Genomic DNA, 230,686 nt, shown 5'->3' on the forward strand with positions numbered 1-230,686 from the left:
CAGCAGGGCCAGGAACGCTAAGGTATATAATCCCCGTCAACAATTCACCCGGTTTTATTTCGATGAAACCGAACAAAAGTTTGATATGTCGGCATTCCAAATGAAGCGTACTGACGAAAACCTGTTTAAAAGCCATCACATGATGCTCAATTTAAAACAATTAAGGCAGTACACCGATTCAAATGCCGTGCAAATGGACAGCCTTAGACGCACCGTATTCAAAGAAGTACAATCCTACTATTACCATTTTAATGACTATTACAAAGCTAAAGACACCCTCTTATCCCCATCCGTTCCTGTAGTTACTTACCAGCATGGATTTATAGAGGCTATACCTAATGACAAACGTACCATGGCAATCAACAGCGCCATGAATCAGGTTCGATATATCAAAGATGTGCTGAATATTAAAGCCAACGAGGATACGTTTTATCGCGACAAGGACATTCGGTACAATATCGAATTTCAACGCAAATTCACGTTAGCCGTTTCCTGCCTATTGTTGTTTTGTATAGGTGCTCCTTTAGGGGCAATCATCCGTAAGGGCGGCCTTGGCCTTCCTGTCGTTATGGCGATCATCTTTTTCTTGATTTACCACATCATATCCACGGTAAGTGAAAAGTCAGCGAAGGAAGGAAATATAGACACCTTCTGGGGGATGTGGATGGCCATTTTCACCTTATCTCCCCTTGCCGTCTTCCTCGCTTATAAAGCCGCTACGGATTCTGCGTTATTTGATATTGAGCAATACAGGCTAAAAGCAGAAAAGGCCATAACCTGGATAAAAAACAGGTTTGGCGCCCGCAGCCGCAAAGTCGTGCAAGCGCGGAAATCTTTACATGACGATTATACATTATCGTCATAAGTAACGTACTTTTGTGTGGTTTATTAGGAGACCCAAATGAGCATCAGGCTAAATACAATCGAAGAAGCAATTAGCGATATTAAGCTAGGAAAAGTGGTTATCGTGGTCGATGATGAAGATCGCGAAAATGAGGGTGATTTCGTCACCGCTGCACGAAACGCTACACCTGAAATAATTAATTTCATGGCTACCCATGGCCGGGGTTTGGTATGTGTCCCGCTTACTGAAGAACGATGCAAGGCACTTAACTTGAACCTGATGGTCGGGAATAATACCGCAGTTTATGAAACCAACTTTACTGTATCCGTAGATCTGCAAGGTTATGGCTGCACGACGGGGATCTCAGCATCAGATCGTTCGAAAACAATTAAAGCATTAATAAATCCGGCTATAAAGCCTGAAGAATTCGGCCGACCGGGCCATATCTTCCCCTTAATTGCAAAAGACGGCGGTGTATTGCGCCGTGCAGGGCATACCGAAGCAGCTGTCGACTTGGCAAGACTCGCCGGATTCGAGCCAGCAGGCGTATTAGTGGAGATTCTTAAAGATGACGGCGAAATGGCTCGCTTGCCCGATCTGCTTCAAGTCGCTGACCATTTTGATTTAAAAATTATTTCCATCAAAGATTTGATTGAATACCGGTTAGCGAAGGATACGCTCATCACCCGTGAAGTATCCGTAAACCTGCCGACCGAATGGGGCCAATTTAACTTGATGGCGTACACGCAAAAAAACACCGGAGAGCAACATATCGCAATCTATAAAGGCGAATGGACACCAGACGAACCTATTCTCGTGCGCGTGCACAGCTCGTGCGTTACCGGCGATATTTTTGGCTCATGCCGCTGTGATTGCGGACCGCAGCTTCACCGGGCGATGCAGATGATTGAAGAAGCGGGAAAAGGGGTCGTTGTTTACATGAATCAAGAAGGCAGAGGCATCGGGCTTATCAATAAATTACACGCCTACAACCTGCAAGAAAATGGCCTTGATACGGTAGACGCCAACCTTGAATTGGGCTTCAAACCAGACCACCGGGATTACGGTGTCGGCGCACAAATTCTAAGAGATTTGGGGGTCACCAAAATGCGCTTGATGAGCAATAACCCCACCAAGCGAGCTGGCTTGATTGGCTATGGCTTGGAAATCGTCGAAAATGTCCCTATAGAAATCGAGCCAAATCCGTACAATGAACGCTATTTAAGGGCTAAACGGGATAGAATGGGGCATACGATCATGAAGGATCCGCTTCCATAATCTGACGGTATATCCGCCTGATCAACAGAACTAAACAAGCCAGGAAACCACCTAGGACTCCACCGATGATGATGGCTTTGACCTTGCCAAGCTTATCATTTTCAAGCGGGAGTATGGGCCTGTCCAGAACTTGAATAACAGGCTTTTCATTGCGGAGCGTTATCTTAGCAAGCTCCTGGTTTTTGACCAGCTCTGTTAATATCGCCGTATTGGCCTGTACATCCACCGTACGCCGCTGTGACCCCACGCGTAAGCTTTGGAAAGCCCTATTGGGATTCGGGTTAGCATCCGCCGCTGCAGCCACACCACCAATCGCCTCATTAAGTTCCCTACGTACGGAATCTACCTGATGGGTAAGAATAGCCAAATTCTCCTCCGCTTTTTGCGTACGCGTTTTGATATAAAAATCCGATGCGTTTTCGATCAACGTTTCGGCAAACGCCTTTGAAAAAGCTTCATCGGGGGTTTCCATCTTGATGGCGATGATGTTCAGTTTTTTATCGGGTTTGTCAATTACCAGATTTTTTTTCAAAATCGCCTTGTAGAATCGAGACATCAAGCTATCCTGTAGAAAAACACCAGAAGTATCAGCAAACTGGAAACCCTTTAATCGCTCCTTTTCGGCCCACTTTTCTCTAAAATTGTTATATTCAACATAGCGGTTTACCAACAGATCCTTTTTTCCCTCAATTTCGACCTCCGTAAGCAAGGTCTTGTCAATCATCGAACGGGATTTCAGGAACTCAATGATATTATCTCCTTGGAAGAAACCGCCAGAACCACCAATCCCGCCCAAATTGAAGCCCAGCTGGGCTGCAATACCTGCCGCCGCACCTAAACTGCTTTGCGACGCCCCCTGTTCCTCCATGACAAAGTTAAGCGTTGCCGTGTAATTAGTTCGCTTTGCTATTGAATATACAAGTCCAACGACACCACCAAGTAATCCAACGATTAAAATAATCGCCCATTTATTTAAGAAATACCTGAACCATTCTCTCACATTTGTGATTAATTCTTTCAAGCTAATGTCATCATCCTGTGGCTGCGGACGTTGAGCGATGCTAACTTTGTTTTCTGCCATAGTATTACTTTCAAACGAAATAGAACACGTCACAAGTTGTTATCGGATCATTGTCAGAATAATCGCCGCAAGCGAGGCTATCCCGGTTCCAAGTCCCAACCATTGCTGCGGGCTCATTGGCGGCCTCACCTCTTTCTGAGGCACAAAAATCTCGGCCCCCGGTTTAATCGGCGGATAATTATTAAAAAACAAGAACCGATTGGTACTCTTGACTGATCCATTGGCGTATAACACATACGAACTCTTTCGCAGCGCACGAGCAGAAAAGCCACCTGCTTGAGAAATATATTGTTTAAAGCCTTTCGACGGCGAATAGACCGCTGTCGATGGAGCCAACACCTCCCCCGAAATTTTAACGGTCTGCAATTCTTTGGGTACCCGAATAATATCGCCGTCTTCCAAGATCAAATCTCCTTGTTGTCCGGGCCTTTTTATAATCCGCTCCAGATTAATACCCACAAAGCCATTGTTTATGCTTTTGTTGATGTTCATATCCCCCACGATGTTAGCATCACTTTGCAACTGTTTCAGCGCAAGCATCCGGCTTTGTTCTTCTTGTAAGCGAAGTTCCTTTTCTGCCATTTCGGCGGTGGTTTCCGCGGTTTTGGTTGTGTCTACAGCCAATCCCCGTTTTAGCGACGCCCCTGCTACATACGCAAACGGTGTGAACCCCCCCGCACGCTTAACGAGATCCGAAATCCGCTCATCTTTGCGTGTTATCGTATAAATCCCCGGATAGAGCACTTCCCCTTCGATCCGTACTGTCTTCTGCGTTTCGTAACCCGTAGCCGTACGGACGACCACTTTGTCAAATGGCATCAGCACAAAATCCCGCTCGGTTTTAGTCAATCCTCTATGTGCATCCACCTGAAACACTTCCGCAATTTGAGCGGATTGAGATAATGCGTCTGCGTTCTTCACCCGTCTTGACACTTCAATCCGCGTACCTGTCGCACTTTCCCTAAAACCACCGGCCTGCATAATCAAATCTTGCAACGTCATCCCTTCGGCATAAATAAATTGACCCGGTGAGCGGATTTCCCCATCGATAGCTACCGTGTATTCTTCACGCAAATCGAAGATTGACGATATGGCAACTACATCTTCGCGCTTCAGTTCGATATCGGGTACTGTTCCCGCGATAACTCCTGCTACATTAAACGCCAATTGCTCTGTTTGCATATCGTCCTTCAAACGGACGATATAGCCACGGTTTAAAAAAGCATCCTCTTTTAACCCCTCTGCTTTTTTAATCAACATCGAAAGTGTCAGCCCTGGACTTAGCTCATATTCACCCGGCCTGAACACCGCACCTTCGATGGCTACCCTATTTTCAAATCGATCGAGTACGCGTTCTGCCATATATTTATCGCCTGTCTGGGGCAAGTAATGCCCAAATTGACTTTGGAGCACGTCTTCAATCCTTCGTTCTTTATCCGTATATCGCACGACTTTTACCCTGGCCTTATATGCGTCCTCTGTAAAACCTCCCGCATAACGCAGCAAATCCTCAAACGTTTCGCCTTCCTTCAGTTCAAATATAGCAGGCCGCTTCACTCGGCCATTAAATTCAATTCTCGATTCATACGGAGGGACCATCAGAATGTCTTGATCCTCTAAACGAACATTGTTCGTAAAGGCACCGTTAACCAATACATCATAAATATCTAAGTAGGCGATAACTTTTCCATCCCGGATGACGCTTATGTTCCGGAACGATCCGTTTACCGACGGCCCACCGGAATGATACAATGCGTTAAATGCATTCGCTACGGAAGGCAAGGTATACGTACCTGGCTTCACAACTTCACCCGTTACCGTTACTTTAATGCTGCGAATGTTACCTAACGCGACATTGATCTTTGTGGCGCCCGTGCGAATAGCGGAATACACTGTTGCCATTTGGCTACGAATCCGCTCGGTCGCCTGCTCAATGGTCATGCCGGCGACTGCAAGCACACCCACATAAGGAATATTAATCGTCCCATCGGGCGTGACCATCAGCGAATGGTTTTCTTCTGACCGTCCATATATATCGATTAACAGCTGGTCTCCCGGACCAATGACGTAATTCCGGGGTGTTGCAATCTGCAGACTCGGTTCGAACACCGGCGTAACACCTTGAAACAAGGACGCTCCATATATCCGCAATCGAAGTTCATTAAAGGATTTCTCCGCTTCGTTTACCGTATCTAGTCGTGGGGTATTTTCTTCCACCGCAGCATGTGAAGAGTCTAAAAATTGACGCTCGGTATTTCTACCCGATAATCCTGGTTTATTCAATGAAGTTGTTCCTCCCCCCAGCCGTTCAACCCGCTCACGCAACTTATCGATTTCGGCAGGCGGCATTCCGCGCTCCAAAGCCAGCCTTTCCATCTCTGCTTCAGACAACCCCGAAGCCTCAGCTTGCCGCATATAGGAGCGGATTTGGTCGTCCGATAAATCCTCGACACGAATCTGGGACAAGTCAGTAGCGTTGAGATTTTGCGCAAATCCCATTCCCCCGAATAGACTCGTCAAAACAAGAAAAAGAACTGCCGGGAAATAAAAATATCTTTTTGCCATTACCTATATCCTAACCTTTTAATACATCACACTAACACTTCCATTTCAATCTGCAAATATGTTTTTTTCTTTATCTATTTTTCAAAACCGATAGAGTACGCCTAACCTGAATTGAAAATTATTTCTATCAATCGGCGTAAAATCCCAAAACTCTCCGGACGTATCGCCTTGCTCGTATTGGTAGTTATGGGACTTTATGTAAAACAGCCGCCCGTTAAAAACCATATTTTTATACCCCCACTCACCAATTGCTCCTACAGCCAAATCGACCCACATCCGCCTGTAATCTTCACTAGCTCTATAAAAAAAATCGTTGAACTTCACGTGTCGTTCTACTTGAAGCCCGATATTTTTAATCCCCTTCACCCAACTGACATTTAGCAGCTGGACATTGCTCCCCGGACCGATCCCTGCACCAATTACCTGCCCAAGATGCGTATACCCATGGCGTACCCTGCTATCTGTGTACCAAGAGGGGCTCGTCCGTATGGTGGTTGTTCGCGATTTTTCAAGCTGCGTAAGTTCAAATCCAACCTGCAAAAGCTCTTCATTAGCCAAATTCAACGGCACAAGTTTTCGAAAGCCCAATACATATGCCCGCGAATGCTCTAATTCCACCACCAGATCCCGTTGGTTCCAGGGTGGATCGGTTCGCCCATATTCAAAATAGATTTCGGCGTTGCCTTTCGGCATCAACCATCGAGCAAACACGGATGCGTATACGTCTCTATTCATTCTATCTTCCCGTCCTTCTAATTCGTCAGGTCTACGGACGACATCGTTTGAACCCGGTCCCAATAAGGGTAAGTAGCCTTTGAGTCCCCCTCCTAAATCTTCACTATATACGACAAAACTCCTGGACAATCCAACAAAGAGTCCGGGCAGCCATTTGGGTTGATAGGAAACTGTAATACCCGAAATGTACCGCCAGTCGTCTCTTTTCGGAACATAATGCTCATCGAAGTGGGCCGGATTCCCAAGTAGTGTCGGTGTAAAGCCCGATTCCTTTAGCCTGCCTGCAATGAGTTGGCCTTCGATAGTCCCTATCGGTGTCGAAATCGGACGCGTAGTATTGAGTGTTAGATGCAGAAAACCTGGCGCATTGTTGGTCATCAATAGCGAATTGTATATACCGGGCCCCCACCAAAGATTCTCGGTCGATATTCCGATTGACGCCGGGCCATAATTGACCCTGAAGCTACTTTGGCCGGGTAACAGCTTCGTATAGGCCTTATCGCCGAACCGCTCCGGCATATCGATATTATTTGCAAATTCATACCAGGCGGCCCACGCATAGGTGTTGTCGCCATTATAGCCCATAAAGGGTTTATTTTCCGCAAAGACCAGTTCCGGACGGAGTTGCAGGCTAAACCATTTGTACTTGGCATATATTCCTGCGCCAATCATTGTTTGGTAACCGACCGAAGGTATCATGCCTCCGTCATTCCAACCATACGGCAATTTGGAATTATACTGATGCTCCCATACTATCGGCATCAATTGCAGGGAAAAACCACTGTCTACCGATGAGATAATTTCTTTGTTGAGATAATAATCGGGTCTTTTTGCTTGATTATCAGGATGAATGATAGATTCGTAAGTCAGGGGACGAACAGTAAAAGAGATATTGGAATCGATCAAGCCCAATAATTGATCCCGACGTATTTTTTGTTCCAATACAGGCGTCCCTAACGGGAGGGTCTGTCCTGTTATATGCAACACTGATGATAATAGAAAGGCCGTGGCCAACACGAACTTTATCTTCATATATAAGTTATTAAGTGGCTTCAGAACCGATAAGAAACGCCCAGTTGTAATTGAAAATTAAACTTATCCTGTTCGTCAAAACGCCAGAAATTTTGTAAATCAGGTTTTTCCTCCAACTCATATTGGTAATTAAATGCCCGGGTAAGTCCCATCTTACCGTGCGCTAAAAAATTTTTATAGTTCCACTCCCCGAAAACTGCCATGGACATATCCACCCAATTGCGCCTCATATCGCCATAGGTGAAATAAAAGAAATCGTTGTTATGCACATAGCGATAGTATTGAACCCCCAATTGTTTTATCCCTTGAACCCAACTGATGGATAACGTCTGCAAATTGCTCCCCGGCCCGATTCCCAATCCCACCATTTGCCCTAAATGTGTATATCCATGCCTAACTTGGTGATGCCTATACCAAGGACCACCTGGACGAATTGTTTCGTCTTTAGGGCCTTCCGATTGTGTTACCTCTACGTTGACGCTCAGGTAGTCATTTCCCCACCAATTTAACGCCGTTAATTTCCTGAAGCCAACTGTATAGGCCCGTGAATGCTCCAGTTGTACAAACAAATCGCGCATATCCCATGCATGGTCGTTTCGTCCATATTCGAAATAAGCCTCTGCATTCGCCTCCTTGATTACCCACCTTGCGAACACCGAAATATACTCGTCGCGTCCGTAACCTTCATCAGCATTCGCGCTGTCTGACCCGCTGGAATAGCCCGATTTACTTACGGGATCCAGAAAGGGCAAATAATTCCGGAAATTGCCTTTGACTTCTTCATAATAGGCGATCGACGAGCGGGCCATTCCTAATGACAGCCCTGGGAGCCACTTCGGCTGGTAAGTAAACGTAAGACCCGAAAAATACCGCCAATCATCGCTTTTCCGGCGGTAGTACTGGTCATAATGATTGGGATTGCCCATTTGCTTGGGAGGATAGCCAGACCCCTCCAGCCGGCCACCCACCATTTGTCCCTCGAAGGAGCCAATCGGTGTGCGTATGGGCCGCGTTGTATTTATCGTCAAATGTGGAAACCCCGGCGCGGTGTTGGACAGGAGCAGCGAACTATAAATACCAGGTCCCCACCATAGATTTTCGGTAGAAATCCCAATGGAAACCGGATGAACGTTCAGCCGCACACTGCTCTGCCCGGGCAGTAATCTCGAATACCAACCATCCCCAAATCGCTCCGGTAAATCAATCTGGTTACCGATGCGCCGGTACCATTCATACCATTCGCGCTGCGTTTTCCCATTGAACCCAGGATAATCCCCGTTTTGAGCCAAAACATATTCCGGTCTCAATTGCACGCTTAAAAACGCATATTCCGCGTAAATACCGGCACTCACCATGGTTTGGTAGCCTGCTGAAGGTATCATCGCACCGTCATTCCATCCTTCAGGCAACGTAGAGTTAAGTTGGTTCTTCCACTGTACTGGCAACAAGGAAACCCGTAACTTATCCCGGGAAAGCAACGTTTCTTTTCCGTTGTAATCCGACTCCTCTTCCACCGCAAAGAGCTGACCTGATGGCTGCAACGCAACATGCGTAAGTGGTCTAATAGAAAATGAAATGGTCGAATCCAGTTTCCCCAGCAATTGTTGCCTCCGATAATAGTCTTCAAGCAAAGGGGTTCCGACGGGTATCGTTTGCGCCTTGGAACTATCAGCCATTCCAGCCAACAATGACGCTATGGCAATAAGCGATATTATGGGTTTATTAATCATCGTATACGCTTGTCAGTACTTCATTCGAGTTCAAATATAAGGGATAAAACGATAACCAAATCATTTATTCCCTATTGGGCCGGCGATTGCAGGATTTCATTAATCTGTTGAACATAAATCGCGTGTATGAATTGATCCCTGTAATGTTGAACTACCCGATCGCGGGCGGCTTTTCCCATGCTAACCCGTTCTTCTGTCGGCAACTGGGCAAACCTCCGCATACCGGCAACTAACGATGCAATGTCTTTGGGCGTCGTCAAAAATCCAGTAGTATTATCAATGACAACTTCCCTACACCCGACATGATCAGTCGTGATGGCAGGCACCTCCATACTCGCCGCTTCCAGCAAACAGCGCGGAATACCCTCACTGTAATATGAAGGGAATACCATGCAATGTATCTGTTCGATAAACGGGCGAACATCAGATGTCTTACCTAAATAGCGAATAACACCTTCTCTTTCCCATGCCTCAACGGTGTCCGATGAAATCGCTGATGGGTTTAAGGTGTCCGTGAAGCCCAGCAACACACCTTCTACAGCCAGACCTTCCTTTCTTAAAACACGAATCGCCTCTACAAAGTCCGCGACGCCTTTGTCATATAATAACCGGCCGGAGTAGATAAATTTAGTCGTTTCACCATCGGGATAAGCCACCTTACGCTTAAAATGTTCCACGGATATTCCCTCGCCTGGAATAACTTTTGAGGCAGCCAACCCCAACATTCTCCTGTCCGTGAAATATGCATGATCATCTTTGTTCAAAAACCATACACTGGACGCATGCCTCAGCGAAAACCGATAAAGCCGCTCGACCATAGCCCGCATTATCCCGCCTTTCGCGATCCCATACCCTAATCCTGTGATCACCGCAATGGAACGAATGTGCAACGATCGGGCAGCCAGAATTCCGTAAATATTCGGTTTAATGGTGTAGGAGATCAGCAAATGAGGCTCAATCCGCTTAAAAACAGCGATAAACTCCTGATATAACCTAAAGTCAGCTAATGGATTTGTACCTTTGGCCTTCAGTCTGTACAGCGGAACAAATCGGATGCCGAACGACGAAAAACGTACTGAATAATCATCGGGAGGCGCAATGACGATTACCTCTGCACCAAGCTTTTGAAGCATCGTCAATGTGCTTATCCGGAAATTATACATACTCCAGGCAGTATTTGCTAAAAACGCTATTCTCCTTCCTTTCATGATTTCATACCGATTCGCCGCGGCAATTGAACACATTTTATTGCTGTAATCACATCGGACAGCTGCCTCCGCTCGTCGCTGTCTAATTGTTCATTCCTTCGGGCAGACAGGTGACGCTGCAGCTTGGCTATGCCCGCAGCCAAATATAAAAATGATTTGAGGTAGGTGTCCGCCACTTGTTTCCAATACACCGCAGGTGGCAATATCCCCTTTCCATATACCCTTAAAATTTTTCTTAACGTCTTTTTGCTTTTCAAGTAATTAGCTATATTGACGTTACCCTCTCGGATGATATATAGGTATTCAGGCACGCGTTGAAAATCAGAAACAGCGTGTGTTCTACAAAACAGTTCATAGTCTTCAGCACGCACATAAACCGGATCATACGGATGTTGAGCAAACCATTTCTTCCGGCCGAGGATAGAACCATGCAATAACATCATTGAGGTAACTACATTTTGTGCTCCCCGTCTAATCGGCTGCGCACCTCTCTTGCCTACGGGTTGGCAATGTTCATCCATGGTATAAGCAGCTGTGTCAACAACGTCAATCTGGCTATCAGACAAAATGAGCGCAAGTTGCTTTTCCAATCGCTTTGGCATCATCATGTCATCGCCGTCCATCCTTGCGATGAATTCTCCCTTTGCTAAAGCGGTGATTTGATTCAATCGATAGACCAGCCCCCGGTGCGTTCTGTCATCAATGATTTGTACCCGTGGATCATCGATATCTCCTAAAACTTCCACCGAGCGATCGCTTGAACCATCATTGATGAGTATCAACTCCCAGTGTTGATAAGTCTGCGCAAAGACGGATTTCACCGTATCTACAATCGTATGTTCATTGTTGTAAAATGGAATGCCAATAGTAATCAACGGCTCACTCATTATCGTGTGTACATTTCGTTTCGATTGGCATGAGTTTTATCTGGTAAAACCGCTACCCAAAACAATAAAAACATAAAAGCGTTAACATCGGCAAAGCCCTTAATATTTAGCACCAGCACATAAACAGCCATAAATAACATGCTCAACCGCAGTAAGGGCGTTTTATACAGCAAGGAGATGACCCTAAAAAGGTAAAATTGCCCCCCAAAAAAAATAATCGCACCAAAAATGCCAAAATAAAAAATCAGCCGCAAATATCCGACGTCCGTGCCCATGTAATAGCCATCCTGAACGTTAAATAATCCGTCGCCTATCAACCATGTCTTCACGTTATCCGGCCAAATAAACATCGTACCCAGATGTTGCGTGGATCCTGTACTCACTTCGCTGTTATCACTTGCATTGATAAACATCTCAAATGCCCACCCTACGATTTCCGAATCGAAAACTTGTGGGTAACGATAAAATACGAATGCGACTGCCATGGCGATAATAAGCAGTAAGGTACCGTAAAAGAAAAACATTCGCCTGAGCCCGGGCTTGCTCAGTGTTAAGCGCCAATCCCTGGGCCAACAGATATATACAAAGCCCAATAACGCACCAACTAATGTCGTACGCGCTATAAATGTACCCACCAGCATGATAAAGAAATACAAAAATGTCAAACCCAAAATCCCCCTCCCCTGCTCCGAATGTACCCGTATAAGATAGGCCACGAACAGCAAAGCAAGCCCCCAAATAATTCCCCCCATGAAAAACATGCCTATACCCATCCCCATCAACCTCAAATTGAGTACCTCCTCAATGACCATGTCCGCCTGGTCATCAAAATTCTGGATGGAAAATATAAAAGCATTGAGTGAAGGCATTAAATACATCGCTACCGCAAGTACGCTATTCGCGATAATCGCGGCAAAAATATACTTGAACAGCTTTTCGACTGAAAACATGGGATAGCAGCGTTTGGATAACCACACAACCAAATAAGCGCCGGTAAAGTGGAGTGTTAAAAGCACTAAATATTGGGACATCCAGACATCGAATGTGCTATTCAATAAACTGGAAATAAATATGGGCAATAACAACAGGTAAAACGCGACCGATAAGCGAATGATATATTTGTTAACTTTTATAAAGTTACCTAAAAACACGATCAAAACCAGTCCTAAAATTCCAAATATGACTCGTGTACGCAAAAAATAAGGCAGGGGATTGAATGAACAATTAAAGATGTACAAAAAATAAAATAGGAATAAACCTAATTTCTTCATACCTACCCTCGCGCTGTTAGTTGATGAACTTTCCTTAAAAAATATGATGCCCTTAACAATGCGGCCGCTCCTATGCCTATCCATAGCTGAAATGAACTCAGGAGGACAATAAAATTCCACACGCCCATATCCTTTCCCCGGTACAGCAGCAATTTTAAGTATATTTTTCCACAGACACTGTAAAAAGATGCTGCGCGGCAATATCCAGTGTTCCTGACGCTATTCAGTAGCTCATGAAAATGATCACGTAAAACCTCCATTTTTATGTCCCCCAGCTCCATACGCTTTATTCCTTCTGTACTCGACAATTGATAGTGGATGTTGAGCGCGTCAACCGTGGGAGTGTAGCCGAGATAGGCAAAATTATCCTGATGTATGCGCGAAATTATCCGCTTACGCTCGTCGATGCGTTTGCTCGCCTTGGCCGTAATATCGTCTGAAGAAATACGATAATGAAGCAAAAACCCGGGAAGATTCACTCCCCGGTGGGTACGCAACAACCTACTCCACAAATCATAATCTTCCGCATGCAGCGCTTCGGCACGATAAGGGTTAGCAAGGAGTACCTCCCGTCTCACCATGACACCCGGATGAGGGAAAGGGCTGTTAAAAAGTGTTTCTGCTTTTAACGTATCCCAGTCGAGATTATAATAAACCTTGCCTATTATCCCCTCGTCGTCGAAGAGAATCATCCCGCTACCGCATAAATCCACATGCGGATGATTGGTCAGATAACGATGTTGCAACATCAAGCGGCTTGGCTCAGATATATCGTCCGCATCCATGCGAGCAATAAACTTGCCTTGAGCTAATGAAATGCCTTTGTTCAATGAATACACAATACCCCGGTTGCCCTCGTTTTTGATTATCCTGATCCTTGAATCGTCAAACCTGCTAAGCGTCTCCATCGTGGCATCTGTCGAGCCATCATCAACGATCAACAACTCAAAGTCCATAAACGTCTGATTAAGAATGCTCGCAACGGCCGAACCGATATATCGTTCAGCGTTAAAAACCGGCATCAAAACCGTAATCTCTGGATATCGGTTGTTTTGCATCGCTTAATCTATCGTTATTAGCCGGTGAAATGCCTGAATCGATTTCATCAAATCGAAAGAAGTTCCTTTATTGATGGCTGCTGTCCGCATTTCTTCTCTCAGTTGGGAGCAACTTGCCAATTGATTCAGTGCATTGATGTAATCAACCGTTTCACGGCAGAAGAAGCTGTCGCGCTCATCGCAATAGTCTCTGATGGATCCTACTTCCGTAACGACCTGAATCAGTCCGGCCGCCAAAGTGCTGGTGATCACATTGCTACCTATCGTATCTTCTAAAACAGACAAATTAACGTCGCAGCATTGCATCAATTTTAGCATCTCCATCTCTGTCAAATAACCATAAATACGCACATGGTCGCTGTGGCTAAGTAGCATACGCTTTGACTTCCCCATCCCAATGTGGAATACAATACCCTGCCCCGAACAAGCAGCTATGATTTTCTCCAGTTGTGCAAAATTGCGCAGCAAACTCCCCATGAAAAGCACATGTAACCGGTTATCATCCTGCTTCTTCCGCATATCCGGCTGATAGAACGCGGTGTCTACATAATGAAATGTCTGGACGACTTCGCCTTCATAACCGACTTCCCTTATAAATTCGGCTAAGCTACCGCCAAACACAATGACTTGATCCAGTACGGCCAACTGCTTCTTTATCTCCCGTTTACTTCCATATAACGACAATAAGTGCTTCCCCCCAAGGTGAACAAGGCCTGCTAACCGTTGCTTCAATCCAACACGGCGTAGTAGATTGGCTATCACATTTTGATGGGCAAAATATTTGCTCAAATATTCCATAAACACTACCTTGTCACCTTTTTTTAGCACGAAAAGAAGATAGATGAAAATGCAGATCGCGTAAATATAGGCAACAAACCTTCCCCCCCTGTATTCTTGATTAATATGTTTAACCAATACGATCTGCGGCACTTGGTTTGCCAATTGCCGCGAAAAGTAAGCCATCCCCGCATGATTGCCGGAAGTATGCTTAAAATCATAATAGAGCAGATAAACCTTATTCTTCATAATCCGTATTCATGGATGTTTACTGAATTTCCGGCGAACCTGAGTGGCAAAATCCTTTATCAAAACGTTTTTAAACAAGTTGTATTGAATTAGAAAATAACCGATTATACAAAACAAAATACCTAATGACAGTATCATTAGCGGATGGCCATCCAACCTCTTGACAGTCCAGTAAATAGGCAAAAAGGCCAATGCAGATGTGAGGGCCTGCAAGATCAATGTCCAGTCGGGCGCAAACGTCACCACTCGTTTCGAATAGCGGTATAAAAAGAAGAATACCACCAGTTCAGTCAGCAATGTAGTCGCTGCTGTTCCGAAATGGCCGAAAAGAGGAATAAGCAATAAGTTCGTCGTCACACTGACCAACATGCCAATGAGTGCGGCCCTCAGGAAAAATCGTTCGTGATTAGACGGATTCAATATTTGCATGCCAAAGACGTTGCTTAAACCAACGACAAATATGGTGGGAGCCATAATCTGTAGCGAAAGAATCGCTGGTAAATATTGTTCTCCCGCAAAAAGCGTAATGAATTCTTCGGCATAGATTGTAATCCCCGCCCACGCAGGCACTCCAATCAATACGATATACCCAAAAGACTTATGCAGCAATCCAATGACACGCTGCATATCCGACTGGTGGTAGGCTTGGGACAGCGCGGGGATGGTTACCAAGGTTAATGCAGTCAATACCGTTATGACCAATTTGTTGAGCTTGACCGCCGTTGTGTAATATCCAACATCCAAATCCCCCTTGAATAGCCCCAAAATCGCCGTATCTAAAAGCGTATACACACTGACAACGATGCCGAATGCATAGAAATTTACCAAAGGTTTCATGTGACGGCTTAATTTCAGGCCCTTAAATCGTAGACTGACGTACCGCTGAGCATACAATACGTTCATGCATAAGTTTCCCCAAACCGTAAGCAATGATATTCCATAATAAACCAGTGTATCACTTTCATCTTTGACCAAAAGAAATATCAACACAATGGACATCGTCCTAATCAACAATGAACGCCAGGTAATGTACTTAAACGCTTCCAACCCTTGGAACAGCCATTCAATAAGAAAAACCTGACCAACCAAAACTCCCAACCCAACCCAAAACAATGTGCGATATTCGGATAGCTGAGGCGTAAATAAAAACAATCCAATGAATATCAACGAGATGACAAGTGTTGAAAGCAAGTGAATACATAACAATTCACTAAAAATCGCCGAGCGATCGCGCTCATTTGACCGCACTTTAGCAATCTCCCTTACCCCATAAATGGGTATCCCCAATGCTGCAAGCAGGATAAAATACTGCGTAAAACTCTCTACAAAACCAATACTCCCCATTCCCTTTGGTCCCAACACCCTCGATACATATGGAAACACGATAACGGGAAACAATACCTGGCTGGCAGATAAGACAATATTGTACAGCGCATTTTTCTTGATGGTATTTGTGGCCAAGAGCTCGTCAATGTTTATGGTGCCAGATTACTCCTTCTTGCACGTATCGCACAAAAGTACAAGAAAGATAATAATTTTGTCCATATTAGCGATAATGTTGACAATTCGAACAAACCTACCAATATCATCGGTTGTTGGTAACCATAGATAAAGTTTTTTTAATGAACGGACAGATTCTGGTTGAAAAAGCCTACATCAACGGCCAATTTGTCAAAGGCCGTCGATCCTTCAATGTCGTCAACCCGGCCACGGGTGAGATCATCGCGGCCGTGCCTGACCTTACGATAGCCGACTGCCATACGACCATTGACCATGCTTATGATGCCTGGCCCTCGTGGCGTGATACAGCGGCCGCCATACGCGCAAACACTGTGCGCAAGTGGTACGACCTCATCATGGCCAATAAGCAGGAGCTTGCCCGTATCATGACCATGGAAAGCGGAAAGCCATTGGCAGAAAGCCTCACCGAAGTGGACTATGGTGCCTCTTTCGTAGCCTGGTTTGCCGAAGAAGCACAGCGCGCTTACGGCGAAACCATTCCTTCGCCTAAGGCGGGTCAACGACTGCTTACTATCCGCCAGCCGGTTGGAGTGGTTGCAGCCATTACACCGTGGAATTTTCCATTAGCAATGATTACGCGTAAGGTAGCTCCCGCATTGGCCTGCGGATGCACGGTCGTGCTCCGGCCTGCCTCGCAGACGCCGTTAACGGCGTTCGCGGTAGCCAAATTAGCGCATGAAGCGGGATTCCCAGCGGGCGTACTCAATGTCATCACCGGCAAAGACAGTAAAGGCATGGGCACGGAATTGGCCACCAATGAGAAAGTTCGCAAAATCTCCTTTACCGGTTCAACGGAAGTAGGTCGATCGCTGATGGCGCAAGCGGCAGCGACCATTAAACGGGTATCTTTCGAGCTTGGGGGCAACGCCCCTTTCCTTGTCTTCGACGATGCCGACATCAATGCCGCAGTGCAGGGAGCAATCGCTGGCAAATTCCGTAACTCCGGCCAGACCTGTGTATCGGTCAACCGTTTTTTTGTGCAAGACAGTGTGTTTGACAGCTTTGCCAAACAGTTGACCGTGGCGGTAAAGAAACTAAAAGTTGGCAATGGTTTAGACGAAGGGGTACAAGTGGGACCATTGATCAACCAAGAAGGGCTGGAAAAGGTAAAAACCCACGTAAAAGATGCCGTTGATAAAGGGGCTAAGCTGCTCACGGGCGGTAAACCGAAGAAAGGGCTTTTCTTTCAACCGACCGTTTTGGCCGACGTCAGCCCTTCAGCGCTGATTGCTCGCGAAGAAACATTTGGTCCCGTTTGCGCATTATTCCGGTTCAGCACTGAAGAAGAAGGCATTGCGATGGCCAATGACACGGAGTTCGGCCTTGCTTCCTATTTCTACAGCAACGATGTAAACCGCTGCTGGCGCGTAGCCGAACAACTGGAAGCCGGTATGGTGGGCATCAACACCGGATTGCTATCTAATGCTGTAGCACCTTTTGGTGGCGTCAAGCAATCCGGTATCGGCCGCGAAGGCTCCAAACACGGCATTGATGAATATACAGCGATCAAGTACTTTTGCTTTGGAAGCTAACCACGCTCCCGGATTTTCTTGTATATCTTCACCGCCAGCATCAGCATAAGTGATAGTAAGAGCAGTCCCAAAACCCCGTATATCCAATTGACAGCGCTTTTTAACACTACTGCAAAGACGATAGCAAATAAGATAACCGTGGCCAATTCATTCCACATCCGAAGGCGCGTCGACGTCCATTTGCTCGTTTCGCTCCTAAGCTTGAACATGATGCGCTGGCAGGTAAAATGATAGCCGACCAACCCAAGGACGAAAGTAAGCTTCACGTGCATCCAGTCAGCTTGTAGCAAACCAGGCACCACATACAGCATGGTCAGCCCGGCCGCGATGGCTAAGTACATGGATGGTGTAGTGATAATCCACCACAATTTGCTTTCCATCTGCATAAATTGCCTGTGCAGTACCTGATATTCCTGCACGGACTTTTGCCTCGCTTCGGTGTGATAGATAAATAACCTTACCATGTAAAATAATCCCGCCATCCAAGTGATGACGAATATGATGTGTACCGCTTTGGCGTAAAGATATAACATGGCATCACGTATTGCGTATTGCGTATATGGAGACTCCCAAACAAGTCGCTATACAATACGCAAAGCTAAAATCGTAAAATCTAATAGCTAAACTCCTTCACCACCTCAATTGCATACTTCACGTTGTCAAACGGAATATCCGGCATAATGCCGTGCCCCAAGTTAAAAATGAAGCCATTTTGCCCACGCATGCCATCAAACAGGTGCAAAATTCTTTCCTTGATTACCCTTTTATCAGCATACAGTACAAACGGGTCAAGATTGCCCTGTACCGCCATACCCTGGGGAAGGCTGTCTTTCACCATACGCAAATCCGCATTCCAGTCCACTGAAACGACATCCGGTCCAGCCTCTGCCATGATTGGAGCAAATACCGAGCTTCCCTTACAAAACGAGATTACGGGCACCCCCTCCCTTGCGAGCTTCGAGAAAATATACGCATTGTAATGGTGGGCAAACCGCTTGTAGTCGTCCCATGCCAGGGCCAGTGCCCAGCTGTCAAACAATTGTAGTGCATTTACTCCCGCTGCAATTTGCATATTCAGATAGTCGACGGTCACGTCGGCTATTTTCTGGAGGATCATATGGGCAAGCTCGGGTTCGTTATGGAGCAGCAATTTCGTACGTTTGAAATCTTTCGATGAGCCACCTTCTACGAGGTAACTCAATACGGTAAAGGGCGCCCCTGCAAAGCCAATCAATGGAATACGTCCCTGCAAACGTTGCTGAATCACTTGGATGGCTCCCGCCACGTATTGCAGCTTATCCACTACGTCCACCTGCAGCGCTTCCGCGTCTGCCCGATTACGCACCGGGTTGGCAAACCGAGGTCCCACGCCCTGCTCAAAGCTAAGCTGTCCGCCCATGGCTTCCGCAGTCACCAGGATATCCGAAAACAGGATAGCGGCGTCCACTCCAAGCAAATCGACCGGAAGCATCGTCACATCTGCCGCAATTTCAGGGGTCTTACACATTTCAAGAAACGAATATCTGTTCTTGATATCCCAATATTCCTTCATAAATCGGCCTGCCTGGCGCATCATCCACACGGGAGGCCGCTCAGTGGGCTGCGAAAATGCTGCCCGTATAAATAAGTCGTTTTTCAAATCAGGTGTCACTAATTAATCCTTGGGTATTTCGTTTTCGATTTTATTAATGATTTGCGCCACACGCGAAGTCACTTCAAGTTTCCTTGCGAGGGCGGTATAAGCCTTCACCCGTTCGAAATCTCGTTTCCGAAGGTTGATGTTGGCCAAATTTATCAGAATGATTGCTTTGTCATTCGGTCGCCGGAATGGCAGTCGTGAAGCAATCTGGAAATGCCGTTCAGCCGTTTCATAATCCCCCGCTTTCAAAGCGAGATTACCGCTCATGAACTCATAGTAATTGCGGCGTCCTTTACGGAGGTATTGAGGCTTTTTGATGTCCGCCAATAAACGCTTGGCCTTATCGTAATCGTGGTTTTGAAATGCTTGGGTAGCAATGAATACCGTGCCTTCACGGTAGTGGCTCCACGTCAGGTAACCCATTGCTCCAGCAATCATCGATGCGAGCTGATAACTTTGCTCATACACAGCCCAAACCAACAATAAAAACGCAAGCGCCAACACCACGGCACGAGCTCTGGATGTCATCATGAGGCTTGCGGATTGTCGGTAAATTTATAGCCTACGCCGCGGATGGAATGGAAATACACCGGGTGCTTCTGGTCGGGCTCAAAATATTTCCTGAAGGTCAGGATGAAGTTGTCGATGGTACGCGTGGACGGGTATACGTCATAGTTCCACACGGTTTCCAATATCTGTTCACGGGAAACCGCTTCATTACGCCGTTCAATCAGCAGTTTGAGCAACATCGTCTCCTTCTTCGTCAAAGACGTCACCGTGCCATCCGCATGGTGTAGTTCAAACGAATTGAAATAAATAGTTTTATCCCCTATGGTATACGAGTTAAGCTCCTTAAGTTCGTCGCCCTTCATTCCCCGTCTTACCAATATACCTACGCGCAGGATGAGCTCCTCCAGGTTAAATGGTTTCACGAGGTAATCGTCGGCACCTTTACGAAGCCCCGTAATTCGGTCCTCGCTGCTATTTTTGGCCGTAAGGAACATGATAGGCACCTCCGTATTTTGTAACCTGATGGTTTCAGCCACTTGAAATCCATCGATTTCAGGGATCATGACGTCCAGTATGACCAAGTTAAACCGCTCCTCTTTGAATATTTTCAGCGCTTTCTTCCCATCCGTCGCTGTCGATACCCGGTACCCTTCCAATTCCAGGTTGAGCTTGATGGCGTCCAAAAGGTGCTCCTCGTCTTCCACCAATAAAATCCGATGCTTAGTTTGTTGCATAATGGTTGCTAAATATAACTTCGAAAACACTTCCCGACGGTGTGTTATCTTTCACTTTGATCTGCGCGCGGTGTTTCTCCAATACCGTTTTTACAATATATAATCCAAGTCCGGTACCCTTGGTTTTCCGGGTATCTTCATTTCCCACCCGGTAAAATTTATTGAAGATTAGTCTTTTCTCATTGTCCGCTATCCCAATGCCGTGGTCGGCCACGCTGAACACCACCTGTCCATTATCTTTCTCCAGTTTCACAAACACATGGGCGCACGGCGGTGAATACTTAACAGCATTTTCGATGAGGTTGGTCACCACGTTGGTGATAGCAAACCGGTCGCCTTCAATCCGAATATTCGGTTGCAACTCGGTCTTAATGACCTGCGTCGTACAGGAATGAATCTGAAGCCTGCCAGCCACATTTTTAACCAGCTCAGTAAGGTCGATTTGCTCTTTGGGGAAGTTGTAACGCAAATCTTCCAGCTTGGTTGCAATTAATACATTGCCGACCAAATCATCCAAGCGTTCAATATCCTTCAGGGAATTGGAGAGGAATTGGTCGCGCTGTTCTTTACTGAGATCTCGCTTAATGATCGTTTGGATAGCCAGCTTAATAGCTGCCAACGGCGATTTCAGCTCGTGGGTAACTGCCAGCAGGAAGTTCTGCTGCTGTTGTTGTATTTTATGCTCGCGGACAAATGCCTTTTTTAGCTTGAGCGCTCCTACTACGAAGATAAGCATAAAAAAAATCCCCTCGCCGATAATCATGATCTTCCGGCTAGGTTGTGCCTCAATAAGCAACACCCCCCACCAAATCAATTGCGCAGTGGCATAAAAAACAAGAAAATAAAACAGTACCAACGGCTTCCGCATAGCAACCTCTCGAAAAGCAAAACACAAAAGTATTGATTTACATCCGTTAATCACAAATTGGGGGAGACATTATGACAATAATACGAAACTCGCCGCGATTCCGGCGCCTTACCCCCGGCTTCCAGCCGCCGACTGGCACAAAATCCGTATCTTTGCGCCATGGGCATCAAGAACAAAAAGGATATTTTCTTTGATTTAGACCACACCCTCTGGGACTTTGAAAAAAATGCTGAAGAGACCTTACTGGAATTGTTTGACACCTATCGTTTCAGTGCGTTCGGTTTCGGATCTGCTGAGTTATTTATCGAAACCTACAATCGAAACAATCACCGGCTCTGGGCAAGCTATCATCATGGCAAGATAACCAAAGCTGAACTCCGGGAAGCCCGTTTCGCCGACACATTCAGCGAATTGGGCGTAGACCCCCGTTTATTTCCGAAAGCCTTCGAAACCGATTACCTGCGGCTATGCCCGCAAAAAACCAACCTTTTCCCCCACGTTCATGAAACCCTGGGATATTTGCAGGAGAAATACACCTTACATCTTATCTCAAATGGCTTTGGCGATGCCGCGGAGACGAAAGTGACGAAGTGCAATTTGAAAAAGTACTTCACGACCATCGTGATCTCTGAAACAGTAGGTGTCCACAAGCCTCATCCCCAAATCTTCCATTATGCTGTTGCTAATGCCAAGACAGCGATTCCCCAGAGTGTGATGATTGGCGATAGTCTCGATGCGGACATCCGGGGCGCGCTAAATGTCGGTATGGATGCGATATTTTTTAATCCCAAGAAAAATGAGGTACCAACAGACGTCAAACAGAGCATAACCACATTGGACGAATTGAAAGCCCTTCTCTGATTTTCCGCAAACTTCCGCTGCAGATTAGAACTGCTCACCGCCCCCATTGAAGTCCTCATCCATTCCACGATTCCGACGACGGTCCTCACGTTCAAAATCCTGCCTTCCAAATCGGTAGTTGATTGAGACCATAAACATGCGCCGCATCCAGCGGTTCTCGAAATAGCGGTAAAACTGGTGGGTCTGCGTGTATCCCCCCCATCTCCGCTGGTTAAACAGATCGCGTACATTGAACATCACACTCGCTTTCCGGTCCAAAACATCCCACCGGACACCGGCATCTACCACAAACTGCTCGATGCCTTTTCCTTGTGCCATAACTCTCGGCGCTTGGTATTCCGCGCGCGCCTGGGCCGACAGGCCGGGCATAACCCGGTAATTCGCTGTGACATTGGCATTCCAGTTGAAACCCTCTGCCGGCGCAATATTGAATGCCTCACTGCCGTGGAATCGGGTATGGAAAAAATTGGCATTAAACATAGCGTCGACCTTCTTACTGAAATCAACCCTCGAAATTAATTCCAAACCGGCTGCTTCGTTACGGCTGATATTTTGCCACTGAGAGAATGTGACGCCGTCCATTCCTTCGACTGTTGTAATAATCGGCTGTACCACATCGTTCATTCGCCGATAATAAGCGGAAGACGTAAACGTCACGGCGTCCCAGAATTTGGCGTAGCTCAATTCAAAGGAATGAATATCTTCCGGCAACAGATTAGGGTTACCCTGCCGGATATTCATGGGGTCAGACACGTCGATAAACGGATTGACCTGCCAACCACGGGGCCTGTTGACCCTTCTCGTATAACTCGCCTGCAACTGGTTGCCTTCACCGAACTCCTGGGTCAGGAATATACTGGGATACACCCGAAAATAGTCCAGCCGTCCGGTAGCTGTCCGGTCCGATGGCGGCACATCCGGATCAAACGAAAGGTATTCCGTATTCAAATAAGCCTGTTCTGCACGAAGCCCCGCTTGGACGCCCAATTTTTCGGTGAGCTTACGCTGATAATTAGCATATAACGCATGTACAATGCTTTCCATACTGAAATCATTGCTAATGTCGTAGTCGGGGAGCATCGTGCCTTGTCCTACATCAAGGTATTCTGACCGCTGCGTATCTTCAGACCTTCTGATAATCGAACGATAGCCCGCTTCGAATTTGTTTTCGTCACCTAATGGACGCACATAATCCAGTTGCAGGTTAAGGTTTCTGCCGTCTTCACCGGTGTTATTCACCCTCAGATCTTGCGCTGTCGACGGATCGGTAAACGTTTGGTCAAATACGTTTACGCCTTCTTCACTATCGCGCCCGAAAGCCACATTGGCCACCAGCTCCTCGCCTTCTCGGGCAAACCCATGCTTCAAATCAAAATTGAGGTCAAATCCGAGGTCATCTTCATCTTGTCGCGAAAACCGGTTACTCGTGCCGGTCAACTCGGGATGGCCGAAATACGAATAAAACATATCTTCATTACGGTTATTCCCCCGAAGGCTCAAGTTTCCGGAAAAACCAGCCATTGTCTTCTCGGTGATGTAATAGTCGGCCCCCAACCGGACACTGTGATTCAGCCCCAGTCGCCTGCTTTCGGTCGAATTTTCCGTCAAGCTGTTGTTGGAAAACTGCCGGGTACTGTTTAATCCGTCGCCTACGTTGTTACGGCGGTTAAAGTTATAGCTGCCGAAATAATTGAATTTTTCGTTCCGCAGATTCAGGTTAAACCCTGCATTATAATTGTCATATGACCCTGCCGAAGCGTTTACTCCCCCATTGAATCCAGCCCTTGCTTCTTTTTTCAACACAATATTAATGATACCCGACTGGCCCTCCGCGTCGTATCGCGATGACGGGTTCGTTACCACTTCAATACGCTCTATGGAGTTGGCGGGCATGGCTTGCAAGAGCTGTGTTATATCGCTTCCTGCCATGGCAGATTCCCGTCCGTCGATCAAAATTCGCACACTACTTGACCCCCGTAGGCTCACACTTCCATCGACATCGACCTGCAAAGATGGCACATTAGCAAGCAAATCCGATGCTGTCCCGCCTACGCTGATAGTACTCTGGGCCACGTTGAATATTTTCCGGTCGATGCCCAATTCCATGGCAGCAGGAGTCCCCTGCACCACGACTTCTTCCAATAATTCACCCGAAGGTTTTAACAAGATGTTCCCCAGGTTAATGTCCTTCCCCGTTTCAACGACGATGTTTTCTTTCAGGTAATCCTCGTATCCTACATAGGTGATTCGTACGGCATACCGGCCGGGAGGCACATCAGCAAACTGAACTTTGCCATCATCCACCGTCTGCATGCCTTTCACATACGCTTTCGATTCCTGTCTCAATAACGCCGCACTTGCAAACCCTACCGGCTCGTTAGACGTACTATCCACCACGACAGCAGTTATAACCGAATTTTTCTCCTGAGCTATCACGGCCCAAGGCCAAGCAAAAATTGCCAATAGAACGATATACCTATTCCTTATTTTAAACGCCAAATCCATCTGTTCGTACAATATAGTATCTGAATAATATAGTATCTGAGGAATTACCGCTGCAAAGATTGTGCTTTTATCGAAACGATATGGATATGGTAACCGCATTATTACAGCTCTGGAGCTGCTTCACCTACATTGTTACCTAATGGGGCGTTTATTCGATACTAACGGTTAACCCCTCTGACTTGAGTATTTTTCGATACACATCAACCTCCGTATACGTACCTTCGAGCACGGCACATTTACCTTCGGTGTGTACCTTCCAGGCGATTTTTTCGGCCTCTGCCTCGGTATATTGCAGGTGTTTCACCAGGCAATTGATTACATGGTCAAATGTATTGGTATCATCATTCCAAAGGATGAGCCGATGGGTGGGCGAGATAGCGGCCAACACCTCGTCAAGCGTATAGGTTTCTTCTTGCGTTTCGACCGTCATGACTGCAAACTTAGCTAAACTTGCATATAAAAGCAAGTTATCGATCGCTCATCTGCCAGGAAGACAGGCCTGACAGCTGAAATTACGTCTTTTCTAAAAATTTCCGTACAATTGCGTTAGGTAAGTTTAAAACGAAGGCGTGATTTATGTACCAGTCAAGAATAGCCGGCACGGGATATTATGTCCCCCAACAGGTTTACACCAATCAGGATTTAACCCGTTTCATGGATACAAGCGACGAATGGATACAAGAGCGCACAGGCATCAAGGAACGCCGCTTTGCCGACCGTTTCAACGAAACCACCACCACAATGGCCATCGAGGCGGCTAATATAGCCATCAAACGTGCGGGCACCACCGCGCAGGAAATCGATTTTATTGTATTTGCCACATTGAGCCCCGACTACTACTTCCCCGGTTGCGGCGTACTGCTACAGCGTGAAATGGGTATGCGCGAGATCGGCGCATTGGATGTAAGGAATCAATGTTCAGGATTTGTATATGCCTTGTCTGTAGCGGATCAATTCATCAAGACAGGCATGTACAAAAACGTGCTTGTCGTGGGGAGTGAGAAACATTCATTTGCCATGGATTTCCATACCCGCAGCCGCAATATTTCGGTCATTTTTGGGGATGGTGCCGGTGCAGTGGTACTGCAACCTACTCAAGAACGTGGCAAAGGTATTTTAAGTACGCATTTACACAGTGATGGCAGTGAGGCCGAGCTCCTGGCTATGTATTATCCCGGTGCTCATGCCAATAAGTGGATAAGCGGCAAGCCGCCGTTTCCAAATCAGGAACTTGGCGGGCTTTTCCTCACCACGGAGCAATTGGAGAGCGGAGCAGCGCTACCTTACATGGATGGACCCGCTGTATTTAAGAAAGCAGTGGTTAAGTTTCCAGCGGTAATAAAAGAAGCCTTGGCCGCCAATAACCTATCGGAAAAAGATATTGATCTACTCATACCCCATCAGGCCAACCTCCGCATCAGCCAGCATATACAAGGGCAATTGGGGTTGCGTGATGATCAGGTTTTCAACAATATTCAACGATACGGCAACACAACGGCGGCCTCAATACCTATTGCGCTATGCGAGGCTTGGGAGACCGGAAAAATCAAGGAACATGATTTGGTATGCCTTGCTGCTTTCGGATCAGGGTTCACCTGGGCAAGTGCACTGATTAGGTGGTGATTATCCAACGTAGTTATCCTACCGAATCCAAGGCTTCAAACGGTGAATTTTTACTAACAAACTCGGGAACTATCTCTTTCATCTTTCGAACGACACCGCTGCTGTTCTTTCGCTCATTTATTGAGATCAGTTCGTAAATTACACGTTTAGCCCGTTCGTAGTCCATCGGATTGACACGAGCTATGTGTATTTTATCATGGTGAGTTGGCAGTACTTTCTCTCCGTCATTTAACAGCTCTTCATACAGTTTCTCGCCGCTACGCAAACCGGTATAAATGATCTCAATGTCTTTATCGGGTTTCAATCCAGCGAGTTGAATCATCTTCCGGGCCAGGTCGACAATCTTCACCGGTTTGCCCATATCAAACACATAGATTTCTCCACCGTTGCCCATGGTACCCGCTTCCAATACCAATTGGACGGCTTCCGGTATGGTCATAAAATACCGGGTAATGTCCGGATGTGTTACGGTGATTGGCCCCCCTTTTTCGATTTGCGCCCGGAACCGTGGAATGACCGACCCATTTGAGCCCAATACATTTCCAAAACGGGTGGTGATAAACCGTGTTCCTTTTACTGTTTTGGTTGTTCCGGTAGCCGTGTCTACCAATTGAAGCGACTGTTCCCTATCCAAACTTTGCGTGTAAATCTCTGCAATCCGTTTGGACGCCCCCATTACATTGGTTGGATTGACCGCCTTATCTGTAGAAATCATCACAAACTTCTTCACGCCAAAAAGAACGGCCAGATCAGCGACATTCTTTGTCCCACCTACGTTGGTGCTGACGGCCTCCCCAGGATTCCGTTCCATCATCGGCACATGTTTATACGCCGCTGCATGGTACACCAATTCAGGCCGATAGTCGTTGAATATCTGATGCATGCGTTCCAGGTTGCGGATATCCGCTATGGCAACAACCACATTACTCGACGGAAATTTCTCCTCGATCTCCAACTGTATGTCATGCATAGCCGATTCGGCTTGATCACAAAGGATAAGCATCTGCGGCTCGTAGCGTAATACCTGGCGAACGATCTCCGACCCAATGGAACCAGCAGCACCGGTAATCAAAATGCGCTTGCCACATAAATCATCGCAAACTTTATCATTATTTATCCGTATAGGCGCCCGCTGGAGAAGGTCTTCTATGCGCAGATTCTTTATCTGTTGCAATCGCAGTCTGCCCGATATCCATTCTGACGCAGGAGGTACCGTCAATACCTTGATACCCAATCGCAAACAACGTTCTACAATGACCTTTTTATCCCTACTGCCCAAGTGGTCCTTTACAAAAATCATCTGGTCAATGGCATACCGGTCTTTCAACGCTGCCAGATCCTTTACATGATAAACCCGCTTCCGTTCGATATAGCTATTTAATTTGCTTCTATTCGTATCGATAAAACCGATAATAATAAATTTCGACTCCGTACTGTTCTCCAGCGCTTGTTTAGCCATAATCGCATTCTGATCAGCACCGTAAATCAGCACCCTCACGGTGTCTACGTCACGCACTTTCCGCATCAGCATAAAGTAAATGCTCTTCACCGTAATACGCAGCATAATCAGAAAAGAGGTGGCGATAAAGAAATTAATCAACAAGACCAGCCCTAATTGGCTGTCTTTAATATTCCACAACGTTGCAAGGATTAAATAGGCGACGATCACATACGTCACAGAAGTGATCAGCATGGCGGAGAAAATCTTGAGCATATCCCGCGTATCCGAGTAACGGATCAGGCCCGTGTGTATCCGCATAAGGAAAAATACCGGTAAAGCCAGGCCGCTATAAACCGCCGTATGGACGAAGAAATGCCCCCGGGTAATGTCATGGAAATTAAATTGCTTAGCAATAAGATAAGACAGCGTGAATGACCATGTTAAAACCAAAAGATCCAGCAATAATATTGCCCAACGAGGTACGGTTTTGAAGCGAAGTATAAGTTCTTTCATGTAAGCTTGATAATTGTAGCCGCTCCCACCCTTCACTCATTGCAACGAGTGTAATCTACCTTTTGCTACAACATGTGTACAACAATAGCAAATTATTAACCTCAAAAGCCCCCATCACCTATCCTGCTACTCGCTCAATAACCTTGCCAAAGGGTATGTTGGCCACTTTCAGGATTAATAACACAAAAGTATGCGAATTGTTTATCAAAACATATACCCAATAATAGGTATTCTTCATTCGCCAAAAAAACAAAAAGGGCACAAGTGCCCTTTTTATCAAACGTTGTATGATCGACTATCCATTGGACAGCGCGGCTGCTCCGCTCACAATCTCGGTGAGTTCAGTCGTAATAGCAGCCTGACGCGCTTGATTATAGGATAATTTAAGCGACTTCAACAATTCGCCTGCATTGTCTGTCGCCTTATCCATCGCGGTCATCCGTGCCCCATGTTCAGAAGCATGCGAATCCAATATCGCTTTATAAAGCTGTACTTTTATCGCTTTCGGTATCAATTCCTCGATTATCTCGCGCTTAGATGGCTCAATGATATAATCCGCTTCCACCGTTGGCTTGTCCGATGCTACCGTAGCCGGCAACAGCGGCAACAGTTGTTCGGTTGTTAGGATTTGGACAGCCGCATTTTTAAACCGGTTATATACCAATTCAACCCTGTCGTATTCGCCGTCCACAAACCCTTTCATGATGGTTTCAGCGATCGTTGAGGTGTTTTCGAAATTCAGCGCGGCAAACAAATCATTGTGGTCGCCTATAACCTGATATTTACGTTTCTGGTAGTAGTCCTGTGCCCGTTTACCGATAGCGATAATGCGCACATTACCCGCCTGCAGTTGCTCCCTATAACGTTCGGCAATCAACTGGTTCGCAGTTTTGATGGCATTCGTATTGAACGCACCCGCTAATCCCCTGTTGGAAGCGATGACAACTACCAGCACCCTATTTGGCTTACGATCCACCGTGTAGGGAGAAGTTCCGCCTTCCACACTGGCAGATACGTTGACCAGAATCTCCCGCAACTTCTCCGCATAAGGACGTAACTGCACAATGGCATTGGTTGCCCGCTTCAGCTTCGCTGCGGAGACCATTTTCATAGCCTTCGTAATTTGCTGTGTAGAAGTGACCGATGTAATTCGGTTTCGTACTTCCTTTAAATTTGCCATATCTACTTTTAGATTTTAGATCTACGACTTCAAATTGAATCGCAAATCGTAAACTCGCTAATATTTACCGGCCAATTCTTTAGCCACGGTTTCTAATACACCAGTAAGCTCATCCGTAAATTTACCTTCCTTAAGTGCTTTCAGCACTTCCGGGTGGCGCAGCTCCAACTGCTGGAGGTATTCGGCTTCAAACGCTTTCACCTTGTCCACCGGGACATTTCGAAACAGTCCTTTTGTACCGGCATAGATGATGGCCACCTGCTTTTCTACGGGCACGGGCGAAAATTGTCCTTGTTTCAGGATTTCCACATTACGTACGCCCTTATCCAATACTGCCTTCGTCGCCGCGTCAAGATCCGAACCGAACTTAGCGAATGCTTCCAGTTCGCGGTACTGCGCTTGGTCAAGCTTCAATGTACCGGCTACTTTCTTCATGGACTTGATTTGGGCATTACCACCTACACGTGATACCGAGATGCCGACGTTAATCGCTGGGCGAACACCTGCGTTAAACAAGTTAGACTCCAGGAAAATCTGCCCGTCTGTGATGGATATCACGTTGGTAGGAATATACGCCGACACGTCACCCGCCTGGGTCTCGATGATAGGAAGCGCCGTGAGTGAGCCTCCTCCCTTGACCAACGGCCGGATGGCGTCAGGCAAATCGTTCATCTGCCTTGCGATGTCATCCGAAGCATTAATTTTTGCCGCACGTTCCAAAAGCCGGCTATGCAGGTAAAATACGTCACCGGGATATGCTTCCCGGCCCGGCGGACGGCGGAGCAGCAACGAAACCTCGCGGTAAGCGACCGCTTGCTTCGACAAATCATCATAGATAATCAGTGCTGGACGCCCCGTATCACGGAAAAATTCACCGATGGCCGCCCCGGCCATGGGTGCATAGAACTGCATCGGCGCAGGATCAGCAGCCGAAGCGGAGACCACAATCGTGTAGGGCATTGCACCATGTTCCTCCAAGGTGCGCACGATGTTTGCTACCGTTGAATTCTTCTGACCAACAGCTACATAAATGCAATATACCGGCTCACCTGCATCGTAAAATTCTTTCTGATTGATGATGGTATCGATACACACCGCTGTTTTTCCAGTTTGGCGGTCACCAATAACCAACTCCCGCTGGCCACGGCCGATTGGAATCATCGCGTCAATCGCCTTAATACCGGTTTGTAGCGGCTCATTTACCGGCTGGCGGAAAATAACCCCCGGAGCTTTGCGCTCGATAGGCATTTCGTAGGTCTCGCCAAGGATGGGGCCTTTGCCATCTATTGGTTGTCCCAACGTATTTACCACACGGCCCAACATACCCTCCCCTACCTTGATGGAGGCGATACGGCGGGTACGTTTGATAGTATCTCCTTCTTTGATCTCATCTGACTGGCCAAGCAATACGACACCCACGTTGTCCTCTTCAAGATTCAACACTATGCCTTGCAAGCCATTCTCAAATTCAACCAGCTCGCCAGACTGGACTTTCGTTAAACCATATATCCGTGCTATACCGTCGCCAATCTGCAATACGGTACCCACTTCTTCAAGCTCGGCTTCTGATTTGAAGCCCGACAGCTGTTCTCTTAAAATTGCCGATACTTCATCGGGTCTTACCTCTATCATTTCTGTCTTATTAGGGGTTTCTTATATTTTTACAACTTGTGAATTGAAGTGAAGTTCCAATTTCTTCAACTTGCCTGCGATGCTTGTGTCGATTTGCCTATCACCTACCGTCACCACAAAGCCGCCAATCAATGAGGGGTCCACGCTGTTTTTCAACACCACCTCAGCATTCACTTCGCCGGCAATTATCTGGCGTAAGGCATCCAGGTTCTTTGCCGAAAGCGCCGCTGCCGAAGTGACCTTTGCATGGATGATACCCTTCACTTCATTGTATGCACGGATAAATTCCTGTGCGGTCCCGTATAAAATACCGGCGCGGCCTTTCCGTACCATGATATGGAAAAAAGCTGTAATACTTGGATGGACTTTATCGCTAAATAGCGCGTCCAGGATGCTGCTTTTCTTATCCTGCTTTATAATAGGGTTCTGCAATACGGCCTGTAACGCTTTATTGGCTCGCAATACCGCTATAAAACGTTCCATATCTTGTTTCACAGTTTCCAGATTCCCTTGTTCCTGGGCCAAATCGATGAGTGATTTAGCGTACCGTGATGCAACTGTAAATTCTGACATATCCTTATGCGGTTAGCTGCGGGCTACTTTAATTCAACTTCACGTCTTTAAGCAAATCAGTCACCAACGCCTCTTGCTTGCGTTCATCCTCAAACTCTTTTTGGAGGACTTTGCGGGCAATCTCAAGCGAAAGGGATGAAACTTGGTTTTTCACGTCTGCTAATGCCCTTTTTTTCTGATCGTCTATTTCCTTCCGTGCCTGCTCAATCAGTTTGGCCCCCTCGGCTTGCGCGAGATTCTTTGCATCTGCTACAATTTGGTCTTTCAATGCCTTGGCTTCCTTCAGGATAACGTCGCGCTCCGCGCGCGCTGCTTTTAGCAATTGTTCATTTTCGTTGGTCAGGCGAGCCATCTCCGCTTTTGCTTTTTCGGCAGACGTCAGCGCGTCCTCGATCGACTTCTCACGTTCACCGATAGCCTCCATAATAGGCTTCCACGCAAATTTCCGCAAAAGCAACAGCAATAACAGGAACGCGATAAGTGTCCAAAATACCAATCCGATGCTCGGATTACCAATATCAAAACTCATATATCCTTTTAAATTTAGTTTCGTTTAAATGAAAGCCAGACACCAAACCAACCGTCAGGTGTCCGGCTTCTAATTCAGCTTCTTTGCGAAGGATTACAATCCCATCAAAGACACTACGATTGCAAACAGCGCAGCACCTTCGATAAGGGCAGCAGCGATAATCATAGCGGTCTGAATTTTGGAAGCAGCCTCAGGCTGGCGAGCAATACCTTCCATTGCCTTACCGCCTACTTGTCCGATACCAAGTCCGGCACCGATCACTGCTAATCCGGCACCAATTGCCGCAATTGAACCTACCATAACAAATTTAATTTAATGTATATTTAATATAAGGATTTGCAAATCAATGATGCTCCTCTACCGCCATACCAATGAACAGCGCGGTAAGCAAAGTAAATATAAAAGCCTGTAACGCAGCCACCAGTAGCTCCAGCACATTCATAAACAATACGAAGGCGAGCGATACCGGTGCTATCGCCAGCGATTTGAACACAAAAATGAGCGAAATCAAACTAAGGATGATGATGTGCCCTGCCGTAATGTTGGCAAATAAACGGATCATCAACGCAAATGGCTTGGAAATCACCCCGACCAATTCCACCGGTATCATGATAGGATACAACCACCAAGGCACATCGGGCATTAAGATATGTTTCCAATAATATTTATTACCGTTGACATTGACTACGATTAACACGATAAGCGCCAGCACAAACGTCACCGCAATATTCCCGGTGACATTCGCTGCTCCCGGGAAAATCGGTATCAGCCCCAGCAGGTTATTAACCCAGATAAAAAAGAAAATGGTGAGCAACAACGGCATAAACCGGGCATAGCCATGGCCAATATTCGGCCGTGCAATATCATCCCGCACAAAGAGGATAATCGGCTCCAAAAAGGATTGCAGTCCTTTGGGCGCTTTGCCTTCCCGCCGTTTGTAAGCCCTTGCCACGGAAGTAAAAATTAGCAACAAGACGATTACTGACAGGAACATGGAAGCTACATTTTTCGTAATGGAAAAGTCCCATACGTTCTTGGAAGCCTCTTCATCCACTGCCCCCGCAGCGTTCACCACTTTAATTTTCTTTTTGTCGACCAGTCGATACGTGTAGTGTTTGCCGGGGTGGTCATGTTCCCCATGGTGAAATGCGGAGGAAAGAAAAAACTCAAAGCCTTTATCTGTATATAAAATAACCGGGAGTGGGATCGAAGTGTGGCCCCAGAGGTGCCAGTCATGCGCATCGCTAATATGCTCCATGATTACTTTGGTCGGCTCAAATTCTTCATCAGCATGCGCTTCATAACCCGTTGCTGCAGCGGTATCCGGTGCAGCGTATGTGGTGGCCTTAGCGACTGAAAAGGTCGTTAAAACGGCGAAAATTGCTATAAAGCTTATTTTTTTTGAATCGAAAAAGTGCCTAAAATCCATCTATTCCCAATTTTTTACGTCTGATTTTGGTCGCGCAAGTTACGTAACAAACATATAAGTTCAAAGAGGGTAAACAATAAATATAATGAAAAAAAGTTAAATGCCGTAAGCGTCTTATTTTCAGGGAATTTTATTATCAAGAACGCGACGACGGCCAAGCACGCGAACAGCTTAATAAAAAGCCCGCCTATTAGACTATAAATGGACAATTCCCCCCCTTTGCGGATACCATAATCACTCATTAGGTAAGCAGCCAGGGTAAAGGTGAACACCACGACAAAAAGCAACCAGAAATGAGGGCTCAGCAGGTCGCTCTCATCCAATAGCCGTTGTAATGCCGAAGCCAGCAAAGCCACGAACAATGCGAAGAGATGGTAATACAGGATAAAACGCCCAAGTCCCATTACCACGAAATCTCACCTTTAAAAACAAACTCGGCCGGGCCCTCTAAGAAAACATTCGTAAAATGATCACCTGCCTTGGAAAAACGGATAGTAAGTTTCCCTCCCGCTACGCGAATCGGCGTCTCAAATTCGCCGTCCTCCCCTTGGCGCCATGCCATCGCCAAGGCCACAGCGGTAGCGCCCGTACCGCATGCCAACGTTTCATCCTCCACACCGCGCTCGTAAGTGCGCACGTAGTAGCCTCCGTTCTCAGCTTGTACAAAATTCACATTGATTCCTTCGTCGCGGTAGGTATCGTTATAACGAACTTTACGCCCCTCCTCAAACACGGCAAAAGTATCCAGATGCTGCACGATTTTGATGTAATGTGGCGAACCGGTATTTAATATATAGGCTTCGCCGTCTTGTTGGACGGCATCGACATCGATCATCTGTAAGCTTATCCAACCCACGTTATTGGCATGGATCCGTGCATGGTGCACGCCATCAGCTGCCAAAAAGTCAGTCTGGCTTCCGGTAATCCCCAGATCTTGAGCAAACGCCACGATGCACCGACCGCCATTGCCGCACATGCTCCCTTCATGACCATCCGCATTGTAATAAATCATTTCGAAATCATGCCCCTCTACGTCCTGCAATAGCATTAACCCATCAGCCCCGATACCGAATCTTCTATCGCAAAGCTTTCGCACCAAATCCACGTTTGCGCGGTCGAATAGCTCATTTCTATTATCGAAAATAATAAAGTCATTACCCGCTCCCTGGTATTTGTAGAATGTGTGTGTTTCCATGATATCCCCTTTAACCAGCCAAAGGTAGTCATATGCTGGCAGATTTTAGGTGGTTTTCCTGCAATCCGGTCTTTTTTTGCTTTAACATTATTTAACAGAAAAGTGCCGCCCCTCGTTTGCTTTGGATCATGAAATGGTATTACATTTGAACAGCTTTTTGCAAAAACAAAATTTCGACTTATAACGATTGGAATTATGATGAAAAAATTAGGATTAACATTATTGACCGCACTTGTAGGAGGCTTGATAGCTGTGGGCGGTTATAAACTGTTTGAAAACAAACAGGAAAGTAAAATGTCTTTTGAGGAACGGCAACAATTGCACTACGCCAATAATCCGGTACCGAATGTGGTTTCGTCTACAGGAAATCCAGATTTCACGCAAGCAGCCGCCACGGTTGCTCCTGCGGTTGTGCATATCACCACGACTTATCCAGGGCGTACGAGAAGTTCCGGTGGCGCGGCTCCGCTTGACTTGTTTGAGGAATTTTTCGGTGTACCAAGGCAACGGCCACAGCGCTCGCAACCTCCGGCTCAGGCGACCGGCTCAGGCGTAATCATTTCCGAAGATGGCTATATCGTCACCAATAATCACGTGGTAGAAGATGCCAATAAAATTGAGGTGCAGCTCACGGATAAACGTGTAGTGGAAGCAAAAATCATCGGCCGCGATCCAAACACGGACCTTGCGTTGATCAAAATCAACGAAAAAGGGCTGCCTTTCGTGCGGTTCGGCGATTCGGATGATGTCCGCATCGGTGAATGGGTATTGGCAGTGGGCTATCCGCTTGGACTGGAATCAACGGTAACAGCAGGTATCGTCAGCGCCACTGGGCGCTCCACAGGCATCATCGCCCGCGAATTGCAGCAACGGCAGTACCAACAGCGAGGTTATCCTCAGTCAGACGACGAGCCCATGCTCAATACTGCTGTTGAATCGTTTATCCAAACCGACGCCGTGATCAATAAAGGAAACAGTGGCGGTCCCCTGGTCAATGCCAATGGCGAACTAATTGGCATCAATTCCAATATCATGACCCCAACAGGTACTTACGCAGGCTATGGTTTTGCGGTTCCTGTCAACCTGGTTAAGAAAATTGCCGATGACTTCATCAAATTTGGCATGGTGAAACGCGGTTTGATAGGCGTCACGTTCAGGGAGCTCAACCCAACGGCAGCAAAGGAACTGGAAGTTAGCGATGTAAACGGCCTCTACATCATGGAAATTGTCCCCAAGGGTGCAGCTGAAGAAGCTGGCCTTAAAAAAGGAGACATCATTACCAAGCTCGACGGTCGGGTTATTACCTCATCTTCGGATTTGCAGGAACGGATTTACCGGTTACGCCCGGGCGATAAGGTGAAACTGACCTATAAACGAGATGGCAAGGAACGTGATGTCACCGTTACATTGAAAGAAGACACACGTGCCACCGAAAGCAGCAGAGCGGAAAGCGAAGCAAAACGCAGTGCTACGGAGATCTATAACAAGTTAGGTGCCGGGTTTGTTCCTGCTACCGACGCCAGGAAGAAAGAACTGGGCGTTTCGTCAGGTGTTGTGGTCACGCAAGTCCACCAAGGAGGACTCTTTGACTACTTCAATGTACAGCGCGGCCTGGTAATTACCCATATCAATGGTAAACCGGTGAACAGCGCTGATGATGTTGAAGCAGCATTGGCAAATTCCGAGCGGGGTATCGTCCGCATTGTCGGCGTACCGCAACGGGGCAGTCGGGTCGAATTGAATGTGCCCATTGAGTACTGAGGACTGACAGAGGTCAGCCAATAGATATCGGACTAACATCCAAAAAAACCGGCTCGTTTAATGCGAGCCGTTTTTTTTTTGGTTTTCTGGTTGATGGTATTCTGCGGTACATTTTCATTCCGGGGATGCTCGCCATTATGTTTAGCAGCCGGGGAGTGTTGGCGTAAATTTTTTATACTACTTATCTCCGCGCATAAAATTCCCCGTCGATTACAAGGGGCGTTTCCAATTCAACGATATTGCCTAAGGGCGTCATGTAAGGCAATACCGCTTGACTCAAGACACCGTGGAATGTTCCTTTAAAGTAAGTTGAGGTAACCTCTTTCAAAATAACGTGAGCCGAACCGGTCTGAAACGAGCTATTCGTCACATAGACATACTGGCTCGCCAGCGCCTCGGTAAGGTATTGCACACTTATTTGATCTTGTTTATCAGCGATACCCGTCGTTTCGTCTGGCTCGAACGTGTTTTCGTATTTTTTGTTTGGTTTCCAGGTATCGTACACAAAACAATTCAGGAAAAGGGCCTCTTTTCCTATGATACCTCTCCTGATACCCTCACTACCCTCCACCGTCAAACTGAACTGCTGGTAATCGATAGTCTCATCGGGAGCTTTGCTCAGCGCAGCCGTTACACCCGACTTATAGTCAACACGCTTGCCATTGACGGTCATCGTCACATAATAACCATCCTCCTCACCTTCGTCAACCTCCGGCAATTCATTTTTCGCACAGGCCGATACGACCAAAACCAACGTGATCAGTGCAAGGTTATTCCATGACAAAAAAGTCTTCGTTGTTGCAATCTTCCTTTTCATTTTATTAAAGCTGTTTGATAGACCTTGACAAATCTAACGGTGTTTCCAGTCGAATAGAATACCCAATAGTGAGTATTTTTAGACAGTTTTTTCATCACGGTCCGTACATTCGCAGACATCGGGCCGCAGATACGGGTAAATGAACCGAGAAAAACTGATTGGTGAAAAAGTTTCCGGCTTCTGCAACCGGTTGGTACCTTTGGCAGACCGGAGCAGGTTCGGGGTACGCCCGCTCTCTTGTAGATTGGCAAATAGGAAAGCAACGTAGTCCGATTGACGCCTATTTTCCCACTGATTTTGCTTACATCGGAAACGGAGGATGGTCTATGTTCAGAAAGCTAAAAGAGCAATGATAGGGGGAACAAGTAGCTCAAAATCCTGAGCTTACCAAAAAGAAAATATAGTTAATACCAAGAAGCCGCCTTCTACGTGGAAAAACTCGCCGATAAACTTGTTTTTCCACATAGAAGACGGCCCCTTTTTTATCAACCACCAACAATCATTAACAATATTCATCAAATGCGGCCACCAGATTATCCGCAATCATCTGCGCGGGGCGTCCCTCAATCTGATGCCGCTCAATCATGTGTACGAGTTTGCCATCTTTAAATAATGCCATAGCCGGCGATGACGGCGGATAAGGCAGCATGTAAGAACGAGCTTTATCTACCGCGTCTTTTTCCATACCCGCGAATACCGTGACTGTCTTGTCGGGATGCTTTTCATGCTTGACTGCGGCAATCGCTGCCGGACGGGCATTCGCCGCGGCACAACCGCATACGGAATTTACCACCACAAATACGGTCCCTTCTTGCTTAATGGCCGCATCAACTTCTTCGGGGGTTTTCAGTTCTTCAAAGCCAACGTCAGTCAGCTCCTTGCGCATCGGCGCTACTAAGTATTCAGGATACATGTGTTTATTCCTTTCTATTGTTTAATTTAATCAATTCGTATACAAAATCTTTGCAAAGATACGGCTCCGTTTCGCCTTAAACAACTCTACACTTTCACCCCAATGTCAGAATTCATCCTAAAGGGCGTGGCCAATGCACCGCCACAATATCCATGAAGGCTGGCCGATGAAACCGGATTAAAACTTATTTAATAACTGCTTTACTTTTTCATTTCATCGTAAATCCATCGTATTTTCATCGTATTTCCATCGTATTTTATTCGATGAAATTATAATAAAATGACCATTATCGTACGTTACTACTTAATTTTAGTTTACTTTTATATCAAATTCAAAGCTATTCTAATATAGGAAACAGTGTCGTTCCTTTTACAAAAGAACCGCCCATCGGGTTATCAGCGCGTTGTGTTTATCCAGATTTGAAAATCACATCGGGATACCGTATCTTTGTTTCCGTTTTATTTACATTAAAGTAGCACGAATATGTCATCAATAGACACCTCCTATATACCCTACAAAGTAAAGGATATCAGCCTCGCATCATGGGGCCGCAAAGAAATCGAGCTGGCAGAAGCCGAAATGCCCGGTCTCATGGCGATCCGTGAAGAGTTCGGCACCTCCAAACCGTTGAAAGGGGCTCGCATCGCCGGTTGCTTGCACATGACCATTCAAACGGCTGTACTAATTGAAACGCTTATTGAATTGGGTGCAGAAGTATCATGGTCATCCTGTAATATCTTCTCCACCCAGGATCATGCCGCTGCTGCCATTGCCGCAGCAGGCATCCCGGTATACGCCTGGAAAGGCATGACAGAAGATGAATTCAACTGGTGTATCGAACAGACCTTATTTTTCGGCGAGGAACGTAAGCCACTCAATATGATATTGGATGACGGTGGCGATCTCACTAATATGGTGTTTGATAAATACCCTGAGTTAATTAGTGGCATTAAAGGTTTATCCGAAGAAACCACTACGGGCGTGCACCGTCTTTATGAGCGCATGAAGAACGGCACCCTCCACCTGCCTGCCATCAATGTAAACGACTCGGTCACCAAATCCAAATTTGACAACAAATACGGATGCCGCGAATCGTTGGTCGACGCTATCCGCCGTGCGACCGACCTGATGCTGGCCGGCAAAGTAGCTGTGGTAGCGGGGTATGGCGATGTGGGTAAAGGCTCTGCCGAATCATTGCGCAGCGCCGGAGTACGCGTCATCGTCACTGAAATCGACCCCATCTGTGCATTGCAAGCAGCGATGGAAGGCTATGAAGTAAAGAAATTTGCCAACGCCGTCAAGGAAGCCGATATTATTGTAACGGCCACCGGCAACCGGGATATTGTCCGCCCAGAACATTTCAGGACGATGAAAGATAAGGCTGTGGTGTGCAATATCGGCCATTTCGACAATGAAATCGATGTAGCGTGGCTCAACTCTAACTACGGCGACACAAAGGTGGAAATCAAACCGCAAGTAGACAAATACACCATTGACGGCAAGGATGTCATCCTGTTGGCCGAGGGCCGGCTGGTCAATCTCGGCTGTGCTACCGGGCACCCTTCCTTCGTGATGAGCAACTCATTTTCAAACCAGACGCTCGCACAGATTGAATTGTGGACCAACAGCGAGAACTACGAAAATAAAGTTTACACGCTGCCCAAACATCTCGATGAAAAAGTAGCCCGGCTTCACCTTGCTAAGATTGGCGTCGAACTGGATACGCTGGACGAACACCAGGCCGGGTATATTGGCGTACCCGTCGAAGGCCCTTACAAACCGGATCATTACCGGTATTAATTTTCCTCGCCGTACGGAGACGCTATTATGGGCGGCACAGTACCTTTACTTGGCGTCTTCGCGCTTCCATTTTAAAGCGGTCTTTCGAGGAAGGCTTGCACGGCTTTCCGGGCGTTCGCAAACCGGTCCTCACCTTGTCCGGAAATTACCGCGTAATTTGCCTGGATTGCCTGTAATTCTTGGTGCCACACTTCCATAAAATGCTCCCGAAGGTGCGGGAAATCACGCAGCGGATCATCCACCCACGGCAAATCGATATCCATTAATAAGTAAAAATCATAATGCGTAGATCGGAGTGTCTCAAGAACAACGGCTGGTGTATAACCAAAGAGATGGTCGCACCAGACCTTAATCGTGAGTATCATGGTATCGCAGATTAAGCGTTTTTTTTTTGCAAGCGGCACCAAGCTGCGTTCGAGCGCCAATTGCCCGTAAAACATATTCAATTCGTCCTGCAATGTATATTCACGGTTAAGGTATTTGCAATATTCCCGCGCATATTCCGGTACACATATGGTACCGTACGCTCTGGCCAACTGTTCGGCTATAGTCGACTTGCCGGTAGACTCGGGCCCTACCACTGCTATTTTAACCAACCGGCTGCTATCTGGTCTCATTTCCAAGTTAACACAAATAAAAATTGCCATCAGCTCCATCAGCTAATGGCAATGCCTTTGAAAAGTCTTTAGCTGAAGCCGGCTAAAATGTGTACCGCGCAGCGATGCCTAGATTAGGAAAGAAATTCCCCCGTTGCTTTAATCCGTCGATATAAATGGTAGGCCTTAAATCGGCCGACAGATTTAAAGGAATATTATCAAATTTGTAATCTGCCCCACCCGTCGGGTAAATACCCACGCCGAAGCCTTGAAAATCATCTAAATCCGAAAATGCGGTATATAGTGAAAGTCCGCCACCGACAAACCATTTTAATCCCGGCACTTCGGGGATATCGAAATGATATTGGTATGTGCCTGACAGCGCAAGGGATGACCAATTCCAGTCATTTCCGCCCCATCTTCTATCGGCTCCGCTAAAGCCAAGATTAAATTCCACGGCCGCAGGCCGGGCAATAAACATCTTGTAAGACGCGGCTATCCAATCATAATGACCGGCACCGAATCGCAACCCAACCGACTGGTTATACTCGCTTTGCGCAAAGGATGTCATCACGCAAACAGAAAAAAGAGCTGATAATAGCAATCTGATTTTCATCTATTTTATTTTTTTTCAGTGGCGATAAAGCTGTCATGGTTTAATTATTCCACTTTGTGATTTTTGAAAACCATGACAGTTTCATTTGTAAATAAATTTATTCTTAACGGCCTCGAATTTAAATAATCCTTTTACCGGCGTCAAAGGTAAAATATTAATGACAATAGCGAAAAAAAATTCCTAAAATAAGCCAATAATACCGCAGAACAAACCTATCCGCGCCGCGATCAGATAATGAAAATATTTCACGGATTATTCCACAAAAAAAGTATACCTTTGCACTCCGACAAAACAGTCGGAATATCCTACCTCATTTTCTCAGGCATTCTCGCTGTTTTGACACCAGGTATCGTTGAAACATTGTTAACGTTTTTCACCATATAATGCCCAGAAACACTTCCATCAATTCTGTTTTGATTATCGGTTCAGGCCCCATTGTCATTGGACAGGCCTGCGAATTTGATTATTCCGGCTCGCAGGCGGCTTTGTCGCTCAAAGAGGAGGGGATTGAGGTATCCATCATTAACTCGAACCCCGCGACCATCATGACCGATAAGGTCATTGCCGACCACGTTTACTTGCTTCCGCTGACGTGTGAAAGCATTGAAAAAATCCTCCAGGAACGCCGCATCGATGCCGTCCTGCCAACCATGGGTGGGCAGACAGCGCTCAATCTTTGCATCGAAGCCGATGAGCGCGGCCTTTGGAAAAAATACAATGTCCAGGTTATCGGCGTGGATGTAGCCGCGATTGAAAAGACGGAAAACCGCGAAGAATTCCGCAAGCTGATGGTTGACATCGGGGTAGGTATCGCCAAATCGAAAATCGCCAACTCCTTCCTCGAAGGGAAAGAAGCTGCCCAGGAAATCGGCTTTCCGCTGGTTATCCGGCCGTCTTATACCTTGGGTGGCACGGGCGGTGGTTTTGTACACAAGAAAGAAGATTTCGAAGCTGCGCTTAGCCGCGGACTGCAAGCCTCTCCTACGCATGAGGTATTGGTAGAACAGGCCGTATTGGGCTGGAAAGAGTTTGAGCTGGAATTGCTTCGCGACAACAATGATAATGTCATTATCATCTGTACCATTGAAAACTTCGACCCGATGGGTATCCACACCGGCGACTCGATAACGGTAGCACCCGGTATGACGCTCAGCGACCGTTGCTACCAACAGATGCGCAACCAAGCCATCCAAATGATGCGGGCCATTGGCAACTTCGCGGGCGGATGTAATGTGCAATTTTCTGTCAATCCGGAAAACGAGGAAATCATCGCCATCGAAATCAACCCGCGCGTATCTCGCTCGTCGGCATTAGCTTCTAAAGCCACTGGATATCCCATTGCCAAAATTGCATCGAAGTTAGCCATCGGCTATAACCTCGATGAAATCGAAAATCAAATCACGAAGACGACTTCCGCGTATTTCGAACCAACGCTTGATTATGTCATCGTGAAAGTTCCTCGCTGGAACTTTGCTAAATTCAAGGGGGCTAACCGCGAATTGGGCCTACAAATGAAATCGGTAGGCGAAGTCATGGCCATTGGCCGTACCTTCATCGAAGCGTTGCAGAAAGCTTGCCAAAGCTTGGAGACCGGACGCCATGGGCTGGGCGCTGACGGCAAGCAACTGCGCAACCTTGAGGAGATTATGCACAGCCTCGAACACCCAAGCAGCGACCGCATATTCCACATCAAAGATGCGTTTGAGCTGGGCGTTCCGTTGGAATCCATCCGGAAAGCGACGCACATCGACAAGTGGTTCCTTCTACAAATCCAAGAGTTGGTGCATCTTGAGGCCGAGCTACGCCGGTATCAACTGAATAATATCCCGCGCGACTTTTTCCTCGCATTGAAACAAAAAGGCTATTCGGATGTACAGATTGCCTGGTTGCTGGGCAACGTCACGGAAGATGATGTATACCACCGCCGCACGGAACTCGGCATCCGAAGGGTATATAAAATGGTCGATACGTGTGCAGCGGAATTTCCGGCACAAACTCCCTACTATTATTCAACCTTCGAGGAAGAAACCGAATCGGTGGTGTCCGACCGTAAGAAAATCATCGTGCTTGGCTCTGGTCCGAACCGTATCGGACAAGGCATTGAATTTGACTACTCCTGTGTGCATGGCCTGCTGGCAGCCAAGGAGGCCGGATTTGAGTCTATCATGATCAACTGCAACCCTGAGACGGTGTCCACCGATTTCAATATGGCCGACAAGCTGTATTTTGAACCCGTTTATTGGGAACACGTCCGCGAAATCATAGCATTGGAAAAACCTGAAGGGGTAATCGTACAGTTGGGGGGTCAAACTGCCTTGAAGATGGCGGAGAAACTCGAAGCCAATGGCATCAAAATCATCGGAACCTCCTTCAAAGATATGGATTTGGCGGAAGATCGCGGTCGTTTCTCGGATTTACTGAAATCGCTCGACATCCCTTATCCGAAGTACGGCGTAGCTGAAAGTGCCGAGGAGGCACTCAAGGTTGCGAACGAAGTGGGTTATCCGGTACTGGTACGCCCAAGCTACGTGCTCGGGGGCGAGCGTATGAGCATCGTCATCAACGATGAAGAACTCGAAAAAGCTGTGGTAAAACTATTGCGCAACTTGCCGGGCAACCGTGTTCTTATCGACCACTTCCTTGACCGCGCCGAGGAAGCAGAGTCTGATTCTATTTGCGATGGTGAAGACGTTCATATCATCGGCATGATGGAACACATTGAACCTGCAGGCATACACTCGGGCGATTCAAGTGCCGTACTTCCGCCATTCAGCCTGCCTGAAAACGTGCAGCGCCAAATGGAGCAATACACCATCAAGCTTGCCAAGGCTCTCAAAGTAAAGGGCTTGCTCAACATACAATTTGCCATCAAAGACGAAAAAGTGTATGTCATCGAAGCCAATCCGCGGGCGTCACGCACCGTGCCCTTTATTGCCAAGGCTTATGACGTGCCTTATATCAATATTGCCACCAAGATCATGCTTGGCGTAAACAAACTGAAAGACTTCAACATCGAACGCAAGCTTACGGGTTATGCCATCAAAGTACCGGTCTTCTCGTTTGACAAATTCCCGGATGTGGATAAACAGCTGGGTCCCGAAATGAAATCGACGGGCGAGGCAATTCGCTTTATCAAAGATCTGGATGATCCGTTCTTCCGCGAGATGTACGCCAAAAAGTCGATGTACCTAAGTAAATAAGGAAGTATTCCCAGCCCTCATACAGCCCCCGGCGCCATTTCGGTTCCGGGGGCTTTTTTAAATTGCGGTATTGTTCAAATTTGCTATACTTGTTGCAACCAACGGTATAAATAGATGTCATTCGAACAGTTCAAGTCGGGAGATGAGCGGATACTTTCCGCGTATTTCGACCGGTATGCCCGGGGCCTTTTACTGTTTGCTTACCGTATGGTCGGTGACGATTCGATAGCCGAAGAGCTCGTCCAGGATGCGTTCCTGAAGCTTTGGGAAGCCCGTGAACGGTTGGAGAGCGAAGCACACCTGAAATCGTTCCTCTACCTAACCACCCGCAATGCTTGCATAGACTACCTTAAAGGAATTGGAAATCGCCTACGGGCGGCATCCGGCGAACTTAAGGAAGAGTTGCTACAGGCAGACAGCGACTTGCTCGCACGGATGATACATGCGGAAACCTTACAACTCATCTACGCAGCGATCAAGAGGCTCTCGCCTACGCAACAACGGGTTTTTAAACTCACTTTCATTGATGGATTGAGCACGGAAGAAATAGGCGCTGAATTGGGCATGAATTCAAACGCCGTATTCATCGCGCGATCCAAAGCATTAGCACGGCTTCAAAAGTTATTTAAAGGAAAAGACCTGTTAATCTACGTCGCTTTTTTGTCGTTAGCGAATCGGCAATTTGAATTGTCATGCTCCTAAAACGTGAGCATTTCCGGATACAGTTTTTTTGTAATAATCGGAAAGGTTTCATTGGAAATATCGTAATAGCGTCCAAAGACCCTTAGATTGAGAACCGGAAAAGACATCGAGCAATTGCTTGTGCGCAGGCTACAGGGGATTGCCACCGATACAGAAAACCAACAAATCGAGCAATGGGCAGATGAAGATGTCCAACATCGCGCAACGCTTGCGCGGTTGGATTCCGAAGAAACGCTCCGGGAAGATCTACGCACATTGCTTTTCCTCGTTGACACGGAAGCGGGTGTTGTCCGTCTCAAACGCATGAATGAACATATCCGGCGATCCATCGCACGTCGTCCAAAACGTCGGTTGAACAAGTGGCTGCCGTATGTTGCAGCGATGGTCATCGCAGCGGCTACCTTGGCTTGGTGGTTTCTTGAAAAACAACCCGGCCATACGCGGTCGGATATCGTACGTGCAGAGAACATCCAACCAGGTGGAAACCGGGCTACCTTAACACTCACTGATGGGCGGACAATCACGCTCGATGAAACACAACATGGGATAATTTTCAGAGATCAGAACATTTCCTATACTGATGGCAGCAGACTACTGGATCAATACGAAGCTGCACCGACAGGCCACACCGGTCCGCCGTATGCTATACTCACGACACCGAGAGGGGGAACATACCAAATCGTATTGCAAGATGGTACGCAAATCTGGCTAAACGCATCCTCGTCGTTACGGTATCCGACAGCCTTTGACCGTAATGAACGTGTTGTTGAAATCGCGGGCGAAGGGTATTTTGTTGTTGCGGAAGACTCCAGACCTTTTAAGGTCATTTCCGGCAGGCAGACGATCAACGTGCTGGGTACTGAATTCAACATCAGTGCGTACCCAGACGAGCCCGAAACGAAAACCACGTTGGTAAAAGGAAAGGTGCAGGTAGGGCTTGACAACTCGCGCATTAATCACGCGCATGCGCCGTTCACACTCCGCCCGGGCCAGCAAGGGATTGTCGACACATCATCCGTTCGGGTTGAATGGGTGGATGTCAGCCAGCACACCGCATGGAAAGACGGGTTTTTCTATTTCGACGGCGATTCGCCACAGGAGGCTTTTGCCCAATTGGCACGATGGTACGATATCGAAGTGGTTTACCGAAACGACCTGCATACGATTGAGTTCTATGGAAAGATTGAGCGAAATATGTCGCTTGGAGCGTTCTTGAGCATATTGGAGGAAGCCGGGCTTGACTTCGAAGTCATCGCTAAAAAGAGCGGACTTCAGCTCGTTGTGGGTACCGAATAACATGAATTAAACACGACCGATTAAATAACCAATTAAACTGAAAAGCGATGATAAAACCAGCACCCGAATGAGTTGAGACCTCATTTACAGCGCAAAAATCCGGATGATGCTCACAACACCACCCGGCATATACGTTTGGATAGTACTCCTGACGTATCGCTACATGGAAATAACCAAAATTATAACCACCCAAACAAAGCAAATATATGAGTTTTTCACGATGTGTGAACAAGGATATCTATTCCTGTATCTACCAATATATACGAATAATGAAACTGACGACTTTTTTGATTGCGGTGTTCGTTTTGCAATCCTTCGCTGAGAGTAACGCTCAAAAAATCACGCTGAATGTCCGCAATGCAACGCTACAAGAAGTGATGAACAGTGTACAACGGCAACAGGGTGTTTCGTTCTTTTTCATCGGAAATAAGATTGCGTCAACCCGCATCAGTTTGAATATCGAACAATTGGAGTTGGCTGATGCGATGACGGCCATTCTCGCAAACAAGAATCTCGACTGGCATATCCAGGAAAATACGGTTGTCATCAAGCGTTCGAGCAACTCACGAACGGATATACAGCCCGAAAAAATGGCAATCGTAACTCGGCAACGAACCATTACGGGTACGGTGACGGACAGCCTTGGCGCACCATTGGTTGGTGTTTCGGTGGCGGTAAAGGAATCGAAGGCGACCACCAGTACGGATATCAATGGCAAATTCGTATTGGACGCGCCGTCGGGCCCTGTTACCACCCTAATCTTCTCTTACGTCGGCTATGTCACCCAAGAAATTGCCGTTGGAACGCAATCCGTTTTCGACGTGGTTTTGCAAGAGGATAATACCGGTCTGGACGAAGTCGTCGTGGTGGGATTTGGCGTACAGAAGAAAATCACCAACATTGGCTCTCAGGCCACGGTAAAACCAGAGGAACTGAAAACCCCGGTACGGAATCTTTCAACGGTATTGGCGGGCAGACTATCGGGAATAGTGGCCGTCCAACGGAGCGGCGAACCGGGATATGATAACGCAAATGTCTGGATCAGGGGTGTTTCCACGTTAACGGGGTCAAGCAGCCCCTTAGTGCTGGTTGATGGTGTGCAACGTCCGTTTTCCGATATAGACCCCGAAGACATCGAAAGCTTTTCCATTTTAAAGGACGCCTCGGCAACGGCGGTCTATGGTGTTCGCGGCGCGAACGGTGTCATCCTTATCAACACCCGGAAGGGCAAGCCCGGCCGCATCAATATCACCGCAGGTTATAATGAAGCCATCAACCAATTCACACGTATCCCGTCGCTGGTTGATGGGGCCACTTATATGCGAATCGTCAACGAAGCGCATACAACAAGAGGCAAGGCAGCCCGTTATTCGGAGGACATCATTGCGAAAACAGCCAGCGGCGAAGACCCTGATCTTTATCCGGACGTCAACTGGTACGATGAAGTTTTCAATAAATTCGGCCATAATCGCCGCGCAAACTTGAATATGACGGGCGGATCGGATCGTGTGAATTTTTATGTCTCTACAGCATACTTTAGTGAGGTCGGACTATTCAAGCGTGATGAACTCCAGAACTACAATTCGCAAATCAAGCTGGACCGCTATAATTTCACCACCAACCTTTCTATGCAAGCAACCGCTACAACAAAAATTGATCTGGGTGTTCAAGGGTACATCATGAATGGCAACTTTCCGGGCTCTTCTACCGGAGGGATTTTCGGGATGGCCATGCAAGCCACACCGATCGCATTCCCTGTTTTGTACAGCAATGGATATGTTGGCGACCAGCGTGGCGGTGAATTACAAAATCCCTATGCTATGCTGACACAAACGGGATATGTCACGGAGTGGCGCAACCGAATCAATTCGAATATCCGAGCCACTCAGGATCTCCACATGCTGATCCCCGGCCTGTCGTTAACGTCGATGTTTTCATTCGATTCGTATAACGAAACAGCTGCCAGAAGACTAAAACGGCCCGACACATATCTGGCTACGCAACGGGATGAAAACGGCGAGCTGGTTTTTGAGCAAACGTATGTCGGCAGTCCCTATCTGGGGTTTGAACGAACAAATCAAACCAGCAACCGTAATTTTTATACCGAGAGCGCGCTGAACTACACAGGGTCGTTCGGTAATCACCAGGCAACGGGTATGCTCCTTTTTAATCAAAGCGATTACATCGACAATTTCTCCGGAGACTTCATCGGATCTTTACCCTACCGGCTCCGTGGCCTTGCAGGACGCGCCACTTATGGCTTTAAGGAAAAATACCTTTTGGAGGTAAACTTTGGCTACAATGGGTCCGAGAATTTTTTACCCAACCGCCGATACGGGTTCTTTCCGTCGGTCGGTCTGGGCTGGGTTATATCGAATGAACCATTCTTCGGGTCATTAAGCGATGTCTTTCCAATGGCCAAATTCCGCTTCTCACATGGCCAAGTCGGTAACGCCGACATCGGTGGCCGCCGTTTTGCATATATCGGCACGGTGGGCGAAGGAGCGGGAGGATACACCTTCGGCAGGGATTGGAATAACTCATTCAGCGGATTGGATATCGCCGAATACGCGGTCGACGTCAGCTGGGAAAAGGCGACCAAAACGAATATCGGCATCGACGTAGACACACGCTTTGCGCCGGGTAATCGGTTAAATATACAATTCGATCTGTTTCATGAACGTCGCGAAGGCTCATTCTTGCGCAGAAGTTCTGTCCCCGCATTCGTGGGCTTGCTGAATAACCCATATGGCAACCTGGGAATCACCGAAAACAAAGGATTAGACGCCTCACTGACCTATGACGGAGCATTATCCGGCAACTTCAGTGTCAACTTCCAGGGAACAGTCACATACAACCGGAATGTCGTGATTGACGACGACCTGCCTCCCTGGAACTATCCCTGGCGCGAGCGGAAGGGCCAACGTATTGGCCAGCGCTTCGGCTTGATAGCAGAAGGGTTATTCAGGAGTGAGGAGGAGATCGAAAACAGCGCGACGCAGATAGGCGATGTGCGCGTCGGCGATATCCGGTACCGCGACCTCAATGGCGATGGAATGATTGACTCCAATGATGAGGCGCCTATCGGTTACGGCGATACGCCGCAGCTGGTGTATGGCCTGCGTGCCGGCTTTCGATGGGGGCAATTCTCCATGGCGGCATTCTTTCAGGGAATCGGCAATGTAGACATCCTATTAAACGGAGAAGGCCTTGTACCATTTCAGCAGGGAGGTACGAGAGGGAATTTATTGACCATTATCGAAGACCGTTGGACAGCGGAAAATCAAAACTTCAACGCGTTCTACCCCCGCTTGACGTTCGGTGACGAGAACATGAACTATCGAACAAGCTCATGGTGGGTCAAAAACGGTTCGTTTCTGCGATTGAAGACATTGGACCTGAATTACACGCTCAATAAGCGCTTTACCAATCGATTCCAACTGGAGTCTGCTACGATTTTCTTCCAAGGATTTAACTTATTCACGCTATCGGAATTTAAGATCTGGGATGTGGAGATGGGGAACGGGCGCGGAACAAATTACCCGCAGCACAAGACATACAGTTTGGGCATTCAATTAACATTTTAAGCTTCGTCAACCATGAAACAAAAGACATACATTACAGCGCTTGTCAGTGGACTGTGCCTTTTACTCACCACCTTTGGATGCCAAAAGAATTTCTTTGATCAGGTTCCGGATGATCGCATCACTATTGAGGAAGTATTTAATAGGCGCCTGGAATCGGAACAGTACCTGGCAAACATCTACGCCCGTATACGGGAAGAAAATAACCAATGGTCGGAAAACCCGTGGATGGGCGTAGCGGATGAAGCGGATATGACCTGGGCCCGGAGCGGCTATAACACCTATTTCATCAATCTGGGCGCTTGGGACCCGAACTCCGGATATTTCCAATTCTGGGAACATTACTATCGCGGCATCCGATCGGCTACCTATTTCATGCAGCATATTGGCGGAAATGCGGAAATACTCAAGTTACCCAACGGCCAGGCATTGATTGACCAGTATTGGGCGGAAGCCCGGTTTTTGCGGGCCTATTTTTACTTTTGCCTATTGCGGCAATACGGGCCTGTCATTCTGCTGGGTGACGAGGTAATTCCACCCGATACGCCGTTTGACAACCTATTGATCCCGAGAAATACCTTTGATGAATGCGTCAGCTACATCGCCAGTGAATTGGATGCAGCAGGACAAGCCCTGCCACTTGTGCAGACCAATGCAAGGGAAGAAGGCCGCGCCACCAGGTCAATGGCCATGGCTGTAAAGGCGCGTCTGCTGCTGTATGCGGCAAGCCCCCTTTACAACGGAAATACCGACTACGCCTCGTTTACCAATGAAGGCGGAACACCGTTGATCAGCCAAAGCTACGACGAAAACAAATGGAAGCTTGCTGCTGATGCGGCAAAAGCGATTATTGATCTCAATCATTTCGACCTGTATAAGGTGACGGACAGCGACGGGAACGTTGAGCCCATTGCGTCCTATTCCGGCGTAGTTTTGGAGCCTTGGAACAGGGAGCAGATTTTTGTCCGTCCAGCGTGGAATGACGGGGATTGGGAGCGACACGCTTCTCCCCGCTTTGGTGGCGGATGGTCGGGTATTGGCGCTACGCAAAAACAAGTGGACGCCTATTTTATGGCTAATGGCAAAGCCATTGATGAAGAAGGCTCGGGGTATGTCGAAACCGGATTTTCCACAGCGGATACGCGGTACACCACGGCTGGGACTTACAACATGTACGTAAATCGGGAGCCCCGTTTCTATGCATCGATTGTCTATAACGGTTCGTATTGGGTTCATCGCGACGAAGGTGATATCAGGGTTGGGATGCATCGTTATGGAAATACCGGCATGGAGGGCACCTGGGATTTCTCACGCACCGGCTATTTAATCCGAAAGAACATTCACCCGAACAGTAATCCACGGCTGAACCGTTTTGTCAGGAGGCCGTACGTCATGTTTCGTCTGGGCGAGGTTTATCTCAATTATGCCGAAGCACTGAACGAGTATGATCCCGGGAATCCGGATATCCTTCGTTATATCAACCTGATACGTGAGCGGGCCGGTATCCCAAAACTTGAGGGCGAATACACCCAAGAAGAGATGCGTCGGCGCATCCAACAGGAAAGACAGGTGGAATTAGCATTCGAAAACCACCGCTATTTTGATACCAGACGATGGAAAATCGCTATGGAAACAGACGGTGGGCCATTCGAAGGGATGAACGTAGAGGCGCCCGTATCAGATTTCGATGACCCCGAGTTCTATCGCCGTACGGTATTTGAGACCCGTGTATTCCAAGAGCGGCATTACTTATGGCCGATCCCTCAATCTGAGATCGACCGAAACCGTGCGCTGATACAGAATCCCGGCTGGTAGGAAGACACCCGATAGGACAGTGGAGTTTTCCTCATGCCGTAGGCCCCGGGAGGCGCAACGAAAATAAAGCCACCCAATATACCATGTTGGTTTTGGGTGGCTTTGCATATAATATATCCTAGCACGATGAAATTCCTGCCCGGCCGGGAAATCTTCATGATATCGAGGTGGCGAGGTAATGGGGGTCAAACAGGTTTTCTACCTTTTCGCTGACTCAATGCTTTCGATATTTCCACATCTCCCATATCTTCGTAACTTTGTAAGCATAATCAAAATAACAATTCCATGTCATATAGAATAGAACACGATACCATGGGCGAGGTGCAAGTACCTGCCGACAAGTATTGGGGCGCCCAGACCGAACGCTCGCGCAACAATTTTAAAATCGGACCTGCAGCTTCCATGCCCGCGGAAATCATCGAGGCCTTTGCATACCTCAAGAAGGCCGCGGCTTACACCAATGCAGACGCGGGCATACTGCCTACTGAAAAACGTGATCTGATTGCGCAGGTGTGTGATGAAATTCTGGCAGGGCAATTGGCTGATCAATTTCCCCTGGTTGTTTGGCAAACCGGATCCGGGACCCAATCAAACATGAACGTCAACGAGGTGGTATCTAACCGCGCTCATGTCATCCAGGGCAACAAATTGGGGGAAGGCAAGCCTTTCATTCACCCCAATGATGATGTAAACAAGTCACAGTCATCCAACGATACCTACCCTACGGCCATGCATATCGCAGCCTACAAAAAAATAGTGGAAGTGACCATCCCCGGCGTGGAAAAGCTACGCGACACGCTGAAAGCAAAAGCCGAAGCGTTCGCCAATGTTGTCAAGATAGGTCGCACCCACTTGATGGACGCAACCCCCCTGACCCTCGGACAGGAATTTTCGGGCTATGTGGCCCAGCTCGACTATGGCTTGAAAGCGCTTAAAAATACGTTGGCTCACCTCGCTGAGCTGGCCCTGGGCGGCACCGCTGTTGGCACCGGCATCAACACACCAAAAGGTTATGCAGAAACCGTAGCCAAGTATATCGCCGACTTTACGGGATTACCCTTTCGCACGGCACCCAACAAATTTGAGGCGTTGGCGGCTCACGATGCGATTGTAGAAAGTCATGGCGCATTGAAGCAATTGGCCGTATCGCTGCACAAAATTGCCAATGATATCCGTATGCTCGCTTCCGGCCCGCGTTCGGGCATTGGCGAAATCCTGATTCCAGAGAACGAACCGGGCTCATCCATTATGCCTGGCAAGGTAAATCCAACGCAGTGCGAAGCGCTTACGATGGTGGCTGCACAAGTTATTGGCAATGATGTAACCATTTCCTTCGGTGGCGCTAACGGCCATTACGAACTTAACGTCTTCAAACCGGTTATGGCGGCCAACTTTCTGCAATCCGCCCAATTGATTGGCGACGCTTGCATTTCGTTCAATGAGCATTGCGCTACCGGCATCGAGCCAAACTACGACGGCATCAAGAAACATCTCGAAAATTCGCTGATGCTCGTCACTGCGCTCAATCCTCACATTGGCTACGAAAATGCAGCCAAAATCGCTAAGAAAGCCCATAAGGAAAACAAGTCCTTGCGTGAAGCGGCACTGGAATTGGGCTTGCTCACCAACGAACAGTTTGACGAATGGGTTCGCCCAGAAGATATGATTGGCGGGCTGAAGTAGATCGTGGTTGTGACCCGTCTAGTACGACATAAATCGCACAGCATAGTATACCGGCTACATTTGGCCGGTATGCTTTTTCTAAGCATGAGCAGTTGCCACTTCAATCCGGATGTACAAAGTGAAGGAGCGGATTACCTGCAAGGCCTTTGGATACAGGACAGCGTACCCATGCAACATGCGCTTTTACAATATACGCTGCACGAATTAAAATTCACGTGCGACTCCATTTATGCAACGCTGCGGACGAGATCCAAAGTCAAGAATGTAGCAGATTCTTGCTACAATGCGGGGCAATGGACTGAATACGCCATAGGTGTGTATGTGGTACGTGGCGATAGCCTTCTGGTAGATGGGCTTTATACCAAGCCGGACTGGCGCCGGAAAACCTCCGGGTGCCACCGTACTGGGCAGTATCTACCGCGTTTCAAAATTGTCCGGTATAGTGCCGACTTCCTTGTGCTCGAAAACCGCTATGACCAGCGGCCGATCCTGCTGCGGAAAATTGCCGACATGACCTGTACCCCGAAAAAACGCTGGGAGTAAAAAGAAATAAAAAAAGGCAGCACTCATCGCACTACCTTTATTGATTTATTATCAACTAAAACTATATTCGGATTAAAAGGGCAAATCGTCGTCTTTTCCATCATCTGCAGAAATATCTACCGTAGGAGGGGCATCAAATGCCTGAGGACCGGAAGCTGCCTGGCCCGCGTTTGCCACCGGAGTGGTGGTAACCTTGGCTACACGCCATGCAACCAGTGAGTTGAAATAACTGGTTACCCCGTCTTTATTGGTCCAGGGACGTCCACGTAGATTGAATGAAACTTCTACCTCATCGCCCACACTCAGGTTGTCGAACAACGTCGTCCGATCCTGCGTTGCCTCGAAACGGATATATTCGACAAATTGAGGGTTTTCCGCATATTGGATTATTAGATCTCTTTTCTTGAATGTATCGGTAACCTGTTGCACATCACCAATTTCGTGTACTTTTCCTCGTATTTCCATTACTTGCCTCGTTTATTAAAACGGTAAAACTACATATTTTTTAGCGAACAATAATAACTAACTTTGCCAAAATCTTATGGAAGTTTTCAACACCCCCAGTAAAATCATCATCACCTGTTATCGACGGTTGTCGCCCTACCTGCAAAACGAAGTACAAGAGCTCGGGTTTGCTACCAAGCGTACCTTTGCTACCGGCATAGAACTGCAAGCCACAGGGAACGATTGCATCAGGCTCAACCTCAATTTACGCTGCGCCAGCCAGGTGCTTTACTCGCTAAAAGCCTTCCGGGCCAGTAATCCGGATGAACTTTACGAAGCATTATCGGATATTCCTTGGGAAGATCTCATCGCTTTTGATGGCTATATTTCGGTCACATCCAACGTGCATAATCCAACCATTACCACGCCGTTGTTTGCAAACCTGAAAGTAAAGGACGCAATTGCTGATCGCATTAAAAGCAAAAAAGGGCTACGCCCCGATAGCGGTCCAGATTTCCACAAGACGGTTGTGCATTTATACTGGCAGGACAACCAAGCCGAAGTCTTTCTCGATACCTCAGGCGAGGTGCTTGCCAAACATGGTTACCGCAAACATCCCGGTAAAGCGCCCATGTTAGAGGCATTGGCCGCATCGGTGGTATACGCCACTGCGTGGGATGGGCAGTCGGCATTCATTAATCCCATGTGCGGTTCCGGCACATTGGCTATCGAGGCAGCACTTATTGCCACCAACCGCAGACCGGGCCTTTTCCGTATGAACTACGGGTTCATGCACATACTGGGTTATGACGAGCAAGTGTTTTTTGCGGAACGGCGGAGACTTAAAGAGCAGGTGGATAAAAAGACGACGGCCAAAATCATTGCTTCCGACATTGCAAAAGAAGCCGTGGAAATTGCCCGGATGAATGCCAAGACGGCCGGTGTCGATCAACTCATCGACTTCCAAGTCTGCGATTTTGCGGAAACGCCACTACCCGATGGCCCGGGAGTAATCGTGTTCAATCCCGAATATGGAGACCGTATGGGCACGCACAGTAAGCTTGAAGCAACATATGGCCGTATCGGCGACTTCCTTAAACAACAGGGAGCCGGCAAACGCGGCTACGTATTTACCGGCAATCCGGACCTTGCCAAAAAAATCGGCCTCCGCGCATCGCGTCGGATCGAATTTTACAACGGCAGGCTGGATTGCCGCCTGCTGGAATATGAACTATATACAGGAACAAAACGCCACACCACTGATGAGCCAAGCTGACGAATCGCTGATCCGGCAAACAGCCGGCTTTGTCCGCCAACGACTTGTCCATGCCGAGGCCGGCCATGACTGGTGGCACATCCAACGGGTGTGGAACAACGTGAAGCTTATCCTTCAGCAAGAATCGGCCGACCGCCTTATCTGTGAGTTGGCTGCCCTGCTGCATGATATCGCAGACAGCAAATTCCACGGCGGGGATGAAACACTGGGGCCAAAGATTGCCGGCGACTTCCTGCAAAGCCTCAAGGTCCGGCAGGATATCATAGAACATGTGCAAGCGATCATCCTGAATATGTCGTACAAAGCCAGTTTAGGCCATATCGCCTTTCATTCCAAAGAACTCGAAATTGTGCAGGACGCCGATCGTTTGGATGCGATAGGCGCTATAGGCATCGCGCGAGCCTTCCACTACGGCGGATTCAAAAACCGCGAATTATACGATCCTGAGGTCGCTCCAAACATCCATCAGGATAAAGAAGCCTACAAAAACAGCACGGCGCCGACCATCAATCACTTCTATGAAAAACTCCTGCTATTAAAGGACAAAATGAATACGACCAAAGCCAAGCAGATTGCGGAGGAACGGCATGCCTTCATGGAACAGTACCTGGAGCAGTTCTACCGGGAATGGCACGGGGCTTAAAATCCGCCCATCACCATCATAGCCGACTCGCGGGCCATCCGCTGGTTGTATTCATCGGTCATGCTTTTATGGTTAATCAGGTCTACAATCGTGCCGATAAAGCAGAAGCCTACCGTAAGGAAATAGATGATGCCCATGGCTACCTGATTCAGGATAAATCGTTGGATACCTGCAAAACCCAAAAATCCCAGTAAGGTAAACAACAAGATATCCTGGGCGTTTTTCCGCTTACTATGATAAATAAACACGAAATGCTTCACTTGCTCCTCAGTAAATGTCTTCGTCGCGTGTTCGAGGTACATCAACTCTTCCGGAGAAATGCCCCTAATGGTCATTAATATATTGCGGTTGCTCATATTGGTGATATGTTATCCTGTTGAAATGAATTCTTTTTGACAAGGTGTATATTCGATGAACAATGACAAAAAAGGCTGGTATACCAAGCCAATGCATACGAAAGGATTCCATGACTTCGCCGTGCATAAATAGACCGATGGCCCGTCCGATGCCACACCCGGGGCACCACTCAAACCCTAAATTTTCCAATGGGCATAATGTAAAATGATGGCCATGCCCGGCCGAACAATAAAGAACCACCAACGCTGCCATCCAGCTTATCAGTTCGATTGGAAGCGCGTGCCACCATCTGCGCAGTATGCTTTTCGTACTACTCATTAAAAATATGACAACCGATGGTTCATGATGTTACATTTGGTCAGACAAATATAGTTAACTCAGCTCCAGCAAGCCAAAAAGTCCTACCAGCATGCCGCCAAGCATAAGCCATAACAAATTAGTTTTCAGCAAAGATACCAATTTACTCAGTGAAATCAGTGATGGCAGGCCGCTAAAAAACTGATATTTGTATCGCATTTTTAACAAAATGACTACCTTTAACCAACATTACGCTAATACAAATAGGCTAACTAGCGGCCAAAATTGAGAACATGAACAAACTGACACGGATTTTTTTTATGCTAACGGTATACGCCATGCCGCACATTTCTTTTGCGCAGTTTATTGACAATCAAGTCATCGCCCACCGAGGAGCATGGAAGGCCGATGGCCTGCCGCAAAACTCCCTCGCATCACTACAGCGCGCCATTGAACTGGGATGTGCAGGCTCTGAGTTCGACGTCCATCTTACGAAAGATGATGTATTGGTTGTTAATCACGACGCTGAATTTTACGACATCGATATCGCCACGGCTACTTATGCCGAGCTGCTGAACAAAAAGCACCCCAACGGCGAATCCATCCCTACAGCCGAAGAATACCTACGCGCGGGTATGAAACAGCAAAACACCAAGCTTATCTTTGAGCTAAAAACGTCTAAGCTGGGTAAAGAACGTACCCTGTACGCTGCCGATCTGGCTGTGCAGTTAGTTAAAAAGTTGGGAGCCGAAGCATGGGTAGAATACATCGCCTTTGACTACGACGCCTGCAAACAATTCATCAAGCGTGACCCCAATGCCAAGGTTTACTACCTCAATGGAGATATCGATCCCGAGCAAGTAAAGCGAGATGGGCTATATGGCCTGGATTATCATTTCAGCGTATACAAGAAAAACCCGACCTGGATCAGGGAAGCCAAGAGCTTGGGGCTTGTTATCAACGCATGGACTGTCAATACCGAAGACGAAATGCGCCTCCTGCTCAACCAACATGTAGAGTTCATCACGACAGACGAACCGGCATTGCTACTTGATGTCATCAAAAAACAAAAAAAATAACACATGAAACGGATTTTAAGCACCATTACACTCCTTTTTTTCAGTCTCACCATCTGCATTGCGCAGCAATTCATCGTGGCCTCATACAACATCCGGTATGATGCTTCCGGCGATGTCGGCAACTTATGGAAAGACCGGCACCCCCACTTGGTACAGCTTATCCGGTTTCATGGGTTCGATATTTTCGGCACCCAGGAGGGTCTCAAGCACCAATTGGAGGATATCAAAAAAAATCTACCCGGTTATACCTACATTGGGGTAGGCCGTGATGACGGCAAGGATGGTGGCGAACATTCTGCGATATTTTACAACACCGCCAAGTTTGAGGCGCTCAAACAAGGCAATTTCTGGCTTGCCGAAAATACGGAAGTGCCCAATAAAGGATGGGATGCTGCATTACCCCGCATCTGTACTTGGGGGCTTTTCAAGGACAAACATACCGGTTTTGAATTTTTCCTCTTCAATGCCCATTTCGACCATGTAGGTGTCGAAGCACGTAAGGAAAGTGCAAAACTCATTGTGAAAAAAGCCCATGAGCTGGGCAGTGGCGTTCCGATGATTATCACGGGCGATTTCAATGTAGACCAGCGTAACGAAAGTTATGAGGTGCTCAATAATAGCGGCGAGGTGACCGATGCGTATGTGTTGTCGCCACTGAAATATGCACCAAGTAGCACATATAACGGCTTTGACATCAAGAAAACAGGAGACAGCCGTATTGATCATATTTTCCTGTCAAAGCCGTTTACGGTACTGCGCTATGGAATACTCACAGACAGTTATCAAGGAAAGGTGCCTTCCGATCATTTCCCGGTAATGGCAGAAGTCCGTTATCAACAATAACAAAGCCATGGCTTAAAACTTGCATATACAGGGTAAGTTGCCTATGTTTGGGACGATATTCGTTTTTTAAAATTATTAGTTATTGATGAGTGGTTTGAAAACACTTCCTGCGGCCTTGTGCCTACTGTTGTTTACACAATGCGATACGCTTAACCAGGTGGCCACCTCCGGTCGGACAAGTGAGCCGGCTTCTTCTTCGGCTTCTTCTTCGATAAGTGCCGGCGAAGCCGCTTCCGGCATTAAGCAGGCCCTCAGCCAGGGACTAGATCGCAGCATCAAGTCGTTGGCCGTACAAGATGGCTTTTTGGGCAATGCCGCCGTGAAGATACTGATGCCGCCCGAGGCCCAAAAAGTGGAAAGCGCCCTCCGCGGGATAGGGCTTGGCTCGCTCTGTGACAACCTCATCCAAAGTCTCAACCGCGCAGCGGAAAGTGCCGTGAGCGAAGCTGCTCCCGTCTTTGTGTCTTCACTCTCCCAGTTGACCATCCGGGATGCGACAAACATCCTCCTCAGTGGCCAGCAGGATGCCGCTACCGACTTCTTTAAACGGACCACCACCAACGAATTGACAAAGCGGTTCAGCCCGATTGTGCAGGGAGCGCTCGGCAAGCATAACGTCGCACAATACTGGAACGCCGTGGTTACCCGTTATAATCAAATACCCCTGGTTAATGAGAAAATAGAAACGGATTTGAATAAATACGTTACTCAGAAAGCCATCGATGGTCTCTTTTACCAAGTAGCACAGGAAGAATTGAAAATACGGAACAACCTGGGTGGTACACGCACCACTCCTTTGTTGCAGAAAGTATTTGGATACGCTGATAAACAGAAAGGATAGATTGTGATATGAAGACATTTTTGATACCGGTGGACTTTTCTGACGTTGCCTACACCGCAGCCCAATATGCCGTAGACATGGCTACTTACCTTCATGCGAGTAAACTGATATTTTACCATTCGTATGCCCACAGGCCTTCGGATGGCTATGGTGAGCATGCGACGTATGAGCAAGCCACCCTCCGGCACCTGGAGAAAATGACGGCTAAGCTATACATCCCCGCCGCCCTACCCAAAGATCAGTTTGTCTTCATAGCAGATGACAAGCCGGTAAAGGCGGGTGTAGAAGCGATCGTGGCTGAGCATGCCGTATCACTCATTGTTATGGGTATTGCAGGCCTATCCGATATCGAGAATACACTCATCGGCCGGAATACGATGGATGTTGCGAAATCCGGCGCTGCCCCCTTGCTTATTGTGCCCCGTAATCATGTCTTCAAGCCTATACGAAAAGTAGTCTATGCCACGGATCTTAAAGATGTGGAATACATTACTCCCGCGGCAAGCATTATCCGCTTAGCGGGTCAGCTTGGGGCAGAAACCCACATCGTGCATGTCGACCCGGCGACACAGGGACAAACCCCTGAAAAAATTTTGGGCAAGCAACAAGTGCTCCGCATGCTGGAACCGCTAAACCCAGGATTTGAAGTGATCAGTGAACCCAAGGACAAAGCCGATGGAATATTTGACTATGTCAAGAGACATCACATAGACCTCATTCTTATGGCGTCGCGGAATCACGGTTTTTTTGAAAAGCTCTTCCACGGCAGTGTTAGCAAAAAACTACTCAACATTGCCGAAGTGCCGGTCGTACTGCTAAAGAATAAACCGACCGGGTAAACCGCTTATGTTGACAATAAATACATTGCGCGTGCTTGGCGTTGAAGAACGCTTCCTCCGATATGTGCAAGTGGATACGCAGTCGGATCCTGCATCGAAGACATGCCCCTCCACTGAGAAACAAAAAAATTTGGGGACACTGCTGGTGAAAGAGCTGTCAGCAATGGGCATCACTGACGCGCATCTCGATGCGCACGGCTATATCTTTGCGACCATACCGGCTAACAGCGACAAGCATGTACCGACTGTCTGTTTTTGTTCGCATATGGACACTTCCCCGGATTGCTCGGGAGCGGGTGTGAAGCCAATCATACATCGCGATTATCAGGGTGAAGACCTGGTTCTTCCTGACGATCCTTCGATAGTGATTAAGCCCACCGAACACGCTGACCTGAAAAACCAAGTCGGCAACGATATCATCACGGCAAGCGGGACCACCCTGCTGGGTGCAGATGACAAAGCTGGTATAGCTGAAATCATGACCGCCGCCGAGCTGTTGATGACGCATCCTGAAATCAAGCATGGCACCATCAAGATACTCTTCACGCCCGATGAAGAAATCGGCCGTGGTGTGGATCGTGTGGATCTGAACAAGCTGGGGGCTGACTATGCGTATACCATCGACGGGGAAACTGCTGGTTCCATTGAAGACGAGACCTTTTCCGCCGATGGGGTTACTGTAACCATCAGCGGCGTAAGCGTACATCCGGGTTTCGCCAAAGGCAAGCTGCAAAGTGCGATCAAGATTGCTGCCGAAATTATCGCTGGATTGCCTACCGACAGGCTATCGCCGGAAAGCACGGAAGGACGGGAAGGCTTTGTGCATCCGGTATCATTGACAGGCCATGTTGAACAAGCGGTTATCGAATTCATTGTGCGGGACTTTACCGATGATCGCCTCCATACACACGAAGCCGAACTGGAAGCCATTGTCAAATCAACCCTATCCCGTTATCCGGGATGCACCTACCACTTCGAAGTGAAAGAACAGTACCGCAATATGAAGCAGGTGCTCGACAAACATCCCCAAGTCATGGCTATCGGCTTGGAGGCCATCGAGCGCGCTGGCATGCAGCCTATCCGACGAAGTATACGGGGTGGAACGGACGGCTCACGGCTTTCCTTCATGGGACTTCCCTGCCCCAATGTCTTTGCAGGGGGGCATGCATTCCATGGCAAACAAGAATGGGTATCCGTACAAGATATGGAAAAAGCCGTGCGAACCATCTTGCACATCGCGGCATTATGGGAAGAACAAGCGTGAGTTTATTCAAATTAGACACCATGTCCTTTAACGATTTTAATACCATCCAGCATATCATCCACCACCGGAGGAGCATTTTCCCCGCGAGTTATGTGAAAAGGGAAATAACCAGAGATACGTTGATGCAATTGTTGGATTGCGCCAATGCGGCTCCAACGCATAAGCTTACCCAACCTTGGCGGTTCATTGTATTTCGGGAAGAAGGCCTTATGCGGTTAGCCGACCAGCTGGCAAGCCTGTATAAGGCTCACACGCCAGCTGAGCAGTTCTTACAAAAAAAGTACGAAAACACACGCGAAAAAGTCTTGCAATCCGGAGCAGTCATCGCCATTGTGGTCTCCTACAGTGGTGCCGTGCCGCAATGGGAAGAACTTGCCGCTACAGCTTGTGCCGTGCAAAACCTTTGGCTTGCGGCTTCCGCTGCAAATATCGGCGGCTATTGGAGCAGCCCCGGAGCCGTTAAGCACATGGGGGGCTTTTTACAGATAGCGGACAATGAGGAATGTCTTGGCTTCTTCTACATGGGCTATCACGAAGACCCTGCCCGCAAAGCAAACCGGAAGGCCGTGGCCGAAAAAATAAGGTGGGAAGATTGATTAACCCGTCAGATTATGCATAGACTATTCACGGGTCAGCACCAGCTTTCCCTTCGAACCTTTCCAAATCGGCCCTTCCGTCAATACCTGTCGTATTTCATTTAATAATAGTGGGTCTGCCTTGCCAACATGTTGGATAGCCGTTGGTTTCCCTTCGGCGTCGATCTCAAACATCAGTATCACCTCGCCGCTTACTGTAATCCTACCTGCGTTTTCGGCGAGGTGTGCATTAAGTTGCTCCCACCCGCCTTCTGGTTGGGCATCGAAGCCAGCTTCATTAACGGCTTCTGCACGGACATGCACTGCTCCTCCGGCTACCGGTGCCAACGCTACTTCCACTTCTTTCTCGGTGGTTTTGGGCTGCAAAGATTGGTTGCGCATCCACAATAGCACCAGCACCAGTACCATCAATACACAGGCGGTTGCTGCGATAGCCAGTCGTTGCCAACTGAAGTAGAAGGTACTTCGCTCTTTAGCCTGCTGCGCAATACGGGCAGCGAGACGCTGCTGCAGGAGACTCAACTGGCGATGACTGACTTCTTTTTGCATTCGGTATCCGTCAATGGCATCCTGAAGCAACGGATCGTCCAGTGCTTCTCGTTCGAGCCGATACATTTCGTCGCTGCTTAACTCACCGTTGAGATACTGTTGTATGCGTATGATGTTGTAATTGTTGTTCATCCTTGCTTTCTCTCCATACAAATTCTCAGATTACGTTTGCCGTTCTGGATATAGCTTTTCACCTTGCCGGGGTCATATCCGGTAAGTTCCGCGACCTCTTTATAACAGCGCTGCTCGAGATAAAACAACCTTATGCAGCGCTGCTGTTCTTCGTTCAGCTCCTTTAAGCATGACTCCATCAGTGCGAGCCGTTCTTCCGGGATTTGCTCTCCACTATGTTGTTGATGCAAAAACGTATCACTTTCCACAATATAGTCGTCAATATCAACGGTACTGACGCGGTTGGCAGTCCGCAAATCCATCAGGCAATGATTCCTTGCCAACGTATATAACCAACTTTTAAAGTTGGTTACTTCGTGTACGCGTAGTTTCGTGATTAAAGACTCGAAGATCTGCATGACAGCGTCTTCGCTTTTTGCCTCATCTTTAAAATATTTAAAACATAACCCATAAACCAACGGCATGTAGGGCTCATACAACCTGCCTAAAAGTTGTAATTCCCCCGTTTTTCGATATTCTTCCAGAAGACGCCGTTCGTCAAGCACAATGTAAAATCTATCCTTAGGTAATACGTTATCAGCCTACCTTGTATCAAACATACAAATTCTTACGGGTTTGGGAAAGCTCAAGATCCTTTTTCCGCCAAAGCCATAAGATAGATGCTTGCAATCCCCGTTTTCCATAATGACACGTCCACCCAAATGTGATCAATGTCACCAATCGATGTGGCAGAAAGACGACGACCCGCGTCGATAGGTAAAAAAACGCATTCACTCCCCCTGGAATCAACCGGAAAAACTTAACGAAGATTACTTTTTTGGCTGTTTAAGGCCACGTAGCAGGCCAAAGCTTTGCCATAGTTTTGTGATGTAATCAAGAGGATTACCCAAGTAAACGAAGTGCAAAATAAAATAACGACCATGAAAAGAACAATAAATCTGGCATCCTTAAGAGCTACCGCGCTGATGATCGCTGTCGCTTCTTTCAGCCAAGTGAAGGCACAGACAACGTACCAGTCAAGTGCTACACAAACGACAATAAAAGGAACATCCACCCTGCATGACTGGAATATGACATCCGCCAAAGGGCAAACCAAAGCGACATTCACGATCGAAGGCGACCAGGTCAGTGGAATTACCGCACTGACCTTTACCCTACCCGCCGAATCGCTAAAAAGCGATAAAAGTGGGTTAGACAAAAATGCTTATAAGGCTTTGGCTACCGACAAGCATGCAACCATAAGCTTCTCGATGACGTCCGGTACACTAACCCCGACAGGCAAAAACACCTTTCAGGTAAGGGCTACCGGCAACCTCACCATCGCCGGCACCACAAGACCGACAACCATCACGGCAACCGGGCAATACAGTCCTACAGATAAAAGCATCACCGTAAAAGGAGCAACCGCGTTTAAAATGACCGGATACAACGTAAAACCGCCGACGGTCATGATGGGGACTATTAAAACGGGTGATGAAATTACCGTTGACTACAGTTTAAAACTGACCCCCCAATAAATTGAACAACGAGTCTTTTACTTTCTTTTTTAATACAACAATCATGAAAACGACATTTACCACCCTCGCGACCATAGCTGCATTTATGGTCTCGACCATCCCCGCAACCACATTTGCGCAAACAAGCGAGGATGACAACGATCCCATCATTTCATACGGAAAGCCCGACTTCTTTAGAAGCTATGACAAAAAGGGCATTAACGTCTTTGAGACCACAAAGGATGATGTCAACAAACCCTATACCGGCCGCCGGATTAATATCGGCGCTGGTTTCACCATGCAGTTTCAATCCATCGAACATGAAAATCCCGGCGCACTGAACAACCACAGTCAGCTGGCCAACCATCTATTTCCCCTAAAACCCGGCTTCATGACGTCCCAAGCCAACTTGTACTTCGATGTGCAATTGCTGGAGGGGATCACGATGAACCTGACAAACTACCTATCTTCCCGCCACCATAATGAATTTTGGGTCAAAGGCGGATACCTGCAAATCGATAAATTCCCTTTTGAGGGTCAGTTTTGGGATGAGTTGAGTAAAATCATAACCATCAAAGCGGGCCACATGGAAATCAACTATGGCGATGCACACTTCAGGAGGCCTGATGGTGGCCAGACATTTTATAGCCCCTTCATGGAAGGCAACATCATGGATGCCTTTGCTACCGAAATCGGCGCGGAGGTATACCTGAAGAAAGATGGATGGCTGGGAATGATAGGGATAAGCAACGGGATGATCAAGGGACATGTAGACTCCGCCGCCGCCAACGCAGATGGCACTGATAAGCGGGCTCCCTCGATCTACCTAAAAGGCGGATATGACAAACAAGTAACCGAAGATGTACGGCTTCGTCTGACCGGTAGCTGGTATCACAACAGCGGCACCAATGGCAGCGGGCTCACCCTGTATAGCGGTGACCGTACGGGTTCCAATTACCAGAATGTGATGGAACAAGGGTACACCGCGGACGGTACACTCAAGGGGTATACGGCGATGTACTCATCAGGGCGTTTTAATCCTGATTTCAACGGCAAAATAGACGCCGTGATGATCAACGGATTTGCCAAGGTGCAGGGATTCGAATTCTTCGGCACGTATGAATATGCCACCGGATATGCGAAAAACCAAACCGAAAACCGGGTGGCCACACAGTACGCCATAGAAGGACTGTACCGCTTCGGCAAAAATGAAAACCTATACGGTGGCTTACGCTATAACGTTGTCAACGCCGAAATGCCCTACGGTACCTCCATCGAGGATGTAAAAATCGACCGCTTTGCCGTGGCCGGGGGCTGGTTTATCAGCCGCAATATTTTGGTGAAAGCCGAGTATGTAACCCAAAGCTACAAGGACTTCCCGAATACCGACTTCCGCCACAACGGTAAATTCAACGGGGTTGTGCTGGAGGCGGCAATCAGCTTCTAACACGTGCAGGAGCAGTCCAGAAAACCTCCCTGCTGAGGTTTTCTGGATTTATTCGAAACACACCATATGATGGAAGCAACAAATTACATCCGACGACACGCTATCTTGCCACTTATCGGCATGCTATGTACGTTTGTTTCTTTCAAGTACGCTAATCCGCAATATGCTACACACGCTACCGGCGAACTGCACTGGACCGTGCTGCCCAGCAGCTTCATCACCATCAACGGCAGTTCCAATATCAACACATTCGGATGCGAAGCTTCCGGCACCTTCAAAGCGGACCGCCTCCAAGGCGGCGTTTCAAAAGATGGTAAACGCGTGAACATGAAGGGCGCCATCACCATCGCCATCAACCAGTTTGACTGTCATAACCGGATGCTGAATGCCGATCTCCGGAAGACCTTGAAAGCAGACGAACATCCACAGATGACCATCCGGTTTGTGTCGCTGGAGCGGATGCCCTTGTGCGATGGCGGGGAAGACTTTATATCCGGCAGTGTTGTTATTGAACTTGCCGGGCAGCGTAAACCTTTCAATCTCAGGTACGCGTTTTCAAAGACGAACACCGGCTATAAGCTTGAAGGCAGCCGCACATTCTCGTTCGCTGATTTCAATCTTACGCCCCCGAAAAAGGTCGGAGGGCTGGTCAAAGTGAAAGACCAGTTTGACGTGGCGTTTACCCTACTCCTCGATAACTGCAAGTGATCAAAAACACCACCCATTTGCGTCAATCAATTGGTTTGCCACCCGTTGCCGCGCGTCCTTGGCATTATAAGGCTCGGCTTTAGTGAAGCGCTTCAGGCCCATCAGCATCATCTTCAGTTCATCGCCCTCAGCAAAAGCGTTGAGCGCATCCTTGCCTGCGAGGAATACCTTGTCGATGGTCGCATGCAAATATATTCGCGCCATATCCAACTGGCCGAGTACCGCTTCCTCACCTTTCTGGTTCACCAGTTTTTCAGCTCGCAGTAGTGCAGATTCAGCCAGGTAAATCGATCCGATAATGTCAGCAATATTCATCAATATCTCCTGTTCTTTCTGTAGCGTCATCATCAGCTTCTGTACGGCGGCGCCAGCCACCAGCAACCCAGTTTTTTTTAGGTTAGCAAGGATTCTTTTCTCATACGCAAAAGATGTTTCAGCTTCCGTCAAATCGGGGATCGCCAAGAGCTCGGCCGCTACGGCCTGAGCGGGCCCCAGAAGGTCGAGCTCGCCCTTAAGCGCACGCTTGAGCAGCATGTCTACAATAAGGAGGCGGTTTACCTCATTGGTTCCTTCAAAAATGCGGTTGATGCGTGAGTCGCGATACGCGCGCTCCATGGGAGCATCGGCAGAATACCCCATGCCACCATAGATTTGCACACCTTCATCCACCACATAATCCAGCATCTCTGACCCCCAAACTTTCAAAATGGCACATTCAACGGCAAATTGTTCGGTAGCTTTCAGTTTCGCCTCTACACCATCCATACCGTCAGCAATCAAGGCTTCATAGGCCTCATCGATATGTTGCCCTGCGCGATAGGCCGCGCTTTCTACGGCAAAATTACGTGCGGCCATCTCGGCCAGCTTATGGCGAATTGCACCGAACTTGGAAATCGGCAAGCCAAATTGCACACGTTCATTGGCATAGTTAATGGCTTGATTAATGACGCGGCGCGAAGAGCCGATGGTTGCAGCTCCAAGTTTGATACGCCCCACATTGAGGATATTTACTGCTATCTTGAATCCATTCCCGCGTTCCGACAGCATGTTCTCTACCGGCACAGGGCAATCGTTGAAAAACACCTGCCGGGTGGAAGATCCCTTGATACCCAATTTGTGTTCCTCAGGATTCATGGTGATGCCACCGAATCCCCGTTCGACGATGAAGGCTGTGTGGTTTTTGTCTTCGTCGATTTTGGCGAAAACAATGAATACATCCGCAAAGCCTCCGTTGGTGATCCACATCTTTTGCCCATTGAGCAGGTAATGCGTTCCTTCGGCATTGAGTGTGGCACGGGTACGGCCGGAATTAGCGTCGGAGCCCGCATTCGGCTCGGTCAGGCAATAGGCCGCTTTCCATTGACCTGTCGCTAATCGGGGAATATATTTTTCTTTTTGCACAGCATCGCCGTAATACAGGATGGGCAGCGTGCCGATACCGGTATGCGCAGAGAAGGCCACAGCAAAGGAGTGGCCCGCGCCGATGACATCAGCGACAAGCATAGACGTATTGAAATTTTTGCCAAACCCACCGTATTGTTCAGGAACGGACACGCCTAACAAGCCCAACTCGCCTGCTTTGTCAAGCAGGTTTTGCATCAATCCTTCTTCTTGTGCATCGATGCGATCAAGATTCGGAAAAATCGCTGTTTCAAGAAAATCCTGACAGGTTTGCCGAATCATGATTTGTTCTTCGTCGAAGTCTTCGGGTATAAAAATATCCGTTGCCGGTGTTTCTTTGATGATGAACTCACCGCCTTTGATCGTTGTTTCGTTTTTCGTTTCCATGTTTTCATTGATTAAGGGTGATTTTATTGATTAAGGATGAAAGGATTAAGGAGCAAGGACGTGGCTGGCTTCAATCTCAAATCCTTGCTCCTTATTCCCTAAGCCCCTCAAAACACCTCAAAAATCCCTGCTGCACCCTGTCCTGTACCCACACACATCGTCACCATGCCATATCGTTGGTTCCGCCGCTTCAACTCATGGAACAACTGTACCGACAATTTCGCTCCGGTGCACCCCAGCGGGTGGCCTAAAGCAATCGCTCCACCATTGACGTTGAGGGTATCCGTGTTGATGCCAAGCTCCCTGATGACAGCCAGCGATTGGGAGGCAAAAGCCTCGTTCAATTCGATAAGATTGATATCGTCTAATGCCATCCCCGCCATTTTAAGCGCTTTCGGGATCGCAACGATAGGGCCGATACCCATCATGCGGGGTGGCACACCGGCCACGCCATAGCTGACCAGCCGGGCAATGGGCTGCGCGCCCAATTCCTTCAGTTTCCGCTCGGATACGACCAGCACAAATGCCGCACCGTCTGATGTCTGGGAAGAATTGCCCGCGGTAACGCTGCCCCCCATCGCAAAAACCGGCTTCAACTTAGCCAGCGCTTCGGTACTGGTATCCGCCCGGGGACCTTCGTCGGTGTCTACGACATATTGCCGGCTGCTTATTTTGCTTCCATCGTCAAGATAGCGCTCCACAACAGTAATCGGCACTACGCCTTCCTTGAGCCTGCCATCCTTGATGGCTGCCAACGCTTTTTGATGTGATTGGAAGGCAAATATATCCTGATCCTCACGACTCACTTGATATGCTTTTGCCACGGCCTCAGCGGTAAGCCCCATATTCCAATACCAATCGGGGTGGTGCTTAGCCACCTCCGGGTTGGGCACCAGCTTCCAGCCACCCATAGGCATTCCCGACATCACCTCTACGCCACCCGCAATGATAGCGTCGGCCATACCTGTCCTGATTTTAGCGACAGCCGTAGCGATCGTCTCTAAACCAGAAGCGCAGTAGCGATTGATCGTCATACCGGGTACTTTGTCGGTATCCAGGCCCATTAATGAGATTAACCTGCCGATATTAAGGCCTTGTTCTGCTTCCGGCGTTGCGTTGCCCACGATGACGTCGTCTATCTGTTCTTTATCCAGGTTGGGTACCGAAGCCACCAGATGCTTAATCACATCGGCAGCGAGGTCATCCGCCCGCGTAAAGCGGAACACACCACGTGGCGCTTTACCCACCGCCGTACGAAACCCTGCTATGATGTATGCCTCCATATCTAATTTCTTAATGGTTTACCTTTGGTTAACATATGTTGGATCCGCTCCAACGTTTTCTTCTCGCCGCACAATGACAGAAATGCTTCGCGCTCCAAATCCAACAAATATTGCTCGGATACTTCGGTAGGTGACGACAAGTCACCGCCACACAGCACCCATCCTAATTTTTCAGAAATCTTTTGGTCGTGTTCAGAAATGTAATTTCCCGATCGCATCGAATTGGCCCCTACATAAACGATGCCCAACCCCTGTTTGCCCAGCACTTTAATGTCCGTACGTGGTACAGGCTGTGTATAACCTGCCTCAGCCAGTTCAATGGCTTTGGCCTTGGCATCAGCGAGCAGCCTGCTTCTGTTCATACTGATGGCATATTGGCCGGCCCGTAAGTATCCAAGTTCGGCTGCCTCTGCCGCCGAGGTCGATACCTTGGCCTGCCCAATCGTGAGGAAGCGCTCACGCAGTACGTTCTGCTCAATCTGCCCATCTTTAAACTCGTCAGACGCTCGAAGTGCGAACTCCTTGGATCCGCCCCCACCAGGAATGACGCCCACACCGAACTCTACAAGGCCCATGTACGTTTCGGCATGGAGCTGTACAAAATCGGCATGCATGGAAAATTCGCACCCTCCGCCCAGCGTGAGTGCAAACGGTGCGGCGACTACCGGAATGGCCGAATAGCGCAAGCGCATGGACATATCCTGAAACGTCTTCACAGCCCTGTTTAGTTCGTCGTAATCCTGCTCCACCGCCATCATGAAAATCATACCGATATTGGCGCCCGCAGAAAAGTTGGAACCATCGTTGCCGATGACCAGGCCCCGGAAATCCTTTTCGGCCAACGCTATGGCCTTATGCAATCCTTGGATAACATCCCCGCCTATCGTATTCATCTTGGTATGAAACTCTGCATTGAGGATACCATCGCCCAGATCGACAATGGTCAGCCCACTGTTCTTCCATACCGTCTTTTGCCCGCGGAGATCGTCCAAGATCAGGAAGGCCGCTGTACCGGGGATAGGCTTGTACGACTTGCTTTGGATGTCATAGTAATGCCTTATCCCCTGTTCAGTCTTATAAAACGATTCATGCCCAGCCGCCAGCATCTCATGAACCCACGTAGCCACTTCGCCGCTTTGGCCCGGTATCCGTTTTTCTTCGGCCTTGATTTTTTCAAGCGTTTCTTTCACGCCAAGCGCGTCCCATACCTCAAACGGACCGAGCTCCCACCCGAAACCAGCACGCATCGCATCGTCTATGCGGAAAAATTGATCTGTAATTTCCGGCACACGCCGTGATACGTATTCAAACAGCGGGTAATGCATAGCACGGAAAAGCATACCTGCATTATCCGTCCCCTGCTCATATACTTTCATGCGTTTGCGGATGTCGTCTACCGGCTTGGTCGCTTCCAGTGTGGCAGACTTTACCTTCTCCTGCCGGCGATACTCCAACGTCTTCAGGTCCAGCGCCAATATCTCGCTGTTTCCTTTGTCGTCCTTAATTTTTTTATAAAAACCCTGGCCGCTTTTTTCACCCAGCCATCGGTTTTCCACCATTTGCCGGATATAAGCTGGCAACTGGAATACTCCGCGGGCCTCATCGTCTTTTGCATTCTCAGCCAGTCCATTGGCTACGTTCACCAGCGTATCCAACCCGACAACGTCAGCCGTACGAAACGTCGCAGATTTGGGATGCCCCATCGCCGGGCCGGTGAATTTATCTATTTCCTCAACAGTGAGACCGAGCTGATCAACCAAGTGCGTAAGGGCCAGCATGGAATACACACCGATACGGTTACCGATGAATGCGGGCGTATCTTTACAAAGCACGGTCGTTTTACCAAGGAATTTGTCGCCGTAATGCATGAGGAACTCCACAATCTCCGGTTTGGTATCCATTGTGGGAATGATTTCAAGCAGACGCAGGTAACGCGGCGGATTGAAGAAATGCGTGCCACAGAAGTGGGCTTTGAAATCGTCATTTCGCCCTTCAGCCATCAGGTGGATAGGGATACCTGAAGTGTTAGAAGTAACAAGTGTGCCGGGCCTGCGGTACTGCTCGACCCTATCAAAGACCTGCTTTTTAATATCCAGCCGCTCCACAACCACCTCAATAATCCAGTCTGCCGTATCAATTGCAGCCATATCATCATCAAAATTTCCGGTGGTAATCCGTTTGATAAGGTGTTTGCTAAACACGGGCGACGGGTTGCCTTTTATAGCCGCTTCGAGCGATTGATTGACAATGCGGTTGCGTACCGTTTTACTTTCCAACGTCCGCCCCTTTGCCTCTTCAACGGGAAGCAGTTCACGGGGCACGATGTCAAGAAGTAATACTTCTACACCGATGTTGGCAAAGTGGCAGGCGATGCGCGAGCCCATTACGCCCGAACCCAGTACCGCTACTTTTTTGATGCGTCTCATGATTATCTATTCTTCTGGTTTGTATTGTGCTGCCAATTGATTGATGCGTTTCAACAAATGGACGGCAGCCGTTCGTTCTTCCTGAGACAGGTGCTCATCCAGGTATGCATTGAATTTCCGCACCACGTCCTTAGCTTGTTCTCTTTTTGCTTTCCCCAGTTCCGTTAAAAAAACCTTTACCGAGCGCTTGTCGGCACGGTTGGTCTCTCGGTATATCAACCCCATGGCCTCCAAATTGTTGAGGATACGTGATAAACTTGTCGTCTTCACGCCCAAGAGGTAAGCAATTTGCGACACCGGCGTCCCCTCTTTATGAATATTGATAAGCACGTAACCCGTCGCCTGGGTAATCCCGAAACGGGCCGCAATCTGGTTGTATTTATTGGCTGCGGATTGCCATGCTGCCTTTAAATAGTAATCAATGGTATTATCATCATTCATATTGGCCAGCAATCAAATTATTATGCATGCATAGCAAATTTATAGGATAATAAGTTCAGATGCAAATTTTTTATGGGAAAACTGCATTCTTCGATAAGCAGTGTTTTTAGGTAACTTTCGGGTGTGAAGGCAATCGAAGATGGTGATACCTGGCGCTTTTCAATTCGGTTTTCGTGGGCGGGGACAGCCTGTTGGCCACCGCCCGGGAAACCTTTATTACGTGGAAATCATCGATGGCATCGCCGTTACCACCAAGTTTACATTTGTCGACGGCAAATTGGTTGAACAATCCGTCCACAAGATGGATTTCGAATCTCGCGAAATAAAAAGACTGGAAAAAGAAGTTCGCCGTAACAGACTAAGAACCTTTATGAAAAATTCCGCTGATTAACAAGACTTTGACTTCCGTGGCATCCTTGTTCTTTAATCGTTACATCCAGCCTATGGGCTCCATTGCAGTCCTTTGAATAATCGTACTCAATCCATTTCATCAGCCTTCCTTTGTGCCAACCGTCTAATGGAAAGGTTTGTCAATAGGTTTTTAATACGATCTCGAAAGCAAACCCCAAGGCCCAACAGGACCAAATACAAACCGGCTACCGCAAGGAAGCCAAAAGAAACGCGTCCGAATAGTTCACCTATGTAGTATCCCAAGGCCAAGCTGAGAAAGAACAGCACGAACACGCTTGCGATTAACCCTGCCGCGCGCTCAACAGCCTTGAGCCGAAATATCCTTAAACGGGTATCCCGGTAATCCGCAAGTTTTCGAAATATGCCTTTCAGTGGAAATTTGCTTTCTGTAGCTTGTTCTTTCTGCATGTGCTTGGCTAATGGATTTGGCCTATGGCCAAAAAACAACAAATAAACTTTCATCGCCAGGCTATGCAGCCTGTACGACAATCGATATATGTTTCTGGGAAGCCCTCTTTGCCGGACTGGGAACGTCCGTGGGCCGTCAGCTCATTATACGGAAGCAGGTTCGTCCGCGTCTTGTTCTACGCGTTTTGCGGCCTTGCTGAGCTTGGTTTTCAACGCTGCCAGCGCTTTTTCCTTGAACTCACGCAGGTGTTCGGTTTGCTCGGCGGAGCTTTCTTTGAGTGCCTTGGTGAGCTTCTTTACCGAAGTATTTAATTCATCACGGGTTTCCGATCCCTTTTTTGGTGCCAATAAAAGCCCTGCGGCTGCCCCGGCAACCAGTCCGGCCAGCAGGGCTGTTACGATTTTTGTGTTGTCGTTCATACTCATCATGTATGTATTTAATAGTTTAACAATTAAGCCGAACAGCATTAATAATTTATCGCTGGTTTTACCCCAACATTCGACGCTGTTGCTGCTATTTTGGCTCAAAATACAAAAAAAAACGGGGAAGAGGCAAATAATGCACGCATAAAATTCAAAAAAACCGCACAACCGTAGGCAAAACGGCCCCATTGTTCAACTATTGTTATTAATAAATAAAATCAGAAAACCGATCGCCAAAAACAACTAACAGCACAAAATAGCGCATGGAATACCATGGTCGTAAATTGAAAAACCGTTATCTTTACCTGAAAAATAAGCACGTTTATGACACCTACAATAAACATCCCACGACTGGATCTACTCCATTATACGCAAGGAACTACCGACCAACGCCACCAATTCTCCAAGGAAATCGGCAAAGCTTTTAATGAGACCGGCTTTGTTACCATTGCTAACCATGGCATGGATAAGGCATTAATTGACGAATTGTATGCTGTGGTCGAGGCTTTCTTTGCCCTGCCGGAGGTCACCAAATTGAAGTACGAAATCCCGGGGCTGGCGGGACAACGCGGTTATACATCGAGGGGCAAGGAAAAGGCTAAGGACGCCACAGTACCCGACCTGAAGGAGTTTTGGCAACGGGGACAGGACGACAACCCGGCGGTAAATGAGCTTCCACGCTTCGATGAGATCACCGGTGAAGTCTACCGCCGCCTGGAATCAGCTGGCCGCGAGCTGCTTAAGGCCATTGCTGTTTACCTGGACTTGCCGGAAGATTATTTTGAAGGAAAAGTGCACCAAGGCAACTCCATTCTCAGGGCTATCCATTATTTTCCCATCGATGAGCCCGATAGCCTTCCCGATGATGCGGTACGGGCAGGGGCACATGAAGATATTAATCTGATTACCCTCCTTATCGGGGCGAGCGCCGATGGATTGGAAGTACTGACCCGTGAAGGCACATGGTACCCTGTCAAGGCGCATGGCGAAGACATCGTGGTCAATGTAGGTGACATGCTGCAACGGCTTACCAATAATAAGTTGAAGTCGACGACGCACCGCGTGGTCAATCCGCCGCGCGAACAGATGAAAACATCGCGTTATTCCGTACCTTTTTTCCTGCACCCAAAAGCCGACATGAGCCTGGCCGTGCTGGAGTCCTGTATAGGAGCAGATAATCCCAAAGCGTATACCGATATAACGGCTGGGGACTACCTGGACGAGCGGCTTAGAGCGATCGGACTGAAGATGTGATGTCGCTAAGCAAGCGCGTCAGCTCTTGTTGTACGGCATGCCCCTTATCCTTGTTATACCAATTCTGAAGGGCTATTTTTTGGGTCTCGAAGTCGGCGCCCTCCGCTCTCAGGCGTTCGTATAATTGCTGGCAATCTGTTGGCCTCGGCCCCCACACCGCCAAGTCGTCCCCTTTGTCGTCGCGGATTATCAACTTGGGAATCGATTTGCCTCCATTGGTTAAGTATTGCTCGATGCGGAATGGGGGCGAGTCCCTTAGCTCATACGCAACGCTAATTAACGCATTATGCTGGGCCATCAACTGGATGAAAGGCACGGTATGCGCCGCATCCCCACACCACGGCTCCGTGATAATCACCCAACGCAGCGGCTGGGCAATACCTTCCAGCACTTCCTTCGTTTCGTCCGCCAACACGCCCTTTTTCAGCCAGCGGTGCATCCGCGACCAATTCAACTTCGTATACTCCATATAAGCCGGATTGTCATAAGGTCCGGCAGGCGCAGGATCATGCAGAATACGTTCAAATTCGATCAAATAACGCGCGAAATCCATCATTGAAAAAATTATCGGCAAAGGTAATGGAATGGTAGAAGAAAATGGTCGACGTAATGTCATAACCATTGCGTTGTCTATGCACGCTTTAATGCTTCTCGATCTTGTTTGCGTAAACCGGCCACGACCAGTTCATAGCTATGGCTGATAAGGTTTTCCAACACCCCATCACTTAATTCGCCATTGCAGACCACCTCGTTCCAATGGCGCTTATTCATATGGTACGCTCCTTTTATGGTATTGGGGTGGCGTTCCCGCAATTCAACGGCATATTCGGGATCACACTTTGCACTGAAGGACAGCGGCTGGCTATCCAATGGCGTGAGCAAAAACATTTTGCCGGCCACCTTAAACACCAGTATTTCCGGCCCGAAAGGGCAGCTCTCCGTAACCCCTGGTTTGCTGAGGCAATAATCACGTAGTTGTTCGATGTGCATTGTTAAAAACGGAACTGGATATCCGGCGTTGTAAAATTAACACCTTAAACTTGAAATTTAAAATCACCCGGTTCAAAATGACACATTGTCATGACGACGTCATAGATATAATGACGGTTCTCACCATCCTACGCCTAATTGGTGCCAGAAAAACGATTGGCACAAGGCTTGTTAAACCATTATGAAACATATTGATTTATCATCAACGTAGAAAAGGAACATAGATATGGCAAAAATTATTGGAATCGACTTAGGAACTACCAACTCTTGCGTAGCCGTGATGGAGGGTAATGAGCCGGTAGTCATTACGAACAACGAAGGAAAGCGAACTACGCCTTCGATTGTGGCTTTCGTGGAGAATGGCGAACGCAAAGTAGGTGACCCTGCGAAACGCCAAGCCATTACCAATCCAAAGAAGACCGTGTACTCCATCAAACGGTTTATGGGTACCAATTACGACGAAGCCCGTAAAGAAATTGAGCGTGTACCGTACTCCGTTGTGAAAGGTGACAACAACACCCCCCGCGTGGAAATCGACGACCGCAAATATACACCGCAAGAAATTTCTGCAATGATTTTGCAGAAAATGAAAAAGACTGCGGAAGATTTTTTGGGCCACGAAGTAAACGAAGCGGTTATCACCGTACCGGCATACTTCAATGATGCGCAACGCCAGGCAACGAAAGAAGCTGGTGAAATTGCTGGCTTGAATGTAAAACGTATTATAAACGAACCGACCGCAGCAGCACTGGCATACGGATTGGACAAGTCCAACAAGGACATGAAAATCGTCGTATTCGACTGCGGGGGTGGTACACATGACGTATCTGTACTGGAGCTGGGAGACGGTGTATTTGAAGTAAAATCGACAGACGGTGACACTCACCTGGGAGGTGATGATTTTGACCAAGTCATCATTGACTGGCTTACCGATGAATTTAAAAACGACAACAACGGGTTCGACCTCAGCAAAGACCCAATGGCTTTGCAACGCTTGAAAGAAGCTGCTGAAAAAGCCAAAATCGAGCTTTCAAGTTCGTCATCCACTGAAATCAATCTGCCATACATCACGGCGGACCAAACCGGACCGAAGCACCTGGTCCGCACATTGAGCCGTGCCAAGTTCGAGCAGTTGGCTGACGATTTGATTAAACGCACCATTGAGCCTTGCAAATCAGCATTGAAAAATGCAGGCTATTCCCCATCGGATATCGACGAAATCATCCTTGTGGGTGGTTCTACCCGTATCCCTGCTATCCAAGATGCGGTAAAAAAATTCTTTGGTAAGGAGCCTTCGAAAGGCGTGAATCCGGATGAAGTAGTAGCCCTTGGTGCAGCGATACAAGGTGGTGTATTGACCGGTGAAGTAAAAGACGTGTTACTCTTGGACGTTACCCCACTTTCATTGGGTATTGAAACCATGGGTGGTGTCATGACCAAGCTCATCGAGGCCAATACGACTATCCCGACCAAAAAGTCGGAAGTATTCTCTACGGCATCAGACAACCAACCTTCTGTGGAAATCCACATCTTACAAGGTGAACGGCCCATGGCTGCGCAAAACCGGACCATCGGACGCTTTCACTTGGATGGTATCCCGCCCGCACCGCGCGGTGTACCCCAAATCGAGGTAACATTTGATATCGATGCAAACGGTATCCTCCATGTGTCGGCCAAAGACAAAGCTACGGGCAAGGAACAAAAAATCCGTATCGAGGCTTCTTCCGGTTTGACCGACGACGAAATCAAGAAGATGAAGCAGGAAGCGGAAGCCAATGCTGAGGCAGATAAAAAAGCGAAAGAGGAAATAGAAAAACTCAACGCCGCTGACGCCTTGATCTTTTCCACTGAGAAACAGTTGAAAGAATATGGCGACAAAATCGGCGCTGAGAAAAAGTCGCCCATCGAAGATGGCCTGAAGAAGTTGAAAGAAGCTTATGCAGCTAAGGACTTCGCAGCTATCGACGCCGCACAGGCCCAACTGCAAACAGCTTGGAACGCCGCTTCGGAAGACATGTACAAAGCTTCGCAAGAAGGAGCCGGGCCGCAAGCTGACGCCGGCCAATCGGCTGCTGGCAGCACCGGCGGCGACGATGTGACTGACGTAGAATATGAAGAAGTCAAGGACGATAAAAAGTAAAAGTCCAAGCCGGACGGTACTTTAGCAGTTACACAAAAAAACCTCGGAGGATAATCCTCCGAGGTTTTTTTACGTCCAGTCTCCGGCAGCTTCCGGTTTTAAAACAACTTCTCCGGATATACACCATCCTTCACCAATTGTGCAATGTTCTCCTGCACGATGGGTTTATCTTCCGGATAAGTAACACCAAACCATTTCTGTGAGGTAGGAATGACTTTAAAACGCGCCTTACCCTGCTTGATGAGTTCGTCAGCCACTTTAGGAATCAGAAACTCCGATTTCGGGTTATCTTCATTGGCCGGCACGAATGCTTTGAACAATTCTTCGCTGACTCCGAAAATCGCAGGTGTGAATCCCCAAAAATTCATCGAAACGCGGCTGCTCTGCGGCAATTCCGTCTCTACGCCATCTTCCTCGAAGAAGATACGTTTTTCGCCGTCAACCTCCTTAAAATAAACTTTTAACCGCTCATTAATCTCGGTCATATTCCCATTATCATCAACCTTGCACACACCTCGTGATACCGACCCATGTTCGGACAATGTCTTGTCGATTTGATAGCCCATTAACGAAAATTTATCGTCAGCTACCTCATCACTGAGGAACTTTGCCATTTTCTCAAAAGCCTCATAACCATAGAAGTCATCCGCATTAATCACACAGAACGGTTCGTTTATTTGATTGCGTGCAGATAACACAGCGTGTGCCGTACCCCAAGGCTTGGAACGTTCAATCTCCCTATTGATACCAAACGGCGTTAGATCATAACGCTGGAAAACGTAGTCTGTCTCGATCTTACCTGCCAACTTGGGTTCAAAAATCGATTTGAATTTATCGGCAAATTCTTCGCGAATGATGAAGCTTACTTTTCCAAATCCTGCCCTAATCGCGTCATAGATGGAATAGTCGATAATCGTTTCGCCATTAGGCCCGAACGGGTCAATCTGTTTCATACTTCCGTAGCGGCTGGCCATTCCGGCCGCAAGAATCAACAAGGTGGGTTTACTCATCGTTGGAAAAATTATGGTTATTGAATTAAAACTTATTCACTGATGCCAAATTGATGCCAAATATATCATTCACCTACTATCTTAACGTTTTCTCCGCAACATAGCAGCCAAGATGCCGTTGGCAATCTTGCCCAATAATTTTGCCCCTTCCCTGGCCAACGTTGTGGTGGCTGCTTTTTGCGCCGCTTCAAGGGGCGTTTGCCGGCTACGCGTCCGGCCGCCCCGCTTCGCCGTTTCGCGGTTGGTTCCATCCTTAGCTGTCTGAATCGCGTGCGCACGCATCTTATCCTCCAATATTTCCGCCGCGCTCCGTCTGTCCACGGGCTGGTGGTATTTGGCATAGAAGGGAGAAGTGTCTACCAGCTTAGCGTACGTGTGTGCGTCAATAGGGCCCATCGTTGCACGCGGCGGGATAAGGTGTGTAGCCACTACTTCGGTAGGGATTCCCTTTTCATTGAGTACGGTGATCAGCGCTTGTCCTGTGCCAAGCGATGTCAATACCCGATCTATCTCGTAAAAATCTGACTTTGGGTAGGTCTTTACCGTTTTCCTTAGTGCTTCGGCGTCATTGGGGGTAAACGCCCGCAAAGCGTGTTGCACGCGGTTGCCCAGCTGCCCCAGCACACTTTCGGGGACATCCATCGGCGACTGCGTACAAAAGAATACACCCACCCCTTTTGAACGGATGAGCCGAACGATTTGTTCTACTTGAGCAAGAAATGCTTTTGGCGCGTCCTTAAATAGCAAATGGGCCTCGTCGAAGAAAAAAACTAATTTCGGCTTGTCCAAATCGCCCACCTCGGGCAGCTTTTTAAACAACTGTGCCAGCAGGCTCAACAAAAACGTCGAAAACAATACCGGCTGTTGCTGAATATCCGAAATGTTCAGCAGGCTAATCACGCCTTTACCGTCCACCCTTTCAAACAGATCATTGATATCAAATTCTTTTTCACCGAAAATACCGGACACATCCTGTTGTTCCAGCGCGACCAGCTTACGCAGTATGGTTCCAGCAGTACTTCCGCTAATGCGGCCATAGCTGTCTTTGATTTCTTCGGCTCCGGCTCCGCCGGTGAGGTAATTGAGCAGTTTCTTTAAATCGGCGAAATCGACCAACGGCAGCTGGGTATCTTCTGCATACTTGAACAACGCCGCCAGCACACCGGTTTGGGTATCATTCAATTCCAGGATTCGCCCAAGCATTACTGGGCCGAAATCTTCCACCGTAAGCCGCATGGGATTGCCAACGTTGCCAGACAACGAGAATAGCTCCACTGGAAAGCCGGACGGCACGAAGGGCCACTCCAACGCGTCTCCCCGCTCCACTAAAGCCGGATTTGGCCCGCCCGGCTGGTGCAGGCCGGAAAGGTCGCCTTTTACATCCAGCAAAAACACCGGTACTCCCGCATCCGATAGTTGTTCGGCAATCAGTTGTAAGGTACGTGTCTTGCCGGTACCCGTAGCGCCCGCAATCAGGCCATGGCGATTCATCATCTTCAAGGGAAGTTTTACCTTCGCCTGGGCTACTATTTCCCCATCGAGCAGACCTGCCCCAAGGAAAATAAAAGCCCCCTTTGGATTATATGAGGCTGTTATCTTGTCGATAAATTCGGCTTGATTTCCCATAAATGAGCGACGAATATGATGGGTGAAAGCTACGCACTTCCTTGGGTAAATCCAAATAGCGGGCCGTTAAATTTGCGGTTTTTTTACCGCTTATCGTGTCGTCGGACCCAAAACGGTCAATACCCCATGCTCATCTATTTCCATCTCGTCGATGAATACCATCCGTTCGTCACCGGTCTTTTTGGTACGACCGTGGTACACACACAGCATCCGGCCATCCGGCAGGAATACCACACTATTGTGGCCCGTACCCGTTACATCACCACCCTTTGCCGTGTTTTTCTCCAGCACCGGATTGTTAGCCGCCTTGGTGTAAGGCCCCAGCGGATGTTGCGCAGTAGCATAGCCCACAGCGTAATGCTCTCCAGCAAAATGGTTCGCTGAGTACATCATGTAATACGTATCGCCATGTTTAAATGCAAACGAACCTTCCGTCCAGCGGCGATTGACTTCGCGGCCAGTCACCGAGCGGCTCTCCCATTCGGCCTGGGCATCGTCCATCCTCACAGGTGGGCGCAAGAGCAATACCGGCTCGCCGATGACACCTGAAAAGTCCGGCTTGAGCTCCACGCCATACACCCAACTTTCTTCGATTTCGTCAAACCATCCTTTGTGCTTTGCCCACTCGGCGACTTCGCTCTTTACGGGATGCTTGTAGCAACAGCGGGAGTAATACAAATATACCCGTCCATCCTCTCCAAAATAGACATTGGCATCGATGATCGGATAACCGGGGTCGAAGATGGGGTGGTTATATAGGTCGATAAAAGGCCCTGTGGGCTTGTCCGCCACGGCAACGCCAATACGGAAGTTTTCCAGTTCCTTACCGGGATTATCTTTCCATTGCGCGCTATAAAACATATAAAATTTGCCCTTATGCGCGTATACTTCGGGTGCCCAATATGCCCCACCCCAGGCAGCGGTGGAATCGCTCCAGCCATTTTCGTTGCCAGCGTCATAAACCTGGCCTTCGTTCTTCCAGTCCGACAGATCGGCAGACGAATAGACTGCAAAACCATGCTTGGCACCACCTCCCGTCCCATACATATAATAGCGGTCGGTTGCGTCGTCATAAATGACATAAGGGTCGCCGAAAGCGACATTCAAAGGGTTTTGAAATGAAGATAAAGCTTCCTGTGCGCTACCGACATATGGCATCGCGAATAAAACGCTGGCAATAATTATACGGACATTCATTTGACTGATTTTTTTGTCAATTCGTTTACATGGTGGAGCAAGATATGGAATCCGGGTGCGGCCATGGCACCATGGTCAAAACCATCCAGCTCGTAAAGGTATACGTGCTGATGGCCGGCGATCTTCATCATCCGGTAGAAATAAGCACTCTCTTCGTACCTGCCCAATAGCTCCAGCTCACGGTCTCCCGATACCAGCACCAGCGGCGGAGCATCGCCGCGCACATGAAACAGCGGTGCGTATTCATCCACGATGGGCTGGGTCTCTTTTATCCCTTGCTCCGCGCGGATGGTCATGTGCGTGATCGCATGGCCGCTGAAGTCGATAATCCCCGCAAGTTTGTCAGCATCCACGCCGTACTGGCGCAGCCAGGATTTGTCCAAGCCCACCATCGCAGCGAGGTACCCGCCTGCGGAATGGCCGGTTGCGAATATTTTGTCGGCGGTTCCGCCGTATTCACCGATGTGCTGAAATACCCAAGCTATCGCTGCCGCAGCGTCATCGATGTACGCCGGATTTTTGACTTTCGGGCTTAGGCGGTAATTGACCGCCACTACCGCTATACCTTTTTCCTTCAGCTCCTGCGGGATAAACTTCTCTCCACCCGTGATCCCGCCGCCGTGAAACCACACGACCGTTGGAAAATCTTTCGTCTGCTCTGGATAATAAACATCAAGCACACAACGCTCACGGATGTAATCATCCGTGCTATCCGGGCGGTAGTTGACATTTTGCACCAGACGATAGGTGGTGGGCACCGCTGCTTGTTGCGCATATGCAGTCAGTACAAAAGCAACCAGACACCAGCCCATCACCATTGAGTAATATGTTTTTTTGTTGATAGTCATACTTAGCTATTTTGATTCCAACTTGGACATTGAAATCGCTAAGGTACACAATGCCGCTGAAAATGGGAAACCTACTCCCTACGCGGGCTTTGCGGGCGCGGGGGCATCGCTGCCGGGTGCCGCCCGAGCATTGCCTGAAGCGTAGCCCTTACCTCGGGTTGTTCATCAGCGATGTTCTTTAGCTCCATTGATCCGCTGTGGTAATCATACAGTTCGTACTCCGGGGCCTCCTCGGCGCCATCGAGTTTCGTCCACTCCACCAAGCGGTATCGGTCGGTACGGACAGCCCTCCCCAATCGGCCGCCCCTTGGGAAACTGTGGTAAGCATGATCGCGGATATGACTTCCGGGGTCTTTGAGCACGGGCACCATGCTGACTCCATCGATCGGCTGCCGGACATCCGGTGCTGGCAGTCCGGCGAGTTCCACCAATGTCGGGTAAATATCGACCGTTTCCGACAGCTGATCGGTATGCGAGCCCGCACGGGTGACGCCCGGAGCCGATATGACCAGCGGAATACGGTTAGCCAATTCATAATTGACATGTTTGGTCCACATCCCCATCTCCCCAAGCATATAGCCATGGTCGCCCCAAAGCACTACGATCGTATTATCATCGAGCCCGAGCGCCGCCAGTTCATTCAACACCTTGCCAATTTGAGCATCGACGTAGCTAACACCCGCGTAATAACCATGAATCAGCTTACGCGTGAGGCTATCCGGAAACGGTGCCTCAGTCACGGTCGTTGGGATCGGCACATACTGGTCGATTTCGTCGCCATATTTCACGGCATACGACGGCGCTCCCTCCGGCCGTACGTTGTGTTGCGGCAGAGGGAGCGCGCTTTCGTTATACATATCCCAGTACTTTTTCGGCACCGAAAAAGGAAGGTGTGGCCGGGCAAAACCGACAGCAAGGAAAAAGGGGCGATCCGCATTCACTTTCCGGTCCCTAAGCCGCTCGATGGCCCGATTCGCGATACGCCCATCCGCATAAGCATCATCGGCAACGTCCGGTGATTCCCAAGCCGATCCCCTGGGCAGCGATCGGGCGTATCCCCACTCCATATTGGAAAACAAGGCCTCTTCACGCGTAAACCCGTCTTTTTTACTGACCGAATCCACATACTCGATGACCAAATCCTTATGATGCGGCACACTCCAGGAGGCGGTATCGTCATACGTATTGTGCCCCACATGAAACACCTTGCCCATTGATTCCGAGTGATAGCCGTGTTGCTTGAAATACTGCGGCAATGTCACCGCATCGGGGTAATGGTCGCGACAATCACTCCCGAAGTTATAAATTCCTGATGAGGTAGATCGGCTACCGAGCAAGAGGTTGTACCGGGAAGGGCCGCAAACGGCTTGGTTGGCATACGCCCGTTCAAACAGCAGGCTTTTTGAAGCCAGCTTATCCATGTTGGGCGTAAAGGCGATGGTGTCTCCATAGGCTCCGAGCGCAGGGCGCAGGTCGTCAACGAGGATTAGCAGGATGTTGGGCTTTTCCGTTTTATGTGCCGCAGTACAGGAAATGCCAAGCCAAAAGCCGACAATGGCGCATACCGTTATCCATTTGGCGTATCCGTGTCCTGGCTTATGATTACGTATCATTATAGTAATTTGTTTTAGCTAAGTCTCCATGACGCGTGTTGTCTGTAAAGCTACAAAACATGAACGTTGTACCACGACTAATTCAAGAGCTTCAGCAATTCCATTTCGAAGTTGCTCTCGCTAGGCCGGTAAAAATCGTCACCAAACACCAGGGCAATAATCGGCAAGATAATGAAAATTACTTTCATAGCTCATTATTTTTTGTATGTCAACAGGTGGGCATTTTTGCGCCGTACGTGCATATTCCATCTGCCGATATAAAGGTAACCGCTATCGCCCATTTTTGACGATAGCGGTAAAATCATAAGAACGAATAATCATCGCAATTGAACCACCTGCGAATAAATCGCCTGATCCTTACCCGCAGGGCGCAATCCTACTCGGGCGAACAAGGCCCGGCCCGAATTGAAGTCGGCATTATTCGTCAGGTCAAGTGATCCGGTGATGGTGCTTCCCTCGGTCACGTCATTGATATCGAGCCGGGCAGTGTACGACACATCATCGACGAAGGACGTTTTGCCCACCAAAATCATCACATATTCAATGTCCCTGCCACCTGCTACTTCGTTGATTTGAAACGAAGCATTCGCGCTACTACCACTCAGCGACAGCTGTACATTGGACAAGGTATAAAACGGCGTAACCGGCACATCCACGTTGGCCGTACCCCTTAAATTCACTATCGTCGTATCACGGTCATTCACCCACGGGCCGTTGTTATCCCGGGTAACCAGTTTGTATTCGCCATCAAATACTCTTGCCTCAAAGGTACCATCTTGCCCCACGTAAACCGGAATAGGGTTGCGCAACTCGTATCCATCTTGGTATAGCTGAAGCTGGACCGCCTCACCTGTACCACGTACCCCGATAGGCTCGCCATTGTAGACCACACGTCCATATATCGTCGACTCCGGCGCATCATAATTATCCAGTCCGCAACTGCTTACCGCAACGACCGCGGGAAACAGTAACATATTTAAATATCTTCTCATTGTCTTTCAAATAAAATTTACTGAAACGGATTTAATACAATCTTCGGGTTTGCGTTTTGCCACGCCAGGTCGATGAAGTTATAGTAATTTCTTAATTCAAAGAATCGTGGATGCAACGAGTTGCTAAACGTCAACCTGTCGAACACATATTTGCCATCATTCGGTGTACCGGGAGCGACCACCAGGTAGGGAAACAATGCCCAATGCTGGGCCGTTGGGCTATTGACTACGCCATTCCATACAATATGGGCCCGGCGCCAACGCTTCAAATCCCAATACCGATGATCCTCGAATGCAAACTCCACCCGGCGCTCCTGTATGATATCATCCAACGTCACGGAGGTTAACGGCTGTATGCCAGCACGCTCGCGTACTTGGTTGATGTAACCAACCGCTACTGGCTGCTGACCCAATTCCATCGCAGCTTCGGCAGCAATCAGCAACGCTTCGGCAAAACGGAAGCGGGGGAACCACATCTCGCTGTTGCGTCCGCGGGTGGACGCCCCGGCCGCCTCGTCCAAGAATTTACGGAAGAAAAAGCCGGTTTTGTTGATGTATTGCTCATTAGAGCGGTTGGGGCCATTGGATGAGGTAATCAAACGCCCTTGCCCATCACGTTCTCCAGGTTGTCCTGCAATGGTTTGCCAAGCACCATTGCTCCAGACTTTCTGACCTGCCTGCAACTCAACAGGCGTTCCTTTAAATACCGCATTGGGGGTGATAACAGAACCGCCCAACCTGGCGTCCTTATTTGCGAACGCATCAGCCGGATCGTCATAGAAAATATAGTTCCCTTGATTGTCCCGGATTTGGATCGAGCCATCCCTATTATTTACATATTCGAAATCCTCGACCAGATTGAGTATCGGGCCTGCAGCAGCACGATCGATATCCTCGGCGTGTGACCCTGGGATATTCTGTGTGGTAAAGCCAACGGTCTGTCCCGGATAACGGTAATCTCTTGCCCAAATCACTTCCGTATTATTATCCTTGACACTTGTCGCCTCATAAAAATTGCGCTCCAAATCGTCAGGTTTGTTTAGTTGAAGCTGATACGGGCTGTTGTTAATCACTTCTTGTGCCGCTGCTAATGCTTGTTGGTAATATCCTTCCGCGTGTTCAGCCGAAATCCCTACTTCGCCACCAGCTGTGCGAATTGGGCTACTCATCTTATTGTTATAATTCGCTAATGATCCCGCATAGATGGCCGCACGGGCCTTTAACATCAAAGCAGTCCATTTATTTGCCCTTGCAGAATTGATGGTCTTTTCCTCATCGAGCATGGCGGATACTGCGTCACATTCTTCAATGATGTAGTCATATATCCCCGCCTCAGTGGAACGCGGATATTGCAACGTTGTGATGTCCATACCACCTTGATAGTCGAACACCTCATCACCTACGATCGGCATGCCTCCCAAACCACGAGCCATATTGAAATAGGTCCATGCCCGAAGAAACCTGACTTCTCCTTCGTATACCTGCTTCTCAGTATCAGTTATTACCGTAGTGGCGCGGAGGCTTTGAAGAAACTGGTTAATGTTACGGATTAACGTGTAATCATATACCCGCCATTGGGCATTATCGTAATTCTGAATATTATCTGGCCCACCATCGGACTTACCGGCTTCATCTAATACCGTGTACTGATACCAGTCGCCGATATGTTGGCTCCAGGTTACACGACCATAAAAGTTAGCCAACACCGATTCGATCATGATGGCATCACTAAATACCTGATCATCGGTAAGAATTTCGTCGGGTTCGCGTTCAAGGAAATCTGAACAGCTACTGACGCATGTCAGTCCCCCGGCCAACAACAATACGTTGAATATGCTTGACTTTTTCATAATGATTGCTTTCTTAAAAAATGTTCAACTACTAGAATCTGACATTAAGTCCAAAATTCAGAATCCGTAAAGTAGGATATCCCAATCCGTTAGTAGCATCCATTTCAGGGTCGATGCCAATCAGATTGGTTAATGTAAATAGGTTCTGGCCGGAAAAATACACCCGAACGCCCGTAAGGGAAAGTGGCTCTAAAACGCTCGACGGCAATGAATAACCGAAATCCAGATTGCGGAGTTTGATATACCGAATGCTCTGTTTCCAAAAATCGCTGTTCCAGTAATTGCTATGCGCACTATTGCCGATCAGGGGCATCGGGTACTTACCGGGAACCAACTCACTGTTGGCATCCCAGATATCGGACAGTTTCCATGCATCATCGAAGTAGTATTGCGGATTGTTTCCTCCATCATGGAACGGGTTACGCATTTCCCATTCTTTATAATAGGTAAACATGCCACCACCCGAGAAATCTAGAGCCAAATCGAACCCTTTGTAAGTGAATGAAAAATTCAATCCGAAATTGAGGGCGGGTGTTTCGTTTTGGCGATAGCCAATTGGACGCTCGTCCAACCCGTTGATTACACCATCTCCGTTGAGATCTTTATACTTGATATCGCCGGGGCGCAAGGTACGGTTACCCTGCCGATCATTATCAATCGGCCAGCTGGCAATTTCCTCCCAGCTTTGAAATTGCCCATCAGACTGTAACCCCCAGTTCAGATGGCCAAAGCGCTGTACAATCGAGTTTCTATATACGTCCCACGAGTTGCTGAAACGCGGTTTGTAGCGATCCCAGTCATAAAACCGGGAGTACGTAACGTTACCTCCCAATGAGTAAGTCAACTCACCTGCCCGATCGCTCCAGCGTACCATTGCTTCATAACCGCGGTGCATATCAGAGTTCAGGTTCTCGTTGGGTAACCCGAATCCAACTTCGTTTGGCAACAGCACATCATATCGTGCTGCTGGTAACCCGGTACGCTTACGTTGGAAAACTTCGACAGTAGTCGTCAATCGGTTACGGAGGAATGCGGCGTCGAAACCGATGTTGGCTATCTCCGCTCGCAACCAGGATAGCGTCGTTACTGGAAGTCCTCGAGGTTGTGTACCAACAACATAGCGCCCGTCAATGACCGATGAAGACACGTTCACCCAGTCGCCATTCGCATTCCTATATCGTTTATAATTGTAACCACTCATGTAGTCGAAGGGGTTATATCCAGGCGTGTTGTCATCGCCAACCAAACCAAATGACCCTCTCAATTTGAAATAGTTAACCACGCTCCCCAGCTTACTGTCTTTCCAAAATGACTCTTCGGAAGCCACCCAGCCACCCGTCACTCCAGGAAAGAAACCCCAGCGATCATTGGGCGGGAATTTCCAAGACCCGTCATAACGCCCGATAAACTCTATTAAGTATTTGCCTGCATAATCATAATTGACTTTTCCAATGTATCCGATTCGTGCCTGTGGATTCTCACCCACATCATCATAGGTATCCATGGTTTCATAGTCGATCAAATTCAATGCATTGGAAGTCGGTATCGAGTGTACCCATGTAGTCGGTTCCTTTCTTAGTATGGTCTCCACACCACCAACTACTGCGAGATTATGGTTGTTGAATGACTTGACATAGTTCAATTGCACGTTGGACGTCATTTCTTCCTTGTGGCCCATACGACGCTCGCGCCACGGGTTGTTGTTCTCGAATATTACAGGATACGTGTCAGTAGCTTCGTCATAGCCATATAGTTTATACGTATACTCGTGGTTATCCAACCGCTGATTTTCGAAAAAGTAACCGACGAGCGCCCTTGCGGTTAGTCCATCGAGGATATCATATGAAGCATCAAAATTTAACTGAGCCACACGTTTTGTATCCTGGAACTTACCGGATAAGTCGTAGGTCAGCCAACCGAAATTAGTGCCTGGGTCATTCGACGTCAGTGTGGGATATTCGGGGTTATCGTTCGCAAATGGGCGCACCGTGGGCAAGTTGCGGAATGTGCCGAAGCGGGGCAGCCACAGGTCGTCGCCTCCAGGCACACCAGGGTTTACTTTTTGTTGGTGCCGTGCATTGAAAGTCATCCCTACGCGAAAGCGTTCAGAAATATCTGATGTAATACCCATTTGGACATTTGTCCGTTTGAAACCACCGTAATTTACAATGACGTCGTTCTGATTAAGATGGCCCAAGCTGAAATAGTAGTTGATTTTGTCTGATCCACCTGAGACGTTAGCATTAAGATAAGCTTGCGGAGAGGTTTCCCAAATGTAATCATACCAGTCAAACGGCACATAACCTTTCTCCGTACCTTGGCGCCATTTCTCCAAATCCTCGGCATCATAACGATAATTAGTCGCCCCTTGTACGGTTTCGGATTGGATGTAATTCTCGACGTAGGTCACTGCATCCGCTGGCTTTGGAAATGTAGATAAATTCTGAAATCCATAGTTTGATGTCAAGCTGATGGTGTTTTTTGTGTTTTGTCTGCCCCGTTTAGTCGTCACAACAATAACGCCGTTGGCCGCTCGCACTCCATAAATCGCTGCGGAGGCATCTTTCAAAACAGAAATGGATTCAATATCATTGAAATCCAAGTTATTGAATTGTTCGGCGTCTTTTTGCACGCCGTCGATAACGTATAGGGGGCTGCCCATGTTACGAATTTGGATGTTGGTGGTCGCACCGGGCCGTCCATCCGTTTGCCGGAAATTCAAACCAGGGATTTTGCCGACTAAGGCACCTGACGTAGTTGATGCCAGTGAACGACTGATGTCCTCCGCATTTATCGTTGATATTGAACCTGTCAATGATGCCTTCTTCTGCGTCAAGCCGAACCCCGTCACCACCACTTCTTCCAGCGACTCGGACGATGACGTGAGCGCTATTGACACCGTGTTCTGCGAGGCTTCCACAGCAACCCGTGCTTCCTCATACCCGAGGAAGTAGACCAACAGGGAGTCGCTCCCCGAAGCCACTTCAATGGAAAAAGTCCCGTCCGCTCCCGAGGAAGTGGTTCGCTGGCTACTCTGCACCCGAATGGTCGCTCCGCCAATCGGTGATTGATCCGCCGCATCCCTTACCGTCCCCGTGATGGAGCGGGTTTGGGCCATTGCTATGGATAGTCCAACGCACCATAGCAACGATACAAGTAAAGCTTTACTCATAATTGTTTTGTTTTAATTGTTTATAACTGTATTGGTCAACCGGACTTCGAAACGCTATTTCAAGTCCGCAAAATGGAACCTATTTCTCCCGGGTGGCAAAAACAGGTTCCTGAAAAGATTTTTAGCTACTTCAACGCAGTAACGCCATGCCAAATCCAGGCGCAGCAGGTGGAATCAGCTCACCGTCTTTAATCGTATATCCACTGAGATCCACGTCATCTGATGTACTCGTGACACCCTCGATTGTTACGGTATTCCCAAGGCCTCCAGCCAAATGGGCCGTATAGTAAGATTTCAACAACGAGCCCCAAGCATGGGGCGATGCTTGCACCTTATATTGAACCAACTTCGGCATGAGCTTCCGCCAATTGGTGAATCCAAGCCCCTCGATATCGGTAAGGTGGACATCCATGAGCTTTTGCTGCATCAATTCGTCGAGCAGCGCTGGATCGGGGTCGGCTTCACCATCGGCAAGCAGGCTTTTGACATTTGCCCGGCTCATCCAGTCGCGCAATTTCCGGTAGTCGTCAACGGTTTCGTGAAAAGGCTCTTCGATCCAGAACAGTGGAATGTTACCGATTCCCTTGAGGTATTCGATAAACTCGTGAACGGTGAAGCCGTTGTTGCCGTCTACCAAAATATCGCAGTCGGGAAACGCCGCCGCGACGGCCTTCGTCACCTCAACATCCCGTGCCAGTCCGTCTTTGTACGACATCCACCGGTGGCCGCGCCCGATCTTCAGTTTGAACTGCCGGTAGCCGTAGTCGTAGTCGTAGCGGCAGTTAGCAAGCACCTGGTCGATTCCCCCCGGCGCGTGGGCGGGCTCCAGGTCGTCGAAGTAAATCATGCCGCTGTAATACTTCGTGGTAAACGGCTGCTCACGGCCCAACAAGGCGTATACGGGCTTATTAAGCACAACCCCGGCCAAATCGTGCAACGCCATATCGAATGGGAGATAACGCTCGTCCGTAATGCCCATGGCTACCTGAAACACATCCGAGAGTTTCTTTCCTACCAGCTCCGGCACGACACGTTGCGCCCCGCCACGGCCACCGCGAAGTGATGCCCAGCCCTTAGCACCCCGGTCTGTCGTGATGATGCAGATCTCATTTCTTATGCCATACCCATGTAGATCGAGCCGGGCGTTCTTCCCGACAAGCCGGGGGTATTGCAACCGTACGTCGCCAAACGTGATCGATTGAATGGTGTGATAAGCAAGTTCATCCTGCATACGTGCAGATTGGCCGTCCATGAAGAGCGCTGCAAGTGATGGCTTTGCTACCAAGCTCAATGCAGCCCCCGCATTCAGTGCATGGATAAATTTTCTTCTGTTCATCATAATCGGGTCGTTTTTAACAATTGGTTTATCACTTAATTTTCGTTACTCCGTTTAATGAAAACTTTCCGGTGGGTCTTCAAGGACGACGGGTTTATATCCTCCCTGCGCCCTGAAGTACAGGACAAGTCCGAGATAAAATAGAAACATAAACATCGGCAGTATCGACACGGTAGATAGTGCCGATTTTTTTGCTTCGTTCTCCACGCCGGCGATGATGTCCAGCGTCTCCGTGTCTGCCTGCGACAGTTTTTCTTGGTTTAAGGATTTATACTCGCCAAAGATGCTCCGCTTAACCTCCGTAACATACTCGCTGTAATAGGTGGTATGGTGCTCCAGGTCGTATGCCTGTAGTGTCGAATCGATTTCGCTATCCTGCACGGCTCCCAAAAAAACGGCGCCGATAATGCCTACGCCTAACTGCCCCACCGCACTGGTGATGTTCAGCGCCAAAGCACCGCCCCGGGGGAACTGCTCGGACACCACGCCCAACATGGTGCCCCACAGGTAAGTCTTGCCCACGGCGTAAAATCCCGCTGCCAGCAAAATAGTGGCTCCTGCCGAAAAAGATAGCCACTGTAAGCCTACCGCTGATACCAACGCGCTGATCGCAAGGATGCCTAAGGGCGACATACGCTTGGTGACCACCCCTGTATAGAGGCGGAGCACGGTCATGATGATCGCGGTAAACACCAATACCCATCCACCCTGAAAACCGAGCTTCTGCATTTCCGGCGTCATGAGGTCTGTGATCCAGCTATCCGTACCCAATTCCATCGTAGCCAAGGGCACCATGACAAGCAGCAGCACGACCAACAGCGGCCTGCCCAATGCTTTCAGGTAAAATCCCACAAACGCCACTACAACGACAATGACCAGCAAACTGACCGCCGTACCCCAACCCAGCAAATTACCCAATTCGAAGGCGCATAGGCTCGTAATGATGAGAAACCCCAATACGCCCACTTCCCGAAGCATGTCGATATATCTCACGCCCGCTTTTACACGCTCATTGACCGGAAAATGTGCATTGAATATCAATGCACCGTACGCCATTGTAGGCAACAGAATAAACAACATCATGATCCGCCAGTCGACCTCGAGGTGGAGCAGCGTGATCCCAAACAGGCCGGCGATGGCGATGCCCATCGGCCACCCGGCATGCAGGATATTCAGCCATTTGGTCTTTTCCCGCGGATACATACTGGCCACCACCGGATTGATGACAGCCTCGGCGGCTCCATTGCCCAGCGCAAACAGGAATGTACCGAAATAAAGCATCCAGTAACCGTTGGCGAAAATGGTCAGCAAGACGGAAGCTGCGTGGCAGATGAACGCAAAAATCATGGACTTTTTATAACCGATCTGATCAATCACTAGGCTGAACAAAACAATGCTCAACGCAAATGGCCAGAAACTGACCCCAAAAATCTGTCCCTGCTGGGTCTTGCTCAGGTCAAAGCGGATGCCCCACTCATGCATCAGGTATGAGCGGAATACAAACCCGAAGGCTGAAGCGACCAACACCATGAAGCATCCCCAGAAAAGTGTTTTGCTGGGTGTCTCCGGGTGCTGGGCGTTTTGTATGGTTGTAGGACTCATCAGGTTAAGCGGTAAATGTTTTCTTCAGGAAAGCAAATCCTTCTTCGGCCAGTTCGTCGGCACTGGCGGCCAACGGTCTCCATATGCTGGCCGCTCTCGCCAATTCTTTGGATGGCGCACCAAACGTTTCGATAACCAAGCTACCCTGGTAACCAATGGTCTGGAGTGCATCGCAGATACCGACCCAGTCGAGGTGGCCTGTGCCGGGTGTACCCCGGTCGTTTTCGTTGGCTTGGATATGGGCCAACCGGCTACCCAGTTTGATAATGCTTGCCGGAATATTTTTTTCTTCGATATTGCTGTGGAAGGTGTCCAGGAGGATCTTCAGCTGGGCACTCCCCACCTCATCCACGAGCGCTATGGCTTGGTCAACCGTGTTAACCATATCGGTTTCAAATCGATTTAGTGGCTCCAACGCCAAGGTCACACCGAGCGCCTCGGCACGCTGCACCGCTTGGTACAGGTTATCGAGGCACCACTGGCGTTCTTGCTGTTTCTGTCTCTCTGGAACCAACCGCGTCTTGCCCACGGCTGAGTATAATGGTCCGCCGAATAGCGGGCTTTCCAATTCGCTGGCGATTTCGAGGCAATCGATGATATAGGAAAGCCCGTTGGCCCGGATCTCGGGCAGTTCATTGGAAATATCGCGGTCCATGCCAAACGCGCCGCTGACGGTGACGCTCAGGTCCATTTCCCGGCAGGTTTTCCTTAAAACAGCCCAATCGATCAATTCCCGATCTTCCACAGCAATCTCGATAACATCATAGCCGATGTCTTTGGCTTTGCGCAAGATGTCAAACGACGCCGTTGAAAACGGTGAAACCCAAACAAACGTGCTTATTCCTATATTCATCGTAACAAACCAACATTAGATTATTCAAAACTTGGCACTTCAATACGGACACCGCCCTTCATGGCCGACTCATGGGCGCATATTCCTGCGCAGGTGTAGTTGGCGGCCAATGCTGCATCCACGGCAGAATCCCGCCCTTCCACGATAGCCGCTACAAACTCCTGCACCAGATGCGGATGCGAACCGCCATGACCTGCTCCCTGCAAAAAGGACACGTGGTTGGGGTCATCAATCCGCTCGCGCTTCGTGAAGTCCGCAATTTCCGGAATCAGCAGTTCATCCGTGTCGGGCACATCCAGCCGCTGGGCATTTTCACCGCCATCAAAGACCGCGTGGCCCTCGTCCTGGAGCTGTTCCCATTCAAAGGACATCTTGGTACCGTAAACATCGTAACTCTCCCGATACTGCCGCACCACGTCAAACAACGAACGGGTTGCCTCTGCCACTACATCGGAACCTTTCAGCTTGAACGTGGCAGTTTCCACGGCATAAGGTGCATTATACCGGCTGGCTAAATCATCGGAAAGTCGACCGGAACCATGGCAAACCACGGATTCCGCAATGGTGTTATTGATGCGCAGTAACGGGGATATCGCATGGGTACCGTTGAGCATCGGGGGATAGCCCTTCCAATATTCAGCCCACCCTTCCATGCTCATGTCTTGGATGTGCGACCCGCGGACAAATTGGATTTTACCCAGCTGGCCGCTTTCCGCAAGTTTCAATCCGTAAAGAAATTCCCGGGTGTAAAGTGCTGTTTCCATCATCATGTACACCTTCCCTGCACGGCGCTTGGCTTCCACAATGGCTTTGCAGTCTTCCACGGTCATCGCCATCGGTATGGTACAGGCCGTGTGTTTATTTGCATTCAACGACGCCAGCGTCATCCGGGCATGTTCGGGCACAGGCGTAACAATATGGATGGCATCCACGTCTTCCCGTTTCACCACTTCTTCGAAATCAGTGAAAACAAGGTTTTCGTCTAAGTTAAACTTCGCTTTCAGCTCGTTGAGCGTGTTTTCATTTCGCGTACAGATTCCGACAGCTTTAATATTCGGATGCTTCTGATAAATGGGAATGAACTCTTTTCCAAAACCCATACCAACGATAACGACAGTGATTTTTGACATATTTGATTTTTATTTAGCTGGTTATACTTGTTATTTGCTAGAAACCCAATTGACCGCATTGATTAGCAAGGTTTTGTAAGCCTCATGCTGATGACTATGCTCGTCATGCCCTAACGTGATTCCTACGATTTTCGCCTTGGGATGCTTTACGGTATATACCACCGGATAGACCGCATCCGTTTCTTTTGACTGGCCGATAACCAGTACTTCAATCCCCCTTGCGGCCGGGTCGGGAACGTGGCGATACAGTTCGTCCTGAAACTCGAATTTTTGAGCAACGCCCTGCGTAACGGGATGCGCGGGATTGACGACATAGTTTTTAAATTCCTGGAATTTTTCGTGGCTCTTGCTGCCGCCGCCCACGTAATTCAGGTTGTACGCTGGCCAATCCTCCCAGTTATACCACACGGCGGCATGGAGCAGCAATAACCCCTTCCCCTTTTCGACAAATTTGGTAATGGCAGTCTGCCCCGTTGCATCGATGGGTTGATTGTTGGCCAGAATAAGGATATCGGTGCTTTTCAGATAGGCCGGTATAGCGTCCACCTGCTCGGTGTATGTTACTTGGTAGGCTCCCGTCGATTCAATCGTTTTTGCATCTTCCTCGCCGTACCAACGACTAAAATCATGTGATCCGCCGCCGCCCACCATCAGTATCCGGAGCGGTTTGGTTTGAGCGAGCGCTGTGCCAACAGCCATCGCCATTAAGGTGAGGACTGCGAATAGCTTCATTGTGTGTTTCATCTTGATATACATTTTGTGTTCCTGATTTACTTAATAACGCGCATAATCCCATTCATCCCCCGCCAGTGACCCGGAAAGGTGCAGACATACGGGTAATCGCCGGGCTCCCTGGGTGCGGTAAATTCCAGCGTGAAGCTCTCGCCGGGATTTACCAATGGGGTATGGTGCAATACTTCAGGAATCGCTGGCACGTACTGCCTGTCAAATGCTTCTGATGACCGCAGCATGTCGTCCGCCGCCTTGCCGACAATGTCCAACGTTCCGGGCCGGATGATTAACAGGTTATGCTGCATACCATCGGGATTTTCAAATACCAACGTGATTCGCTTACCCGCGGGAACCGTAATTAATTTCTTATCATACTGCATGATGTCTTTGACCGCTTTTAGCTCGACACGCTCGGAGGGTATATGAGTGGCTGGGTCTACAGTCGCTGACATCCCCCGCTGAGCGTGTACAGCAGATTGTCGCGCTTTTGACAGTCTCAAGGAGATGTTATTGATATCACCTGTAAAACCCGATGGACCGCCGTAATCCGCAAAGGCATAAGCTTCATCAAAATCTTCGCCCGAGCGCAGGTTGAGCTGCAACGGCTCGGTAAACAAATGCATAACTTGCTGCTTGCCTTGGGTAGCCCCATTTACGGATAACTCAATCGAGGCATCTGCCGCCATCCGTGCCTCGGCCACAAACTTATCAGGCAGGAGGCCCCGTGAAGAAACGGTGGCCGTCTGGCCATGTTGATAGACCTCAAAAAACAGCCGGTTGTTTTTGACATAAAGCGCGTATCCCGCCGCCTTGTCTCCTTGTCCGACAATCAGCCCATTATAGGCTTGGTTATCACGCCTATGGATATCTGCTTGGATCTGGATTTCCTTATTTGAAACATCCGGCGAGAACGGGAAACGACTACGGCGCCCCAGCATGTACTGCTCATTGGCCAGCGATTCGAGGATTCGGTTGGCGAAACTGCTGCCGGCTTGTGCAGGCGCCAGCTTAAAGAATGCATCTTCGTGCCGGGCAATCGCCGCAAACAGGGCTTGCGATAACCATCGGTCTGCTTCGTTGGCGGGATCATCTGTCGCTTCAAGCAGGGCCCTGGCAACGGCCTCCGAAGCAGGATATTCGGCCAGTTTTACAAACGCTGCCATGCGGGTATTCAGGTTGGTGTCTGCTAAGATCCCGCTATTCAGTAGTGCGTCGCGGGATCGATAGGCTACGGGAAGTACCTGGGCAGCCGCCTTCCGTACCCCCGCCGAAGGGTGTTTCAAGGCCTCCACTACGATATTGAATACGTCTTGCCGCTTATCAATAAGGTGTAATCCCTGCAACGTCCAAAGCGCATGGATAGCGGGGGCGTTCAGTCCGATTTGGTCTACTTTTTGGTCGGACACAATCCGGATCAGTTCACCTGTTACGTCGTCGCGCTGCCGTTCCACCAATAGCCGCTGGGCATGCGTCCGCCAGAATTTGTTGTCGCTCTTCAGTGCCTTCAGCAGGCCGCCCGTATCATCTTTCGAAAGCTTATGGAGAGCTTTATGTTTGCCGTCTTTATGCACCAACCGGTAAACACGGCCGTATTTCTTATCGCGCAGGTCGCTTTCAAACGCATTTCCGGGACCATGCGGCTGCTCGACAAACGGCAACACCTTGTCTGAAGGCGCCTGCGCCGGCACGAATACATTATGTTGGATGATAAAGTTATACCAATCAAGTATCCAAACTGCACCGTCCGGGCCTACTTCTGCGTGAATAGGGCCAAACCATTCGTCCGAGCTGGCCACTAAGTTCCACCCATCGTGCTCTTTAAAACCGGCACCATCAGGCTCAATGAGAGCGTTGTGTACCAAGCGTACCGTCGGCTCTGTTACAAAGGCAACCTTATTCCAGTATTTCTGAGGATAATCGCGCGCCGTGTAAAGCTGGTGCCCCGCAGCAGATGTGAAGCCACCGACTACATCCACCTGCCGAAGATTGGGTTGCATAGCATGCACATCATAATGCCCGTCGATTTTCTGCACCGCATTGACAGTAACCCTCCTACCGTCGTCCGTAAGCTGGCGCTGCACCAGTTGTTCAGGCATGGAATAATATGCGCTATGTGTGTTGTTTGCGGTAGAAATAAATATGTTGTTGTCTTCAGTCATACCTAACCCCCATGTATTGTTGCTGGTGGTTGCCAGGTATTCGAAATCGGTACCGTCCGGTCTAAAGTGATACACGCCTTGGCCGAAGGCAAGCCGCCGACCATTGATATGGCCATCGAAGCCTGCATAGCCCGTGACACCCCAAATCTTATTATCAAACCCATACTGCAAGTTTGAAGGCCCGGCATGTGTGTCATTCTTATTCCAACCGGTCATGATGGTGTCCCGTAAGTCAACCACATCGTCTCCATCCGTGTCTTTCATGAAGATGAAGTGTGGGGCCATGGCCACAATCACACCATCGTTGGCAAACGTAAGGCTCGTGGCAATATTTAACCCATCAGCAAACACCGTAAACTTGTCGGCGATGCCATCGCCGTCCGTATCTTCGCATATTTTGATCCGGTCATTTGCTTCCCCTTTGAGCTCGACGAAATTATTGGGGTAATCGACAGTCTCAATGATCCATAACCGCCCTTTTTCATCCCAGCTCATTGCAATGGGATTTACGATATCCGGCTCTGCGGCAAATAGTTTTAGTTCGAAACCTACGGGGACCTGTATCAGTTTTTTCGATTCTTCAGGCGACAACGGTTCCTGCATTTTCGGCACAAAATGCCGAGCAGTGAAATCGGCAATTGTATCTTCATAGATGCTGACATCGGGAATCTGCAATTGTGCAACCAATCCCATTACCCGATCTCCTATCGCCCATTGCACGCCTTTGTTAACGGACCGGAGGAAATCCAGGCTTTTCCAGGTCTGCTCGTCATGGCCGCTGACTGTACAGTATACACGACCTTTTCCTTTATTAAACCGGTATAGGGAATCAGTGGATACCTCCCTTGAGCCTGTATCGGCAACAGGTGCACTGCCATCAAGTGCCTTGGCGACCCATCGCGGTTGATTGGCACCAAGAAACTGCCCACCAAGCACAACCAACCCCTTGCCACTATCTACGAACTTTTCCAGTGCGCGCTCCTGATCGGAAGAAATGGAATCCGGGAGCGTAAATAAAATTACACCGTCATACAAATGCAGGTTTTCATCGTTTAAGTCTGCACGATCCGTTGTATAAGTAAGGTTAATGCCACTCTTGAAAAGTTCGATGGCCAACCAAGACGCGTATTTGCCCGATACATCGGGCGCATCGGCGCTTTCCAAAAACAAGACTTCGGCTCTCCGTGGATAATTACGGTTGTCATGCGTACATTGGAAAAAAAACAGGCAGAAAAAGACAATATACAAGTAGGAAATTATTCTCATAAAATATAGCTCTATAACCGTTGGTCATACAAAAGTAGGCCGCAAAATCACAGGAAAACCGCATTATGTTATCCCTTTATAGTCAAATTATATCATAATTGCGTATATTTATGGGCAACCAAAGATAAATCATGAAGAAAAGCCACATCATACCGAAAGCACTTATCCCGGAAAACAAGTCGTTTGTCGTGCGAAAACAGGTTGAACCATACTTCGATCCCACTTTTCATTTGCATCCCGAATTCCAGCTGTCATATGTCGTAGAAGGTGAAGGGAACCGGTTCGTGGGGGACAGTATCAAGCCCTTCAAAGCAAATGATCTGGTATTAATCGGCCCCAACTTGCCGCATGTTTGGCGTAACCATAATGCCTATTTTGAAAAAGACAGTCGATTAAGCACAACCGTGGTCGTCATCTATTTCCATGATCATTTTTTAGGCGAGACCATCCATAATAAGGAAGAATTTGAAAGCATCAAACACTTGTTTCTGCGTTCCCAATGCGGTATTGAGATCAAAGGCGATACACAAGTACAGGTAAGCCAGCTGATGGTAGAATTACTGGACTTGAAAGGTGCGGACAGTATTATCCAACTATTGCGAATATTGAATACCATTGCCCTATCCGATGAATGCCAGCTCATCACGGACACCCATTCCAAGGCTTACAACACCGAGGCGGAGACAGACCGGATGAATAAGGTCTATGCGTTTATCATGAAAAATTTCCACCGCAAAATCCATCTGGAAGAAGTCGCCTCCATCGCCAGTATGACCAGCACATCATTCAGCAGGTATTTCAAATCACGTGTCAACCAATCCTTTTCGGACTTTTTGAAAGAAATCCGCATTGAATACGCATGCAAACTCCTCAAAGAAGACAAAATGAACATTGACCGTATCGGTTATAAGTGCGGCTTCCAGTCACTCACCAACTTCAATAAGCAATTCAAGATGGTTACCGGGAAGCAGCCACACCAATACCGAAATGAATACCAAAAAATGGCGATCGAATCTTATCATCACTATCACTGAAAGAAAGGCACCCGCTGCGGGGTTGTGCTGGGCGCCTCACCGGCGATCTCCGGCCAACCGTTGCGCCAGATGACCTTATCGAGCATCAGCATCCTCCGGCTTGCCCCACTTGAAACCTTGCCTTGCGTTCGATCGATACCATGATAGATGAACCAATCTGTTCCTGCATCATCGGTAATGAGCCGCGCATTGTGTCCAGGGCCGGCGAACTTGTCGTTGCCTTTCAGGAACAACGTCCCATTGCCGCGGGCTGTGATCGGATTCCCAGCTTTATCGAGATAAGGTCCCATCAGGCGCTCAGACCGGGCGACCAGCACATGATACTGACTGTTGGCTCCATCGCAACAACTTCCCTTGGAACCGAAGAAATAATAGTATCCATCCCGCTTATGGATCAGGACGGCCTCAAAATCGCCTGCTGCCAGCTTGATTTTTCGGCTAAGATCAGGTACGGACAGGCCGTCGTCTGCCAACTCCACAACATAGGTGCCCTGGGTAGGCGCATCACTGAAACTGCCCCAAAACAGGTACTTTTTCCCTGCTTCTTCATAATAAAATGGATCGATGGAGTTGGGTACATCCACTTCTTCGCTGGTAAATAGTTTGCCGTGGTCGACAAAAGGCCCTGTAGGTTTCGTTGCGATGGCTACGCCGACACCGGGATTGGGGTCGCCCCATGTGGAATATGCATAATAGAGGTAATACTTGCCGTCTACATAGTTTACATCTGGCGCCCAAAGGCCGCCATTGCTTTTCCACGTAGGCTTACTGGAAAACGCCTGCCCTACGACTTGCCAATCGACCAAATTGGCTGATTGCAAAACGGGAATCAACCGGCTGCCTTGGCCATCACCCCAATTATCTTGGGTACCATAGGCGTAAAAGTATCCCGAGTGTGGATCACGGATAACCGATGGGTCAGCGAGGATAGGTTCAAAAACGGGGTTGATATAGGTGCTGTCTTGACGGACAGGGGCATGCTGACTATCCGGATGCGGGCTGGCGACCATGGTGCCGCATCCGGCAACAGCTGCTGTAAGTAGCTGGGAAAAAAATACAGGTAATATCATTGCTTATTATTTTTTGTGTTTCAATCCACCGCAAACACTTCGGAAGGATATCGATGTATGCACCATTGAAAAGTTCAATTTTTTTTGGCCAGCACGGGTTCAATGACCGCGTCGCTATTTATACTAAACGTGTATAGGCCGGCCTCAGCGTCCCATTGTTTGATGACAGGGACTATCCGCGTCTTCCGGGGGCTTACCTGCTGTTGATTAAAATGCACGTGATATACATAATACAATTGGCCGTCTAATCCTTCGAACAAATCACCGTGCCCAGCGCCGTTTTCGCTTACGACAGAACGGTGCAGGATGGGGCTATCATGGTGCTTGACCCAAGGGCCGTATGGCGAATCCGATACGGCATATCCGACAGCATAATCAACGCTTTTGTAATGGTTGGCCGAATAGAACAGGTAGTATTTGCCCTTCAGTTTGACAACGGTTGGACCTTCCATGATGGGCGACGCCCCATAAGCCGGAGTGGCTTCCCAGGGTTCGGTCTGGCCAAAGCATTTTGTCAGCGTTTCCGGCTTAATCGTGCCCTTTGCTAAATCAAACTCGGCTACCCACAGGTAATTACCGTCATCAAACCGCACATGGTAAAGGTAGTATTTATCGTCGTCATCCTTGAAAATATAAGAGTCGATATTTTTTTCGGAGCTGTCAATGGCGACGACTTCTTTTTGCCGGTATGGCCCAAACAAAGTCGTTGACTGTGCCAATACGGTTTGTTCATTGGCTGTATACGTGAGGTAATACGTGTCCGTTGCCTTGAATAGCTGTGGCGCCCAAAAGCCTTCTGTACCATACGTTTGGTCTCCTTGGGTCAGAATCATGTGTACAGCATCATTTGCTCCGGTAGGCGGAGCCCAGGTTTTCAAGTCATCAGATTCCAACATGGAAAACCCCGGTGCCCCACCGGCACTGCCTCCGGTTCCGGTCAAGTAGTATTTACCATTGTCTACATATATCGTCGGATCTGCAAAAAACAAATCTTGCTCTTCCTGGGCTGATAGCCGCATTGCAGAAAATGACAAGACATGGATGAGCATGACGGCATAACGAATAAGCATTTTCATTTTTTATCTTTTATACTCCCCTTTTATTGAAACACCGGCGCTTCTTGCGGAGAAGTACTAGGTGTACCGCCGGCAATCGCCGGCCAGCCGTCACGCCAGGTTATGCGATCAAGCATGAGCATCCGACGGCTGGCGCCGCTGCTCACGGTTCCCCGGCTTCTATCGATACCATGATAAATAAACCAATCTGTACTATTGTCGTCGGTGATTAACCGCGCATTATGCCCGGGCCCTACGAACACATTATTACCTTCGATGAGCAGCGTTCCTTTGCCTCGTTCTGAAATATCATCTCCGTTTTTATCCAAGTAAGGTCCGGCCAAATCCGTTGATCGCGCAACCAATACGTGATATTGACTATTGGCTCCCTCACAGCAGCTGCCCTTTGAACCGAAAAAATAGTAGAAACCTTCCCGTTTATGAATCATCACTGCCTCGAAATCCCCTGCGGCGATCTTGAATTTCCGGCTGAAGTCCGGTACGGATAAACCATCGTCGGCCAACAGCACGCCATAAGTACCTTGCGTGGGCGCGTCGCTGAAACTACCCCAAAACAGATACTTTTGCCCATCTTCTTCAAAATAGAATGGATCAATTGAATTAGGCACGTCTATCTCCTGGCTGGTAAATAGCTTGCCATGATCGACGAAGGGCCCGGTAGGATTTTCAGCCAATGCCACACCGATCCCCGGGTTGGGATCACCCCAAGTGGAATAAGCATAATACATGTAATACCGGCCATTCACGTGAACGACCTCCGGCGCCCATAGCCATCCATTGTCCTTCCATGTTGGCTTGGCGGTGAACGCATTGCCCATTACCGTCCAGTTCACAAGATCTGCGGATCGCAGAATAGGTATCAGGCGACTGCCTTGTCCGTCTCCCCAATTATCTTCGGTACCATAGGCGTAGAAAAAACCGGTCTGTGGATCGCGTACAACCGATGGATCCGCCAAGATGGGCTCAAATACCGGGTTGGTGTACCGAGTCACCTCCGGCTCAGGCCCAGGCACCTCCGGCCCATCGTTGTTACTTGACTTGCTGCAAGCGATGGCAACCAGTATAAGTACAACCAAAACGGAAGAGCGAACGGTTGTTGTTTTCATCGATATCTTCATCATTAACGCTAATAATTTTGGTTCTGCGATAAGTTGGGGTTCAAATCGATATCGGTCTGCGGAATGGGATAATACTCGTGACGTCCCTCCACAAAGTTAGTAAATTCGGGATCACGGTCGGCAAGATGGGGGCCAAGATCTCCCCAACGCAGCAAATCTGCCCACCGCCAGCCCTCACCAGCCAGTTCCACCAATCGCTCATGCTTAATCTGTTCGTGGAAAGCCTGCTGGTTCAGCCCCGGCCGAGCCTCGCTCAGCGGCTGCAGCCCAGCACGTACACGCACGCGGTCCACATATGGATAGGCCTCAGCGGTACGATTCATACCATTAAGGCATTCAGCATACATAAGCAAGACATCTGCATACCGGATCATCCGATAGTTGTTGGGCGAACGAAATCCCTCCTGATTTTTCCAATGGTCATTCAAAAATTTCCTAAACCAAACGCCATTGGCCTGAGGCCCCGATCCATACCGCTCGGCGAACGTCTGTCCGTACACCATGGTAGCCGCTGGCCCGGCCGGATCCGTATAGTCGAAGATAAATGAAGCCGCTAGCCGTGGATCGCGTTCGCCGTCTACCGTCTGCTCTTGCAGGAACTCATCGACTACCCATCGACGGGCAGCACCATCGCTGAAGCCCACGCCCGGCGGCGCATAGAACTGGGCTATCGACGTACCAGTGTTATTGATCTGGCTTTCGTTCACGTCGTCATCCGTGGTTTCCGCCAAGTTTTCGCTAAATTGAATTTCAAACACCGATTCGATATTATTTTCAGTGGTTACCAAAAAATTATCCCTGTAATCTTGTGTCAAGTCATACACATTACGCCCCTCTCCGGTGACCAACCACTCAAATGCTTGGGCGGCCTGTTCATACAGGTTTTGTTGCAGGTAGGTTTTGCCGAGCAGCGCATACGCAGCTCCTCTTGTAGCCCGCCCGACATTATTACCGGTATAGGAAATGGGCAGGTCGGGAATCGCCTCGGTCAGGTCGGCCGCAACCTGCGCATATGCTTCGGCCGTAGTGGCATTCGGTGGCATATCATCCACTTGTGATGGCTCGAGCATAAGCGGCGGACGCCCGAAGTAAAGGGTCAGGTTGAAATAAAATAACCCCCTAAGAAACTTCGCCTCAGCGATCAGCCTTCTTTTCAGGTTGTCGTCCATCGTTATCTCAGGTACATTGGCCAATACTTGGTTTGCCCTGAATACCCCGACATACAACGTGTGCCATGTAGAAGCTGTCAATCCCAGGTTGTAGTCCGTTTGGTTGAAACTCATCAGGTTGTTGAGCCCGCCGTCACCGCCGGAGCCAAAACCCTCGTCCGATTTGAGCGTACCGTGGTAGTAAATCCATCTCGAATACAGTGCAGGGGTCCGGTAGAACGTGCTATATACTGCGTTCACTCCCCTTTCGGCGTCATCAGCGGTCGCCCAAAAACTGGCGATGGTAGCCGCATTGGGATTTATCTCGTTGAAATCGCGCGTACATGAACCTGCTATCAACAGCACCGACAATACTATCGTTCCTAATTTTTTCATGTCGTAGTTTCTTAATTAGCTAACTTATTTACATCAAAATCCAAAACCCAATCCGAATGAAATAATCCTGGATGCAGGGTAATTTCCGTTGTCAACCCCCGGTTGGAGGTTGGCGTTGGCGCCTGTCACATCGGGATCGAGCCCCGTATAACCGGTAAGCGTGAACAGGTTTTGTCCGCTCACATAAACGCGGGTATTGGTAATACCTATTCTGCCCAGGAGGCGATCAGGAATGGTATACCCCAATTCAACGTTGCGCAGTCTCAGGAACGATCCGTCTTCCAGCCAACGGTCGGAGTTTGCTCTGGCATTCGAAATAATACCCCGGTCGGCTATTTCTCCTGCGGGGAGTTCACTCACGCCCAAGCGCGGGAAACTGGTGTTGGTATTCTCCGGGGTCCATGGGTTGATTGCCCGGCGGTAGTTGGAATTGCCATAGCTATCCAAATCGCGGCGGACATCGTTGTAGAGCATATGACCAAACACTCCGTGAAGCTGGATTCCCAACGTAAAGTTCTTATACGCCGCGTTAAACTGCATGCCTGCGGTGAATTTCGGCCAAGGCGATCCGGCAAACGTCCTATCGTTGTCATTGATATCATCGCCAGTGCCTCCGTCAACCAAGTTGACATACCGGATGTCGCCGGGCTGAGCAATGTCTGCCTGCGCCCTGTGTTCGGCGATCTCTTCGGCGGATTGGAACAAGCCGTCGGTGCGTATCAGGAAATACTCACCTACCGAGCGGCCTACTTGTGTACGCGTATGGCCTGAGGTAATGTAGTTGCGTTGAAGCCCCGTTTCCGGATCGACGCCCAAGCTCCCTAGTTCGAGTACCTTATTCCGGATAAAGCTGACGTTAGCCATGACATCCCATTTGAATTCGCCGCCGATCTGGGGCCGATAACCGAGATCAATCTCAATACCTTTGTTTTCAATCGATCCGATATTGACCAACGGATCCCCCTGCAAGTTGCCCAAATACATTGGCAGCGGCTGCCCAACCAATACATCTTTTGAAACCGACCGGAAAATATCGAATCCGACCATCACTTGATTATCCAGCACGGTGGCGTCGAAACCTATGTTCGTGGTAGCTTTTGATTCCCACCGGAGATCTTCATATACGAGACGGGCTTGTATGGCGCCGGGGAACGTTTCCTGCCCAGGTCCCAGGACAACGTTGGGGCCTTGGTTGAGATATCCAATGTATTCATAAGCACTGAGGTTTGCCGCACCAAGTACCCCGTAGGATCCGCGTACTTTAAAGTCGTTTACCCAGGGTATGTCGAAAAATTCCTCATTGCTGAGCCGCCAGCCCAAGGCTACGGAAGGAAAATTACCTACGCGGTAATCGGGTGAGAAACGCGAATCTTTGTCCGAGCGAAAGGTAAACGTAGCCAAGTACCTGTCGTCATACGTATAGTTGATCCGGCCCAGATAGGAATCGATGTAATAGCGCTGCAGGCTGCCTGCTGCCGCCATATCGCCTGTTGCCGAGTTGATCGTGGTAAAATACTCACCGCCAAACCGTGCCAGCTGCAAACGCGAAGCATTGACATTGTCCGTCTGCACAGTCTGCTGCGTGAATCCGACCACTCCATTCAAGTGATGTTTGCCAAAGTTATAGTCGTAATTGACCGTATGTTCAAAAAGGTAACTCAAAAACTGGGACCGGTTTTCCCCGACGGAGCTAAATTCGGGTGATTGGTTTTGATACCATGAGCCGTCCTTACGGATCGATCTGCTCTTGTCGAAGCTGGTTTCCAGTCCGGCATTGAACCGGTAGCTCAAACCATTGATGATATCGACGTCCACATAGGCGTTACCGATGATTTTTGCAAAGTTATTCCTCGTCGAAGTGATATCAGCGATGGCTACCTGGTTGCGGGAAAAGGTATTGATAAACGATGCCGACCCGTAACCCCATCCTCCAGGGTTGGCGCCGCTGATCAGGTCGTCGCTCCGCACGGGGAGAATTGGGACGCTCGTCCACATATCATACCAAGGATTACCAGCGAATGCCCCACCTTGGAACGGCGTATTCCTCGTCGAGTTGGTAATCGCAATATTTTCACCTATTTTGACCCGGCCTTTTCGAAGCTCGCCATTTACGCGAAGGGACATCCGTTCGAAATCGCGGGCAATAAGTGTACCCTTGTCCTTGAAATAGCCAGCAGATATCAGGTAGTTGGTGTTTTCGCTTCCGCCGGATATAGACGCGTTCAGGTCGCTTACCGCTCCGGTACGCAACAGTTCATCGGCCCAATTGGTATTCACATCCCCCTGGTAGTTGGCAATGCCCGGTTGAATAGCGTAACCAGCCATTTCATAGGCCCTTCTGTTGGTTGCAGCATATTCCGGGCCGTCCATCATGTCATACCGGCGCGGTACGGTGGATACGCTTTGCCGGGCTGAAACCTCGAATTTCGGTTCGCCGGGACGACCCTTTTTGGTGGTGATAATGACCACGCCGTTCGCCGCACGGGAGCCATAGATGGCTGCCGCGGACGCATCTTTCAACACCTGCACGCTTTCAATATCAGCGGGGTTTACGGTCGTGTTGGGATCGGCAAACATGCCGTCGATAACATACAATGGATTGGCGTTGCCGTAAAAAGTGCTGAGGCCGCGTATATTCACCACGGCCTCCTGCCCGGGCGCCCCACCATTCCGCACCGTGATGCCGGAAGACAGTCCCTGCAAGGATTCGGGCAGCGACCGCGCTACGGTCCTTTGTGCTTCGGCGGTATTGACAATCCCTGTGGCGCCGGTAAGGTCTTTACGGCGAACGGCCTGATATCCGATAACCACTACCTCATCCAATGTAGCCTGCGCTTCATCTACCTGAAGCGTAAATACCTGATCCAGCTCATTGCCCACCACCGCCTCAAGAGGCAGGTATCCCTGGTAAGTAATCACAATGACGGCATTGCCATCGGCTACCTCAAGCTTGAACCGTCCTTGCTCATCCGCCGCTGTGCCACGGCTAGTCCCTTTGACCACAATGGTTGCATTGGGCAGCGGTTGCCCACCCTCGTCCACTACTTGCCCGTTCAATACCTGTTGCGCAAACGCCATGGTATGAACACTGACAAAAAAGAAAAAACATATAAAAATCCTGTGTATCATAAAAATAAGTTTAGCTACGTTTGAATCTACTCAGCATTCGTGAGCGTTTTGATCACGTCCACTTCTCCTTGTTTGTACGGCGTGCCATCGCCGCGGAAAATATCATGAAACCACAATGGAGGCTCCGCCGTGTACGATTTTGTCCAACTGTCCCACGGGTAAATAGTCTGTGTCTTGCCATCGACAAATCCCCAGTTGAACATGGCTACATTGTATTTTTTGGCGATGGGCAGAAACCCTTCGAATGTACTGCCGTTGGGACGTGCCATGTATTCGGTGCACCAAAGCGGCTTGCCATAGCGTTGAAGCTGCTGGATGCGTTTTTCAAAATCTTCTGGCGTATCATAATTGTGAAAACTGATAATATCAGACTGCTCGATTTGCAAACGCTCAATTGGCTTCAAGGTACTATCCGATGACCAATCCCCTGCCCACACTCCAGACGTCAGTGGTTGGGATGGATTGGCTGACCGCGCCCATTCGAAAGCTTGTTCCAACAGGGGCAACACGTACGATACTTTATCCTTGATTTCAACCGCTTCGTAAGATGGCCCGGTCATGTTATCCGGCTCATTCCAGACATCCCAACCCAAAATCCGGGGGTCATCAGCAAAATGGCCAATCACTCCCTTCACATAACGCTCCAGCCGCGGGTACTGGGTGCTGTCTTTCAGCGCATGCTGTCCAGGACTCTGTACCCACCCCGAATTGTGTACATGGGGCTTGGGATCGCGCTGCTTTCCGGCGACAGGGAAGGGATCCCAACAGGAATCAAAAAAAACGAACAACGGCCGGATACCATGCTTATCAGTCAATTGCAGAAAGTGGTCAATTCGGGCAATAAACCCTACCGAGTCGTGCTCATACGGCAAATCGTGCAGGTAAACACGTGCCGTATTCATGCCAAGATCCGCGGCCCAACCCAGCTCTTTGTCGATGGTCTCGGGGTCAAACGTATCTTCCTGCCACATCTCAAGCTGATTGATAGCTGTCGCCGGGGTATAATTGGGCCCGACCAGCCATCCCTGCCCCGCTTGCCAAGCATTAGCTTCCTCGGCCGTCCAGATCTTTCGGTTTGGGTCAACATCCCCTGTTTCTGTTTTTCGATGGTTATCGCAGCCACACCATAAAAAAAGGACACATAACGGAATAAAAAGGGAAGATGTGCTAAAAATTCGCATAGTGTTTGGTTTCATTATTGGTTATTAAATCGGCGCTTGGCCTTCGTCATTACAAATGACGGCATTACGCACGCAGCTCACGATATCATTTTGTTTCAATTTTTCACTATTTTGTCTCATTGACGCGGCATAGGCTTTCAGTTACTTGCCGATCAGTTCGGATCCGCTGCCGTCGACGACTTGCTTCATGGTGATAACCGTGCAAATCAGCGCGCCCGTTATCTGAAACAAAGCACATATAATAGACTTCCAATTCAATTTTTACTCCTATCTTTGACTTAAACCACAAGGCCTTTTGATGTGAGATTGCTCCTGCTGAAATATTTTTTATGCGTGTTGGTATCCCTGGAATGTGCTTATGGCCAACCCTACTACTTCACGCACTATCAGGTCGAAAACGGCTTGTCGAACAACGCCGTACTGTGCAGTGTACAAGATAGGATGGGGTTTATCTGGTTTGGCACCAAAGATGGACTTAACCGCTTTGATGGGTATTCATTCAAGGTGTTCCACAGCGACCCTGACAACTCAAACGGTTTGGGAAGTAATTTCATCCGGGCGCTATTTGTGGATGAAACAGCGCGTGTTTGGGTGGGTACCGATCAAGGTATCTACATCTTCGACCCGAAATCCGAAAAATTTTCGTTGTTTCACCCAACCATCATAAATGAAATTCTCCATATAGCGGGCGACGACGCTGGCAATGTCTGGTTTATTGATAACCTGACACTATATCGATATTCCGCTACAACGGCGCAATTGACGCAAATCGCCGAAGCAAAATCTTCAGTGAGCTCATTTGGAATAGGTGCAAACGGAGACATTTGGATAGGCACCGCCGGCGGCGACCTGCTCCATTACCACCCCACCCAGGGCATAAAAGGCCGATATTCGTTATTCGACCATTCCCCATCCGTGGTCTCTGAATGGATTGAATCCATACATTGCAGTGACAAGGGATTTTTTCTGGTGGGTACCTCCAAGCAAGGTGTAAAACTATTCGATCCAACCACGGGCACGTATCGCGATCTATTGACCCATGACGAATATGGGACGAACATCTTCGTGCGGGACATCCTGGAGAACGAACATAATGAGTACTGGTTTGCCACTGAATCCGGTATTTTCATTTACCACCACGATACCGGCGAATGCATAAACCTCCGGAAGCAACTGGGCAGTCCCTGGGCGTTATCTGACAATGCTGTCTACACCCTTTGCAAAGACACCGAAGACAACATCTGGGCGGGCACCTATTTCGGTGGAGTGAACCATTATGCGTTGAACAATACGTTTTTTGAAAAATTTTTCCCCCAAGGCGAAGGCACCAACACCATTTCGGGTAACGCGGTAAGGGAGATTTGTGCGGATGAGCAAGGCTTTTTATGGATTGGAACCGAGGATGCCGGACTGAATAAGATGGATATTTCCTCCGGCAGAATGACCAATTATCAACCCGCCGGCCATCGGGGTAGCCTTGCCTATTCAAATATCCACGGCCTGCTGGTCACCGGTGATACCCTCTGGGTAGGCACATTCGATCATGGACTTGATTTGTTGGACGTCAACACCGGAAAGGTTATCTGCCATTACACGGCAGAAAATAAAAAAGGGGCATTAGGAAACAATTTCATATTCAACAGCTACCGAACCAGCGCTGGAAGGATATTACTGGCCTCAGGCCGGGGCATATATGAATATCTTGACGTAAACAAAGGTTTCCATCTCGTTTCCGGATTTCCTGCACATATCTTTTATACCACATTGTTTGAGGATAGCAGGGGAACGATATGGGCAGGCACCTGGCGTGACGGCCTGTACTATTTTAACCCCAAGACAGGTGACAAGGGCCTATTTACCCATCGGGCTGACGAACCAACCTCTATCGGGAGCAATCGGGTCAATCGGATATTCGAAGACAGCCGCGGAACCATCTGGATAGCCACCGAAGGCGGACTATGTCGCCTCAACCCCGCCAGCGGCACCTTCAGGCGGTTTGGCACCGCTGACGGAATGCCGAGCAACCTGATATTGGCCATGCTCGAAGATTCGGACAATAAGCTTTGGGTCACCACTTCCAGGGGACTTGTACGTTTTGATATCGCAACAGAAGAAATCAAGGTGTTTACGCAAGCCAATGGGTTGCTGAGCGACCAGTTCAATTACAACTCGGCTTATAAAGCTCCCGACGGGACACTTTATTTTGGCAGCGTAAAGGGATTGGTGAGATTCAATCCGGCCAACTATCGGGAAAGTACCTTCCAGCCACCAGTTTATATCACCGGGTTACAAGTGTATAACCGCGAACTGGAAATAAATAAAAAAGGGTCGCCCCTGCGCCAATCGATTACTTTTACGGATCATATTGAGCTCAAATATAACCAATCATCTTTCAGCATCGACTTTGCCGCACTGAGCTTTGTTTCGCCCCGCATGACGGAGTATGCTTATAAGATGGAAGGACTGGATAAGGCGTGGACACACATCCGCACTAATCGTAAAGCGTATTTTACCGAACTGCCTCCCGGGGATTACCTTTTCCGGGTAAATGTGGCAGATAGCCGAGGTGGGTTCATTGGCAAGGAAACCCAATTGCGCATCACCATCCTCCCCCCATTATGGGCAAGCCTCCCTGCCTATCTTGTGTATATAATGTTAGCACTTGCCGTTACTTGGTATGGCATTCACAGTTACCATCGCCGCATGAAGGAAAAAAATAAGCAAAAACTGGAATTGATGCGGCACCGCAAAGAGGAAGAACTTTACCGAGCCAAAATTGACTTTTTTACCAACGTGACACACGAAATCCGGACGCCACTCACGCTCATCAAGGCGCCGTTGGAAAAAGTAATGAAAAAAGCGGAAGAACTGCCGACCGTGAAAAGGCACCTGCAGACCATGGAACGTAATACCGAGCGCTTGCTGGCACTCACCAACCAATTGCTTGATTTCCGGAAAGCGGAGGTAACCGGCTATCAACTGTGCTTCACGCCAGTGGACATCAACGCCCTGATTCGCGAAAACCTACTTGGCTTTAAATTATTGACAGCGCAGAAGAACATCCGGCTCCGTTATTCGCTTCCCGATACACCGTTCATCGCGACGGTGGATAAGGAGGCCGTCACACAGATCATCAGCAACTTACTAGGCAATGCGCTCAAATATGCCAAGCGGCATATAGCGGTGTCGTTGGTGGTACATCCATCCGATGATCGTGTGTTTATGATATCGGTCAAAAACGATGGCTACCTTATTCCTGTAGCGATGCGGGAAAAGGTTTTCGAGACGTTTGTCCGGCTAAAGGCGACAGACACGCAGCAAGGAACGGGACTGGGTCTGGCGCTCGCGCGAACATTAGCGCTGCTGCACGACGGCAACCTTCATTTGGCTGCTCCCGAAAATGGGATGAATGTATTTGTACTGACGATGCCCCTCGAACAACAAACCCAACAATCTTTTTATGGCACAGGAATTACCAAGAACTGAAAGACCGGTGATATTGGTGGTCGATGACCACCCGGAGATTCTCGAGTTTATCGCGGACGATTTGAGTGACGATTATGAGGTTTTAAAGGCCGAAAACGGCCAGCTTGCGCTCGAAGCCCTTGCTAACAACCCCGTGCAGCTTATTGTGAGTGATATCATGATGCCCTACATAGACGGATATGAGCTTTGCCAACGTATTAAATCGGATGAAGAGCATAGTCATATACCAGTCATTTTGCTGACGGCCAAAAACACGCTACAGTCCAAAATCCAAGGGCTGGAACAAGGTGCCGATGCTTATATCGAGAAGCCGTTTTCGCCGGCGCATTTACACGCGCAAATCAATAGCCTATTATCCAACAGGAATAAGGTACGTGCCTATTTTGCCAGCTCACCCCTGGCGCACATCAAAACGATGGCGCACACCAGGGCAGACGAACGTTTTCTTGAGCGCCTGAATGACATTATCCAACAGCATATGGCCGAAGTACACTTTGATGTAGAGCATTTGGCCGAGAAGATGAACATGAGTCGCCCGACATTATACCGGAAAATTAAGGCGATATCGGATTTGACACCCAACGACCTCATCAACGTGGCACGCTTGAAGAAAGCTGCCGAGCTACTCAGCGAAGGCCAACTTAAAATCTACGAGGTATCTGATCTGGTGGGATATAGTTCGCAAACGCATTTCGGGCGGAATTTCCAGAAACAGTTTGGCATGTCACCAAGCGAGTACCTTGCGCAGCATAAGCAATAAAAAAGGGGCTATAAAAGCCCCTCTTTAAAGATTTATTGATCTATTCGGATGTCATATAAACGTTGATGCCACCCTTTTAATTCGGTTTCGGGCATTTTCACCACCTTCCTGTCGTAGGTCATCAATCCATTGGTTTCCACTTCTACATCGGTCGTTTGCGTGTATACTGCCGCAGACAACCCCAACGGGATCAACCGTGCGAGATCATTGACCATTCCCCGGTAGCGATTTTTCAGTTCGTCTACGTTCTTGAAACTTTGGTATCCCCAATTATCCTTATTTTGCCAGGTGTGTCCTTCAATAGGCAAGCCTAATCCACCAAACTCCCCAAGCACCAAGATTTGCTTCTCGCCAAACAATTCCGGCCTTGGCATTACCGCATCGGGGTAGTTATGTATATCAAGAATGTGTCCAACAGGGAAAAAATTTCCCCCACTGGCGCTGTTGACCAGTCTCGACTGATCGTAATCCACCGTCCATTGCGTGATTTCTTTTGTTTTGAACTGTCCCCAAGCCTCGTTGAACGGCACCCAGACCACAATGCTGGGGAAGTTATACAGGGCATCGATAATCGCTTTCCACTCTTTGCGGTAGATGGCTTCCGACTCAGCAGAGCGATCTTTGTCATGTTGTTTCCCAGAAGTGATTCCCGGCCGCATATCCCAGTGGTTGCCTCCCAAATCGCCGCTCGGCATATCCTGCCACACCAAAACGCCAATACTATCGCAATAGTAGTACCAGCGAGCAGGTTCGACTTTGATGTGTTTACGGATCATGTTAAAGCCCATGTCCTTGGTTTTTTCCACATCAAAGCGCAATGCCTCATCTGTCGGCGCGGTATAAAGCCCGTCAGGCCACCAACCTTGGTCGAGCGGTCCGTATTGGAAAACAAATTCATTATTTAGCAGCATCCGCTGGATTCCTTTTTTGTCTTTTTCCATCGAAATTTTGCGCATGGCAAAATAGGATGATACTTCATCTACCGCTTTTCCTTTCCGGATTACCGCGACTTTTAGATCGTACAGGAACGGATTGGTGGGCGACCACAATTGGGGATTATTCAGTTGCAGCGTGATAGCCGATTTGCCGTCGCCCGCCGCTTCCGCGACTTTTTCGCTGCCATTCCATGCTGAAATACGCACTTCATCCCCCTGCCTAAGCCCCTCGATAGTGGCCTCGACAGCTAACGAGCTCCGATCAATATCAGGCGTGTGCTTGGTTGACCGGATATAGGTTTCGGGCACACCTTCCAGCCACACGGTCTGCCATATGCCCGTCACGGGAGTATACCATATACCATGGGGCCGCACGACCTGCTTACCGTTGGGCTGAGGGCCTTCGTCTGTGGGATCCCACACGCCAACGACAATCTCCTGATTGGCACCTTTCGCCAGATAAGGAGTAATGTCAATAGTAAACGGATCGAAACCACCTTCGTGTGAACCAGCCTGCTGGCCGTTGACATACACTTCGCATTGCCAATCTACGGCGCCGAAATGGAGAAGCACACGCTGATTCCGCATCTTTTTATCAATGGCTACCGTTCTGCGGTACCATAAGGAACTATCTTTTCCAACGGTCTTTCCAACACCTGAAAGCGCTGATTCCACGGCAAACGGCACGAGTATCTCTCCGCTGTACGCGGTCGGCACCTCCGTTAACTTACCGGGCACAATCGCATAGTCCCAAAGTCCGTTGAGGTTTTGCCAGCCCTCACGTACCAGCTGCGGCCGTGGATATTCAGGAAGTGGGCTTGCGGTGGTTAGTTCTTCGGCCCAAGGAGACATGATCTTATCCCCAGCGGGATGCCATGCCGTCGCCTCCTGCGCAACAAGCTGTCCAGCTTGCAACCCACATAAACATAATAAAACCAATGCATTTTTCATTCTTTTTGACTTATCCATACGGTATTTTTTAAATGTTTATAACTGTATCTGTTTTATGGTAGAGCCTTCGCCGAACACTCCAGCCATTGAGCAAAACAACTGAATAATAACCGGGTTTGGTTCGCCTTTTTGTCTCATTATTTCTTCATATTGTCTTATCGGCTGTCGACCGGCACCTTTAATCATCAAAATGTCAATTTGTTAACGCAGCCTTTTATCGCATACCGTTTTTGTAACATTTTCAATCAATGTTTACAATTTCACACAAATTTTTACATATTTTTGTGCAGAGCAGTAGATACTATATGTCGACCAAGATAAAAAGGGAAATATACGCAAAATTGTTTTTTGCCATCTTTTTTTCAAAGATGGTCATTTCTACTGCGCCAATTTTCATGCATGGGTTTGATCGACAGGCGCTGCTACAAGTGGTCCTTCAGATCGAGATTGAAAATAACAACGGCAAATCCGGTCTTGGCGATCAAGATTTCTTTGCCAAAGATTACGCTAAGTCTATTAGCTGTTTCATGCTCCAGCCGCCTGCCGAATCTACGATAAAAACAAACTATATTGCGGACGATGAGCGGCACATCCGCGCATTTTATCCAGCAGTACCTACCCCGCCTCCTAATTGTTAGCTTACTGAATATTCTCATGCCAATAGCTTTTATTGGCCCTAGTCATTCCATTGCTGATTAATTATTAGCCACCAAGTGAACATGATGCACGTTGAGTTGTTAATGTTAATAGTACAGTGGCGAATGAATTAAACAACACAATCAGTTAATAACATTTACAACATGTTTGGTACACGAGTATCTGCGTTTTTGAAGTTATCAAAACGGGATTTGAAATATGATTTACCGGCAAGTGTGGTGGTTTTTCTTGTCGCCTTGCCGTTATGTTTGGGAATTGCGATGGCTTCGGGAGCCCCCTTATTCGCAGGATTATTGACCGGAATTATCGGTGGCATTGTCGTAGCCTCATTCAGTGGTTCGCAATTAAGTGTAAGTGGGCCCGCAGCTGGGCTTACGGTCATTGTGCTGGGCGCTATCGAGCAGCTTGGCGCGTATGAAACTTTCTTATTGGCTGTCGTAATTGCCGGTTTGATGCAATTGGTACTCGGAATTATCAAAGCAGGGATGATTGGCAATTATTTTCCTTCGTCCGTTATCATTGGTATGTTAGCGGCCATCGGGATCACAATCATCCTCAAACAGCTTCCTCATGCAGTGGGATATGACTCGGCATTCTTTGGCGAAGAGAGCTTTACGCAGAGCGATAATGAAAATACGTTTTCTGCTTTGCAGAATGCGTTCAACGCGATCAACTATGGGGCGTTCATCATTTGTGCGGTTTCGCTTGCCATTCTCATTCTATGGCCAAAACTAAAAAAAGTGAAGCTGATACCCGCACCCTTGGTGGTCGTCGTCTTAGGGGTAGCGTTAAGCCAAGCGTTTTTAGGTTCCGATTTAGCGCTGGGAAGCGATCATTTAGTAACCATCCCGGTGGTTCAATCGTTCGGCGAATTCGTGGGCTTATTTACGTTTCCTGACTTTACGCAGATTTTAAACAAAGACGTTTGGATAGTTGCCTTTACAATTGCCATCATTGCCAGCCTGGAAACCTTGCTGAGCATTGAAGCGGTTGACAAAATAGATCCATTTAAACGGAACTCTCCCACCAACCGCGAATTGTTGGCCCAGGGTATCGGCAATACGACCAGTGGTCTTCTGGGAGGTATCCCGATGACTTCCGTCATTGTCCGCTCATCTGCCAACGTCAATTCGGGTGGCAGGACCCGGCAAAGTGCCATCTTACACGGTATATGGTTATTGCTGGCGGTCATTACTATCCCTAAAATTATCAATTTAATTCCCTTGTCCTGTTTGGCTGCCATCCTGCTTCACACCGGCTATAAGTTGGCAAAAGGTGAAATTTTCAAGCAAATGTGGCATAAAGGGTTCGATCAATTTATTCCCTTCATTGTTACTATTATTGCCGTGGTGTTCACCGATTTGCTTACCGGTGTAGGTGTAGGCTTGTTAGTGGCCATGTTCTATATTCTTAGAAACAATCTTTCTAACGCTTTTGAATATGACGTAGAAGACAATGAGGATGGAGCCAAAATAACGTTTACCTTAGCAGAAGAAGTGACGTTTCTCAATAAAGCGGCCATACAGAAAGCGCTCTATAGCCTTCCGCGGCGCATCAATGAAATCATTATTGATGGCTCGCATAGCCGATACATTGATAAAGACGTGATCGAAGTCATCAAGGATTTCGAGCAACATGCGGTGAGCAAGGGAAAAACCGTTGAACTGGTAGGAATCATAAACAAAAAGAATGTACCGAATATTAAGCGTTTTACACAAAGTATTTTGAAGAACGACTCATTAAATCGGAAACCCGTAAAACAATCATCATCTGAAACAATAGCAAAATAAAATAGCATATGTACAAAAAACACATTGAAAGTCCGGAATTACAAGCAGGATTCGAGAAAATCCTAGAAGGAAACAAACAATGGATGAAGCTGGTTGCGGAAGATACCACCGGCAGGTACCAGCAACTTGCCAAGGGACAAAGCCCTGAGATTTTGTGGATCGGCTGCGCCGACAGCCGCGTACCGGCCAACCAGATCACCAACACGTTGCCTGGCGAAGTGTTTGTACACCGCAACATCGCTAACATGTGCGTACACTCGGATATGAATATGCTCAGCGTGTTGGACTACGCCGTTAACGTATTAAAGGTAAAACATGTCATCGTAGCCGGCCACTATGGATGCGGCGGTGTCGCAGCTTCCCTGAGCCGTAAGCAATTTGGGATCATCGACAACTGGCTATGCCACATCAAAGACGTATACCGTCTCCATTCGGAAGAGATCGATGCGATTCAAGATGAGGAAAAGAAGGTAAACAGGCTCGTTGAACTCAACGTAGCTGAACAGGTATCTAATCTTTGTTCGACATCGATCATCCAAAATGCATGGAAGGAACGCGATGATTTGGCTGTTCACGGTGTTGTTATTGATATCGCTACCGGCAAGATTGTCGATCTTGACATCACCTTCACCAACTCGGAAGGGTTAGGGAAAGTTTTGGCATTCGCGTAGAATACCTCTCAGACGAGCCATAAAAGCAAAAAGCCGTTTTCATTTTGAAACGGCTTTTTGCTTTTATGGTGCATATCCATGCGTTCCTTCAACTTAACGAAGGATTAACCTGCGGTTCATATTGCGCAGATAGCTTCGCAATATGGAAGATGTGGAGTTGCTCAAACGCATGCAGAAAGGTGACGAGCGAGCTTTTGCCGGCGCGAAAGCCGCTGCCAACTCACGGGCGGATGGATGTATGGGAAGGATGGTAAAGCTACATAACCGTTACGTGTCCCTGGCACTGTTGCTGCTGGGGACACTTCGGTTGCAAGCGCAAGCACGTATTGAACCCCAAGGTTACGGCCTCATCGCCCACCGTGGCGGAGTGGTGGATAATACCACGGCCGAAAATAGTCTTGAAGCATTGAAAAAAGCCATCGAACGGGGTTATGACCGTGTAGAGATCGATGTGCGCATGAGCAAGGATAGTGTCTTCATCGTACACCACGACCGCAATTTTATCCGTTACTATGGCCTCGACAAGCCCGTAGACCAGCTGACATGGTCAGCGATGCAAAAGTTGAAAGGCAACCTCGGCAATCGTGTGCATAGCCTGGAGGAGATCCTCTCGGCGGCACGGGGGCACATCAAGGTGATGGTAGACCTCAAAATACCCGGCAATGATACGCTTCTGCACGCCAGGCTCATACACATGCTCGCACAATATGGGATGTTGGCCGACGGGATGATGATCGGCACCGAAGCTTCGACCGACTTTTACCGGGGCAAAATCGCCTTAAGTTGTACACGGCAGCAGTTGGAGGATAACATGCTACGGCCGGATTACCACCCATCACATTATTACCTGTTTTCTGGTCAGATTACTGCCGATGACGTGAAATGGGCTGCAAGGCATGGCATTCCTGTAGTGGGTGTCATCAATGCATGGGCACAGCGAGGAGACGCCATGACCAAGGGGGCGGATGCCGCCAAAGCGCTTCTGGCGGCGGGTGTTCGAACGTTCCAGATCGACAGTATGTTTGACGTATTTTTTCTGTAGTAATAAACCAGCGGCGTAAAAGAAAAGCCGTTTCGAATAATGAAACGGCCTTTCTTTTATTCTTGCTCCAAAAACGGATACCTGTAATCCGTTGGTGGGTCGAAGGTCTCCTTAATCGTTCGCGGAGATACCCAGCGCAACAGGTTGATCATCGAGCCCGCTTTGTCATTCGTACCCGATCCCCTAGCTCCTCCGAATGGTTGTTGGCCCACCACCGCGCCTGTGCATTTGTCGTTGATGTAGAAATTGCCTGCGGCATGGCGTAGGGAGTGCGTGGCCTGACTGATTGCGTAACGATCCTGTGCGATAACCGCGCCAGTAAGTGCGTAAATGGACGTCTTATCAATTACCTCAAACATTTCTTCCCATTGCTCATCATCGTATACGTACACCGTAAGCACCGGTCCGAAAAGCTCCTCGCACATCGTTACATAGTCCGGGCGCTTAGCTACAATGACCGTCGGGTAAATAAAATAGCCTTTGCTCTTGTCGTATGTGCCGCCAGCGATAATTTCGGCATCGGGATCAGCCTTCGCCCCATCGATGTAGTTCGCTAATTTATCAAATGATTTTTCGTCTATCACGGCATTGACGAAATTACTGAAATCCTCTACCGGGCCTACCTTGAAGGAGGCAATATCCTGCAGCATGCGATCTTTAATCTCCGGCCACAATGAGCGGGGAATATATACCCTGGATGCCGCGGAGCATTTTTGCCCCTGGTACTCAAACGCTCCGCGTACAATAGCCGTGCTGGCAGCTTTCACATCGGCCGAAGCGTGTACCAAGATAAAATCTTTGCCTCCCGTCTCACCCACAATACGTGGGTAAGAACGGTAACGATGAATGTTTTCCCCGATTGTCTTCCAGATGTTCTGGAATACCGCCGTCGAGCCAGTGAAATGAATGCCCGCAAAATCCGGGTGTTTAAAAATAACGTCCCCAGCTTCGGGCCCGTCCACGTAAACCAAATTGATAACACCATCCGGAACCCCGGCTTCGCGGAAGACTTCCATCAATACATGAGCCGAATAAACCTGTGTATTGGCCGGCTTCCACACGACGACATTGCCCATCATCGCCGCTGATGTCGGGAGGTTCCCGGCAATCGCCGTAAAATTAAATGGCGTCAAAGCAAACACAAATCCTTCCAGCGGACGCTGCTCCACACGATTCCAGCTGCCCCTCGGTGAAACCGGCGGTTGTTGACTGTAAATTTCGGCCATATATTTTACATTGAAACGAAGGAAGTCCACAATCTCGCACGCCGAATCAATCTCTGCCTGATAGGCATTTTTCGATTGCCCCAGCATGGTCGCTGCATTAAGCCGATAGCGATATGGCCCCGCTATCAGGTCCGCCGCCTTCAAAAATATTGCCGCGCGTTGCTCCCATGGCAAGTCCTCCCATGCTGACTTCGCCGCAAGGGCCGCATCTATGGCAGCCTGGACGTGGCTTTTATCCCCGTAATGGTAGTATCCCAGCACATGGCCGTGATTGTGGGGCGGGCGTACTGCGAAACGGTTCCCCGTACGTATTTCTTTCCCTCCGATGTACATCGGGATATCAGCTTCCGTAGAAAGTGCGGATTGCAGAGCTTGCTGAAGTAATTTCCGCTCCGCGCTCCCGGCGGCGTATGATAAAACCGGCTCGTTCACCGGAACAGGTACATTGAAAAATCCTTTTGACATAGTGTTGTTTCTTTCTTGAGTGTACAAAACTACCAAAACCCACACGGCTCTGCAATTTATTTCGCCTGAAAAACAACGGTTAAGTGTCGCAATTTATGCTACTATTCCATATTTTAACCGATTTTGACCGAATATTAACCAACCATAAGTCGCCGCCCCAGTCATCGTCAGTTCGCGAGGCCGTAAAACGAACGCAGTGAACAACATCGGAAAAAAACAGTGATGAAGGCCTCATCAACACGTATGACATCCGTAAGCTAAACGGTTGTCCTCAAAATTATTTAACTTGCAGTTGTTGTATTGCCAAGATATTTTTGCACAAATTGGTACGGATAAGTGATTAGTTTAAAAACGCACTAAAAACCAAATCGCATATATGAAGACCATCCTCATCACAGGGGCGAGCCGTGGCATCGGAGCCGCCACAGCACTATTGGCGGCAAGCGAAGGATATGCAGTGGCAGTAAACTATCGCAGTGACAAAGCTGCTGCCGACACCATTGTCTCCCGAATTATCGAGGAAGGCGGCACTGCCGTCGCGATACAAGCTGATATTTCGCGGGAAAATGACGTGATAAAATTGTTCGCTGAGACAGATAAGCGACTTGGGTCGCTATATGGCTTGGTGAACAACGCGGGAATTCTTGAAACGCAAATGCGCTTGGAAACCATGGACAGCGAGCGCCTTCATCGCATGTTTGCAGCAAACGTTATTGGGCAATTTCTCTGCGCCCGGGAAGCGGTCAAGCGCCTGTCGGCCAACAATGGCGGCAACGGCGGTGCAATCGTGAATGTGTCTTCCCTTGCGGCAAGAACGGGCGCGCCAAATGAATACATAGACTATGCCGCATCAAAGGGTGCGTTGGACACCTTCACTATCGGGCTTTCCAAGGAGGTGGCCGCTGAAGGCATCCGCGTTAATGCCGTACGCCCCGCGTTCATTTATACAGCGATACATGCCGACGGCGGCGAACCGAATCGTGTAGATCGCCTAAAAGAAAGTATACCCATGCGCCGGGGCGGACTTGCCGAGGAAGTGGCGGAAGCTATCATGTGGCTGATTTCCGAAAAATCATCGTATTCAACAGGAACATTTATCGATATAAGCGGGGGAAAATAATGAAAGCGCTTTTTAATGAATTATTTGCTTATAATTTTCATTGCAATCAGCAATTGGCAGCGGTGCTGATGGATCATGCGGCCGCAGTTGACGCGAAATCCATGGATCTGTTCAGCCATATGCTGAACGCCCATCACATATGGAATCATCGGATATTAAACCAGCCAACCCAGCATAGCGTATGGGAAAAGCACCCCAGCAATATATTGGCTGTGTTAGATAGGCGTAATTATGACCAGACGTTGACTATCTTGGAAACCTCAATCGTAGGTGATGAAGTGAATTATAAGACCAGCAAAGGAATTCCGTTTACCAATACGGTTGGGGATGTCCTGTTTCATATTATCAACCATTCCACTTATCACCGTGGACAAATTGCCTTGTTATTCAGGCAAAACGGCATGGAGCCGCTACAGACGGATTATATTTTTCGTAAAAGGTAAGCGGCATAGCGTTTACCGCTTAAGCCGCTCCTTGAATACCGCCTTAAACTTTTCCAGTTTCGGCACGATGACATATTGGCAATAAGCCTGCTTGGGGTTCAGATTAAAATAATTCTGGTGATAATCCTCAGCCACGTAGAAGACCGTATACGGCTCCAAAGTGGTTACGATTGGCTGATTATACACCCGCTCTTCATTCAACCGCTGGATGTAATATTCAGCTTTTTTGCGTTCTTCCTCATCGTGATAGAAAATGGATGAACGATATTGCGGACCGATATCATTACCTTGCCGATTGAGCTGGGTAGGATCATGGGCAATAAAAAACGCTTCAAGCAATTCATCATAGCTGATCACATCCGGCCGATATACCACATTCACCGCTTCTGCATGGCCTGTGCGTCCGGTTGTCACCTGTTTATAGCTGGGATTCGCCACCGTTCCTCCAGTGTATCCGGAAATAACCGTATCGACACCCGCCAACTGCTGGAATTGGGCCTCCGTGCACCAGAAACATCCACCGGCGAATGTGGCCGTATCCGTCCCCACGGAACCGCCCCCATCATGCCGCTGTACCTGCGCCTGCGACGTATTGGTATTTGCCGTCTGCAAACAGGCTGTACACAACATTGCGGCACTAATAACGAGTAATATCCTCATAATCTGATTCCATTTCAACACAAAAATACAAAGGGTCCACTGCTTTTCCTTGAATAATCCCGAAAATACACCAAAATAGGTATTCCAAAGCAGGTGCTCCTCGCCGCGAAAAAACTACTCCAGCTTTAATACAATTTTGCCGAATTGCGATGACTCGGTCATTTTTCTTATCGCCTCCTCAGCTTCTTGTATGGGATGGACGCTATCGATAACCGGCTTGATTTGATGGTGCTCAACAAATTCCAGCATGTTGCGGAAATCTGTCGGTGAGCCCATCGTCGTACCCAGTAAGGATAGCTGTTTCCAAAAAATCTGGCGTCCGTTGAGTTCGGGGATATTCCCCGCCGTACCCCCGAAAAAAACAATCCTGCCGCCTGGATTCGCCAAATCGAGATAATGAGCAAAGCCATCGCCCAGCGCGCTGTCTACAATGACATCAAAGCCGCCCACTTTTTCTTTCAACGTTTCACTCCAGCCGTCATCTGTATACCGTACGCCTCCTTTAGCTCCCAAGGCCATCGCCCGCTCTATCTTTGAAACCTTGCTGGACGTAACATATGCGTCTGCTCCCGCATGCACCGCCAATTGCAGTGCAAATGTCGCAACGCCACCGCCCACCCCAACGACCAGCACCTTGTCGCCGGCCTTCAGCTCTGCTCGCCTAAACAGTGCACGGTAGGCCGTCAGGCCGCCAAGGGGTAATGCCGCGGCTTCCTCAAACGTGAGATGACGCGGTTTTTCGTGTAAATTTTCGACCGGTACACGTACGTATTGTGCAAATGTGCCGTCCTGGGGCAATCCCAGTATATGAAATGCCTTTTGTTGGACAGCTTCGCGATCGCCCCATGCGATAGATGGGTTGATAATTACTTCCTTGCCGATCCACGCCTGGCCAGCGTCCCCGGCGACGGCCTCTACAATGCCCGCCCCATCCGAGCCCAATATGATGGGAAATTTCAGGCCTGCATACTGGCCTTGCTGTATCCACCAGTCGCGCCTATTGAAAGCCGCGGCTTTCGTACGCACCAACGCCTCTCCCTTCTCCAACTTAGGGATGGGAACTTCCATCCATACGAGGGTTTTTTTGATGCCGTCAAGTACAATAGCCTTCATCGTCTGTGCCATAACAGTACATTAATAGACAGAAAAAGCGACCCATGCATATCGCATCAGGCCGCTTCGAATTCCAGTAATATTTCGTAATCAATTTTTATTTCGCGTCCGCATAGCGCTTAGCCACGGCGTCCCAATCGATAACATTGAAAACAGCGTCCAAATATGCGGGACGTTTATTTTGATATTTCAGGTAGTATGCATGCTCCCACACATCAATCCCCAGGATGGGTGTGCCCTTAACCTCGGCAATGTCGAACAATGGGTTATCCTGATTGGGCGTTGAGGTCACCTGAAGTTTACCCGTTCCGTCTACCACCAACCAGGACCATCCCGATCCAAAACGGGTTGCCCCGGCTTCCTGTAATTTCTTTTTCAGTTCGTCAAAGGAGCCAAACGCTTCATCAATGGCAGCGGCCAAATCACCTGAAGGAGCTCCACCGCCATTTGACGAAAGGATGGTCCAAAACAAGGAGTGATTGTAATGCCCACCGCCGTTATTGCGCACCGCAGCGGGATATTTTGAAATGTTTTTGCAAATCTCTTCAATGGTTAGGTTTTCTGCATCTGTGCCCGCGATGGCTTTATTCAGGTTATCTACATAAGCTTGATGGTGTTTTCCATGGTGGATTTCCATGGTTTCCTTATCAATATGAGGTTCCAATGCATCAGTGGCGTAAGGTAACGCCGGTAATTCAAAAGCCATAATATATTGTTTTAAATTAAAAATTAGTTAATGTGTTGGACAAATATAACGATTATCAAACCAATTTTGTTTACCGAAATATTAACGCTTGATTACTTGTTCCGTTTATTACGGAAAAATGACGTTACCAATGCCGCGCATTCATTTCCCAGGACACCGCTTATAACAGTCGTTTTCGGATGCAGCAGGTCCCGGCCAAACCCTGAAAAGCCTCGTTTTTTATCAATCGCACCGAACACGATGCGTGTAATCTGCGTCCAATAGGCGGCTCCGGCACACATCACACAAGGTTCAATGGTCACGTAGAGCGTACAATCCAGCAGGTATTTTCCACCAAGGTAATTGGCTGCAGCGGTGAAGGCTTGCATTTCAGCATGCGCTGTTACGTCATTCAACCGTTCGGTCAGGTTATGCCCCCGTCCGATGATTTTGCCATTGCATACAATCACTGCACCGATAGGCACTTCGTCTTGCTCTAACGCCTTCTGTGCCTCCTTCAACGCTTCCCTCATATAGATTTCATCGGAGACAGCATCACCGGCATCTTCAAAGTTGATGTATTTCATGGCTAAAATAATCTCGCCCCATTAGGCACCGGACGTTCAACAGCGCTAAGCACAATATCACCGTTTTCATCAGCAAAACCGGTGATTAAACATTCCGACATAAAGTCTGCAATCTGTTTTTTCGGAAAATTGACTACTCCGATTACTTGCTTACCTATCAGCTGATCTTTGCGGTAGTGCTTGGTAATCTGGGCGCTGCTCCGGCGAATGCCGATATCCTCGCCGAAATCTATCAGCAGTTTGTACGCCGGTTTTCTAGCTTTCGGAAAGTCTTCGGCACCGACGATCGTTCCTACGCGCAGCTCCACTTTTTCGAAGTCAGACCAAGCAATTTCCTCCATATCTTGATAGCCTTATTTATAACCGGTTGCTTTCCAAGTCCGCCAGCCCCTTCTGGAGGGTGAACAAAACGTAATCTCTCGTGCGCCGCACACGGCGGGCCAGTCGATCGACTAATTCATCTTCCTTACCCTCTTCGAAAGCAAGGTCTTCATCCGAAAGGTGGTTGTACTTACGAAGAAACTTCTTTTTCAGCACATCCCATTCTGCTTGCGTGATTTTGATAGCTGCCATACTCCTTAGTTGTTTTCGACAAAAGTAGGGATTCCGTCCGTCCTGACCAAGTTTGTGAGGTACGAATCATTTTCGGCTTGAATTTTGCTTAGCAAATCATGGACCGTATTTTAATGCTACGTACAAAAATTTAACTGATGAAACCCGCATGAATTGCCTTCGTAAACAAACAAGAGCGATTCATGCAAGCTATTGCTACTAAAAACACTATTCAAATGAAAAAGTATTTTATTATTGCATTATTGTCTACCTTTACTGCTGTTGGCGCTAACGCGCAATTACTGCCCACCTTCCAATTAGGTTTAAAAGGGGCTTTAAACTTTTCCACCTTGAGAACAGATGATGGTAATTGGCTCGACGGAAGCACCCGCACAGGGTACCAGGCTGGTATCTGGGCGCGGATAGGTGGTGCTGGGGTACATTTCCAACCTGAGCTCTATTTTACCGGAAAAAGCTCAAAAGCTGAATTTGACAATCCTGAAGGAGGCAATGTAACGGCAAACGTAACGTTTACCAGCCTTGATTTGCCTTTACTTTTAGGTACTCGGATAGGGTTAGGGCCATTAGGTGTACGGGTACAAGCTGGCCCTGTGGTTTCATTTGTCGTTGACGAAGGTATTGGCCAAGCGCTGCAAGACGTCGCCGATTTTAACAGTTATAAAAGCCAGGCTTGGGCAGTAACGGGTGGCATCGGAGTAGACATTAGCAAATTCCGGGCTGACCTGCGTTATGAACACGGCTTGAGCAACTTGAGCGAGAACAGCAATCGGTCACAAAAGATCAATCTTTGGTCGCTGGGTGTTGGCTATCGATTGTTCTAACAAACCATAACGAAGGTCCTCCATTAACGCCATGCTGCCGATCAGCATGGCGTTTTTTATTTACGCAACCAAAATTAGAACAGTTCTAAATTGCCGATTTTCCTTGTTTGTTTTCACCGGTATTAAATCAATTGGTAGATTTGCTTACCAAAAATAAAATAATCGAGGAGAATGAGCAAGTCCACACATCTGTTTTCTTCATCATTGGGGAAGAAGCTGATAATGAGTTTAACGGGTCTATTTTTATGTACGTTTTTAATTGTCCATCTGATTGGCAATTTGCAGTTATTTTACGATGACCAGGGCAAGGCATTCAATGATTACGCCCATTTTATGACGCATTTTACCCCGATTAGAATCGTCTCTTATTTGTTGTACGCTTCCATCGTTATACATGCCGTTTACGCCTTGGTGCTCACCATAAACAACCGAAAGGCTCGGCCTGTTCGGTACGCGGCATACGAAGGCTCGGCAAACAGTGCTTGGAGTTCACGGAACATGGGCCTTTTAGGTACGGTACTGTTGGTATTCATTGTGACGCACATGAGCAACTTCTGGTGGAAATACCATAACGACGGCGTACCGTACATTGAATACCGCACCGATTTAACGACCCAGGAGACGACCGCAACGGAATTAGTAGGTGAGGAATATACGGACTATGTGAAATACGTAGATAATGACATTGAGATACTTAAGGCGAAAGACCTTTATAAACAAGTGCAGTTTACCTTTCAAAACTGGGTTTTGGTAGCTTTTTATGTGATTGCTATGGCTGCCTTGTCATTTCACCTTATCCATGGATTTAAGAGCGCATTCCAAACCCTGGGCTTTGACCATCAAAAGTATGCGCCTATCATCCGGTTTATTGGCATATGGCTGTTTGGCGTGGCTATTCCCATCGGATTTGCCGCCATGCCCATTTATTTCTATTTTTTCAACTAAGCTATTTACGATGTAGTCGCCATGGTTGCGGCACATCCTGATATAAGAGAGATTTATCATATGTTAGATTCAAAAGTACCAGCAGGGCCGTTGGCCGAAAAGTGGTCGAAACATAAGTTCAACCTCAAATTGGTCAACCCCGCTAATAAGCGGAAATACACCATCATCGTGGTCGGCACGGGATTAGCCGGATCGTCCGCCGCTGCATCGCTTGCGGAGTTGGGCTATAACGTCAAGGCGTTTTGTTATCAAGACAGTCCGAGACGGGCGCATTCCATTGCCGCCCAAGGGGGCATCAACGCTGCGAAGAATTACCAAAACGACGGAGATAGTGTATACCGCCTATTCTATGACACCATCAAAGGAGGCGATTATCGTGCCCGCGAGGCAAATGTATACCGTTTGGCCGAAGTGTCGGTAAACATTATCGATCAATGTGTTGCGCAAGGAGTTCCCTTTGCGCGTGAGTATGGGGGATTGCTTGACAACCGCTCATTTGGTGGCGCACAGGTTTCACGTACATTCTATGCACGCGGGCAAACGGGACAGCAATTGCTTCTGGGCGCGTATTCAGCATTGAATCGCCAAATCAACAAGGGAAAGGTAACGATGTACAACCGGCACGAAATGCTGGATCTGGTGACCATCGACGGCCATGCACGTGGCATCATTACCCGTAATATGGTTACCGGTGCCATCGAATCGCACGAAGGCCACGCAGTGCTACTCTGCACGGGCGGTTATGGCAACGTCTTTTTCCTCTCCACCAACGCTATGGGGTGCAACGTGACAGCCGCCTGGCGTGCACATAAACGGGGCGCTTTCTTCGGCAACCCTTGCTACACGCAGATCCACCCTACCTGCATCCCTGTAACGGGCGACCATCAGTCAAAGTTGACACTGATGTCGGAATCACTTCGCAACGATGGGCGTGTATGGGTACCCAAGACCGTCGAGCTCGCTCAAAAGTTGCGCAAAGGGGAAATAAAAATCTCCGATATTAAGGAAGCAGACCGTGACTATTACCTGGAACGCAAATACCCTTCATTTGGTAACCTCGTGCCTCGCGACGTAGCATCAAGAAATGCTAAAGAAGTCGTAGACGAAGGCCGCGGTGTGGGCGCTTCAGGTATCGCTGTTTTCCTTGATTTCGAAGACGCCATCAAACGGTTGGGTGAGGATACCGTACGCGCGAAATATGGTAACCTCTTTGATATGTATTATCAGATCACCGACGAGAACCCCTACAAACAACCGATGCGCATCTATCCTGCGGTGCATTATACTATGGGTGGTTTATGGGTAGATTATAACCTGATGACCACTGTGCCTGGATTGTACGCGTTGGGCGAATGTAACTTTTCCGATCACGGAGCGAACCGCCTCGGAGCGTCCGCATTGATGCAGGGACTCGCCGATGGGTATTTTGTCATCCCCTATACCGTGGGAGATTACTTGGCCGGCTTAGGCTTTGACCCCGTAGACAAAAACCACCCTAACTTTGAAAAGACACGCAAAGAGGTGGAAGATAACGTGCGCAAATTGCTTTCGCTTAAAGGGAGTAAAACCGTGGACGATATTCATAAAAAACTGGGGCACATCATGTGGGAATACTGTGGCATGGCGCGCAACGAGGTTGGATTGACAAAGGCCAAAGGGCTTATTCAAGAATTGCGAAAAGAATTTTGGAGCGACGTGACCGTTCTTGGAGAAAACGAGGAAATGAACCAATCGCTCGAAAAAGCTGGCCGTGTAGCTGACTTCCTTGAATTGGGCGAGTTGATGGTCGACGATGCACTTAACCGACGGGAATCTTGCGGTGGGCATTTCCGCGAAGAAAGCCAAACAGAGGAAGGCGAAGCAAAGCGTGATGATAAGAATTTCCGTTATGTGGCCGCATGGGAATACAAAGGCGAAAATCAGCCCGAGGTGCTCCATAAAGAACCCTTGGAATTCGAAAACGTGAAATTGACACAACGAAGCTATAAGTAAAATAAGCAATAAGCTCTAAGCCTGAAGCTATAGCCGTAAGCATAAAGCCTCAGGCTTACAGCATAAAGCACTGTAATATGAGTGGAAACATGAATCTGACGCTGAAAGTATGGCGTCAAAAGAATGACAAAACCAGGGGTAAATTTATTACCTATCAAGCCAACAATATATCGCCGGATATGTCTTTTCTGGAGATGCTGGATGTTGTCAACGAAGAATTGGTGCGTAAGGGGGAAGATCCAATCCACTTCGATCACGATTGCCGCGAAGGTATCTGCGGCATGTGCTCGCTGCATATCAACGGAAGGCCCCATGGCCCCAAGCAAGGCACGACAACGTGCCAATTGCATATGCGCAGTTTCCACGATGGACAAACCATCGTCATTGAACCATGGCGGGCGGCGGCCTTCCCGGTGATTAAAGACCTGGCTGTAGATCGCTCCGCATTTGATCGGATCCAACAAGCGGGCGGATATATCAATGTAAATACCGGTGGGGTACCGGATGCCAACAGTATTCCGATTCCCAAAGTGATAGCAGATGAAGCGTTTGAATCAGCAACTTGCATCAGCTGCGGTGCCTGCGTTGCGGCGTGCAAAAATGCGTCAGCCATGTTGTTCGTTTCAGCTAAGATCTCGCAATATGCCTTGTTGCCTCAAGGGCAGACGGAGCGGTACAGCCGTGCGCAGGCCATGGTTGCCCAAATGGATGCGGAAGGGTTTGGTAGCTGCACCAACACCGGCGCGTGCGAAGCAGAGTGTCCGGTGGGCATCAAGCTGACCAATATCGCACGGATGAACCGCGAATATTTAACCGCCAAGCTCTTCAAAGAAGAGGAGCCTCACTAAAATTATTACGATTAACCCAATACCCTTGTGCTCCCGCAACCTTATTGCGGGAGTTTTTTATGTTATGTAGGGATATTTTTTAATTTTACGTGGAATCATCATTGTAGATTGTGAGCACGGTTGTTAAAATAAGGCTATTATTACTGGTGTTGACCCTATGCTTTATAGGTACGGCCGTCACCATCAATCTTACGTTCAATGATGAAGAAATCCTTCTCCTTGATGCACGTACCATCCAAAACAACCTACATAAAAAAGAGGAGATTGTCTATGATTTCCTTAATGACTCCAGTCTTTTCAATGTGCTTAAGACCTTGGAGAATGACGTCGAACGTACCGAGGAGATTCTCGACTACTTCGTCAATAAACATGAAATTTATCCCTTCGTCTATGTAAACAGTGAATTGGTTATTTGGGGAACGGATAAATTTGTTCCTAAAACAGATGCTGGCATCCGCAATGGTGTCGACATCATACAAACCGGAAATGGCTGGTATGAGTCGATTAAAAAAAATATTGGCAATTTTTCAGCATTATTTTTGATTCCTATCAAGTCAGACTTTCAAAAGAACAATGAGTACTTGCAGAATACGTTTTCGAGAGACCTCATCGAAACCAACAACCTGGAGATAGCCGAATACGATGACCAACTGATTTACAACATCAGAAGCATGACCGGCGAATATTTGCTTTCCGTCAAACTACGTGACGGGCAGCACGACACGTTTTTTTCCAAATTGGAGTTGGCCATGTGGATGCTCGCAGGGTTTTCGGTCATACTTTTGTTCAACATCATCTGTGTGTGGCTAGCCAGACGGGGATGGGTATGGTCTTCCGTGCTGTTGTTTGCATGCTGTCTTGTTGGCATACGTTATTTGGATCTGCATTACGGTCTGTTGGCTTCTCACTTTTACACGGGGCTTTTTGACCCACGAAATTTTGCTTCAAGCTTTCTCTTTCCACATTTGGGTGGTTTCTTCCTGAATATCGTTGCCTTTACTTGGTTCGTCGGTTACTTATATTCTTTCCGGCGTCGGCTGAAAATCCCCGCTTTTGGCTATACCAAAGTAGGGAGTTGCATGTTGATTTTTCTATTCAGCGTGCTGATTTATTTTGTAAGCCATGGCATATCGGTGGTATTTGCGGGGCTTGTCACGAACTCGGGCATCAACTTTGACGTGACGAACATCCTGAATCTTAGCGCATACAGCTGGGTTGGAATATTCGCCCTGTGCCTGAGCATCATGTCGCTTCTCCTGCTCATCGATTTGCTGGTAGAACTCGCCCAAACTTTGATCCCTGATCCGCACAGGCTACTTACTATTGGAACGGTAATTATCTTTTGTGCGGCAGTACTACTTATTTACTTCGGCGATTTTCAGCTCCGGGATTTTCCTGTAACGTTCATTTTACTGAGCACGCTCATAGGGCTGCGCGCTTGGTATGTCAAACGTAAGGGCCAGTTTGATCTAGCCATCTTTATCTCCACCTTACTCCTACTGGCTGCAATCACATCGATAAAACATGGCCAGTTCCAACGCTATAAGAAAGAGGAGGAACAAAAGATGGAGATTTCTAAACTGGAAGCCGTAGATGACGCCAATGCCATTGCATTATTTCATGATTTAGAGAAGGAAATAGTAAAAGATCCAGTCCTTATTGACTACTTTAAGCGGCCAAAAGACGGAAATCAAGAACTACTCAACGAACATCTGAAACGAACCTACCTAAGTGGCTATCTATCCCGATATGAATTTGTTGCAAATGAATTTGACACCAACTGGGTTCCGATTGGTAACAGCTCGGCAAGCAAACGGGAAGCTTACCGGGATAAGGTAATATCCGGTGCGATTAAAGTGTCGGAAAATTTTTACCGTGGCAGTAGTCGGTTCGGCAATTTTGAATATTTCGCCCAGCTTCCTGTAGAAGAGGACGGAAATCCTTTAGGCATTTTGCTTATTGAGATGCAGAACCGATCATTCAGCCAGTTGGCCGCCTATCCCGACATTCTTGCAGACAGCAGAATAGGCCAGCAACAAACAGAATTATCAACCCGCTATGCATACGCTTTCTACCGAGATGGCAACTTGGTAAGCCAATACGGCGATTATGTATATCCGCTGTCCGAAGCGACTTATCCAGCAGAGCAGCGCAAATACATACCGCTGGGCGTCGAAGGCGGCTTTGAGCATATGATGTACCGTCCAAATAGCAGGACACTGATATTACTCAGCCAGCGTCAGCAGAGCAGTTGGATGCAACTGGCAGCATTGTCGTTTATTTTCCTTGTTTTTTTGTTGTTCGCCATACTTGCCTTCATCTGCCAATGGCTGGTCTTGACGTTAAACAGTAATGACTTCAGTTTGCGAAATCTCCGATGGAGCTTCCTGATCCTCACCAATAAAGTACTTTACAGTACACGCATTCAAACGTTTATTGTCGTAGCGGTTGTGTTCACGTTGATCGTTGTCGGTATCATCACCTTCTTCAGCATCAGCAGTCAATTTAGAAAACAACAGGAAAACGGTGTTTTGAAATATGTCGTGGATATTGCCGGAAGGTATGAATCGCGGATACTCAAGGAATCCAACACCAACCGCGGAATATCCACGGACGAGCAATTCAACATCATTGCCGAGTCCATAGCGTCCGACTTAAATCTTTACGGCACCGATGGCCAGCTAATATACTCTACACAACCTAGGATCTACGACCTCCAATTAACGTCTCGTTACATGAATCCCCAGGCTTGGCTGCACATGGCCCGATATCAGCGGTCGGAATTTCTTCAACATGAACATATTGGCGGCTTAAACTTCATTGCCGCTTATGCGCCCATCCGGGATGATGAATATCAGCCGGTAGCCTTTTTAAGTTTACCTCATTACAGCTACCAAAAGGAATTTGACCAAAACGTTGGGTTGCTCCTTAATACGCTCGTTAACATTTACGCATTGATTATTCTGGTATTGGGATTGTTTGCGGTATTCGTCGCAAACAAAATTACCGCTCCGCTGGCGTTAGTACAACGCAGCCTTGCCAAAACCAGCATCGGTAAGCAGAATGAGCCTATCTTTTGGAAAAGGCACGATGAGATCGGTAGCCTTATCAAGGAATACAACCTTATGATTGCCGCGCTTGAACAAAGTGCCAATACCATCATGCGATCCGAGCGGGAATCCGCTTGGCGCGAGATGGCTAAGCAAGTGGCGCATGAGATCAAAAACCCGTTAACACCTCTTAAGCTTGGTATCCAACAGCTGGAGCGATCTTGGAAAGAAAAGGATCCCCGGTTTGACGAACGCTTCGCGAGGTTCAGCGAATCGTTTATTGAGCAAATCGATAGCCTTTCGCTCATCGCATCAGAGTTTTCAGAGTTTGCAAAGATGCCCGACACACAGCTTAAGGAAGTGGATGTGCTGGACATTATCAATAAAGCAGTAGAGGTATTCAGCAATAATGTAGGAGTAAAAATACAAGTAATCAATCAATGCGGCGACGGCCCAATAAACATCCTGGGGGATCGGGACCAACTGCTGCGATCATTCAACAACCTGATAAAAAACTCGATAGAAGCCGCCATAACCAAACGCAGATGCCATATCCATATTACGATAAGTTATGACATGGATAATTATCTTTCGATAGCTGTACGGGACAACGGCCATGGCATCAGCCCCGAAGCGAGGGAAAAGCTATTCCAACCCAATTTTACGACCAAAAGCTCCGGCACCGGACTTGGCCTTGCATTTGTGAAACAAGCAGTAGAAGGTATGGGCGGAAATATCCAATACGAAACAACTGTGGGAAAGGGCACCACTTTCTTGCTGCGTATTCCATCGATAAGCATCCGGAAAACACAGCAGCAAGAGGTTATCTGAGAAACGGGGGATTTTATTTCAACACAACGCTGCTTTGGCCCATGACCGTATTATCCGCATACAGCAATATGGTGTACGTACCTTTCTGAAAGCCCTTTGTGTCCGTCCACTCAATGACATAGTCTGCGCCATCATTCACAAAATTGATGGCCGTCTTATAGGTGTACTGGATTTGGTTGCCGTCAACTTCAAAAAGGCCATTATCCGTTGTCCGTAAATTGCCATTCGGGTCAATTACACGCAGGTAGACGTCATGCATACCCACTTGTGCCAAGGGATTGTCTGCTATTGTAAAGTGAATCTGGAATTTATCTATCCGGCGTGCCCGTGTCTCCACACTTTGCTTATTATTGCTGCGTTCGCGAACGCCGTTTATCGAGATGTTTGAAACTTTGAGGGTTGAAGCCAGCCTGACCTTATCGGTCAGGTCGGTATTTTCCTCTTCAAGTGCAGCTACTCGGTCGGAGGAAGAAGAAATCTCCTGTTTCAATTCATCCCGCTCAGATCGGAGCTGCTCGTTTTGGACTCGAAGATTTTCCACTTCGGTTACGTATTTGGAGACTTGCTGCTTTAATTGGTTGATTTCGTGTTGGGCGCTAACCAGTTGTTCGCGTGTCAGGTTGTTTTGTGTTAATTGGTTGCGCAATGCTGCAATCGTGGTGCGGACACTATCCTGAGCGGCTTTCAAGGAGGTGCTAAGCGTCAGATTCTCGTCTGTTAACCGATCAAGCTCGGCTTCAATCCGATCGATCTCCGCCTGCATACTTATCCGTTCATCCGTTAGCTCGTAGACCCTGTCTCCAGTATTTTTATACTTGATATAAAAATATACATTGGTGGCAAGCAGAGCCAAAATAGCTACTACAAAGAAGTAAATCTTTGTGGAGTCCTTTCTTATTTCGCCAGGTTTGGACTCCATACCTGTTTCTTGCATCGTATGTATTTCTTGCATGGTCTATACATCAAAACGCTATCCTAACACACGGCAACCAGTATGCAAAAATTGTTCCAACATCCTTTCGAAAGAAGGATTGATGTAGCTCGATAACTACAATACGCGAAATAAATTAAATGTCTGACGTCAGGCTTCAGTACGCGGTAAGTCTGCCCTCACACCGAGGGGCATCCTTACCGCTTCGTATCGAAAGTTAGCGCTTTCGCAATACGGATTTCAGGAGATATTGCCCGTATCCACTTTTCAGCAAAGGCTGTGCTATAGCCTCAAGCTGTTGGGCATCAATGAAGCCCATCCGGTAGGCCACCTCTTCAATGCAGCCAATCTTCAGGCCCTGCCGCTCCTCGATGACCTGCACAAATTGGCCTGCCTGCATGAGGGAAGTAAATGTCCCTGTGTCCAACCAGGCCGTACCCCGGCTGAATACGCCTACTTTCAACCGTCCCTGTTCAAGATAAGCTTTATTGACATCGGTGATTTCATATTCACCACGTGCCGAGGGCTGGATACTTTTTGCAATCCCAATCACCGAATTATCGTAAAAATACAAGCCCGGAACCGCATAATTAGATTTTGGATGGGCAGGCTTTTCTTCAATGGAAACCACATTGCGTTGTTCGTCAAACTCGACTACGCCATATCGTTCAGGGTCGGACACCGGATACGCGAACACAACGCCACCATCCGGATCGGCGCTTTGCTGCAGCAAACGCGACAGTCCCTCGCCATGAAAGATATTGTCGCCCAATATCAATGCAACCTTGTCATTCCCTACAAATTGCTCGCCTAGTACAAAAGCTTGCGCCAGCCCATTGGGAACTTCCTGCACCGCATAGGTAAATGAACACCCCAACTGCGAACCATCGCCCAATAATTTGCGGAAAGCAGGCAGATCATGGGGTGTAGAAATGATCAGTACATCACGGATTCCCGATAATAGCAATGTCGATAAAGGATAATAAATCATTGGCTTGTCGTAAACCGGCATCAACTGTTTACTCACTGCCAATGTTAAGGGGTGCAGCCGCGTACCGGAACCCCCGGCTAAAATAATACCTTTCACTTCGTCCGTTAATAATTAGCCCGACACTCTATTTTGCAGCCTTCACCGTAAACGGCACACGCCAAGTTCCCCAAAGTAACGCAACCGTCCCAGTTTTATCAGCGGTGATGGTAAACTGCTCCCTAGACTCATCGCTGTTTGTCGGGGTGGCGGCCACACGCAGGACATCTGCTGACTCGTCATATCGCGTGCCCCATTGATCCCACACCTTATTGAAGATAAGGGTTGTGCTATATTGATCCGGAATGGAGCTAAGCCCATATTTGCCCGCAGGCAACAGCTGCCCCTGAATCAACACGTCTTTGTCTACTTCGAACGTGGTGGTTTCGTTGGCACCTGTGCGCCATCTTTTACCAAGCGGCACAAAATCCGCTGAACCCAGTTGCCGTCCATTGAGCGATGGTTTGCTGTAATGGATTTTTATTGTGACGCCGTCATCGGTGGTGACGTTGACACTATCCGGCGGACTAGCCCGCTGGCTTTTGTCTTGTTGAGCGAAGGAGCTTACCGACAGGGTTGCTACAAACAGCAACGACAATACACTTGCTTTCATGAGTTATAACGTTATAGTTTCACAATATTATCGTAGCAAACGGCTGGGATAGCCATCTCTTAAAACCGTTCGAAATTAAACACCAGATACCCCGTCTGGCCTTCCATATCAACAGGCATCCGCAAGGTGAGTTGATCGGCATCCGCGTAGGCCAAATCCAATCGGTAACCGGCCGTTACATTGCTGGCTTTGTCTCCCGGGTAAATCTTCTTAAATTGAAATTGGGGCTCTCCCCCACTCTTTCCCGGATTATAAATTGACCAAACGATATTACGCACGGCGCCGGGAGCACAAAGCTTACCCTCTGCATCAAAAGTGATGCTTCCCTTGCCGTTGTTTGGCAAATTCCATATGCTCCCAATGAAACATTCTGCCGGAGCTTCTTCAAAAATTGTTTTGACAGCGTAAGCGGACGGAAAGGCCTCTTTATCAATGGAGTGCAATACCCATTGACCTTTCACACCATTACGCCATGCTGAGGCCGAGGGCGCCCCCCCTGTCGTGCCTTGCTGTGACGAGCAAGCGGTTGCACCAATAAAAACAGCTATCAATGCGGCAAACAGAAATGGTAATCTATTCATAGTGTTTAAAAGAAATTGTAAAGATAGTAGATTCTTCTATAAAATATCGTTTTTTTATGCGTGATGTTGAATATTCACGTATGTTTGTTTTTTTAAGGCTAAGAAAGCAATTTACATGACTCCTTCCAAAAACCATACCATCAGTAAATTTGCCGCCAAACTGCTGGTGCGGTTATTTATTTTGTTGCTTTTATTCGCTTTTGCTCCCGCAATTCTCGAGCAAGAGACCGTAAGACCGTTAGGGCAAACGTTCGTATACATTGAGCATAAATGGGCTTTTATATTCCCTGGGTTGCTTTTTCTTTGTTTCCTGGCCTTACTCATTCTCACGCTTCGTCATCGTTATCAAAAAACGGACCTCAACTGGATGCTTTCGCTTAATACCCTTCTGTTGATCATCTATGTCATTATGTTGTATGCCAGGCTCTATCCACTTATCTTCGGATAAGGCCGGATAGTCATCCCATTTTTTTTATCTTTGGGATCTTTATCAACGACGTATGTATGGCTCAAAATAAAATTTGGCGTGCAACCAAAACAGTGCTTAAGATTGCGATCACCGCCGCTGCACTGTATTGGGTGTTCAACAAAGTGGAGCCAAAGGATTTGAAAGAAGCCTTGGCTGGCTCCAATCCGCTGTTTTTGGCGCTGGCTTTTGTGGCTTATACCTGTTCAATTATGATTGCTTCCACACGCCTGAACGGCTTTTTCCGCAATATCGGGCTGGAATTAACCGAAAGGTATAACTTCAAACTTTATCTTTTAGGCTTATTCTATAACCTGTTTTTGCCTGGCGGCGTAGGCGGCGACGGTTACAAAATTTTCTTCCTGCGGCGCAAATTCAAAGTCAAGGGCCGCCATCTCTTGTCTGCGGTTTTTTTTGACCGTCTCAGTGGGCTTTGGGCACTGTGCCTGATAACTTCAGCGTTGATCATCTTCATACCCCGGCTGCAAATTCCAAACGAAGTTCCCATCATAGCTGTCGCGCTGGGCACAGTAGCTTATTATGCGGTGCTCCGCCGATATTTTACTGTATATAGCCGGCATTTCGTGACTACCCATATCAAAGCAATAGGCGTACAGTCAATGCAGGTTGTATGTGCCATCTTCCTACTGTATGCGCTTGGTTTTGAAGGCAAATTTTCGCCTTATTTGTTTATGTTCTTGCTTTCATCGTTAGTGGCGGTGATCCCTTTTACGGTAGGCGGGCTCGGTGCGCGCGAAATGGTCAACGTTTATGGAGCGCAATATTTTCAGCTGGATGAGCATCTGGCTCTGTTAATCAGTTTACTGTTCTACCTAACCTCAGCTACTTTGGCTGCCTCAGGCGCTTATTTTATTTTCCGGCCCCGGAAATTGGGTGAAGATAAGCTGCCCACTTCCGAGGAGGCGGCAATGAGCAATGATGATGAAGACAATAATTAACAAAATAAGCCATGGCAACGATTGTAATCACAGGAGCAAGCAGCGGCATCGGATTTGAAACCGCCTTAGCCTTAGCGGCGACCGGGCATTCGATTGTAGCCGTTGCACGTTCGCAAAGCGGCTTAGGCAACTTACAGCAGGCTTCCGTTCAAAACATTGTCCAATCCAACATACATATTCTGCCGTTTGACATCATACACGGTGATTATGAAAACTCCCTGTTGCCGTTTGTGACGACGCAACTCGGGCATGTAGACATACTGATCAATAACGCGGGTGCACTCATCAACCAGCCCTTCGAAAAGACTTCAATTGATGCATTTTCTGACATGCTTCAGAGCAACTTCATAGGGCCTGTGCACATGATTCAACACCTATTACCTCTGATGCGTCCAGGTAGCCATATTATCAACATTGGCAGTATGGGCGGATTCCAGGGCAGCGTGAAATTTCCCGGCTTAGCTGCTTATTCGGCCAGCAAGGCAGCGTTGCACGCGCTGACCGAGTGCCTTGCTTTGGAATTTGAGGCTAAAGAAATCAAAATAAATTGCTTAGCTTTGGGTTCGGCGCAAACAGAAATGCTTAGAAAAGCGTTTCCACAATATGAGTCGCCTGTGACTGCGTCGGAGATGGGTGCTTATGTTGCGCATTTCGCACTTACCGGTCACCGGCTGTTCAACGGTAAGGTATTGCCTGTAGCGGTTACCACACCATGAATTACAGAAGCATGAATAAAAACAAGATGAAAACGTCAGGTTTATATCAATTAACGTTATTGCTATGCGCCATCGTCGTAACGCTTTCTTGCCGAAATGAATCAAGGGACAGTGCTGAAAATGCAGGCAGTGATGCGGCTGCTGAAATCGCCGAGGAGAATCAAGCACCGCTGCCGTCACTACCCTACATCGCCGTTTTTGATGAAGCGTCGGAGCAACTTGGGGCCGAGAAAAATCCCGATTTTGATGGTTCGCCACTAACCATTGAAGCGCTGACCCAAGCACTAATCACTAACTATCCCGAGATCACCATAGTGGTACGAAACGTATCTAACGACACGCTTTACCTACAGATTCCGGATGCTCAATACCTTACCCAGCAGATGGGATCTTCCGGATCGCAGATGTACTTACTGGAAGCCACGTACGCATATACGGAGCTCCCCGGCATTAATGCCGTCAACTTCGGATTTGAAGAGGGTGATCATGCCATTCCGGGAACATATACCAGAAAGCACTTTGAAGAGCTCCGTGCGCTCCCCAAATAACTCCGTTGGCAGCCCAACTCAGGCTGGTACCGCGGAATATTAGCATGCGATAAATGCGGTCCTGTCGTATTTCATCCTGTATTTGGTAATAGCTGTTTAAATAATATCTTTGCAACCGAGACCGGTTGGTCCTATCGTGTTGCTAATGAGAAAGTTTTTTGGTTATATCCTTTCCCCTGTTTTCTATTTGCTTTTTGGTATCGTCATCACCGTGTTTCATCCTGTCCAATGGCTGTGCCTTAAGCTTGGCGGTTATCAGGCACATAAGAAATCGGTTGATACGCTCAATTGGTGCCTGGTAGCTTGTTATTATGTATTAGGCAATACTGTGAAATTCGTAAATAAGCAACCGTTGCCTACAGACAGGCCGATCCTTTTTGTGGCCAACCATCAAAGCATGTATGATATCCCTCCCTTAATTTTTTTCCTGCGCAAACATCATGGCAAATTCATTTCTAAGATAGAGCTTGCCAAGGGTATTCCCAGCATCTCGTTTAACCTCCGCCATGGCGGGGCAGCCAACATCGATCGCAAAGATCCCAAGCAGTCTATAGCCGAAATCCTCAAGCTGGCCAATCATATGAAGACAAAAAAGTGGTCGGCCTTTATTTTCCCGGAAGGCACCCGCTCAAAAACCGGCAAAGTAAAACCGTTTAATGTGGGCGGCATTGCAACGATACTGAAAAAAGTCCCTGACGTGCTGGTCGTTCCCGTGGTTATAAATCGTTCCTGGGAAATGGTGCGCTATGGTTTTTTTCCACTGAATACATTTACGCGGATGTCCTGGGAAGTGCTCCCTCCCATCGAGCCCCAAGGACTCAGCGCAGAAGAGGTTGTTGCGCAAGCCGAAGCCCGTATCAAGACAAAGATTTTGGTTAATTGACGCGCCTTCCCTTCCATTGATATTTACCTATGTTGCCCGCCATACCAATATACACCATATACACAATGTGTAAAACAGTGAGCAACGGCAGATAGGCCAATAGGCCCATTCGCTTAGCAAACCGGCACAGGGGATACAAAAAGCAGCATTCCACCATCAGTTTCATGGCAAGGGCCAACGTGAACATTGGCCACAGGACAGTGTCGCAACATAGCACCGCGATGCCCGTAAACAGCAATAAACAATTGAACAACCAAATGGCTACACCCAACGCGACGAGCCCTTTATTTTTATAATGCGTGCTTTTGGATGCCCATCGCTTTCGCTGATGAAGGAATCCACGTAAGTTTGCCTTGGCATCGGTATATACAATGGCGTCCCTCGATTTGCAAAACCCAACCTTATCGGGATACTTAGCCGCTACTTTATGCAAAAATAACTCATCGTCACCCGATGCCAAGTGATCAATTCCGTTGAAGCCGCCCATTTCATGAAACACATCGCGACGATAAGCCAGATTCGCCCCATTGCAAGTGGACGGGCGCCGGTGCCCTATGCCCGCGGCACCGAGCCCGATCAGATATAGAAACTCCAGCGTCTGCAATTCTTCAAAAAAACTTCGCTGCTCCGAATATATCACCGGGGCAGAGACTAAAAAGCTATGATGTTGTTCTACATAACTCACTATTGTAGCCAGCCAATTCTTACCCATCCGGCAATCGGCGTCTGTGGTGACGATAAGTTCGCCGGTCGCAACGGCGATAGCCGTAGATATCGCCTTCTTCTTATAAGAGTTCAGCGGTTCAGACTCGTTTAACTTCAGCAGCTTAACCCCTAAAGGGGCAAACGTCTGTACAATAGCCGACGTATTGTCCGTAGAATGGTCGTCTACCACGATGACCTCCAACAGATCCGCTGGAAAATCCTGCGCCAGGATATCACTAAGCGTGCGCCCGATATTGGCTTCTTCGTTACGTGCCGCTATAAGCACACTGACCTTGGTCACAGGTCTTGTTTTTTTTGAGAAAACGGGGAGCGCCAGCCAGCCAGCGCGCATATACCATACCAATACCGCGTATATTCCTGTAAATACCGCTAAAAAGACGTTAATTAGCTGTGTCGCCAAAGAAATTAATTTTTAGAACAAACACCGAACCTAAAATGGCGGGCAATATAAGGTTTATAAACCAAACGCAAGAAGCTATCGCCATTACCGCAATATCTTGATCAGTAATGTGCGCATATAAATAGCTTGCGGTAACGCTTCTAATCCCAAAATCAAAAAGGTCAAGTGTCGGTAATGCCGACTGGACAAAGAAGAGAATGAATATCATCAACAACATGGGCAGAAATTCAATACCCGGGATAATAACCAGCATCAAGATACAATACTGCGACGTAAAAATAACAAACCTTGCCAACGAGTTGAGAAACACCAACGCCAATTCACGACGACTGTAACGGGTCAAAATTTCAAAGAAACGATGAAACCGGCGAAGGAACCCAATCCGCTTTATCCAGCCGTTAATCAATTTGACATTGAAATAGAGTACGACAAAAAAACCTGCGTACAATACAGCCAATAACCAAAGGGCAGCCCCATAAATAAAGCTAATATCAAAAAACCGGTTGACAAACCACGCAATACTTAGCGAACCCGCGACACTCGTCAGCACCAGCTGAGCCAATGCACCTATCCCCATGGCCACTACACCAAAAATACGTTTACGCGGCGGAAGGAACATAACCCGCCCCCCATATTCACCTATTCGATTGGGCGTAAATACCGCCCATGTTAATCCGCAAAAAACAGACTGCACGGACGCCCACAAACTTATCCGTTCGATATACCGGCAAAGGTATCGCCACTTTACCGCTTCTAAAAACCAGTTGACAAACATCAGTGCCGCCACTACCGATAGCGTGGCAGTTACGCCATCTGCGCCTAACTCACGCATCAGCCGTCCGAACTCCCGTAAATTTTTGTGATTGTTGAGCTTGTGATACAGCACCCAGACCACCAGCAGCAAAATGGCGATTTTAAGGACTGCACTTAATATCTTTTTTGTTCTATTGCTCAAACCAGATGATTTGCGTGCAATGTTACTAAAATTTACGAGCCAAACCTAACGGGATGATTTATGGCCGGTTTATTCGAACGAAAAGCCGTAATATTGCATCATGCAACAACCCGCTAACAAGGAGCGAATCATATTGGGCATTGATCCCGGCACGACGGTACTGGGATATGGGATCATCAAAGAAACCGGCAGGATGCTCTCTCTTGTCAGCCTTGGCGTAGTCAAACTGGATCATCTGGATGACCACGGTCTAAAGTTACAACGCATCTTCCAAAAAACCAGCAACCTTATCGAACAGTATCAGCCCGATTGCGTAGCTCTTGAAGCGCCTTTCTATGGCAAAAATATTCAAGTGATGCTCAAGCTCGGCCGCGCACAAGGAGTGGCCATGGCAGCGGCGTTGAATAAGGACATCCCCATCTTTGAATACGCCCCTCGCAAAATTAAACAATCCGTCACCGGCAACGGCAACGCGGCGAAAGAGCAAGTAGCGGCAATGCTTAAGACCCTGCTAAGGTTTGAAGAAACCCCGCAGTTTTTGGATGCTACGGATGGATTGGCTGTAGCCGTCTGTCATGCATTCCAAAACAGGCCATCGACTTCGAAAAAAGGGAACTATTCAAGCTGGGAAGCGTTTGTACGCAACAACGCAGACCGTTTAAAGTAAATCATCATAATTTTACCTGCCGAATTACATTTTTTACATTCAATTCGATTATATCGGTCATCGTACGGCATTTCAGGTAGTGATGATTTTGATAATAATGAGCGTACCCCTCCCTAAGCTGCTTGACGTTGGCAGACGTAGACAATTCTTCGGTGTTGGAAACATCACGTAAGGCTGCAATTCGATGACGTTCGCTACGCACACGGTGCACAATGGATGAACGCTCTTCCTGCTGGTATTGCAATACCGTGCGGTCGGTCAGGTGCTCCATGCAAAGCCTGACATACGGTAAATTGTCTTTGAAAAACTGAGGCATGTACACCTTCGGATTGCCCTCGTAAAATTGCTGGTCAAAATCAATCGCACGAATACGGAATTGGAAATCATCAAAGTCGGGCGTAATCTGCATAACAAAATTATACGCCCGCATATCACCCAAAAGCGTGATAATACACCGCTCATTGAATTTTACAAATTCCTTTGCAATCCGTTTTGGATTATAGTCGGTATTATACATCAACGATTTAGCGAATACATCTCCAGGAATCCCCACAATATGTTCCTCCACGAGTGTCTGCCCATCTACCATGTAATTCACCGGATTAGGAGATATTATCTGTTCCAGTTCCAAGCCATATATCCGAGATGCATCTGCCTGCTTCACATAGAAATAATCATATACATCATTCAATCGGTTTACAATGCGTATCCGAAAAGGATGTGTATTGCCGAAAGCACAATATTCCACCCTATCAATGTATTTATGCTCCACAATCCGAGTGTTACCGGAAGCTTTAAGCTGTGCATAAATAATTTTCAATCCATTGTAGAGATTTTCTTGAATATGTGGTGGATAAAGCGGCGTTTCCCATAAGGTATCCTTCCCATTTTTGTCGATAACCGGTACAGTTTCATAGAAATCCAACAAATTTTTATAGCTGATGGGCATCCGGGCATCGCGCTGATAGGTACGCAGGTACTTCTGCAGCGCAGGGGCCACCGGATATACCGGCTTCTTACGAGAAATTCTTACATCTTCAGCTTCCATACATTCATACCGAACTAGTAGGTAAAAATACGCTTTTTAATATATACATCAGAAAATTAAAAAGTCTTCATAAATAACTGTAATTTAGCCTAAATTTTTAAAGAATTGGCAATAAATACGGGTTTAATCTATCAATTGAACAAAGAACCGACAAACAATATCAGATATAAAAGGAAGAAGCTCCTTTGGGAGAGGAGCTTCTACGCTAACCAATTATAAACCTATATTAAATTGAGGGAGGGCAATACCAAAATCAGCAGTCGTCATTGTTTTTTGCTGATCGATTGATACAAAAGTAATAATAATATTGATTTATTAAAGTTTTTTTATCAAAAAAATTCAATTTTTACGTTTTTTATAATTAAATTTGAGATAATTTGAAAAAAACATCAATTTTTATGGAAAAAAAGCACGAAAATTTAGACCTTGACAACTTAGATATCCAAATTTTATCTATTTTAATGAACGATGCCTCCATACCTTACACCGAAATTGCAAAAAAACTGATTGTATCGGGAGGAACCATACATGTCAGGATGAAAAAAATGGAAGAATTAGGCATCATAAGAGGATCAAGCCTAATTATTAATCCACAAAAGGTTGGATTTGACATCACAGCCTTTCTTGGCATCTATTTAGAGAAGGGCTCTCAATACAACAATGCCGTTGAACAGCTAAAACAGGTAAAGGAAGTTGTAGAATTGCATTACTGTACCGGGACGTACAGCATGTTCGCCAAGATCATTTGCCGGGATACGACACATCTGCGAAAAGTACTAAACGAAGATATTCAGTCAGTGAAAGGCATACAACGAACAGAAACCATCATTTCGCTTGAGGAAAGTATCAAACGGCAGATCAGTTTGGTATAGGCCAAAACTCAATAGCCTAAACCCAAGCATCAATCGGGAAGCATTGCTCCGTAAGCCATAGACGGAGCAATGTAAAATCCATTCGGAAAGCAAAGCTGACCAACTACCGCTGGAGGACCCCATCCAGGCCCACCTTCACATCAAACGGTTTACAATATGCATCCAGCAATACCGCGGTAAGCCTCCGGGTCAGCGGTATGTTTTCGTCATATTCACCATCCAACTGGAAGCGGCGTTTCCAGTATTTTTGCACCTGCCCTTCCAATTCGTTTCCGCGCTGCCCCACAAATTTGATATAGCTAAACAAGTCGGTTAGCGTTAATGTATCGACATCGGGATGATCGACAAACCAAATCTGGCTTCTTGAAAAAAGCTGGTTTGAAACCGGCTTGATTTCGTCGGCCGTCACAGGCTGATCGACATCGAAATACAGTCTGCCATCGCTGTCGGCTCTTCCCAACAGCATACCCGTAGCACCGATGCGCTGAATAGCCGCGAAATGCGGATCTTCAATGGCTACATCACCAAAGGGAATCAGACGCGCTCCATATTGCAGTATTTCACCCTGCACGTTCCGACTATCCAATTTATCTGAGGTTGTTTTGAAAAATGCCGTGTATGCGGCCGCCGCACCGACCGCCTGCCCCACATGCATTAATAACGGAATATCGTCAACCGTGCCGCTTAACAAACGTTCGATTACCGGCAGTCTGTGAGTCACAAAGAGGTTGCTATCGTCCGGGGGTACCAGCGAAGCTAAAGGCAATGTAAAGGATCGCCCGCCCAAATCTCCGACGGCCACTCCAGTACGGGAAAGCCCCTCATAAGCACCAGCTTGGAAATAGTCATCCGCCAATGCTGTTCGCGCCGCTATACTATCCACATTGCCCTTAGCCAATTGATAAAGATAGGCGTCAACCGATGCATCAATCACAGCCCGCACCTTGAAGCGGCTTCGATCGGCCAGCTCGATTTGCCAACTTTTACCTGATTTTTTAACGGAACGCAATTGCCCTCCTTCAATTAGTGTCAGGTTTTTATTTGCCTTTAATACACTGTCGACGACATTCTGTACAATTCGAGGGTTTATCCGTCGTTTGGCCAGAGCCGATAGGGAATCACTGGGTTTGTCATGGCGCAACGTATTTGCCAATAGTTTGGCCCATATTCCGGCATCCAGACCGGTGTTGGCATCGACGGAAACTACCGTTGAAGTCAACTCCGGCATTACCTTATCCCCGTTTATGACCCAAACGGTATTCAGATTTGACATGCAGGATTGCAGCGCTGCGGCATACGCATCCGGACCATAACCATATACCAGCACCTCCGGATGCTTGCTTTGGGACATGCTCCACAGCGGTGCAATAAAAATTAGGAAGTATATATACAGTTTATTCATATTAGCCGATTTGAAAGAAAACGTAAAATTAGACATAAATGCTTCACCAAGGTTTATTTTTTGATTTTTTGGCTGCAAGCCGTAAACTATAGACTGCAGGCTGTAAGCTGTAGGTATCGGCTGTTCGTAGCAACTACAGCTTAAAGGTCAAATCCAATAAAAAATCAGCCAACTAATAATTACCTTTGCGACATGATAAATGAAGAAAAATCACTCAATTTCCTGGAGGAAATTATCGAAGAAGATATACGTAAGGGCAAACATGGTGGCAGGGTACTTACCCGTTTCCCACCCGAGCCCAATGGTTACCTTCATATCGGCCATGCAAAATCCATCGTGCTCAACTTTGGTCTTGCGCAAAAATACAACGGAAAAACCAATTTGCGGTTTGATGACACCAATCCGGTGACTGAAGAAACCGAATATGTGGACAGCATAAAAAACGACATTAGGTGGCTCGGCTTCCAATGGACCGAAGAGCTTTATACATCTGATTATTTTGAGATTTTATATGGTTACGCCATAAAACTCATCAAAAAGGGGCTCGCGTACGTAGACGACAGCACGCCGGAAGAAATAGCCGCATCCAAGGGCACCCCCACCGAACCGGGCAAGCCTACCCCATACCGGGACCGCAGCGTGGAAGAAAACTTGCGCTTATTCGAAGCTATGCGGGATGGTAAATTTCCCGACGGTGCTAAGGTTTTACGGGCCAAAATTGATTTGGCCAACCCCAACATGCATCTGCGGGATCCGTTGCTGTACCGAATCAAACATGCACATCATCATCGCACTGGCGATAAATGGTGTATCTATCCGATGTACGATTTCGCACACGGGCAAAGCGATTCGATCGAACAAATCACCCATTCGGTATGTACACTTGAGTTCGTACCCCATCGACCGCTCTATGACTGGCTCATTGAACAGTTGGAAATTTTCCCGTCGAAACAATACGAGTTTGCTCGTTTAAACCTTAACTATACCGTCATGAGCAAGCGTAAACTCCTGCAACTGGTCAACGAACGGCATGTGGAGGGATGGGACGATCCCCGTATGCCAACCATCAGTGGACTGCGCCGGCGCGGATACACGCCAGCAAGCATCCGCAATTTCTGCGAACGCATAGGCGTAGCCAAACGCGAAAACATCATCGATGTAGGATTGCTGGAATTTTGCATACGTGAGGATCTCAATAAAACGGCATGGCGCCGCATGGCTGTGTTAGATCCCGTGAAATTGGTCATTACCAACTACCCTGAAGGCCGGGAAGAAATCCTCTCGGGCGAAAACAACCCCGAAGTAGCAGGCGGCGAAGGTGAACGTGACATCCCATTCGGCCGCGAGCTGTGGATAGAACGCGAAGATTTCATGGAAAACCCGCCGAAGAAGTTTTTCAGGCTCGCACCTGGACTGATGGTCCGGCTTAAACATGCTTATATCGTCAAATGTGATGACGTTGTAAAAGATGCCACAGGGAGCGTGATCGAAATTCACTGCACTTATATACCGGAGTCCAAAAGCGGCGAAGACACCAGTGGCCTCAAGGTAAAAGGCACCATCCACTGGGTGAGCGTAGCGCACGCCAAAACCGTGGAGATTCGACTATATGACCGGCTGTTTAACGTAGAAAACCCAGCTGCCGAGGAAGATTTCAAAGCCAGCATCAATCCGGATAGCCTCCAGATAATCAAGAGCGCATACGTAGAACCCGACCTATTGAACGCCGACCCGGGCAAAGGGTACCAATTCATTCGGAAGGGATATTTTACACTAGACACGAAGTCTCCGTCTGACAAGCTGGTATTCAACCGCACCGTAACATTGCGGGATACGTGGGCCAAGGAAATGCAGAAGGAATAAGGCCGTTTCAGAAAACGGCCTGTATAATGCGTTTAGTCGGATTCGGGTTACCCATGGTGTAGAAATGCAAGACAGGGGCTCCCATGGCAATGAGCTCCTTGCATTGATGGATCATCCATTCAATTCCTACATCCCGAACTTCCTGTTCGGATCGACAAGCCTGCACCGCCTCACTCAATTCCAAGGGGATGTCCAAGTGGAATGTTTTCGGCAGGCTCACCAACTGCTTACTTCCGGTCAACGGCTTCAGCCCGGGAATAATGGGGATATGGATGCCATTGGCCCGGCACCTATCGACAAACGCCTTGTACTTGCTGTTGTCGAAAAACATCTGGGTGACTATAAAGTCCGCACCCAAATCCACTTTCATTTTCAGGTACTTGAAATCTGTATCGAGGTTTGGCGACTCAAAATGCTTCTCCGGATAGCCCGCCACTCCGATGCAGAAGTCCGTCCGCTCGGAGTTTTCCATATCCTCATGCAGATAACGGCCATTGTTCATATTAACCACGTGCTGCAGCAAGTCGGAAGCATAAGCATGCCCGCCCGGCGTAGGGATAAACGAACTATCACTTTTGCGGGCATCGCCCCGCAACACCAGTACATTGTCAATCCCCAAAAACTGCAGGTCAATGAGTGCATTCTCGGTTTCCTCCTTGGTAAAGCCCCCACAGATCAGGTGAGGCACAGCATCCACCTTATATTTATTGATAATCGCAGCGCACGTAGCCACCGTACTGGGCCGCTTGCGGTATGCCACCTTTTCAAGCAACCCATTGGGATGCTGTTTATAGATATAGTCTTCGCGCAGGTAAGTAACATCGATGAACGGCGGATTGAACTCCATCAACGGATCAATAGCGTTAAAGATGGATTGTATGCTCTGCCCTTTGACGGGTGGCAATATTTCAAAGGAAAATAGCGTCTTTCCTTTAGCGTTCTTAATATGTTCGGTTATTTTCATACCAGCGAGCCCTGACTTTGCAGCCGCCAAACTTAGATAAATTCGCCTTTATATGCAAAGCGAATTTGTTGCGCTGCCGCCGTTGACCGCTTAAGAGGAATACACATCTATCAAACCTTCCGGCAAATCCACGTTGAGTCGGCTGTCAACTGCATCAATGGACACAATCAATTTGTCATTCAACGGAAACATGAGTTCATTACCTTTATAATTCACTGTCGCGACATGCTGCTGCGGATATTCATGAATAGCGATGATCTGGCCTAATCGGCCGTATGTCACATCGTATACGACAAAGCCCTTTAAGTCAGTGATCCGGAAGTCACCAGGATGCCGTTCAGGCCGTTTATTATTGGGAAGATATACCTTTTTACGAACCAGCGCTTGCGCCTTGTCCACATGATCGACATCTTCAAGGAAAATATAAGCGGTACGATTGGGCTGCAATTTCAGGTTTTCCACGAAAAAGGGCACCAGTTTACGATCAACCTCCAAAAACAGCACATCGAGTTCCAGCATCTCATAGTCTTCAAACTCGAAGAACAGTTGTACCTCCCCCTTAAGTCCCCGGGTTTTGCTAATATAACCAATATAAAAGTTGTCGGGAAATTCCATTTTTTACTTAATACATGATGAGCGGCTCAAACATAAAAAAACCGCTTCAGGTGCATATATCACGAAGCGGCTTTGTTTTTCCGGCGAAATTTGATTTATTCGGCAGTCTCATCGGAGGCTGCAGCCTCTTCCTCGGCTGGAGATTCTTCAGCAGGAGGCGTATTCTTGGCTTTAATAGCCTCAGCTATTTCCGCTTTCTTTTTCGCTTCAGCAGCCAACGCTGCTTTCTTCACCTCTTCTTTAGTTTGAGCTAAGCCTTCTTTCTTACCTTGGATTTTAGCTTCCTTGGCTTTCAACCATTCTTCAAACTTGGTATCAGCGGTAGCTTCATCAAAAGCCCCTTTTTTCACGCCACCCAACAAATGCTTCTTATAAAGCACGCCCTTGTACGACAAAATCGCGCGGGTCGTATCCGTTGGCTGTGCTCCTTTATCCAACCAGTCCAGTGCCTTATCGAAATTCAGATCGATAGTCGCCGGGTTGGTGTTGGGGTTGTACGAACCGATACGTTCGATGAATTTTCCATCGCGGGGTGCACGTGAATCGGCCACCACTACGTAGTAAAAAGGCTTACCTTTTTTACCGTGTCTTTGCAATCTAATTTTAACTGCCATTTCCTTTTTGTTAATATGTATCCAACATAGTCCCCGGAGTTTCGCGCTGCGGGGCTGCAAAGGTAGGAAAACTATTACTCATAACCAAACCGTTTCAGGTAATTATCTTTCTTCCGCCAATCGGGGATCACCTTTACAAAGAGTTCTAAAAACACCTTCTTTTGCAGGAACGCTTCAACATCCTCCCGCGCATAGGTACCCACTTTCTTAATCATACTACCACCCTTCCCGATAATAATATTTTTCTGTGAATCACGCTCCACGATGATTTCCGCGCTGATGCGGGTAATGGCGGGTTCTTCCTTGAATGCCGTGATGATCACCTCCGTACTATAGGGAATTTCTTTTTCATAGAGCTTGAACACTTTTTCCCGTATGATTTCCGATACGAAGAAGCGCTCGCTCTTATCCGTAAGTGCGTCTTTTTCATAATAAGGAGGGTGTTCGGGAAGATGTTCCAAAATAAAAGACATGACCGCTGCCAGATTATGCCCGTGCAATGCGGATATTGCAAAGACCGCTTGTGGATGCAGGGTTTCTTCCCAAAAAGCGATTTTGCTTTTAACTTCTTCCTCAGTCGACTTATCTATCTTATTAATGAGCACCGCTACCGGTGAAGTGGTCTTCCGCAACTTTTCGATGACGTCACGTTCGTCATATCGTTCCTGGATATCCGCCATCAATAAAATGACATCGGCATCGATAAGTGAACCCTCTACAAAACTCATCATTGACGCTTGAAGTGTATAGGCTGGTTTGATGACTCCCGGGGTATCCGAAAATACAATTTGATAATCCGGTTCATTCACAATCCCGATGATCCGATGCCGGGTAGTTTGGGCTTTAGGGGTCACGATAGACATCTTTTCACCCACTAACGCATTCATTAACGTAGACTTACCCGCGTTTGGCTTTCCAATGATGCTCACGAATCCGGCTTTGTGCGACATTTTTTTTACAATTTGATTTGTTTTGCAAAGAAACAAATTATATCTTTGCAGTCCAATTCGGAAATAGAATTAAAATCCGGCAGCGATTGCAGGAACTTATTATAAAGATACATTGCGGGGTGGAGCAGTTGGTAGCTCGTCGGGCTCATAACCCGAAGGCCACAGGTTCGAGTCCTGTCCCCGCTACTTCGAGAACGAGGCGATTAACAAAAGTTAGTCGCCTTTTTTCGTTATTATGATTTATTGAATATTCCTTAATTCTTGCGGCTTGACACTTCTTATCTGAGGAGGATCGGAAATTGGGTGCACATTTCCACTCGGCGCTTGCGATCTTAAAGCTTACAGAACCGGTTGCCGCTAAGCCGTAACCATTCGGGCTATCGTGCAGCCTTATCAAATTCAGACTGGAAATAAGTAAAAAAGTCTTTACCTTTAACTCCACGGAATAAAATAAAAAAAACAATTCCAGCGGGCACCGTCACGATGTGTAGTGACAAAAACAATAGACGGAAATGCAAGACCTGTTATTTAACTTTATCTCAAAGTTCGTTTCCCTTACGGAAGATGAAAAAAAAGCAATAGCCGCTTTCGACATATTCCGATCGGTAAAGAAGGGAACGGTCTTACTCAAAGAAGGACAGCTATCCAACAATTGCTACTTTGTCTTAAAAGGCTGCCTGAGGACCTATTACATCATTGACGGCGACGAAAAAACAACGGCCTTTTATACCGAGATGGAAGGCATCACCCCACATTGTGTGATGAGCGGCAACCCATCCGTATACTACATCGCTGCTGTTGAAGATACAATCATCACCGCCTCCACACCTGAGATGGAACACGAGACATTCGCAAAATTCCCGAAGTTTGAAACGCTTTGCCGGATGTTTTCGGAACAAGAACTCGCCAAAAGCCAACTTACACTTGATGATTTCAAGACCTCATCACCCGAACAGCGGTACCTGAAATTGCTTCGTAACCGTCCCGACCTATTGCAGCGTGTACCACAGCATCAAATTGCAAGCTTTTTAGGGATTACACCCCAGTCGCTAAGCCGGATCCGAACCCGTATATCCGGAAAGACTTAATGCCTGCTGGATTTCTTAACTTAAGTGAACGTTTGTGACGTCGGTGTTGCGTAATTTTCCAACGGCTAAACAGGACGAATGTAAATTTGCAAAAAACAATGGACAAAAAAGTATTGCTTTCCACGCTATGGATATTTTTGACAGTGAATTTCATCTTTTGCGATGTGTTTACACTCATGCACGCCGACGATTTGAAAAACATATTGAACGGTAGGGTCGGTGATATGCAGATAACCCAGGAGTTTCTCCTGGCGTTTGCTGTCATGATGGAAATCCCGATGCTGATGATTTTGCTTTCCCGTCTATTGAGGTATCAATCAAACCGGATACTGAATCTAATTTTCGGCATACTGCTGGCCATTATCCAACTATGGAGTCTGACTGTCGGGGGCAACACACTGCATTATTGGTTTTTCAGCATAGTCGAGATTGCAGCCTGTATCGGTATTGTGTGGTCTGCATGGAAATGGAAGAAAGAGGAAACCGCAATTAGGTAACCGATGATCGAATACAAAAATGAAAACGTTGATAGTCGGGGCCAGCGGGGCGACGGGAAAGCTTTTGGTGGAGCAACTTCTGGCAGCAGGGCAGCATGTTAAAGTAGTAGCCCGTCCAACGAGTAATTTACCTGACCATTGGAATAATAATAAGCAATTGATGGTAATCCAAAGGAATATAACGGAAATCACCATCGAAGAAATGGCTAAGATCCTGTCGGACTGCGATTCGGCAGCTTCCTGCCTTGGCCATAACCTGACCTGGAAAGGTATTTTTGGAAAGCCGAGAAAACTCGTTATGGACACGGCAATTCTGTTATGCCAAGCCATTGACCAAAACGCGCCTCAAAAACCAATCCGGTTCGTTTTGATGAACACGGCGGGGAACCGGAATAGGGGTATAAACGAACCTGTTTCAATGAGGCAAAGCATAGTAACCGGATTACTCAGGTTGTTTCTTCCACCGCACACGGACAACGAAAAAACAGCGGACTATTTAAGAAAAGAAATCGGGCAGAACAATGCATACGTTGAATGGGTTGCCGTCCGCCCCGATAATTTGATAAATGAAGAAGAGGTAACGGAATATGCGTTGCATCAATCACCAACAAGAAGTGCAATCTTCAATCCGGGTAAAACAAGCCGTATCAATGTGGCACACTTTATGGCGAGGCTTGTATTGGACGACCAGCTATGGAATACGTGGAAAGGACAAATGCCGGTAATCTACAACCATAGCAAAGACGAAATAAAATAACCTAAACCCGCAAACGAAAAACAATGATTTATTTCTCCGACCATTGACGCTCAATGTCGGCCAGTGACCTGCCCTTGGTCTCGGGCAACAACCGGTAGACCGTGATAAAGGCGAGTATACACCACAGCGCGAAGAACCAGAATGTAACAGCAGCCCCTATACGATCCAACAGCAAGGGCGTCAATTGTCCGATGACCGTATCTGCAACCCACATAACCATGATACTGAGCGCCATCGCCCTTCCCCGGATGTTTGAAGGGAAAATTTCGGCAGCCACTACGAACTTCAGTGGACCAATCGAAAACGCAAAGCTGGCCAAAAATATGATGACCGAAAACAACAACAGCATCCCCGGTGTATTTTCTCCATAAAGGCAGCCTCCTACCACCATCAGGCTCAATGCCGCGGCCGCCGTACCGATCAGATAGAGCGGCCTCCTGCCCAGCTTATCCACTTTCCATACCGCGATTAAGGTAAACACCAGATTGGCTACGCCAAAGACAATCTGGCTTTGCAACGAGCCGGACAGACTCACACCAGTAGTATTCAATATGCTCGGACCATAGTAAATAATCGCATTGATCCCACAGAATTGCGAAAAAAACGGTAAGAGCAACCCTAATAGGAGCGCTTTGCGTAATCTCGGCGAAAACAAATCCCGGTAAGCAGCCAAGCGTTGCCCTTGACCCCTACTTTTCAAATCTGCCGCTGCTTCCGCTTCGCCCACGAACCGATTAAGCAATGCCATTCCAGCAGCCGTTTGTCCCTTCTGCAGGAGCCATCGCGGACTTTCGGGAATACCCAGCAACCCCAGCAAAAAAACCAGTGCCGGCAGCGTACCTACGATAAACATCCCCCGCCACACCTCTTCATGGAGCCATAGACCGCCCCACCCCGACAAGCGGCCCACCATACTGGGCGCCCCCTGTACCAAGAATGCGTTGCTCAAATACGCCACCAAGATGCCAAAGGTCACAGCCAGTTGGTAATACGTCACCAACCGCCCCCTAATCCTTGCCGGGGCGATCTCGGAAATATACAGCGGCACCATGCTGGAGGCGATGCCCACCCCCACGCCGCCCAGGATACGCGCCACAATAATCGACGAAAATGTCGGCAACAGTCCGCATCCCAGCGCAGACACTAAAAATAAGACGGCGGCCAATATCAATACTCGGCGCCGGCCGTACCGGTCACCGAGCTCGCCGGACATCGCCACCCCCACAATGCAACCCACCAACGCCGAGGACACAAACCAACCCTGCTGCAAAGCAGAAAGCGAAAACTGTTTTGTCACCAGTGGCAGTATCCCCGATACCACTGCCATATCAAATCCAAACAGAAAGCCCCCAAGTGCCGCAACCGCGCAGGCCAACCACAGAATTTTTGGAAATTTATGTTGTTGCTCCATGATCGTCCTTAACAAACGCTTTAACCACCTTGGCCGTCCCTCCTCCGGTATTTACCAGCGTATACTGCAATACCGCTGCGGGAATCACGAACGTTTCCGCGTATCGAAATACCGTTTCCCGATCACCTATCCGTACCGAAATTTCCGTACCCTCCACCAACATCATCACGTGACACGCCTGCCGCGTGTGTACCGTCACTTCGTTCTCAAATTCGATCCTATGCACATCATAAAAATGCGCTTCATGCGTGGGTAAGTGGATCATCTTCCAGCCTTTGCCTTCTTCCAATACATACGGCTTGGAAATAAGCTCCCGGGGCACACGTTGTCCTTTCCGGTCGAACCGTAGGTTGTTGAAGGCATGCTCGATATTAATAGGACGTGGATCTCCATTTAGATCTTTGCTCAACCAATCATACATTTTGAATGTGAAAATATATGGTGTTGCACTGATTTCTAGTACCAGGTTGTTTTTCCCTGAGCTGTGTACTGTTCCATTCGGAATCAAAAACAAATCATGCTTCGCCGCAGGAAAAGACTGCACATAATTGCCTATAGCCACTTCCGTGTTTTTTTCCAAGCTATTTTCCAGCTCTTCCCTGAATGCCGCCGGATCGATATCGTCCTGAAAGCCCAGGTATACTTTCGCATCCGGCGCACTGTCCAGGATATAATAGGTCTCGTCCTGCGTGATCACTTCGCCGAAGTTTTTCCGGATATATGGCAATGAAGGATGGCATTGGATGGATAAATTGCCTCCGTCAAATGTATCGAGAAAATCAAACCGTATTGGAAATTCGTTACCGAAACGCGCATGGTGTTTACCCAAAATCTCCAAGCCGGCGACTGTCATCAAGCAATCGAACGAGACTTCCAGCAAAATCCCATCACTTTCGAAAACTAAACCATTCTCGGGCGCGATCAGCTCGAACGACCATGCGTAATTGGGCTCTTCCTGACTGACCTGGGGAATGTGCTTCTTAATCCATTGTCCACCCCACGAACCAGGCGTAAACCAAGGACGCGGCCTGAACGCCGATCGGGAAAGTGTTTTCAAACCATTCACAACATCCGGCGCATACGCCCATGTGATCCAGTCGACCCCCTGCCCGTCTGCCAATACATCCACGCTGCGCAGCAGCGATTCCTTATGTTTATTGCAGACCACCCAATCTACAAAATAAAACCGTTTGTACATTGCCGTCGGCTTTTCCGGTGCTGACTTTCCCAGGTTCGTAATTGCACCGGCATTCATGCGGTGCTGCAATTCATTCTTGGGCAAATCAACATAGATCACCGACGCATCCCATCCGCTCAATGCGGCTCCCGTACCGATTAAGATATTGATTGCATAGTTCGGATCAGGTTCGACGCCAACCAAGTCATCCCATCGGTAAAAATCAGTTAAGTTGAGTGCCGTCTTTGAGCCCCAAACTGAATCTTCACTTCCAAGAAAAGGTTTTACAAGTTGTTCGATGTCCGCTTCTGGCTTAAGGAAGTCATGCATAGCATACCAATTGACTTGGGTATCCAGTTTTTCCAATTCGGCCATTAAGTGAGTGGCTATGCGGTCCCAGAAGTTACCCACATAACCATCAATGATCACTGTTTTCTGCTCCACTACCCATTGCGCCAACGTATCATAACCATAGTGAATCTTCCCGTTGCCCAGTGGGTGGGCGGGATAAATGCCATATCCCGCGCTGTCCGTGGCCCGTACTTCCGCTGGCATGATTTCCTGTTTCGTGTTCCGCAACGTTAAGGAGACACCCGTCGTCATTACTTCCTCCTGCGTCTCACCATTACGCTTCAATTTCATTAGCATAAAAATTATTAAGTTACTACAATATGTACAAGGTTACCTTTCAGCCGTTCATCACGTAGTCAAGCGCCGGTCAGTAAGCGGATTGACGTATTAAACCCCTAATGAATGGTCGCTGCAAACTCCTCAAATAGGACGATGGCATCGTAAAGTACTCCCGCAGCCCCGCGGAAGGTTCCCGAACCATGCGGTTGGTTGTCGATGGTATACCATTCATAGAAACCGTTGTGATCAACGGCACGGCGCAGCATAGGCTGCACCTGTTCATAAGCTTCCGCCACGAAGCCATGGCGGATAAGCTGCTGAATCATCCGGCCCCCAAACCAGTCCCAATCACCGCCGTTCTGGTAGCCATAAGGATGCATTCCCGGGTTTTTGAAACTCCCGGCCGGGTAAGGGGGATATAAGGTTAACCCAATAGATGCAGCCCCCGAAGCCTGTACATTGGCTACCATGCGGCCGAGCGCGTGCTTCACCTGTTCCTGCGAAAGCAATCCAGCCTCGATAGCCACGGCAGTACCGCCGTGGTAATAGACCCCTGCTTCGTCGAAATCTCGGGAAAAAGGTGAACCATTAAGATAAATATGAGGTATGAATTGCTGCCGGTCAGTATCCCAAAGATGCCTAGTGCTGTTCGCAGCCACATGATCCCGGATAGGTGTCCATTTTTCGCGGGTATCCGGCAGAAGCTCCACCAGGTTATCCAGCGCAATCAGGAACATAGCGTTATCATAGATGTCGATAGCATAGTGTGTACTGTCAGTCAGGTAGACACCCCACGGATGTTCCGGTTGTACGTCGCCCCAATCTGCCGTGGTAGCACCCCACAGCAATCCATATTCCTGATTGAATCGCTGAGCCATAAGAAATTCCATCGCATGTTCCAACCGCCTGGCAACCGTCTGCCCGCCGATGGTGTCTTGCAGAAACGTATGATTCCCACTTTTACGGATGTATTTATACACGGCCTGAACCAGCGAACTTTCTTGATCGGTTTCCACCGTATTTTTGTGGCCAGCATAATTGGGCTCCAATACCGTATAGACATAGGCATACCCACCCTCTGAACGACGAGCCCTGGTTTTCGGTATAAACCCATCGACGATGTTTCCGTCCTCACCCTGCAAGCGAAAAAAAACGCGGAGGTTTTCTTCGATGGTTGTTGACGGATGGAGTTCCGTTGCCAGGGTGATAAAGGTATTATAATCACGTATCCATACCTCTTGATACCCATCGCCAGCGTTAAACCCGGATCTAACGGTTTCCCGCGCCATGGATTTGACGGTTTGCAGAAGCGTATCCTGTTTGATCAGCGAAGCGAGTGCGCGGTCGGCGCGCGAAGAGGTACCGCAGGCCATCGTGACAACGGCTGCTACCATTAAAAATCCTACAACTTTCATCCTTAGCTTTTCATTGTTAATGATTAATTACTGATTGACAGGCGGGATTGCAGCAATACCCCAATGGGGATTAGGTTCGGGACCCATTTCCAACTCTAGTGTCCCTCCTTTCAGCAATTCCGATGCGTAAAACCAGCAATTTTCCAACGGTTTCCCGTTTAGCCGTGCTCGCTGAATATATCGGTTTTTCCTGGAAGTGTTTATTGCAGTGATGGTAAACTGTTTGCCTCGTCCGTAGCGTTCGCCCATATCAATATCGACACGCTCGAAGATCGGACTACCGATTTCATAAATCGGCTCGTGGCGGGCACCGCCATCGGTCTGAAACAAACCGAGGGCACTCATCACAAACCAAGCGCTCATCTGACCCTGATCTTCATCGCCCAAATAGGCATTGGAAACCCCGTAACCATAGTAGCGGTCCATGATGGCACGGCTCCAATGTTGGGTAAGCCAGGGTTTGCCCACCCAGTTGAACAAAAAAGCAAAATGCATGGATTGCTGATTACCCTGCACCACGGGGTAATCCCAATATTGATCATTCGGTCCGTTGAACCGCCATTTGTAACTTTCCTCGAAGCCCCACTTTAGCCGATTGATAAAGGTATCCCTTCCAATGAGCGTCGCCAGCGCGGGAATGTCCTGGGGAACGAAATACGTGAGCTGCCAAGCATTGCCCTCCACATACTGCTTATTTGCTCCAGACTTGAACGGATCAAAATCAGGAAACCAATTGCCCGCCGCATCTTTCATACGGGCGTATCCAGTAACAGGGTCAATTGCGTTGCGCCACCATTGCCCCCTTTCCATGAATTCCCGATATTCGGAGTGTTTGTCCAGTGACTTCGCAAACTGTGCCACGGTCCAGTCATCAAAACTGTACTCCAACGTATTGGAAAACCGACCCTCATCATACGGCACATACTGATGGGCGAGATAGGTTTCCAAATCACGGTTGCCCGCCAACCCTCCGCCGACACGTTCAGCCGGCGTCGTTTGCATCTTATAGACGGCCTCAAAGGCCTTTTCAGCGTCAAAATCATGAATACCCATGTGGTAGGCACCCACAATCAGCGGAATTTCATGTTCGGCAACCATCACGGGGATGTATTCCATCCCTGCCGGTCCCTTGGCAAGCCAACCGCCGGCATCGTACATAGCCAATTGGGAGCGCACCCAGCGGCTTGACCATTCCGGCGTTACCAAGTTCCAGAATTGGTTGAGATTCCAAAAGGTATTCCAGAAAGCATCGCAACCCAGGGCTACATCGTCGGGGTTGCTAAACTGCCGGACGTGTTCATCAGCATCACGCCAACGCCCATCCACGTCGCTGAATATGTTGCGACTGGCCAAGCTCCGGTACATATTGGTATAAAATCGCATCTTCTCCCGATAATCGTTGCTGGTAACCGTAACGCGCGTCAGCAGATCGTTCCAAACGTCTCGATGGTGTCCTTGCACGGCGGCAAAATCCCAATTGAAGGGTTGTGTAATTTCGGTCTCCAAGTTAGCACCCGCGTTAGCCGTACTCACGTACGAAATCCCGGTACGCACTTGTACCGTCGGCGATTTTCGGGTATCGAATTCGACAAAAATACCAGCGGCATCTACGACCGTCGCCTGCAAGTCCCCCGTGTTGCCCACGATACCGTTGAGCCAATGGCCCGCCCGGATGACCGGCTGATCAAACTCCATCACAAAATGAACAATGTAGTCTTGATCGGCATCTTTAGACCAAACGCCACGCGACAATTGCTTACTGTACCCTTCAAGGCGGTATGGAGACACTTGCTTGATGTCAAGTTCCTCAACTTGATAACGGTATTCTGCCGGAATGGTCAAGTCGACCATCACCCGGCCGGTGTCAGCGTCGTGGTACGTATACCGTTGAAAGCTGGCCCGGGTAGTGGCCGTAAGCTCAGCCGTAATATTATAATCTGTCAGATGCACCTTATAATACCCCAACGATGCCGCCTCGGTACTTTTATCGATCCGGGAGCGGTATCCCGACTTAGGATCCGATTGATCGCCGATTTGTGTCTCCAACGTCCCGGTTACTGGAAACGTGCCCAACCCAGCCATGGTCCACTCATGGATATGGCTGAACGTACCGATCGATTCGAAAGTCGGATCATAACCGGCTTGCCAACCACTATTCTGGTTATCGGGACTTATTTTTACCATACTGAAAGGCATCCACGGGCCGGGAGCGATCATCCAACGCGAATGACCGACCCCCATCATGGTGTTAACGTAGTCAGCGGGCGTCACCAATGGCTGCGGCGCACGAACGACCTCTCCTTCTTCGGCAAGTATATCGTCCAGATATATCGCATACCGACTGGATGTTTCAGCAGTTACCCGGGACATCGGGACCTCAAGCCCATAATCCCCCTGTTCGATTCGTTGGCTGAAAACGGTCTCCCCATCCAGCTCTACCGCCAAGGTTGGCGTATTTTTCAAATGTGCCACATCGATCAACAATGGTTGGTAGCGTTGGTCGCTCTCTACCACTTCGTATTCAGCAGCTGTTACTCGCTTAATGAGGGCATCCCCTGGAACCGCAAGCGTAGCGGCCGAAGGTCCTTCAAGACGCACATCGTCAAACACGACCCAGCCTCCGATGAGCGTGGTCAGCATGATTTCGTTATATCCCGGTTTAATGCTTCCCCCCGGCAAATCGATAACCACCTGCTGTGCCTGTTCGCTTAAATAAGGGCCGGTTGGCTCTTCCCTTCCACTACCGCCTTTCAACTGGTGAACCCATGACACGCCATTAACGACGACTTTGAACAACGGTGGTGCTTCCTGCTCCACATCGAGCAAATCCACCACTAACCGACTTACGCCATCGGTGGGCATAGCAGTTAGTCTGAAGTAGACATTCAATTCATGCGAGCGGATGCCAGATGTCCGCCCTGTCCCTCCCCAACCATTGGCCGGACCAGGAAGCACATACGGCCAATCGGTTTCAGGCGAGGAATGGCCGACCAGAAAAAAGCGGTCTTCATAACCAAAATCCTTCTCGATAAATTGGGCATAATCATGGGGTGCGAGTGCCATACCCTCCGGCGAGCCATCCTGTTGGCCGATTTGCCAGATGATATGGGACTGCGCAAATGCCGTTTGTCCTACCGCAATCAGCATGGCTAAGGCAATGGATGAAATTATGATGCTTCGTTTCATGGAAGTGCTTTGTTTTATGGATATGCTTTTGTCCTAATTATGATCATTCGGTGTATCCCGGATTCTGCTCAAGTGCGGGGTTACGCTGCAACTCATCATCCGGTATAGGGTACAACAAATGCCCTTCGGTGTAGGTCGCGCCAAAACTGTTTCGGTGCCCCACCACATCCACAAAATTGATTTGCCCATTGTCAGTTACCGGAAATTGCCGTGTACGCTGGATGTCAAACCAAATATGAAATTCAAATACCAGTTCGCGCAACCGTTCTTTCCATACCTCAGCTACAAATTGCTGCGGGGTTAAACCGGCTAATGCAGCTTTGATCTGTTCCTCCGATTGTTTCCAATACGCACGACTCCTCACTTGTGCCAAATAGTTCACGGCTTCCGCGGTCACCCCCTCTGATTGGGCGATTGCCTCTGCGGCAATGAGCAACACATTGGCGTAGGTGTAGATTGGCAGATCTTTGCCGGATGTCGCCGTTTCCAATGCGGCTTGCTCATCATACCAAAGGTGTGGAGCCCACTGAAAATTGGTCACCCCGCCATCGGGTCTGGTGTAAGAGGAATGGAAATATTGCTTTTCCTGCCTGCGCAAATCATCTTGCGGGTGGTATGCCTGCAGTAGGCTGACGGAGGGCTCATAAGCGTTGTTGACAATCGCATAAGCCACTTCGGGAGAAATATTCGTGGGGAACGCCCACTGTGCGTATTGGGAGTTTTCGATGCCTACCGTATATTCAAAATAATAGATCTGTTCGTTGGGCAGGTTGTCTGCAAGCCGTGCTTTATTGTATGCGCTCCTAGCTTGGACGACTTCGCCCTGTGCATCCCGATCGTGCTGGGTGAGGCTATAAACGCCGCTGGCAATGAGCTCTCGGGCTTCCCTGGCGGCATCGGCGTGGTGGTTGGCCTGTAGGGGGTAGCCGCTCATGGTGAGATAGACCTCAGCCAACAGCGATTTTGCGATGCCGTGGGTAATCCGGTTGCCGTTACTGGCCATCGTTGTGTTGGGAAGGCGCTCCTGTTGAGTGGCGTATTGCAGGTCGCCAACGATAAGGGCGTAAATATCAGCCACAGATGCCCGCTCGATATACAGGTTATCCAAGCTCTCATAGGGTTCCGTAATCAACGGAACGCCCCCGAAGAAACGAACCAAGAAATAATAGTTCATTGCCCTGAAAACACGGGCTTCGGCCATAAGCCTGTCGGCTTCTGTTTCGGGAAGTCCCGGTGTTGCAGGGATGTATTTGATAGCGTTGTTAGCCCGTGCAATACCGAGGTACAGATCCCGGTAGATGCCCCCCAGGTAACCCGAAAGGTTGACACCGTTCAATGTAAGCTGCTGAGCATGTTGCACGTGTACTTCCTGTCCCTTGAATTCGTTGTCTATGAGGCCGGAGGTGTACGGACCAAACATAATCCTTGTTCCAGAATAAACACCACCGCTAAACAGGGACGGAACACCTGACCGGTACAAGGCATTTACCGCGTTGTACGCATGGTCCGGATTCGTAAAGAACTGGCCCGAGGAAATCTCATCTTTCGGCACTTCTTTCAGGAAGTCCGAGCAGGAGGTTGCTAACACCCCTGCGGAAAATATCATTGCGATTAACTTTTTCATAATCTGAAGTTTTGTCGGTTAGAATTGAAAACTGGTTCCTAAGGTGAACGTTCTCGGATTAGGGTATTGATGAAAAAAGACATTCTGCCCCCACTGGTTGCCGCTGTGGGATGTCGCTTCCGGATCGTACCCCTTGAATTCGTCCGATTTGACAAGAAACGCGTTCTGCACGCTGGCGTAGACGCGAAGTCCCCTCAGGTTAAGCCTGTTTAACGAGACGCCGCCGAAATTGTACCCCAGTGAAATCAGGTTGCCGCGCAAATATGAGCCGTTAGCCACCCAGTGGTCATCAATCTGACTGTTTTGTCCGGTATACGGACCGTTCCTGATCTGCTGGATCATCGTGTTTTGGTTGGTTTCCGTCCAGCTTTCGTAGAGGGTTGCCGCCAGGCCATTGGAATACCCCGTTCGGTCTTCCATGGAGTGCATGAATTGCTGCATGATATCCACCCCGTAAACGAATTGGAGATCAACGGTGAGGTCGAAGTTTTTGTAGCTTATGTTGTTTACAAAACTTCCCACCCAATCGGGGAGTCCGCTGCCAATGACATAGCGGTCAGCGCTTCGTTTGGCCTCGCCGGGGACGGCACCCACCGCAGCTGCTTCTGTCGCCTCGTGGGTGCCCCACGTGCCTAGGCGCCTATAGCCCCAGTATGAGCTCAGCGGTTCGCCAACACGGAGTATAGTCATGCTACCAGACACGAAGCTTGGGCCAGGGAAGATATCCTCATCGTTTTCACCTAATGCTTCAATGCGGTTCTTGTTGAAGCTGAAATTGAGCGTAGACTGCCATGTTATCGTATTGTTGGACACCGGCGTGCCACTAAGCATCACCTCAACACCTCGGTTGGACACCGAGCCGATATTGTCTCTTACACCAGTGAAACCTGTAGACGTAGGTACCGGTTTGTCGAGCAGCAGGTCGGTGGTAAGCTTGTAATAGTAGTCGAAACTGGCGCTGAGACGGCGGTTGAACAGTGCCAGGTCGAAGCCCACATCAAACTGGTTGGTTTTTTCCCATTCCAGGTTGGGGTTAGGCAACCGATTAACATAGCTTTGCGATACCCGCGTCCCGTTAAGCAGGGTGGTACCACTGGATATGGTTCCGAGCGACAGGTAAGTCGGTATTTCCGTATTTCCCGTTATCCCGTAGCTCGACCGGATCTTGAGTTCGTCCAATCCCCGCATATCGCGAAAGAATGGCTCTTCGGACAGTACCCAGCCGATGCCAGCCGAAGGAAATATACCGTATTTGTTATTTTCACCGAACCGCGAAGAACCGTCAACGCGGCCCGTAAGGGTAAGCAGATACTTGTTCTTGTAGCTGTAGCTGCCGCGCAGGAAATAGGAGTTCATTGTCCACTTGTCATGCGACGAGCCAGGTGCGCCGGGTTGGCTGGCCGACTGGATGGCATTGAAACGGAAAAAATCGTCCGCAAACCCCTGTGCAGTAATCCAATTGTTTTCATAGACACGCTGCTGCCAACTTAACCCCAGTACACCATTGATGCGGTGGTCGCCGATTTCGGTGTTGTAGTTCAGGTAGGTTTCCTCCTGCCAGTAAAACGAGCGTTGGTTTTCCAGACGGGCAGATCCCAACGGCGCCGAGATATTAATGAGGTCCGTGGGGCTGTATTCCTGAATGTTATTATCGTGCTTATCAAACCCGAATTGTGTACGCAGGTCCAATCCCGGCAGGATATGGAAGGTCAGGTAGGCATTGCCGAAAAGCTGCTGGCGTTTGCGGATCCGATCCTGTGTTTCCAAGACATGTACCGGATTGGGTATCGCTTCCAGGCCATATGGGTCGGTGATCATGCTACTGTTGGACCACGTACCATCCGGGAATTTCACGGGGAATATCGGAGGCATCTCCAACATCGATCGGCGCGGCATTTGATAACCGCCCCCTTCATCCACTTCATTTTCGCGGGTATAGTTTGCTAATAAGTTGACGCCCAGCGACAGCCAATCCTTTGGTTTCGCATCATAAGCAATTTTTGCGTTGATCCGTTCGAGATCACTCCTGAGCATGATACCCTGCATGTTAGCATAGTTGAGGAACGCTCCGAATGATGCATTGTCGCCTTTGGTCTGCACAGAAAACTGGTGGTTATGGGATACCGCTGTGCGCGTGGCCTCTTCCTGCCAATCTGTATCATATAGCGGATTGCCTTGTGCATCAAACAGCCTTGGATCGCTGCGCGTTAATGCCGGGATACTGCTGGTGCGGTATTTCGAATGGTTGGCAAATCCACGCTCCAGCACTTCCATAAACTCTGCGGCATTGAGCACGTCCAGCTTACGGGGCAATACCCCCACGTTCATGAATCCTTCATAACCCACGATGGTACCTCCGGCGCTGGCACCTCGCCGAGTCGTGATCAGCACCACACCATTCGCTCCCCGTGCTCCATAAATGGCCGTGGAAGATGCGTCCTTGAGTACCTCCATGCGTTCAATGTCGTTGGGATTGAGGAACTGTATGTTTTCCATCACAACACCATCCACCACGAAAAGCGGGTTGGACGAAGAATTGATCGTACCTAACCCCCGGATGAGAATGCGAGGGCTGCTGGTTGGCGACCCGGAGTTCAAGAATACGTTGACCCCGGCAACCCGCCCTTTCATGCCCTGCAGCGCGTTGGTAACCGGAGCCTGCAATAATTCCTTTCCGGACAGCACCCCAACGGATCCCGTCAGATCCGATTTGCGTTGGGTACCGTACCCCACGACGACGACTTCATCCAATTGCTGATCACTGGGCACAAGCAACACGTCTATCGGTTGCTCACTTGCGACACCCACTTCCTGAGTCTGGTAACCCACGTAATTGAACACCAATACCGACCCCGTCTTTGGGACTTCAAGTCGAAACCTGCCACCCGAATCGGTCGTTGTGCCCGTAGCGCTCCCTTTTAGCGTAACACTAACCCCTTCAAGAACCGGATTGTTCCCCGAGGCGTCGGCGGACCGCACGACACCTGTAGCGGTGAACGTCGTCTGCGCATGGCCGATGGACGGTGATGCTCCTATCAACACTAGGCAGCAAAACACCGAGCCCCATCCCATCTTTTTTGTCAAGTAAAATAAATCATGTAAAATCATAACAAGTTATAATTAGGTATATTGAATGTAAATATGTATATACATTTAAACGAACAACGCACTTACAACCTCATATTAATTCTAAAAAAAACATTATATCGGCAAATATTTAGTGATTACAAAGGTTTTAATAATTTTTATATGTACGTACAAATATATGGAAATAAAAATCAAACCTCCAAATTTCCTGAGCGATTTATCGACGAGTAACCGGTTGCCCCATTTAGATATTCCCTTTTTTGGTATGTTTGCACATAAATCATACAACTATCAGGCATGAAACTTTCGATTGACCATAGTAGCCCCATTCCATTACATGTACAGGCTGAGGAGTTGTTACGCTCGCTGATTAGCACGGCAGAATACCGAGACGGGAAATTATTACCCAATGAGATCGAGCTCTCCAAAAAACTCGCCATCTCCCGCGCCACCCTTCGACAGGCGCTTAATAAACTCGTTTACGAAGGGTTACTCGTTCGTAAAAAGGGGGTAGGCACCAAAGTGGCATCGGCTCAGTCCATCAGCTCTAAATCCAAAAACTGGCTCAGTTTTTCACAGGAGATGGAAGCAAGAGGTATACCCATCCGGAATTTCGAGCTGCATATCAGCTGGGTTTTCCCTGACCAGAAAGTTGCCAACTTCTTTGAAATGAAAAGTGAACGCAAGGTACTTAAGCTGGTCCGCTTGCGCGGACGCCCTGAAGGACCTTTCGTTTATTTCGAATCCTATTTCCACCCCCGCATAGGCCTGACAGGCGACGAGGACTTCAAGCGCCCGTTGTATGAGATGCTCGAAAAAGAACATAACACCGTTGCTTATGTCTCTAAAGAAGAAATCAGCGCCATCTTAGCCGATGACTTTATCGCCCAAAAACTGGAAACAGAAAAGGGCAGTGCCATATTGTTCCGGAAGCGTTTTGTATACGACGTCGCGGAACGACCAATCGAATACAATCTGGGCTATTATAAAGCAGACAGCTTTGTTTATACCGTGGAAAGCCGGCGGGAATGATCGATCAGGGAACACCAAAGACAACCCGCATAAAAGATTTGCGGTACCACCTGCCGCATTAAATAAAAGGAACGAGGAAAACGCTACCGTTGTAAACATTGAACGCCAGTTCATGTTATATAATAGTTGATTATGGGCATCGCGCAACGAATTATACAGAAAAGCACGTTAAAGAAAGGCATTGTGGTGCCGAGCCTGGCCTTCATCCTGTCTGTTTCCTTCATTTCGAGCTTTTTCCCGAAACGGGCGGCTGCGTTACTGAACCAAATACAGGGGTTTATCTTCACCAATCTAAATTGGGTATACATCTGGGCGGTCACGCTTTTTGTGTTCTTTTTGTTCTTTCTGGTAGTAAGCCGGTATGGCTCGATTAAACTGGGAGACAATGACGCCACACCGGAATACTCATTTTTTTCGTGGGTATCCATGCTGTTTGCTGCGGGTATGGGTATTGGGTTGATGTACTTCAGCGTGGCCGAACCGATTTCACATTTTTCGGATCAGGTTTTCGGCCAACACAACGAAATACAACGTGCAAAAGATGCACAGCTCTACACGTTTTTTCATTGGGGCATCCATGCCTGGGCAATTTATGGGGTCGTCGGTTTATCGCTCTCCTATTTTGCGTACCGATACAAATTGCCCTTGTCTTTGCGTAGCTGTTTTTATCCGCTGCTGAAGGATAAAATCAACAGCCCCGCGGGAGATCTCATTGATACGTTCGCATTATGCAGCACGTTTTTCGGCATCACAACAACACTGGGCTTCGGCGTGGTGCAGTTAAATGCGGGGCTCGTGCAGGTTGGCGTGATGGACGGCTATGGCTTTGGCTACCAGGTTGTCATTGTGGCCGTCATTATGGGCATTTCAATCACGTCGGCAACAACCGGTGTAAACAAGGGCGTGAAATTCCTAAGCCAGGTCAACATTGTCGCTGCGATAGCATTGATGTTGTTCATTTTGGCCCTTGGGCCGACGGTGTTCCTGCTCGGTTCATTTTCCGAAGGGCTGGGGCATTACATCAACGAGTTTTTCAACCTGACCTTCAATACCCACGCGTATGAGCCAAATCTGCATCCCTGGTTTTTCAGTTGGACCATCCTCTATTGGGCGTGGTGGATTTCCTGGTCGCCATACGTTGGCTTATTTATCGCCAGAATATCACGCGGACGGACCATCCGTGAATTCATCGGCGCGGTGCTGATTATTCCTACCGCCTTTAATTTTTTCTGGATGACGGTATTCGGAAACAGTGCAACTTGGTTGGATAGCTATCAATTAGGCGGACTGTTGAGCAGTATGGCCGATCAGACGGATAGGTTGCTATTCGAATTCCTCAATTTTTTTCCGGCAACGGGAGCTACCAGTACACTGGCCATTTTCATCATTTTCATCTTTTTTGTCACCTCTGCAGATTCGGGGATTTTCGTAATGAATAGTATCGCCACGAAAAATGCTGCCAAATCGCCCAAATGGCAGCTTGCTTTCTGGGGTATATTGCTGGCGGTGTTGGCGCTGGTGCTGTTGAATGCGGGCGGACTGGGTTCCCTCCAAACGATGACCCTGCTTACGGCGCTTCCCTTTTCCTTCATCATGCTGCTTTTCTGCTACAGCCTCATGCAGGGTCTCACGGTAGATGTCAACTATTATGAGAAAGAATTTTCACCCGCTACGGTCACTTGGTCTGGCGTACATTGGAAAGAGCGCCTGCAGCGCATTTTATCCTTCAAGGATCGCAAGGCTGTTGTAAACTTTCTGCAGCATACCGTTGAGCCGGCGCTTCACGAACTTGCTGCGGCGTTCAACGCACAAGGGGTGTCGGCCAATGTGGCTGCGGCGGATGATTACATGTGGGTTGAACTGACCATCCAGCATGAGCGTATTGATAACTTCAAATACGGAGTGCGTTGCGAAAAGAAAGACATCTCCGATTTTCTGGTGAGCGAAGAAAATATCCCCGACCTCGACCAAAACCGGACCTATATCCCGCAGTCGTATTTTGGCGACAACCGCGTCGGATATAATATCGAGTATTTTATGCGGGAAGAAGTGATTGCTGATGTGCTTAAACAGTATGAGCGTTTTCTGGAGTTGTCGTCGCAGGTAAAAAACGAAATATTCACGGCAACCAATTTAAAGCGCCGGAATGAATGAGCTGGACCAAACTGTTGACCGACTCATCCGGCAGCGTCATCCTCCCATGGACCACCATTTCCGCGTCCGCCTTGCGGATTCCCTGTATTTCAATGGTGGAAAGCGGCGCAAGCAGGGCTTCCAAGCGTCCGGGCAGGACCCCTTGTTGCGTGGCGGAAACGATGTCGAGATAGCCATACAGGAAGTCTCCGCCGCCACTGCCTTTACCGACGGCGGCCAGCTGTTTTTCCGCATCTTGCACCGTACTGAAAAACAACCGCTTATCCGCGTCAGCATAAGTATATAGCGAAAACAACGGAAAGACCTCCGGCTTTATCCGCGCCAAATCGGCATCCAGGATACCCTGCGCTGCCAAATAAGCGGCCAAATGCTTTGTATCCGACGAAATTGCCCCAAATAAGGCCGGTACCGACCGATCGACCGCCTCACGCACTTCCACCGGATTGAAATCGTCGTCGTACGCATAGTTAATCACGGTATCCTGTTGCGTGGTAGCTCCCCGCCACTGCACGCAGGTCTTGCCGCTGATATACCGCATCAAGCTGTCCCGGCTTACCGTATGCCCGCCAGACTGCCAGGCAGGCGGCATCAAGGACCAGCACCAAGCAGGTAACTGTAAGAATCCGGTGTTGCCCGTTTTCAACTGCGACGGAAATTCAGCAGCATCTCCTGCCCCGTCGGTGGAGAAGGCTATTTCCCCGCGCTTAAAGTCCAGCCGGAGCGCGTGTTGCCCCATGATATTGAGGTGCCCCTTTCGGTTCTTTAACTCGCTGAATCGGCTCGCCGCCAACGGCTCCTGTTGGTCGCCCTGCAGCAGCCCCCGGAGGTGTTCCGCTACCGGCGCCAGCTGCTCACCCGGTTCCCAGCAAAGGGCGAAGGCGATACTGTCCGCGCTGTGAAGCGCAACCAAGTGCTGCGATACCACCCGGCTAAACGGCGTCGCAGCCTCATACGCCCAGTCCTGTTGGCGGATAAACGCCTGAAGCTCCCCGACATCATTGATACGCAATACACCAAATAACACGCGCGGCCTATCTGCAAATTGGTAGAGAAACAGGTTGGCAGGTATCGCCAATCCGATACCGGACCGTAAAAAACGATAGGTCCCGCCACGTTCCGCGTCCCGTTTAATAGGCGAAGGGCTCCAAAGTTGGCTCCATAACACATCAGCAACCAATCCGTCAACTTGGACTTTGACCACCGAAACGGCGCCCCGGGGAACCTGCACGGCATACGATTGGCGCTGCCGATGGGCAAAAAACAAGCCTGTCCCCAAGGTCAGGAGTACCAATACAGCCGCTGTGATCCAAAGAAGCCGCTTCATAACCGGATATCGTTCGCAGCCGGGCTACCGCCTATCGTTCGACGCATAATCGACCAACCATAACAGGTATTGCAGTGCATTACTGAAATCTTTGGGCGCCTGCGCAACAAATTCACCGGAGAACGTATTCCCTTTCATTTTTCCGCTACGGAAATAGAAATTCCCCAGATGGCCAAACAATTGCTTGAACCGGATATGTTCTTCAAGTGCCGAGAGTTCCTCATCGGAAAATCGTCCCAAGGCTTGCTGGGTGTTCAGAAAACCGGTCATTATATTCTGGCGGAGCAGTTTCCGGTGAAACCGGCTGGCTTTGCTCGCGGTGCGATTGCTTGCTATCCGTTCCAGTTGGTTGTGGGCAGTCCCGAGAAAAACAATACCGTTTCTGTAAGTCACATAAAGCGGAGCGGGCAGTTTGCGGTGACTCAGGGCATACACCCGGTTGTCCAACGTCCCCACGCCTTTGTTCACTGTGTAGTCCATAAGCCGCTGGTACAAGGCGTGGTTGTCGGATGAAAACATCAAGAGGAAGTCGGGAATGGTCTCGGTTTTCGTCTTTTCGACTTCCGTCACATTGTAGTCCTCGTCGTATTCATAATCGGTGTAGGCAATTTCGTGCTGGGTGAGGCCATTCAGCACGAACAATGCATCCCCCTTCACCGTTTCACCGATTGCTTTTTCATCCAGCAGCAACGCCAGGATATCCGTTCCAATATGGATTTCTTCTTCATATCCGCCCACCATCGGACCGTAAATCTTGCCGAGCATTTTGGGAAACTCCTCCATATACGCTTCCATATCAATCGCATAGGCGAAAAACCCCATCAACGAATCGCTGTCCAGGTAACGGAGGAATTTCCGGTTGATTTTGTGGTCGTAGATCCGGGCATATGAGTGAGCGAGGTCGCCCTGCACGTCGAGTGAAGTCTTCAGTGTCAGCTCATTTTCATTGGCATAGACACCGGCCTGAAGGCTGCCGAAACCTATGGCCGATGTAGACGGGTAACGCCCTGCCAGCAACGAAAGGAAAAATTGGTCATAAATCAGTCCAAGGTTACGCACCCATGCCGTCACCAAGGCATCCTTATCCAAGCTTTGTACATAAGAAGCATTGTTTAAGATATGCTGCCGGGGCAAATCGGATAAGACCTGCTCCGCATAAGTGCCGACCCACACGGCCACCAATGAATCCTTCTTTTGGCGATTGGTTTCATACTGACTCCAATAACCGTCATCATAGCCGTCTGTTGCCGCGGTATCCCATGTACTATCGTCCCAACCGAAGCCGTTATCCAACGTATCGATGTCCCACCCGGCGGTGTCAATGACGACCTCGGTCGTGTCCAAACCTTCATAAGGAGGAAGCACGTACTCATCAGCATATTCTTCCGTATACCCATCGTTGTCAAACGTGTCGGCGTATGCATAGGTATCGCCATAGTTGTCCTGTAAAATACCGTACCGGGCGGCCACCCCCTCATCATAAAAAAAATCGTCTACCACGCTGCCGAAGGTAATCACGGCCAATCGGTCATTCCACCGCACGGTGGCGCCCGGCGATGCCGTGTCGACTTCGGCACGGTATATACCGTCTGCTTCAGTGAGGGCACCGCCACCGAACCCCTTAGCAAACTGGCTGCTATTTTTCAACGGCAACAATATGGTGTGATACCATATGCTGTCGGTCTGCCGGGTATAATAGTATAAGGATGAGTGGATGTCTACCCCCATATCTTCAATGGATGTCAGGGAAATACCTGCTTCCTTTCCGAAGGCTTGCAGCATTTTCGTGCCCAACGTGGAGGTGTTGAAATCGGCCACGTCCACTAAGTTAAAAAAGTGACCGGTCCTGACGGACACCACGGCAAAGGCGTCCTCCGGAATACGGTGCGCCAAGTCCTGCGCATACGCATAAATCTGGCATAAACACGCCATGGCGGTTAAGAAAGAAGTGGTTTTTGTCATACTACTGTGCTAATTGAATACGGTTAGAAAGTGATTGGTTGCCATTGATAAGATCCATGATACGGGTTTGCAACATGACGGCTTTCTTTGATGCGGCCAGCTTTGCTGTGCCGTTGCTTTGTTGGCTGACCGGCCGCTCGAAGCGGTAGATACTGGTATATAACGCGTCCTTGAATATGGCCTGATCGGCGGGCTTCAGCCGGTTATACTCCGCCTTCGCTTGCGGAAGATGCGTATACGCCCGCCTGAATGTGCCATGGCGCCGGTCATACGCATATGAACTCTGGCTGTCCATCGGCATCTTCATTTCTTTGAACGCCATATTCATCACGTCGTTGAGGTCCGACACGTTGCTGAACGAGAATTTCATCACGGCGATGTAGGTATCGAAATTCACCTGATGCGTGACGTTGGTAATGCCGGGTATAGCTGCCAGCCGATCGGCCAGCGCGGACATCTCGCGGCGGATATCCGCCTGTGAGGGCACCTTATAGCCGTTGACGCTGTCCAACAGCATAATCGACGCGAGCTTCGTACGGCTTTGACTCAGATTGGCCGTCAGCGTCACCGTTCCGGAACCATCCTCACGCACGGAAATGTCTTCAATAATCTGAAAACACGAGGTGAGACAGGAGCATGACAGTACAACGCACATTAACCGGACAAGTCGACTTTTCGTCTTAATCATGGAAGCTTTCGATAACACCGGCAAATATAGTCTTTCGTTCCAGCTCATGAAACCCCTGTTTTCGGGGATGTTTTATTATCGTCTTCGATGCGATGTACCGTTGGCAGCCTACTTCAAGCATACGATTGGCGTAGGTCTACCTTACCCGAAATTTAGCTAAACAAGTATATTAGCATGAATATAAGTTGCATTTTCTTTTTAATATAGTAGATTAACAACTGAGCAAACTCCGAACGAACACCGATAAAATCCGAGCAAAAGGCAAGAAATGTGGAAGCAAGAGGGAGGAAAGAGGTACCGCAGGCGGAATTTGGTGTGGGCACGGCTGCCGAACCCCGTGTTAAATGCGGTTGCCCTGCCGCTTCCACCGTGTGACATTTACATATTTACATATTTTGCTTATTTTGCAACCCATAATTGCAAAAAGGCCTATGGACAATCCCCGCATGCATTGTTGGCTGGCCGTCGTTTCTGCTGTATGCTTCTTCGGAATCGGCACCGTGATAGCCGCGCCACGCCAAACAAACAGCCTCACGCAGGAATTCAAGACGGCGACCACAGACTCCGCGAAGATCGCTATCCTGACGGAAATGGCCCGGCGGGTGCCACACAGCGATTCAGCCAAAGCGTTGACGCTGTGGAAACAGGTGCTGGATCTGGCCATCAGGAGCCGGGATCCGCTCAGTGAGGCGAAGACCTACCTGAATATAGGCTCCTGGCACTACGACCATTACCGGACCGATGAAGCCGACCGCTACAATAGGCGGGTTCAGGAGTTAACTGAACACGACACCGCACGCAACGCACGGGTACTGTATGCCAAAAGCCAAATCAATGCGGCCAACATCGCCTGGCAGCGCAATCGCGTCGATGACGCGCTGAGCGGCTACCTGGACGTCCTCCCCCTGCTCAACCAGCTGGCCGACATGGAGTCCCTGGCACTCATCAATACCAACATCGGTATTTTATTCAACAACCAACAGCAATACGATAAATCGGCACACTATTTCCTGGCGGCGGCTGATCAATACAAGCAGCTAACGCCTATACGCCATAGCGATATCGCCGACATTTACATCATCCTTGCTGGGCACGGTCTACGCACCGATAACCTGCCGGATGCACCGCCAGATACCTATAATGGTCAGGGAAATGCCTACCTCGATAGCGCACTCCACTACCTGCTGTCCTTGGATGGCCGACACCGCAAATGGGCGGATTACTACAACATGAAAGGGCGCTACCAACTCGCTTCGGGCGACCTGACGGGAGCGGAGCAGGCCTTCCGCAGGGGTTTGCCCATTGCGCGGCAATACAACGACACCTATACGTCCTGCGACATCCTGCTGCATCTTTCGGAGCTGTACGAGCGCCGGGGGGAGTTTGCCAAGACGAGGCCGTTGCTGGACGAACTGCTGCAGACCAGCCAAACCAACCAGGTAGGCACGTACCAGTTGAAGGCGCTTCGGGCACTATCGCGCATGGAGCATCGCCTCAAGCAGCCAGACCGGGCCTATCGTTACCTGGCGCAATACATCGATTTGGCAGACAGCCTGCATTACGTGGAAAATACCAAAACCCTCCATGAAATGGAGGAAAAATACAAGCTGGCCGAGGCGGAAAACAACGTATTGATGCTGCAACGGGAAAACGAGCAAAAGGATTTCGCCATTGAGCGCAACCGTTGGTACATCGGATTGCTGCTCGGTATTTCCGTCCCTTTGCTGGCCACCTGCATCCTGATTTTCCTGCTGTACCGCAATAAACGCAAGCTGTTGGTTCAGCAGCAGCGCGTGCACGCCCTTGATGTGGAACGCATGGAACAGGTACATCGGAACTCCCTGCTCTCTGCCCTGCTGGAAGGCCAGGAAAAAGAACGGGAACGGCTGGCGCGCGACCTGCACGATGGACTGGGGGGTATTCTTTCGAGCATCAAGATGGATCTCTCACGCATTGCGCATGCCTTGCCGGAAGACGTTGCCCAGCGCCCGATGTTGGCTTCGGTAGCCAGCAACGTGGATGGTGCGGTGGAAGAACTGCGTGGAATCGCCCACAGCATGATGCCGTCCATGCTGGTCAAGTACGGTCTGGTGGAGGCATTGCGAGAGTTTTGCGACAAATTAAAACGCGCGGGTGTACCGGTTTTCTATCAGGTCATCCACTATCGCCAACCGGTCGCGCGGTCGCGCGAAATGGCGCTTTACCGCATTGCACAGGAACTGATCAACAATTGCGTCAAGCATGCGGAAGCAACGGAAATACTGGTGCAGTTGCAGCAATCCGATGCCACGGTCACGCTCGTGGTCGAAGACGACGGCCGGGGATTTGACACTGCGCGCTCCCGCAGCGGCGCAGGGCTCCGAAATGTGGGGATGCGCACCGATTTGCTGGAGGGCACATTCGATATCCGGTCCGACAACGGAGTCGGCACGACGTTTACCGTCGAATGCCCCATATCGGCTACGCTTGTATCAGCCCGTATTCCATCGCCAGTTTGATGGCCGATGCCAGGTTTTTGACCTCAAACTTTTCCATCAGGTTCTTGCGGTGGCTTTCTACGGTATGCGGACTGATAAACAGTACCGCGGCGATCTCCTGCGTGGTCAGTCCTTTGGCCGCCTGGTGGAGGATCTCTTTTTCCCGGCGGGTGACCTTGGGTACGCTCTTCAGCCCCTCCGTGGTTTTCCGCTTCATGATTTCGGCCGACTGCGAGCACAGGAAGCGCCGGCCGTTGATGACGGTACGGATGCCGTCGACGATTTCCTCCCCCACCGCATTTTTCTGAATATAGCCGTCGGCGCCTTCCTGAAACATGCTATTGATTACCGCGTATTCATTATGCACGCTGAGCGCGATAATCCGCGTGGCCGGCGACAGCGCCTTTACTTTCCGGACCAGGTCGATGCCGTTGATATCCGGCAGGTTGATGTCAAGCAGCAGCACCGCGGGAGGTTCCGATCCAATGGCTTCCAGCGTCGCCGCGGCGTTGGCAAAGCATCCGCTGACCTGAAAGCCGTCGGCTTCGGAAAGTACATTTTTGAGCCCTTCCAACACCAGCGGATGATCATCTGTAATGAAAATGGATACCATAATAAAAATTGAGCTGGCTTAAAATTCGATATAATTTCCCAAACCAGCCGTGCCGTTCTGAAAAATGGCTGATTTTCGGGATGCTCACATCGCGGCGGAATCAGAGGTTGTGGCTCTTTCCAGATGTACTTAAAATAAATCGCTATGTGTGCCTGTTCTTACCAATGTAATGAGCCTTATGGTGTCCTCTTGCTCCCAAACCAACAGCCAATCGGGTTGGACATGGCATTCCCAAAACCCTTTGTACTTACCCGTCAATTTGTGCGGTTTGTTTTTTTGCGGGAGTGTACCTTTTTCAACCAACTGGGTAACGACTTCATCGAGAAGTCGCATATCCAAACCGCGCTTTTTTGCGAGTTTAATATCTCTTTTGAACTTTCCCGTCTGTTCAAGTTGATACATTACGAGTAAAGTTCTTTTCTGAAATCCTCCAGCGTGGTTTTGGTCGTCTTGCCTGATTTAGCCTCTTTTATCGCTTTTTCAGTATCTTTATTGTAACGAGGTTCTTCAAACTCTACAAAAGGAAGCGTTTTAAGATATTCATAGAATACTTTTGCCTGTTTGCTTCGCTTATCGATTTTTATCGTGATTTCCATATCCGCACATTTAATGATACTCCCCCCAAAAGTACGAAAAAATAAAATTGTTCGCCATTGATAGCGAAAGAATTGAGCTTATCCATGAAAATGGCTGATTTTCGGGATGCTCACATTGCGGCGGAATCCGAATCGTAGCGGAATCCGGGGCGCAACACGGCCTTCAGCTTTTCATAGGGCACAAACAACCTGAAGTATCCGTATGCATAGGGCGTCAGCTCATATAACCCGTAATGAAACGTAATGCCCTGTTTCGATAAAATGAAGTTCGATGAATAGGTGATCGAATCGGCGATGAAAATCCCGTATTCGTCTTCATTGAGCTTCACGTCCGGCTCAATACCATACTGCTCCCGCACTTCGGCATCCAGCAGTCCATTGAGGGCCTGCTCCTGACCGACATCCAGTATATCTTCCAATTGAAGCCATTTTTTGTCGCGCTTACGGTACGTGTAAAAGTGCTGGGACGACATGCCATGCGCACCGCCCGTATAACGAAAGGTGCTGAAACCCATGACCAGGTAATCAGGGGTGTTGAGCACCGGGTAAACCGAATATTCGTATTGGTGATTCAGGGTATACGCAAGCTGCTCATCCAGCTCTTCCACCCTATCCGTCATCTCGGCTTCATATCCTTCCTCGAACAAGCCAAGCTGCTGATCGGCATATGCACCGAAATCGGTGAATCCACCGCCCGTGATGAGCGCTGTCAACGCCCCGGCCAAAGCCCCGTCATCGGGCAAAAACCCACGGAACTGCATGGTCCCTTCCAGGGCTTCCTCCAGTTGCCCGGATTCCACCGTCACAATCGTGTGCCGCTCAAACGGCAAAAACCGTTCGACCCCACGCCTATCCGACAGCGTGAAATGGAAGGCGACGGTATCCGCTTCGCTCGCCAGCATACCGGTATAGGAGCGGCCGTCAAACGCGCCGGTAAACGTTTCGCTGTCGCCCTGGTCTAACCACGTACTGAGTACCAGCGACTGAAAATTACCGCTGCGTGAACTGCGGTACAACTCAACGGGTAAGCATTCATCGAGCAAGTAATAGTGCGCTGCAACCGGCGGTATTTCCTCGGGCAATCCGGCTTCCAGTGCCGGATAAATGGCAATTTCCATACAGGCCGCGTGCTGACCGATTTCCCCTTCAAGGAGGTAATAACCCGGCGATTGCGCCAGAATTGCGGACGAGACACACAGTAAAAGGAGAAGTAAGGACAACCGTTTCATTGCGATAATTGACACCGGCACAAAAATACCGACAAAACCGGCGACTGCCCTCACTGAAATCAGGGATTTTCAACCGTTAAAAATACCCCTGATTTCCACTATTTTTTTCCCTGCCGGGCCGCACTAACTTTGCGTCATGCGAAATGGCTGTGCACATCCGATTGCCCTGACGCTGGCTGCCGTATTGAGCACGTCGGCCAGCGCCTGTATGGCGCCCCCTGTGCAACCGCCCAGTGGACAACGCACTGATACAATGAAACATTATCTTTACCTGGCAGCCGATGGCCGGTATGGCTATGCCGACGAACAGATGAACGTCGTCATTCCCCCTTCGTTCCGCTCCGCCGGAACGTTTACCTCCACCGGTTTCGCCGTAGTGGAAGATGAGCAACTGCGTTATGGCGTAATTGATAAGTCCGGCGAGCTGGTTATCCCCTTCCGGTACAGAAACATTTACTTGCGAGTGGCGGGTAACCGTACGCTCGCCCGGACGGAACGGACCTATACCAATCGGCTCCGGTTTTGGGAGTGGCGTTTCCTGCCGGGGTTTTCCATTACCGGTGGCTCATCGGATAGCCGGTTGTTTGATACCGAGGTTAAACGCGCTCACGTGAAAATCACCGTACTGGAAACGAATCAGACCATTTATTCACAACGCGTACCAGCGGCAAGCAGTTATGGCCAGCAGTTTGCTATCAGGCCGCTGGACAAGCTACACTTCCTGCAAGGGAACAGGCTTTTTAAGCTCACCGACCGGAAGGTAAAGCGCTTGGCGCGGCATATTTTTGACGAGGTAGATGGCGGACTGCTCCTGCAGCAGCGGGGAAACGGCTTCCGGTTGATTGACCGCGAGGGGAAACCGGCTTCCGGCACGCGGTATAGACAGGCCGACAGCCTGCACACCGCTATCAACGGCTTGCCACTTTCCATTGCCGTAAGCAGCAATCGATACGATGATGCGTGCCGTGCCATGGTGCTTGCAGACGACGAAGGACACCAGTATATCTTTCCCGATTTCAGCAAAGCATTTCCCGCAAGGATAGACGCAGCAGCCGTTCATGGCGTCGCCGCCGACACCGTACTCCGTACGGCTCGACTGATCAGCGGGATGCCCGGCACAGACCGCTTCATGCTGCGGTGGTTCAATCGGCAGGCATCCTGGTTCGAACACACCATGGTCGATACGGCGGGCCACTGGCACATGGACCCGCCGCTTGACAATAAATTCACCGTGGTAATCCCTTCGGGAGATATACGCTGGCCTCCCGCGGGGCACATCATCCGCGATGAGGCCGTGGAAACCGGTTGGCGAATTGTCGCTTACCGCAACATAGCAGACGAGCTATATGAGGTGACCATCAAACGCGACAGTACGGAACGCATGGGCGTTTGGGATGCCGGGGCGGGGAACTGGCGCTGGAAACCTGAGCACCATTACATCCGCTGCCTGAATCTGCGCCAGGGCTATTGGACTTTTAAGCCCGGCAAAGACAGCCTCTACGGCTTGTACCATTTACCGTCGGGGCGCGTCGTCATTCCGCCGAAATACCACGACATGTCGGCCGATGGCACGGTATCTTATTACGATGAAAAGCTCGGTTATACCCGGTTTTATGTAAATTGGCAGACGCAACAGGAATTCCGGGAGAAAAGCAACTGAAATGAGATGGTGGTTTGGTTTAATGGCATTCATTACCCTTTCGTATGCCTGCACGCAGCACGGGCGGAAGGTCGAGCCGGCCTTTTATTACTGGAAGACCGTGTACCAAGCCGATGATACGGAACAAACCTACCTGAGCGGGTTAGGCGCAAAGCGGCTTTTCGTGCGGATCATGGATGTGGACAACCAAGGACCGAACGGCGAACCGATTCCGGTCTCTCCCATCGTGTTCAAGGATACGCTGCCCGATTCCCTCCAGCTGGTTCCGGTGGTGTTCATCGCCAACCAGGTGCTCAAAGACCGTACGGAAGCCGAGCTTGACAGCCTGGCCGAACGGGTAAGCGCCTTCGTGCTGGGCAAAATCAAGCAGGCAGGTAAATCGGAATTTGATGAGTTGCAAATCGATTGCGACTGGACCGCCAGTACCCGGGAGGCTTACTTCCACCTCCTTGACCGGATACGGCAGCGGATGCCGGCGGGCACGCTGCTCTCGGCCACGTTGCGCCTGCACCAGGTGCGCAATCCGCACAGCAGCGGCACGCCGCCGGTAGACAAAGTGCTGCTGATGTGCTACAACATGGGCAACTTGCGCAGGTTCGGGCCGCAAAATTCCATCCTGGACATCAACGAAATGCACGTATACCTGAAGGGGTACCTGCGCGCCTATCCGCTGCCGATGGATGTGGCGCTTCCGCTATTTAGCTGGTCAGTGGTGTTCCGTGACGGACAATATGCCGGCATCAGTAAGCGCCTGGACCCCGCCCTGCTTTCGGACACCGCCTTGTTCAACCCGCTGGACGACACGTCGCTCTTCCGGCTTAGGGAACCGCTTCCTGAAGCCGGCCTTCGGAAAGGAGATGTCATCCGCCGTGAGCATGTCGGCTATGCGGACGTACGCCGGGCCGCCCGTTTCCTCGCCGACGAGCTGCCTGCGGCAGACTTCACCCTGCTCTACTACCACCTGGATAAAAACTTGCTGGCTGGCTTTCCAGCTGAAACGCCACCGGCATCATCACATGTACCTTCACCACAACAGCTATTCACCCATGCATCGCTTCAGGAAATTATCGATTGCTTTTAGTGCGTTTGCCGGCGCTTTCTTCGGCGAAATCGCACTCAATATCGCCTGCGGTCCCGAACCCGACCCGTACGACTATTACGTGTCGTACTTTCACAACAACGTGGCCGGCGATGGGTATGCGCCCTTTTCGTTTACCGACCTCCGCTTTCTCTACGACGAGGAGGAACCCGGGAGCGAGTCCCGCATCAACAGCGCGGAGTGGGCTGAATACTTAGGTGAGGCCGTACGGCCTGCTGATGTGCACGCCGCGATGTACCGCACCGATGCCGCCACGGACTCCGCTATACGCGCTTTTCTGGAAACGCAGGCCGCCCCGCTGCCCGACAGCCTTTCGGAAAACACCTACCTCCAGGCGCTGGCGCGCAACAAAAATGCCCGCGCGCTTTACCTGTTTGCCAAGACCGCGGAACCCCATGCACTGGCTGCGCATGCGGGTTATGACCATTACTGGAATCCCGAACCGCGTGATACCGCTAGCATGAACGTATTGGCCGCACAGGCGGAGGCATTGGCAAGGCAGCACCGGAAAGCCCCGTTTCTTCGCATACGCTACGCCTACCAGGCGGCACGCATGTACCATTATGCCGGCGATTATGCCAACTGCGTCCGCATTTACGACCGGTGGATTGATGAGGCACCCGCGACGACAGCCCTGAAAGGCTGGGCGCTGATGCTGAAAGCAGGTGCGCTGCGGCGCCTCGGGGAGCCCGCGGAAGCGGCGTACTTATTCGCAAACGTATTTTCCAGTAACCCGGAAAGGCGCGTACAGGCCTACAAAAACATCCACTACATCGATGTGCCCGTTGAAGAAATACTGGCCCATGCACGGTCCGATAACGAACGGGCAACCATCCACGCGGCGCTGGGCTTCCGAAATGCGGACCTCGATACCGCAACCCTGAAAACGGTGTACCGGCTGGCGCCGGGCAGCCCATTGGTTGCCACGCTCCTTGTCCGCGAAGTGAATAAGCTGGAATCGCGCCTCACGGAGCAGTCGCCCTACTACCAGGGCCGATGGGGCGGGTGGGGGTTCTACGACGGCAGCACCCCGGCATCAGCCGCGCAGGCACATGCACGGGCAATCATCGGCTTTTGTCGGCAGCTGTCGGCCGATGCCGCTTATCCCGAACCGGCGCTCGGCACCGTCGCAGAAGCCTACCTCCATTGGCTGCTGCACGAGGATACCGAAGCCGTGGCCCTGCTGGGCGGACTGGCTCCCGGGACACTGTCGCCCCGACTGGCCGACCAATACCGCATTGTCGACCTGCTGGTACGTGCCCGGGCGCTGGAAACCCCGCAGCCGGCCGATGTAGCGCGGTTAACCGAGACCTTAAACTGGCTGGATGCCAAACGCAGTGAAGAACTACGGGAAGCCATGGAACGGGCGGGCGACGAACCGGGCTATGCATTTTGGGCGCAGAAAGACCTGCGCTTTACCCGCACGGCTACCAATTTTTACCAATCGCTGCTTGCGCCGCACTTCATGGCGTCCGGCGATACCGCCCTCGCCGCAATGGCCATGCTGAAGGCTGACATCCCTTCCCCGGGCCACGTGGGAAATGCCGGCAGGTCCCTACTATCGCAGATATCGTGGAGCGCTGCGACGTTCTGGCAGGAGCAACTGCCCCCCACCGCACTGGAACAACTGGGGCGCTGGGCTACCGAAGGCATGGATTCGCCATGGGCGCCCCTCTTCGGCAGCCTGCTGGGCGATCTCATCGGCGACGACTACTGGGACCTGCTGGGCACCGCCTACCTGCGCACGCATGCGTATGGCGCAGCATCCCGCGCGTTTGCAAAGCTCTCTCCACAATTCCAGCGCGAATCGCCGGTAGACTGGTATGGCGGGGAGGAACAGCCGCTGTACCCTGACCCGTTTATCACTGCCATCAACGACTACCCCAAACGTTTCGGCGGCACACCGCTCACCAAAGCCGGATTCGCGAAGGCCATGGCCGACCTGCAGCGGCGCATTGCCGAAGACCCCGGCAATGCGGCCTCCTATTACTTCCAGCTGGCCAATGGCGTGTACCAGACCGGCGCTTTCGGCAACGCATGGCAATTGATCAGCTACCACTGGACCAGTACGCACAATTACATCCGGGGAAATTACTACTATGCCGGCGATTACCACGATGCCCGCCAGGCGGCAGCATGGTACGAGAAGGCGCGCGAGCTGAGCAAAGACCCCGAATTCCGCGCAAAATGCACGTTCATGCTGGCTAAATGCGAACAGAAGCGGTACAGTTACCCCAGCCTGAAAGCGTATTACGACGGTGGCTTCTCATACGGCAATAGGCCCGACCCCTTCTGGCTGTTCAGTCAACGGAACAGGTATTTCGGGGAACTGGAAACCCACTACGGAAATACGGCGTTTTTCCAGGCGGCCGTACGGGAATGTACCTACCTCGCTGATTTCATAAACAGGCCGTAGTGCAGGCCGATAACGGAACGCATGAGAAGCATCGTCTTATCATTCACCTGTTCGTTGGTATGCTGCCTGGCCGTGTTGGTTTGCCGTGCACAGGACGCATTGGATGCCGTGGCCAAGGCCTATCAGCAGGCCGGCTATGAAAACGGCGAGAAATTCCTGAAAGCCGGCCCCTATGTCCGCGCATTGTTTTTCAACGAACGCCGGGACGAAGCGATAGCCGTTCTGGAAGAAAACATCCGCTTGGCGCGGAAAAGGCAAGACGGCAAATATGCCGCGTACCTATACGGACTACGGGCACTCAACACGTTCATACTGGGCGATTCGGCACAGGCTGCCCGGTACATCGACAGCGCATCGGTTTTCGCGGCCCGCACGGCCGACCGCAAAATTAAGGGCTACGTGCACTATTGCCGGGGGTGGTTGCTGGCGCGCGCCGGCCGCGAGGTGGATGCCGTAACCACCTTTGTGGAGGGCCTCCGCCTGCTCGAAAACACCGGCGCCCACACCTACCAGCGTTCGATCTACAGCGAACTATATGCGATATACGCCAATTGGCGGGCTACCGACCTTCAAACGAAGTATGCCTACCTGAATCTGGGCCTGGCCGTAAAATGGAAAGAACCATCGGCCCTGTTCGATGCACACATGCGCATGGGGCACCTGTATGAGACGCTTACCTCGGAAACCGGAAACCCATCGTTTGCCGACAGTGCAGTGCGCTATTACCGGAGCGCGATAGCCCTCTTCGAGGATAACCCGTCAACGATGGGAACCTCGCCCACCGATTTGGCGCATGTAGCCATTAACCTGGCAAACCTGCACCTCAACAACGCCGATACGGCTGACCGGCGGCAGGCAGAAAAGTATGCGCGCAAGGCGATTGCAATCGCCGACCAGTATGGGCATACCCAATTCAAAGCCGCTGGCTACGGTATCCTGTCTGCCCTGGCACGGAGCAGCCATCAGCCTGAAAATGCAAAAACCTACCTGCTGGCCGCTCTGGCTGCCGCTTCGCAGGAGACGGCCATGAATACCGAAACGCTTCCCCTTATTTTCCGGAACCTTGCCGAGCTGTCGGAGGAGCAGCAGGAGCATACCGAAGCGCTGCATTATTACAAGCAGTACGTAGCCGCCGCCGAGGATCGATTCGATGCAGAGAAGTTGGAATTGTCTGCACGGCTGGAAGCCCAATACGAGCGCGCCAAGCAACAACAGGCACTGGGGCAACTGCGCCTGGAGTCCGCGCAAAAGGAACAGCAACTCAAGCTGATGGATGCTCGTGCTGCCGAACAGCGGCAAGCGATTGAAGTGATGAAACTCAACGAAGAAAACCAGCGCCAGCAACTGGCGTTTGCTAACCTCCAAAATCAGCAGAAGGAGCAGGAGCTCGCAGCCGTGCAACGCGAAGTGGCGCTCAAGTCGCGCATCAGCCAGACCTACATTATCCTCTTTGCTGTTGCATTGTTCATGATGGCGCTGCTGTTCTACGCTTACCGGCAGCGCTCAAAGACGTTGACCCAGCAAAGGCATCTTCATCGGCTGGAAATGGAACAGGTCCAGCAACAACACGAAATATCCAACCTTACCGCCATGCTCAGCGGACAGGAGCAGGAGCGTTCGCGGTTGGCGCGCGACCTACATGATGGCCTTGGCGGACTGCTTTCGGGGACTAAGATTGAGCTTTCCGCCGTATTTTCCCGCGTGAACGACGCGGCCGCCCGGGAAAAAGTCACCCGCTCACTGAACCAGCTCGATGCGGCGGTCAATGAGCTCCGCCGTGTGGCGCACAACCTCATGCCCGAGCTGCTTTTGAAATATGGACTCACGGAGGCCATCCGCGAATACTGTAACCGGATGTCTCACGGCGACCTGGAGGTTGCCGCCGAGATTGTCAGCTACACCGACAGCCTCGACACCAATCGCCAGGTGGTCGTTTACCGCATCATCCAGGAGCTGGTAAACAACGCCATGAAGCATGCCGAGGCCAAGCACATCCTGATTCAGCTGGCACAGGCTGACGGCACCCTATACCTGACCGTAGAAGATGACGGCAAGGGGTTCGACGTCGCCACGCTGGATGGGCGGAAGTCGGCCGGCATACACAATGTGCAATCGCGGCTGGATTACCTGAAGGGGCACCTTAACCTCATCAGCGAGCCAGGCATGGGTACCACAGTGGAGATTGAATTTCCCTTGGCACAACCGGCCAAGATTATCCAGGCGAGCGGATCGTGAACGGAAAACCTGAGCGACTTCGCTAAAATTCCCTTTTTTCAGGGATTTATTACCTGCACCATAGCCTTGATATTTGTTTCGGTGAACAGGCAGCATTACCTAAAGACTACGTGGATGAAAACAGCTATCTATTATCTTTTATGGGCATCATTAGCAGCACTCGTTGCCCAAGCTTGCGCATTAGAAGGCGGCAGCAGGAGCGCCCAACCAGCAACACGTATTTCCGTTGAATTGAAACCCACCGCATCTGCGATCGACACCGCGCACTTGCTAGACGAGTGGAAGGCACTGGCCAGCCTTACCCAACCCGCTGGAGGTCCATCGCGGTCGTTTGACGTTTCCATGGTGGTGAGTGATACGGCCGTCACTGCCGAAATCTGGCCGAAGCTGTCCGACCGTCACCGCCAAAACTTTATCCGATTGTTGGACACACTAACCCGGCATCCGTCACCTATCCCACGGACACTGAGAAATCAGCAATTATCCGTCAATGAAACGGACACCAGCCTGCTGAGACTGCTTGCACTTACACCTGACACGACGTTTGCATTGCTTCCCGACCTTGGCAGCGCGCACTGGACGTATACCCACCGTGAAGTACCGGGTTACGCCGGCATGTCGCAATCGTATGTCACGACCTACCTCACGTACCAGCTGCGGCAGCCGATCCCTTCGCTCCAGTATAGGCTCGGGTTTGCGCCTTCAGCATCGGGGGAGGAAAACCCGATCCGCGAATCGATGGAAGCTATTATGCAACAGCTGCCGCCTTCTTCGGCAGACTACTCCATCGGTACCGGCGACCCCATTGCCGACAGCCTATGGCAGCGGCTGCGCGGCAACCAGCGGCTCACTATCGATTCCAACACCATGCAAATCCGGTGGACATCGGTCGATTTTAACTTTAGGCCATTTACCCCCATACTCGATCAGGATACGCTTTTTACCGTCAGTGTTATGAAATTACTGGAAGAAACAACTCCCGAAATGTATCACCTGCTGCTTGCGCCGGAGCTGACCCGCATCATGGCCGCTTATCGGATGGACGACGATGAATAAGAACTTCTTTACTACGTTACTCGCGGTATTTGTCCTGCTTGCTCCCGTTGCAGCTCAGGAGAATTCGGGATTTATGTTCCCAAATCGTTTCGGTTTGTCCATGCAGAAAAAACTGGGGGTTGATGTCGGGCTGATTTCGTTCAATCAATTTACTGATTCTTCTCCGATGACCTTTTATGACATCTCTCTGGGTGTTGAATCCTATGTGACCAACCCCTTTACGCTGGCGCCAAAACTCAGCTTCGATTTCGGCCTTGGCGACATGATCCTATTTGGCGGAGGTATTGATGTGTCTCTGCCTACCGATTTTTCCAAACACACGTGGATGTTTACCCCAAAAGTAGGAATAAGCATAGCTTCTATTATGCGGTTGTATTACGGCTATAATCAATTTGGAAAAGAAAATGGCTTTCCAAACCTGGGTAACCACAGGGTGTCATTGGAAATTAACCTGGCGGCTTTCCACGACTTCGGGATTGGCTTATAGCAGCCCGGTTGAAGCCCGTCTACTCCAAGCTACTCCGCAAAAACGTCAATCTTCCTTTGTATACCAGGTACTCCACATGCACAGGCGTTTGCAACGGATCCAGCAGCCCCCGGTCGGCCGCAGCGATGTCATGCTGAATGTGGTGCAGTCCGCCGCATAACCGAACCCAACCATCGAACACCGATGTTACCGCATTGTTTCCGCGGTACCGGGTCACCGTCAAGTACCATTCTGTTGCGGTACCGCGATAAATCTCGACGTACGTATCCGGATTGTGTTTGTTCAGCCACGCCCGGATTTCCGGCCAGCTTACGAGTGCATGTCCTAACATAAGCAGCAACACAGCGCCATTGAATACGACGAGCATCTCCCCGAGGTATTCCCACCCCCCGCCGACCTGCCATTCGATAAACCAGCAAATCCCTACTAGCAACAGGGAAACGAACAGACAGATGCCAGCATATAATTTCAACATACCGGAAAGGCTACCCCCGATTACCTGCCAATCTTCGGTGCTTACCGGCCTGCGGATGGGCTCGGTCACATCCGAACCGGGATAAACCGCACCTGCAATCAATCCGCCGGGCAACAGGTACAGCTCAATCGGCAGCCGGCTCCAGGAGATCACCTCCACGATCCGCGTGTTCTGGAACGCTTTGAATCCCATAAATGCCAGGGTACCCTCAATCGGACGGCCATCGATTACATAGCGCACCCGCTTCCCTTTGAGGCGCTGGATGCCATCCAGCCTGCCACTGATCAGCGAAAACCCCTGGTTGTTGAGGCAGTCATCCAACACCCGGCGGCGTTTGCGATGATAAAAAACAAAATACGCCGGGATTCCGAAAAACACCATGTAAAGCAATACGAGAAGAACCTGTAACCCGACTTCTTCATCCCGTAAGCCGCCATTCCGTAAACTCAAAACGATGGCAATAAAAACCAAAAAGAACACAGCCGTTACAGCCACAAACGTAGCATAAAACCGGTGGTGATACCCGCGCCGCTCCTCAAGTGTCCGGCGGATCGATATCGGTAAGTCGGCGGAAGCGTTTTTGTTGTGCGGCATCATTAATGATTATCGGATAACGGTTGCACCCTATATTGTTCTTGTTGTATATCCCACACGACTTTGGGCAGCGGTAGGCGCAGCATCGCCGCATTGGAAACCAGTGCCAGGTCATGCCGACGATTCACCATGGCGATCCGGTAATCATAGTCGCCGGGGCTGATATCCGACGGTAAGACCATGCCTCCATCCGCTGCTCCGTCCAAGACATAAGCACCATCTTTCCAAACGACGAAATTATCCGCCCACATCGCCACTTCCCCTACGCCGGGGATGGGGTACGACTGCTTATAGCTCGATACCTGCCACACCCGGTACGCTTCATCGCCCGCTTTTGGCCGGTAGAGGAGGTACACGCCTTCGGCTTCGAACGTTTCGAGATGAGTAGTCGAATTTTTTGCGCCCATATACAGCAGTGCGGCATAAACGCTATCCGCATCGCCAGCCACGCCCAGATCGCCAACGGTCAATTCGAGTCCATCGTTTGCGGCAAACACCTCCCGGTAAAAGTCCAGCCGGTTGCTGCTCGCCTCCATCACGGTGATGTATTTGTCGATGTTGCCGCGTGCCGGGTTCACATACCGGATTTTCAGCCAGCCTTTTTCCACATAGTCCAGCACTTCGTAATGATCGCCCTTGACCAGGTACATCGCCGACCGGCGTTCGGGTTGTGGGGCATCGTGCAGGTACAGCCGCTCCTGCTCCACCGGCAGGATGACCGGCTCCATGTCGTCTGTCGGCGAAAACAGGTATACCGCCCCACTGTGCACCGTATCCCCTGCCCGGTTGAAGACGGTGTGCACCGCAGTGAGCGGCACCAGTGCTGTCCAGGGAGCATCCTGTTCGACCGGGCGGAGCGACTCAGCCAGGTAGACTTCGCCCTGCGGCGTGAACTTCCAGCCTTGCCGCCGGTACATTTCCCGCTGGTCCTGCAGGACTCGTCTGTAGTCTGCCTGGACAAACAGGATTCCCTCCTCCTCCAGGAAATATGGGTTCAAAAAGCCCGTTGGCCGGCCCACATGCCCATTGCCCTCGGGCAGCGGCACTTCCCTGAAACGGCCCGCCGAAGGCTGGAATAGAAAGATGCGCCAGCGGTGCGGCGTATGATACCTATCGCCCAGGAATTGCACCGAAAAATCGGCATAACCATCACCATTATAGTCCGCTGCCTCCACCTGAGCCGTTGCGACCATTTCGCCGAGCACGACCGCCTGGGTATCGGTTTGGTTCTCCGATAGAATCATCACTTCCATCGTGTCGCCCCGGAACTCCACTAAAGCACGCTGCTGGCCGCTGACGGCGATGGCATGCCGGTCCTGTGCCCGCGCACCAACGATGCAGACGACCCACACAGCACCGAATAGGATGGGTATACGAAACATCATTTTATTGCTTTTCTTTCCGCCTGACGGTTAGCTCATGGAGTTCATCGGTAGCGGTATTCCATTGATAACCGCACGCAACATCGCCCATGAAAAGCTGGACTTCCCATAGGTTTCCATCCAGCCGCCGGGCATACACCTCCCTCCCCAGTAACCAGTCCGCCGCCCAATTATAGCCCAGATTATCGGAAGTCATCACGTACGCTGCCGTCGTCAAAACCTGCGAATATTTCAATTCATTAATGGAAATCGATTCAGGCAGTATTTGGTCCCCAAACGAGTCAAATAACCCGAGGTTGGATTGCATTTTTTCCGTCAACCCCAGGTCTTCTTGCATAAATTCTGCCCAACGTTCCCGTTGGATTGGTGGATAGCGACCGAGTACCGCATTGCGCAGGGCGGTATACGCCCCGCGGTTTTCTGCCAGAAATTGCTGCTGTCTTTCCTCGATTTCACGGTCGTCAAAATCCGGGTAGAAGTCGTCATACAACATCCATTTAAACTCGTCGATTTTGTTCAATAGTTCCTGCTGGGGGGTAGACGCCTTCGGTAACCGTCCGGCCAGCCACCCCGGTTGCTGCTTTCCGCCGGTATAGACCAGTACCTGCAGCAGTTCGATACCGTTCGTGGCATAGTCCCAGCTGTATTTCATGACAAAAGCCCGGTTAACTATCACTACGCTCCATTGCGTGTCCTTTATGCGATCGGCAAAACACAACCACCCCAACCCATAAAGTTGAACGTAATCCTGCCAGCGCATCCCCTTTTCCTGCGTCAGGTAGTCCGACACCGCGATGTGGATCAGGTTTACGGAAGATAGGGTTCCTCCCGGGCCGAATGTCCGCGCCGCAGTCAGCACGCTCGTCAGGTCAATTATTTCCCGCACCGAAACGCTATCTTGCTGAAAGTATTTGTCCAGCACCTGCAAATCCAGCACTTCATAGCCGGGAAAGGCCTCCGGCGCAGGCGGCAGTGCCTCCAATCCCGCAAGGCGCAGGCGGAGATAGCGATCCTTGTTTTTTTCAATAAATACCTGCATATGCCGGGTTACCGGGTGCGCTAAAGCGGCCTCCGGATTATCTTCCCCCGCCGCCATCCAGTCTACAAATTCCGCTTTCTTTTCATCGCGGTAAGGGGCCATCCAACGGTCCAGTTCCGCGCTCAATTGCTGTTCTTCCGCTTCGGCAGATAGCGGCTTCTGGCAGGCGGCGGCGCTGCCCGCCCACAGTAAAAAGGCGATTAAAAATACTTTTGGTGTATTCATCGCCCAAAACAACACAAAATACCGTTCGGATAAAACCCCCGTTTTCAGGGATTTTCTGTCAGGCAGCGATGGGTACGTTTAAAGGACGATAAGACTGAGGTTAATTTTCCGCACGTTTCCCGGGGGGTGTAGAACTCTCTCCGTAACTCACTGATAGTATATCGTTTATAAGCATCACTTTACAGTGTATTGTTGTATTTCTCGACAGCTTCAACAATGTCCTCTTTGATAAACTCCCAGTATTTGCCTCGTAGACATATGGGATCAAATTCGTCGTCCGCTAAGGTAAAATCTGTAAAGTTTTTTAAAATGAGGTCTTTGTCATGCGTGTAAGGATAGCGATGTTGATGTAATGCTATCATAGCCTGGACATCGTGATTAGTCAACAGCTCATGCAGGTCCCAAAAATCTTTCTTTCGGCCGACACGTTGAACGACATCGACCTTCATTGCAATAATCTCCTCTATCGTGGCCAATCGAATGCCGTCTACTACCGAGGCAGGCTGTATGAATGAATCGGTATAAAACACATCTAACTTGACGGTATTATCGTTATCAGTACCGATACTGTAGGACTTTCCCATTGCTGGGTTAATTCCCGAAGAATGAACGTGGAAGGGAAATGTATTTTCTATAAAATCATCAATCTCTTTAAAGTCAATACTGCCGTATGGCGCATCAGTGAATAAGTCGATATCGACCGATATACGATGACCGATCTGGAGACTTAGTGCAGTGCCACCAACCAATCGAAATTGCGTCAATGCGGAGGAGGAGGGCTTCATTAAAGCGATCAACGAATCCTTCAAGAGGTCCGTAACGGTACCATAAAATAAACTGCTCATCCCTATTAATTTGGCTTATAGATGGTGTATGGAGTTCTGGCTTTGGACGCTTCTAACGCCTGCTTTACTTTTTCAATGCCATAAAAACGCGTTATCTCTCCTTTTTCGTCTTCATTGCCACGTTCAAAGACGCGTTGGATGACCGCACGGTATTGCTTCTGCCAATCTATTTTGTTGATATCCGTATCCCAAAAAAGGGATGTACGGAGAACGGACAGATTTGGCGTGGATTGAATTTCTTTTTCTTTGACCTTTTGGATATCGTAATAAGCCTGTAGAACTACCAACGTACCCTCTTCCAAACCTAGTTCCCGTTCGATTTTTAACGCCAAGGCTGTACTAAGCCCACGTTTGCCTTTGGTTATTGCGTTAAACGTCTGTGGATGTTCGTCTAAAGACAATGCAAACGGTCGTTGCTTAATCGCACGCTTTTTCAATTCGCGTTCGAGAACAATCCCCGGATGTATGCCTTTATATTTTTCGAACTGCTTAATCACAGAACAAATATAAACATTTTTGTTTATATAAATATAAATTTATAGAGCTAGATATTTTTACTGGTGGGATTCAAATCACCGTTTTTTCTGCTCTTTATCTAAACCTAAATATTCACAGACTTCCTCCGTACTAAGCAATTGGTGTGATTGTTTGCCACGTATTTTTTTTATCGTATTGTAAATACGTAAGCTCTGCCGGTAGCTCTTGCCGGTGATACGTGCTATATCCTTTGGATAAATACAGATTCTTCTCATTTTTATACTTTATGTACGCTTTATCTACTCTTTTGATACTGAGATAAAGTAGCGTAGCTGTTCATCATTTTGATGCCCAACTTGGTAACAAGTTGGTATAAAGTTGAGGTGGAATCTTTATTGCAATTTACAAAATAAACTTAGGAAATATTTTTCCAACTTATTTTGACTGCAGATAATGTCGGAAGTTCTAAACGCTGCTCTTCAGAATTCCCTTTGACGCGCATGCAAGGGGTTTTGATACGTTTTGTTTACTAATTTGTGAAGCCGGAGGACCCCGGAGTTCAAGCGTTTGTATCGGCTTCTCGAGCGGATCCCAGACCGCAGTTGTGTCCACTTGCATCCGGCTAAACACGGTACGCAACGGAAACGTGCGGGTGTAATGCCCATGGAGGTGGGGCGACAAGGAAGCTGTATCACTTGCTGCCACGAAACCATCCCACCCGCCCTGGCCATTTTCTTTCAGGAAGAGATACGGCTGGCCTATATTTTCCCGCCCGCAGCTGACGCGCAGCAGCTCTACAGGACGTTTCCAGTCCGTTACATCCATACAAAACAAGCCGTATCCTACGGCATTACCTGTTAAAAAAATACCATCATGGTGCAATCCACCCAACGTCCCGCTTACGGCATCCTCCCGGTATTCCACTTGTGTGCCCGGCACGATGACACGGCTCACCTGACCGGAATCGGGGTGGTACAGCACCACCTCGTAGCGGGAACTTATCACCAAGGTCTCCCCATCCGCTGAAAGCTTCAGGCCGATCATATCACCATCCACCCATCCGCCGTCGCCCATACCCTGCTCAAAAGGCAAATCCACGATATACTCCCTCCCCTCCCGGTTAACATAAAGTTGCCGCCCATCAAGACACCTGTATTCCGCGCCCGGGACTTCTACTGTGGATTGCGCCAACGTAACAACAGAAGCCGATAACACAACTAAATAGGTCAGCAGCGCGTTCATGTTCGGTACTTTACGGTTTTCAAACATCCCGTATCCGTATACCACAGTTATTTCGGTATTCATAGCAATGCGCGTTAGACAAGTAAAATAATGCAAAAAAGATCCGGCCCAAAACCCCTGAATTCAGGGATTTATTCCCCCACGCAAAAAGGTAAACTTTGCAGTCACAATAAAATACCAAACTATGCAATAATGACTGCACGATGATATCCATTATCCTATTGTCAACGGCTGCCATTTACACACCGCAGCTGACGGACTCCATACCCGATAAATACAGCTGGCATCCCGATGGGCTCATCATCTATGCAGCCCCTTCGCTAACCGCCGATTCGATCAATCGCGCCGGTTATGGGGAATTTATCCTCGTCGAGGAGTTATGGGATGGTGAGACCGTCTACGTGACCCGCTACCAACACGATGAAGATAAGTGGATTTCAGACGAATACCTGAAACTGTACCAGCATGCATCCCATTGGCTACGGGTAAAGCACGGCGGCCGGCCGGGTTTCATCTTGGACACGTACTTGGCCCCCATTCCACCGCCGGATACCTCGCATGCGTCCGGCTTGATCTGGGAGGAATATCTTAAAAGCCTGTCAATGGTAACGTTCGAGGAATCCGAGGGCCAAACCGAAGACTTCTGTGCAAGAAACACCCTGCATTTTGCGAACGGCATCATATACACCTATACAGATTTCGGGCCCTGTGAGCAATGCGGTCATGTCCAAAAGCAGCTGTACCTCCCGCTCACCAGTAAAGCCGAGGCCATGATGATGGGGTTGCATTTCTTCCGCTACTATGGTCTTTTCTCGGGAGCGAACAGCGTGTTGCTCAAGCGCGAGGGTGAAGCCGTGGCATTAGAAGGATATATGGAGTCCGGCCAAGTAACGATCATTTCGTTTAGCAAGCAACAAGATGGCGTGTGCCTGATTGAAGACAATTACTTGTAAGCGAATCGCCAATGAAAGCTGCCTAGGGAGCGGATTTCATTCTAAACAGATAAATCACTAACTTTGTATGTATCAAAACTGGAGTGCTATGGAAACATTTATTGTCCACACGGAAAACAAAGCGCAAGCGAATGCGATAAAAGCAGTGCTTAAAGCATCGAATATTACGTTTGAAAAGACCACCGAGAAACCATACAACTCGGAATTTGTGAAGAAAATCCAAAAAAGTGATCAAGAATACAAAGCAGGCCAGTTTAAAACCATAAAAACCGAGGACTTGTGGAAGTAGATTATTCCGAGCAGGCTCGGCTTAAGCACTGCAATCGGTAGTGACGCGGTCAATCAATGTTAAATACCATTTATCGGCGATCAGCGTAAGGTTAAAAATTAACTCCTCATCTTCCTGGCCTGTGAGTACAATCCGTCGGCTCTGCTGCGCAAGGTCGCGGAAACGTGCCAGTTCAGTCTCCGGAATGGAGTCCCCGCGATACTTGACGAGATTCTGCGCCGTTTGAGCGAGCTTATCGTCGCTCCGTGTGGTATCGGCAAAAAGTCCGGTTTTATCCCATACCATCTCGCCGCAGTCATAAACAGGAAGTTCCGCGTAGTGAACCGAATCGGGTACGGCAACCATATCCGGATAACCCAAATATGCCGGCACCGGTTGCTCAAAATCAATCGAATCGACGAGCACATACTCATCAAAAACACCGATCCGGTAAATCACCGCGAGTCCGGTTTCCTCCGATATCAACCCGTTGAGCGTAGCGCCATCCCGGTCATGAAACGCGTGGATAACCTTCATGACGGTCGCCTCAAAATGATCCGGTTTGACGGGGGAATTACAAGAAGAAAACGACGCAGGCACCACCAAGGCAACGGCACATAAAGCGCTCCTTGCTTTTAATTGCAGGTGTATCACCACAAGCCAGTATTTACGGTAAACGTTCCCGAGGGTACGCCCTCCACCTGCAACACCTCGCCCTTGTCTGTGTAATATTGCCATTCTCCGTTTTTATAACACAACATAGGAAAGGTAATTTCCGTTCCCTTTTCGTATCGGTTCAGCAATAGGTTGTCGAATTCCACCGGAAGGATAATTTGTCCGCTGCGATCGGCAATGCCGAATTTGTAACCAACCGAAAGCAAAAAATATGCCCCGTTGTTGAACACCTCCACGCCGTCATATTTCGGAGGGACCAGCACCTGCCCGGTACTGTCGGCGATACCGGCCCGTAGTTCACCTGTATTTTCCTCCACCCTCCGGATGACCAGGTGCCGCCCGGTAAAATAATCCATCGCCATCAAAAACTCATTCGGAGCGGTATACACTTCGCTGGAAAGCGGTCGGCCGTCGCGGCCGAGGAACTGATAGGCTACATATCCCACTTGGGAGCGCCAGTCGGACGCCGGAAAATACCTGGCGCCGACGGCGATGCCGTGCGCGTTGAAGTCCAGTACCCGATCGTACACCGGTTCCGTCACCCAATTGCCTGCCGTATCCAGGAGACCATATCGGCCATCAACCCGCACCCAGCCAAGGCCGAACGGCGAAAACCGCTCCAGCAGGGCATCTTCCGTCCTGTCGTCATACGCGTAAGCAAAGGCAAATTTGCTGTTTGGTACCGACTTCCCGAGCACCGGGCTGTACAGCTGTGCGCGCACGGAGTCGTCCGAAATCAACACCAAACCGGGGTACCTGACCGATTGGGCATACCGGGCAGGGAGTTTGGTTACCACTCCGCGCCGGCCATCGATGAGGATGGCTGGGCCACCGTTCCGGGCGCCGGATAACAAGGCAAACGTCCCGCCGACGCTATCGTACACCGTGTATTCGGCAGGCACAGCCTCCTGCCCGTCCATCCTGCGTATACCATATCGATAGTCGCCGTAATCGCCGTTTACCGTCAGCACAATCGGTCCCGAGCCGGGCAGTTTACGCAACTGATCGAATGCAGGCGGGATAATCTCCCGCTGCAACTCCGCATCGTACAGGCCCTGCTTACCGGCCTTGGTCACGACAAAATACCGCAAGGACGAAGTGTCCCATAGCGACCACGATGCATAGCCGAGCGGTAGCAGCTCCCTGCCCGTGAAATCGTATACGGCCTGCTCGCCCTGATGCTCGCCGACCACCACAGCATCGGGGCCGTCGTACGTAAGCGAAGCCAGGTCGATTTCGTGAAATTTCGGGGAAACCACTTGGCCGGTTTCCGCAAAGTACAGGCCGTACAGCGCCTTTTGCCGGGTCTTGAAGATGGTAATTCCCTTGCTGCCCGACGAATAGAAATAATCGTTCACGTGGGTTACTGCGGTATACGATGGCGCCAGCAGTTCACGGCCCGTCGTATCATAGAGTCCCCAGCGACCGTCTTTCGCAAGGGCAAAGTAATCATCGTATACATTCACGTCGTCCCATTGCGGCGGAATCAGCACGCCTTTACCCCGTTGGTAGACACCTTTGCGCCCACCCTTCTCCACAATGGCATAGGGACCATGATACCCGCGGAAATCATTGGCATTGGGCACGGTGATGCGCTCGTATTCGGCAGGCAGTATTTCATTGGCATCGTGATCAATCAATCCGTATCGGCCGTTTACCTGGACAACCAACTCGCCGCCGGCGAGTATTTCAAGGGGATCCCGGCCGTCAGCAGAAAACTCCCTGCCCGTCGGGATATGCACCACTACCGGGCGGCCGTTTTTCGAAAACGAGCGCACCCATTCGTCACTCCGCATGCCCCAATGCTCGTGCTCGTATGCAAAGGGCACCCGTACTTGGCCGTCGAAACCCATGATGCCCCATTTTCCATCCCGCTGCGCATACACATAATCCGACTTCCGGCCGCATCCCCCGCAATAGTCAAAACCATCGTACTTCGCCGGAATGGCCAGCTGCGCGGCCTCCCGATCATAAACACCCCACTTTGTTCCGGCTTTGACATCGAAATACCGGCCATCGAGGTAACCCACGTCATCAAAAAAAGGCAGCAGCATTCCCTCTTCCCTACTGTACAAGGAGTGCTTGCCGTCTTTCATCACCTTCCAGAACGCGCCGAACCGGGTATCGATCTGCTGATATTCCGGGGGTAACACCCAACCGCCCGATCGGGCCAGTACCCCATATCGGCCATCCTTGGTTACGACGCCGAGTGGTTGAGCGGCGGTATCGGCACTGCCGATATCTTCGATGTAACTATCAAACAACCGCTTGCCGGCGCGGTCGATGTAAAACGTACGGTCGCCAGCGGTTATCTGCGCAAAGCCATGGCCGTTGAAGCGCTCCGCCCGCGCCGATGCCCCCTCTTGGGCATTGGCCGGCATCGTTGCGCCGCCCAGTGTCGCCGCCAAGACGCCATACCCTACAATAGCGGATCTAAAATTGTTTTTCAGCATCACCTGTAACATCGGACTAAAGGAAAAACAGGTAAACCAACAATCCGGCCAAGAGCGTCAACGCGATGGAAATGGCAAAATAAACAGCCACCATTTTCCAATACGCCCCAGCGGTGAGATGAGGCAAGCCCGCGGCTATCCGTTTCGCGTCTGTTATGGTGACGGGCATAAAGCTGATGGTGCCGACAAAAAAGATCAATCCCAACTCCCACAGATAGATACTGGCGTTTCCAACGCTGATGTAATCATCGATATCAGCAAAGACCAGCTTGAGCGCAACAGCCAGCAGTCCCCCCAAGGAAATGATGACTGGCCAACCGCCAAACCGGTCTTTCTTGAAAGCCTCCTGCATTTTAGCAGCGTACTCCTCATCCGTATCTTGCCGATTTCCATTATGGTCGTTACTCATACTCCTTATATTATAATTTATATACACAAAACTAACGGCCAACGCCATGTGCTGCAATCCCTGAAAACCGGGCTTTTCACCTTCTATCGCTTGGTCAAACCCGTTTCAAATTCGCGGTCGATGAATCCTTGGGTGTCCACGCCTTTTTCCCGCAAAGTCGTTCGGACGATTTCGGCCGCTTTAGCAAAATCTGCCCGCGTAAGCCCATGAAATTGCGACGACGCCAGATAAAATCGAACACTCGGAAAGCTTTCCAAGAACCAGCTCAAATCCGTCAAATTGGTATATCCAAAACTACCGGCCATTTTTTCGGGAAGTTCTTCCGGATGTTCGTACTCCAGCATCCACATCAGCGTGAACGGCGCACGCGGCTTCTCCCCGGTCATCCTGATTCTGAAAAACGACGACAGCTCGGCCCGTTCGTCATACAGGAAAAAATAGAGTTTCTTGGATTCGCGTGCGGCTGCGTGGGGGTGATACTGGATCTGGGGAAACTGCAGGGAATCACGCCAAAGGTAAATGCGGTAGCCGAGCGAATCTTTATTGCGGATAAAATCCTGCATGATGCGGCTGTCTTCAGCCACGTCCAGCACCGGAATACCGGTCGGCACGCGTACGCCATCGTTCGGTATCAATACGGGTTTCAAGTTAGCCGAGGGATCGTTGCTAAACAGGTACACCGCGCCCTCACCCGCGATGGTACGCTGAAGTGCATTTTGCTGTTTGCGGTATTGCTTAGCGGTATTTTGGTGCAGGTTCGCCAAAGGGTCTGTTTTTAGTTTCTGCACGATATCGGGCATGCAGGTTCTGATAAAAAGAAACACCGAAAAGACCAGCGATACCGGAATGACGATGTTCCTGGCCCGGTTTTGCCGTTTCCGTGCTGCTTCCAGCGCTTCCCTCGCTTCGGCATGGGCGGCGGGGGCTGCCTTTTTACGTGGAACAGGCGCCGGAACAGGAACAGCCTGTGGAATGCCTGTATCGCCGGCAGTCAGCGTACTGCCCGTCTTTGGGTTGCCAATCTCCGGACCAACCCCCGCATCCGGGACCCTCCCGTGCCGTTGCCAGGCATCGATATGACTGACAAACGTATCAAGAAAAGCCATGTAGCCCTCAATCTCCTGCTCATATTCCTTCACGTGTAAATCGAAGCGATACCTTTTCCCGGCTTTGGTAAATATCAACAGCGAAGGGGCTGGTTTGTCAAAATTCAGACGGGAGAGGCCTTTCCGGATTTCGTAATGCTGGATGTCATCGTACCGTATCGCACCGAATATCTTAGAGATAAATCCGCCTTCCACAAAGGTGATTTCCTCTTTTGCATTCCGTGACCGGGTCTGTTTTACGGCAAAATAAACGATGCTTCCAAACCAAACGGCCATTCCGAAAATAAGGCATATGGCAGCGTACCGTGTGTCCACACGGTAATGCTCCAGGAGTAGCGCAACGGGAACGAGCACCAGAAACCCCGCAAACAAGGTGATGAGGATGGCGTAGGTGTAACGTACTTTTATGAAATAGAAGGTGTAAGACCGCCGTGTATGCATCTGTGGTTTCTTCCTGTTTTAATACCCAAGCTTATCCCCCGCCGACACCGGCAGTTCCGTACCGTCGGCCTGCACATAGGTCCACTGCCCACCCACCTTCACCCGTGCCGGAAAATAGCCCGCATGGGAGTCATTCAGCCGGACCTCCTCATAGCGGGGCGCCACGAGCACTTTCCCCGTGCTGCTCGCGAAGCCGGACTTTCCGTCCTTTTCCACGCGAAGAAGTGAATCACTTATTAAGCGGATATGATCGTATTCCGTCGGCAATACCGTAGCACCGTCAAGGCCCACCAATCCCGCTTTGCCATTCAGGCGGACCTGAAACAAGGCAGGCTGCTTCAGGTAATCCACCGCTTCGTACGCTGCTTCCAATATCACCCGGCCACGCATATCGATCACCCCTACATTATCGTTTCGCCAGATTTTCCGCATTTCGCCGTTATAGATCTTGTCCATACCATGGTATTCAAGCGGCAATACCACGTTCCCGGCGGAGTCGATGATACCGATGAGCGCTTTACCATCCACGCTTCTCGATGCGGCGGCGAGGCCACCGAAGAAGTCATCCACGAAGTCAAACCCCTCAAAACGGACTTCCTTACCCTGCCGGTCCACAAACAGGTTCTTTTCAGCACCCACCTTGAGCAGCCCACCTTGGAAAGGCCGAACCTGTAGTAACCGGCTGATGCTATCGGGCATCAGTTGCTTGCTCAGCCGGTAGGGGGAGAAATCCCATTGCGGATGATGGTAAAGCTGTTTGCCATCGGCGTCAAACAGGGTGGTCGACCAATGGCTATCGTTCCGCGTTGTTACCACATAACGGTCCGTATCCACCGCATGGACAAGCAGCCTTTTGGTTGGCGGAATTAACGGGCTGCCGTCCGCCCGGAAATAAGCAGATACCGGATCGGCTGTGGCGTTGCCATTTCCCCGCCCGCTCGTCGCCTTGATGAAGCAACCCAACTGCCATTCCAGTTGCTCATATTCCGGTGGCAACAGGAGGTGCTTCCGCTCCAGGTCATACAAACCGATCGATTCCCCATCGGGAATGCGAATGATCGAAGCGGGGCCGGTACCCGAAACGTTTGCGCTGTAACCGCCCATGGGAAACCGGTAAGAAACCGGTAGCAGTTCTTTCCCCTGCAAGTCGGCCAATCCGTATCGTTCACCCGCAACGACATAGAGGCAACTCCGCGCTCCCGTGTTACCAAACTGTATACCGTCGTATTCCATCGGGAGCAGTTTCTTGCCAGCGCGGTTGAACAAATTGTATTTGCCTGCTGCCCGAGCCATGAAATACAGGTCGCCGCCCGTTGTTTCTTTATCGTTTCGCTGGCCAGATGACTTACTCGGGCTACCCGGAATCATGGGAGGCCCGTCGATGATTACCGAACCGGATATGGCCGGTCTGCCACGGTCGTCGAGGATTTTGATATCGCTATATTGGCAAGGCACGATCAGTTGGCCATCGTCGGCAAGCACACCCTTTTTTCCATTTTGGGTCACGATACACCGCCCATCCACCCAATCTGCCGCATCGTCATATATCGGCAGAATCCGCACGCTCCCGTCGGCGGCTAGCCATCCGGTTTTTCCGCCGCGTTCTATCCGCACCAGTGGGCCGTCGGCGCTCATCCGGTCATATTGCTCCATCGTCAGCCGCTTGCCGAGCGTATCCAGCAAGAAAATCTCATTCCCCTGCTGGCCTAAAAGTAGCGGCCCGCCATCCAGCCGTATACCCATCAGATCATCATAAACAGCCGGCATCACTTCCCGCTTTCCATCAGGCGATCGGAGTCCCTTCTTGCCGGCGGCGGTTACCTCCAGGTAGCCGTCCGGCACATAACAACGGGTCAGATCGTCATAGGTAAACGGCAGTACCTCCCCGCCGTCGGTCAACGACAGCAACCCCCATTTTCCCGCTTTCTGGGCAGCCAATACGTGTGCATTGATGGGGCGGAGGTCGTCATATACCGGTTCGGCAACTGTTTTGCCCAATGTATCGATAGCTCCCACCTTACCATCAAGCTGCACGATAGCCAGAAAATAATGATAGCTTTTATCCGCGCCCGGATGACGCTTATCGGCATATTCATAACGGATATCATCATAAATGAAATCCGCAATCACGTCCCCTTTGCTATTTATGGCACCGTATGCCCCATCGGTTACCGCGATGCACACCGGGGCACCGTATCGCACAGGCTTATCCACCACCACCTTTCCCGAGCGGTGCAGGTACCGGGATTTTCCGGCCACCCGTATTTCCGCAAAGTCGCCCTTGAACGGGCCAAGCGCATCGGCATGGAGCGTATCAGTCGGCAGATGGTGAATGGCGGGTGTAGCCGACAAAGGGGCTGATAAAAAGACCACACTGCCAAGCAGTGTAACAGCGATGAAGTAAACGAATCGGAACATGATAAATCACTAATCTTAACCCTGCAAAAATAGCCTTTGTTGTTCCGGGTATAAATACCGGATTTCAGGGGTTTTAAATGCCGAGCCTGACGACTAACTTTGTTTACAAAGCCAACGGATGAATACATATACATCACCTGATCAGAAACATCGCCTGACGTTTACGTACGAAGGTGAGATCCGTTTTGGACCTGAGTTTTACACCGTTAAGCTAGACGGTATGCCCATTTCCGAAAGAATATTTGGGGATTACTGCCTGTGGCAGCCAAATTCCCGCATGGTAGCCTTGCAAGAATGGCTCAAAACGGGGGCTCACTTAGGTGTCGTAACAGCGCTGACCTTAATCGATCTTCAGGAAATGAAATTGGCGCAAATACCAAAGGTGGATATGAGACGTATTTTTTCGGTCAGATTTGAAAATGAATCGATTCGTTATCGGGAAAAACAGTTGTGGACAACAGTGGAACGTGAAATCAAGCTGGATGACATTCATGACTGGCAAAACTTAACTGATGAGACCGGCACATGATAGATCATTTAACAGCACCATGGACATGCGGCGACAGGTTCATCTACCGAAAAAATCACGGATTTCGGCTATTGCCTGGGTATTGTGTCGTTAATAGCTTTAAAAAAGTGATTGCCATGACGATGAAAGAAAATATCCCGATGAAATCCAACTTTTTTCACACGCTGTTTATAGGTGCCTTAATCGTCTGTGTCGGCATCTCCCCCGTTCGCGCGCAACGTGCAACCGGTTTTATGCCCCTCAATAGGCTGGGCGTATCGTATCAGAAAGCCGTTGGCGTAGACCTTGGTTTCGGCGCATACAATCTCCTCTTTGGTCGCCAGCTGACGCATTTCTTCGATGTTTCGCTTGGCTCCGAAGCTGTCTTCGCTAATCAGTTGATATTAGTCCCTAAGGTGAACGCTGATATCGGGTTCGACATTATAGAGGCGCTGACCTTCGGTGGCGGAATTGATGCGGGATGGCATACCGATTTCTCACAAGGTACTTGGCGATTTTCGCCGAAGGCCGGTTTTACGGCCGGTTCGGTAATCCGTTTGTATTACGCCCGTCACCTGTACGGTAATCCACAGCAGTTCGCTCATATCGGGCAGCACCGCATATCGCTGGAAGTAAACATTGCCGCCTTCCATAATATGAAAATAGGTTTTTAATATCACTGTTATGAGCAATGCTTATCCATCGAAAAAAAAGCAAGTACTTACTACCTGGTCGTGGTTGTTCCTGGCATTGGCCGTTCTTTCGACGCTCTCGTGGACGTTCATGGACGTCCATCCGGATATTGGTATTTCGTTGGCCGTCCTAGCGGCAGCCATCGCAGCCATCCTCGGTGGAATCGGTGTCGCTACGAAACGAACGGTCGGCGGCGTGGTATGCATCGTGGTGTCGGTACTGGTCATCGCCTTTCACGTGATCTTGATCATCGCGCTTCGCAACATGTGCGTTATTTGTTAGTATAGTTACTGCACGTACATATCCGCGCCCATTGTTTCGAGTCTGGTTTCCTTTGCTTTCAGCTGCTCATACCGTTTCAGACCACGCGCCGCCTGCTTTGCATGGTCAGACGCATCCAATGCCCCCGCTTGCACCCGGATTTCCTCACGTGTGCTGATCCGTCTCAACAACCGGTTTTTAAGCCTTTCGGCATTCTTCTGCGTGGGATCATACGGAACCAGATCGACGCGGGCGCGGGTCAGCCCTGACGTGACCCGCGTGTTGACCAGGTATACCCGGCCCGCTTCCAGGTCTGCGTCGATAAAACTCATGTTTTCGGATTTACCCCAAAGGACGTGGCTGCCGGGATCGCATTCATAGACCAGGTAACTGCCCGGCCCGATTTTACCGAGGTATTGGCCGCCGTCGTAATACTGAAACTGGATAACCGGCGCTTCCAATGGCGGGCGCGTAAAAATCACCAATGCCTTATCCGGCGCTGGGGCGGGCAGCTCGAAAGCGATAGGTGTATCGTCTTCTTCACTATCCTGCGCGACCACGTGGCGCTGGAACAGCAGCAACACGGCAAATAGCGTGATAATAGCTATGCGATTCATGGTGTAATTATAATTAGTTAAACAATCTACTGACCGGTCCCGCTTTTTGCATCCATTGGCTGACTTTGCCCTGCACGCCCGATTGCGCAGCGTGGGGTGCCACACGCTCAAAGGTGCCGCCATAGCTGCCCTTCACGGACTCGCCATTGTTCATCATCAGGTCGAATTCAATCTTATAGTTGTTTCCACTCCCGGCCACTTTGACGGTGCCCCCTGAAATGAAGGCGATTTCATCGGCATCCGCACTGCTTATCCGCATGTTCAAGATAAGGTATCCGTCGTCGAAATAATGTTTGCCTGTTACATCTTCTGCCTCGTAGTCGGCGAAACTAAAAATGCCCTGCTGGAACGTTTGCTCACTTGCCGAGTACAGGTCTAAAAACAGGTGTACCGGTACATTGTCGTCGTCATCCTCGGCAAATTGAAACAAGTAAAATTCCTGGTTGTAATGCGACCCATCGAAACCGTAGTCGCTATAGCCAGCGTCGTTAAGGCGGTAGGTGTGCCCCTTATATACGAGGCTGTTGGTTGGGTTGATGTCCGGTTCAATTCCTTCATCGTCGTCTTTTGAACATCCGCCGACACCCAGCGCTGCCACGATAAGGAGCAGCGTGATCTTGCGGCTTTGTTTCCATAGCTGTTGCATGATTTTTCATTATTGGTACTACGACAAAGGTCGTTACCTCGTTCAAATGAAAAAATCCCTGAAAACATGGATTTATCTGCCGAGCTTCGCCGCTTAATTTTGAAAACGATGACAAGCAACTCGTCCATACTTCCGTTAATCGGCCTGGCAGCTGTCCTATGGTCGTCATGCACCACAAAACGGCTGGCTACCGCTATAGAAATCCAACCCGCCATATTGGACTATATCGGCGATCGTTCCTGCGGTTGGCAGCGCATCCGTCAGGACACGCGCTGGGGTTATATCCACACATCGTCAAAACGGTTCATCACACCACGGTTTGATTGGGGAGACGATTTCCATGACGGCTTTGCCGTGGTGCAGCGCGGCGGCCGCGCCGGGTTCATTACGTCAACGGGGGGACGTTGGGGACGGCTCAAGTATCAACGGGCCGGCCATTTTTCCGATGGGGTAGCCCCGGTAAAAATCCGCGGTAAGTATGGCTACCTGGATGCAAGGCGGAAGTGGGTTGTCCGCCCCCAGTATGACCACGCGCTGCCGTTTCAGGAAGGCCGCGCCGTAGTGGCCGATGGGCTGCACTATGGTTTCATCGATCGCACAGGCAACCGGGTAACCCGGTTGGAATACGAGGATGCCACGCCATTCCGAAATGGGCTGGCCAGGGTGCGGAAAAACGGACATTTCGGGCTGATCGATACCCATGGCGTGGAGGTGCTGCCATTGGTGTATACCGCCATTGAACCGCTTGCCGGAGGGGACTATCGGCTCACGGGAAAGGATGGCGTTGGACTGGCCGACGCAAACGGGCGGCTGCTGGTCAATGCGCGATACCGCCGGGTTCAGCTCCGGGACGACGGGAATTATTCCATCGAGAACCATTTGGGAAAGGTGGGCCTATTCCATCTAAATCAGCGGCGGTTGATTTTACCGGTCGTCTTTGACGCCATTTATGACGCCGGTGAAGGGATATACCTCTGCCACCAAAACAACAACCATTATGTATACGCAGACTCCACCGGCCACCTGTTATATGGATTGGCATTTGAAGATGCCGGCACATTCAGCGAAGGACTCGCAGCCGTTAAAAAAGATGGCAAATGGGGATACATCGATACCGCCGGCCGATTGGCGATTCCCTTCCAATTCGATGCCTTTGACAACCGGCATTATGCGCGGATGCGGTTCAGCAGCAACCGGGCCTGGGTACGGAAAGGCGGGATGACCGCGCTCATCGACCGGTATGGGCATACCGTTGCCTTAACCGACTACCCATCTGCCCTTCCGTTTACCTGCAATCGCGCCTTGGTGGTGGATCAATCCGGTCGCATCGGCTACGTAGACACGATGGGAGCGGTACGTATTCCGTTGATGTATACCGGCGGCAGCGCCTTCAATACGTATGGCATCGGCTGGGTAACGAAGTCCCCTTACGACATACCGTCCTACCACACCATCAACACCGCGGGCGAAATCATCGACAGCCTGGGCTTTCAACCTCCCAAGATTTTTAATGCCCGATACTGGTATACCGACCGGCCGAAGCGGTCGCTGCTGGTCGACCGCCGCACAGGGAAGATCACGGATTATCCGTATGATAACATGTACCGATCATCGTATATGCCTGATGACCTGTTTCACGCCACCCGGGATCAACTGTCGGGACTGATCGACACTTCCATGGCCGTAGTGATCCCATTGCGTTACCGGACGGTCGAAACGTTTCACCACAACCGTGCCCGGGTAGTCAGCGATACCGGCGAAGGGTTTGTGGACCGGCTCGGCCGCGAAATCCTGCCGTTGCATTACGAAAAGTTTTCCTATTTCCGTTATCCGGTCACCGTGGCCATACGCAATGGCCGGCGCGGCGTGCTGGACACCGCAGGGCGCGTCGTCATACCGCTCGACTACGATGCAGTGGACATCGACTATGCGAACAACCGCATCATCGCAACCGACAGCCTCGGCGCGCGGATATTCGACCGGCATGGGTACCTGCTCCATGACCGGCAATACGACAGGGTATCTGCCTTCCATGCCAACCGCGCCACCGTACGGAAAAACGGAAAAACCGGTGTTGTGGACTACCTCTTCCGGGAGCTGTGTCCACCCATCTACGACCGGATAGGCCCTTTTAAAGCCGATGGGATGGCCTGGGTGGTCAATGACGGAAAAATCGGATACCTGGATTCAGCCTATCAGGTTTGCATTCCCATCATCTACGATGACGGGGACATCTTTATCCACGGCATGGCCAAGGTCAAACTAAACGGCGAGGAGCTATTCGTCGACCGCGCGGGGAAACGGGTTTATCCGGATGAAGCGACTATCCAAGCCCGGGAAGCGGCCATCGCGGAAACCAAGGAAGATAGGCGCTGGCTGGATTTCAGCGGTTGATGCGCTCATGACTTAAAGGCTAGCCCGGCTTCCGCCAATGCCTTGCGAAGCAACGGCATGGAAGCTTTCCCCATACCGTGCAAAGCTAAAATATCCTTTTCGCTGTAAGACGCTAACTTCGCCAGCGAGTCGATGCCCGCATGTTCAAGTGCCCGACGAGCAGGTGCACTCAATAGAGACGTGAAACCCGTCGAAGGCGCCCTTTTAGCTTCACAAACGGGGCATACGGGGCAATCACTGATTTTGTGATACCGATGTCCGTTCGGACAGGTTTTCAAGTGTCTCATCCGTTATGCTTCACAAATTTCTTTCAGTTTATCCAGCGCCTTGGGATACGTTTTCTGGAAATAATCGACCATCTCGTCATTTACATCGATATCAACGGTTACGATGGTGGAGCCGTCTTGATACTCAAATGTGTAATTCTCGAAGCCCTGCCAAGCCTCAGCAATCGGACCTTCAGTAACTTCCTCATCGTCATCTAAGATACCCGCGTATTCGATGGATACATATCGATTTGGGGTATTTTCCCTGATATAGCCTACCATCCCCTCCCGCTTACCTTCCGCGTTGGTTCCGACAAATAGGATTTTCGATCCTTTTTCCCAATTTCCCTCAACGCCACCACCTTCGAAGTCAGACGTTGGGTTGAATACTGCTGTCCACTGTTTGAAGGTTTCCTTGCCAATCATCTTGCTGTACACTTCAGCTACAGGTGCGCTGATAACGGTCTTAAATTGAATCTTTTCCATCTATACATTTTTCTGATGTTTAAAAACCGGCCGGACTGGGGCCGAATACATTACGTTACAAAGTTACGAAGCTCCGCAACAGCTGACATTGGCATCATGCGCCAATATGGAGGGGTATTTACGACAAAATGATAGGCACATCCCGGGCTTGGGTAAATTAATGCCATTTACGGCTTTTTTGCTATATTGCCAGGCAATACAACTAAATACGCACGAAATGAATACCTTCTGTTCCTGCCTCTTTGCGGCAGCATTGTGGTTTGCTATGCCAGCTTCATCACAAACTGCTGCCACGTTCCTTTCACACCCCACCTTAAGCCCCGATGGGAAAACCCTGGTTTTCAGCTATGAGGGCGATCTCTGGAAAGTTCCAACAGCTGGTGGACAAGCATTGCGTCTTACAGCGATGCCGGGTGATGAAATGGCACCCCGTATATCGCCGGATGGCCAATGGCTGGCCTTTTCCTCCAATCAATTCGGAAATTTTGATGTGTATGTGATGCCACTTGAGGGCGGAGATATCCGGCAGCTTACGTTCCACGATGCTGCCGACGAAGTCGACAGCTGGGGCTGGGACAGCCGGACCATCTATTTTACCTCGGGCCGGTACAATCGCTTTAGCAGCTACACGGTTGATGTAAGCGGAGGCACCGCCAAACGCTTGTTTCCCCATTATTTCAACACCATCCACGGCGTCGTGGAAACACCATCGGGCGAACTGCTCTTTAACAACACTTGGGAGAGCTACTCCGCGGCAAACCGTAAGCGGTATAAAGGGGCATTCAACCCCGACATCCTGTCGTACCATCCAGGCACTCGCGCGTTCAAGCGATACACCGATTACGAAGGCAAAGACTTCTGGACGACCGTGGACAACCAGGGCAACATTTATTTCGCTTCGGATGAAGCCAACGGCGAATACAACCTATATACGTTTGTCAACGGCCAGAAAACGCCCCTCACCCGCTTCAATACATCCATTAAACGACCGGCCGTCGCTGCAAACGGCGAAAAGGTGGTGTTCGAAAAGGACTACCAATTGTTTGTATACGATGTAGCGAGCAAAAAAACCGTGCAGCCCCCCATCTCCCTGAATCGCAACATGGTGCTGGGCAAGTCACAGGAGTTTGATGCGAAAGACAACATCAGCTACTTCGATGTTTCGCCGGACGGCAAAAAATTGGCGTTCGTTTCCCGCGGTGAGCTGTTCGTGAGCGATATCGATGGCAAATTCATCCGCCAAATGCCATCGTCGGGCGAACGCATCATGGAGGTCAAATGGCTTGCCGACAACAAAACGATCCTCTTCAACCAGACGGCCGATGGTTACCTCAACTGGTTCACCACTTCCGCCGACGGTACGGGGGCACCCAAGCAGCATACGACAGACCTACGCAACAACCGGGATATCACCCTCAACAATGACCGTACACAAGGTGTTTACCTCAGTGGCCGGGACGAAGTGCGTATCCTTGATCTTAAAACACTGAAAAGTAACACGGTCGTGAACGATGAAATCTGGGCCTTCCAAAACTCCAAACCTTCGTTTTCGCCCGATGGAGCGTACGTACTGTTCACGGCTTACCGCAATTTTGAACAAGACATCTTTGTGCACCACCTCGCCAGTAAGCAAACCATCAACCTGACCAACACCGGTGTCTCCGAGGCGTCGCCGGTATGGTCGCCGGACGGAAAATACATCTATTTTGCCAGCAACCGTACCAAACCATCCTATCCAACGGGCATGCGTGATGCCAGCATCTATCGGATGGCCCTGGACAATGTCGATGACCCTTACCGCATGGATAAGTTCGACGCGCTTTTCGAAGAAAAGAACGAAGACAATAAAAAAGATTCCACCAAAAACGATAAAAAGGCCGCCGAGCCGATTGTCATCAATACGCAGGGTTTACTCGATCGAATTACCCTCATCGGCCCGACATTTGGTACTCAAGGCGGAACATCCATTTTCAAGAAAGGCGAAAAAACCTACATCTTTTATTATTCCAACCATGAGGGCGGCCGCAGCGCATTGTTCCGAACCGTCATTCAACCGTTTGAGGAAAACAAAACCGAAAAAGTAGTCGACGGCGGCGCCGGCAACCTGGTCGAAGCAGACGGGAAGTTTTATGCGCTCTCCCGGGGAGCCATACAGAAATATAATATCGACGGCAACAAGCTGGACAAGTTAGACATCGGATTCAAATTCCAGCGCAACCTTGAAAAGGAATTTAGGCAGCTGTTTTACGAAACCTGGGCCGGCATCGAGGAAAACTTCTACGACAGCAATTTCCACGGGGTCGACTGGGCGGCGATCAAAAAACGCTACGCCACCTATCTCCCCTACCTGAATAGCCGAGCTGACCTCCGTATCTTGCTCAATGACATGCTCGGCGAACTCAACTCGTCGCACCTTGGCTTCAGCTCCGGTGGTCCCGAGGAGCGCAAAAACCTTACCTACGCAACCAACGAAACCGGCATCATCTTCGACAAAGACAATCCTTACCGCGTGCACCACATCGTCACAAATAGCAACGCTTCGAGAAAGGACGTGGATATACAGCCCGGAGACGTGTTGGTAGCGGTTGATGGCCAGCGTATAGACAGCAAGGCCGACCGCGATTACTACTTCACCCGTCCATCATTGGCCAACGAGATGGTGCTGACATTCAGTCGTGGAGGGAAGGAAATCACGGCCAAGGTACGGCCGCAGAGCAGTGCGGCATTGCGCGACCAATTGTACGACGAATGGATAAGAAGCAACCGCCGGAGGGTGGATTCCTTGGGCAACAACCGCATCGCTTATTCTTATATGAAAAACATGGGGAGCGGCGAGCTTGAGCGGTTCCTATTGGATATGGTCGAACAGGAAAACAACAAAGACGCGATCATCCTTGACCTCCGTTACAATACCGGCGGTAATGTCCATGATGAGGTACTGCGCTTCCTTTCCCAGCGCCCCTATTTACAATGGCAATACCGAGGAGGCAAACGTTCGCCGCAAAGCAATTTTGCCCCCGCTGGCAAACCGATCGTATTGCTCATTAACGAACAGTCATTGAGCGATGCGGAGATGACGGCCGCGGGGTTCAAAGCACTTAAGCTGGGTACTGTTATAGGCACCGAGACCTACCGGTGGATTATTTTCACCTCGGCCAAGGGGCTCGTCGATGGATCGATGTACCGCGTGCCGGCATGGGGCTGTTATACGCTTGACGGTGACAACCTGGAGTTGACGGGCGTATCCCCAGACATCCATGTCGAAAACACCTTCATGGATAGACTGGAGGACAACGACCCCCAATTGGAAAGGGCCATACAAGAACTTCAGGAAGCATTGAAAAAGCCCTGACAAAAGCAACAGTTGTTCACCCGCGCGTGGTTGAAATGAATATTTGATATTTTCCCGATGGTTTCTATATTAGTCGAGACAATCATTTTGTCTTTTCACATCAAAATCGGTAACCATGGGAAAATTTGTTATCACCACACGCAAGAACGGCGAGTTTCAGTTTAACTTGAAAGCTGGCAACGGGGAGATCATCTTGGCAAGCGAGGGCTACACCACCAAGGCCGCCTGCGTCAACGGCATCGAATCCGTCAAGAAAAACGCTGCAAATGATGGCCGTTATGAACGGAAAGAAGCCAAAAACGGTAAGTTGTTCTTCAACCTGAAAGCTTCTAATGGGCAGGTCATCGGCTCAAGTGAACTGTATGAAAGTGCTTCCGGACGCGACAAAGGAATCGAATCCGTCAAGCGCAACGCCCCTGAGGCCGACGTCGTCGATCAAACAGCGTAAACCGCGACGGATTGGAAGAAAGGATTTCTTCCAATCCGCTTTTTTTGCTAACTTGCGTGCCAAGCAATTACAGTTATGAACGAGGCAGCAACAACAGCAATCCGCGTGGAGCAAACACGGCAGTCGAAACTCCCGCAAGTCGATTTCAACAACCTGAAATTTGGTCAAACATTTTCCGACCACATGCTGGTGGCCGATTACGTGGACGGGCATTGGACAGACGTGAGCATTGTACCCTATGGCAACCTGTCTTTGAGCCCCGCTACCTCTGCCCTGCACTATGGCCAGGCGATTTTTGAAGGCATGAAAGCCTACAGGTTTGCCAATGGCACGGTGAGCCTTTTCCGGCCGCATAAAAACCTCGAACGGTTCAATAAGTCGGCCTTACGGCTGGAAATGCCGGAAGTACCCGAAGATATTTTCATCGGCGGGCTTAAGACGCTGATCGATTTAGATCGCGACTGGGTGCCGGGTGCTGAGGGTTCATCGCTGTATATCCGTCCGTTCATGTTCGGTACGGAACCCGCGTTAGGTGTACATCCGTCTGACTCGTATAAATTCATCGTCATCACGAGCCCCGTCGGCGCGTACTATCACAAATCACTGCGGCTCAAAGTGGAAACCCACTTTACGCGTGCTGCGGAAGGCGGCGTCGGCTTTTCCAAAAACGCCGGCAACTACGCGCTCTCACTCCATCCGACGCGGCTGGCACAGCAAGAAGGTTTCGACCAATTGATTTGGACCGATGCCAACGAACACAAGTATGTAGAAGAGGCCGGCACAGCCAACCTGCTGTTCCGTGTAGGGGATACCATCATCACGCCCTCCTCAGACACCATATTGCATGGCATTACCCGCCGGACTATCATTGAAATCGCCCGCCATTGGGGTTATCAAGCGGAAGAACGCAAGGTATCCGTAAAAGAATTGATCGATGGTATTGAAGATGGCAGCGTCACAGAAGCGTTCGCCGCTGGTACTGCAGCGACACTCACGCCCATCACCGAGATTGGTTATGAAGGACGGATCTACACCTTACCTGATCCCGCAAAACGAGTGTTTTCAAACAAAGTCCTACAGTACCTTAATGATCTACGTTACGGCCGCATCGACGATGAATTCGGCTGGAACCTTATTGTGGATTAAAATTGATTAACTTCATGGCTTATCCACATGGTCAACATGCTTGACTATGTGGGATACCATTTGATCAATCGCTTCCGGTGCAAACCAAACAGTTGTTGGATCTTTCTTAAACCAGGTCAGTTGGCGCTTGGCGTACCTCCGCGTATTCTGCTTGATTTTAGCTATCGCCTGCTGCCAGGTGTACCGGCCATCCAGGTAGTCAAACAGTTCGGCATAGCCCACGGTCAGCAACGGGGGGCGATGCCGAAACGGCAGCAACGCGCTCACTTCGCCCAGCAAACCGGCCTCCACCATCGCATCCACGCGATTGTTGATACGCTCGTACAAGTGTAGCCTATCGGCATCAAGTCCAATTTTTAGCACATTGAAAGGACGCGCGGCTGCTGCCCGACGCCGAAAATGCGAAAAAGGTTTGCCCGTACTTTCATACACCTCAAGCGCGCGGATCACCCGTTGCGGATTGTTGATATCCACCTGCTCATAATACACCGGATCGACTTGTTTCAGTCGCATTTGGAGTGATTCAAGGCCGCCCTGCTCATACAGGCTATTCAGCTGTTCACGTACACCAGGAAGCGCCTTAGGTAGATCGTCAAGTCCACGGCATACCGCATCGACAAACAATCCCGATCCCCCCACCAATAGGACGATATCCAGTCGAGAAAACAGCTCTACCAAGCATTTCAAGGCATCACGCTCGAAATCACCAGCCGAATAATCATCCAAGACGCTATGGGAATCAATGAAGTAGTGGGGTATAGCGGCCAATTCCTCAACCGAAGGCTTTGCCGTCCCGATGGACAACTCGCGATAAAACTGCCGGGAATCAGCAGACAGGATAACCGTATGAAAATGTTGTGCCAACCGGATCCCGACGGCCGTTTTGCCGACGGCGGTCGGCCCCACAATGCACACCAAGGTTTTTGCCACGTGACTCGCTAATAATCCTCTTCATAGCCACCGTTCTCTTCCTTGCTCTCTCCCTCCTGTTCTTCTTCATCCAGCATGTCTAAGTCCTCTTCCTCATTAATACCGTATTCGGTCTCCTGAAGAAAATCATATTCTTCGCCAGCTTTTTTAGACGTGGGCTCTGTAGCCACAGGCACCACCGGTACCCCCGGTAGCTTAGGGGCCTGACCAACACTTTTAAACAATGCTGGATATTCTTTGCCCGCTTCTTCCTTCAAAATTTTGATAAGCTGCACATGAAAGTCAAGCGGGTGCTCGAAGTTATATACGTAATAGAATTTTTGGTGCGGGTCATCAATGAATTTATTCAGCTTCGATTCCTCCATCAATGCCACGTCCCGCTCCTTTTTCCGTTCGTCGGGTAAGTAAGCGATTTCATCTCCCTTCTTCCAATGATCATTACTCACATAAAAGGATGAGGATGCTTCAGGGTTATAGCCCAAAGCTGTGTGAATAGCTTGGTGTAAATCTAAGAACGTTTGCTTAGGCAACACATCAATCTCTCGAATCACATCATCATAGTCCTCAAATGAAATCCTAAACCGGTAGATAGCCATGACGCGCCTTTTGTATAAGTTAGTTAATGCGATTTTTTGCGAATATCAGAAAATAAGTCGGAACTTGGAAAGTTGGAGCGGTCGAAAATTGGAAAGTCGAGCGATTGGAAAACGTTAAAACCCGCTATTTTAACCCCAGTTCTTTCCCTTTTTCGAGCATAAACTGGTAGGCTTTCTCCCGGTCGTTAGGGATTTCGCCCTCCAATATCGCTTCACGAATCGCATTTTTTATAATGCCCACCTCCCTGCCGGGCTTCAAGCCAAATGCCGCCATGATATCTTCACCAGATACCGGGGGTTGCCAATTCCGGATTTGGTCCCGTTCCTCTACATCTTTTAGTTTCTGCTTGACCAGCTCGAAATTTTGCCGGTATTTTTTCTTTTTATACTCATTCTTGGTGGTCACGTCAGCATGGCAAAGCATCATGAGGCTATCAATATCGTCACCCGCCTCAAACAACAGCCGCCTTACCGCTGAATCGGTCACGATATCCTGAGCCAATACGATTGGCCGGAGATGCAACAGCACCAGCTTTTGCACGAATTTCATTTTATCATTGAGCGGCAACCGAAGCTCCGCAAACAATTTGGGCACCATCCTCGCCCCTTTATCTTCGTGGCCATGGAATGTCCAGCCATGCCGCTTATCGAAACGCTTGGTTGCGGGTTTGGCGATATCATGCATAATGGCCGCCCAGCGGAGCCACAAGTCATCACTTCGCTCGGCCACATTGTCCAGCACTTCCAACGTGTGGTAAAAATTATCTTTATGGCCCTTGCCGTCGATGACCTCCACACCATGAAGATCGGCCATAGCCGGAAAGACAAGATGTAGCAGCCCCGTATCGAACAAGTACCTAAAACCGATGGAAGGTTTGGGTGCCAAGATAATCTTATTCAGCTCATCAATGATGCGTTCCCGGGAGATGATTGCTATCCGTTGGGTATTGTCGCGTATCGCCCGGATCGCCTGGATATCGATTTTGAAATTCAGCTGTGTAGCGAACCGTATTGCCCGCATCATGCGTAAGGGGTCGTCAGAAAATGTCTCCCGGGGGTTTAGTGGCGTCCGGATAATGCGGTGCTCAATGTCAGCAAGCCCATTAAATGGGTCCAACAGCTCTCCAAAATTATGCTTATTCAAGGAAAGCGCCATGGCATTGATGGTAAAATCCCGTCGGTTTTGATCATCTTGCAGGCTGCCGTTTTCGACAATAGGTTTACGCGAGTCCGTCCGATACGATTCTTTTCTGGCCCCAACAAACTCGATCTGGAGCGACCCGTAGGTCAACATGGCCGTCCCAAAGTTTTTATAGACAGTCACTTTCGTGTTTAACCGGCTACCCACCTGTTTTGCAAAATCGATACCACTCCCTATCACCACAATATCGATATCGTTTTTGAAATCACGGCCCATGATTTTATCTCGCACATAGCCGCCAACGACATAACAATCCGTACGGGAGGCCTCGGCGATGTCCCGCAGTACGGAAAATATAGGATGTTGCAAAAAATTTTTCATGGTTGTACTCGGCATCGCCAAATCGTGTGCGGCGGCAAAAATACACATTCGATTGGGTAATCGGCCATCAGTCAAGCCTGATTAGTCCCTATCACGGGCCAATCGCCTGGTCACCAACGGGTTTGACATTAACGCCTCTTGCTCACGCCTGCGTTCTACGATATGGATAGCGGCAAAAATCGCCTCACGGAAAGACGTTTCAGTGGCCACGTTCTTCCCTGCGATATCATATCCGGTACCATGGTCCGGAGACGTACGGACTACAGGCAAGCCAGCCGTATAGTTTACGCCGCTCCGCGAAGCAATATGCTTAAAGGGGATAAGCCCCTGATCATGGTACATAGCCAGCACGGCATCGAATTTCGTATAGGTATCCGATGCGAAGAAGCCGTCGGCTGGATATGGGCCGAAACAAAAAATGCCTGCCGCCCTGGCTTGCTCAATCGCCGGGGTGACAATCGTCTCGTCTTCCAAACCGATGAGCCCCTTATCTCCCGCGTGGGGATTTAATCCCAACACCGCTATTTTAGGTTTTTGAATCCAAAAGTCCTGTTTTAGGCTCGCGTCCATTAGCGCCAGCTTCGAGACGATCGTCTCAATCGACAATTTGGGCGCGATATCTTTCACGGGAATATGTCCCGTGACCACGCCTACGCGCAGATTATCGCTAATCATAAACATCAAAACATCTCCGCTGGCTGTCCGCGATTGGAGGTATTCGGTATGCCCAGGGAAATCAAATTCATCCTGCTGGATATTATGTTTATTGATCGGAGCGGTTACCAGCGCGTCAACCTTGCCTGCCAACAGATCATCTACGGCGTGCTTCAATGAAAGAAATGCGTACTTGCCGCCAATCTCATTTTCTTCGCCCAAACTGATCTTAACTTCCTCCTGCCAGCAATTGATGATATTTGGACGTTTGCCATGAGCTTGTTCAGGATCGTGGATGACATTGAAACTGAAATCATTAATACCCAGCGCCTTGCGATGAAATGAAGCAACTTTGGTATTCCCATAGACAATCGGCGTAAAATACTCCAGAATCCGGTTATCCAGCAATGTTTTAATAATCACCTCTAACCCAATACCGTTTACATCACCGATGGAAATTCCTATTTTCAATTTGTCGCTCATATCCGCATTCGTTTTGCTTTGGCTACCAAAAGTATGAATTTTAACGGATGCACTCAAAACAATTTGCGTACCAACCAAATCACGGCACTGAATACGACACTTAAGAGCACCATGCTGGTGATGGGCATATAGAAGCTAAACCCTGGCCTTTCTATCCGGATATCCCCGGGTAAGTTGCCAAACCATTTCAGCTTGTCACCCAGAAAATAGACAACAACCCCCAAGACGACGAGCAGCCCACCACCGAATATAAGTATTTTGGCTATTTCTTTCATGATTTGATTCACTGTAAGCAGCCACCTATTTGCGTAAAACATCCTGGCCTATGGCCCCGAAGGTCTGCCGCCCTAAAGCCTCATGCTTATCGCCTATCGCCTGCCTATTATTCCAAAAACAAAACAACAAAAAAACTATCTTTGCCCAAAATCCATTTCGTCCATGAGCAGTGTCCGCGCCAAAAAGCACCTTGGCCAGCATTTTCTTACCGATAAGAATACCGCCGCCAAAATCGTCGGTGCGCTAAGGCCTCAGTTGGGGTATCAAATCGTGCTGGAAGTGGGCCCGGGCATGGGTATCCTGTCGGATTTTCTCTTGCAGGCAGACCGCTACCAAACCTGGTTCATTGATGTGGATGGCGAATCCATTCAATTCCTGCAAACCAAATACCCTCAGGTGGGCGACAAGCTCATCCACGGCGATTTTTTACAGCTGGATTTTGCATCGCACTTCACCGGCAAGTTGGCTGTCATCGGCAATTTCCCGTATAACATCTCCTCCCAGATCCTGTTCAAAATACTGGAGGAACGCCAGCGCGTGATAGAGGTGGTCGGTATGTTTCAAAAAGAGGTAGCCGAACGCTGTGTCGCCCAGCCGGGCAGCAAAGCTTACGGGATATTGAGCGTATTCATCCAAGCCTATTACGATGTAGAATACTTATTTACCGTTAAGGCAGGCGCTTTCAACCCACCGCCGAAAGTGCTTTCAGGGGTCATCCGGCTTACCCGCAATGCGATGGAGTACCTCGATTGTGATGAGACGCTGTTTTGGCGGGTGGTGAAAGCTGCCTTCAACCAACGACGTAAAACGTTGCGGAATGCACTGGCTACCGTCATTCCCAAAGATCAAATGGGTGACAACCCCGTGTATGATCTCCGTGCAGAACGATTAACCGTAGCAGATTTTGTTCAACTAACTCAAGATATTGCTCAACGAATATGACAAATACCCCTACCAAAGTCCTTATCGTGGATGACATCCACCCTATTTTCATTTCCAAATTGCAGGCATCCGGCATTGGGTTTGAATACCAGCCCGATATCGGAAAAGAAGAAGCCCTACAGATTATTGCCCAATACACAGGGCTGGTCATCCGATCCAAGTTCAAGGTCGACGCCGCGTTTATGGACGCCGCTCCGCAACTAAGGTTTATAGCGCGCGGCGGCGCCGGTATGGACAATATAGACGATGCGTATGCGCAGAAAAAAGGGATAACGCTGCTTAATGCACCGGAGGGCAACCGCGATGCGGTGGGCGAGCACATGGTAGGCATGCTGCTGGCGTTGATGAATAACCTCAACCGGGCAAACCTGGAAGTTAGGCAAGGACTATGGCGACGCGAAGAAAACCGCGGGCTGGAGCTGGGTGGCCGCACGGTAGCACTCATTGGCTACGGCAACAACGGGCAGGCTATGGCGCGCAAGCTGTCCGGCTTTGACGTCACGGTCATTGCCTATGACAAATACAAAACAGGTTTCAGCGATGCCTACGCCACCGAGGTCAGCATGGAAGAAGTGGTCAAGCGGGCTGATGTCCTTAGCCTCCACATCCCGCTCACCCGGGAGACGCGTAGCATGATAGATGATGAATACCTGTTCCATTTTCGCAAACCCATTTTCTTCCTCAACGGCGCCCGCGGCGAAATTGTTCACATCCCCGCTATCCTCAAGGCACTCGACGAGGGGCGGATACTCGGCGCTGCATTCGACGTATTACCCGTGGAGAAATTTCCTGATCTGGCCAAGCAACCGTGGTTTATCCCGTTGACTGGACATGAAAAAGTGGTGTTGAGCCCGCATGTCGCTGGCTGGAGCGTAGAGAGTTATTTCAAGATAGCCGATGTATTGTCCGAAAAAATCATCAACTATCTCTCGGCCGTTTAGTATTCGTCCATACGCGGCGGATACCCGTCTGGCTCTACACCGTACACCTCAATATAAGCACTGACCGACGGTTCGGGATCTTCCTGTACGAACTCGATATAGCTGGATTCAAAAGAAATGTCTGAGAGACCATGTTGTTTGTATTGGTCGGCGCCCGGAGCCAGATCTTCCGGTTCAACGGGCTGCAGCTCATAGCCGTCCGGTTCCTCCTGTTCGTCGTCTTCGCTGCGACCACTCCGGTGACCGAATGCGCCCGATTCGATTCTTTTCGAAGCAGCAAGATAGTCCGAACGGTATTGCCAATTGTATCCTTCATCCCGGAGGTAGCGGAATATAAACACCATGAACGGACGCAAGAGAACGCTTTCCCAATCTTCAAACAGGGTATCCATATCCTCATGCACCGCATCGCTTTCGGCATCTGTACCGGGAAAAGGCAGGTTGTCTTGAGCTACCTGCAACAGCCGTTTGCTTACGGTATGGGGTTCGCCAAAATAATGGTAACGTCTGGTATTGATATGATAAACCGTGCACACACTGGCAAAAATTTCGCTCATCGCACAAATCATCCCCGCTAAAGACGCCCGATCAAGGTCAAACTGCGAAGGCTGTTGATAGACCCGGATGTACTCGGACTTGGAATACGGAGTACCGTCATGAGGGGGTAACCCGCTCGCGGCAGAAGCCCGATACGAAAAGTAACGCTGGAACCGATACCAGACATACCCCAAATGATGCTCGTGGATGCGCATGGTAAAATACACTTTTCTGAGCAACGACGTGTCTTTCATTTCGGCTATGAATTGCGGAATACGCCGCAACAAGCTGACAATCAACCGATCAGTCTCTTCGTCAGGATATACGGACAATTGACCCCTCATAACGCTTGGTTTTCAGGTTAAGAGTTTTAACGATTTTTACGTTAAAATTAAGAAAAAACAACTAAAACTTGTATGTTTGATTAACAATAGCGTCTAATTGCCATGAATGACCTAATAAACCGTTACTTTTCACACCAGCTATCCTTTTTCAACACCATTAGCCTGAAGAAGTTGATGGATGAAACGCCTAACCGCGAGCAACAATCGTTGATACACTACACGACCCGGGACTTCCGACAACGCTCTGCCTTCTTCAAAGAGCAGCTTGCCAAATGCCATGAAGATACCGAAGAAATCAGGCAAGGATTGATCAGCTATTTTACACAGCAATATGCCGCCTTCCGTAGGGCCAAGAAGCCCGCTGCCAACAAAAATTTCGTCAACAGTACTTCCCCCATTTTCGAAGCATTTTTCTGTATCTATTGGTCAGCAGTGATTTGCGCATGTACACGGGGGAAGGTGATCATTCCACAACCCGTCTCCCACTTGGACAAAATCGTACGTGTCTTTCTGCGCCGAACCACGGCATTGATCCTAAACCGGCTAAAAAAAGAAAAGTTTAACACGCAATTGGATGTTGTCGAATTCCTGACCGCGTATGTCTCGCTTGATGATACCAAGGGCATGAAACGATGGGCCGCGCTACTCCGCCGCGCTGCTACACCCGTGTGGACGAGATAGCGACCACCCATTAATTTGCAGCCCATACCACCAAAAACTGAAGCAGCATCGTCCCGTCCAGCACCAGGAAATAGTAGTACTCATTCTTCTTCATCGGTGGAAACAGGATAGCAAGCAGGCAAAACAATGAAGTCACGGACAAGGCAACACGAACGTCCAATGCATGCCCGCTTGCCCATACCCAACCGATATGGATCACCAGCAATATAGCCGACAGCGCAAGCGCCTTTCGCTCGCCGACCAATACAGGAATCGTTTTCAGCCCATAATACCTGTCCTGATAAATATCCCGCACATCAAACGGGATTGTGATAGCCACCACAAACAAAAACACCCACGCGGCCAACTGTCCAACCTGCGTCCAAGCGATAGCGAACCCATCGTGATAAGCTTCGGCCACCGGTAACAACACGCAGCTCATTGCCCACACTGCGCCGATGTAAAACAACTTGACTCCTGTCAGTTGCCTGAGGCCGACCCAACGCCTTTCGCCCTTCATGCGAATAAGCGGTACGTTATAAGCCAGTCCCATGGCCCCTACCGCGCCCAACAGCAGGAACGAAGGCAGGTGAAGCTGGAATCCCAATAGCAAAGCGACGGCCAATGCCACCGCCGTCCATCCCCATAGCGACCGTTCATGGCGAAATATCCAACGTACCCGCCGATAAGGCGACGTTTCGGGATACTGGGGCCTTGCCAGTATCATACTGAAATTGTACAATGCCAGCGTTGCACAGCCCAGTATAGCCAAGACCGCGTAATCCATCGGCAAGGAAAGCAACAAGTAAGACAAGCTTCCCTGAGCCACGGCACAACACGCGATGAACACGTTGCTAAATAGCAAAAGATCCAATACCTTTATAAAGTAATTACGCGCCATTTGGCAGAAAATTCTCTTTTTTCCAAAAAGTATGTAAATTAGCCAACGTTAAAAACCAAAAGTAGGCCAACGTGTTGTCCAACAAAATAACACATAAAAACATAAACTAAACATGGATTTACAAATCAAATCATTTGAAGAATACCAAGAAGTGTACCGTTACAGCGTCGAAAAACCCGAGGAGTTCTGGGCGGCTATCGCCGAAAATTTTTATTGGCGGCGCAAATGGTTCAACGTATTAGACTGGAATTTCAAGGAGCCAAAAATCAAATGGTTTGGAGGCGCGAGACTCAATATCACCGAAAATTGCCTCGATCGCCATATCTATAAGCTTGGCGATAAGCCTGCCATCATCTGGGAACCCAACGATCCCAATGAAGCCTACCGCATCCTTACCTATAAACAATTGCTTGACAAGGTTGAACAATTTGCCCATGTCTTGAAAAACAACGGTGTTCAAAAAGGTGATCGGGTATGCATATACCTTCCGATGGTGCCAGAGCTGGTCATCGCAGTATTGGCCTGTGCACGTATTGGAGCCATACATTCCGTCGTCTTCGGCGGATTTTCAGCGCAATCCATCGCAGACCGCATCAATGATGCAGACTGCCGGTTAGTCATTACGGCCGACGGCGGATACCGGGGAACGAAGATCATCGAGTTAAAAAGCATCGTGGACGACGCGCTTGTGCAATGCAAATCCGTTGAACGGGTCATCGTACTCACCCGTACCCGTACGGCGGTTTCCATGATCAAAGGTCGGGATGTCTGGTGGGAAGATGAAATCAAAAAGGTAGAAACCCAAGGCAATCCACCATGCCCTGCCGAAGAAATGAGCGCTGAAGACATGCTGTTCATTTTATATACGTCCGGCTCCACAGGCAAACCCAAGGGGGTGGTACATACCTGCGGGGGCTATATGGTTTACACGGGGTACACATTTGCCAATGCATTTCAGTATCAACCCGGCGAAGTATACTTCTGTACAGCAGACATCGGCTGGATAACAGGCCATTCATACATTATATACGGCCCGCTTTCGCAAGGTGCTACTTCGTTGATGTTCGAGGGTATCCCCACTTGGCCCGACGCCGGCCGCCTGTGGGATATCGTCGAAAAACACAGCGTCAATATTGTGTACACCGCGCCAACGGCTATCCGCTCCTTGATGGCGGCAGGGGATCAATTTGTCGAAGGCAAAGACTTAAGCAGTATTACCAAACTTGGTTCGGTCGGCGAGCCAATCAACGAAGAGGCTTGGCACTGGTTCAACGAAAAAATAGGCCGCGGCCAAGCGCCCATCGTTGACACCTGGTGGCAAACCGAAACAGGCGGTTTCCTCATTTCGCCGATTGCCGGCGTAACGCCGACAGTCCCGGGTTATGCCATGCTCCCCCTTCCCGGCGTGCAGCCTATCCTGGTGGACGAAAACGGCAACGAGATCGAAGGAAATGGCGTGAGCGGGAATCTTTGCATTAAATTCCCGTGGCCAGGGATGCTCCGCACCACATACGGCGACCATGAGCGGTGCCGCCAAACCTACTTCTCCGCCTATGAAAACCTTTATTTCACCGGTGACGGCTGTTTACGCGACGAAAACGGCTATTACCGCATTACCGGGCGCGTAGATGACGTATTAAATGTTTCCGGGCACCGCATTGGTACCGCCGAAGTAGAAAACGCCATCAATATGCACAGTGACGTAATCGAATCGGCAGTCGTCGGGTATCCCCATGCGGTTAAAGGCCAGGGAATATATGCCTTTGTTATTGCCAGCCAACATCATTTAGATGAAGACCTCACCCGGCAAGACATTCATAAAACCGTGAGCCGCATCATCGGCGCCATCGCCAAGCCGGATAAGATTCAGTTTGTGTCCGGTCTACCCAAGACCCGATCAGGCAAAATCATGCGGCGCATTCTCCGGAAGATCGCCGAGGGCGACACCGCCAGTCTGGGCGATACCACCACCTTGCTTGACCCTGGCATTGTCGACGAAATCAAGGCCGGAGCGGAAAAACTACGGGACTAACCCGCAACATAAAAACGCCTTGGTGGCCAAAATCCATTGCATGAAAGCATGGATGCTGGCCACCAAGGCTCTTAAACCGGTCAACCGGTTAGTTCGTTATAAAATGTCCGCAATTTTCCGTGTGGCTATGCCGTAGAAAATCCATGCCAGGCATGATGGGCGCTCCCGGTGGCATTTCAAACGTACGTCCCGGCTGGAACTCATCCGGATCCTTCTCAAATTTCTCAATCTGAGACACCGCAAATAACGCTTGTGCCTTTTGCTCGTCATTAGCTGAGTTGAGGTCCGCCTGTAGCCTTGTTTTCAAGTCGTTGATTTTTAGCAATGCCTGGCCCCGTACAATGCCTGAAGCCTCCTTGTCCGCTGCCAGTTTCAACAAGTGTGTGAGCACAAGGTGATTTACCGTGGTTTGCAGCGCGCCGGCATAACCAGTAGCAAGGGGCTTGCCCCATGTTTCAGCGAGTAGCCGGTCCAGTACTGCCATCAAGCCGGGTTGTTTGCTATCCCGCGCTTTGTATTCCACAAGACGGGCAGCCCGCTCGGCATTGAGCAGCGACGCAACAGTTTCGGTAGCCGCCGAAGCCGCAGCAGCAAGCGGATCAAATGTGGGGCCGGTATTCCCTGAGAAAAGCTCGATGCTACGGGGATAGCCCGATGGGCGGGGCGGTATTTTTTGAATCAGCGTTTCGGGCAGTGCCAATGCTTCGGGCGTAATGGTAGTCATCAGCGCATCGAAAGCCTTCCATTGCCGGTCCGGCTCAACCATGCGCGTAGGCTCCTGCCCATCGCCTTTGATAGCATGCGTAAAATACAATCCGCCCACACTTTTCGCCACAGCTTCGATCTGGTACCGATGCAGCAGGTAGGCCGGCACCAGCACTTCGTGTATCGTCGTCATGGGCTCCCCGTCGCGTATGGCCCGTTCTGAAAACCGGTCAAGAACCAATCGGCGCACCTTCATCAGGTGTTGCAGTTGTTCAATGGGATCCACGCCATCATCCCACTGGTGCGACACCGGATGAGTATACCCGCCGATGTCAGGTATATATTGGTGCCCCTGCGCCAGCGTCTCCTGCATAATTTTTTCAAGTTCAGCATCTTCATCTGCGCCCGGCGGAAATTCAGCGTATCCCCAGATAACTGCCCGGATATCCCAGCTGCCAATCCCCACACCATAAGCGCTGTCCAAGCTAAGGGTTCCATCTTTATCCAGATCAATACGCGGGAATGGGTAATCCATGACCGACGCACGCCCCTTGGGACTGGCCGCAAAATTATGCATGAAACCCAGCGTATGCCCTATTTCATGGGCAGACAGCTGCCTTATCCGCGCCAGGGCCATTTCTTCCATCTGCTTAGAAGCCGGCTTACCGGTTTCATAAGGCTGCAACAACCCCTCGGCAATCAGGTAGTCCTGGCGGTGCCTATCAGCCCCCAGGGTGACTACCCCTTTGATGATTTCACCGGTACGGGGGTCGGTATACGAAGAGCCATACGAAAACGCCCTTGGGCTACCGCTCCGGTTGATCCAGTTAACCACGTTGTACCGGATGTCCATCGGATCAGCATCGGCAGGCAGCTCTTTGACGATGAAGGCGTTGCGGAATCCCGCAGCTTCAAACGCTTCATTCCACCACGCCCCCCCTTCGATAAGCGCTTTTTTAATCAGCTCGGGCGCGCCCCTATCGACATAATACACAATAGGTTCCACAGGCTCACTAATCGCCGCCTGAGGGTCTTTCTTTTGCAAGCGGTGTCGCCTGATAAAGCGCTTGGTCAGCGGCTCTTCCATGGGAGCGGAAAAATCCATATAGGTAAATGCGTTGAAGCCCGAACGAGCATCAAACTTCCGCATGTTGAAACCCGGCTCGGGAAGCGCCACAAAGGACTGGTGCAGGTGCAGTGTCACCGCTGCAGGATCCGGCGCAATGCCGCCCCCGCGGCCAAAACCGCCACCCCCACCTGAGGCTCCCCCTGCAAAGGTGACGACCGCCTCGAATTCCGAGTTTTTCGGAAAGTTCTTGGTATTCTCCATGAAAATAGCTGAACGGCTATCATCGACACGGTACGCATTCCCACCACCGGCAGCACCGCCACGACTACCACCACCAGCCAGGCTCCCCGCAATGCCCTGGCTATCGCGAATCAGGAATGGCGTCAAATCAACCAATACCCGGCCGCCTTCCGCAGCCACCGGATTGAATGCCCAAATAATCGATTTGGCAAACGCCGTTTCTACGGATTTCACCTCGTCCTCATTGCCATTCACTGCACGGTAATTATACTCCGGACGCAACAGGAAAACTTTGGGCCCTACCTTTACAAATTTGACGATGTAGGAAGTCGCACGTCCCTTTTCGGCTGCACTGCCGGCTCCTGCGGCGATCGCACTGAAATACAGAAACTCCTCATCGAACCGATCGACCTCCAGCAGGATCTTGCCGCTGCTGTTGTCATAATAAAAATCAAAAAAGCCTTCAAACTTCTGATGGTTTGCGGTGGCAGCTCCGATGGTCTTTGCCGGCTGGGGATTGCCTGCATCCTGCCGCCCCTGTCCTAAGACCGGTCCAACAGAAGTAAGTAGCCACAAGCCTACATGGATAGCACGTTTCATTCGTTAATTAATTTATTGGTTAATGGCTTCATGAAATCCTGCATTGCATCGTCTTTTGCGCAAGTCGCTGTCATCGCAGGTTTCATACAATTATGGTATTTGGTAAAAACGCCATGAATATACATGCTAAATCAATCGGAAATCAAATTATTTGTCAAAATTTCGTCGTTCGACATTGGCCAGATGTAATTTTCCGCAGCGGGTGGCACCGCCGAAGCCGAAAAGGATGGGCCTACTTTTTCGGGAATCGTATACAGCCGGCGCAGCAAATCATTCGATCGGAAACCTTCACCCAATAATTCGATTCGACGCTCGGTTTCTATGCTGGCAACCAATGCCCCCCTTGTAGCAGTAGCCGATACAGGAAAGACATAGTCTGGATCAGACCGATGATGAACAGCTTCCAGCAATCCCCTGGCTAAGACAAAATCTCCGGTCTCCGCCGCCGCTTCCGCATAGTTCAATAACACTTCTGCGTAGCGAATCACAGGTATATATCGCAGGAAAGGCGCATCCCGACCATATTTACTCAGGTAATAACGGCCATTGGTCGCGTTGAAGCGCAGCAGTCCCCACCGGTCGTCTCCTTCAGCCCATTGAGCGCTACCCAATATCCCCGCTGGATTCAGGAAATACTCCGAGTTGCCATTGTAGAGGTATCCCAGCGCGGACTGGCCGCTTAAATTGTCCAGGTTGGTAAATGGCATGGAAAAGATGGATTCTGCCGTGGTGAAGTTATTCGTTAACGTCTCGACAATATCACTTTGAAGCGCGTGAGCCACGCCGGTAGTCGCCGAAAAAGGCGCCGCGGTCTGGGGGACAATCTTGCGGGCCTCAGCAATGACCGCGTTCCAGTTCCCTTGATTGAGGTACACCCGCGTTTTCAACGCAATTGCCGTATTTCTATGTGCCCGTGTTGTATTCAATAAAGCCGAAGCATATTCATCGGGCAGGTTTGCCTCGGCGTCGTCCAAATCCTGGAGAATCTGCGAATAAACCTGAGCCACCGTACTACGGGCTAAATTATTATTTTCAGACGTTGTCTCGGCCTGCAACCGCAGAGGCAGGCCGGGCGAAGCGCCATCGTTCTCCGCATAAGGGCGGGCAAATATGGTCACCAACGTAAAGTAAGAAAGCGCACGCAGAAATTTGGCTTCCGCCACATACCCCGCTGCTGTCGTTTCATCCACTACGCCCGGATTTGCCGCCAGCCCTTCAATGACAAAATTGGCCCGGTTTATCGTGGTGTACCCCGTGGACCAGACGTTAAGGATGTCAGCTGAAGAAGAATTGTACGAATGCGCCCAGGCGTCATAGCCGGTAAACGAGTTGGCCGTCGTATTGATAAAATCCTCGCCACGCACATCCAGAAACAGTAATAACCTCCCCCCATAGAAATTTGATCCCTTAAGTGACGCATAGATGCCGTTTACCAGCCCTTCGATGCGTGCCGGGGTTCTGAATATATCGGAATAACTAAGCTGCGTGGGGGGAATCTGTTGCAGGTACTCCTCTTCACTGCACGAAGAAATGCTCACCAAGCAAGCAATGCCTAATGCGGCTCCGAGCTTCTTGATGGATTTATATGTGATATTCATAGCTGTTCAATTTTAATGATTAACCTTATCCGAAATCCTGCCTGTTTCATTCCTAAAAGCCGAGGTTCATCCCAAACGTAAACGTACGTCCGTTGCCCAGGGAATTGTACTCAATACCGGGAGATCTGGGATTATTCCCATTGATGGATGATTCCGGTTCCACCCCTGTGTAATTCGTAAACAAATACACATTGGTAGCTTGCACGTAAATCCGTGCCGAGCTGATACCGGCTTTTGCGAGCAACTG

Annotated in this window: 195 protein-coding genes and 1 tRNA gene (2 of these 196 running past the window's edge); 75 read left to right on the forward strand and 121 right to left on the reverse strand. The window is 49.3% G+C overall.

All coding sequences use genetic code 11. The features are described 5' to 3' along the window. On the forward strand, window positions 1-865 hold the 3' portion of the coding sequence (locus B5X72_RS07830) for an LptF/LptG family permease (RefSeq protein ID WP_079716274.1). It extends 650 nt beyond the left edge of the window; only the last 865 of its 1,515 coding nucleotides appear in the window; its start codon lies off the left edge, out of view; it ends in the stop codon at window positions 863-865. A gap of 36 nt (window positions 866-901) precedes the next feature. Continuing rightward, entirely contained in the window at window positions 902-2,122 is a 1,221-nt protein-coding gene (locus B5X72_RS07835; protein WP_079716275.1) for a bifunctional 3,4-dihydroxy-2-butanone-4-phosphate synthase/GTP cyclohydrolase II, read from the forward strand. Here B5X72_RS07835 and B5X72_RS07840 read toward each other — a convergent pair. The 10 genes from B5X72_RS07840 to B5X72_RS07885 form a co-directional block, all read right to left on the reverse strand. Next, on the reverse strand, window positions 2,100-3,203 hold the full coding sequence (locus B5X72_RS07840; RefSeq protein ID WP_079716277.1) for a lipopolysaccharide biosynthesis protein: 1,104 nt from the start codon (window positions 3,201-3,203) through the stop codon (window positions 2,100-2,102). The two genes, B5X72_RS07835 and B5X72_RS07840, sit on opposite strands and share 23 nt — an antisense overlap. A 39-nt stretch (window positions 3,204-3,242) precedes the next feature. Then, complete coding sequence (locus B5X72_RS07845) at window positions 3,243-5,768, reverse strand: SLBB domain-containing protein (protein ID WP_079716278.1); 2,526 nt, start codon at window positions 5,766-5,768, stop codon at window positions 3,243-3,245. 81 nt (window positions 5,769-5,849) lie between these two features. Further along, window positions 5,850-7,535: a capsule assembly Wzi family protein gene (locus B5X72_RS07850; RefSeq protein WP_079716280.1), complete on the reverse strand. Its 1,686-nt coding sequence runs from the start codon at window positions 7,533-7,535 to the stop codon at window positions 5,850-5,852. 20 nt (window positions 7,536-7,555) lie between these two features. Further along, window positions 7,556-9,265 (reverse strand): capsule assembly Wzi family protein, encoded by a 1,710-nt coding sequence (locus B5X72_RS07855; protein ID WP_139378591.1) that lies wholly within the window; start codon window positions 9,263-9,265, stop codon window positions 7,556-7,558. A gap of 71 nt (window positions 9,266-9,336) precedes the next feature. Further along, on the reverse strand, window positions 9,337-10,473 hold the full coding sequence (locus B5X72_RS07860; protein ID WP_176146126.1) for a glycosyltransferase family 4 protein: 1,137 nt from the start codon (window positions 10,471-10,473) through the stop codon (window positions 9,337-9,339). Further along, window positions 10,470-11,360, reverse strand: coding sequence for a glycosyltransferase family 2 protein (locus B5X72_RS07865; protein WP_079716282.1), 891 nt, complete (start codon window positions 11,358-11,360; stop codon window positions 10,470-10,472). Before B5X72_RS07865 ends, B5X72_RS07860 begins: the two co-directional genes overlap by 4 nt. Further along, window positions 11,360-12,310, reverse strand: coding sequence for a hypothetical protein (locus tag B5X72_RS07870; RefSeq protein ID WP_139378592.1), 951 nt, complete (start codon window positions 12,308-12,310; stop codon window positions 11,360-11,362). The genes B5X72_RS07865 and B5X72_RS07870 overlap by 1 nt, the downstream gene beginning before the upstream one ends. Window positions 12,311-12,633: 323 nt before the next feature. Then, window positions 12,634-13,689: a glycosyltransferase family 2 protein gene (locus tag B5X72_RS07875; RefSeq protein WP_079716284.1), complete on the reverse strand. Its 1,056-nt coding sequence runs from the start codon at window positions 13,687-13,689 to the stop codon at window positions 12,634-12,636. 3 nt (window positions 13,690-13,692) lie between these two features. Beyond that, a complete protein-coding gene (locus tag B5X72_RS07880; protein WP_079716285.1) occupies window positions 13,693-14,715 on the reverse strand; it encodes a glycosyltransferase family protein in 1,023 nt (340 codons plus the stop codon). A 9-nt stretch (window positions 14,716-14,724) separates the two neighbouring features. Next, window positions 14,725-16,176 carry a flippase gene (locus B5X72_RS07885; protein WP_079716286.1) on the reverse strand — a complete coding sequence of 484 codons (1,452 nt, stop codon included), beginning with the start codon at window positions 16,174-16,176 and terminating at the stop codon, window positions 14,725-14,727. A gap of 161 nt (window positions 16,177-16,337) precedes the next feature. Here B5X72_RS07885 and B5X72_RS07890 point away from each other — a divergent pair, with 161 nt between their 5' ends. Next, window positions 16,338-17,768, forward strand: a complete 1,431-nt coding sequence (locus B5X72_RS07890) for an NAD-dependent succinate-semialdehyde dehydrogenase (RefSeq protein WP_079716287.1) — start codon at window positions 16,338-16,340, stop codon at window positions 17,766-17,768. Here the strand turns inward: B5X72_RS07890 and B5X72_RS07895 are convergent. The 5 genes from B5X72_RS07895 to B5X72_RS07915 all read right to left on the reverse strand — a co-directional run bounded on the left by B5X72_RS07895 (window position 17,765) and on the right by B5X72_RS07915 (window position 21,519). Continuing rightward, on the reverse strand, window positions 17,765-18,301 hold the full coding sequence (locus tag B5X72_RS07895; RefSeq protein ID WP_079716288.1) for a CopD family protein: 537 nt from the start codon (window positions 18,299-18,301) through the stop codon (window positions 17,765-17,767). The two genes, B5X72_RS07890 and B5X72_RS07895, sit on opposite strands and share 4 nt — an antisense overlap. Before the next feature lie 80 nt (window positions 18,302-18,381). After that, complete coding sequence (gene hemE, locus B5X72_RS07900; RefSeq protein ID WP_079716289.1) at window positions 18,382-19,407, reverse strand: uroporphyrinogen decarboxylase; 1,026 nt, start codon at window positions 19,405-19,407, stop codon at window positions 18,382-18,384. Between the two features lie 15 nt (window positions 19,408-19,422). After that, complete coding sequence (locus tag B5X72_RS07905; RefSeq protein WP_233632495.1) at window positions 19,423-19,938, reverse strand: hypothetical protein; 516 nt, start codon at window positions 19,936-19,938, stop codon at window positions 19,423-19,425. Continuing rightward, on the reverse strand, window positions 19,935-20,651 hold the full coding sequence (locus B5X72_RS07910) for a response regulator transcription factor (protein WP_079716290.1): 717 nt from the start codon (window positions 20,649-20,651) through the stop codon (window positions 19,935-19,937). Before B5X72_RS07910 ends, B5X72_RS07905 begins: the two co-directional genes overlap by 4 nt. Further along, complete coding sequence (locus tag B5X72_RS07915; protein WP_079716291.1) at window positions 20,638-21,519, reverse strand: sensor histidine kinase; 882 nt, start codon at window positions 21,517-21,519, stop codon at window positions 20,638-20,640. The genes B5X72_RS07910 and B5X72_RS07915 overlap by 14 nt, the downstream gene beginning before the upstream one ends. A 159-nt stretch (window positions 21,520-21,678) precedes the next feature. Between B5X72_RS07915 and B5X72_RS07920 the strand changes: the two genes are divergently transcribed. Beyond that, window positions 21,679-22,380, forward strand: coding sequence for a YjjG family noncanonical pyrimidine nucleotidase (locus tag B5X72_RS07920; RefSeq protein ID WP_079716293.1), 702 nt, complete (start codon window positions 21,679-21,681; stop codon window positions 22,378-22,380). A gap of 24 nt (window positions 22,381-22,404) precedes the next feature. Here B5X72_RS07920 and B5X72_RS07925 read toward each other — a convergent pair whose 3' ends face one another. Together B5X72_RS07925 and B5X72_RS07930 are read right to left on the reverse strand one after the other, a co-directional pair. Further along, window positions 22,405-24,816, reverse strand: coding sequence for a TonB-dependent receptor (locus B5X72_RS07925; protein WP_262497468.1), 2,412 nt, complete (start codon window positions 24,814-24,816; stop codon window positions 22,405-22,407). 217 nt (window positions 24,817-25,033) lie between these two features. Next, complete coding sequence (locus tag B5X72_RS07930; RefSeq protein ID WP_079716295.1) at window positions 25,034-25,315, reverse strand: ATP-dependent Clp protease adaptor ClpS; 282 nt, start codon at window positions 25,313-25,315, stop codon at window positions 25,034-25,036. 146 nt (window positions 25,316-25,461) lie between these two features. Here B5X72_RS07930 and B5X72_RS07935 point away from each other — a divergent pair, with 146 nt between their 5' ends. Beyond that, window positions 25,462-26,508 carry a 3-oxoacyl-ACP synthase III family protein gene (locus B5X72_RS07935; protein WP_079716296.1) on the forward strand — a complete coding sequence of 349 codons (1,047 nt, stop codon included), beginning with the start codon at window positions 25,462-25,464 and terminating at the stop codon, window positions 26,506-26,508. Between the two features lie 13 nt (window positions 26,509-26,521). Here the strand turns inward: B5X72_RS07935 and B5X72_RS07940 are convergent, their stop codons facing one another. The 9 genes from B5X72_RS07940 to dapF form a co-directional block, all read right to left on the reverse strand. Then, complete coding sequence (locus B5X72_RS07940; protein ID WP_079716541.1) at window positions 26,522-28,462, reverse strand: polysaccharide biosynthesis protein; 1,941 nt, start codon at window positions 28,460-28,462, stop codon at window positions 26,522-26,524. 295 nt (window positions 28,463-28,757) lie between these two features. Further along, window positions 28,758-29,642, reverse strand: a complete 885-nt coding sequence (gene atpG, locus B5X72_RS07945; protein ID WP_079716297.1) for an ATP synthase F1 subunit gamma — start codon at window positions 29,640-29,642, stop codon at window positions 28,758-28,760. A gap of 57 nt (window positions 29,643-29,699) precedes the next feature. Further along, window positions 29,700-31,274, reverse strand: a complete 1,575-nt coding sequence (atpA, locus tag B5X72_RS07950; RefSeq protein ID WP_079716298.1) for a F0F1 ATP synthase subunit alpha — start codon at window positions 31,272-31,274, stop codon at window positions 29,700-29,702. Between the two features lie 21 nt (window positions 31,275-31,295). Further along, window positions 31,296-31,847 (reverse strand): ATP synthase F1 subunit delta, encoded by a 552-nt coding sequence (atpH, locus tag B5X72_RS07955; protein WP_079716300.1) that lies wholly within the window; start codon window positions 31,845-31,847, stop codon window positions 31,296-31,298. 28 nt (window positions 31,848-31,875) lie between these two features. After that, on the reverse strand, window positions 31,876-32,376 hold the full coding sequence (locus B5X72_RS07960) for a F0F1 ATP synthase subunit B (protein ID WP_079716301.1): 501 nt from the start codon (window positions 32,374-32,376) through the stop codon (window positions 31,876-31,878). A 93-nt stretch (window positions 32,377-32,469) separates the two neighbouring features. Further along, window positions 32,470-32,676, reverse strand: a complete 207-nt coding sequence (gene atpE, locus B5X72_RS07965; RefSeq protein ID WP_079716302.1) for an ATP synthase F0 subunit C — start codon at window positions 32,674-32,676, stop codon at window positions 32,470-32,472. Window positions 32,677-32,719: 43 nt separating this feature from the next. Then, entirely contained in the window at window positions 32,720-33,805 is a 1,086-nt protein-coding gene (gene atpB, locus B5X72_RS07970; RefSeq protein WP_079716303.1) for a F0F1 ATP synthase subunit A, read from the reverse strand. A 14-nt stretch (window positions 33,806-33,819) separates the two neighbouring features. Continuing rightward, complete coding sequence (locus tag B5X72_RS07975; protein ID WP_139378593.1) at window positions 33,820-34,215, reverse strand: hypothetical protein; 396 nt, start codon at window positions 34,213-34,215, stop codon at window positions 33,820-33,822. Then, window positions 34,209-35,000, reverse strand: coding sequence for a diaminopimelate epimerase (dapF, locus tag B5X72_RS07980; protein WP_079716306.1), 792 nt, complete (start codon window positions 34,998-35,000; stop codon window positions 34,209-34,211). Before dapF ends, B5X72_RS07975 begins: the two co-directional genes overlap by 7 nt. Window positions 35,001-35,198: 198 nt before the next feature. Between dapF and B5X72_RS07985 the strand changes: the two genes are divergently transcribed. After that, window positions 35,199-36,761, forward strand: coding sequence for a Do family serine endopeptidase (locus tag B5X72_RS07985; RefSeq protein WP_079716542.1), 1,563 nt, complete (start codon window positions 35,199-35,201; stop codon window positions 36,759-36,761). Window positions 36,762-36,942: 181 nt separating this feature from the next. Here B5X72_RS07985 and B5X72_RS07990 read toward each other — a convergent pair whose 3' ends face one another. Further along, window positions 36,943-37,578 (reverse strand): hypothetical protein, encoded by a 636-nt coding sequence (locus B5X72_RS07990; RefSeq protein ID WP_079716307.1) that lies wholly within the window; start codon window positions 37,576-37,578, stop codon window positions 36,943-36,945. Between the two features lie 502 nt (window positions 37,579-38,080). Beyond that, window positions 38,081-38,491 carry a BrxA/BrxB family bacilliredoxin gene (locus B5X72_RS07995; protein WP_079716308.1) on the reverse strand — a complete coding sequence of 137 codons (411 nt, stop codon included), beginning with the start codon at window positions 38,489-38,491 and terminating at the stop codon, window positions 38,081-38,083. Window positions 38,492-38,974: 483 nt separating this feature from the next. On the opposite strand from B5X72_RS07995, the gene ahcY reads away from it, so the two are divergent. Then, window positions 38,975-40,291, forward strand: coding sequence for an adenosylhomocysteinase (ahcY, locus tag B5X72_RS08000; protein WP_079716309.1), 1,317 nt, complete (start codon window positions 38,975-38,977; stop codon window positions 40,289-40,291). A 71-nt stretch (window positions 40,292-40,362) separates the two neighbouring features. On the opposite strand, the gene B5X72_RS08005 is transcribed toward ahcY, so the two are convergent. Further along, window positions 40,363-40,908, reverse strand: a complete 546-nt coding sequence (locus B5X72_RS08005) for an AAA family ATPase (protein ID WP_079716543.1) — start codon at window positions 40,906-40,908, stop codon at window positions 40,363-40,365. An 82-nt stretch (window positions 40,909-40,990) separates the two neighbouring features. Continuing rightward, window positions 40,991-41,503 carry a hypothetical protein gene (locus B5X72_RS08010; RefSeq protein WP_079716310.1) on the reverse strand — a complete coding sequence of 171 codons (513 nt, stop codon included), beginning with the start codon at window positions 41,501-41,503 and terminating at the stop codon, window positions 40,991-40,993. 383 nt (window positions 41,504-41,886) lie between these two features. Between B5X72_RS08010 and carB the strand changes: the two genes are divergently transcribed. The 7 genes from carB (at window position 41,887) to B5X72_RS08045 (ending at window position 54,326) form a co-directional block, all read left to right on the forward strand. Further along, complete coding sequence (gene carB / locus B5X72_RS08015) at window positions 41,887-44,703, forward strand: carbamoyl-phosphate synthase large subunit (protein ID WP_079716312.1); 2,817 nt, start codon at window positions 41,887-41,889, stop codon at window positions 44,701-44,703. Window positions 44,704-44,817: 114 nt separating this feature from the next. Next, window positions 44,818-45,405 (forward strand): RNA polymerase sigma factor, encoded by a 588-nt coding sequence (locus tag B5X72_RS08020; protein ID WP_079716321.1) that lies wholly within the window; start codon window positions 44,818-44,820, stop codon window positions 45,403-45,405. Window positions 45,406-45,492: 87 nt separating this feature from the next. Next, window positions 45,493-46,701 (forward strand): FecR family protein, encoded by a 1,209-nt coding sequence (locus B5X72_RS08025; RefSeq protein ID WP_079716322.1) that lies wholly within the window; start codon window positions 45,493-45,495, stop codon window positions 46,699-46,701. A gap of 269 nt (window positions 46,702-46,970) precedes the next feature. Next, window positions 46,971-50,288: a TonB-dependent receptor gene (locus B5X72_RS08030; protein ID WP_079716323.1), complete on the forward strand. Its 3,318-nt coding sequence runs from the start codon at window positions 46,971-46,973 to the stop codon at window positions 50,286-50,288. A gap of 12 nt (window positions 50,289-50,300) precedes the next feature. Then, on the forward strand, window positions 50,301-52,100 hold the full coding sequence (locus tag B5X72_RS08035; RefSeq protein ID WP_079716324.1) for a RagB/SusD family nutrient uptake outer membrane protein: 1,800 nt from the start codon (window positions 50,301-50,303) through the stop codon (window positions 52,098-52,100). Window positions 52,101-52,385: 285 nt separating this feature from the next. Next, the gene (gene fumC / locus B5X72_RS08040; RefSeq protein ID WP_079716325.1) at window positions 52,386-53,783 is read left to right on the forward strand and encodes a class II fumarate hydratase; all 1,398 of its coding nucleotides are present in this window, start codon (window positions 52,386-52,388) and stop codon (window positions 53,781-53,783) included. Between the two features lie 84 nt (window positions 53,784-53,867). Continuing rightward, complete coding sequence (locus B5X72_RS08045; RefSeq protein ID WP_245826880.1) at window positions 53,868-54,326, forward strand: fumarate hydratase; 459 nt, start codon at window positions 53,868-53,870, stop codon at window positions 54,324-54,326. 72 nt (window positions 54,327-54,398) lie between these two features. Here the strand turns inward: B5X72_RS08045 and B5X72_RS08050 are convergent, their stop codons facing one another. Beyond that, complete coding sequence (locus tag B5X72_RS08050; RefSeq protein ID WP_079716327.1) at window positions 54,399-54,791, reverse strand: DUF3127 domain-containing protein; 393 nt, start codon at window positions 54,789-54,791, stop codon at window positions 54,399-54,401. 76 nt (window positions 54,792-54,867) lie between these two features. On the opposite strand from B5X72_RS08050, the gene B5X72_RS08055 reads away from it, so the two are divergent. Further along, complete coding sequence (locus tag B5X72_RS08055; protein WP_079716328.1) at window positions 54,868-56,046, forward strand: THUMP domain-containing class I SAM-dependent RNA methyltransferase; 1,179 nt, start codon at window positions 54,868-54,870, stop codon at window positions 56,044-56,046. Next, window positions 55,997-56,689, forward strand: coding sequence for an HD domain-containing protein (locus B5X72_RS08060; RefSeq protein WP_233632493.1), 693 nt, complete (start codon window positions 55,997-55,999; stop codon window positions 56,687-56,689). Before B5X72_RS08055 ends, B5X72_RS08060 begins: the two co-directional genes overlap by 50 nt. Here B5X72_RS08060 and B5X72_RS08065 read toward each other — a convergent pair. Both B5X72_RS08065 and B5X72_RS08070 read right to left on the reverse strand, forming a co-directional pair. Then, window positions 56,686-57,045 (reverse strand): TM2 domain-containing protein, encoded by a 360-nt coding sequence (locus B5X72_RS08065; protein WP_079716329.1) that lies wholly within the window; start codon window positions 57,043-57,045, stop codon window positions 56,686-56,688. The genes B5X72_RS08060 and B5X72_RS08065 overlap by 4 nt on opposite strands. Then, on the reverse strand, window positions 57,014-57,364 hold the full coding sequence (locus tag B5X72_RS08070) for a DUF2752 domain-containing protein (protein ID WP_079716330.1): 351 nt from the start codon (window positions 57,362-57,364) through the stop codon (window positions 57,014-57,016). The genes B5X72_RS08065 and B5X72_RS08070 overlap by 32 nt, the downstream gene beginning before the upstream one ends. A gap of 272 nt (window positions 57,365-57,636) precedes the next feature. On the opposite strand from B5X72_RS08070, the gene B5X72_RS08075 reads away from it, so the two are divergent. From B5X72_RS08075 to B5X72_RS08100, 6 genes are all read left to right on the forward strand, one after another. Then, a complete protein-coding gene (locus B5X72_RS08075; RefSeq protein WP_079716331.1) occupies window positions 57,637-58,422 on the forward strand; it encodes a glycerophosphodiester phosphodiesterase in 786 nt (261 codons plus the stop codon). Window positions 58,423-58,425: 3 nt separating this feature from the next. Beyond that, the gene (locus tag B5X72_RS08080) at window positions 58,426-59,265 is read left to right on the forward strand and encodes an endonuclease/exonuclease/phosphatase family protein (RefSeq protein ID WP_079716332.1); all 840 of its coding nucleotides are present in this window, start codon (window positions 58,426-58,428) and stop codon (window positions 59,263-59,265) included. A gap of 85 nt (window positions 59,266-59,350) precedes the next feature. Next, window positions 59,351-60,106 (forward strand): DUF4197 domain-containing protein, encoded by a 756-nt coding sequence (locus tag B5X72_RS08085; RefSeq protein WP_079716333.1) that lies wholly within the window; start codon window positions 59,351-59,353, stop codon window positions 60,104-60,106. An 8-nt stretch (window positions 60,107-60,114) separates the two neighbouring features. Next, a complete protein-coding gene (locus tag B5X72_RS08090; protein WP_079716334.1) occupies window positions 60,115-60,945 on the forward strand; it encodes a universal stress protein in 831 nt (276 codons plus the stop codon). Window positions 60,946-60,952: 7 nt separating this feature from the next. Further along, window positions 60,953-62,209, forward strand: coding sequence for a peptidase T (gene pepT / locus B5X72_RS08095; RefSeq protein WP_079716335.1), 1,257 nt, complete (start codon window positions 60,953-60,955; stop codon window positions 62,207-62,209). Beyond that, window positions 62,191-62,805, forward strand: a complete 615-nt coding sequence (locus tag B5X72_RS08100) for a nitroreductase family protein (RefSeq protein ID WP_245826881.1) — start codon at window positions 62,191-62,193, stop codon at window positions 62,803-62,805. Before pepT ends, B5X72_RS08100 begins: the two co-directional genes overlap by 19 nt. A 24-nt stretch (window positions 62,806-62,829) precedes the next feature. Here B5X72_RS08100 and B5X72_RS08105 read toward each other — a convergent pair whose 3' ends face one another. Then, entirely contained in the window at window positions 62,830-63,486 is a 657-nt protein-coding gene (locus B5X72_RS08105) for a hypothetical protein (protein WP_079716337.1), read from the reverse strand. Beyond that, entirely contained in the window at window positions 63,483-64,031 is a 549-nt protein-coding gene (locus B5X72_RS08110) for an RNA polymerase sigma factor (protein ID WP_245826882.1), read from the reverse strand. The genes B5X72_RS08105 and B5X72_RS08110 overlap by 4 nt, the downstream gene beginning before the upstream one ends. 375 nt (window positions 64,032-64,406) lie before the next feature. Between B5X72_RS08110 and B5X72_RS08115 the strand changes: the two genes are divergently transcribed. The 3 genes from B5X72_RS08115 (at window position 64,407) to B5X72_RS08125 (ending at window position 67,137) form a co-directional block, all read left to right on the forward strand. After that, window positions 64,407-65,003 (forward strand): YceI family protein, encoded by a 597-nt coding sequence (locus B5X72_RS08115; protein WP_139378596.1) that lies wholly within the window; start codon window positions 64,407-64,409, stop codon window positions 65,001-65,003. Between the two features lie 43 nt (window positions 65,004-65,046). Continuing rightward, on the forward strand, window positions 65,047-66,429 hold the full coding sequence (locus B5X72_RS08120) for a hypothetical protein (RefSeq protein WP_079716339.1): 1,383 nt from the start codon (window positions 65,047-65,049) through the stop codon (window positions 66,427-66,429). Between the two features lie 66 nt (window positions 66,430-66,495). After that, window positions 66,496-67,137, forward strand: a complete 642-nt coding sequence (locus B5X72_RS08125; protein WP_079716340.1) for a YceI family protein — start codon at window positions 66,496-66,498, stop codon at window positions 67,135-67,137. Here B5X72_RS08125 and B5X72_RS08130 read toward each other — a convergent pair whose 3' ends face one another. From B5X72_RS08130 to B5X72_RS08160, 6 genes are all read right to left on the reverse strand, one after another. After that, window positions 67,138-68,925 carry an acyl-CoA dehydrogenase family protein gene (locus B5X72_RS08130; protein WP_079716341.1) on the reverse strand — a complete coding sequence of 596 codons (1,788 nt, stop codon included), beginning with the start codon at window positions 68,923-68,925 and terminating at the stop codon, window positions 67,138-67,140. It lies immediately after the preceding gene. Window positions 68,926-69,032: 107 nt separating this feature from the next. Beyond that, window positions 69,033-70,208, reverse strand: a complete 1,176-nt coding sequence (locus B5X72_RS08135) for an acetyl-CoA C-acyltransferase (protein WP_079716342.1) — start codon at window positions 70,206-70,208, stop codon at window positions 69,033-69,035. A gap of 2 nt (window positions 70,209-70,210) precedes the next feature. Then, entirely contained in the window at window positions 70,211-72,634 is a 2,424-nt protein-coding gene (locus tag B5X72_RS08140; RefSeq protein WP_079716343.1) for a 3-hydroxyacyl-CoA dehydrogenase/enoyl-CoA hydratase family protein, read from the reverse strand. A 6-nt stretch (window positions 72,635-72,640) separates the two neighbouring features. Beyond that, a complete protein-coding gene (locus B5X72_RS08145) occupies window positions 72,641-73,075 on the reverse strand; it encodes a MarR family winged helix-turn-helix transcriptional regulator (RefSeq protein WP_079716344.1) in 435 nt (144 codons plus the stop codon). A 477-nt stretch (window positions 73,076-73,552) separates the two neighbouring features. Further along, window positions 73,553-73,894 carry a hypothetical protein gene (locus B5X72_RS08155; RefSeq protein WP_139378598.1) on the reverse strand — a complete coding sequence of 114 codons (342 nt, stop codon included), beginning with the start codon at window positions 73,892-73,894 and terminating at the stop codon, window positions 73,553-73,555. A gap of 144 nt (window positions 73,895-74,038) precedes the next feature. Then, the gene (locus B5X72_RS08160) at window positions 74,039-74,323 is read right to left on the reverse strand and encodes a YtxH domain-containing protein (protein ID WP_317043105.1); all 285 of its coding nucleotides are present in this window, start codon (window positions 74,321-74,323) and stop codon (window positions 74,039-74,041) included. Between the two features lie 318 nt (window positions 74,324-74,641). Between B5X72_RS08160 and B5X72_RS08165 the strand changes: the two genes are divergently transcribed. Further along, on the forward strand, window positions 74,642-75,571 hold the full coding sequence (locus B5X72_RS08165) for an isopenicillin N synthase family dioxygenase (RefSeq protein WP_079716347.1): 930 nt from the start codon (window positions 74,642-74,644) through the stop codon (window positions 75,569-75,571). Here B5X72_RS08165 and B5X72_RS08170 read toward each other — a convergent pair. Both B5X72_RS08170 and B5X72_RS08175 read right to left on the reverse strand, forming a co-directional pair. Further along, window positions 75,546-76,127, reverse strand: a complete 582-nt coding sequence (locus B5X72_RS08170; RefSeq protein ID WP_233632529.1) for a thioredoxin family protein — start codon at window positions 76,125-76,127, stop codon at window positions 75,546-75,548. The genes B5X72_RS08165 and B5X72_RS08170 overlap by 26 nt on opposite strands. Window positions 76,128-76,201: 74 nt before the next feature. Next, window positions 76,202-76,561 carry an MmcQ/YjbR family DNA-binding protein gene (locus B5X72_RS08175; protein WP_079716349.1) on the reverse strand — a complete coding sequence of 120 codons (360 nt, stop codon included), beginning with the start codon at window positions 76,559-76,561 and terminating at the stop codon, window positions 76,202-76,204. Between the two features lie 226 nt (window positions 76,562-76,787). Between B5X72_RS08175 and dnaK the strand changes: the two genes are divergently transcribed. Further along, window positions 76,788-78,701, forward strand: a complete 1,914-nt coding sequence (gene dnaK, locus B5X72_RS08185) for a molecular chaperone DnaK (protein WP_079716351.1) — start codon at window positions 76,788-76,790, stop codon at window positions 78,699-78,701. Window positions 78,702-78,799: 98 nt separating this feature from the next. On the opposite strand, the gene B5X72_RS08190 is transcribed toward dnaK, so the two are convergent. The 14 genes from B5X72_RS08190 to B5X72_RS08255 form a co-directional block, all read right to left on the reverse strand. Continuing rightward, window positions 78,800-79,711, reverse strand: a complete 912-nt coding sequence (locus B5X72_RS08190) for a nucleotidyltransferase family protein (RefSeq protein ID WP_079716352.1) — start codon at window positions 79,709-79,711, stop codon at window positions 78,800-78,802. Window positions 79,712-79,792: 81 nt separating this feature from the next. Next, complete coding sequence (locus B5X72_RS08195; RefSeq protein WP_079716353.1) at window positions 79,793-81,337, reverse strand: helicase HerA-like domain-containing protein; 1,545 nt, start codon at window positions 81,335-81,337, stop codon at window positions 79,793-79,795. Between the two features lie 90 nt (window positions 81,338-81,427). After that, window positions 81,428-82,534, reverse strand: a complete 1,107-nt coding sequence (locus B5X72_RS08200) for a glycoside hydrolase family 43 protein (RefSeq protein ID WP_079716354.1) — start codon at window positions 82,532-82,534, stop codon at window positions 81,428-81,430. Then, entirely contained in the window at window positions 82,531-83,382 is an 852-nt protein-coding gene (locus tag B5X72_RS08205; protein WP_245826883.1) for an alpha/beta hydrolase, read from the reverse strand. The genes B5X72_RS08200 and B5X72_RS08205 overlap by 4 nt, the downstream gene beginning before the upstream one ends. 71 nt (window positions 83,383-83,453) lie before the next feature. Further along, window positions 83,454-84,995, reverse strand: a complete 1,542-nt coding sequence (locus tag B5X72_RS08210; protein ID WP_079716355.1) for a sulfatase — start codon at window positions 84,993-84,995, stop codon at window positions 83,454-83,456. 317 nt (window positions 84,996-85,312) lie between these two features. After that, the gene (locus B5X72_RS08215) at window positions 85,313-85,987 is read right to left on the reverse strand and encodes a DUF3823 domain-containing protein (protein WP_079716356.1); all 675 of its coding nucleotides are present in this window, start codon (window positions 85,985-85,987) and stop codon (window positions 85,313-85,315) included. Between the two features lie 17 nt (window positions 85,988-86,004). Then, window positions 86,005-87,837, reverse strand: a complete 1,833-nt coding sequence (locus tag B5X72_RS08220; RefSeq protein WP_079716357.1) for a RagB/SusD family nutrient uptake outer membrane protein — start codon at window positions 87,835-87,837, stop codon at window positions 86,005-86,007. A gap of 31 nt (window positions 87,838-87,868) precedes the next feature. After that, a complete protein-coding gene (locus tag B5X72_RS08225; RefSeq protein ID WP_079716358.1) occupies window positions 87,869-91,009 on the reverse strand; it encodes a SusC/RagA family TonB-linked outer membrane protein in 3,141 nt (1,046 codons plus the stop codon). A gap of 130 nt (window positions 91,010-91,139) precedes the next feature. After that, window positions 91,140-92,348: an enolase C-terminal domain-like protein gene (locus B5X72_RS08230; protein WP_217698112.1), complete on the reverse strand. Its 1,209-nt coding sequence runs from the start codon at window positions 92,346-92,348 to the stop codon at window positions 91,140-91,142. Window positions 92,349-92,399: 51 nt separating this feature from the next. Further along, window positions 92,400-93,947 (reverse strand): MFS transporter, encoded by a 1,548-nt coding sequence (locus tag B5X72_RS08235; protein ID WP_079716359.1) that lies wholly within the window; start codon window positions 93,945-93,947, stop codon window positions 92,400-92,402. Between the two features lie 4 nt (window positions 93,948-93,951). Continuing rightward, complete coding sequence (locus B5X72_RS08240) at window positions 93,952-94,800, reverse strand: sugar phosphate isomerase/epimerase family protein (protein ID WP_079716360.1); 849 nt, start codon at window positions 94,798-94,800, stop codon at window positions 93,952-93,954. Between the two features lie 20 nt (window positions 94,801-94,820). Beyond that, the gene (locus B5X72_RS08245) at window positions 94,821-95,930 is read right to left on the reverse strand and encodes a Gfo/Idh/MocA family protein (protein ID WP_079716361.1); all 1,110 of its coding nucleotides are present in this window, start codon (window positions 95,928-95,930) and stop codon (window positions 94,821-94,823) included. Window positions 95,931-95,960: 30 nt separating this feature from the next. Then, window positions 95,961-96,674, reverse strand: coding sequence for a ThuA domain-containing protein (locus B5X72_RS08250; protein WP_176146127.1), 714 nt, complete (start codon window positions 96,672-96,674; stop codon window positions 95,961-95,963). A 26-nt stretch (window positions 96,675-96,700) separates the two neighbouring features. Further along, complete coding sequence (locus B5X72_RS08255; protein ID WP_079716363.1) at window positions 96,701-100,087, reverse strand: PVC-type heme-binding CxxCH protein; 3,387 nt, start codon at window positions 100,085-100,087, stop codon at window positions 96,701-96,703. 131 nt (window positions 100,088-100,218) lie between these two features. Here B5X72_RS08255 and B5X72_RS08260 point away from each other — a divergent pair, with 131 nt between their 5' ends. Then, window positions 100,219-101,121, forward strand: a complete 903-nt coding sequence (locus tag B5X72_RS08260) for an AraC family transcriptional regulator (protein WP_079716364.1) — start codon at window positions 100,219-100,221, stop codon at window positions 101,119-101,121. Here B5X72_RS08260 and B5X72_RS08265 read toward each other — a convergent pair. The 6 genes from B5X72_RS08265 to B5X72_RS08290 all read right to left on the reverse strand — a co-directional run bounded on the left by B5X72_RS08265 (window position 101,115) and on the right by B5X72_RS08290 (window position 110,254). Then, window positions 101,115-102,191, reverse strand: a complete 1,077-nt coding sequence (locus B5X72_RS08265; RefSeq protein WP_079716365.1) for a family 43 glycosylhydrolase — start codon at window positions 102,189-102,191, stop codon at window positions 101,115-101,117. The genes B5X72_RS08260 and B5X72_RS08265 overlap by 7 nt on opposite strands. Window positions 102,192-102,265: 74 nt before the next feature. Further along, the gene (locus B5X72_RS08270) at window positions 102,266-103,267 is read right to left on the reverse strand and encodes a glycoside hydrolase family 43 protein (protein ID WP_079716366.1); all 1,002 of its coding nucleotides are present in this window, start codon (window positions 103,265-103,267) and stop codon (window positions 102,266-102,268) included. A 23-nt stretch (window positions 103,268-103,290) separates the two neighbouring features. Continuing rightward, window positions 103,291-104,388, reverse strand: a complete 1,098-nt coding sequence (locus tag B5X72_RS08275) for a family 43 glycosylhydrolase (protein ID WP_245826884.1) — start codon at window positions 104,386-104,388, stop codon at window positions 103,291-103,293. A 5-nt stretch (window positions 104,389-104,393) separates the two neighbouring features. Next, entirely contained in the window at window positions 104,394-105,929 is a 1,536-nt protein-coding gene (locus tag B5X72_RS08280) for a RagB/SusD family nutrient uptake outer membrane protein (protein WP_079716368.1), read from the reverse strand. Between the two features lie 33 nt (window positions 105,930-105,962). After that, window positions 105,963-109,058 (reverse strand): SusC/RagA family TonB-linked outer membrane protein, encoded by a 3,096-nt coding sequence (locus B5X72_RS08285; protein ID WP_079716369.1) that lies wholly within the window; start codon window positions 109,056-109,058, stop codon window positions 105,963-105,965. Window positions 109,059-109,084: 26 nt separating this feature from the next. Then, entirely contained in the window at window positions 109,085-110,254 is a 1,170-nt protein-coding gene (locus B5X72_RS08290; RefSeq protein ID WP_245826886.1) for an endo-1,4-beta-xylanase, read from the reverse strand. 285 nt (window positions 110,255-110,539) lie between these two features. On the opposite strand from B5X72_RS08290, the gene B5X72_RS08295 reads away from it, so the two are divergent. Together B5X72_RS08295 and B5X72_RS08300 are read left to right on the forward strand one after the other, a co-directional pair. Continuing rightward, complete coding sequence (locus tag B5X72_RS08295; protein ID WP_139378599.1) at window positions 110,540-113,725, forward strand: ligand-binding sensor domain-containing protein; 3,186 nt, start codon at window positions 110,540-110,542, stop codon at window positions 113,723-113,725. Continuing rightward, the gene (locus tag B5X72_RS08300; RefSeq protein WP_079716372.1) at window positions 113,700-114,485 is read left to right on the forward strand and encodes a response regulator transcription factor; all 786 of its coding nucleotides are present in this window, start codon (window positions 113,700-113,702) and stop codon (window positions 114,483-114,485) included. Before B5X72_RS08295 ends, B5X72_RS08300 begins: the two co-directional genes overlap by 26 nt. 32 nt (window positions 114,486-114,517) lie before the next feature. Here B5X72_RS08300 and B5X72_RS08305 read toward each other — a convergent pair whose 3' ends face one another. Then, window positions 114,518-116,389, reverse strand: a complete 1,872-nt coding sequence (locus B5X72_RS08305; protein ID WP_245826887.1) for a glycoside hydrolase family 2 protein — start codon at window positions 116,387-116,389, stop codon at window positions 114,518-114,520. 230 nt (window positions 116,390-116,619) lie between these two features. Between B5X72_RS08305 and B5X72_RS08310 the strand changes: the two genes are divergently transcribed. The 4 genes from B5X72_RS08310 to B5X72_RS08325 all read left to right on the forward strand — a co-directional run bounded on the left by B5X72_RS08310 (window position 116,620) and on the right by B5X72_RS08325 (window position 120,531). Further along, the gene (locus tag B5X72_RS08310) at window positions 116,620-117,009 is read left to right on the forward strand and encodes a hypothetical protein (RefSeq protein WP_079716374.1); all 390 of its coding nucleotides are present in this window, start codon (window positions 116,620-116,622) and stop codon (window positions 117,007-117,009) included. Between the two features lie 162 nt (window positions 117,010-117,171). Continuing rightward, window positions 117,172-118,818 carry a SulP family inorganic anion transporter gene (locus B5X72_RS08315; RefSeq protein ID WP_079716375.1) on the forward strand — a complete coding sequence of 549 codons (1,647 nt, stop codon included), beginning with the start codon at window positions 117,172-117,174 and terminating at the stop codon, window positions 118,816-118,818. 8 nt (window positions 118,819-118,826) lie between these two features. Next, complete coding sequence (locus tag B5X72_RS08320; protein ID WP_176146129.1) at window positions 118,827-119,489, forward strand: carbonic anhydrase; 663 nt, start codon at window positions 118,827-118,829, stop codon at window positions 119,487-119,489. A 142-nt stretch (window positions 119,490-119,631) separates the two neighbouring features. Next, the gene (locus B5X72_RS08325; RefSeq protein ID WP_079716376.1) at window positions 119,632-120,531 is read left to right on the forward strand and encodes a glycerophosphodiester phosphodiesterase; all 900 of its coding nucleotides are present in this window, start codon (window positions 119,632-119,634) and stop codon (window positions 120,529-120,531) included. 56 nt (window positions 120,532-120,587) lie between these two features. Here the strand turns inward: B5X72_RS08325 and pruA are convergent, their stop codons facing one another. Further along, the gene (gene pruA, locus B5X72_RS08330; RefSeq protein WP_079716377.1) at window positions 120,588-122,222 is read right to left on the reverse strand and encodes an L-glutamate gamma-semialdehyde dehydrogenase; all 1,635 of its coding nucleotides are present in this window, start codon (window positions 122,220-122,222) and stop codon (window positions 120,588-120,590) included. A gap of 376 nt (window positions 122,223-122,598) precedes the next feature. Between pruA and B5X72_RS08335 the strand changes: the two genes are divergently transcribed. Together B5X72_RS08335 and B5X72_RS08340 are read left to right on the forward strand one after the other, a co-directional pair. After that, a complete protein-coding gene (locus B5X72_RS08335) occupies window positions 122,599-123,342 on the forward strand; it encodes an SDR family oxidoreductase (protein WP_079716378.1) in 744 nt (247 codons plus the stop codon). After that, window positions 123,342-123,785 carry a DinB family protein gene (locus tag B5X72_RS08340; RefSeq protein WP_079716379.1) on the forward strand — a complete coding sequence of 148 codons (444 nt, stop codon included), beginning with the start codon at window positions 123,342-123,344 and terminating at the stop codon, window positions 123,783-123,785. The genes B5X72_RS08335 and B5X72_RS08340 overlap by 1 nt, the downstream gene beginning before the upstream one ends. Before the next feature lie 12 nt (window positions 123,786-123,797). On the opposite strand, the gene msrA is transcribed toward B5X72_RS08340, so the two are convergent. The 6 genes from msrA to B5X72_RS08370 form a co-directional block, all read right to left on the reverse strand. Next, window positions 123,798-124,445, reverse strand: coding sequence for a peptide-methionine (S)-S-oxide reductase MsrA (gene msrA / locus B5X72_RS08345; protein WP_079716380.1), 648 nt, complete (start codon window positions 124,443-124,445; stop codon window positions 123,798-123,800). 114 nt (window positions 124,446-124,559) lie between these two features. Then, entirely contained in the window at window positions 124,560-125,570 is a 1,011-nt protein-coding gene (locus B5X72_RS08350; protein ID WP_245826889.1) for a zinc-binding dehydrogenase, read from the reverse strand. An 85-nt stretch (window positions 125,571-125,655) separates the two neighbouring features. Further along, window positions 125,656-126,264 carry a superoxide dismutase gene (locus B5X72_RS08355; RefSeq protein WP_079716381.1) on the reverse strand — a complete coding sequence of 203 codons (609 nt, stop codon included), beginning with the start codon at window positions 126,262-126,264 and terminating at the stop codon, window positions 125,656-125,658. 92 nt (window positions 126,265-126,356) lie between these two features. Next, complete coding sequence (locus B5X72_RS08360; protein ID WP_079716382.1) at window positions 126,357-126,830, reverse strand: nucleoside deaminase; 474 nt, start codon at window positions 126,828-126,830, stop codon at window positions 126,357-126,359. A 2-nt stretch (window positions 126,831-126,832) separates the two neighbouring features. Next, entirely contained in the window at window positions 126,833-127,171 is a 339-nt protein-coding gene (locus B5X72_RS08365) for a tRNA-binding protein (RefSeq protein ID WP_079716383.1), read from the reverse strand. A gap of 16 nt (window positions 127,172-127,187) precedes the next feature. Next, window positions 127,188-127,403, reverse strand: coding sequence for a hypothetical protein (locus tag B5X72_RS08370; RefSeq protein WP_079716384.1), 216 nt, complete (start codon window positions 127,401-127,403; stop codon window positions 127,188-127,190). A gap of 182 nt (window positions 127,404-127,585) precedes the next feature. Between B5X72_RS08370 and B5X72_RS08375 the strand changes: the two genes are divergently transcribed. The 5 genes from B5X72_RS08375 to B5X72_RS08395 all read left to right on the forward strand — a co-directional run bounded on the left by B5X72_RS08375 (window position 127,586) and on the right by B5X72_RS08395 (window position 135,890). Then, entirely contained in the window at window positions 127,586-128,224 is a 639-nt protein-coding gene (locus tag B5X72_RS08375) for a porin family protein (RefSeq protein WP_245826890.1), read from the forward strand. Window positions 128,225-128,395: 171 nt separating this feature from the next. Beyond that, entirely contained in the window at window positions 128,396-129,169 is a 774-nt protein-coding gene (locus B5X72_RS08380) for a succinate dehydrogenase cytochrome b subunit (protein ID WP_079716386.1), read from the forward strand. A gap of 60 nt (window positions 129,170-129,229) precedes the next feature. After that, window positions 129,230-131,161: a fumarate reductase/succinate dehydrogenase flavoprotein subunit gene (locus tag B5X72_RS08385; RefSeq protein ID WP_079716387.1), complete on the forward strand. Its 1,932-nt coding sequence runs from the start codon at window positions 129,230-129,232 to the stop codon at window positions 131,159-131,161. Window positions 131,162-131,238: 77 nt separating this feature from the next. Further along, window positions 131,239-132,009, forward strand: coding sequence for a succinate dehydrogenase/fumarate reductase iron-sulfur subunit (locus B5X72_RS08390; RefSeq protein ID WP_200120472.1), 771 nt, complete (start codon window positions 131,239-131,241; stop codon window positions 132,007-132,009). Window positions 132,010-132,119: 110 nt separating this feature from the next. Continuing rightward, the gene (locus B5X72_RS08395; protein ID WP_079716388.1) at window positions 132,120-135,890 is read left to right on the forward strand and encodes a sensor histidine kinase; all 3,771 of its coding nucleotides are present in this window, start codon (window positions 132,120-132,122) and stop codon (window positions 135,888-135,890) included. A gap of 13 nt (window positions 135,891-135,903) precedes the next feature. On the opposite strand, the gene B5X72_RS08400 is transcribed toward B5X72_RS08395, so the two are convergent. From B5X72_RS08400 to B5X72_RS08415, 4 genes are all read right to left on the reverse strand, one after another. Continuing rightward, window positions 135,904-136,842, reverse strand: a complete 939-nt coding sequence (locus B5X72_RS08400) for a hypothetical protein (protein WP_079716389.1) — start codon at window positions 136,840-136,842, stop codon at window positions 135,904-135,906. Window positions 136,843-137,038: 196 nt separating this feature from the next. Next, window positions 137,039-137,908 (reverse strand): glucose-1-phosphate thymidylyltransferase RfbA, encoded by an 870-nt coding sequence (gene rfbA, locus B5X72_RS08405; RefSeq protein WP_079716390.1) that lies wholly within the window; start codon window positions 137,906-137,908, stop codon window positions 137,039-137,041. A 28-nt stretch (window positions 137,909-137,936) separates the two neighbouring features. After that, entirely contained in the window at window positions 137,937-138,461 is a 525-nt protein-coding gene (locus tag B5X72_RS08410) for a DUF2911 domain-containing protein (RefSeq protein WP_079716391.1), read from the reverse strand. Window positions 138,462-138,520: 59 nt separating this feature from the next. After that, window positions 138,521-139,042: a hypothetical protein gene (locus tag B5X72_RS08415; RefSeq protein ID WP_079716392.1), complete on the reverse strand. Its 522-nt coding sequence runs from the start codon at window positions 139,040-139,042 to the stop codon at window positions 138,521-138,523. Window positions 139,043-139,157: 115 nt separating this feature from the next. Between B5X72_RS08415 and B5X72_RS08420 the strand changes: the two genes are divergently transcribed. The 5 genes from B5X72_RS08420 (at window position 139,158) to B5X72_RS08440 (ending at window position 142,614) form a co-directional block, all read left to right on the forward strand. Further along, window positions 139,158-139,490, forward strand: a complete 333-nt coding sequence (locus tag B5X72_RS08420; RefSeq protein ID WP_079716393.1) for a hypothetical protein — start codon at window positions 139,158-139,160, stop codon at window positions 139,488-139,490. Between the two features lie 56 nt (window positions 139,491-139,546). Continuing rightward, window positions 139,547-140,467: a lysylphosphatidylglycerol synthase transmembrane domain-containing protein gene (locus tag B5X72_RS08425; protein WP_079716394.1), complete on the forward strand. Its 921-nt coding sequence runs from the start codon at window positions 139,547-139,549 to the stop codon at window positions 140,465-140,467. An 11-nt stretch (window positions 140,468-140,478) separates the two neighbouring features. Beyond that, the gene (locus B5X72_RS08430) at window positions 140,479-141,183 is read left to right on the forward strand and encodes an SDR family NAD(P)-dependent oxidoreductase (protein ID WP_079716395.1); all 705 of its coding nucleotides are present in this window, start codon (window positions 140,479-140,481) and stop codon (window positions 141,181-141,183) included. Between the two features lie 26 nt (window positions 141,184-141,209). Next, window positions 141,210-141,731 carry a hypothetical protein gene (locus B5X72_RS08435; RefSeq protein ID WP_139378600.1) on the forward strand — a complete coding sequence of 174 codons (522 nt, stop codon included), beginning with the start codon at window positions 141,210-141,212 and terminating at the stop codon, window positions 141,729-141,731. 145 nt (window positions 141,732-141,876) lie between these two features. After that, window positions 141,877-142,614: a lysophospholipid acyltransferase family protein gene (locus tag B5X72_RS08440; protein WP_079716397.1), complete on the forward strand. Its 738-nt coding sequence runs from the start codon at window positions 141,877-141,879 to the stop codon at window positions 142,612-142,614. On the opposite strand, the gene B5X72_RS08445 is transcribed toward B5X72_RS08440, so the two are convergent. Both B5X72_RS08445 and B5X72_RS08450 read right to left on the reverse strand, forming a co-directional pair. Continuing rightward, complete coding sequence (locus B5X72_RS08445; protein WP_233632537.1) at window positions 142,607-143,740, reverse strand: glycosyltransferase family 2 protein; 1,134 nt, start codon at window positions 143,738-143,740, stop codon at window positions 142,607-142,609. The two genes, B5X72_RS08440 and B5X72_RS08445, sit on opposite strands and share 8 nt — an antisense overlap. Further along, a complete protein-coding gene (locus B5X72_RS08450; protein ID WP_079716398.1) occupies window positions 143,721-144,695 on the reverse strand; it encodes a lysylphosphatidylglycerol synthase transmembrane domain-containing protein in 975 nt (324 codons plus the stop codon). The genes B5X72_RS08445 and B5X72_RS08450 overlap by 20 nt, the downstream gene beginning before the upstream one ends. A gap of 100 nt (window positions 144,696-144,795) precedes the next feature. Between B5X72_RS08450 and ruvC the strand changes: the two genes are divergently transcribed. After that, a complete protein-coding gene (gene ruvC / locus B5X72_RS08455; RefSeq protein WP_079716399.1) occupies window positions 144,796-145,362 on the forward strand; it encodes a crossover junction endodeoxyribonuclease RuvC in 567 nt (188 codons plus the stop codon). A gap of 4 nt (window positions 145,363-145,366) precedes the next feature. Here the strand turns inward: ruvC and B5X72_RS08460 are convergent, their stop codons facing one another. Continuing rightward, a complete protein-coding gene (locus B5X72_RS08460; protein WP_079716400.1) occupies window positions 145,367-146,410 on the reverse strand; it encodes a hypothetical protein in 1,044 nt (347 codons plus the stop codon). Between the two features lie 398 nt (window positions 146,411-146,808). Between B5X72_RS08460 and B5X72_RS08465 the strand changes: the two genes are divergently transcribed. Further along, window positions 146,809-147,282 (forward strand): Lrp/AsnC ligand binding domain-containing protein, encoded by a 474-nt coding sequence (locus tag B5X72_RS08465; RefSeq protein ID WP_079716553.1) that lies wholly within the window; start codon window positions 146,809-146,811, stop codon window positions 147,280-147,282. Window positions 147,283-147,385: 103 nt separating this feature from the next. Here B5X72_RS08465 and B5X72_RS08470 read toward each other — a convergent pair whose 3' ends face one another. Further along, window positions 147,386-148,684 carry an FAD-dependent oxidoreductase gene (locus B5X72_RS08470; protein WP_176146130.1) on the reverse strand — a complete coding sequence of 433 codons (1,299 nt, stop codon included), beginning with the start codon at window positions 148,682-148,684 and terminating at the stop codon, window positions 147,386-147,388. 192 nt (window positions 148,685-148,876) lie between these two features. Between B5X72_RS08470 and B5X72_RS08475 the strand changes: the two genes are divergently transcribed. Next, window positions 148,877-150,547 (forward strand): glutamine--tRNA ligase/YqeY domain fusion protein, encoded by a 1,671-nt coding sequence (locus B5X72_RS08475; protein ID WP_079716402.1) that lies wholly within the window; start codon window positions 148,877-148,879, stop codon window positions 150,545-150,547. 7 nt (window positions 150,548-150,554) lie between these two features. Here the strand turns inward: B5X72_RS08475 and metF are convergent, their stop codons facing one another. The 4 genes from metF to era all read right to left on the reverse strand — a co-directional run bounded on the left by metF (window position 150,555) and on the right by era (window position 153,690). Beyond that, window positions 150,555-151,511: a methylenetetrahydrofolate reductase [NAD(P)H] gene (metF, locus tag B5X72_RS08480; RefSeq protein WP_079716403.1), complete on the reverse strand. Its 957-nt coding sequence runs from the start codon at window positions 151,509-151,511 to the stop codon at window positions 150,555-150,557. A gap of 90 nt (window positions 151,512-151,601) precedes the next feature. Continuing rightward, window positions 151,602-152,126 carry a ribosome maturation factor RimM gene (gene rimM, locus B5X72_RS08485; RefSeq protein ID WP_079716404.1) on the reverse strand — a complete coding sequence of 175 codons (525 nt, stop codon included), beginning with the start codon at window positions 152,124-152,126 and terminating at the stop codon, window positions 151,602-151,604. A 95-nt stretch (window positions 152,127-152,221) separates the two neighbouring features. Beyond that, window positions 152,222-152,740, reverse strand: coding sequence for a 30S ribosomal protein S16 (locus B5X72_RS08490; protein WP_079716405.1), 519 nt, complete (start codon window positions 152,738-152,740; stop codon window positions 152,222-152,224). A 74-nt stretch (window positions 152,741-152,814) separates the two neighbouring features. Next, window positions 152,815-153,690: a GTPase Era gene (gene era / locus B5X72_RS08495; RefSeq protein ID WP_079716406.1), complete on the reverse strand. Its 876-nt coding sequence runs from the start codon at window positions 153,688-153,690 to the stop codon at window positions 152,815-152,817. 113 nt (window positions 153,691-153,803) lie between these two features. Here era and B5X72_RS08500 point away from each other — a divergent pair. The 4 genes from B5X72_RS08500 to B5X72_RS08515 all read left to right on the forward strand — a co-directional run bounded on the left by B5X72_RS08500 (window position 153,804) and on the right by B5X72_RS08515 (window position 156,032). Continuing rightward, window positions 153,804-153,876: transfer RNA gene (locus B5X72_RS08500), tRNA-Met, on the forward strand. Window positions 153,877-154,202: 326 nt separating this feature from the next. Then, window positions 154,203-154,778 carry a Crp/Fnr family transcriptional regulator gene (locus B5X72_RS08505; protein ID WP_079716407.1) on the forward strand — a complete coding sequence of 192 codons (576 nt, stop codon included), beginning with the start codon at window positions 154,203-154,205 and terminating at the stop codon, window positions 154,776-154,778. Window positions 154,779-154,876: 98 nt separating this feature from the next. Then, on the forward strand, window positions 154,877-155,275 hold the full coding sequence (locus tag B5X72_RS08510) for a DUF6326 family protein (RefSeq protein WP_079716408.1): 399 nt from the start codon (window positions 154,877-154,879) through the stop codon (window positions 155,273-155,275). A gap of 19 nt (window positions 155,276-155,294) precedes the next feature. Continuing rightward, window positions 155,295-156,032 carry an NAD(P)-dependent oxidoreductase gene (locus B5X72_RS08515; protein WP_079716409.1) on the forward strand — a complete coding sequence of 246 codons (738 nt, stop codon included), beginning with the start codon at window positions 155,295-155,297 and terminating at the stop codon, window positions 156,030-156,032. A 28-nt stretch (window positions 156,033-156,060) separates the two neighbouring features. On the opposite strand, the gene B5X72_RS08520 is transcribed toward B5X72_RS08515, so the two are convergent. The 6 genes from B5X72_RS08520 to B5X72_RS08545 form a co-directional block, all read right to left on the reverse strand. Further along, on the reverse strand, window positions 156,061-157,443 hold the full coding sequence (locus B5X72_RS08520) for a sugar porter family MFS transporter (RefSeq protein ID WP_079716410.1): 1,383 nt from the start codon (window positions 157,441-157,443) through the stop codon (window positions 156,061-156,063). Continuing rightward, a complete protein-coding gene (locus B5X72_RS08525; RefSeq protein WP_233632549.1) occupies window positions 157,427-159,262 on the reverse strand; it encodes a class I mannose-6-phosphate isomerase in 1,836 nt (611 codons plus the stop codon). Before B5X72_RS08525 ends, B5X72_RS08520 begins: the two co-directional genes overlap by 17 nt. A 104-nt stretch (window positions 159,263-159,366) precedes the next feature. Beyond that, entirely contained in the window at window positions 159,367-160,665 is a 1,299-nt protein-coding gene (locus B5X72_RS08530) for a glucosidase family protein (protein WP_079716411.1), read from the reverse strand. A gap of 27 nt (window positions 160,666-160,692) precedes the next feature. Then, window positions 160,693-163,851 carry a GH92 family glycosyl hydrolase gene (locus tag B5X72_RS08535; RefSeq protein WP_176146131.1) on the reverse strand — a complete coding sequence of 1,053 codons (3,159 nt, stop codon included), beginning with the start codon at window positions 163,849-163,851 and terminating at the stop codon, window positions 160,693-160,695. 43 nt (window positions 163,852-163,894) lie between these two features. Then, entirely contained in the window at window positions 163,895-165,475 is a 1,581-nt protein-coding gene (locus B5X72_RS08540) for a RagB/SusD family nutrient uptake outer membrane protein (protein ID WP_079716412.1), read from the reverse strand. An 18-nt stretch (window positions 165,476-165,493) separates the two neighbouring features. Next, the gene (locus B5X72_RS08545; protein WP_245826892.1) at window positions 165,494-168,583 is read right to left on the reverse strand and encodes a SusC/RagA family TonB-linked outer membrane protein; all 3,090 of its coding nucleotides are present in this window, start codon (window positions 168,581-168,583) and stop codon (window positions 165,494-165,496) included. Between the two features lie 276 nt (window positions 168,584-168,859). Between B5X72_RS08545 and B5X72_RS08550 the strand changes: the two genes are divergently transcribed. Continuing rightward, the gene (locus B5X72_RS08550; protein WP_079716413.1) at window positions 168,860-169,594 is read left to right on the forward strand and encodes a GntR family transcriptional regulator; all 735 of its coding nucleotides are present in this window, start codon (window positions 168,860-168,862) and stop codon (window positions 169,592-169,594) included. Between the two features lie 132 nt (window positions 169,595-169,726). Continuing rightward, a complete protein-coding gene (locus B5X72_RS08555) occupies window positions 169,727-171,748 on the forward strand; it encodes a BCCT family transporter (RefSeq protein WP_079716414.1) in 2,022 nt (673 codons plus the stop codon). Here B5X72_RS08555 and B5X72_RS08560 read toward each other — a convergent pair. The 3 genes from B5X72_RS08560 to B5X72_RS08570 are packed head-to-tail and all read right to left on the reverse strand — an operon-like array spanning window position 171,714 to window position 175,722. Next, complete coding sequence (locus B5X72_RS08560) at window positions 171,714-173,072, reverse strand: hypothetical protein (RefSeq protein WP_079716415.1); 1,359 nt, start codon at window positions 173,070-173,072, stop codon at window positions 171,714-171,716. The genes B5X72_RS08555 and B5X72_RS08560 overlap by 35 nt on opposite strands. Window positions 173,073-173,096: 24 nt before the next feature. Then, entirely contained in the window at window positions 173,097-175,034 is a 1,938-nt protein-coding gene (locus tag B5X72_RS08565) for a hypothetical protein (protein WP_079716416.1), read from the reverse strand. Between the two features lies 1 nt (window position 175,035). Continuing rightward, a complete protein-coding gene (locus tag B5X72_RS08570; protein ID WP_139378602.1) occupies window positions 175,036-175,722 on the reverse strand; it encodes a hypothetical protein in 687 nt (228 codons plus the stop codon). A 431-nt stretch (window positions 175,723-176,153) separates the two neighbouring features. Here B5X72_RS08570 and B5X72_RS08575 point away from each other — a divergent pair, with 431 nt between their 5' ends. After that, window positions 176,154-178,220, forward strand: a complete 2,067-nt coding sequence (locus B5X72_RS08575) for a tetratricopeptide repeat-containing sensor histidine kinase (RefSeq protein ID WP_176146132.1) — start codon at window positions 176,154-176,156, stop codon at window positions 178,218-178,220. On the opposite strand, the gene B5X72_RS08580 is transcribed toward B5X72_RS08575, so the two are convergent. From B5X72_RS08580 to B5X72_RS08595, 4 genes are all read right to left on the reverse strand, one after another. Further along, window positions 178,183-178,812 (reverse strand): response regulator transcription factor, encoded by a 630-nt coding sequence (locus tag B5X72_RS08580; protein WP_079716419.1) that lies wholly within the window; start codon window positions 178,810-178,812, stop codon window positions 178,183-178,185. The two genes, B5X72_RS08575 and B5X72_RS08580, sit on opposite strands and share 38 nt — an antisense overlap. A gap of 129 nt (window positions 178,813-178,941) precedes the next feature. After that, the gene (locus B5X72_RS08585) at window positions 178,942-179,214 is read right to left on the reverse strand and encodes a type II toxin-antitoxin system YafQ family toxin (protein ID WP_079716420.1); all 273 of its coding nucleotides are present in this window, start codon (window positions 179,212-179,214) and stop codon (window positions 178,942-178,944) included. Then, on the reverse strand, window positions 179,214-179,408 hold the full coding sequence (locus tag B5X72_RS08590) for a hypothetical protein (protein ID WP_079716421.1): 195 nt from the start codon (window positions 179,406-179,408) through the stop codon (window positions 179,214-179,216). The genes B5X72_RS08585 and B5X72_RS08590 overlap by 1 nt, the downstream gene beginning before the upstream one ends. A gap of 110 nt (window positions 179,409-179,518) precedes the next feature. Beyond that, a complete protein-coding gene (locus tag B5X72_RS08595; RefSeq protein ID WP_079716422.1) occupies window positions 179,519-180,637 on the reverse strand; it encodes a DUF3298 domain-containing protein in 1,119 nt (372 codons plus the stop codon). A gap of 136 nt (window positions 180,638-180,773) precedes the next feature. Between B5X72_RS08595 and B5X72_RS08600 the strand changes: the two genes are divergently transcribed. From B5X72_RS08600 to B5X72_RS08625, 6 genes are all read left to right on the forward strand, one after another. Beyond that, window positions 180,774-182,297 (forward strand): WG repeat-containing protein, encoded by a 1,524-nt coding sequence (locus tag B5X72_RS08600; RefSeq protein WP_079716423.1) that lies wholly within the window; start codon window positions 180,774-180,776, stop codon window positions 182,295-182,297. 1 nt (window position 182,298) lies between these two features. Then, window positions 182,299-183,378, forward strand: coding sequence for a hypothetical protein (locus tag B5X72_RS08605; RefSeq protein WP_176146133.1), 1,080 nt, complete (start codon window positions 182,299-182,301; stop codon window positions 183,376-183,378). Further along, the gene (locus tag B5X72_RS08610; RefSeq protein ID WP_079716424.1) at window positions 183,344-185,812 is read left to right on the forward strand and encodes a tetratricopeptide repeat protein; all 2,469 of its coding nucleotides are present in this window, start codon (window positions 183,344-183,346) and stop codon (window positions 185,810-185,812) included. Before B5X72_RS08605 ends, B5X72_RS08610 begins: the two co-directional genes overlap by 35 nt. A 21-nt stretch (window positions 185,813-185,833) precedes the next feature. Further along, window positions 185,834-188,047, forward strand: a complete 2,214-nt coding sequence (locus tag B5X72_RS08615; protein WP_079716425.1) for a sensor histidine kinase — start codon at window positions 185,834-185,836, stop codon at window positions 188,045-188,047. Between the two features lie 114 nt (window positions 188,048-188,161). After that, window positions 188,162-189,103, forward strand: coding sequence for a hypothetical protein (locus B5X72_RS08620; protein WP_079716426.1), 942 nt, complete (start codon window positions 188,162-188,164; stop codon window positions 189,101-189,103). Then, window positions 189,096-189,590, forward strand: coding sequence for a hypothetical protein (locus tag B5X72_RS08625; protein ID WP_079716427.1), 495 nt, complete (start codon window positions 189,096-189,098; stop codon window positions 189,588-189,590). Before B5X72_RS08620 ends, B5X72_RS08625 begins: the two co-directional genes overlap by 8 nt. A 19-nt stretch (window positions 189,591-189,609) precedes the next feature. On the opposite strand, the gene B5X72_RS08630 is transcribed toward B5X72_RS08625, so the two are convergent. The 6 genes from B5X72_RS08630 to B5X72_RS08660 form a co-directional block, all read right to left on the reverse strand. Next, window positions 189,610-190,662 (reverse strand): hypothetical protein, encoded by a 1,053-nt coding sequence (locus B5X72_RS08630; protein ID WP_139378603.1) that lies wholly within the window; start codon window positions 190,660-190,662, stop codon window positions 189,610-189,612. After that, the gene (locus B5X72_RS08635; RefSeq protein ID WP_079716429.1) at window positions 190,662-192,044 is read right to left on the reverse strand and encodes a hypothetical protein; all 1,383 of its coding nucleotides are present in this window, start codon (window positions 192,042-192,044) and stop codon (window positions 190,662-190,664) included. The genes B5X72_RS08630 and B5X72_RS08635 overlap by 1 nt, the downstream gene beginning before the upstream one ends. Window position 192,045: 1 nt before the next feature. Next, complete coding sequence (locus tag B5X72_RS08640) at window positions 192,046-193,305, reverse strand: hypothetical protein (protein WP_079716430.1); 1,260 nt, start codon at window positions 193,303-193,305, stop codon at window positions 192,046-192,048. Between the two features lie 179 nt (window positions 193,306-193,484). Continuing rightward, window positions 193,485-194,090, reverse strand: coding sequence for a nucleotidyl transferase AbiEii/AbiGii toxin family protein (locus tag B5X72_RS08645; protein ID WP_245826894.1), 606 nt, complete (start codon window positions 194,088-194,090; stop codon window positions 193,485-193,487). A gap of 65 nt (window positions 194,091-194,155) precedes the next feature. Beyond that, on the reverse strand, window positions 194,156-194,647 hold the full coding sequence (locus B5X72_RS08650; RefSeq protein WP_079716432.1) for a helix-turn-helix transcriptional regulator: 492 nt from the start codon (window positions 194,645-194,647) through the stop codon (window positions 194,156-194,158). 445 nt (window positions 194,648-195,092) lie between these two features. After that, the gene (locus B5X72_RS08660; RefSeq protein WP_079716434.1) at window positions 195,093-195,932 is read right to left on the reverse strand and encodes a hypothetical protein; all 840 of its coding nucleotides are present in this window, start codon (window positions 195,930-195,932) and stop codon (window positions 195,093-195,095) included. A gap of 140 nt (window positions 195,933-196,072) precedes the next feature. Between B5X72_RS08660 and B5X72_RS08665 the strand changes: the two genes are divergently transcribed. After that, window positions 196,073-196,822: a hypothetical protein gene (locus B5X72_RS08665; RefSeq protein ID WP_079716435.1), complete on the forward strand. Its 750-nt coding sequence runs from the start codon at window positions 196,073-196,075 to the stop codon at window positions 196,820-196,822. Between the two features lie 88 nt (window positions 196,823-196,910). Beyond that, window positions 196,911-197,111 (forward strand): DUF2683 family protein, encoded by a 201-nt coding sequence (locus tag B5X72_RS08670; protein WP_079716436.1) that lies wholly within the window; start codon window positions 196,911-196,913, stop codon window positions 197,109-197,111. A 21-nt stretch (window positions 197,112-197,132) separates the two neighbouring features. On the opposite strand, the gene B5X72_RS08675 is transcribed toward B5X72_RS08670, so the two are convergent. From B5X72_RS08675 to B5X72_RS08695, 5 genes are all read right to left on the reverse strand, one after another. Next, complete coding sequence (locus B5X72_RS08675; RefSeq protein WP_217698113.1) at window positions 197,133-197,747, reverse strand: hypothetical protein; 615 nt, start codon at window positions 197,745-197,747, stop codon at window positions 197,133-197,135. Then, window positions 197,741-200,230: a WG repeat-containing protein gene (locus B5X72_RS08680; RefSeq protein ID WP_079716438.1), complete on the reverse strand. Its 2,490-nt coding sequence runs from the start codon at window positions 200,228-200,230 to the stop codon at window positions 197,741-197,743. Before B5X72_RS08680 ends, B5X72_RS08675 begins: the two co-directional genes overlap by 7 nt. Before the next feature lie 4 nt (window positions 200,231-200,234). Beyond that, window positions 200,235-200,627, reverse strand: a complete 393-nt coding sequence (locus tag B5X72_RS08685; protein ID WP_079716439.1) for a hypothetical protein — start codon at window positions 200,625-200,627, stop codon at window positions 200,235-200,237. A gap of 83 nt (window positions 200,628-200,710) precedes the next feature. Next, on the reverse strand, window positions 200,711-202,174 hold the full coding sequence (locus B5X72_RS08690; RefSeq protein ID WP_079716440.1) for a hypothetical protein: 1,464 nt from the start codon (window positions 202,172-202,174) through the stop codon (window positions 200,711-200,713). 18 nt (window positions 202,175-202,192) lie between these two features. Continuing rightward, on the reverse strand, window positions 202,193-204,592 hold the full coding sequence (locus tag B5X72_RS08695) for a WG repeat-containing protein (protein ID WP_079716441.1): 2,400 nt from the start codon (window positions 204,590-204,592) through the stop codon (window positions 202,193-202,195). A 118-nt stretch (window positions 204,593-204,710) separates the two neighbouring features. On the opposite strand from B5X72_RS08695, the gene B5X72_RS08700 reads away from it, so the two are divergent. From B5X72_RS08700 to B5X72_RS08710, 3 genes are all read left to right on the forward strand, one after another. Next, a complete protein-coding gene (locus tag B5X72_RS08700) occupies window positions 204,711-205,121 on the forward strand; it encodes a hypothetical protein (RefSeq protein ID WP_079716442.1) in 411 nt (136 codons plus the stop codon). 116 nt (window positions 205,122-205,237) lie between these two features. Further along, window positions 205,238-205,774, forward strand: a complete 537-nt coding sequence (locus tag B5X72_RS08705) for a hypothetical protein (protein WP_079716443.1) — start codon at window positions 205,238-205,240, stop codon at window positions 205,772-205,774. A gap of 10 nt (window positions 205,775-205,784) precedes the next feature. Continuing rightward, window positions 205,785-206,075, forward strand: coding sequence for a hypothetical protein (locus B5X72_RS08710; protein ID WP_079716444.1), 291 nt, complete (start codon window positions 205,785-205,787; stop codon window positions 206,073-206,075). 5 nt (window positions 206,076-206,080) lie between these two features. Here B5X72_RS08710 and B5X72_RS08715 read toward each other — a convergent pair whose 3' ends face one another. Together B5X72_RS08715 and B5X72_RS08720 are read right to left on the reverse strand one after the other, a co-directional pair. Beyond that, entirely contained in the window at window positions 206,081-206,671 is a 591-nt protein-coding gene (locus B5X72_RS08715) for a hypothetical protein (RefSeq protein WP_079716445.1), read from the reverse strand. Between the two features lie 13 nt (window positions 206,672-206,684). Next, entirely contained in the window at window positions 206,685-207,317 is a 633-nt protein-coding gene (locus B5X72_RS08720; RefSeq protein WP_079716446.1) for a hypothetical protein, read from the reverse strand. Between the two features lie 66 nt (window positions 207,318-207,383). Between B5X72_RS08720 and B5X72_RS08725 the strand changes: the two genes are divergently transcribed. Then, the gene (locus tag B5X72_RS08725; protein WP_139378605.1) at window positions 207,384-209,711 is read left to right on the forward strand and encodes a WG repeat-containing protein; all 2,328 of its coding nucleotides are present in this window, start codon (window positions 207,384-207,386) and stop codon (window positions 209,709-209,711) included. Window positions 209,712-209,716: 5 nt separating this feature from the next. On the opposite strand, the gene B5X72_RS08730 is transcribed toward B5X72_RS08725, so the two are convergent. Further along, a complete protein-coding gene (locus B5X72_RS08730; protein ID WP_079716448.1) occupies window positions 209,717-209,998 on the reverse strand; it encodes an RNA polymerase alpha subunit C-terminal domain-containing protein in 282 nt (93 codons plus the stop codon). Window positions 209,999-210,001: 3 nt separating this feature from the next. Continuing rightward, window positions 210,002-210,463 (reverse strand): SRPBCC domain-containing protein, encoded by a 462-nt coding sequence (locus tag B5X72_RS08735; RefSeq protein WP_079716449.1) that lies wholly within the window; start codon window positions 210,461-210,463, stop codon window positions 210,002-210,004. Between the two features lie 217 nt (window positions 210,464-210,680). On the opposite strand from B5X72_RS08735, the gene B5X72_RS08740 reads away from it, so the two are divergent. The 3 genes from B5X72_RS08740 to B5X72_RS08750 all read left to right on the forward strand — a co-directional run bounded on the left by B5X72_RS08740 (window position 210,681) and on the right by B5X72_RS08750 (window position 215,409). Continuing rightward, window positions 210,681-213,815 carry a S41 family peptidase gene (locus B5X72_RS08740; RefSeq protein ID WP_079716450.1) on the forward strand — a complete coding sequence of 1,045 codons (3,135 nt, stop codon included), beginning with the start codon at window positions 210,681-210,683 and terminating at the stop codon, window positions 213,813-213,815. Between the two features lie 115 nt (window positions 213,816-213,930). Next, window positions 213,931-214,263 (forward strand): YegP family protein, encoded by a 333-nt coding sequence (locus B5X72_RS08745; protein ID WP_079716451.1) that lies wholly within the window; start codon window positions 213,931-213,933, stop codon window positions 214,261-214,263. A 75-nt stretch (window positions 214,264-214,338) separates the two neighbouring features. Continuing rightward, window positions 214,339-215,409, forward strand: coding sequence for a branched-chain amino acid aminotransferase (locus tag B5X72_RS08750; RefSeq protein WP_079716452.1), 1,071 nt, complete (start codon window positions 214,339-214,341; stop codon window positions 215,407-215,409). A 12-nt stretch (window positions 215,410-215,421) separates the two neighbouring features. Here B5X72_RS08750 and miaA read toward each other — a convergent pair whose 3' ends face one another. The 5 genes from miaA to B5X72_RS08775 form a co-directional block, all read right to left on the reverse strand. Continuing rightward, window positions 215,422-216,339 carry a tRNA (adenosine(37)-N6)-dimethylallyltransferase MiaA gene (gene miaA / locus B5X72_RS08755; RefSeq protein WP_079716453.1) on the reverse strand — a complete coding sequence of 306 codons (918 nt, stop codon included), beginning with the start codon at window positions 216,337-216,339 and terminating at the stop codon, window positions 215,422-215,424. An 8-nt stretch (window positions 216,340-216,347) separates the two neighbouring features. Then, on the reverse strand, window positions 216,348-216,935 hold the full coding sequence (locus B5X72_RS08760) for an IS1096 element passenger TnpR family protein (RefSeq protein WP_079716454.1): 588 nt from the start codon (window positions 216,933-216,935) through the stop codon (window positions 216,348-216,350). A 124-nt stretch (window positions 216,936-217,059) separates the two neighbouring features. Continuing rightward, window positions 217,060-218,457 (reverse strand): CCA tRNA nucleotidyltransferase, encoded by a 1,398-nt coding sequence (locus tag B5X72_RS08765; protein WP_079716455.1) that lies wholly within the window; start codon window positions 218,455-218,457, stop codon window positions 217,060-217,062. Between the two features lie 81 nt (window positions 218,458-218,538). Further along, window positions 218,539-219,594, reverse strand: coding sequence for a 4-hydroxythreonine-4-phosphate dehydrogenase PdxA (gene pdxA, locus B5X72_RS08770; RefSeq protein WP_079716456.1), 1,056 nt, complete (start codon window positions 219,592-219,594; stop codon window positions 218,539-218,541). Between the two features lie 53 nt (window positions 219,595-219,647). Beyond that, a complete protein-coding gene (locus B5X72_RS08775; protein WP_079716557.1) occupies window positions 219,648-219,869 on the reverse strand; it encodes a DUF2905 domain-containing protein in 222 nt (73 codons plus the stop codon). 163 nt (window positions 219,870-220,032) lie between these two features. Between B5X72_RS08775 and rsmA the strand changes: the two genes are divergently transcribed. Beyond that, complete coding sequence (gene rsmA / locus B5X72_RS08780; protein WP_079716457.1) at window positions 220,033-220,812, forward strand: 16S rRNA (adenine(1518)-N(6)/adenine(1519)-N(6))-dimethyltransferase RsmA; 780 nt, start codon at window positions 220,033-220,035, stop codon at window positions 220,810-220,812. Further along, window positions 220,809-221,753, forward strand: coding sequence for an NAD(P)-dependent oxidoreductase (locus B5X72_RS08785; RefSeq protein WP_079716458.1), 945 nt, complete (start codon window positions 220,809-220,811; stop codon window positions 221,751-221,753). Before rsmA ends, B5X72_RS08785 begins: the two co-directional genes overlap by 4 nt. On the opposite strand, the gene B5X72_RS08790 is transcribed toward B5X72_RS08785, so the two are convergent. Further along, complete coding sequence (locus B5X72_RS08790; protein ID WP_079716459.1) at window positions 221,750-222,634, reverse strand: hypothetical protein; 885 nt, start codon at window positions 222,632-222,634, stop codon at window positions 221,750-221,752. The genes B5X72_RS08785 and B5X72_RS08790 overlap by 4 nt on opposite strands. A gap of 102 nt (window positions 222,635-222,736) precedes the next feature. Here B5X72_RS08790 and B5X72_RS08795 point away from each other — a divergent pair, with 102 nt between their 5' ends. Further along, complete coding sequence (locus B5X72_RS08795; RefSeq protein WP_079716460.1) at window positions 222,737-223,315, forward strand: hypothetical protein; 579 nt, start codon at window positions 222,737-222,739, stop codon at window positions 223,313-223,315. A gap of 10 nt (window positions 223,316-223,325) precedes the next feature. Here the strand turns inward: B5X72_RS08795 and B5X72_RS08800 are convergent, their stop codons facing one another. Then, window positions 223,326-224,195: a UbiA family prenyltransferase gene (locus tag B5X72_RS08800; protein ID WP_079716461.1), complete on the reverse strand. Its 870-nt coding sequence runs from the start codon at window positions 224,193-224,195 to the stop codon at window positions 223,326-223,328. A 112-nt stretch (window positions 224,196-224,307) separates the two neighbouring features. Here B5X72_RS08800 and acs point away from each other — a divergent pair, with 112 nt between their 5' ends. After that, a complete protein-coding gene (acs, locus tag B5X72_RS08805) occupies window positions 224,308-226,227 on the forward strand; it encodes an acetate--CoA ligase (protein ID WP_079716462.1) in 1,920 nt (639 codons plus the stop codon). 88 nt (window positions 226,228-226,315) lie between these two features. On the opposite strand, the gene B5X72_RS08810 is transcribed toward acs, so the two are convergent. From B5X72_RS08810 to B5X72_RS08820, 3 genes are all read right to left on the reverse strand, one after another. After that, entirely contained in the window at window positions 226,316-228,841 is a 2,526-nt protein-coding gene (locus B5X72_RS08810; protein ID WP_079716463.1) for a zinc-dependent metalloprotease, read from the reverse strand. A 131-nt stretch (window positions 228,842-228,972) separates the two neighbouring features. Continuing rightward, complete coding sequence (locus B5X72_RS08815) at window positions 228,973-230,439, reverse strand: RagB/SusD family nutrient uptake outer membrane protein (RefSeq protein WP_079716464.1); 1,467 nt, start codon at window positions 230,437-230,439, stop codon at window positions 228,973-228,975. A 52-nt stretch (window positions 230,440-230,491) separates the two neighbouring features. Further along, window positions 230,492-230,686: the final stretch of a SusC/RagA family TonB-linked outer membrane protein gene (locus B5X72_RS08820; protein ID WP_079716465.1), read on the reverse strand. It continues 3,078 nt past the right edge of the window; only the last 195 of its 3,273 coding nucleotides appear in the window; the start codon falls outside the window, past its right edge — the gene reads right to left on this strand; it ends in the stop codon at window positions 230,492-230,494.

This window comes from Parapedobacter luteus, assembly GCF_900168055.1.
Lineage (GTDB): Bacteria > Bacteroidota > Bacteroidia > Sphingobacteriales > Sphingobacteriaceae > Parapedobacter > Parapedobacter luteus.

What these genes read in the sequence shown, in the direction of transcription:
- B5X72_RS08430 (WP_079716395.1), top strand. Translation starts at nt 140,479, where the DNA reads ATGGCAACGATTGTAATCACAGGAGCAAGCAGCGGCATCGGATTTGAA.
- B5X72_RS08535 (WP_176146131.1), bottom strand. Translation starts at nt 163,851, where the DNA reads ATGAAACGAAGCATCATAATTTCATCCATTGCCTTAGCCATGCTGATT.
- rimM (WP_079716404.1), bottom strand. Translation starts at nt 152,126, where the DNA reads ATGGAATTTCCCGACAACTTTTATATTGGTTATATTAGCAAAACCCGG.
- atpE (WP_079716302.1), bottom strand. Translation starts at nt 32,676, where the DNA reads ATGGTAGGTTCAATTGCGGCAATTGGTGCCGGATTAGCAGTGATCGGT.
- B5X72_RS08010 (WP_079716310.1), bottom strand. Translation starts at nt 41,503, where the DNA reads ATGAAAATCAGATTGCTATTATCAGCTCTTTTTTCTGTTTGCGTGATG.
- B5X72_RS08390 (WP_200120472.1), top strand. Translation starts at nt 131,239, where the DNA reads ATGAGTGGAAACATGAATCTGACGCTGAAAGTATGGCGTCAAAAGAAT.
- B5X72_RS07870 (WP_139378592.1), bottom strand. Translation starts at nt 12,310, where the DNA reads ATGTTTTCAGTCGAAAAGCTGTTCAAGTATATTTTTGCCGCGATTATC.
- B5X72_RS08235 (WP_079716359.1), bottom strand. Translation starts at nt 93,947, where the DNA reads ATGAGTCCTACAACCATACAAAACGCCCAGCACCCGGAGACACCCAGC.
- B5X72_RS08425 (WP_079716394.1), top strand. Translation starts at nt 139,547, where the DNA reads ATGGCTCAAAATAAAATTTGGCGTGCAACCAAAACAGTGCTTAAGATT.
- B5X72_RS08100 (WP_245826881.1), top strand. Translation starts at nt 62,191, where the DNA reads ATGGGAAGAACAAGCGTGAGTTTATTCAAATTAGACACCATGTCCTTT.
- B5X72_RS08550 (WP_079716413.1), top strand. Translation starts at nt 168,860, where the DNA reads ATGAAACTTTCGATTGACCATAGTAGCCCCATTCCATTACATGTACAG.
- atpB (WP_079716303.1), bottom strand. Translation starts at nt 33,805, where the DNA reads ATGGATTTTAGGCACTTTTTCGATTCAAAAAAAATAAGCTTTATAGCA.
- B5X72_RS08635 (WP_079716429.1), bottom strand. Translation starts at nt 192,044, where the DNA reads ATGATGTTTCGTATACCCATCCTATTCGGTGCTGTGTGGGTCGTCTGC.
- B5X72_RS08475 (WP_079716402.1), top strand. Translation starts at nt 148,877, where the DNA reads ATGATAAATGAAGAAAAATCACTCAATTTCCTGGAGGAAATTATCGAA.
- B5X72_RS08315 (WP_079716375.1), top strand. Translation starts at nt 117,172, where the DNA reads ATGTTTGGTACACGAGTATCTGCGTTTTTGAAGTTATCAAAACGGGAT.
- B5X72_RS08020 (WP_079716321.1), top strand. Translation starts at nt 44,818, where the DNA reads ATGTCATTCGAACAGTTCAAGTCGGGAGATGAGCGGATACTTTCCGCG.
- rsmA (WP_079716457.1), top strand. Translation starts at nt 220,033, where the DNA reads ATGAGCAGTGTCCGCGCCAAAAAGCACCTTGGCCAGCATTTTCTTACC.
- B5X72_RS08135 (WP_079716342.1), bottom strand. Translation starts at nt 70,208, where the DNA reads ATGGAGGCATACATCATAGCAGGGTTTCGTACGGCGGTGGGTAAAGCG.
- B5X72_RS08375 (WP_245826890.1), top strand. Translation starts at nt 127,586, where the DNA reads ATGCAAGCTATTGCTACTAAAAACACTATTCAAATGAAAAAGTATTTT.
- B5X72_RS08640 (WP_079716430.1), bottom strand. Translation starts at nt 193,305, where the DNA reads ATGAATACACCAAAAGTATTTTTAATCGCCTTTTTACTGTGGGCGGGC.
- B5X72_RS07890 (WP_079716287.1), top strand. Translation starts at nt 16,338, where the DNA reads ATGAACGGACAGATTCTGGTTGAAAAAGCCTACATCAACGGCCAATTT.
- B5X72_RS08600 (WP_079716423.1), top strand. Translation starts at nt 180,774, where the DNA reads ATGCGAAATGGCTGTGCACATCCGATTGCCCTGACGCTGGCTGCCGTA.
- B5X72_RS08265 (WP_079716365.1), bottom strand. Translation starts at nt 102,191, where the DNA reads ATGATATTACCTGTATTTTTTTCCCAGCTACTTACAGCAGCTGTTGCC.
- B5X72_RS08160 (WP_317043105.1), bottom strand. Translation starts at nt 74,323, where the DNA reads ATGATGAGTATGAACGACAACACAAAAATCGTAACAGCCCTGCTGGCC.
- B5X72_RS08400 (WP_079716389.1), bottom strand. Translation starts at nt 136,842, where the DNA reads ATGCAAGAAATACATACGATGCAAGAAACAGGTATGGAGTCCAAACCT.
- B5X72_RS08815 (WP_079716464.1), bottom strand. Translation starts at nt 230,439, where the DNA reads ATGAATATCACATATAAATCCATCAAGAAGCTCGGAGCCGCATTAGGC.
- B5X72_RS08310 (WP_079716374.1), top strand. Translation starts at nt 116,620, where the DNA reads ATGTTTACAATTTCACACAAATTTTTACATATTTTTGTGCAGAGCAGT.
- carB (WP_079716312.1), top strand. Translation starts at nt 41,887, where the DNA reads ATGCCCAGAAACACTTCCATCAATTCTGTTTTGATTATCGGTTCAGGC.
- B5X72_RS08785 (WP_079716458.1), top strand. Translation starts at nt 220,809, where the DNA reads ATGACAAATACCCCTACCAAAGTCCTTATCGTGGATGACATCCACCCT.
- B5X72_RS07915 (WP_079716291.1), bottom strand. Translation starts at nt 21,519, where the DNA reads ATGCGGAAGCCGTTGGTACTGTTTTATTTTCTTGTTTTTTATGCCACT.
- B5X72_RS08120 (WP_079716339.1), top strand. Translation starts at nt 65,047, where the DNA reads ATGAAAACGACATTTACCACCCTCGCGACCATAGCTGCATTTATGGTC.
- B5X72_RS08050 (WP_079716327.1), bottom strand. Translation starts at nt 54,791, where the DNA reads ATGGAAATACGAGGAAAAGTACACGAAATTGGTGATGTGCAACAGGTT.
- B5X72_RS08505 (WP_079716407.1), top strand. Translation starts at nt 154,203, where the DNA reads ATGCAAGACCTGTTATTTAACTTTATCTCAAAGTTCGTTTCCCTTACG.
- acs (WP_079716462.1), top strand. Translation starts at nt 224,308, where the DNA reads ATGGATTTACAAATCAAATCATTTGAAGAATACCAAGAAGTGTACCGT.
- B5X72_RS07850 (WP_079716280.1), bottom strand. Translation starts at nt 7,535, where the DNA reads ATGAAGATAAAGTTCGTGTTGGCCACGGCCTTTCTATTATCATCAGTG.
- B5X72_RS08680 (WP_079716438.1), bottom strand. Translation starts at nt 200,230, where the DNA reads ATGTTACAGGTGATGCTGAAAAACAATTTTAGATCCGCTATTGTAGGG.
- B5X72_RS08270 (WP_079716366.1), bottom strand. Translation starts at nt 103,267, where the DNA reads ATGAAAATGCTTATTCGTTATGCCGTCATGCTCATCCATGTCTTGTCA.
- B5X72_RS07860 (WP_176146126.1), bottom strand. Translation starts at nt 10,473, where the DNA reads ATGAAAGGAAGGAGAATAGCGTTTTTAGCAAATACTGCCTGGAGTATG.
- B5X72_RS08730 (WP_079716448.1), bottom strand. Translation starts at nt 209,998, where the DNA reads ATGAGACACTTGAAAACCTGTCCGAACGGACATCGGTATCACAAAATC.
- B5X72_RS08155 (WP_139378598.1), bottom strand. Translation starts at nt 73,894, where the DNA reads ATGCAGAAAGAACAAGCTACAGAAAGCAAATTTCCACTGAAAGGCATA.
- B5X72_RS08735 (WP_079716449.1), bottom strand. Translation starts at nt 210,463, where the DNA reads ATGGAAAAGATTCAATTTAAGACCGTTATCAGCGCACCTGTAGCTGAA.
- B5X72_RS08260 (WP_079716364.1), top strand. Translation starts at nt 100,219, where the DNA reads ATGAAGAAAAGCCACATCATACCGAAAGCACTTATCCCGGAAAACAAG.
- B5X72_RS08775 (WP_079716557.1), bottom strand. Translation starts at nt 219,869, where the DNA reads ATGAAAGAAATAGCCAAAATACTTATATTCGGTGGTGGGCTGCTCGTC.
- B5X72_RS08305 (WP_245826887.1), bottom strand. Translation starts at nt 116,389, where the DNA reads ATGGATAAGTCAAAAAGAATGAAAAATGCATTGGTTTTATTATGTTTA.
- B5X72_RS07895 (WP_079716288.1), bottom strand. Translation starts at nt 18,301, where the DNA reads ATGTTATATCTTTACGCCAAAGCGGTACACATCATATTCGTCATCACT.
- B5X72_RS08595 (WP_079716422.1), bottom strand. Translation starts at nt 180,637, where the DNA reads ATGAAACGGTTGTCCTTACTTCTCCTTTTACTGTGTGTCTCGTCCGCA.
- B5X72_RS07940 (WP_079716541.1), bottom strand. Translation starts at nt 28,462, where the DNA reads ATGAAAGAACTTATACTTCGCTTCAAAACCGTACCTCGTTGGGCAATA.
- atpH (WP_079716300.1), bottom strand. Translation starts at nt 31,847, where the DNA reads ATGTCAGAATTTACAGTTGCATCACGGTACGCTAAATCACTCATCGAT.
- B5X72_RS08710 (WP_079716444.1), top strand. Translation starts at nt 205,785, where the DNA reads ATGAGCAATGCTTATCCATCGAAAAAAAAGCAAGTACTTACTACCTGG.
- B5X72_RS08225 (WP_079716358.1), bottom strand. Translation starts at nt 91,009, where the DNA reads ATGAGTAAAGCTTTACTTGTATCGTTGCTATGGTGCGTTGGACTATCC.
- B5X72_RS08340 (WP_079716379.1), top strand. Translation starts at nt 123,342, where the DNA reads ATGAAAGCGCTTTTTAATGAATTATTTGCTTATAATTTTCATTGCAAT.
- B5X72_RS08670 (WP_079716436.1), top strand. Translation starts at nt 196,911, where the DNA reads ATGGAAACATTTATTGTCCACACGGAAAACAAAGCGCAAGCGAATGCG.
- B5X72_RS08125 (WP_079716340.1), top strand. Translation starts at nt 66,496, where the DNA reads ATGATGGAAGCAACAAATTACATCCGACGACACGCTATCTTGCCACTT.
- B5X72_RS08740 (WP_079716450.1), top strand. Translation starts at nt 210,681, where the DNA reads ATGAATACCTTCTGTTCCTGCCTCTTTGCGGCAGCATTGTGGTTTGCT.
- B5X72_RS08030 (WP_079716323.1), top strand. Translation starts at nt 46,971, where the DNA reads ATGAAACTGACGACTTTTTTGATTGCGGTGTTCGTTTTGCAATCCTTC.
- B5X72_RS07875 (WP_079716284.1), bottom strand. Translation starts at nt 13,689, where the DNA reads ATGCAAAACAACCGATATCCAGAGATTACGGTTTTGATGCCGGTTTTT.
- B5X72_RS08645 (WP_245826894.1), bottom strand. Translation starts at nt 194,090, where the DNA reads ATGAAGCCCTCCTCCTCCGCATTGACGCAATTTCGATTGGTTGGTGGC.
- B5X72_RS08285 (WP_079716369.1), bottom strand. Translation starts at nt 109,058, where the DNA reads ATGATACACAGGATTTTTATATGTTTTTTCTTTTTTGTCAGTGTTCAT.
- B5X72_RS08545 (WP_245826892.1), bottom strand. Translation starts at nt 168,583, where the DNA reads ATGATTTTACATGATTTATTTTACTTGACAAAAAAGATGGGATGGGGC.
- B5X72_RS08720 (WP_079716446.1), bottom strand. Translation starts at nt 207,317, where the DNA reads ATGCAACAGCTATGGAAACAAAGCCGCAAGATCACGCTGCTCCTTATC.
- B5X72_RS07930 (WP_079716295.1), bottom strand. Translation starts at nt 25,315, where the DNA reads ATGACGGTCGAAACGCAAGAAGAAACCTATACGCTTGACGAGGTGTTG.
- B5X72_RS08625 (WP_079716427.1), top strand. Translation starts at nt 189,096, where the DNA reads ATGAATAAGAACTTCTTTACTACGTTACTCGCGGTATTTGTCCTGCTT.
- B5X72_RS07835 (WP_079716275.1), top strand. Translation starts at nt 902, where the DNA reads ATGAGCATCAGGCTAAATACAATCGAAGAAGCAATTAGCGATATTAAG.
- B5X72_RS07880 (WP_079716285.1), bottom strand. Translation starts at nt 14,715, where the DNA reads ATGAAGAATAAGGTTTATCTGCTCTATTATGATTTTAAGCATACTTCC.
- B5X72_RS08280 (WP_079716368.1), bottom strand. Translation starts at nt 105,929, where the DNA reads ATGAAAAAATTAGGAACGATAGTATTGTCGGTGCTGTTGATAGCAGGT.
- dnaK (WP_079716351.1), top strand. Translation starts at nt 76,788, where the DNA reads ATGGCAAAAATTATTGGAATCGACTTAGGAACTACCAACTCTTGCGTA.
- fumC (WP_079716325.1), top strand. Translation starts at nt 52,386, where the DNA reads ATGTCATATAGAATAGAACACGATACCATGGGCGAGGTGCAAGTACCT.
- B5X72_RS08190 (WP_079716352.1), bottom strand. Translation starts at nt 79,711, where the DNA reads ATGAGTAAACCCACCTTGTTGATTCTTGCGGCCGGAATGGCCAGCCGC.
- B5X72_RS08370 (WP_079716384.1), bottom strand. Translation starts at nt 127,403, where the DNA reads ATGGCAGCTATCAAAATCACGCAAGCAGAATGGGATGTGCTGAAAAAG.
- B5X72_RS08575 (WP_176146132.1), top strand. Translation starts at nt 176,154, where the DNA reads ATGGACAATCCCCGCATGCATTGTTGGCTGGCCGTCGTTTCTGCTGTA.
- B5X72_RS08790 (WP_079716459.1), bottom strand. Translation starts at nt 222,634, where the DNA reads ATGAGGGGTCAATTGTCCGTATATCCTGACGAAGAGACTGATCGGTTG.
- B5X72_RS08440 (WP_079716397.1), top strand. Translation starts at nt 141,877, where the DNA reads ATGAGAAAGTTTTTTGGTTATATCCTTTCCCCTGTTTTCTATTTGCTT.
- B5X72_RS08060 (WP_233632493.1), top strand. Translation starts at nt 55,997, where the DNA reads ATGAACTATATACAGGAACAAAACGCCACACCACTGATGAGCCAAGCT.
- B5X72_RS08800 (WP_079716461.1), bottom strand. Translation starts at nt 224,195, where the DNA reads ATGGCGCGTAATTACTTTATAAAGGTATTGGATCTTTTGCTATTTAGC.
- B5X72_RS08665 (WP_079716435.1), top strand. Translation starts at nt 196,073, where the DNA reads ATGATATCCATTATCCTATTGTCAACGGCTGCCATTTACACACCGCAG.
- atpG (WP_079716297.1), bottom strand. Translation starts at nt 29,642, where the DNA reads ATGGCAAATTTAAAGGAAGTACGAAACCGAATTACATCGGTCACTTCT.
- B5X72_RS07865 (WP_079716282.1), bottom strand. Translation starts at nt 11,360, where the DNA reads ATGAGTGAGCCGTTGATTACTATTGGCATTCCATTTTACAACAATGAA.
- B5X72_RS08715 (WP_079716445.1), bottom strand. Translation starts at nt 206,671, where the DNA reads ATGAATCGCATAGCTATTATCACGCTATTTGCCGTGTTGCTGCTGTTC.
- B5X72_RS08695 (WP_079716441.1), bottom strand. Translation starts at nt 204,592, where the DNA reads ATGTTCCGATTCGTTTACTTCATCGCTGTTACACTGCTTGGCAGTGTG.
- B5X72_RS07845 (WP_079716278.1), bottom strand. Translation starts at nt 5,768, where the DNA reads ATGGCAAAAAGATATTTTTATTTCCCGGCAGTTCTTTTTCTTGTTTTG.
- B5X72_RS08130 (WP_079716341.1), bottom strand. Translation starts at nt 68,925, where the DNA reads ATGGAAACGAAAAACGAAACAACGATCAAAGGCGGTGAGTTCATCATC.
- B5X72_RS08705 (WP_079716443.1), top strand. Translation starts at nt 205,238, where the DNA reads ATGACGATGAAAGAAAATATCCCGATGAAATCCAACTTTTTTCACACG.
- atpA (WP_079716298.1), bottom strand. Translation starts at nt 31,274, where the DNA reads ATGATAGAGGTAAGACCCGATGAAGTATCGGCAATTTTAAGAGAACAG.
- B5X72_RS08240 (WP_079716360.1), bottom strand. Translation starts at nt 94,800, where the DNA reads ATGAATATAGGAATAAGCACGTTTGTTTGGGTTTCACCGTTTTCAACG.
- B5X72_RS07905 (WP_233632495.1), bottom strand. Translation starts at nt 19,938, where the DNA reads ATGATGACATCCAGAGCTCGTGCCGTGGTGTTGGCGCTTGCGTTTTTA.
- B5X72_RS08385 (WP_079716387.1), top strand. Translation starts at nt 129,230, where the DNA reads ATGTTAGATTCAAAAGTACCAGCAGGGCCGTTGGCCGAAAAGTGGTCG.
- B5X72_RS08580 (WP_079716419.1), bottom strand. Translation starts at nt 178,812, where the DNA reads ATGGTATCCATTTTCATTACAGATGATCATCCGCTGGTGTTGGAAGGG.
- B5X72_RS08325 (WP_079716376.1), top strand. Translation starts at nt 119,632, where the DNA reads ATGGAAGATGTGGAGTTGCTCAAACGCATGCAGAAAGGTGACGAGCGA.
- B5X72_RS08725 (WP_139378605.1), top strand. Translation starts at nt 207,384, where the DNA reads ATGGATTTATCTGCCGAGCTTCGCCGCTTAATTTTGAAAACGATGACA.
- dapF (WP_079716306.1), bottom strand. Translation starts at nt 35,000, where the DNA reads ATGGAAACACACACATTCTACAAATACCAGGGAGCGGGTAATGACTTT.
- B5X72_RS08470 (WP_176146130.1), bottom strand. Translation starts at nt 148,684, where the DNA reads ATGAATAAACTGTATATATACTTCCTAATTTTTATTGCACCGCTGTGG.
- B5X72_RS07855 (WP_139378591.1), bottom strand. Translation starts at nt 9,265, where the DNA reads ATGATTAATAAACCCATAATATCGCTTATTGCCATAGCGTCATTGTTG.
- B5X72_RS08490 (WP_079716405.1), bottom strand. Translation starts at nt 152,740, where the DNA reads ATGGCAGTTAAAATTAGATTGCAAAGACACGGTAAAAAAGGTAAGCCT.
- B5X72_RS08415 (WP_079716392.1), bottom strand. Translation starts at nt 139,042, where the DNA reads ATGAATAGATTACCATTTCTGTTTGCCGCATTGATAGCTGTTTTTATT.
- B5X72_RS08420 (WP_079716393.1), top strand. Translation starts at nt 139,158, where the DNA reads ATGACTCCTTCCAAAAACCATACCATCAGTAAATTTGCCGCCAAACTG.
- B5X72_RS08690 (WP_079716440.1), bottom strand. Translation starts at nt 202,174, where the DNA reads ATGCATACACGGCGGTCTTACACCTTCTATTTCATAAAAGTACGTTAC.
- B5X72_RS08560 (WP_079716415.1), bottom strand. Translation starts at nt 173,072, where the DNA reads ATGAAGCGGCTTCTTTGGATCACAGCGGCTGTATTGGTACTCCTGACC.
- pruA (WP_079716377.1), bottom strand. Translation starts at nt 122,222, where the DNA reads ATGTCAAAAGGATTTTTCAATGTACCTGTTCCGGTGAACGAGCCGGTT.
- B5X72_RS08520 (WP_079716410.1), bottom strand. Translation starts at nt 157,443, where the DNA reads ATGGAGCAACAACATAAATTTCCAAAAATTCTGTGGTTGGCCTGCGCG.
- B5X72_RS08200 (WP_079716354.1), bottom strand. Translation starts at nt 82,534, where the DNA reads ATGAATGTCCGTATAATTATTGCCAGCGTTTTATTCGCGATGCCATAT.
- B5X72_RS08105 (WP_079716337.1), bottom strand. Translation starts at nt 63,486, where the DNA reads ATGAACAACAATTACAACATCATACGCATACAACAGTATCTCAACGGT.
- B5X72_RS08525 (WP_233632549.1), bottom strand. Translation starts at nt 159,262, where the DNA reads ATGAAATTGAAGCGTAATGGTGAGACGCAGGAGGAAGTAATGACGACG.
- B5X72_RS08220 (WP_079716357.1), bottom strand. Translation starts at nt 87,837, where the DNA reads ATGAAAAAGTCAAGCATATTCAACGTATTGTTGTTGGCCGGGGGACTG.
- B5X72_RS08630 (WP_139378603.1), bottom strand. Translation starts at nt 190,662, where the DNA reads ATGATGCCGCACAACAAAAACGCTTCCGCCGACTTACCGATATCGATC.
- B5X72_RS07910 (WP_079716290.1), bottom strand. Translation starts at nt 20,651, where the DNA reads ATGCAACAAACTAAGCATCGGATTTTATTGGTGGAAGACGAGGAGCAC.
- B5X72_RS08745 (WP_079716451.1), top strand. Translation starts at nt 213,931, where the DNA reads ATGGGAAAATTTGTTATCACCACACGCAAGAACGGCGAGTTTCAGTTT.
- B5X72_RS08215 (WP_079716356.1), bottom strand. Translation starts at nt 85,987, where the DNA reads ATGAGAAGATATTTAAATATGTTACTGTTTCCCGCGGTCGTTGCGGTA.
- B5X72_RS08540 (WP_079716412.1), bottom strand. Translation starts at nt 165,475, where the DNA reads ATGAAAAAGTTAATCGCAATGATATTTTCCGCAGGGGTGTTAGCAACC.
- B5X72_RS08005 (WP_079716543.1), bottom strand. Translation starts at nt 40,908, where the DNA reads ATGAGACCAGATAGCAGCCGGTTGGTTAAAATAGCAGTGGTAGGGCCC.
- B5X72_RS08170 (WP_233632529.1), bottom strand. Translation starts at nt 76,127, where the DNA reads ATGATGGATTTCGCGCGTTATTTGATCGAATTTGAACGTATTCTGCAT.
- B5X72_RS08065 (WP_079716329.1), bottom strand. Translation starts at nt 57,045, where the DNA reads ATGAGCAACCGCAATATATTAATGACCATTAGGGGCATTTCTCCGGAA.
- B5X72_RS08355 (WP_079716381.1), bottom strand. Translation starts at nt 126,264, where the DNA reads ATGGCTTTTGAATTACCGGCGTTACCTTACGCCACTGATGCATTGGAA.
- B5X72_RS08765 (WP_079716455.1), bottom strand. Translation starts at nt 218,457, where the DNA reads ATGAAAAATTTTTTGCAACATCCTATATTTTCCGTACTGCGGGACATC.
- B5X72_RS08320 (WP_176146129.1), top strand. Translation starts at nt 118,827, where the DNA reads ATGTACAAAAAACACATTGAAAGTCCGGAATTACAAGCAGGATTCGAG.
- B5X72_RS08195 (WP_079716353.1), bottom strand. Translation starts at nt 81,337, where the DNA reads ATGGGAAATCAAGCCGAATTTATCGACAAGATAACAGCCTCATATAAT.
- B5X72_RS08085 (WP_079716333.1), top strand. Translation starts at nt 59,351, where the DNA reads ATGAGTGGTTTGAAAACACTTCCTGCGGCCTTGTGCCTACTGTTGTTT.
- pepT (WP_079716335.1), top strand. Translation starts at nt 60,953, where the DNA reads ATGTTGACAATAAATACATTGCGCGTGCTTGGCGTTGAAGAACGCTTC.
- B5X72_RS08565 (WP_079716416.1), bottom strand. Translation starts at nt 175,034, where the DNA reads ATGACAAAAACCACTTCTTTCTTAACCGCCATGGCGTGTTTATGCCAG.
- B5X72_RS08510 (WP_079716408.1), top strand. Translation starts at nt 154,877, where the DNA reads ATGGACAAAAAAGTATTGCTTTCCACGCTATGGATATTTTTGACAGTG.
- B5X72_RS08300 (WP_079716372.1), top strand. Translation starts at nt 113,700, where the DNA reads ATGGCACAGGAATTACCAAGAACTGAAAGACCGGTGATATTGGTGGTC.
- B5X72_RS08465 (WP_079716553.1), top strand. Translation starts at nt 146,809, where the DNA reads ATGGAAAAAAAGCACGAAAATTTAGACCTTGACAACTTAGATATCCAA.
- B5X72_RS08795 (WP_079716460.1), top strand. Translation starts at nt 222,737, where the DNA reads ATGAATGACCTAATAAACCGTTACTTTTCACACCAGCTATCCTTTTTC.
- B5X72_RS08620 (WP_079716426.1), top strand. Translation starts at nt 188,162, where the DNA reads ATGAAAACAGCTATCTATTATCTTTTATGGGCATCATTAGCAGCACTC.
- B5X72_RS08810 (WP_079716463.1), bottom strand. Translation starts at nt 228,841, where the DNA reads ATGAAACGTGCTATCCATGTAGGCTTGTGGCTACTTACTTCTGTTGGA.
- B5X72_RS08760 (WP_079716454.1), bottom strand. Translation starts at nt 216,935, where the DNA reads ATGGCTATCTACCGGTTTAGGATTTCATTTGAGGACTATGATGATGTG.
- B5X72_RS08055 (WP_079716328.1), top strand. Translation starts at nt 54,868, where the DNA reads ATGGAAGTTTTCAACACCCCCAGTAAAATCATCATCACCTGTTATCGA.
- B5X72_RS08210 (WP_079716355.1), bottom strand. Translation starts at nt 84,995, where the DNA reads ATGATACGTAATCATAAGCCAGGACACGGATACGCCAAATGGATAACG.
- B5X72_RS07995 (WP_079716308.1), bottom strand. Translation starts at nt 38,491, where the DNA reads ATGTATCCTGAATACTTAGTAGCGCCGATGCGCAAGGAGCTGACTGAC.
- B5X72_RS08610 (WP_079716424.1), top strand. Translation starts at nt 183,344, where the DNA reads ATGCATCGCTTCAGGAAATTATCGATTGCTTTTAGTGCGTTTGCCGGC.
- era (WP_079716406.1), bottom strand. Translation starts at nt 153,690, where the DNA reads ATGTCGCACAAAGCCGGATTCGTGAGCATCATTGGAAAGCCAAACGCG.
- B5X72_RS08700 (WP_079716442.1), top strand. Translation starts at nt 204,711, where the DNA reads ATGAATACATATACATCACCTGATCAGAAACATCGCCTGACGTTTACG.
- B5X72_RS08570 (WP_139378602.1), bottom strand. Translation starts at nt 175,722, where the DNA reads ATGATTAAGACGAAAAGTCGACTTGTCCGGTTAATGTGCGTTGTACTG.
- B5X72_RS08360 (WP_079716382.1), bottom strand. Translation starts at nt 126,830, where the DNA reads ATGAAATACATCAACTTTGAAGATGCCGGTGATGCTGTCTCCGATGAA.
- B5X72_RS08380 (WP_079716386.1), top strand. Translation starts at nt 128,396, where the DNA reads ATGAGCAAGTCCACACATCTGTTTTCTTCATCATTGGGGAAGAAGCTG.
- B5X72_RS08555 (WP_079716414.1), top strand. Translation starts at nt 169,727, where the DNA reads ATGGGCATCGCGCAACGAATTATACAGAAAAGCACGTTAAAGAAAGGC.
- pdxA (WP_079716456.1), bottom strand. Translation starts at nt 219,594, where the DNA reads ATGAGCGACAAATTGAAAATAGGAATTTCCATCGGTGATGTAAACGGT.
- B5X72_RS08070 (WP_079716330.1), bottom strand. Translation starts at nt 57,364, where the DNA reads ATGAGTAGTACGAAAAGCATACTGCGCAGATGGTGGCACGCGCTTCCA.
- ahcY (WP_079716309.1), top strand. Translation starts at nt 38,975, where the DNA reads ATGTCATCAATAGACACCTCCTATATACCCTACAAAGTAAAGGATATC.
- B5X72_RS07985 (WP_079716542.1), top strand. Translation starts at nt 35,199, where the DNA reads ATGAAAAAATTAGGATTAACATTATTGACCGCACTTGTAGGAGGCTTG.
- B5X72_RS08075 (WP_079716331.1), top strand. Translation starts at nt 57,637, where the DNA reads ATGAACAAACTGACACGGATTTTTTTTATGCTAACGGTATACGCCATG.
- B5X72_RS08250 (WP_176146127.1), bottom strand. Translation starts at nt 96,674, where the DNA reads ATGAAACACACAATGAAGCTATTCGCAGTCCTCACCTTAATGGCGATG.
- B5X72_RS07920 (WP_079716293.1), top strand. Translation starts at nt 21,679, where the DNA reads ATGGGCATCAAGAACAAAAAGGATATTTTCTTTGATTTAGACCACACC.
- B5X72_RS08410 (WP_079716391.1), bottom strand. Translation starts at nt 138,461, where the DNA reads ATGAAAGCAAGTGTATTGTCGTTGCTGTTTGTAGCAACCCTGTCGGTA.
- B5X72_RS08140 (WP_079716343.1), bottom strand. Translation starts at nt 72,634, where the DNA reads ATGAGACGCATCAAAAAAGTAGCGGTACTGGGTTCGGGCGTAATGGGC.
- B5X72_RS08590 (WP_079716421.1), bottom strand. Translation starts at nt 179,408, where the DNA reads ATGGAAATCACGATAAAAATCGATAAGCGAAGCAAACAGGCAAAAGTA.
- B5X72_RS08585 (WP_079716420.1), bottom strand. Translation starts at nt 179,214, where the DNA reads ATGTATCAACTTGAACAGACGGGAAAGTTCAAAAGAGATATTAAACTC.
- B5X72_RS08115 (WP_139378596.1), top strand. Translation starts at nt 64,407, where the DNA reads ATGAAAAGAACAATAAATCTGGCATCCTTAAGAGCTACCGCGCTGATG.
- B5X72_RS08165 (WP_079716347.1), top strand. Translation starts at nt 74,642, where the DNA reads ATGACACCTACAATAAACATCCCACGACTGGATCTACTCCATTATACG.
- B5X72_RS08090 (WP_079716334.1), top strand. Translation starts at nt 60,115, where the DNA reads ATGAAGACATTTTTGATACCGGTGGACTTTTCTGACGTTGCCTACACC.
- B5X72_RS08035 (WP_079716324.1), top strand. Translation starts at nt 50,301, where the DNA reads ATGAAACAAAAGACATACATTACAGCGCTTGTCAGTGGACTGTGCCTT.
- B5X72_RS08750 (WP_079716452.1), top strand. Translation starts at nt 214,339, where the DNA reads ATGAACGAGGCAGCAACAACAGCAATCCGCGTGGAGCAAACACGGCAG.
- B5X72_RS08275 (WP_245826884.1), bottom strand. Translation starts at nt 104,388, where the DNA reads ATGATGAAGATATCGATGAAAACAACAACCGTTCGCTCTTCCGTTTTG.
- B5X72_RS08245 (WP_079716361.1), bottom strand. Translation starts at nt 95,930, where the DNA reads ATGTCAAAAATCACTGTCGTTATCGTTGGTATGGGTTTTGGAAAAGAG.
- metF (WP_079716403.1), bottom strand. Translation starts at nt 151,511, where the DNA reads ATGAAAATAACCGAACATATTAAGAACGCTAAAGGAAAGACGCTATTT.
- B5X72_RS08205 (WP_245826883.1), bottom strand. Translation starts at nt 83,382, where the DNA reads ATGACTATCAACAAAAAAACATATTACTCAATGGTGATGGGCTGGTGT.
- B5X72_RS08685 (WP_079716439.1), bottom strand. Translation starts at nt 200,627, where the DNA reads ATGAGTAACGACCATAATGGAAATCGGCAAGATACGGATGAGGAGTAC.
- B5X72_RS08515 (WP_079716409.1), top strand. Translation starts at nt 155,295, where the DNA reads ATGAAAACGTTGATAGTCGGGGCCAGCGGGGCGACGGGAAAGCTTTTG.
- B5X72_RS08460 (WP_079716400.1), bottom strand. Translation starts at nt 146,410, where the DNA reads ATGGAAGCTGAAGATGTAAGAATTTCTCGTAAGAAGCCGGTATATCCG.
- B5X72_RS08530 (WP_079716411.1), bottom strand. Translation starts at nt 160,665, where the DNA reads ATGAAAGTTGTAGGATTTTTAATGGTAGCAGCCGTTGTCACGATGGCC.
- B5X72_RS07990 (WP_079716307.1), bottom strand. Translation starts at nt 37,578, where the DNA reads ATGAAAAGGAAGATTGCAACAACGAAGACTTTTTTGTCATGGAATAAC.
- B5X72_RS08615 (WP_079716425.1), top strand. Translation starts at nt 185,834, where the DNA reads ATGAGAAGCATCGTCTTATCATTCACCTGTTCGTTGGTATGCTGCCTG.
- B5X72_RS08435 (WP_139378600.1), top strand. Translation starts at nt 141,210, where the DNA reads ATGAAAACGTCAGGTTTATATCAATTAACGTTATTGCTATGCGCCATC.
- B5X72_RS08290 (WP_245826886.1), bottom strand. Translation starts at nt 110,254, where the DNA reads ATGAAACCAAACACTATGCGAATTTTTAGCACATCTTCCCTTTTTATT.
- B5X72_RS08045 (WP_245826880.1), top strand. Translation starts at nt 53,868, where the DNA reads ATGAGCAGTTGCCACTTCAATCCGGATGTACAAAGTGAAGGAGCGGAT.
- B5X72_RS08605 (WP_176146133.1), top strand. Translation starts at nt 182,299, where the DNA reads ATGAGATGGTGGTTTGGTTTAATGGCATTCATTACCCTTTCGTATGCC.
- B5X72_RS08660 (WP_079716434.1), bottom strand. Translation starts at nt 195,932, where the DNA reads ATGAATACCGAAATAACTGTGGTATACGGATACGGGATGTTTGAAAAC.
- B5X72_RS08255 (WP_079716363.1), bottom strand. Translation starts at nt 100,087, where the DNA reads ATGAGAATAATTTCCTACTTGTATATTGTCTTTTTCTGCCTGTTTTTT.
- B5X72_RS08365 (WP_079716383.1), bottom strand. Translation starts at nt 127,171, where the DNA reads ATGGAGGAAATTGCTTGGTCTGACTTCGAAAAAGTGGAGCTGCGCGTA.
- B5X72_RS08350 (WP_245826889.1), bottom strand. Translation starts at nt 125,570, where the DNA reads ATGGCACAGACGATGAAGGCTATTGTACTTGACGGCATCAAAAAAACC.
- ruvC (WP_079716399.1), top strand. Translation starts at nt 144,796, where the DNA reads ATGCAACAACCCGCTAACAAGGAGCGAATCATATTGGGCATTGATCCC.
- msrA (WP_079716380.1), bottom strand. Translation starts at nt 124,445, where the DNA reads ATGAGGATATTACTCGTTATTAGTGCCGCAATGTTGTGTACAGCCTGT.
- B5X72_RS08175 (WP_079716349.1), bottom strand. Translation starts at nt 76,561, where the DNA reads ATGCACATCGAACAACTACGTGATTATTGCCTCAGCAAACCAGGGGTT.
- B5X72_RS08145 (WP_079716344.1), bottom strand. Translation starts at nt 73,075, where the DNA reads ATGAATGATGATAATACCATTGATTACTATTTAAAGGCAGCATGGCAA.
- B5X72_RS08230 (WP_217698112.1), bottom strand. Translation starts at nt 92,348, where the DNA reads ATGATGAACAGAAGAAAATTTATCCATGCACTGAATGCGGGGGCTGCA.
- B5X72_RS07960 (WP_079716301.1), bottom strand. Translation starts at nt 32,376, where the DNA reads ATGAGTTTTGATATTGGTAATCCGAGCATCGGATTGGTATTTTGGACA.
- B5X72_RS07840 (WP_079716277.1), bottom strand. Translation starts at nt 3,203, where the DNA reads ATGGCAGAAAACAAAGTTAGCATCGCTCAACGTCCGCAGCCACAGGAT.
- B5X72_RS07935 (WP_079716296.1), top strand. Translation starts at nt 25,462, where the DNA reads ATGTACCAGTCAAGAATAGCCGGCACGGGATATTATGTCCCCCAACAG.
- B5X72_RS08080 (WP_079716332.1), top strand. Translation starts at nt 58,426, where the DNA reads ATGAAACGGATTTTAAGCACCATTACACTCCTTTTTTTCAGTCTCACC.
- B5X72_RS08335 (WP_079716378.1), top strand. Translation starts at nt 122,599, where the DNA reads ATGAAGACCATCCTCATCACAGGGGCGAGCCGTGGCATCGGAGCCGCC.